The 225,278-nt window shown below is 66.4% G+C and carries 229 protein-coding genes, 3 rRNA genes and 1 pseudogene (2 of these 233 only partly in view); 101 read left to right on the top strand and 132 right to left on the bottom strand.

Going from position 1 to position 225,278, the window contains the following annotated elements:
- Positions 1-95, bottom strand: the beginning of a protein-coding gene (gene menD, locus OHB26_RS14495; RefSeq protein WP_330184687.1) for a 2-succinyl-5-enolpyruvyl-6-hydroxy-3-cyclohexene-1-carboxylic-acid synthase. 1,540 nt of this gene lie to the left of the window's left edge; the window shows 95 of its 1,635 coding nt (coding positions 1-95); the start codon lies at positions 93-95; its stop codon lies off the left edge, out of view.
- An 89-nt stretch (positions 96-184) separates the two neighbouring features.
- Here menD and OHB26_RS14490 point away from each other — a divergent pair, with 89 nt between their 5' ends.
- Entirely contained in the window at positions 185-1,012 is an 828-nt protein-coding gene (locus OHB26_RS14490; protein ID WP_330184686.1) for a siderophore-interacting protein, read from the top strand.
- 170 nt (positions 1,013-1,182) lie between these two features.
- Here the strand turns inward: OHB26_RS14490 and OHB26_RS14485 are convergent, their stop codons facing one another.
- Positions 1,183-1,629 carry a DUF6918 family protein gene (locus OHB26_RS14485; RefSeq protein WP_330184685.1) on the bottom strand — a complete coding sequence of 149 codons (447 nt, stop codon included), beginning with the start codon at positions 1,627-1,629 and terminating at the stop codon, positions 1,183-1,185.
- A 376-nt stretch (positions 1,630-2,005) separates the two neighbouring features.
- Between OHB26_RS14485 and OHB26_RS14480 the strand changes: the two genes are divergently transcribed.
- The 11 genes from OHB26_RS14480 to OHB26_RS14430 all read left to right on the top strand — a co-directional run bounded on the left by OHB26_RS14480 (position 2,006) and on the right by OHB26_RS14430 (position 10,782).
- Positions 2,006-2,899, top strand: coding sequence for a 1,4-dihydroxy-2-naphthoyl-CoA synthase (locus OHB26_RS14480; RefSeq protein ID WP_330184684.1), 894 nt, complete (start codon positions 2,006-2,008; stop codon positions 2,897-2,899).
- Positions 2,900-3,062: 163 nt separating this feature from the next.
- A complete protein-coding gene (locus OHB26_RS14475) occupies positions 3,063-3,449 on the top strand; it encodes a VOC family protein (RefSeq protein ID WP_330184683.1) in 387 nt (128 codons plus the stop codon).
- 75 nt (positions 3,450-3,524) lie between these two features.
- Entirely contained in the window at positions 3,525-4,724 is a 1,200-nt protein-coding gene (locus tag OHB26_RS14470; protein ID WP_330184682.1) for an inorganic phosphate transporter, read from the top strand.
- Positions 4,725-4,734: 10 nt separating this feature from the next.
- Positions 4,735-5,004 (top strand): hypothetical protein, encoded by a 270-nt coding sequence (locus OHB26_RS14465; protein ID WP_330184681.1) that lies wholly within the window; start codon positions 4,735-4,737, stop codon positions 5,002-5,004.
- A gap of 25 nt (positions 5,005-5,029) precedes the next feature.
- The gene (locus tag OHB26_RS14460; RefSeq protein WP_067567029.1) at positions 5,030-5,380 is read left to right on the top strand and encodes a DUF3349 domain-containing protein; all 351 of its coding nucleotides are present in this window, start codon (positions 5,030-5,032) and stop codon (positions 5,378-5,380) included.
- 101 nt (positions 5,381-5,481) lie between these two features.
- Entirely contained in the window at positions 5,482-6,618 is a 1,137-nt protein-coding gene (menE, locus tag OHB26_RS14455) for an o-succinylbenzoate--CoA ligase (RefSeq protein WP_330185642.1), read from the top strand.
- Positions 6,619-6,785: 167 nt separating this feature from the next.
- Positions 6,786-7,796: an ATP-binding cassette domain-containing protein gene (locus tag OHB26_RS14450; protein WP_330184680.1), complete on the top strand. Its 1,011-nt coding sequence runs from the start codon at positions 6,786-6,788 to the stop codon at positions 7,794-7,796.
- Positions 7,793-8,632, top strand: a complete 840-nt coding sequence (locus OHB26_RS14445; RefSeq protein WP_330184679.1) for an ABC transporter permease — start codon at positions 7,793-7,795, stop codon at positions 8,630-8,632. The genes OHB26_RS14450 and OHB26_RS14445 overlap by 4 nt, the downstream gene beginning before the upstream one ends.
- Positions 8,633-8,720: 88 nt before the next feature.
- Positions 8,721-9,110 (top strand): hypothetical protein, encoded by a 390-nt coding sequence (locus OHB26_RS14440; RefSeq protein ID WP_330184678.1) that lies wholly within the window; start codon positions 8,721-8,723, stop codon positions 9,108-9,110.
- Positions 9,111-9,184: 74 nt separating this feature from the next.
- Positions 9,185-9,934: a DsbA family protein gene (locus tag OHB26_RS14435; protein ID WP_330184677.1), complete on the top strand. Its 750-nt coding sequence runs from the start codon at positions 9,185-9,187 to the stop codon at positions 9,932-9,934.
- The gene (locus OHB26_RS14430; protein WP_330184676.1) at positions 9,931-10,782 is read left to right on the top strand and encodes a cytochrome c biogenesis CcdA family protein; all 852 of its coding nucleotides are present in this window, start codon (positions 9,931-9,933) and stop codon (positions 10,780-10,782) included. Before OHB26_RS14435 ends, OHB26_RS14430 begins: the two co-directional genes overlap by 4 nt.
- 6 nt (positions 10,783-10,788) lie before the next feature.
- Here the strand turns inward: OHB26_RS14430 and OHB26_RS14425 are convergent, their stop codons facing one another.
- Entirely contained in the window at positions 10,789-14,553 is a 3,765-nt protein-coding gene (locus OHB26_RS14425; protein ID WP_330184675.1) for an AfsR/SARP family transcriptional regulator, read from the bottom strand.
- 80 nt (positions 14,554-14,633) lie between these two features.
- Here OHB26_RS14425 and OHB26_RS14420 point away from each other — a divergent pair, with 80 nt between their 5' ends.
- Positions 14,634-15,089 carry an SRPBCC family protein gene (locus tag OHB26_RS14420; protein WP_330184674.1) on the top strand — a complete coding sequence of 152 codons (456 nt, stop codon included), beginning with the start codon at positions 14,634-14,636 and terminating at the stop codon, positions 15,087-15,089.
- Positions 15,090-15,149: 60 nt separating this feature from the next.
- On the top strand, positions 15,150-16,019 hold the full coding sequence (locus tag OHB26_RS14415) for a 1,4-dihydroxy-2-naphthoate polyprenyltransferase (protein ID WP_330184673.1): 870 nt from the start codon (positions 15,150-15,152) through the stop codon (positions 16,017-16,019).
- Positions 16,020-16,072: 53 nt separating this feature from the next.
- Here OHB26_RS14415 and OHB26_RS14410 read toward each other — a convergent pair whose 3' ends face one another.
- Both OHB26_RS14410 and OHB26_RS14405 read right to left on the bottom strand, forming a co-directional pair.
- Positions 16,073-16,459 carry a phage holin family protein gene (locus OHB26_RS14410; protein ID WP_330184672.1) on the bottom strand — a complete coding sequence of 129 codons (387 nt, stop codon included), beginning with the start codon at positions 16,457-16,459 and terminating at the stop codon, positions 16,073-16,075.
- Between the two features lie 116 nt (positions 16,460-16,575).
- Complete coding sequence (locus OHB26_RS14405) at positions 16,576-16,875, bottom strand: hypothetical protein (protein ID WP_330184671.1); 300 nt, start codon at positions 16,873-16,875, stop codon at positions 16,576-16,578.
- 140 nt (positions 16,876-17,015) lie between these two features.
- Between OHB26_RS14405 and OHB26_RS14400 the strand changes: the two genes are divergently transcribed.
- Positions 17,016-17,900, top strand: coding sequence for a helix-turn-helix domain-containing protein (locus tag OHB26_RS14400; RefSeq protein WP_330184670.1), 885 nt, complete (start codon positions 17,016-17,018; stop codon positions 17,898-17,900).
- A gap of 37 nt (positions 17,901-17,937) precedes the next feature.
- Here the strand turns inward: OHB26_RS14400 and OHB26_RS14395 are convergent, their stop codons facing one another.
- On the bottom strand, positions 17,938-19,023 hold the full coding sequence (locus OHB26_RS14395; protein WP_330184669.1) for a PLP-dependent cysteine synthase family protein: 1,086 nt from the start codon (positions 19,021-19,023) through the stop codon (positions 17,938-17,940).
- Complete coding sequence (locus OHB26_RS14390; protein ID WP_067567058.1) at positions 19,020-19,349, bottom strand: DUF4229 domain-containing protein; 330 nt, start codon at positions 19,347-19,349, stop codon at positions 19,020-19,022. Before OHB26_RS14390 ends, OHB26_RS14395 begins: the two co-directional genes overlap by 4 nt.
- A 225-nt stretch (positions 19,350-19,574) precedes the next feature.
- Between OHB26_RS14390 and OHB26_RS14385 the strand changes: the two genes are divergently transcribed.
- The 3 genes from OHB26_RS14385 to OHB26_RS14375 all read left to right on the top strand — a co-directional run bounded on the left by OHB26_RS14385 (position 19,575) and on the right by OHB26_RS14375 (position 20,449).
- Complete coding sequence (locus tag OHB26_RS14385) at positions 19,575-19,808, top strand: BldC family transcriptional regulator (protein WP_330184668.1); 234 nt, start codon at positions 19,575-19,577, stop codon at positions 19,806-19,808.
- A gap of 70 nt (positions 19,809-19,878) precedes the next feature.
- Entirely contained in the window at positions 19,879-20,079 is a 201-nt protein-coding gene (locus OHB26_RS14380; protein WP_309230565.1) for a hypothetical protein, read from the top strand.
- A 94-nt stretch (positions 20,080-20,173) separates the two neighbouring features.
- Positions 20,174-20,449, top strand: a complete 276-nt coding sequence (locus tag OHB26_RS14375) for a hypothetical protein (RefSeq protein WP_330184667.1) — start codon at positions 20,174-20,176, stop codon at positions 20,447-20,449.
- A gap of 299 nt (positions 20,450-20,748) precedes the next feature.
- Here OHB26_RS14375 and OHB26_RS14370 read toward each other — a convergent pair whose 3' ends face one another.
- On the bottom strand, positions 20,749-21,111 hold the full coding sequence (locus OHB26_RS14370; protein ID WP_330184666.1) for a glyoxalase superfamily protein: 363 nt from the start codon (positions 21,109-21,111) through the stop codon (positions 20,749-20,751).
- Between the two features lie 165 nt (positions 21,112-21,276).
- Here OHB26_RS14370 and OHB26_RS14365 point away from each other — a divergent pair, with 165 nt between their 5' ends.
- Complete coding sequence (locus tag OHB26_RS14365) at positions 21,277-22,656, top strand: DoxX family protein (protein WP_330184665.1); 1,380 nt, start codon at positions 21,277-21,279, stop codon at positions 22,654-22,656.
- A gap of 3 nt (positions 22,657-22,659) precedes the next feature.
- Here the strand turns inward: OHB26_RS14365 and OHB26_RS14360 are convergent, their stop codons facing one another.
- From OHB26_RS14360 to OHB26_RS14345, 4 genes are all read right to left on the bottom strand, one after another.
- The gene (locus OHB26_RS14360; RefSeq protein WP_330184664.1) at positions 22,660-23,295 is read right to left on the bottom strand and encodes a hypothetical protein; all 636 of its coding nucleotides are present in this window, start codon (positions 23,293-23,295) and stop codon (positions 22,660-22,662) included.
- A 51-nt stretch (positions 23,296-23,346) separates the two neighbouring features.
- On the bottom strand, positions 23,347-23,526 hold the full coding sequence (locus OHB26_RS14355; RefSeq protein ID WP_330184663.1) for a hypothetical protein: 180 nt from the start codon (positions 23,524-23,526) through the stop codon (positions 23,347-23,349).
- Positions 23,527-23,688: 162 nt separating this feature from the next.
- Positions 23,689-24,069, bottom strand: a complete 381-nt coding sequence (locus OHB26_RS14350) for a hypothetical protein (RefSeq protein ID WP_330184662.1) — start codon at positions 24,067-24,069, stop codon at positions 23,689-23,691.
- A gap of 153 nt (positions 24,070-24,222) precedes the next feature.
- A complete protein-coding gene (locus tag OHB26_RS14345; RefSeq protein WP_330184661.1) occupies positions 24,223-24,720 on the bottom strand; it encodes a hypothetical protein in 498 nt (165 codons plus the stop codon).
- Between the two features lie 337 nt (positions 24,721-25,057).
- Here OHB26_RS14345 and OHB26_RS39705 point away from each other — a divergent pair, with 337 nt between their 5' ends.
- Positions 25,058-25,366: a DUF4407 domain-containing protein gene (locus OHB26_RS39705; protein ID WP_442943013.1), complete on the top strand. Its 309-nt coding sequence runs from the start codon at positions 25,058-25,060 to the stop codon at positions 25,364-25,366.
- A 75-nt stretch (positions 25,367-25,441) separates the two neighbouring features.
- Here OHB26_RS39705 and ccsB read toward each other — a convergent pair whose 3' ends face one another.
- From ccsB to hemL, 6 genes are all read right to left on the bottom strand, one after another.
- A complete protein-coding gene (gene ccsB / locus OHB26_RS14340; protein WP_330184660.1) occupies positions 25,442-26,428 on the bottom strand; it encodes a c-type cytochrome biogenesis protein CcsB in 987 nt (328 codons plus the stop codon).
- Positions 26,428-28,053, bottom strand: a complete 1,626-nt coding sequence (resB, locus tag OHB26_RS14335; protein WP_330184659.1) for a cytochrome c biogenesis protein ResB — start codon at positions 28,051-28,053, stop codon at positions 26,428-26,430. The genes ccsB and resB overlap by 1 nt, the downstream gene beginning before the upstream one ends.
- Positions 28,053-28,871 carry a cytochrome c biogenesis CcdA family protein gene (locus OHB26_RS14330; protein WP_330185641.1) on the bottom strand — a complete coding sequence of 273 codons (819 nt, stop codon included), beginning with the start codon at positions 28,869-28,871 and terminating at the stop codon, positions 28,053-28,055. Before OHB26_RS14330 ends, resB begins: the two co-directional genes overlap by 1 nt.
- Before the next feature lie 2 nt (positions 28,872-28,873).
- Positions 28,874-29,458: a TlpA disulfide reductase family protein gene (locus tag OHB26_RS14325; protein ID WP_330185640.1), complete on the bottom strand. Its 585-nt coding sequence runs from the start codon at positions 29,456-29,458 to the stop codon at positions 28,874-28,876.
- A gap of 38 nt (positions 29,459-29,496) precedes the next feature.
- The gene (locus OHB26_RS14320; RefSeq protein WP_153804228.1) at positions 29,497-30,102 is read right to left on the bottom strand and encodes a histidine phosphatase family protein; all 606 of its coding nucleotides are present in this window, start codon (positions 30,100-30,102) and stop codon (positions 29,497-29,499) included.
- A 743-nt stretch (positions 30,103-30,845) separates the two neighbouring features.
- Complete coding sequence (gene hemL, locus OHB26_RS14315) at positions 30,846-32,183, bottom strand: glutamate-1-semialdehyde 2,1-aminomutase (protein ID WP_330184658.1); 1,338 nt, start codon at positions 32,181-32,183, stop codon at positions 30,846-30,848.
- Between the two features lie 297 nt (positions 32,184-32,480).
- Between hemL and OHB26_RS14310 the strand changes: the two genes are divergently transcribed.
- The gene (locus OHB26_RS14310) at positions 32,481-32,834 is read left to right on the top strand and encodes a hypothetical protein (protein WP_330184657.1); all 354 of its coding nucleotides are present in this window, start codon (positions 32,481-32,483) and stop codon (positions 32,832-32,834) included.
- Positions 32,835-33,003: 169 nt separating this feature from the next.
- On the opposite strand, the gene OHB26_RS14305 is transcribed toward OHB26_RS14310, so the two are convergent.
- The 4 genes from OHB26_RS14305 to hemB all read right to left on the bottom strand — a co-directional run bounded on the left by OHB26_RS14305 (position 33,004) and on the right by hemB (position 35,605).
- Positions 33,004-33,264 carry a hypothetical protein gene (locus OHB26_RS14305; protein ID WP_330184656.1) on the bottom strand — a complete coding sequence of 87 codons (261 nt, stop codon included), beginning with the start codon at positions 33,262-33,264 and terminating at the stop codon, positions 33,004-33,006.
- A complete protein-coding gene (locus tag OHB26_RS14300) occupies positions 33,264-33,800 on the bottom strand; it encodes a hypothetical protein (RefSeq protein ID WP_330184655.1) in 537 nt (178 codons plus the stop codon). Before OHB26_RS14300 ends, OHB26_RS14305 begins: the two co-directional genes overlap by 1 nt.
- A 298-nt stretch (positions 33,801-34,098) precedes the next feature.
- Entirely contained in the window at positions 34,099-34,590 is a 492-nt protein-coding gene (locus OHB26_RS14295) for a hypothetical protein (protein WP_330184654.1), read from the bottom strand.
- Between the two features lie 37 nt (positions 34,591-34,627).
- The gene (gene hemB / locus OHB26_RS14290; protein WP_330184653.1) at positions 34,628-35,605 is read right to left on the bottom strand and encodes a porphobilinogen synthase; all 978 of its coding nucleotides are present in this window, start codon (positions 35,603-35,605) and stop codon (positions 34,628-34,630) included.
- Between the two features lie 206 nt (positions 35,606-35,811).
- Here hemB and OHB26_RS14285 point away from each other — a divergent pair, with 206 nt between their 5' ends.
- Positions 35,812-36,117: a hypothetical protein gene (locus OHB26_RS14285; protein WP_330184652.1), complete on the top strand. Its 306-nt coding sequence runs from the start codon at positions 35,812-35,814 to the stop codon at positions 36,115-36,117.
- Between the two features lie 109 nt (positions 36,118-36,226).
- On the opposite strand, the gene OHB26_RS14280 is transcribed toward OHB26_RS14285, so the two are convergent.
- The 6 genes from OHB26_RS14280 to OHB26_RS14255 all read right to left on the bottom strand — a co-directional run bounded on the left by OHB26_RS14280 (position 36,227) and on the right by OHB26_RS14255 (position 42,242).
- Positions 36,227-36,655 carry a hypothetical protein gene (locus OHB26_RS14280; RefSeq protein ID WP_330184651.1) on the bottom strand — a complete coding sequence of 143 codons (429 nt, stop codon included), beginning with the start codon at positions 36,653-36,655 and terminating at the stop codon, positions 36,227-36,229.
- Positions 36,656-36,785: 130 nt separating this feature from the next.
- On the bottom strand, positions 36,786-38,348 hold the full coding sequence (locus OHB26_RS14275) for a bifunctional uroporphyrinogen-III C-methyltransferase/uroporphyrinogen-III synthase (RefSeq protein WP_309230536.1): 1,563 nt from the start codon (positions 38,346-38,348) through the stop codon (positions 36,786-36,788).
- A 73-nt stretch (positions 38,349-38,421) separates the two neighbouring features.
- The gene (hemC, locus tag OHB26_RS14270; protein WP_442943012.1) at positions 38,422-39,480 is read right to left on the bottom strand and encodes a hydroxymethylbilane synthase; all 1,059 of its coding nucleotides are present in this window, start codon (positions 39,478-39,480) and stop codon (positions 38,422-38,424) included.
- Between the two features lie 8 nt (positions 39,481-39,488).
- Positions 39,489-40,877, bottom strand: coding sequence for a glutamyl-tRNA reductase (locus tag OHB26_RS14265; RefSeq protein ID WP_330184649.1), 1,389 nt, complete (start codon positions 40,875-40,877; stop codon positions 39,489-39,491).
- On the bottom strand, positions 40,874-41,641 hold the full coding sequence (locus OHB26_RS14260) for a redox-sensing transcriptional repressor Rex (RefSeq protein WP_330184648.1): 768 nt from the start codon (positions 41,639-41,641) through the stop codon (positions 40,874-40,876). Before OHB26_RS14260 ends, OHB26_RS14265 begins: the two co-directional genes overlap by 4 nt.
- Before the next feature lie 340 nt (positions 41,642-41,981).
- Positions 41,982-42,242: a glutaredoxin family protein gene (locus tag OHB26_RS14255; RefSeq protein WP_330184647.1), complete on the bottom strand. Its 261-nt coding sequence runs from the start codon at positions 42,240-42,242 to the stop codon at positions 41,982-41,984.
- 99 nt (positions 42,243-42,341) lie between these two features.
- Here OHB26_RS14255 and OHB26_RS14250 point away from each other — a divergent pair, with 99 nt between their 5' ends.
- Positions 42,342-43,397 (top strand): HAD family hydrolase, encoded by a 1,056-nt coding sequence (locus OHB26_RS14250; RefSeq protein ID WP_442942943.1) that lies wholly within the window; start codon positions 42,342-42,344, stop codon positions 43,395-43,397.
- A 37-nt stretch (positions 43,398-43,434) separates the two neighbouring features.
- Here OHB26_RS14250 and OHB26_RS14245 read toward each other — a convergent pair whose 3' ends face one another.
- The 13 genes from OHB26_RS14245 to OHB26_RS14185 all read right to left on the bottom strand — a co-directional run bounded on the left by OHB26_RS14245 (position 43,435) and on the right by OHB26_RS14185 (position 54,813).
- Positions 43,435-44,280, bottom strand: a complete 846-nt coding sequence (locus OHB26_RS14245) for an ABC transporter permease (protein WP_330184646.1) — start codon at positions 44,278-44,280, stop codon at positions 43,435-43,437.
- The gene (locus OHB26_RS14240; RefSeq protein ID WP_330184645.1) at positions 44,280-45,191 is read right to left on the bottom strand and encodes an ABC transporter ATP-binding protein; all 912 of its coding nucleotides are present in this window, start codon (positions 45,189-45,191) and stop codon (positions 44,280-44,282) included. Before OHB26_RS14240 ends, OHB26_RS14245 begins: the two co-directional genes overlap by 1 nt.
- Before the next feature lie 13 nt (positions 45,192-45,204).
- On the bottom strand, positions 45,205-45,684 hold the full coding sequence (locus OHB26_RS14235) for a Clp protease N-terminal domain-containing protein (protein WP_330184644.1): 480 nt from the start codon (positions 45,682-45,684) through the stop codon (positions 45,205-45,207).
- Complete coding sequence (locus OHB26_RS14230) at positions 45,681-45,914, bottom strand: hypothetical protein (protein WP_330184643.1); 234 nt, start codon at positions 45,912-45,914, stop codon at positions 45,681-45,683. The genes OHB26_RS14235 and OHB26_RS14230 overlap by 4 nt, the downstream gene beginning before the upstream one ends.
- 146 nt (positions 45,915-46,060) lie before the next feature.
- Positions 46,061-47,074, bottom strand: a complete 1,014-nt coding sequence (locus OHB26_RS14225) for a lysophospholipid acyltransferase family protein (RefSeq protein ID WP_330184642.1) — start codon at positions 47,072-47,074, stop codon at positions 46,061-46,063.
- Positions 47,071-48,102, bottom strand: coding sequence for an NAD-dependent epimerase/dehydratase family protein (locus tag OHB26_RS14220; protein ID WP_330185638.1), 1,032 nt, complete (start codon positions 48,100-48,102; stop codon positions 47,071-47,073). The genes OHB26_RS14225 and OHB26_RS14220 overlap by 4 nt, the downstream gene beginning before the upstream one ends.
- A gap of 216 nt (positions 48,103-48,318) precedes the next feature.
- Positions 48,319-48,420 (bottom strand): 30S ribosomal protein bS22, encoded by a 102-nt coding sequence (locus OHB26_RS14215; protein ID WP_003402602.1) that lies wholly within the window; start codon positions 48,418-48,420, stop codon positions 48,319-48,321.
- A gap of 224 nt (positions 48,421-48,644) precedes the next feature.
- Entirely contained in the window at positions 48,645-48,896 is a 252-nt protein-coding gene (locus OHB26_RS14210) for a helix-turn-helix domain-containing protein (RefSeq protein WP_228566073.1), read from the bottom strand.
- 175 nt (positions 48,897-49,071) lie between these two features.
- Positions 49,072-49,893: a pyrroline-5-carboxylate reductase gene (gene proC, locus OHB26_RS14205; RefSeq protein WP_330184641.1), complete on the bottom strand. Its 822-nt coding sequence runs from the start codon at positions 49,891-49,893 to the stop codon at positions 49,072-49,074.
- A gap of 35 nt (positions 49,894-49,928) precedes the next feature.
- Positions 49,929-50,825 carry a thioesterase family protein gene (locus OHB26_RS14200; protein ID WP_330184640.1) on the bottom strand — a complete coding sequence of 299 codons (897 nt, stop codon included), beginning with the start codon at positions 50,823-50,825 and terminating at the stop codon, positions 49,929-49,931.
- Between the two features lie 81 nt (positions 50,826-50,906).
- Entirely contained in the window at positions 50,907-51,836 is a 930-nt protein-coding gene (locus OHB26_RS14195; RefSeq protein ID WP_330184639.1) for a sugar phosphate isomerase/epimerase family protein, read from the bottom strand.
- Between the two features lie 14 nt (positions 51,837-51,850).
- A complete protein-coding gene (locus OHB26_RS14190; protein WP_330184638.1) occupies positions 51,851-53,824 on the bottom strand; it encodes a hypothetical protein in 1,974 nt (657 codons plus the stop codon).
- Positions 53,821-54,813, bottom strand: a complete 993-nt coding sequence (locus OHB26_RS14185; RefSeq protein WP_330184637.1) for a Ppx/GppA phosphatase family protein — start codon at positions 54,811-54,813, stop codon at positions 53,821-53,823. Before OHB26_RS14185 ends, OHB26_RS14190 begins: the two co-directional genes overlap by 4 nt.
- Positions 54,814-54,878: 65 nt before the next feature.
- Between OHB26_RS14185 and OHB26_RS14180 the strand changes: the two genes are divergently transcribed.
- The 6 genes from OHB26_RS14180 (at position 54,879) to OHB26_RS14155 (ending at position 58,833) form a co-directional block, all read left to right on the top strand.
- On the top strand, positions 54,879-55,859 hold the full coding sequence (locus OHB26_RS14180; RefSeq protein WP_330184636.1) for a hypothetical protein: 981 nt from the start codon (positions 54,879-54,881) through the stop codon (positions 55,857-55,859).
- Between the two features lie 102 nt (positions 55,860-55,961).
- Positions 55,962-56,618: a hypothetical protein gene (locus OHB26_RS14175; protein WP_330184635.1), complete on the top strand. Its 657-nt coding sequence runs from the start codon at positions 55,962-55,964 to the stop codon at positions 56,616-56,618.
- 67 nt (positions 56,619-56,685) lie between these two features.
- Positions 56,686-57,240 (top strand): hypothetical protein, encoded by a 555-nt coding sequence (locus OHB26_RS14170; protein ID WP_330184634.1) that lies wholly within the window; start codon positions 56,686-56,688, stop codon positions 57,238-57,240.
- Between the two features lie 19 nt (positions 57,241-57,259).
- Entirely contained in the window at positions 57,260-57,715 is a 456-nt protein-coding gene (locus OHB26_RS14165) for a hypothetical protein (protein ID WP_330184633.1), read from the top strand.
- A gap of 14 nt (positions 57,716-57,729) precedes the next feature.
- Positions 57,730-58,218: a hypothetical protein gene (locus tag OHB26_RS14160; RefSeq protein WP_330184632.1), complete on the top strand. Its 489-nt coding sequence runs from the start codon at positions 57,730-57,732 to the stop codon at positions 58,216-58,218.
- A gap of 264 nt (positions 58,219-58,482) precedes the next feature.
- The gene (locus OHB26_RS14155) at positions 58,483-58,833 is read left to right on the top strand and encodes a hypothetical protein (RefSeq protein ID WP_330184631.1); all 351 of its coding nucleotides are present in this window, start codon (positions 58,483-58,485) and stop codon (positions 58,831-58,833) included.
- Positions 58,834-58,902: 69 nt separating this feature from the next.
- On the opposite strand, the gene OHB26_RS14150 is transcribed toward OHB26_RS14155, so the two are convergent.
- The 3 genes from OHB26_RS14150 to OHB26_RS14140 form a co-directional block, all read right to left on the bottom strand.
- Positions 58,903-59,592: a response regulator transcription factor gene (locus OHB26_RS14150; protein ID WP_330184630.1), complete on the bottom strand. Its 690-nt coding sequence runs from the start codon at positions 59,590-59,592 to the stop codon at positions 58,903-58,905.
- Positions 59,589-60,836 carry a sensor histidine kinase gene (locus tag OHB26_RS14145; RefSeq protein ID WP_330184629.1) on the bottom strand — a complete coding sequence of 416 codons (1,248 nt, stop codon included), beginning with the start codon at positions 60,834-60,836 and terminating at the stop codon, positions 59,589-59,591. The genes OHB26_RS14150 and OHB26_RS14145 overlap by 4 nt, the downstream gene beginning before the upstream one ends.
- Positions 60,837-61,001: 165 nt before the next feature.
- Positions 61,002-61,394 carry a winged helix-turn-helix transcriptional regulator gene (locus OHB26_RS14140; RefSeq protein WP_330184628.1) on the bottom strand — a complete coding sequence of 131 codons (393 nt, stop codon included), beginning with the start codon at positions 61,392-61,394 and terminating at the stop codon, positions 61,002-61,004.
- Between the two features lie 88 nt (positions 61,395-61,482).
- Between OHB26_RS14140 and OHB26_RS14135 the strand changes: the two genes are divergently transcribed.
- Positions 61,483-62,184, top strand: a complete 702-nt coding sequence (locus OHB26_RS14135; protein WP_330184627.1) for an NADPH-dependent F420 reductase — start codon at positions 61,483-61,485, stop codon at positions 62,182-62,184.
- Between the two features lie 173 nt (positions 62,185-62,357).
- On the opposite strand, the gene OHB26_RS14130 is transcribed toward OHB26_RS14135, so the two are convergent.
- From OHB26_RS14130 to OHB26_RS14100, 7 genes are all read right to left on the bottom strand, one after another.
- Positions 62,358-64,388 carry a CocE/NonD family hydrolase gene (locus OHB26_RS14130; RefSeq protein WP_330184626.1) on the bottom strand — a complete coding sequence of 677 codons (2,031 nt, stop codon included), beginning with the start codon at positions 64,386-64,388 and terminating at the stop codon, positions 62,358-62,360.
- 132 nt (positions 64,389-64,520) lie between these two features.
- Positions 64,521-66,572, bottom strand: a complete 2,052-nt coding sequence (locus tag OHB26_RS14125) for a CocE/NonD family hydrolase (RefSeq protein ID WP_330184625.1) — start codon at positions 66,570-66,572, stop codon at positions 64,521-64,523.
- A 241-nt stretch (positions 66,573-66,813) separates the two neighbouring features.
- Entirely contained in the window at positions 66,814-67,551 is a 738-nt protein-coding gene (locus OHB26_RS14120; RefSeq protein WP_330184624.1) for a phosphoglyceromutase, read from the bottom strand.
- Between the two features lie 5 nt (positions 67,552-67,556).
- Positions 67,557-68,450, bottom strand: a complete 894-nt coding sequence (locus OHB26_RS14115) for an ROK family protein (protein ID WP_330184623.1) — start codon at positions 68,448-68,450, stop codon at positions 67,557-67,559.
- A 38-nt stretch (positions 68,451-68,488) separates the two neighbouring features.
- Entirely contained in the window at positions 68,489-69,010 is a 522-nt protein-coding gene (locus tag OHB26_RS14110; RefSeq protein WP_330184622.1) for a YbjN domain-containing protein, read from the bottom strand.
- Entirely contained in the window at positions 69,007-70,419 is a 1,413-nt protein-coding gene (gene mshA / locus OHB26_RS14105) for a D-inositol-3-phosphate glycosyltransferase (protein ID WP_330184621.1), read from the bottom strand. Before mshA ends, OHB26_RS14110 begins: the two co-directional genes overlap by 4 nt.
- A gap of 103 nt (positions 70,420-70,522) precedes the next feature.
- Positions 70,523-71,347, bottom strand: coding sequence for an alpha/beta fold hydrolase (locus OHB26_RS14100; RefSeq protein ID WP_330184620.1), 825 nt, complete (start codon positions 71,345-71,347; stop codon positions 70,523-70,525).
- Between the two features lie 108 nt (positions 71,348-71,455).
- On the opposite strand from OHB26_RS14100, the gene OHB26_RS14095 reads away from it, so the two are divergent.
- Positions 71,456-72,187: an SDR family NAD(P)-dependent oxidoreductase gene (locus tag OHB26_RS14095; RefSeq protein WP_330184619.1), complete on the top strand. Its 732-nt coding sequence runs from the start codon at positions 71,456-71,458 to the stop codon at positions 72,185-72,187.
- Between the two features lie 5 nt (positions 72,188-72,192).
- Here OHB26_RS14095 and OHB26_RS14090 read toward each other — a convergent pair whose 3' ends face one another.
- On the bottom strand, positions 72,193-73,416 hold the full coding sequence (locus OHB26_RS14090) for a cytochrome P450 (RefSeq protein ID WP_330184618.1): 1,224 nt from the start codon (positions 73,414-73,416) through the stop codon (positions 72,193-72,195).
- Positions 73,417-73,552: 136 nt separating this feature from the next.
- Here OHB26_RS14090 and OHB26_RS14085 point away from each other — a divergent pair, with 136 nt between their 5' ends.
- From OHB26_RS14085 to OHB26_RS14070, 4 genes are read left to right on the top strand one after another with little or no spacing between them, the layout of a single operon-like run.
- Positions 73,553-74,602: a 3-oxoacyl-ACP synthase III family protein gene (locus tag OHB26_RS14085; RefSeq protein ID WP_330184617.1), complete on the top strand. Its 1,050-nt coding sequence runs from the start codon at positions 73,553-73,555 to the stop codon at positions 74,600-74,602.
- A 5-nt stretch (positions 74,603-74,607) separates the two neighbouring features.
- Positions 74,608-75,486: a hypothetical protein gene (locus OHB26_RS14080; protein WP_330184616.1), complete on the top strand. Its 879-nt coding sequence runs from the start codon at positions 74,608-74,610 to the stop codon at positions 75,484-75,486.
- Positions 75,487-75,507: 21 nt separating this feature from the next.
- Positions 75,508-76,260 carry a glycosyltransferase family 2 protein gene (locus tag OHB26_RS14075; RefSeq protein WP_330184615.1) on the top strand — a complete coding sequence of 251 codons (753 nt, stop codon included), beginning with the start codon at positions 75,508-75,510 and terminating at the stop codon, positions 76,258-76,260.
- Complete coding sequence (locus tag OHB26_RS14070; RefSeq protein WP_330184614.1) at positions 76,257-77,801, top strand: class I adenylate-forming enzyme family protein; 1,545 nt, start codon at positions 76,257-76,259, stop codon at positions 77,799-77,801. The genes OHB26_RS14075 and OHB26_RS14070 overlap by 4 nt, the downstream gene beginning before the upstream one ends.
- An 11-nt stretch (positions 77,802-77,812) precedes the next feature.
- Here OHB26_RS14070 and OHB26_RS14065 read toward each other — a convergent pair whose 3' ends face one another.
- The 3 genes from OHB26_RS14065 to OHB26_RS14055 form a co-directional block, all read right to left on the bottom strand.
- Positions 77,813-79,180 (bottom strand): phthiocerol/phthiodiolone dimycocerosyl transferase family protein, encoded by a 1,368-nt coding sequence (locus OHB26_RS14065; RefSeq protein WP_330184613.1) that lies wholly within the window; start codon positions 79,178-79,180, stop codon positions 77,813-77,815.
- Positions 79,181-79,307: 127 nt separating this feature from the next.
- On the bottom strand, positions 79,308-80,546 hold the full coding sequence (locus tag OHB26_RS14060; protein ID WP_330184612.1) for a L,D-transpeptidase: 1,239 nt from the start codon (positions 80,544-80,546) through the stop codon (positions 79,308-79,310).
- Between the two features lie 63 nt (positions 80,547-80,609).
- Positions 80,610-81,653, bottom strand: a complete 1,044-nt coding sequence (locus tag OHB26_RS14055; RefSeq protein WP_330185637.1) for a UDP-N-acetylmuramate dehydrogenase — start codon at positions 81,651-81,653, stop codon at positions 80,610-80,612.
- A 92-nt stretch (positions 81,654-81,745) separates the two neighbouring features.
- Between OHB26_RS14055 and OHB26_RS14050 the strand changes: the two genes are divergently transcribed.
- The 3 genes from OHB26_RS14050 to OHB26_RS14040 are packed head-to-tail and all read left to right on the top strand — an operon-like array spanning position 81,746 to position 83,551.
- Entirely contained in the window at positions 81,746-82,231 is a 486-nt protein-coding gene (locus OHB26_RS14050; RefSeq protein ID WP_330184611.1) for a DUF2505 domain-containing protein, read from the top strand.
- A gap of 31 nt (positions 82,232-82,262) precedes the next feature.
- Positions 82,263-82,778: a DUF2505 domain-containing protein gene (locus tag OHB26_RS14045; RefSeq protein ID WP_330184610.1), complete on the top strand. Its 516-nt coding sequence runs from the start codon at positions 82,263-82,265 to the stop codon at positions 82,776-82,778.
- Positions 82,779-82,825: 47 nt separating this feature from the next.
- Positions 82,826-83,551 (top strand): class I SAM-dependent methyltransferase, encoded by a 726-nt coding sequence (locus tag OHB26_RS14040; RefSeq protein ID WP_442943011.1) that lies wholly within the window; start codon positions 82,826-82,828, stop codon positions 83,549-83,551.
- 92 nt (positions 83,552-83,643) lie between these two features.
- Here the strand turns inward: OHB26_RS14040 and OHB26_RS14035 are convergent, their stop codons facing one another.
- The gene (locus OHB26_RS14035) at positions 83,644-85,149 is read right to left on the bottom strand and encodes a hypothetical protein (RefSeq protein ID WP_330184608.1); all 1,506 of its coding nucleotides are present in this window, start codon (positions 85,147-85,149) and stop codon (positions 83,644-83,646) included.
- 98 nt (positions 85,150-85,247) lie between these two features.
- A complete protein-coding gene (locus tag OHB26_RS14030) occupies positions 85,248-85,850 on the bottom strand; it encodes a type IV toxin-antitoxin system AbiEi family antitoxin domain-containing protein (RefSeq protein ID WP_330184607.1) in 603 nt (200 codons plus the stop codon).
- 112 nt (positions 85,851-85,962) lie between these two features.
- Between OHB26_RS14030 and OHB26_RS14025 the strand changes: the two genes are divergently transcribed.
- A complete protein-coding gene (locus OHB26_RS14025) occupies positions 85,963-87,312 on the top strand; it encodes an LmeA family phospholipid-binding protein (RefSeq protein WP_330184606.1) in 1,350 nt (449 codons plus the stop codon).
- Here the strand turns inward: OHB26_RS14025 and deoC are convergent.
- Positions 87,309-87,968 (bottom strand): deoxyribose-phosphate aldolase, encoded by a 660-nt coding sequence (gene deoC / locus OHB26_RS14020; RefSeq protein WP_330184605.1) that lies wholly within the window; start codon positions 87,966-87,968, stop codon positions 87,309-87,311. The two genes, OHB26_RS14025 and deoC, sit on opposite strands and share 4 nt — an antisense overlap.
- A 70-nt stretch (positions 87,969-88,038) precedes the next feature.
- Between deoC and OHB26_RS14015 the strand changes: the two genes are divergently transcribed.
- Entirely contained in the window at positions 88,039-88,602 is a 564-nt protein-coding gene (locus tag OHB26_RS14015) for a GNAT family N-acetyltransferase (RefSeq protein WP_330184604.1), read from the top strand.
- 182 nt (positions 88,603-88,784) lie between these two features.
- Positions 88,785-89,675, top strand: a complete 891-nt coding sequence (gene purU / locus OHB26_RS14010; protein WP_330184603.1) for a formyltetrahydrofolate deformylase — start codon at positions 88,785-88,787, stop codon at positions 89,673-89,675.
- Between the two features lie 65 nt (positions 89,676-89,740).
- Here purU and OHB26_RS14005 read toward each other — a convergent pair whose 3' ends face one another.
- The 6 genes from OHB26_RS14005 to OHB26_RS13980 all read right to left on the bottom strand — a co-directional run bounded on the left by OHB26_RS14005 (position 89,741) and on the right by OHB26_RS13980 (position 95,184).
- Positions 89,741-90,739, bottom strand: a complete 999-nt coding sequence (locus tag OHB26_RS14005) for an alpha/beta fold hydrolase (protein ID WP_330184602.1) — start codon at positions 90,737-90,739, stop codon at positions 89,741-89,743.
- A 234-nt stretch (positions 90,740-90,973) separates the two neighbouring features.
- Positions 90,974-91,954 carry an alpha/beta fold hydrolase gene (locus tag OHB26_RS14000; RefSeq protein ID WP_330184601.1) on the bottom strand — a complete coding sequence of 327 codons (981 nt, stop codon included), beginning with the start codon at positions 91,952-91,954 and terminating at the stop codon, positions 90,974-90,976.
- 147 nt (positions 91,955-92,101) lie between these two features.
- Positions 92,102-92,398 (bottom strand): DUF2516 family protein, encoded by a 297-nt coding sequence (locus tag OHB26_RS13995; RefSeq protein WP_330185636.1) that lies wholly within the window; start codon positions 92,396-92,398, stop codon positions 92,102-92,104.
- Positions 92,399-92,518: 120 nt separating this feature from the next.
- Complete coding sequence (locus tag OHB26_RS13990; RefSeq protein ID WP_330184600.1) at positions 92,519-93,187, bottom strand: heparin-binding hemagglutinin; 669 nt, start codon at positions 93,185-93,187, stop codon at positions 92,519-92,521.
- Positions 93,184-93,735, bottom strand: coding sequence for a helix-turn-helix domain-containing protein (locus OHB26_RS13985; protein WP_330184599.1), 552 nt, complete (start codon positions 93,733-93,735; stop codon positions 93,184-93,186). Before OHB26_RS13985 ends, OHB26_RS13990 begins: the two co-directional genes overlap by 4 nt.
- Before the next feature lie 102 nt (positions 93,736-93,837).
- Positions 93,838-95,184, bottom strand: a complete 1,347-nt coding sequence (locus OHB26_RS13980) for a DUF445 domain-containing protein (RefSeq protein WP_442942940.1) — start codon at positions 95,182-95,184, stop codon at positions 93,838-93,840.
- A gap of 127 nt (positions 95,185-95,311) precedes the next feature.
- On the opposite strand from OHB26_RS13980, the gene OHB26_RS13975 reads away from it, so the two are divergent.
- From OHB26_RS13975 to OHB26_RS13965, 3 genes are all read left to right on the top strand, one after another.
- A complete protein-coding gene (locus OHB26_RS13975; RefSeq protein ID WP_330185634.1) occupies positions 95,312-96,022 on the top strand; it encodes a TetR/AcrR family transcriptional regulator in 711 nt (236 codons plus the stop codon).
- Between the two features lie 229 nt (positions 96,023-96,251).
- A complete protein-coding gene (locus OHB26_RS13970; RefSeq protein WP_330184598.1) occupies positions 96,252-97,685 on the top strand; it encodes an ABC1 kinase family protein in 1,434 nt (477 codons plus the stop codon).
- A 22-nt stretch (positions 97,686-97,707) separates the two neighbouring features.
- Positions 97,708-98,949, top strand: a complete 1,242-nt coding sequence (locus OHB26_RS13965) for a saccharopine dehydrogenase family protein (protein ID WP_330184597.1) — start codon at positions 97,708-97,710, stop codon at positions 98,947-98,949.
- A gap of 46 nt (positions 98,950-98,995) precedes the next feature.
- Here the strand turns inward: OHB26_RS13965 and OHB26_RS13960 are convergent, their stop codons facing one another.
- The gene (locus tag OHB26_RS13960) at positions 98,996-99,931 is read right to left on the bottom strand and encodes a LysR family transcriptional regulator (RefSeq protein ID WP_330184596.1); all 936 of its coding nucleotides are present in this window, start codon (positions 99,929-99,931) and stop codon (positions 98,996-98,998) included.
- A gap of 166 nt (positions 99,932-100,097) precedes the next feature.
- Here OHB26_RS13960 and OHB26_RS13955 point away from each other — a divergent pair, with 166 nt between their 5' ends.
- Positions 100,098-100,643: a dihydrofolate reductase family protein gene (locus OHB26_RS13955; protein ID WP_330184595.1), complete on the top strand. Its 546-nt coding sequence runs from the start codon at positions 100,098-100,100 to the stop codon at positions 100,641-100,643.
- A gap of 38 nt (positions 100,644-100,681) precedes the next feature.
- Here the strand turns inward: OHB26_RS13955 and OHB26_RS13950 are convergent.
- The 3 genes and pseudogenes from OHB26_RS13950 to OHB26_RS13940 form a co-directional block, all read right to left on the bottom strand.
- Positions 100,682-100,879: pseudogene (locus OHB26_RS13950) on the bottom strand (hypothetical protein); the annotation flags it as partial.
- An 87-nt stretch (positions 100,880-100,966) separates the two neighbouring features.
- A complete protein-coding gene (locus OHB26_RS13945; RefSeq protein ID WP_330184594.1) occupies positions 100,967-101,776 on the bottom strand; it encodes an alpha/beta fold hydrolase in 810 nt (269 codons plus the stop codon).
- A gap of 237 nt (positions 101,777-102,013) precedes the next feature.
- Entirely contained in the window at positions 102,014-102,595 is a 582-nt protein-coding gene (locus tag OHB26_RS13940) for a hypothetical protein (protein WP_330184593.1), read from the bottom strand.
- Between the two features lie 240 nt (positions 102,596-102,835).
- On the opposite strand from OHB26_RS13940, the gene OHB26_RS13935 reads away from it, so the two are divergent.
- From OHB26_RS13935 to OHB26_RS13920, 4 genes are all read left to right on the top strand, one after another.
- On the top strand, positions 102,836-103,558 hold the full coding sequence (locus tag OHB26_RS13935) for an ESX secretion-associated protein EspG (protein WP_330184592.1): 723 nt from the start codon (positions 102,836-102,838) through the stop codon (positions 103,556-103,558).
- Positions 103,559-103,632: 74 nt separating this feature from the next.
- Complete coding sequence (locus tag OHB26_RS13930) at positions 103,633-104,484, top strand: polyphosphate kinase 2 family protein (RefSeq protein WP_330184591.1); 852 nt, start codon at positions 103,633-103,635, stop codon at positions 104,482-104,484.
- 308 nt (positions 104,485-104,792) lie between these two features.
- The gene (locus OHB26_RS13925) at positions 104,793-105,569 is read left to right on the top strand and encodes a DsbA family protein (protein WP_330184590.1); all 777 of its coding nucleotides are present in this window, start codon (positions 104,793-104,795) and stop codon (positions 105,567-105,569) included.
- Positions 105,566-106,135: a vitamin K epoxide reductase family protein gene (locus OHB26_RS13920; RefSeq protein WP_330184589.1), complete on the top strand. Its 570-nt coding sequence runs from the start codon at positions 105,566-105,568 to the stop codon at positions 106,133-106,135. The genes OHB26_RS13925 and OHB26_RS13920 overlap by 4 nt, the downstream gene beginning before the upstream one ends.
- A 1-nt stretch (position 106,136) precedes the next feature.
- Here the strand turns inward: OHB26_RS13920 and OHB26_RS13915 are convergent, their stop codons facing one another.
- Positions 106,137-107,240 (bottom strand): S1C family serine protease, encoded by a 1,104-nt coding sequence (locus OHB26_RS13915; protein ID WP_330184588.1) that lies wholly within the window; start codon positions 107,238-107,240, stop codon positions 106,137-106,139.
- Between the two features lie 86 nt (positions 107,241-107,326).
- Positions 107,327-108,058: a ZIP family metal transporter gene (locus tag OHB26_RS13910; protein WP_330184587.1), complete on the bottom strand. Its 732-nt coding sequence runs from the start codon at positions 108,056-108,058 to the stop codon at positions 107,327-107,329.
- 65 nt (positions 108,059-108,123) lie between these two features.
- Here OHB26_RS13910 and OHB26_RS13905 point away from each other — a divergent pair, with 65 nt between their 5' ends.
- From OHB26_RS13905 to OHB26_RS13890, 4 genes are all read left to right on the top strand, one after another.
- A complete protein-coding gene (locus tag OHB26_RS13905) occupies positions 108,124-109,176 on the top strand; it encodes an NAD(P)-dependent alcohol dehydrogenase (protein ID WP_330184586.1) in 1,053 nt (350 codons plus the stop codon).
- A gap of 143 nt (positions 109,177-109,319) precedes the next feature.
- Positions 109,320-110,555: an AI-2E family transporter gene (locus OHB26_RS13900; RefSeq protein ID WP_330184585.1), complete on the top strand. Its 1,236-nt coding sequence runs from the start codon at positions 109,320-109,322 to the stop codon at positions 110,553-110,555.
- Positions 110,556-110,602: 47 nt separating this feature from the next.
- Complete coding sequence (locus OHB26_RS13895) at positions 110,603-112,747, top strand: WD40 repeat domain-containing serine/threonine protein kinase (protein WP_330184584.1); 2,145 nt, start codon at positions 110,603-110,605, stop codon at positions 112,745-112,747.
- Positions 112,748-112,878: 131 nt separating this feature from the next.
- Complete coding sequence (locus OHB26_RS13890) at positions 112,879-113,130, top strand: hypothetical protein (protein ID WP_330184583.1); 252 nt, start codon at positions 112,879-112,881, stop codon at positions 113,128-113,130.
- A 192-nt stretch (positions 113,131-113,322) separates the two neighbouring features.
- Here the strand turns inward: OHB26_RS13890 and OHB26_RS13885 are convergent, their stop codons facing one another.
- From OHB26_RS13885 to aceA, 4 genes are all read right to left on the bottom strand, one after another.
- Complete coding sequence (locus OHB26_RS13885; protein ID WP_330184582.1) at positions 113,323-113,535, bottom strand: antitoxin; 213 nt, start codon at positions 113,533-113,535, stop codon at positions 113,323-113,325.
- Positions 113,536-113,747: 212 nt separating this feature from the next.
- A complete protein-coding gene (metE, locus tag OHB26_RS13880; RefSeq protein WP_330184581.1) occupies positions 113,748-116,066 on the bottom strand; it encodes a 5-methyltetrahydropteroyltriglutamate--homocysteine S-methyltransferase in 2,319 nt (772 codons plus the stop codon).
- A gap of 261 nt (positions 116,067-116,327) precedes the next feature.
- Positions 116,328-117,212, bottom strand: coding sequence for a 3-hydroxybutyryl-CoA dehydrogenase (locus tag OHB26_RS13875; protein WP_330184580.1), 885 nt, complete (start codon positions 117,210-117,212; stop codon positions 116,328-116,330).
- Between the two features lie 368 nt (positions 117,213-117,580).
- Positions 117,581-118,870, bottom strand: coding sequence for an isocitrate lyase (aceA, locus tag OHB26_RS13870; protein ID WP_330184579.1), 1,290 nt, complete (start codon positions 118,868-118,870; stop codon positions 117,581-117,583).
- A 460-nt stretch (positions 118,871-119,330) separates the two neighbouring features.
- On the opposite strand from aceA, the gene OHB26_RS13865 reads away from it, so the two are divergent.
- Together OHB26_RS13865 and OHB26_RS13860 are read left to right on the top strand one after the other, a co-directional pair.
- Positions 119,331-120,476, top strand: a complete 1,146-nt coding sequence (locus tag OHB26_RS13865) for an alpha/beta hydrolase family protein (protein ID WP_330184578.1) — start codon at positions 119,331-119,333, stop codon at positions 120,474-120,476.
- 112 nt (positions 120,477-120,588) lie between these two features.
- On the top strand, positions 120,589-121,065 hold the full coding sequence (locus OHB26_RS13860; RefSeq protein WP_330184577.1) for a DUF1772 domain-containing protein: 477 nt from the start codon (positions 120,589-120,591) through the stop codon (positions 121,063-121,065).
- Positions 121,066-121,119: 54 nt separating this feature from the next.
- Here OHB26_RS13860 and OHB26_RS13855 read toward each other — a convergent pair whose 3' ends face one another.
- The 5 genes from OHB26_RS13855 to OHB26_RS13835 all read right to left on the bottom strand — a co-directional run bounded on the left by OHB26_RS13855 (position 121,120) and on the right by OHB26_RS13835 (position 125,720).
- Entirely contained in the window at positions 121,120-123,909 is a 2,790-nt protein-coding gene (locus OHB26_RS13855) for a molybdopterin-dependent oxidoreductase (protein WP_330184576.1), read from the bottom strand.
- Positions 123,906-124,730: an FAD binding domain-containing protein gene (locus OHB26_RS13850; protein WP_330184575.1), complete on the bottom strand. Its 825-nt coding sequence runs from the start codon at positions 124,728-124,730 to the stop codon at positions 123,906-123,908. The genes OHB26_RS13855 and OHB26_RS13850 overlap by 4 nt, the downstream gene beginning before the upstream one ends.
- Positions 124,731-124,847: 117 nt before the next feature.
- The gene (locus OHB26_RS13845; RefSeq protein WP_330184574.1) at positions 124,848-125,054 is read right to left on the bottom strand and encodes a hypothetical protein; all 207 of its coding nucleotides are present in this window, start codon (positions 125,052-125,054) and stop codon (positions 124,848-124,850) included.
- A 52-nt stretch (positions 125,055-125,106) separates the two neighbouring features.
- Positions 125,107-125,358, bottom strand: coding sequence for a hypothetical protein (locus OHB26_RS13840; RefSeq protein ID WP_330184573.1), 252 nt, complete (start codon positions 125,356-125,358; stop codon positions 125,107-125,109).
- On the bottom strand, positions 125,355-125,720 hold the full coding sequence (locus OHB26_RS13835) for a hypothetical protein (protein WP_330184572.1): 366 nt from the start codon (positions 125,718-125,720) through the stop codon (positions 125,355-125,357). The genes OHB26_RS13840 and OHB26_RS13835 overlap by 4 nt, the downstream gene beginning before the upstream one ends.
- Before the next feature lie 216 nt (positions 125,721-125,936).
- Between OHB26_RS13835 and OHB26_RS13830 the strand changes: the two genes are divergently transcribed.
- Positions 125,937-128,702: a tetratricopeptide repeat protein gene (locus tag OHB26_RS13830; protein ID WP_330184571.1), complete on the top strand. Its 2,766-nt coding sequence runs from the start codon at positions 125,937-125,939 to the stop codon at positions 128,700-128,702.
- On the opposite strand, the gene OHB26_RS13825 is transcribed toward OHB26_RS13830, so the two are convergent.
- The 3 genes from OHB26_RS13825 to uraD are packed head-to-tail and all read right to left on the bottom strand — an operon-like array spanning position 128,699 to position 130,897.
- On the bottom strand, positions 128,699-130,069 hold the full coding sequence (locus OHB26_RS13825; RefSeq protein ID WP_330184570.1) for an 8-oxoguanine deaminase: 1,371 nt from the start codon (positions 130,067-130,069) through the stop codon (positions 128,699-128,701). The genes OHB26_RS13830 and OHB26_RS13825 overlap by 4 nt on opposite strands.
- A gap of 4 nt (positions 130,070-130,073) precedes the next feature.
- On the bottom strand, positions 130,074-130,391 hold the full coding sequence (uraH, locus tag OHB26_RS13820; RefSeq protein ID WP_330184569.1) for a hydroxyisourate hydrolase: 318 nt from the start codon (positions 130,389-130,391) through the stop codon (positions 130,074-130,076).
- Complete coding sequence (uraD, locus tag OHB26_RS13815) at positions 130,388-130,897, bottom strand: 2-oxo-4-hydroxy-4-carboxy-5-ureidoimidazoline decarboxylase (protein ID WP_330184568.1); 510 nt, start codon at positions 130,895-130,897, stop codon at positions 130,388-130,390. The genes uraH and uraD overlap by 4 nt, the downstream gene beginning before the upstream one ends.
- A 78-nt stretch (positions 130,898-130,975) precedes the next feature.
- On the opposite strand from uraD, the gene OHB26_RS13810 reads away from it, so the two are divergent.
- Together OHB26_RS13810 and OHB26_RS13805 are read left to right on the top strand one after the other, a co-directional pair.
- Complete coding sequence (locus tag OHB26_RS13810; protein WP_330184567.1) at positions 130,976-131,731, top strand: nucleotidyltransferase family protein; 756 nt, start codon at positions 130,976-130,978, stop codon at positions 131,729-131,731.
- A 13-nt stretch (positions 131,732-131,744) separates the two neighbouring features.
- Positions 131,745-132,770 carry an XdhC family protein gene (locus OHB26_RS13805; protein ID WP_330184566.1) on the top strand — a complete coding sequence of 342 codons (1,026 nt, stop codon included), beginning with the start codon at positions 131,745-131,747 and terminating at the stop codon, positions 132,768-132,770.
- A 5-nt stretch (positions 132,771-132,775) separates the two neighbouring features.
- Here the strand turns inward: OHB26_RS13805 and OHB26_RS13800 are convergent, their stop codons facing one another.
- Together OHB26_RS13800 and OHB26_RS13795 are read right to left on the bottom strand one after the other, a co-directional pair.
- Entirely contained in the window at positions 132,776-133,879 is a 1,104-nt protein-coding gene (locus tag OHB26_RS13800; protein WP_330184565.1) for an ABC transporter substrate-binding protein, read from the bottom strand.
- 66 nt (positions 133,880-133,945) lie between these two features.
- Entirely contained in the window at positions 133,946-134,557 is a 612-nt protein-coding gene (locus OHB26_RS13795; RefSeq protein WP_330184564.1) for a helix-turn-helix domain-containing protein, read from the bottom strand.
- A gap of 6 nt (positions 134,558-134,563) precedes the next feature.
- On the opposite strand from OHB26_RS13795, the gene OHB26_RS13790 reads away from it, so the two are divergent.
- Positions 134,564-134,929, top strand: coding sequence for a DUF4345 domain-containing protein (locus OHB26_RS13790; RefSeq protein ID WP_330185633.1), 366 nt, complete (start codon positions 134,564-134,566; stop codon positions 134,927-134,929).
- Positions 134,930-134,937: 8 nt separating this feature from the next.
- On the opposite strand, the gene OHB26_RS13785 is transcribed toward OHB26_RS13790, so the two are convergent.
- From OHB26_RS13785 to OHB26_RS13740, 10 genes are all read right to left on the bottom strand, one after another.
- Positions 134,938-135,741, bottom strand: a complete 804-nt coding sequence (locus OHB26_RS13785) for an ABC transporter permease (RefSeq protein WP_330184563.1) — start codon at positions 135,739-135,741, stop codon at positions 134,938-134,940.
- Entirely contained in the window at positions 135,738-136,568 is an 831-nt protein-coding gene (locus OHB26_RS13780; protein WP_330184562.1) for an ABC transporter permease, read from the bottom strand. Before OHB26_RS13780 ends, OHB26_RS13785 begins: the two co-directional genes overlap by 4 nt.
- Positions 136,565-137,371: an ABC transporter ATP-binding protein gene (locus OHB26_RS13775; RefSeq protein WP_330184561.1), complete on the bottom strand. Its 807-nt coding sequence runs from the start codon at positions 137,369-137,371 to the stop codon at positions 136,565-136,567. Before OHB26_RS13775 ends, OHB26_RS13780 begins: the two co-directional genes overlap by 4 nt.
- A gap of 99 nt (positions 137,372-137,470) precedes the next feature.
- Positions 137,471-137,878: a hypothetical protein gene (locus OHB26_RS13770; RefSeq protein WP_330184560.1), complete on the bottom strand. Its 408-nt coding sequence runs from the start codon at positions 137,876-137,878 to the stop codon at positions 137,471-137,473.
- Between the two features lie 86 nt (positions 137,879-137,964).
- Positions 137,965-138,897 (bottom strand): hexose kinase, encoded by a 933-nt coding sequence (locus OHB26_RS13765; RefSeq protein ID WP_330184559.1) that lies wholly within the window; start codon positions 138,895-138,897, stop codon positions 137,965-137,967.
- A 108-nt stretch (positions 138,898-139,005) separates the two neighbouring features.
- On the bottom strand, positions 139,006-139,857 hold the full coding sequence (locus OHB26_RS13760) for a class II fructose-bisphosphate aldolase (protein ID WP_330184558.1): 852 nt from the start codon (positions 139,855-139,857) through the stop codon (positions 139,006-139,008).
- Between the two features lie 8 nt (positions 139,858-139,865).
- Entirely contained in the window at positions 139,866-141,056 is a 1,191-nt protein-coding gene (locus OHB26_RS13755; protein ID WP_330184557.1) for a PfkB family carbohydrate kinase, read from the bottom strand.
- Positions 141,044-142,276, bottom strand: coding sequence for an N-acetylglucosamine-6-phosphate deacetylase (locus tag OHB26_RS13750; protein ID WP_330184556.1), 1,233 nt, complete (start codon positions 142,274-142,276; stop codon positions 141,044-141,046). The genes OHB26_RS13755 and OHB26_RS13750 overlap by 13 nt, the downstream gene beginning before the upstream one ends.
- A gap of 223 nt (positions 142,277-142,499) precedes the next feature.
- Positions 142,500-143,438: an ROK family protein gene (locus tag OHB26_RS13745; RefSeq protein WP_330184555.1), complete on the bottom strand. Its 939-nt coding sequence runs from the start codon at positions 143,436-143,438 to the stop codon at positions 142,500-142,502.
- Positions 143,439-143,470: 32 nt separating this feature from the next.
- Complete coding sequence (locus tag OHB26_RS13740; protein ID WP_330184554.1) at positions 143,471-144,415, bottom strand: SIS domain-containing protein; 945 nt, start codon at positions 144,413-144,415, stop codon at positions 143,471-143,473.
- 121 nt (positions 144,416-144,536) lie between these two features.
- Here OHB26_RS13740 and OHB26_RS13735 point away from each other — a divergent pair, with 121 nt between their 5' ends.
- From OHB26_RS13735 to OHB26_RS13715, 5 genes are all read left to right on the top strand, one after another.
- A complete protein-coding gene (locus OHB26_RS13735) occupies positions 144,537-145,790 on the top strand; it encodes an extracellular solute-binding protein (RefSeq protein ID WP_330184553.1) in 1,254 nt (417 codons plus the stop codon).
- Positions 145,787-146,683, top strand: a complete 897-nt coding sequence (locus OHB26_RS13730; protein ID WP_330184552.1) for a carbohydrate ABC transporter permease — start codon at positions 145,787-145,789, stop codon at positions 146,681-146,683. The genes OHB26_RS13735 and OHB26_RS13730 overlap by 4 nt, the downstream gene beginning before the upstream one ends.
- The gene (locus tag OHB26_RS13725; protein ID WP_330184551.1) at positions 146,680-147,570 is read left to right on the top strand and encodes a carbohydrate ABC transporter permease; all 891 of its coding nucleotides are present in this window, start codon (positions 146,680-146,682) and stop codon (positions 147,568-147,570) included. Before OHB26_RS13730 ends, OHB26_RS13725 begins: the two co-directional genes overlap by 4 nt.
- Entirely contained in the window at positions 147,567-148,355 is a 789-nt protein-coding gene (locus OHB26_RS13720; protein WP_330184550.1) for a DeoR/GlpR family DNA-binding transcription regulator, read from the top strand. Before OHB26_RS13725 ends, OHB26_RS13720 begins: the two co-directional genes overlap by 4 nt.
- 109 nt (positions 148,356-148,464) lie before the next feature.
- Entirely contained in the window at positions 148,465-148,920 is a 456-nt protein-coding gene (locus OHB26_RS13715) for a DUF4254 domain-containing protein (RefSeq protein ID WP_330184549.1), read from the top strand.
- 251 nt (positions 148,921-149,171) lie between these two features.
- Here the strand turns inward: OHB26_RS13715 and OHB26_RS13710 are convergent, their stop codons facing one another.
- The gene (locus OHB26_RS13710; RefSeq protein WP_330184548.1) at positions 149,172-150,698 is read right to left on the bottom strand and encodes an ATP-dependent DNA ligase; all 1,527 of its coding nucleotides are present in this window, start codon (positions 150,696-150,698) and stop codon (positions 149,172-149,174) included.
- 114 nt (positions 150,699-150,812) lie between these two features.
- Here OHB26_RS13710 and ramB point away from each other — a divergent pair, with 114 nt between their 5' ends.
- The 8 genes from ramB (at position 150,813) to OHB26_RS13670 (ending at position 159,083) form a co-directional block, all read left to right on the top strand.
- On the top strand, positions 150,813-152,222 hold the full coding sequence (gene ramB, locus OHB26_RS13705) for an acetate metabolism transcriptional regulator RamB (RefSeq protein ID WP_330184547.1): 1,410 nt from the start codon (positions 150,813-150,815) through the stop codon (positions 152,220-152,222).
- A 237-nt stretch (positions 152,223-152,459) separates the two neighbouring features.
- Positions 152,460-153,734, top strand: coding sequence for an urea ABC transporter substrate-binding protein (gene urtA / locus OHB26_RS13700; protein ID WP_330184546.1), 1,275 nt, complete (start codon positions 152,460-152,462; stop codon positions 153,732-153,734).
- Positions 153,735-154,144: 410 nt separating this feature from the next.
- Positions 154,145-155,029 (top strand): urea ABC transporter permease subunit UrtB, encoded by an 885-nt coding sequence (gene urtB / locus OHB26_RS13695; RefSeq protein ID WP_330184545.1) that lies wholly within the window; start codon positions 154,145-154,147, stop codon positions 155,027-155,029.
- Entirely contained in the window at positions 155,026-156,192 is a 1,167-nt protein-coding gene (gene urtC / locus OHB26_RS13690; RefSeq protein WP_330184544.1) for an urea ABC transporter permease subunit UrtC, read from the top strand. The genes urtB and urtC overlap by 4 nt, the downstream gene beginning before the upstream one ends.
- Entirely contained in the window at positions 156,189-156,989 is an 801-nt protein-coding gene (gene urtD, locus OHB26_RS13685) for an urea ABC transporter ATP-binding protein UrtD (RefSeq protein ID WP_330184543.1), read from the top strand. Before urtC ends, urtD begins: the two co-directional genes overlap by 4 nt.
- A complete protein-coding gene (gene urtE, locus OHB26_RS13680) occupies positions 156,982-157,674 on the top strand; it encodes an urea ABC transporter ATP-binding subunit UrtE (protein ID WP_330184542.1) in 693 nt (230 codons plus the stop codon). Before urtD ends, urtE begins: the two co-directional genes overlap by 8 nt.
- A gap of 14 nt (positions 157,675-157,688) precedes the next feature.
- Positions 157,689-158,438 (top strand): GntR family transcriptional regulator, encoded by a 750-nt coding sequence (locus OHB26_RS13675; RefSeq protein WP_330184541.1) that lies wholly within the window; start codon positions 157,689-157,691, stop codon positions 158,436-158,438.
- A gap of 105 nt (positions 158,439-158,543) precedes the next feature.
- Positions 158,544-159,083 (top strand): carboxymuconolactone decarboxylase family protein, encoded by a 540-nt coding sequence (locus OHB26_RS13670; protein WP_330184540.1) that lies wholly within the window; start codon positions 158,544-158,546, stop codon positions 159,081-159,083.
- Between the two features lie 3 nt (positions 159,084-159,086).
- Here the strand turns inward: OHB26_RS13670 and OHB26_RS13665 are convergent, their stop codons facing one another.
- Both OHB26_RS13665 and OHB26_RS13660 read right to left on the bottom strand, forming a co-directional pair.
- Positions 159,087-159,728: a GNAT family N-acetyltransferase gene (locus OHB26_RS13665; RefSeq protein WP_330184539.1), complete on the bottom strand. Its 642-nt coding sequence runs from the start codon at positions 159,726-159,728 to the stop codon at positions 159,087-159,089.
- A 110-nt stretch (positions 159,729-159,838) separates the two neighbouring features.
- Positions 159,839-160,612: a TetR/AcrR family transcriptional regulator C-terminal domain-containing protein gene (locus OHB26_RS13660; protein ID WP_330184538.1), complete on the bottom strand. Its 774-nt coding sequence runs from the start codon at positions 160,610-160,612 to the stop codon at positions 159,839-159,841.
- A 116-nt stretch (positions 160,613-160,728) separates the two neighbouring features.
- On the opposite strand from OHB26_RS13660, the gene OHB26_RS13655 reads away from it, so the two are divergent.
- From OHB26_RS13655 to OHB26_RS13640, 4 genes are all read left to right on the top strand, one after another.
- Complete coding sequence (locus OHB26_RS13655; protein ID WP_330184537.1) at positions 160,729-161,106, top strand: VOC family protein; 378 nt, start codon at positions 160,729-160,731, stop codon at positions 161,104-161,106.
- Between the two features lie 84 nt (positions 161,107-161,190).
- Complete coding sequence (locus tag OHB26_RS13650) at positions 161,191-161,547, top strand: YciI family protein (protein WP_330184536.1); 357 nt, start codon at positions 161,191-161,193, stop codon at positions 161,545-161,547.
- A 6-nt stretch (positions 161,548-161,553) separates the two neighbouring features.
- Complete coding sequence (locus OHB26_RS13645) at positions 161,554-163,104, top strand: RNA polymerase sigma factor (RefSeq protein ID WP_330184535.1); 1,551 nt, start codon at positions 161,554-161,556, stop codon at positions 163,102-163,104.
- Between the two features lie 249 nt (positions 163,105-163,353).
- Entirely contained in the window at positions 163,354-163,869 is a 516-nt protein-coding gene (locus tag OHB26_RS13640; RefSeq protein ID WP_330184534.1) for a transglycosylase SLT domain-containing protein, read from the top strand.
- Positions 163,870-163,979: 110 nt separating this feature from the next.
- On the opposite strand, the gene OHB26_RS13635 is transcribed toward OHB26_RS13640, so the two are convergent.
- Positions 163,980-164,825, bottom strand: a complete 846-nt coding sequence (locus tag OHB26_RS13635) for an SDR family oxidoreductase (RefSeq protein ID WP_330184533.1) — start codon at positions 164,823-164,825, stop codon at positions 163,980-163,982.
- 121 nt (positions 164,826-164,946) lie between these two features.
- On the opposite strand from OHB26_RS13635, the gene OHB26_RS13630 reads away from it, so the two are divergent.
- Both OHB26_RS13630 and OHB26_RS13625 read left to right on the top strand, forming a co-directional pair.
- Positions 164,947-165,336, top strand: coding sequence for a winged helix-turn-helix transcriptional regulator (locus OHB26_RS13630; protein ID WP_330184532.1), 390 nt, complete (start codon positions 164,947-164,949; stop codon positions 165,334-165,336).
- Between the two features lie 48 nt (positions 165,337-165,384).
- A complete protein-coding gene (locus OHB26_RS13625; RefSeq protein ID WP_330184531.1) occupies positions 165,385-165,855 on the top strand; it encodes a nucleoside deaminase in 471 nt (156 codons plus the stop codon).
- Here the strand turns inward: OHB26_RS13625 and OHB26_RS13620 are convergent.
- From OHB26_RS13620 to OHB26_RS13600, 5 genes are all read right to left on the bottom strand, one after another.
- Entirely contained in the window at positions 165,852-166,346 is a 495-nt protein-coding gene (locus OHB26_RS13620) for a hypothetical protein (RefSeq protein WP_330184530.1), read from the bottom strand. The genes OHB26_RS13625 and OHB26_RS13620 overlap by 4 nt on opposite strands.
- A 190-nt stretch (positions 166,347-166,536) precedes the next feature.
- Entirely contained in the window at positions 166,537-167,940 is a 1,404-nt protein-coding gene (gene lpdA / locus OHB26_RS13615; protein WP_330184529.1) for a dihydrolipoyl dehydrogenase, read from the bottom strand.
- Between the two features lie 34 nt (positions 167,941-167,974).
- The gene (locus tag OHB26_RS13610) at positions 167,975-168,283 is read right to left on the bottom strand and encodes a nuclear transport factor 2 family protein (protein ID WP_330184528.1); all 309 of its coding nucleotides are present in this window, start codon (positions 168,281-168,283) and stop codon (positions 167,975-167,977) included.
- 55 nt (positions 168,284-168,338) lie between these two features.
- Entirely contained in the window at positions 168,339-169,310 is a 972-nt protein-coding gene (locus OHB26_RS13605) for a dipeptidase (protein WP_330184527.1), read from the bottom strand.
- Between the two features lie 77 nt (positions 169,311-169,387).
- On the bottom strand, positions 169,388-169,555 hold the full coding sequence (locus tag OHB26_RS13600) for a hypothetical protein (RefSeq protein WP_330184526.1): 168 nt from the start codon (positions 169,553-169,555) through the stop codon (positions 169,388-169,390).
- Positions 169,556-169,706: 151 nt separating this feature from the next.
- Between OHB26_RS13600 and OHB26_RS13595 the strand changes: the two genes are divergently transcribed.
- The gene (locus tag OHB26_RS13595) at positions 169,707-171,764 is read left to right on the top strand and encodes a prolyl oligopeptidase family serine peptidase (RefSeq protein ID WP_330184525.1); all 2,058 of its coding nucleotides are present in this window, start codon (positions 169,707-169,709) and stop codon (positions 171,762-171,764) included.
- A 16-nt stretch (positions 171,765-171,780) separates the two neighbouring features.
- On the opposite strand, the gene OHB26_RS13590 is transcribed toward OHB26_RS13595, so the two are convergent.
- From OHB26_RS13590 to OHB26_RS13580, 3 genes are all read right to left on the bottom strand, one after another.
- On the bottom strand, positions 171,781-172,644 hold the full coding sequence (locus tag OHB26_RS13590; protein ID WP_330184524.1) for an alpha/beta fold hydrolase: 864 nt from the start codon (positions 172,642-172,644) through the stop codon (positions 171,781-171,783).
- Positions 172,645-172,833: 189 nt separating this feature from the next.
- Positions 172,834-173,466, bottom strand: coding sequence for a TetR/AcrR family transcriptional regulator (locus OHB26_RS13585; RefSeq protein WP_330184523.1), 633 nt, complete (start codon positions 173,464-173,466; stop codon positions 172,834-172,836).
- Positions 173,467-174,215: 749 nt separating this feature from the next.
- On the bottom strand, positions 174,216-174,854 hold the full coding sequence (locus OHB26_RS13580; protein WP_330184522.1) for an HAD family hydrolase: 639 nt from the start codon (positions 174,852-174,854) through the stop codon (positions 174,216-174,218).
- Positions 174,855-174,956: 102 nt separating this feature from the next.
- Between OHB26_RS13580 and OHB26_RS13575 the strand changes: the two genes are divergently transcribed.
- Entirely contained in the window at positions 174,957-175,781 is an 825-nt protein-coding gene (locus OHB26_RS13575) for a GNAT family N-acetyltransferase (RefSeq protein WP_330185632.1), read from the top strand.
- Positions 175,782-175,843: 62 nt separating this feature from the next.
- On the opposite strand, the gene OHB26_RS13570 is transcribed toward OHB26_RS13575, so the two are convergent.
- From OHB26_RS13570 to OHB26_RS13550, 5 genes are all read right to left on the bottom strand, one after another.
- Entirely contained in the window at positions 175,844-176,059 is a 216-nt protein-coding gene (locus OHB26_RS13570) for a hypothetical protein (protein WP_330184521.1), read from the bottom strand.
- 161 nt (positions 176,060-176,220) lie between these two features.
- On the bottom strand, positions 176,221-178,266 hold the full coding sequence (gene fusA, locus OHB26_RS13565; protein WP_330184520.1) for an elongation factor G: 2,046 nt from the start codon (positions 178,264-178,266) through the stop codon (positions 176,221-176,223).
- Between the two features lie 646 nt (positions 178,267-178,912).
- A 5S ribosomal RNA gene (gene rrf / locus OHB26_RS13560) occupies positions 178,913-179,029 on the bottom strand.
- 125 nt (positions 179,030-179,154) lie between these two features.
- Positions 179,155-182,272 (bottom strand): 23S ribosomal RNA (locus tag OHB26_RS13555).
- Between the two features lie 318 nt (positions 182,273-182,590).
- A 16S ribosomal RNA gene (locus OHB26_RS13550) occupies positions 182,591-184,109 on the bottom strand.
- The 16S, 23S and 5S rRNA genes sit together here, the layout of an rRNA operon.
- Positions 184,110-184,605: 496 nt before the next feature.
- Here OHB26_RS13550 and OHB26_RS13545 point away from each other — a divergent pair.
- Positions 184,606-184,887 (top strand): hypothetical protein, encoded by a 282-nt coding sequence (locus OHB26_RS13545; protein WP_330184519.1) that lies wholly within the window; start codon positions 184,606-184,608, stop codon positions 184,885-184,887.
- A gap of 63 nt (positions 184,888-184,950) precedes the next feature.
- Here OHB26_RS13545 and OHB26_RS13540 read toward each other — a convergent pair whose 3' ends face one another.
- Entirely contained in the window at positions 184,951-185,394 is a 444-nt protein-coding gene (locus OHB26_RS13540; protein ID WP_330184518.1) for a DUF4189 domain-containing protein, read from the bottom strand.
- Positions 185,395-185,547: 153 nt separating this feature from the next.
- On the opposite strand from OHB26_RS13540, the gene OHB26_RS13535 reads away from it, so the two are divergent.
- A complete protein-coding gene (locus OHB26_RS13535) occupies positions 185,548-186,414 on the top strand; it encodes an SDR family NAD(P)-dependent oxidoreductase (RefSeq protein ID WP_330184517.1) in 867 nt (288 codons plus the stop codon).
- Between the two features lie 96 nt (positions 186,415-186,510).
- Positions 186,511-186,927 (top strand): VOC family protein, encoded by a 417-nt coding sequence (locus OHB26_RS13530; RefSeq protein ID WP_330184516.1) that lies wholly within the window; start codon positions 186,511-186,513, stop codon positions 186,925-186,927.
- An 86-nt stretch (positions 186,928-187,013) separates the two neighbouring features.
- Here OHB26_RS13530 and groL read toward each other — a convergent pair whose 3' ends face one another.
- From groL to OHB26_RS13500, 6 genes are all read right to left on the bottom strand, one after another.
- Positions 187,014-188,636: a chaperonin GroEL gene (gene groL, locus OHB26_RS13525; RefSeq protein WP_330184515.1), complete on the bottom strand. Its 1,623-nt coding sequence runs from the start codon at positions 188,634-188,636 to the stop codon at positions 187,014-187,016.
- A 173-nt stretch (positions 188,637-188,809) separates the two neighbouring features.
- Positions 188,810-189,109, bottom strand: a complete 300-nt coding sequence (locus OHB26_RS13520) for a DUF222 domain-containing protein (protein WP_067574856.1) — start codon at positions 189,107-189,109, stop codon at positions 188,810-188,812.
- A 46-nt stretch (positions 189,110-189,155) separates the two neighbouring features.
- Positions 189,156-189,893 (bottom strand): Clp protease N-terminal domain-containing protein, encoded by a 738-nt coding sequence (locus OHB26_RS13515; RefSeq protein ID WP_330184514.1) that lies wholly within the window; start codon positions 189,891-189,893, stop codon positions 189,156-189,158.
- A 64-nt stretch (positions 189,894-189,957) separates the two neighbouring features.
- Complete coding sequence (locus OHB26_RS13510; RefSeq protein WP_330184513.1) at positions 189,958-191,043, bottom strand: NAD(P)/FAD-dependent oxidoreductase; 1,086 nt, start codon at positions 191,041-191,043, stop codon at positions 189,958-189,960.
- Positions 191,044-191,253: 210 nt separating this feature from the next.
- Positions 191,254-192,153: an RNA polymerase sigma-70 factor gene (locus OHB26_RS13505; RefSeq protein WP_330184512.1), complete on the bottom strand. Its 900-nt coding sequence runs from the start codon at positions 192,151-192,153 to the stop codon at positions 191,254-191,256.
- Between the two features lie 144 nt (positions 192,154-192,297).
- On the bottom strand, positions 192,298-192,732 hold the full coding sequence (locus OHB26_RS13500; RefSeq protein ID WP_330184511.1) for a hypothetical protein: 435 nt from the start codon (positions 192,730-192,732) through the stop codon (positions 192,298-192,300).
- Between the two features lie 188 nt (positions 192,733-192,920).
- Here OHB26_RS13500 and OHB26_RS13495 point away from each other — a divergent pair, with 188 nt between their 5' ends.
- On the top strand, positions 192,921-193,730 hold the full coding sequence (locus OHB26_RS13495; protein ID WP_330184510.1) for an alpha/beta hydrolase: 810 nt from the start codon (positions 192,921-192,923) through the stop codon (positions 193,728-193,730).
- Between the two features lie 52 nt (positions 193,731-193,782).
- Here the strand turns inward: OHB26_RS13495 and OHB26_RS13490 are convergent, their stop codons facing one another.
- The 4 genes from OHB26_RS13490 to OHB26_RS13475 all read right to left on the bottom strand — a co-directional run bounded on the left by OHB26_RS13490 (position 193,783) and on the right by OHB26_RS13475 (position 197,644).
- Entirely contained in the window at positions 193,783-194,145 is a 363-nt protein-coding gene (locus tag OHB26_RS13490; RefSeq protein ID WP_442942935.1) for a UBP-type zinc finger domain-containing protein, read from the bottom strand.
- Between the two features lie 12 nt (positions 194,146-194,157).
- The gene (locus OHB26_RS13485) at positions 194,158-195,633 is read right to left on the bottom strand and encodes an ATP-binding protein (protein WP_330184509.1); all 1,476 of its coding nucleotides are present in this window, start codon (positions 195,631-195,633) and stop codon (positions 194,158-194,160) included.
- Between the two features lie 10 nt (positions 195,634-195,643).
- Positions 195,644-197,317, bottom strand: a complete 1,674-nt coding sequence (locus tag OHB26_RS13480) for an FAD-dependent oxidoreductase (protein ID WP_330184508.1) — start codon at positions 197,315-197,317, stop codon at positions 195,644-195,646.
- Positions 197,318-197,419: 102 nt separating this feature from the next.
- Positions 197,420-197,644 (bottom strand): hypothetical protein, encoded by a 225-nt coding sequence (locus OHB26_RS13475; RefSeq protein ID WP_330184507.1) that lies wholly within the window; start codon positions 197,642-197,644, stop codon positions 197,420-197,422.
- Positions 197,645-197,866: 222 nt separating this feature from the next.
- Between OHB26_RS13475 and OHB26_RS13470 the strand changes: the two genes are divergently transcribed.
- Together OHB26_RS13470 and OHB26_RS13465 are read left to right on the top strand one after the other, a co-directional pair.
- Positions 197,867-198,316 carry an SRPBCC family protein gene (locus OHB26_RS13470; protein WP_330184506.1) on the top strand — a complete coding sequence of 150 codons (450 nt, stop codon included), beginning with the start codon at positions 197,867-197,869 and terminating at the stop codon, positions 198,314-198,316.
- A gap of 49 nt (positions 198,317-198,365) precedes the next feature.
- A complete protein-coding gene (locus tag OHB26_RS13465) occupies positions 198,366-199,049 on the top strand; it encodes an SIMPL domain-containing protein (RefSeq protein ID WP_330184505.1) in 684 nt (227 codons plus the stop codon).
- 17 nt (positions 199,050-199,066) lie between these two features.
- On the opposite strand, the gene OHB26_RS13460 is transcribed toward OHB26_RS13465, so the two are convergent.
- The gene (locus OHB26_RS13460) at positions 199,067-200,098 is read right to left on the bottom strand and encodes a beta-ketoacyl-ACP synthase III (protein WP_330184504.1); all 1,032 of its coding nucleotides are present in this window, start codon (positions 200,096-200,098) and stop codon (positions 199,067-199,069) included.
- A gap of 680 nt (positions 200,099-200,778) precedes the next feature.
- Between OHB26_RS13460 and OHB26_RS13455 the strand changes: the two genes are divergently transcribed.
- The 4 genes from OHB26_RS13455 (at position 200,779) to OHB26_RS13440 (ending at position 206,512) form a co-directional block, all read left to right on the top strand.
- A complete protein-coding gene (locus tag OHB26_RS13455) occupies positions 200,779-201,495 on the top strand; it encodes a phosphatidylserine decarboxylase (RefSeq protein WP_330185630.1) in 717 nt (238 codons plus the stop codon).
- Positions 201,495-202,373, top strand: coding sequence for a CDP-diacylglycerol--serine O-phosphatidyltransferase (pssA, locus tag OHB26_RS13450; protein ID WP_330184503.1), 879 nt, complete (start codon positions 201,495-201,497; stop codon positions 202,371-202,373). Before OHB26_RS13455 ends, pssA begins: the two co-directional genes overlap by 1 nt.
- 442 nt (positions 202,374-202,815) lie before the next feature.
- The gene (locus tag OHB26_RS13445; RefSeq protein ID WP_330184502.1) at positions 202,816-205,059 is read left to right on the top strand and encodes an AAA family ATPase; all 2,244 of its coding nucleotides are present in this window, start codon (positions 202,816-202,818) and stop codon (positions 205,057-205,059) included.
- A gap of 199 nt (positions 205,060-205,258) precedes the next feature.
- On the top strand, positions 205,259-206,512 hold the full coding sequence (locus tag OHB26_RS13440; protein ID WP_330184501.1) for a hypothetical protein: 1,254 nt from the start codon (positions 205,259-205,261) through the stop codon (positions 206,510-206,512).
- On the opposite strand, the gene OHB26_RS13435 is transcribed toward OHB26_RS13440, so the two are convergent.
- The 5 genes from OHB26_RS13435 to OHB26_RS13415 form a co-directional block, all read right to left on the bottom strand.
- Positions 206,503-207,855 carry a phosphatase PAP2 family protein gene (locus OHB26_RS13435; protein ID WP_330184500.1) on the bottom strand — a complete coding sequence of 451 codons (1,353 nt, stop codon included), beginning with the start codon at positions 207,853-207,855 and terminating at the stop codon, positions 206,503-206,505. The genes OHB26_RS13440 and OHB26_RS13435 overlap by 10 nt on opposite strands.
- Positions 207,856-208,054: 199 nt before the next feature.
- Positions 208,055-209,200, bottom strand: coding sequence for a glutamate--cysteine ligase (locus OHB26_RS13430; protein ID WP_330184499.1), 1,146 nt, complete (start codon positions 209,198-209,200; stop codon positions 208,055-208,057).
- Between the two features lie 14 nt (positions 209,201-209,214).
- Complete coding sequence (gene sodC, locus OHB26_RS13425) at positions 209,215-209,895, bottom strand: superoxide dismutase[Cu-Zn] (protein WP_330184498.1); 681 nt, start codon at positions 209,893-209,895, stop codon at positions 209,215-209,217.
- A 147-nt stretch (positions 209,896-210,042) separates the two neighbouring features.
- Positions 210,043-210,624, bottom strand: coding sequence for a LytR C-terminal domain-containing protein (locus tag OHB26_RS13420; RefSeq protein WP_330184497.1), 582 nt, complete (start codon positions 210,622-210,624; stop codon positions 210,043-210,045).
- Between the two features lie 37 nt (positions 210,625-210,661).
- Positions 210,662-211,015, bottom strand: coding sequence for a DUF3263 domain-containing protein (locus OHB26_RS13415; protein WP_330184496.1), 354 nt, complete (start codon positions 211,013-211,015; stop codon positions 210,662-210,664).
- Positions 211,016-211,343: 328 nt separating this feature from the next.
- Between OHB26_RS13415 and OHB26_RS13410 the strand changes: the two genes are divergently transcribed.
- From OHB26_RS13410 to OHB26_RS13400, 3 genes are read left to right on the top strand one after another with little or no spacing between them, the layout of a single operon-like run.
- On the top strand, positions 211,344-211,934 hold the full coding sequence (locus tag OHB26_RS13410) for a peptide deformylase (protein WP_330184495.1): 591 nt from the start codon (positions 211,344-211,346) through the stop codon (positions 211,932-211,934).
- A complete protein-coding gene (locus OHB26_RS13405) occupies positions 211,924-212,892 on the top strand; it encodes an N-acetylglutamate synthase, CG3035 family (protein WP_330184494.1) in 969 nt (322 codons plus the stop codon). The genes OHB26_RS13410 and OHB26_RS13405 overlap by 11 nt, the downstream gene beginning before the upstream one ends.
- A gap of 46 nt (positions 212,893-212,938) precedes the next feature.
- Positions 212,939-213,754, top strand: a complete 816-nt coding sequence (locus OHB26_RS13400) for an exodeoxyribonuclease III (protein ID WP_330184493.1) — start codon at positions 212,939-212,941, stop codon at positions 213,752-213,754.
- 6 nt (positions 213,755-213,760) lie between these two features.
- Here OHB26_RS13400 and OHB26_RS13395 read toward each other — a convergent pair whose 3' ends face one another.
- The 3 genes from OHB26_RS13395 to OHB26_RS13385 form a co-directional block, all read right to left on the bottom strand.
- Positions 213,761-214,399 (bottom strand): hypothetical protein, encoded by a 639-nt coding sequence (locus OHB26_RS13395; RefSeq protein ID WP_330184492.1) that lies wholly within the window; start codon positions 214,397-214,399, stop codon positions 213,761-213,763.
- Positions 214,400-214,564: 165 nt separating this feature from the next.
- Complete coding sequence (locus OHB26_RS13390) at positions 214,565-216,391, bottom strand: acyl-CoA dehydrogenase (protein WP_330184491.1); 1,827 nt, start codon at positions 216,389-216,391, stop codon at positions 214,565-214,567.
- Positions 216,392-216,640: 249 nt separating this feature from the next.
- Positions 216,641-216,961 carry a hypothetical protein gene (locus OHB26_RS13385; protein ID WP_330184490.1) on the bottom strand — a complete coding sequence of 107 codons (321 nt, stop codon included), beginning with the start codon at positions 216,959-216,961 and terminating at the stop codon, positions 216,641-216,643.
- A gap of 118 nt (positions 216,962-217,079) precedes the next feature.
- On the opposite strand from OHB26_RS13385, the gene OHB26_RS13380 reads away from it, so the two are divergent.
- The 6 genes from OHB26_RS13380 to OHB26_RS13355 all read left to right on the top strand — a co-directional run bounded on the left by OHB26_RS13380 (position 217,080) and on the right by OHB26_RS13355 (position 223,328).
- A complete protein-coding gene (locus OHB26_RS13380; RefSeq protein WP_330184489.1) occupies positions 217,080-217,358 on the top strand; it encodes a type II toxin-antitoxin system Phd/YefM family antitoxin in 279 nt (92 codons plus the stop codon).
- Positions 217,355-217,615 carry a Txe/YoeB family addiction module toxin gene (locus OHB26_RS13375; RefSeq protein WP_330184488.1) on the top strand — a complete coding sequence of 87 codons (261 nt, stop codon included), beginning with the start codon at positions 217,355-217,357 and terminating at the stop codon, positions 217,613-217,615. The genes OHB26_RS13380 and OHB26_RS13375 overlap by 4 nt, the downstream gene beginning before the upstream one ends.
- Before the next feature lie 238 nt (positions 217,616-217,853).
- Complete coding sequence (locus OHB26_RS13370; RefSeq protein WP_330184487.1) at positions 217,854-218,480, top strand: TetR/AcrR family transcriptional regulator; 627 nt, start codon at positions 217,854-217,856, stop codon at positions 218,478-218,480.
- A 73-nt stretch (positions 218,481-218,553) separates the two neighbouring features.
- A complete protein-coding gene (locus OHB26_RS13365; protein ID WP_330184486.1) occupies positions 218,554-219,759 on the top strand; it encodes a homogentisate 1,2-dioxygenase in 1,206 nt (401 codons plus the stop codon).
- A gap of 10 nt (positions 219,760-219,769) precedes the next feature.
- Positions 219,770-220,942, top strand: coding sequence for a fumarylacetoacetase (fahA, locus tag OHB26_RS13360; RefSeq protein ID WP_330184485.1), 1,173 nt, complete (start codon positions 219,770-219,772; stop codon positions 220,940-220,942).
- A 139-nt stretch (positions 220,943-221,081) separates the two neighbouring features.
- A complete protein-coding gene (locus OHB26_RS13355; protein WP_330184484.1) occupies positions 221,082-223,328 on the top strand; it encodes an MMPL family transporter in 2,247 nt (748 codons plus the stop codon).
- Between the two features lie 44 nt (positions 223,329-223,372).
- Here OHB26_RS13355 and OHB26_RS13350 read toward each other — a convergent pair whose 3' ends face one another.
- On the bottom strand, positions 223,373-224,047 hold the full coding sequence (locus tag OHB26_RS13350; RefSeq protein ID WP_330184483.1) for a TetR/AcrR family transcriptional regulator: 675 nt from the start codon (positions 224,045-224,047) through the stop codon (positions 223,373-223,375).
- 96 nt (positions 224,048-224,143) lie between these two features.
- Here OHB26_RS13350 and OHB26_RS13345 point away from each other — a divergent pair, with 96 nt between their 5' ends.
- Together OHB26_RS13345 and OHB26_RS13340 are read left to right on the top strand one after the other, a co-directional pair.
- Entirely contained in the window at positions 224,144-224,923 is a 780-nt protein-coding gene (locus OHB26_RS13345; protein ID WP_330184482.1) for a lipase family protein, read from the top strand.
- Positions 224,898-225,278 (top strand): IS3 family transposase gene (locus OHB26_RS13340; RefSeq protein WP_330185432.1). Its coding sequence is split into 2 segments (ribosomal slippage): positions 224,898-225,270 and positions 225,270-225,278, totalling 1,416 coding nucleotides (it continues 1,034 nt past the right edge of the window); the frame shifts between segments, so codons are not numbered across the junction. The genes OHB26_RS13345 and OHB26_RS13340 overlap by 26 nt, the downstream gene beginning before the upstream one ends.

Genomic DNA, 225,278 nt, shown 5'->3' with positions numbered 1-225,278 from the left:
GCATTTCGCGATCCCGGGCACAGGACCACATCTCGCACACCGCCGCGCGCGAGTTCGTCGACGACGACGTGCGCCTGTGCTGTCGAAGGATTCACCCTCCCAGCCTCTCAGACAGTCGATATCCGCGCTGCGTCAGCCTGCTCACAGCCTGGTGAGGCAAGTTAGGCTTTGCTAACCTAAGCCCATGTCGAAGCGACCCAAATATGTCAAGCCCGAACATCGGGAGATCCTCACCGCGCAGGTATTGGCGAGCAAACGGATCAGTCCGAATTTCGTGCGCGTCACCTTGGGTGGGGATGGGCTGGCGGGGTTCACCGCCATGGGATTCGACCAGTGGTTCCGGCTGTTCCTGCCCGGTAAGGACGGCGGCCTGAAACTCCCCACCTCCACGAGCAGCCTGGGCTGGTACGCGCAGTACCTCATGATGGGCAAGGAGCACCGGCCGCTGGTGCGCAATTACACCGTGCGCGAGTACCGCGCCGCGGGGTTCGGCGAATTCGGCAGCACCGCCGAACTCGATATCGACTTCTATTCGCACGGGGATGACAGTCCGGCGTCGACCTGGGCGACTGGAGCGACACCCGGCGACAAGGTGGGGCTGCTGGACGAGGGCATCACCTATCAGGCCCCGGATCACACCGAATGGTCGCTGCTGGTGGGTGACGAGAGCGCGCTCCCCGGTATCGCGGGCATTCTGCGCTCCGCGCCGCGCGGACTCGAAGGCGCTGTGTACCTGGAGATCTCACACGCCGAGGACAAGCAAGAGCTTGGTGAACCCGCGGGCGTGCAGGTGAATTGGCTGGTCCGCACCGATCCGCAGGCCCCGACGGGCGCACTGGTCACCGATGCGGTGCGACGCGCGGAACTGCCCGCCAAGGGCGTCTACGGGTTCGTCGCGGGCGAGCAGAAACTCGCGGCCGGGGTGCGGCGGCACCTGGCACAGGACCGCGAAATTCCCAAGGCGGACATCACCTTCACCGGCTACTGGCGAGTCGGCAAGGCCGCGGGCTGAATCCAGCCCGTTCGTGGCCCGGCTCGGTTCTGGAGCGACCGGAGGGTGCGACGAAGGAGTGCCCGGAGCGAGTGAAGAACCGAGCTCACAGGGCCACGAACCCGCCGTAGCGAAGCGGAGGCCAAAAACCACGGCTCGCGGCCCTTATGGGCCGCGAGCCGGTCATTTGATCAACCAGCGTGACGCTGCACAAGCGCACCGACGCGCGGAAGCGCCTCGGCCACATGCTTCTTCGCCGAAGACCGCATGGAGTTGTAGACCTTGGTCAGCGCGGGACGCGAGGACGCGGAGGCGCGCTCGTCGGTGACCGAGAGCAGCGCCTCGGAGACCTCGTCCTGCTTGGCGATCAGCAGGTCGGCGAACGAGCCGGCGCCGGACGCCTGGTACTCGGACCAGAACGGCTCGAGCGACGCCACGAACTTCGGGATGAAGGACTCCAGCGCATCACCGACGATGGTGGGGCTGACCTTCTTCACCGCGGCGTAGCCGCCCTTCACGGCGAGGCCCGACGCGCCGCCCTTGTCCGACACCTCAGCATCCAGAACCTCTTTGGCGTCGGCCAGGAAGGCCGGACGCTTGGCGTCATCGAGCAGGGATTCAGACAGTGCTGCAACCACTTTCAGGTTCCTCCGGATAGTTTTTCGATGAACGAGCGCATGGAACTATACGCACCGCTGTCCCCCTGCACACGATGCAGACGCCCTACGACTGCCTAGGCAGCAACTGCACTGTAAAGCCTCCGCAATCAGTTGGCACCCTTTCGATTCCGCGTTGTTAACCCGGTCGCCCGACCAGCAGGTACCGCCGCAGTCCCGCCGCCGTCCCGCCTCTCCGAGACTTCAAGCGACCGCTTGGGGACGTCCAGCGGTCGCGCACCGCGCTCACGGCTACGTACCCAGCGAGTTTCGGGCGTACCCCGGGAGGTACCCCCGGCGGTGCGAAATCAGTCGTCACCTTGCGTTACGCATTACCGGCCCGGCTATGTTCAAGCGTGTGACCTTCAATGAAGCGCTGTGGAAACCTGTCCCTGGATTCGAAGACCTCACCGACATCACGTATCACCGGCATGTCGAGCAGGGGACTGTTCGAATCGCGTTCGACCGTCCCGAAGTTCGTAATGCCTTTCGGCCGCATACCGTTGACGAGCTGTATCGGACACTCGACCATGCGCGGATGACCTCCGATGTGGGGGCGGTGCTGCTCACCGGGAACGGGCCGAGTCCCAAGGATGGCGGCTGGGCGTTCTGCTCCGGTGGCGATCAGCGGATTCGCGGGCGCAGCGGGTACCAGTACGCCGAGGGTGAGACCGCGGACACCGTCGATCCGGCGCGGGCGGGCCGGCTGCACATTCTCGAGGTGCAGCGGCTCATTCGGTTCATGCCGAAGGTCGTCATCGCACTGGTGAACGGGTGGGCGGCCGGTGGCGGGCACAGCCTGCACGTCACCTGTGATCTGACCCTGGCCAGCCGTGAGCATGCCAAGTTCAAGCAGACCGATGCCGATGTGGGCTCGTTCGACGGCGGCTACGGCAGCGCCTACCTGGCGAAGATGGTGGGGCAGAAGCGGGCTCGCGAGATCTTCTTCCTGGGGCGGCCGTACACCGCCGAGGAGATGCATGTCATGGGAGCGGTCAACGCGGTCGTTGATCACGACGAGCTGGAGAATGTGGCCCTGGAATGGACCGCCGAGATTCTCGGCAAGTCGCCGCAGGCGATCCGCATGCTCAAGTACGCGTTCAACCTCAGCGATGACGGACTGGTCGGTCAGCAGCTCTTCGCGGGTGAGGCCACCCGCCTCGCCTATATGACCGATGAGGCCGTCGAGGGCCGCGACTCGTTCCTGCAGAAGCGTGACCCGGACTGGTCTCCGTACCCGTACTACTTCTGACAACATGGAACCACGCCCTCCGAAACACACACGCCAAGGTTCGCGGCCGTCCCGGTTCTGGACTGAGCGGAGGCGGGGGAGCGAAGCGGAGGAGCCGGAGGGAGGGAAGAACCGGGACTTCGGGGCCGCGAACCCGCCCGGAGCGAAGCGGAGGGCAAAAGGTATGGAGATTCTGAGCAGTCGCCTGATCCTGCGGCCGGTGGACTATCAGCGGACGCTGGAGTTCTATCGGGACACCCTCGGGCTGGCGATTGCCCGGGAGTATCCGGGCGGCACCGTCTTCTTCGCGGGACAGGGGTTGCTCGAGGTGGCGGGGCATGGCCGCGGGGAGGGCCCGGCGGGGTTCGCGGGGGCGATCTGGTTACAGGTGCGCGATTGCGCGGACGCCGCCGCGGAGCTCACCCTCGCGGGTGTGGTGATCGATCGGAAGCCGACTCTCGAACCGTGGGGTCTGGTGGAGATGTGGGTGCGCGATCCGGACGATGTGCCGATTGTGCTGGTGGAGATCCCGGCGGATCATCCGATTCGCCGCGACACGCGAAAGCCTTAGCACGCGAGTAACTGTGAGGCGTGTCGGGGGGCACCGGTTAACGCGATGTGAACGCCGTAGCGCAAACTGGACGGCGTGTCTGCCGAACTGCTCGTTCTGCTGATCGTTGTTCTCACGGCCCTGGTATTCGACTTCACCAACGGATTCCATGACACCGCGAACGCGATGGCCACCTCGATCGCCACCGGTGCGCTCCCCCCTCGAACTGCTGTACTTCTCTCCGGCGGGCTCAATCTCGTCGGCGCGTTCCTCAGCGTCGCGGTGGCGGCCACCGTCGCCGAGGGCATTGTCGACCTCTCCGAGGTGAGTGGACGGGCCCTGCTCGACATCGTCTTCGCGGGCCTGGTCGGCGGCATTCTCTGGAATCTGTTCACCTGGCTGTTGGGTTTGCCGTCGAGTTCCTCGCACGCGCTCTTCGGCGGTCTGATCGGCGCCACCGTCGCCGCGCTGGGCTGGGACGGGGTGATCTGGACCGCGGGCAGCAAGGGCGTGCTCGCCAAGATCATCATTCCGGCCCTGGCCGCGCCCATCGTGGCCGCGCTGGTCGCCGCGCTCGGCTCCTGGGCGGTCTACCGGATCACCGGTCGCAGCAATGGCAAGACCGTGGAGAACGGCTTCCGCTGGGGGCAGATCGGCTCCGCCTCACTGGTCTCGCTCGCGCACGGCACCAATGACGCGCAGAAGACCATGGGCATCATCTTCCTGGCGCTCATCGCGCACGGATCGGCCAAGGCCAGTGATCCGCTGCCGCTGTGGGTCATCGTCTCCTGCGCGGTCGCCATCGCGCTCGGCACCTGCCTGGGCGGCTGGCGCATCATCCGCACGCTCGGCAAGGGCCTGGTCGATATCGCGCCGCCGCAGGGCTTCGCCGCCGAATCCACCAGTGCGGCGATCATTCTCACCTCGGCGCATTTCGGCCTGCCGCTCTCCACCACGCAGACCGTGACCGGATCCATCCTGGGTTCGGGTATCGGACGGCCCGGCGCGGAGGTGCGCTGGGGAGTGCTGGGGCGCATGGTGGTGGCGTGGGTGCTGACCCTGCCGCTGGCCGGTGTGGTCGGCGCGGTCTGCTGGGGCATCCTGCACGCCATCGGCGGCACCGCCGGTGTGCTGGTGGTCTTCGCACTGCTGATCGCCATGGCCGCGCTGATCTGGCGGCGCTCCAAGCAGACTCCGGTCAATTCGCACAATGTGAATGCCGACTGGCAGGACGAGCCCGCCGTGGCGCCCGCACCGGTGCGCAGCGATGACACCGTCGGCAATGGAATCGGATAGGAGCGACGCCGTGCACACCTTCCTGTCCAATATCAGCGATCTGTGGCGGGTCACCTTGGCCGCCTTGGTCTTCGGGGCCGGACTACCGGTCGTCTTCGCTTTCGGTATCCGCTATCGCGCCCAGATCGACGACGGCGCGACCGGTTCCGCCCGTACCGTGGCGGTCGCGGTCTCCGCGCTCTGCTTCGCCGTGGTCATGATCGCGGTGGTGGTCGGTGTGCTCTTCATCGCACGCGGCTTCCTCGCGACCCGGCTCGGTATCCATCTGCTCGGCGCGTGACGCCACGGGAGAGAAAGGCACGCTGGTGACCACTCCGGAACAGCCGAACTCCGATCCGGCTCGCACCCCGCCGCGCTCGAATGTGCTGCAGAAAGTCCTGGACTGGCTCAAAGCCGGGTATCCGCAGGGCATTCCGCAGTCCGACTACGTGGCCCTGCTCGCGGTGCTGCATCGTCGGCTCACCGATTACGAGGTGCACCTGGTGGTTGAGGAGCTCGTCAGCGAGCGCGTGGCCACCGGCGAGATCGAGCGCGCCGATATCGAGGCCGCCATTTCCCGAGTTGCCAAGGAACAACCCGGCGAGGACGATATCGCTCGGGTGGCCTCCCGGCTGGCAGCCGGTGGATGGCCGCTGGCGACACCGACGTCCGACTGACCGAAACACTCCCCTACCCCGGCCACGGACCCCACAGGTGCACGGCCACCCCACGACATGACACGATCGCGAACGTGAGCAATACCCTCCGCACCCTGCCCATGCCCACCGGTGCATCGGTAGGCGACGTATTGCCGCACCTGCGGGAAGCCCTCGAGGGCAACGGCCCCGCATGGCTGCCCGTACCCACCGCCGACCGCCGTGAAGCGCAACGCCTCAGCGGCAGTCTGCGCCCCGGCGAGGAGATCGACGATGCGGTGGCGCTGGTCGTCACCACCTCGGGCACCACCGGAATCCCCAAGGGCGCCATGCTGTCCGCGGCCGCCCTGCGCGCCAGCGGCGAGGCCACGCACGACCGGCTCGGCGGACCCGGACAGTGGTTGCTGGCGCTGCCGACCCATCACATCGCGGGCATCCAGGTGCTGCTGCGCAGCATTCTGGCCGGCACCGAACCGGCCGTCCTCGATGTCTCGGGCGGCTTCCTGCCCGAGGGGCTGGCCGCCGCCATCGGCGGTATGCGCGGACCGCGCCGCTACACCTCGCTGGTACCGACCCAGCTGATCAAGGCCCTGGACGAACCGGTCGCCGCGGCCGCGCTGGCCGACCTCGACGGCGTCCTCATCGGTGGTGCGGCCACCCCGAAACCGGTGCTGGAGCGCGCTCGCGCCGCGGGCATCACGGTCTTTCGCACCTACGGTATGAGTGAGACCTGCGGCGGCTGCGTCTACGAGGGAATTCCCTTGGACGGCACCGAGGTTCGCATCGAGAACGGCCGAGTCCTGCTGGGCGGGGCCATGCTCGCCGACGGCTACCGCAATCAGCCCGATCATCCGGCCTTCGCCGAACCCGGCTGGTTCCGCACCGAGGACGCGGGCAGCTTCGAGAACGGCGTGCTGACGGTCACCGGGCGACTCGACGAAGCGATCATGACCGGCGGCCTGCTGGTGCTGCCGCAGGTGGTCGAGGCCGTGCTCATCACGCATCCGGCCGTCTCCGAATGCGTGGTCCTGGGCCTGCCCGACGCCCGCCTGGGCCAGCGTGTGGTCACCGCCATCGTGACGGCACCCGGTGCGACGGCACCGACCCTCGACGAACTCCGCGAACACGTGGTCGCCGAACTCGACGCCATCGCCGCACCCCGCGAACTCGCTGTCCTGCAAGAACTCCCACTGCGCGGCCCGGGCAAACCCGACCGCGCCGCGCTGCGCGAGTACCTCCAGTCGACTTCCCGCAACTGACCGCCCCGTAGCTCCAGGCGGGCCGAATCGGCGGACCGAATCGGCCGGGCAACGCGTTTGCGATCAAAGGGGATACCGCCGCTCGCAAGCCCTTGCGCCGGGGGCTTGCGTGATCGCGCAATAGCCGTGCAAGCCGCGTGTAAGCGCAGGTCCGCAGAGTGTGCGTCATGACTTCTTACACACCTGCTGAGGCACTCGCCATCGAGGCGAATGACCTGGTCAAGATTTTCGGGGAGCAGCGGGCTGTCGACGGCGTGAGCCTGGCGGTTCCGCGGGGCGCCGTTTACGGCGTGCTCGGCCCCAATGGAGCCGGTAAGACCACCACCATCCGGATGCTGGCCACGCTGCTGCGCCCGGACGGCGGCAGTGCCCGCATCTTCGGTCGTGATGTGCTGACCGAGCCCACCGCGGTGCGCTCGCTGATCGGCGTGACCGGTCAGTACGCGTCGGTCGACGAAAAGCTCACGGCCACAGAGAATCTCATTATCTTCTCGCGACTGCTCGGACTCTCCAAGGCGGATGCGCGCCGCAAGTCGGCCGAACTGCTGGAGGAGTTCGGACTTCAGGAGGCCGCCAACAAGGCGCTGGAGAACTTCTCCGGCGGTATGCGCCGCCGCCTGGATCTGGCCGCCAGTCTGATCTCCACTCCCCCGCTGCTGTTCCTGGACGAGCCGACCACCGGTCTGGATCCGCGTACCCGCGCCCAGATGTGGGAGACCATCCGCCGCCTGGTCCGCGAGGGCTCGACGGTGCTGCTCACCACCCAGTACCTGGACGAGGCCGATCAGCTGGCCGATCGGATCGCGGTCATCGACCGCGGCAAGGTCATCGCCGACGGCACCTCGGACGAGTTGAAGGGTTCGGTCGGCCTGTCCGCCCTGCAACTCACCCTCGAGGACCGGGGCCGCATCGATGAGGCGCGCGCCCTGGTCTCGGAGTACCTGTCCCGCGCCGAGGGCAAGGCCGTCGAGGCCACCGTCTCCCCCGAAGCGGGCCGCATCACCGCTCCCCTGCCCGATCCCGCCATCACCACCGACATCCTGATCCGATTGCGCGAGCACGATATTCGGGTCGAGGAGATCAACGTCAGCAAGCCCAGCCTGGACGAGGTGTTCTTCGCACTTACCGGTCACGGCGCGGAAGACGACACCACCGATACCGAAAAGAGCGCGGCATGACCACCACACTCACCGCCCCCGGAAAGCACACGGCCGTCACCACGGTCCCCATTCCCGAGGTCAGCAATCACATCAGTCTGAAGAAGACCGCGCAGAACTCGCTCACCATGGCGTACCGCGGTTTGCTCAAGATCCGGCACAATCCGGAACAGCTGTTCGATGTCACCGTGCAGCCGATCCTGTTCACCGCGCTGTTCGCCTTCATCTTCGGCGGTTCCATCGGTGGGAGCGTCTCGGCCTATCTGCCCCTGTTGATTCCGGGCATTCTGGTACAGACGGTGGTGCTGACCTCGGTCGCCACCGGCACCCAGCTGCGCGAGGATATGGACAAGGGCGTCTTCGACCGCTTCAAATCCCTTCCCATCGCCCGTATTTCGGCACTCTCGGGTGCGCTGCTGGCCGATATGGTGCGCTACGGCCTGGCCACCACGCTCACCGTGATCGTCGGCCTGGCACTCGGCTACCACCCCGAGGGCGGCGTGCTCGGCGTCGTACTCGCCGGACTGGTCGTGGTGTTCTGCTCCTTCGCCATCAGCTGGATCTGGGCGCTGGTCGGCGTCACCGGTAAGAGCGCGGCCTCGGTGCAGGGCATCTCCATGATGATCATGTTCCCGCTGACCTTCATGGGCGGCACCTTCGCACCGGTCGGCAATATGCCGGGCTGGCTGCAGGGCCTCAACAAGGCCAATCCGGTCTACTACATGGTCAATACGGCCCGCGAGCTGATGAACGGGACCGGCGTCACCGCCAATCTGGCCTGGTCGCTCATCGGCGGTGTCGTGGTGATCATCGTCTTCGCCCCGCTCGCACTGCGTGCCTATATGCGCCACGCGTGAGCTGAACTCCACCCCCATGCCCGTCCACCGGATTCCGGTGGGCGGGCATTCTGCCGTGTGTATGGGCACGCCTGTTATGGTCGATCCGGTGAATTCCCATCCAGCCCCGCGCAGCCGAAAGTCGTTTCGGCTGTCCTGCGCCGCGCTGTTGACGGGATTGTTCGCAATACTCGGATTGATCGCCGCGGTCGCGGATTGGGGCTCGGCGCAACAGATTTCCGTGCAGGCGGTGACCGCCCCGGGCGATACCGTGGCGAGTACCCACGCGCCCTTCTGTGAGCGGCACGATCAGCCCGGACAGGATCCGCTCGGCCAGGTGACGGCGCCACCGCGCGCCACCGGAGATCAGCTGCTCACACCCGTATTCGCGCTGATTCCGGAACTCCCTGCCACCCAGCGGCTTTCGTATGACATCGCCCCGCGCGGGCCGACCCTGCCGATGACATCTCCCCATCTGACGACGGTGCTGATCATTTAGGAGACCCGGCGTACAGCCATGTCTTCACGCATATTCGACGTCATTCAGGACCGAAGTAGTCCAGGGGTATTCGCATGTCCGAAATCAGCAAGAACAGCACGAACAGCAATAGGAAACTCTTCGCGGGACTCGCGGTGTTCGCCGCGGTCTGCCTGCTCGCCATAGCCGCTTTCCAGATGATCGACGGCAATGACGAACCGGAGACGAAGGCCGCCGCGGCGGAGACCAATCCCATGTTCGCCGAACTGGCGAAGCTGGCCCGCCGGGAGGCCAACGATCCGCTCGCCCTCGGCAAGATCGATGCCCCGGTGGTGATGATCGAGTACTCGGACTTCCAGTGCTCGTTCTGCCGTACCTTCGGACGCACCATCGAACCGAAGCTCATCTCGAAGTATGTGGAGCAGGGCGTGCTGCGCATCGAATGGCGGAACTTCCCGATCTTCGGTCAGGAGTCCGAGAACGCGGCCCGCGCCGCCTGGGCCGCCGCACAGCAGGGCCGATTCTGGGAATTCCATCACATCGTGCAGACCGGCGCGCCGGAGCAGAAGAACACCGGTGCGCTCACCCCCGACCTGCTGGCCGAGTTCGCCGCACAGGCGGGCGTGCCGAATATGGCGAAGTTCCGCGCGGATCAGGAGTCACCGGCATCCGCCGCCGCGGTACAGCGTGATGCCCGCGAGGCGTACGCACTGGGCGCGTCCTCCACCCCGACCTTCCTCATCAACGGCCGGCCGGTGCTGGGCGCACAGCCCATCGAGCAGTTCTCGGCCGTTATCGACGCCGCGTCGAATGCCGCGAAGAACAGCCCGGAGCATGCGGAATGAGTGGCACCGTAGGCTTTTTCGCGGCCTTCCTGGGTGGTCTGCTGGCGTTGGTGAGCCCGTGCAGCGCGCTGCTGCTGCCCAGCTTCTTCGCGTACTCGTTCGATTCGCAGGGCAGGCTACTGGGCCGAACCGCCATGTTCTATCTCGGCCTGGCCACCACGCTGGTGCCGCTTGGAATCGCGGGATCGTTTGCAGGGCAACTGTTCTCGAATAATCGCGAGCTGCTGATCACCATCGGCGGCTGGACCATTATCGGCCTGGGCGTCCTTCAAATCCTAGGCCGCGGTTTCGCTTTCGGCTTCGCCCAGCGCGCGGCGGCGAAGCGGGGCCGGCCCGAGCGGTCGGGCGCGGTATACCTGCTCGGCCTGGTCTACGGTCTGGCCGGATTCTGCGCCGGGCCGATTCTCGGCTCGATTCTGGCGGTGGCGGCCGTCGGCGGATCGCCGATCGAGGGCGGATTACTGCTCGCGGTCTACGCGCTCGGTATGGCCGCGCCACTGTTCCTACTGGCCTCGCTGTGGGACCGCTTCTACTTGGGTCAGCGAAAGTGGTTGCGCGGCAGCAGCTTACGAATCGGCAAGCTGGAGTTGCACAGCACCTCACTGATCTCCGGGGTGTTCTTCATCCTGCTGGGCGCGGTCTTCCTACTCTTCGACGGCACCTCGGCGCTGCCGAGTCTGCTCGGCGCGGATACCGAATTCCAGGTGGAGGCAATGGTGCAACGCTTCGGGCAGGCCGTCTCCGATACCACCGTGCTGCTGATCCTCGGTGCGATGGCGCTGGGACTGGTGGGCTGGCGACTCTGGCGCGCGGAGACCCACGCCGACGAGTACGCCGAGCAGGACTGATCCGGGTCAGCGGTTCCGCCGGAATTCGTTCAACAGCTCGAAGATGCGCGGTGGTGCCGTGCGGCGGTTGAAGGGCACCGCCGCACGCACCGCCGCCGCCATCCGCTCCGCGCCGACGGCGGGCTGATGGAACTCCCGATGCCGCTGCCAGTGCATGGACGGATAGTCTTGGCGCGGAAATACTTTCGGCGCGAGGGCGAATAATTCCAAACCCGGATCGGAGCCGCCGTCGATGGTGAGCAGGTAGGTTCCGACCGCGGTGGCCACCGCCCCGATCTGCGGCAGATCCCGATAGTGCCCCAGCTTGGGCAGCGCGGATTCGACCAACTGATCGACGAGTTCGGCCACCGTGTCGGCCCGGCCGTGCAGCACATGGGCGTCGATCACGGCGGAGGCCGTCATCAGATCGCCGGGCCCGGGCGCGACCATCCCGTTCGGCCAGGCCATCGACTCGAGGGACTGCCGGTAGCGGGCCAGTCCGGTATCGATATCGCCCTCGGCCAGTTCGATCTCCGCCAATCCGGCGATGACGGTGGCCCGCCGATGGTTGGGCTGCACGGAGGCGCTCATATCGGCCGGATCGATGCCGACGCCGGGTAGCACCGGCATCAGTTCCCGGCGGGCCCGCTCGACCTGGCCGCACCCCACCAGTGAGACGGCGAGATAGCTGCGGATCTCGATACTCTCCTCGTAGGCCTGCAGTTTGACGAAGATGTCCGCGGTGCGCTCGTAGTACGCCACGGACTTGGCGTAGCGCGCGGACTGCCCGTACATACCGCCCAGGTGCTGGCACACCATGGCGGTGCCCCACAGATCGTCCTGTGCGCCATTCTCCAAGGCGTGCACCGCGTCTCGGATGGAGCCGTGCACATCGCCGGAGTTCTCCCGGGTATTGGCGCGCAGCAGCAGCGCCGCGACCCGGGTGTGCACATCCGGCGATCGCACACCGTCATTGAGTTGGCGGGCCAGTTTGCGGCTGTCCATCGGGAGCGCGGCGGTGGTGCCGAGGAACCGGAAGACCGGACTCAGCGAATCCCCGGCGCGCACCAGTCGCCGAATGCGGCTGCGCACACGCATCAGATTGCGATTGTCGTCACCCGCGTCGCCGCCCATGTACATCAGGTGCAGGCCCAGGATGAGCTGGCCGAACATCTGCAGATCGGCCTCTTCGGTACCGAGCGGACCGGTGCGCATGGGCATGGCCGCGATCCGGCCGGTCCAGGAGATCAACTCCAGATGCGCGCCGCGCATCACCCACAGCAGCGCCAACACCGGATACACCGCGTGCGCGGTGACGGCATCGCGGCCGTCGACGGCGTAGCGCAGGACCGCGTTCAGATTGTCGACCTCAGAGGCGACACCGAGCACCACCGCCACCTGATCCTCGGTGTGATAGCGGCGCGCCGATTCGATCGCGAATTCCCTTGCCCAGCTTGCCATCCGGTCCATCACCCGATCGGCTTCGCCGGTGGCCACCAGCTGTTCCTCACCGAATTCGCGCACCGTCTCCAGCATGCGGTAGCGGGTGCCGTCGTATTCGGTGTCGTCGGATTCCAGCACGGTGAGCAGGGATTGGCCGACCAGGCCGTCGACGGCGATCGCGGCATCGATATCACCGTCGGCGAGTATCGCCTCGGCCGCGGCGAGGGTGAATCCGGCCGGGAAACGGCAGAGCCGCCGCAACGCGGTGCGCTGTTCACCGTCGAGCAGATTCCAACTCCACTCGATGACCGCGTGCAGGGTGCGATGCCGCTCCGGCGAACTGCGATCCCCACTGCGCAGCAGGGCGAATCGATGATCGAGGCGGGACTCGATCTCCTCCACACTCATGGTGCGGGTGCGCGCCGCCGCCAGTTCGATGGCCAGCGGCAGTCCGTCCAGGGTGCGGCAGAGCCGGGCCACCACCTCGGGGTCCAGACGCACCGAGGGCCGGACCGCACGGGCCCGCGCGATGAACAGTTCGGTAGCCGGGGAGCCGTGCGCGTCAATGGTCAACGGCGGCAAAGGGTATACCGTTTCGGCGGTGATCTGGAGCGGCGCGCGGCTCGTGGTGAGTACCGTCAGCTGATCGCTGGAGCCCACGAGATCGGCGACCAACTCGGCCACCGCGTCCACCAGATGTTCACAATTGTCCAGGATCAGGAGCATCGGCCGGGAGGAGAGCGCCTCGCGCAACCGGCGTCCCATATCCCGATTGTGGTTGGCCCGCAGGATATTCGTATCGCGGCTGAACTCGCCCACCCCGAGCGTCGCCGCGATGGCGGCCTCGATCTCCATCCGGGTCTCGGCCACCCCCGCCGGATCGGCGCGCAGCGAGGCCAGTTCGACCAGCGCCACCGCTCGCTCGTCCGCCACCCGGGCACCGAGCTCATTGGCGACCCGGGTCTTACCGGTGCCGCCCGGCCCGAGCACCGTGGTCACCCGCGATGCGTGCAGCAGTGCCTCCAGCGCATCGATATCCGCCTCACGACCGAGCAGCGGATTGGGCGCGGCCCGTAGGCCGATCGGCCCGCCGACGACCTCCGCGGCCTCGGCGCGCGAGGAGACCGCATAACTCGCGGTGGCCGTCAGCTGCGATAACCGGCCCGCCGAGGTCGGCCCCGGCCAGGTCGATTCGGCCTCGGCGGGCGCCGAGCTCCGCCCGTCACTCGCCCCGCCGGTGCCGTGCGATTCACTCGGATCGGACACCCTCGGATGGGAATATCTCTGCGCCGCAGCGGAATTCCCGTCCACCGGGTAACCCGATCCGGAGTCCCGAGCGGTGCCGGACCCGGTCCGGCCGAACGATGGAGCCCCCGAATCACCCGATGGCTCAGCCGAATACGTTTTGCCGGGATACCCCTGCCCCCATGATGCGTTCGCCCGCACCGCGTTACCCGATCCCGCCGGATAATCCGCGGCACCGTACCGATCGCCTCCTGCGGGCGGGTTCTCGCGGCCGCGACCGGGCGACAGCGCGGGCCGCGGACCCGGGAGCGGCTCGCCGCGCAGCAGGGCGGTATTCATGGCGGTGAGCGCCGGGCCCGGGTCCGCGCCGAGTTGGTCGACGAGGCGGGTTCGGAGGGACGCGAACACATCCAGGGCCTCATTGCCGCGACCGGCGGCAGCGAGTAGTCGCATGAGGGTGGCGTGCGCGGGCTCGTCGAAGGGCTCGGCGGCGACGGCGATGCGCGCCAGGGCGAGTGCGCCCGCCAGGTCACCGACGGTTTCGCGGGCCTCGAGTTCGAGGGTGTCCAGCCCCTGCCGCCGGGCGGTGGCGAGTTCGCCGAGTTCGTCGGCGACCGAGCCGGACGGCAGGTCGGCGGCGGGCTCACCGCGCCAGAGCGCGCGGGCCTCGGCGATCAGGGTCAGGCAGGCGGCATCGTCGCCGCTCTCATGTGCTTGGCGCGCTTGGGTTTCCAACTGTCGAGCCAGGGTCAGATCGACCTGATCGGCGCGTAGCACCAGGCGGTAACCGGCCGGGCCGATCTCCAGCGCACCCTCGGGCAGCGTCGAGCGCAGCCGGGAGACCTGCGTGTGCAGCGCGTTCATCGGCGCGCGCGGCGGATCCTCACCCCATACGTCGTCGATGAGGGCCTGGGCGCTGCGACTACGGCCCGGATGCGTGGCCAGCGCGGCGACCAACAGCCGCGCCCTGGCTCCGGGTACGGGTGCGAGGCCACCGTCACGCCGGACGGCGACCTCCCCCAGTAGGGCCAGTAGGACCGTGTCGCCCGTGGGGGCCCGCCGGGTGGTACCGGCACCGCTGGAACTGCCTGTTTCCGAAAACATTCCTCGCCAATCGTAGGTGAGTGCCGCCGGAGGTGCCTGATTCGCCGGATGCGTCGGTGCGGTCGCCTACCCTGAAGATCATGACCGACTTCGACATCGTGCGGGAAACGGTCATCAAGGCCGATCCCGCCCGGATCCGAGCACTCGTCAACGACTTCCAGCAGTGGCAGCAGTGGTCGCCGTGGGAGGGTCTGGATCCGACCATGGAACGCACGTACAGCGGGGCCGATCGCGGTATCGGCGCCCGGTACGCCTGGAATGGCAATCGCAAGGCCGGGCGCGGCGATATGGAGATCACCTCCGAGACCTCGCAGGCCGTCGGCATCCGGTTGAACTTCGAGAAGCCGATTCGCAATACCAATCAGGTGACCTTCGAGTTCATCGCGCGGCCCGAGGGCACCGCGGTCAGCTGGCGGATGACCGGTCAGCGCGGTGGGCTCATGGCCCTCATGGCCAAGGTGATGCCGATGGATCGCATGATCGGCAAGGACTTCGAGAAGGGCCTGGCCCAGTTGAAGGCCGCCGCCGAGGCGTGAGGACAAACCCGCCACCACACTGGCGGGTACTGCCGGAACCCTCGCACTAGGCTGCGGTACATGGCTACAGCAGCACAGTGGATCGAGGGCGCTCGGCCGCGCACTCTGCCGAATGCGATCGCTCCGGTCCTGGCGGGCACGGGGGCCGCCGCCTCCATCGATGGCGCGGTGTGGTGGAAAGCGGTGCTGTGCCTGCTGCTTTCGCTCTCGCTGATCATCGGCGTGAACTACGCCAACGACTACTCCGACGGTATTCGCGGTACCGACGACGATCGGGTCGGGCCGCTGCGCCTGGTCGGTTCGAAGCTCGCGAGCCCGGGCGCGGTGCGCAATGCGGCGATCGGCTGTCTCGCGCTGGGCGCGGTGCTCGGGCTGATTCTGGTGGCGACCAGCGCGTGGTGGCTGCTGCTGGTGGGCGCGGCCTGCCTGGCCGGGGCCTGGTTCTACACCGGCGGCCGGAACCCGTACGGCTACAGCGGTTTCGGTGAGATCGCGGTCTTCGTATTCTTCGGGCTGGTCGCGGTGCTGGGCACCCAGTTCGTCCAGGCCGGGCGGGTCGACTGGGTCGGGCTGGCCTGTGCCATCGCGGTCGGCTCGTTCTCCAGCGCCGTGCTGGTGACCAATAACCTGCGCGATATCCCCACCGATTCGGTGAGCGGTAAGACCACCCTGGCGGTACGCCTCGGCGACACCCGCACCCGCACACTGCATCTGGTGCTCATACTGGTCCCGTTCGCGGCGACCGCGGCGATGGTGGGGCGCACCGGCTGGGTAATGTTCGGCCTGGCGGCCCTGCCCCTGGCGATCAAGGCCCACGAACCGGTTCGCACTGGTAAGAACGGTCCGGGACTCATTCCAGCGCTGGCGGGTACCGGCCTGGCACTGCTGGTGTGGTCGATCGCCACCGGACTGGCATTGACCTTCGGCTGACATCAGCCCGAGATCGGCGCGGGGTGTGGGGTATCGCCCCCACACCCCTTTTCTCAGTCCTCGTCGGGGACGAGTATGCCGAGCACCCAGTTCACCAGGGTGATGATGATGGCGCCCCAGATCGCGGCCCAGAATCCGTTGACGTGCAACTGGTAGTCCGTGTGCTCGGTGATCTTCGAGGTCAGCCACAGCATGAGTGCGTTGATGACCAGCAGGAAAAGCCCGAGCGTCAGCACCACCAGGGGCAGTGACAGCAGTTTCACCAGGGGCTTCACCAGCGCGTTCACGATTGTGAAGATCACCGTGATCACCGCGATCACAATGATCTTGTCGGTGGTCGTGGCGGGTTCGTCGGGACCGTGGATGTCGATTCCACCGACCCATACGGACGCGAGCCAAATGGCCACACCGTTGATCAGCAGACGTAGCAGGAGCGTCATGCCCCGATCGTAGGGCGCGAACCGTCCCGGCGGTGATCTTCACCCACCTTCGCACCCCTGCGGTCCGGGGTCAGGCCGCGTGATCGAGATAGTCGCCGACCGCGGCGCGCAGCGAGTCAGCCCCAGGGCACGAAGGGTGCGTAATCGCGCACATGCCCGTCCACCCAGCCCCAGACGGCCTCGGGTTCCACCGCGACGCCGCCCTGCAGCCGCAGCCGCCAGCCGCGCTCCTCCTTCTCCCAGATATCGCCGTCGCGATCCTCGTAGAGCCCGAATACAGCGGGCTCCCAGGCGTTCACGACCCCCTCGGCGGCCACCATCCGCTGCGGTCGGGCGACCTCGGTTTGCCCGGCGGTGATGACCCACGGCCCCACCGTCACATTGACATCGGCCACCGGTCCCGGATGCTGCCCCAACTCGACTCCTGATTTGTTGTTGTTTCAAACTATTGGAGCAGAACGGGATACCGCGCACACCTCGTCGCCCTACCCGTGCGGGTATCACTCGGCAACCGCGTGTGTACCGGACGGTTATACAAGTTAGGTCACCCTAAGCAATGAATGGAGTACCCACGTTCGGCGAGTACATTCGCCAGCGCCGGACGGCCGCGAACCTCACTCGCCCCCAATTGGCCTGGTTGGCCAGCCTCTCGGTGCCATACCTGACCAAGATCGAGGGCGGCGCGAACCCCTCTCGCCGCGTCATCGAATCCCTCGGCACCGCACTGGAACTGCCGGCCGTCGAGTTCGAATACGCACTGGCCCTCGCCGAAGGCCCGTTCCCGCGGATCACGCCCGATCACCCCAGCGCCAACGACCTGGAGTATCTGGAGCTGCTCAACCCCAAGATAGCGGCCTTCATCTCCGGAACCATGGATATCCTCGCCGTCAATACCGCGCACGCCGAGGTGTTCCCGCAGCTCGATCCGGGCCGCAATTACGTGGAGTGGCTGCTGCTCAATCCGATCTCGCGAACCGTGCTGGTCGACTGGCAGGGCGAGACACAGCAGGCCGTCGGCATGTTCCGCATGCTGCTGGCGCGGCACGGGCCGGACGAGGCGACGCAGCGGATCATCGAGAGCTGCATGGCGAGTCCGGAGTTCGAGACCATGTGGCGCAATGACGGCGTCGCCAGTGAGCGGCGCGATCGCACCAAGCTGGTGCGCGATCCGAAAACCCTGGCCATCACCGAGCTGCGGATGAACATCTGGCGCACCTCCTCGACCCTGCAATCGTGGATGCTCGTGGTCGGCGCGGGCGTGGATCAACCCCTGGCGGTCACTCGTCCAGTCGCCCGGGAGCGGCCGCGAGCGTCAAGGCCTATTAACGCCGATGAGACCCCGCAGCGCCCCGGCAAACATCCGAATATGAATGCTTCACTTCGCGAGCCCGCACCTACTCAACCGTTGCAGCAAATAAGCAGCAATCAATTTGAAGGGTGACCAACCCTTCTCAGCCGAACCCTGTGCGGTGCGAAAACTAGCCCGACCAAGTACCGGTGGCGATGAATCGATCGATGACGGTGGTCGGTTCGTCCAGGCTCAGCCCCTGACCGGCAACCCACTCGTCATTGAAATAGGTTCCGGCATAACGGTCCCCGCCGTCACACAGCAGGGTGACCACACTGCCGGTGCGACCCTCGGCAATCATGTCGGCAATCAGGGCAAACGCACCCCACAGATTGGTGCCGGTGGAGCCGCCGACCCGGCGGCCGAGCACCTTGCCGGCGTGCCGCGCGGCGGCGATCGAACCCGCGTCGGGCACCTCGATCATGCAGTCGACGACCTGACCGACGAAGGACGGCTCCACCCGCGGGCGGCCGATGCCCTCGATCCGGGATCCCATCCCGGTCTGATATCCGGCGTCCGAAAGCTCGTAACCGCCGTAGAAGGCCGAATTCTCCGGATCCACCACGGCCAGTTTGGTGGCGTGCCGCCGGTACCGGATATAGCGGCCGATGGTCGCGCTGGTGCCACCGGTGCCCGCGCCCACCACGATCCACTCCGGGATCGGATGCGTCTCCAGCGCCAACTGCTGGAAGATCGACTCGGCGATATTGTTATTGCCCCGCCAGTCCGTGGCCCGCTCGGCATGGGTGAACTGGTCCATATAGTGGCCGTTGCACTCGCGCGCCAAACGCGCTGCCTCGGTATAGATCTCGGGGCCCTTCTCGACCAGGTGGCTACGGCCGCCCTGTGCCTCGATGAGCGCGATCTTCTCCGGTGACGTGGTGGCGGGCATAACCGCCACGAACTCCAGGCCCAGCAGTTTCGCGAAGTACGCCTCGCTGATGGCGGTCGAACCGGATGAGGCCTCCACCACGGTGGTGCCCTCGGTGACCCAGCCGTTGCAGATGGCGTACAGGAACAGCGATCTCGCCAGGCGATGCTTGAGACTGCCCGTGATGTGGGTGGATTCGTCCTTGAGATACAGCTGCACACCCCAGTCGGCGGGCAGCGGATAGCGCAGTAGGTGGGTGTCGGCGCTGCGCTGGGTGTCGGCGTCGATCAGCCGGACCGCATTGTCGACCCAGTCGCGGGGCGCCGAGCGATCACAGCGCTTCATTTGTCCTCGCCTCGCAGTCGCGACATGAGCTGCTCCCGGTCCCTGCGCCGCTTCTCATCGACGGCGGCGATGTCCTTGTTCACCTGCGTCCGAAGCTTTTTGAACAGTGCCATGGAGAGCGGCATCGCGATGAGCAGCGCGAACAGCGCGGCGACAATGAGCGGGATATCGACGTGCACGATGGCCGCCACACCCATGATGATCGCGGCGAGGACGACGACCAGGCCGAGCCGGGCGACGGTGTAGAGGGCCAGATGCTTGGCCAGCCGACGGCCCGCGCTCTCCGGTGGGGTTCGGTCACTCGCGCCGGGGGTTGCGTCACTCACGACAACAGCCTAGGTGACGGGGATTCGGGCATACGCGGCGCCCTCCGCCCGAATGTCGCTGGATATTCGCTGTACGGAGGCAAATCGTGACCGCGAACACAGTACGGATATCCGTTTTGTCTATTACTTCCCCTTTACCAAATCGAGACTGTTCGAACACTCAGGGGGTGCAGTGCAACGATGTCGCTACTGATGAGGGATCTGACAAAACGGAAAGGTTTGCGAATGACTGCGTTCACCGCGGCGAGCCGCGTAATGGGTTCCGTCTCCAGCCAGGACACCCTGCTCACCCCCGGCCAAGTAGCAGCAATGTTCCATGTCGATCCGAAGACCGTTACCCGGTGGGCTCATGCGGGTCGGCTCGGCTCACTGCGGACTCCGGGCGGTCACCGCCGGTTCCGCGAAAGCGAAGTTCTGCAGCTCCTGCGTTCTCTCACCACCGAGGCAACTCGCGTCTAACCCCTATTTCTCGTTCCGCGGTGCCGCGGGTACGGACACGGATTACCCTCGTTGGCAGGAGGTGAGCGACGTGACGTACCTGTTGGCACTGATCGCGGTAGTGGCCGTCGCGATGTTGTGCTGGAAGGCTTTCGGGCCCCAGCGACCGGCCCGCACCGGCACAGCATCGGCACCACGCAACCGCATAATCGGTCCTGATGACGATCCCGATTTCCTTTGGCGGCTATCCCGCCAGCACCGGGATGGCGAACCCGGCTCTCCCGATCACTAGTCCAATACAGACCGGTCGGCATCCTTCCAGCAAACCGACCGGCCTTTCTTTTCGAGCGCGTACTGGCGTCACCAACGTGACCGGAAGGTGCCCGATGGACAAGGACGAAAACCTCTCGCAGGACGCGCGCCGCAAACAGGGCGACTCCCATGCCGCCGAGCGCCGAGAGCAACGCCGCGAACAAGACGCGGCCCGGCTCGCCTCCGGCACCGGCCCACCGCCCGACCCGCTACTCGAACCGATGCAGGCCAAGGTCGCCGAGAACAATCACACCGACAACCACAAATGGGACCGCGCCCGCGCCAAGGAAGCCACCGCCGACGCGGTGAAACTCGCCAACGCCGAGGCGGACGGCCCCGAATCCGGCTAACGATATTCGGCTGCGAATCACCCCGGCGCCCAACGCCAATCGCCAGGTGTCGCTCCGTATCCTCACCACCGACCGCCTCACCCTCACCCCGGTCGGCGCGGCCGATCACGCCACCCTGCTGGCGATAACCCTTTGCGACACTGCGCCGTGAACCAGCGAAAGCCAGTGCACCGGAGACGAATAAGGCGGTCGCACCGACCCCTATCGCCACCCGGCTCGCAGTTGCGCGCCAGGTCGGCGGATCGGCGGGCCCGACCACTTCGATCGACTGGCCGCGGACTGCGCTCGCGGCGGGAGCGTTAGTCCGTTTCTTCGTGGTGGGCAACGATATTGAGGACATTGCCGTCGGGGGCGCGGACGAAGAAGCGGCGGACGCCCCAGGGTTCGGTGGTGATGGGGTGGACGATTTCGTAGCCCAGTTTCTGAGCCTCCTCGTAGGCGGCGTCGACGTCCTCGGCGTGCACCGAGATGACCGAATCGACGGGGGCGCTGGCATCGCGGGTGACCAGTTGGAGGTTGGCGCCGGTGTCCGGGGAGGTGTAGCGGGCCACCCAGCCCATATTGAACTCCTCGATGCTCAAGCCGAGGAAATCTGTGTAGAAGGTCTTCGCCGCCTCGATATCGGGGACGGGGAGGTTGGCGACTATGTGCTTCGCACGCATTCTCTGCTCCTGTCTTGCGACGGATGGGCACGTCAATCCTACGAGCGGGATATTCGGGGGGCGCGGATTTCGGGGGCAGTGGCGGTCGGGGCAACGGTTTTGCCGGATTCACCGGGGGTGTTCGCTGCCATAACGTTCTCGCCCGCAAGGGAATCGACCCGGTGGGTGGGAGAGATCGACGTGGTGGCACAGTTGTCGGCCGAGGTGGCCGGGCCGGATATGGAGCAGCCGGTGGTGCGGTGGCATCCGCTGGTGCGCATGGGATTTCGGTTCGGGTTCGCATTCCTCGGGGCCGGGATGACGGGTGGCTGGCTCGCAACCGCGCTGATTCGGTCGTTCGGGGTGCCGCAGGAGACGGTGGCGGAGCTGACGAAGTGGACGGGGCTGTATCCGCTCACCGATCGGGTCGGTAAACACATCTTCCATACGACGGTCGACTACACCCGATCCGGCAGTGGAGATACTGCGGCACAATGGATTTCGGCATTCACCTGGCTGCTCGCCGCATTCGCGGCCACCGCCGTCTGGTCGGTGCTCGATCGCCATCGGCCGAACTACGCGCGCCTGAACGCCTGGTTCCGGCTGCTCCTGCGCGGCGCCCTGGTGAGCGCGCTACTGCTCTACGGCATGGTGAAACTACTGCCCTCGCAGATGACCTTCGTACTGCAGCGGCTGGTGGAACCGTTCGGCGATATGAGCCCGATGTCGGTGCTTTGGACTCAGACCGCCCTGTCCGAGCCGTACGAAATCGCCTTGGGCGCAGCGGAAATCACCGCCGCACTGCTGCTCATCGCGCCCCTGACGGCAGGTCTGGGTTCAATACTCGCCTTCATCGTGACACTGCAGGTGGCCCTGCTGAACCTCACCTTCGACGTGCCCGTGAAGATCTTCTCCCTGCAACTGCTCGCCTTCGCGGCGGTACTCGCCGCCCCCGATATCCGGCGTACCGTCCGGGCGCTGCTCGGTCGCGCGATCCCACGCCGCGAGCCGGAGCTACGCTTCACGACCGGTCGCCGGAATCGAATACTGCTGGCCGCACAGCTGATATTCGGCGGCTGGCTGTTCTATACCGCGCTCACCGAGGGGCTCGACGGCTGGCACACCTACGGCAATGCCCGAGCGCAGTCCCCGCTCTACGGCATCTGGAATGTCACCGAATACTCGGTGGCCGGACAGCAACTCCCCGCCCTGGTCGACTTCCGCGAATCCACCCGGTCCGGACTCCCGAATGCCTCGGATCGCTTCCGCCGCATAATCTTCGATATTCCGGACGCGATCACCGTGCAGCGCATGGACGACTCGCTACTCCCCCTCCCCGCGCGAATCGATACCGCGGGCCACACCATCACTATTCCACGGGACGCGACCGGTGGTGCGCCGCTGGCCGCCTTCGATTACGAACAGCCACAACCGAATCGGCTGATTCTGATCGGACAGCTGGCGGGCCACCCGATCCGAATGCGACTGGAACTGATCCCGCTCGACCACTATCCGGCGGTCTCCCGTGGCTTCCATTGGGTACAGGCCGAGCCTTATATGCGGTAGCGGTTATTCCGGCAGGCCGAGTCCATCGGCCAGCACCGGCCAGGAGCGATGGAACGCGTCTCGCCAGTAACCCCAGGAATGGGTTCCGGCGGCCTGGAAATCGTAGGTGGCCGGAATCCCCAACTCGTTCAATCGATTTCGCAGATTCTGCGTGCACCAGTTGACCGCCGCCTCGATGACGCCACCGGTCATGAGCTGATTGGCCAGGCCGAGCGGAGTCGGGTTCAGCAGGTAGCCGTCGTCGATCCGATCGTGCGGTCCGGGCAGACCGCTGCTGTCGGAGATGAACAGTTTCGTCCCGCGCAGCATCTCGGCGTTCAGGACGGGATCGCTTGCGGCCCAGGCCGGATCGTCATCGTCGCCGCCCACATCGGTATTGCGCCACCAGGTGGCGATATCGCTACCGCCACCGGCGCCGTTGAGCAGATACAGCACCGGCCGTGGTCCGGAGGCGTCCGCGGGCCGCCGCACCTTGACCTCGATATCGCGGTCCATCGCGGCGGAATGCACCCGCAAGGTCAGCGTGCGGTCGCCGGTATCGGCGGACCCGGCTCCCGTACCGAAGCCGACCGTTCCCGCGCCGATGATCAACCCGGCAGCTACGAAAGACGCTGCGCGCCTGATCGATCGGCGTCTCATCAGAACTCCAGTCCCGCATGGCATGCAGACATGCCGTATGCGGTCCCGACACTAATGGAATCCGGGCACGCTGGGCAGCTTCAGCGAAGTATGGACTCGATGAGTCTGCGTGAACGCGGCGCGCTCTTCGCGGCGCCGGTAGTCGAGGTCGGTGCCGCCGCCGAGACGCGAGGCGATACGCAGGGTGAGCCAGATGCCGACCGGTAGGACGGCCGAAGCAGGGTCGATCACGACGTCTCCCAAGGGTTTCCGGTACGCACTGTTACAGACATATGGACAGTACAAGCGCGCACGACCCTGGACCCAGCTTGGTGTGACGTGATGTCTCACTCATTTGAGCTGGCGCGGGCCTGACTCCCGATCGGTGACCGAGGGTCAGGCCCGCACGTCGAATCAGATTACGAAGCAGGAACTTCCGCCGTTGATACCGGTTCCGACGGTCAGGACGATCGTCTTGGAGTCCTCGCCCTGGGTGACCACGAGGGTATGAGTTCCGGTTGTCCGCGGTGTCCAACTCGCCGTACGCGTCGTCGGCGCCGAAACGTCCGGCGTGGCGGCGAATTGGACACCATTGTCGAAGAAGTTCATCCCCGACCAGGAGGTGCTGTTCGCGACCACGTTGTAGGTGCAGCCCGTGCCGAACCCATTGCTGAGCCCACCGCCGGCGATGATGACGCTGGTTCCGATCTCCGCGGACGCCTGCGGCGTATTCAGCGCGACACCGGCGGCGGCCAGTGCGATCGCGACCGGAACAGACTTGAAAAGATTCCCCATCGGGTACCGACTCCTCTGATTGCGCGGGTGATTCGCAATAACGCTGCCAGACAGGCACTTCCGGCAGTATCGGTCAGATGCCCCTGGATACGGCTCCGGCCGCCGAATTCGATTCGGCGGCCGGAGCGGCAGTTTCGAGTTATCCGCGTGGGATCAGGGCAGCACCTGCGGAATGACATCCGGTGCGACCGCGCCGACGATCAAACCGACCAGGGCGCCCTGGAAGGCCGGGCCGAGGGCGCACAGCGGAATCAGCAGAATGCCGACAATGGTGGCAGCGCAGACCACGGCCCCGACCACGGCTCCGACAATCGCGCCGGCGGCCGCGCCATTACCCAGCGGATCATGGTTGGCCGCATTCGGATTGGTGGTGATTTCCTGTGCGGCGGCCACCGGCTGCGCCTCCGCGGCGGCCGGTTCCGCGGCAGCGACGGGCTGCTCGATTACCGCCGCCGCAGGCTGCGCGGCAATCGGCATTACCTGCGCAATAGCGACCGGCGCATCGACGGTCTGCACCACGGGCGCCACCTGCAAAGCCCCGACCGGCGCATCGGCGGAAGCCGTTCCCGCCCCGGCGAATGCCACCCCGACGGCAAGCGGCAATGCCGCGATGAGAGCCTTACGACCGAATTTCGCAATGGTCCGACGCATGAGTTTTCCTAACCCTCCCGACGCCCGCAGCAGCACAGTCGAAATCAACTGGTGCGCTGAGCGTTTCACGTTGCGAATTTGCAACGATCAAGTTGTATCCGATACCCGTCGCCGAATCAAGTCCGAATCCCGTTATGCACGAGGGCGGGAATTGTGTTCAGCGACACGATGATCGGTTAAAAGACACGGCTCGCGGTGGTCCAGGTTATCGATTCCCTCGCCTACCGCGCATCACCCTCCATAGAGTGGTACGAGGCCAGACAGCTCAGATCAGAGGGCGGTCTGAAGTGAAGATAGGCAAGTTCCTGGTCCGGCTGTCTGGCGCCCGTGCGGAGCTCTGGAGTGGGTACCCGAAGAGCGGCCAAGGTTCGTGCGCCTAGGTGCCACATTGCTGATCAGTTTTGCCCTGGTTGCGGTCTCGATGTTCGTTGCTCTCAACTTGATCGGTGCACCACCCTCGTGGGCCTTCCCGATAGCTGTCGTCTGGGGCAACGTAATTCTCAACCTCGATCGATGGCCGGTCGAAAGGTTGCAATTCCAGCGTGCACGGAAACGGTTACGGCTGAGCCGCTCGGAACAAGCTCTCCCAGAGGACGTTCCGCCTCTATTGGGCGATGAAGGCGAATCAGACCGGGCATCAACGTAAGTCGTTCCCTCATCTGACCGATACCCACCTCGACCCGGATTACCGCCATCTCCCGGCCGACACGACCGATCTTGGCTAGTTGAGGCCCGCGTAGGAGTGCAAACCGCTCACCACGATGTTGATGATGAAGAGGTTGAAGAGCATTGCGATAAAGCCCGCGATATTGATCCAGGCGGCTTTGGTGTCGCGCCAGCCCGAGGTGGCTCGGGCGTGCAGGTAGGCGGCGTAGAGGACCCAGGCGATGAAGGAGCAGGTTTCCTTCGGGTCCCAGCCCCAGAAGCGGCCCCAGGCGGCCTCGGCCCAGATCGCGCCGAGGATTACGCCAGCACCGAAGATCGGGAATCCGATAATGGTGGTGCGGTAGGCGAGACGGTCCAGCGATTGCGCGTCGGGGAGGAGACGGGCCAATCGGCCGAGGATATTCTCCGATTCGTGGCCCGCGGGCTGACGGATTCGGAAAAGGAAAAGCAGGCTGGAGACGCCGGAGACCAGGAAGACACCGCTGCCGATGGAGACGACGGTGACGTGGATGGGCAGCCAGTAGGACTTGAGCGCGGGCACCACGGGGGCCGCGTCGACGTGCAGTTTGGTGCCCGCCAGGAACAGCAGGATCAACACCGGGGTGAGCAGGAAGGCCCACATGCCGCGGTAGCGCTGTTCGCGCAGCAGCACCAGGCCGAGTAGAACCGCCGCGGCACAGGCCATGCTGATGAACTCGAACATATTGCCGAGCGGGAAACGGTGAGTCGCGAAGCCACGCAACACAATCGATACCGCGTGCGCGCCGAAGCCGACGAACAGCACGGCAAAGGCCATATTCCCCAGGCGTTCCGGGAACGGGCGCTTGGCGCGCTCGGTTGGCACAACGCGCCCGGGGACATCGGCCGCGGCCGCGGGCACCGGCTCGGATCCGCCACCCGCGGTGACCAATTCACGCGCGACGGGCACGGGGCGAGTGACGGCGAACTGCCACACCAGCATGATCCAGACCAGCGCGTAGATCACGATGGCCGATTTGAACGCGAGATCGCTGTAGGAGGCGATGGTCTCGTCGATCGGCATTACTTCTCTCCCGTGTTCTCGGTCAGCAGCCGCTCACGCAGTCGGTCGAACTCGCCGCCCCAACCCGCCTGGTCGGTGCGCGCCAATCCACCCATTTCTACTACGGTACGTCGTACTCCATCGGGCTCGCCGTCGGGGTACACCCGCAACCAGATGCGCCGCCGCTTCACCAGCAACGACACCAGCAGACCCGCCATCATGGTGAGCGCGCTGACCAGCACCCACTGCTGCGCCGGATCATGCGACACCTGCAGATTCACGAACTCGCGCGCACCGTCGAAGGTCACCTTGGTGCCATCGGAGAGCGTGGCGGACGCACCGGGTTTCAAATTCACCCGCTGCTCCTTGACCAACCGCCCCTGCTTGATCATCTCCTGATCGAGCGAGAACAGCGACTGCGCGCGCCCGGTATCCAAACCGGTATCGCCCTTGTAGATGTCGACCGCGACCATCGGATCCCGCATGGCCGGATACATCGAGGTCAGCAGTGAACCGTGCAGCAGTGCGGTCGGCGCGAACAGGCCCTGAATCGCGACCTGATGCTTACGCCGCTCCTCCTCGCTCGGATACATACCACCCGGCGGATCGATTCGCAGCACACCCGAGGACAGGAAGGTGGTGGCGTCATCCGGCTTCCACTGAATGGTCTCGGTCCGCGTCTGACCATTCGGGAAGGTCACCGTGAAGGTCGGCGCGAAACCGTGGCCTTGCAGGTAGACCCGGTCCCCCGCGACCCGCAGCGGATGATTCACCTGAATATTGGTGTCCCGCCAGGTCCCCGAATCCAAATCCGAGTCGGCCTGATATTGGATATCCGAGGAGAACATCGCGGCCTGACCATTCGGCAGGTAATCCGCCTTGAAGTTCTTCACCCGCACACACATCGGCGACAATCCGGTGCCGTCATTCACATTGCCCGCGCGGAACGAGTCGAATACCGCGGGCGAGGTGGTGCAGAAACCCGGACCGTCATCGGCGATGACGACCACATTGCCCTCGTACCCGAACAGTTTGCCGATGGCGATCGCCGCCAGCAGACCCACCAGTGCGAGATGGAAGACCAGATTGCCCGCCTCGCGGGTGTAACCCTTCTCCGCGGAGAGCGTGACCTCACCCTCGCGCGTCCCGGGCTGCACCACGGTTCGCCAGCCGCGCAACGCTTTACGCGCCCGCGCGATCACCTCATCCGGGGTCTCCGCGTCCGATCCGCTGAAATGATGCGGCAGCCGCGACAGATTGCGCGGCGCCTTCACCGGCGGCGTGCGCAGCGCCCGATAGTGATCGAGCACGCGCGGCAGAATGCAGCCCACCAGCGAAATGAACAGCAGCACATAGACGGCCGTGAACCAGGCGCTGGAGAACACGTCGAACAGCTGCAGGCGATCCATCCACGGACCCAGGGTGGCCCGGTCCGCGATGTACTGATCCACCTTCTGCTTGTTCAGGCTCCGCTGCGGCAGCAGCGCACCCGGAATCGCGGCCAGGGCCAGCAGGAACAGCAGCATGAGCGCGGTGCGCATACTGGTCAGCCCGCGCCACGTATTACGCAGCACGGCAAGGGCTCTGCGCGGCAACGAAGGCCGCGGCGGACGGGCGGGGGCGGGGGTTTCGAGGGTGGCAGTCATCAGATCGGCAGGGTCACATTCGAGACGAAGGCGTCGCGGATCCAGGAGATGAACTGGTCCCACGCCCCGGTCACCAGGGCGATGCCGACGGCAACGAGCAGAATGCCGCCGATCACCTGAATGGTGCGGGAATTACGGCGCAACCAGCCGACACCGCGCAGTGCGGTCGCCGACCCGAACGCCAGGATCACAAACGGCAGGCCCAAGCCCAGGCAGTAGGCCACGATGAGGGCGACACCGCGCGCGGCGGTGGTGCCCTCGGTACCAGCGGAGACGGCCATGACACCGGAGAGCGTCGGTCCCAGGCACGGTGTCCAGCCGAGCGCGAAGACCGCGCCGAGCAGGGGTGCGCCGATCAGACCGCTCAGGCGGCGCGGCTCCATGCGGGTATCGCGTTGCAGGGCGGGGATGAGGCCGATGAAAGCCAGGCCCATCAGAATGGTGACGCCGCCGCCGATGCGTTGCAGCAGTTCACGATTCATATTCAGGGCCTGGATCGTGCCGAAGACGGTGGCCGATGCCAGCACGAAGACGACGGTGAAGCCGAGGACGAAGAGTCCGGCCGCACCGGCGACCCGCATCCGACCGCGATTGCGTTCGGCGACGGCGGTGCGCTTGGCGGACTCCACCGTGACCGGCGGCGCTTCCGCACCGACGACACCCGCGAGATAGGAGAGGTAGCCGGGCACCAGCGGCACCACACACGGCGAGGCGAATGACACCAGCCCCGCCAGCACACAGGCGCCCAGCGCGAGCAGCAGCGGTCCGGTGGCGGCGGTCTGCTGGAACGAATCACCCACGCTGGCAAGGACTGTCACGTTCACTGCTGACCTTCCTTGGCCAGCTTCTCCACGACGGGTTGCAGGTCGGTCGCGAGCAGTGAGCGCAGGAATACCGCCGCGACCCGGTGCTGACGGTCCAGCACGATGGTGGTCGGGATGACGCTGGTCGGGAACTTGCCGCCCAGCGCGAGCAGACTGCGCATGGACGGGTCGTAGATCGAGGGATACCCGACCTTGTTGTCGGTGACGAAATCCTGCGCCTTGTCCTGCTGGTTGTCCCGCACGTCGATACCGAGGAAGGCGATGCCCCGATCCTTGGTCGCGTCGTAAACCTGTTCCAGCGCAGGCGCTTCCGCGCGGCACGGGCCACACCACTGACCCCAGATATTAACCACGACGACCTTGCCGGGGAAGTCGTCCACCGAGGTGGTCTTCCCGGCCGTCATCAGATCCGGGCCGGACAGCTTGCCGATGGTCCCGCGCGACTCCGGCGGATCGTAGAAGATATCGGTCTTACCGCCGGGCGAGACGAAATCGAAGGTCCCGCCCTGCGCTACCGCGTCCTTACCCGCGGTCGAACAACCGGCCAGCACCGCCACCAGGGACAGGCTCGCCAGCAGCATCGACACGGAGCGTGCGAGGGTGCCGGACGCGGTCCCGCTCATGCCCCCGTCACCTTGGGATCCGAGGCGCCCGCGGGTTCGCTGTAGACGATATCGATCAGCGTATCGCCCTGGTACACGAGCGAAGTCATGGAAGCGAGCGAGCACTGCCGGTTACGCGGGTCATGCCAGAGCCGCTGCCCCTGCAGGAATCGGCGCAGCGTCCACACCGGCAGCTGATGCGAGACCAGCACGGCCTCACGGCCCGCCGCCTCGACCCGGGCCTTGTTCACCGCGGCCAGCATGCGGTGCGCGATCTGCAGGTACGGCTCACCCCAGGACGGGGTGAACGGATCACGCATCTTCCACCAGTGCCGCGGCTTACGCAGTGCACCGTCACTCATCGAGACCCGCAGGCCCTCGAAGGTGTTCCCGGCCTCGATCAGATTGTCATCGGTGCGGATGACCAGATCATGGTGCAGCGCGATGGGTTCCGCGGTCTCCTGGGCCCGCTGCAGCGGCGAGGCCACCACCAGCGCGATATCGTGATCGGCCAGCGAGCGCGCCACGGCCTGCGCCTGCGCGCGCCCGGTCACCGACAACTGGAAGCCGGGCAGGCGGCCGTACAGAATCCCCTTCGGATTGTGCACCTCACCGTGCCGCATGACATGCACGATGGTCTCGATATCATCGGCGACATCGCCGGGCAGCACGAAACCACTTGCGGCGAGGGCCGATTCGCTCACATCGGACGAGTTGGCGGATTCACCCGCTTCCACACCGACACCCTCGGCGTCCGTGGCGAGCGGAGGCTCCGCCGCACCACCCTCCGCGTTCGATGCGTCATCCGAGTCGACGGCGAACGCGACATCTGCGGCGAAATACCCTCCGGCCGTTTCGACTTCAACCGCCACCGGCTCGCCGGCGAAGAAATCCGTTGCGGCAGAGTCGATCCCGGACTCGTCAGCGCCGGTCCGCAGGGAGTCGGCTCGGGCGGCATCGGCCGCGGACGCATCGGCCCACCCGGCGACGACGGCGGCCAGATCGGCAGCGGACGACCCATCGACCCGCCCGGCATCACCGGGGACGGATACGGATTCGGCCGTGGCGGACCTTGTGGGCGTCCCCGCCTCCCGCTCGGACCCTTCGGCATCCACCGCATGTGGTTCAGCCGTCGCGGGCACCGCCGCGGCCGCGGTCGGCGCGGCACTGCGATCACCCGCCTCGTCGGCTGAATCCTTTGCGGGCGTGACGGTTTCGGCCACCGGAGCGACGGCGATATTCTCACCGGTCTCGGCGAGCTCATCCTCGGCCTGGCGGATGGAGTCCAGCAGGCGGGAGGCTTCGGCGGGAGTCAGGGGGGCCGGATGGGGGCCGGGGGCGGGTAGACCGGTCTCGGGCTGGGAGGTCACGCGGCGGATCCTTCGGGGGTGGCGGCTGCCGCGGCACGCGCGGCGGCGGGGAGGGCGGCGGCGATGCGATCGAATGCGTCCTCGTCGAGTGCCGCGGAGACGAACCATGCCTCGAAGGCGCTCGGCGGCGCGTACACACCGGCGTCGAGCAGGGCATGGAAGAAGGCGGGGAAACGCCACGTCTCGGCCGCCTTGGCGGCGGCATAGTCGGTGACCGGGGCGTCGGCGAAGAACACGCTCACCATATTGCCTGCGAATTGCACCCGATGCCGGACGCCTTCGGCCGCGAGCGCGTCACCGAGTAGCGTGCCCAGCCGCTTGGAATTGCGATCGAGCGCGGCGTAGACCTCGGCATCGGCCGCGCGCAGTGTGGCCAGGCCCGCCGCCACCGCGACCGGATTGCCGGAGAGCGTGCCCGCCTGATAAACCGGGCCGAGCGGAGCCAATCGGTTCATGATCTCGGCGCGACCGCCGAAGGCCGCGGCGGGCAGACCGCCGCTCATCACCTTGCCGAAGGTGTAGAGGTCGCCCGCGACACCCTCCAGGCCGTACCAACCCGATGAGCTCACCCGGAAACCGGTCATGACCTCGTCCATGATGAGCAGCGCGCCATTGTCCCGCGTCAGCGTGCGCAGCCCCGCGTTGAATCCGGGCAGCGGCGCGACCGCGCCCATATTGCCCGCCGCCGCCTCGGTGATGACGCAGGCGATCTGCCCGGGATGCGCGGCGAAGGCCGCTGCCACGGCCGCGAGATCGTTGTACGGCAGCACGATGGTGTCGGCCGCCTGCGCGCCGGTGACACCCGGCGAGGTGGGCAGGCCCAGGGTCGCGAGGCCGGATCCGGCATCGGCGAGCAGAGCGTCCACATGCCCGTGGTAGCAACCGCTGAACTTGATGATCTTGCTGCGTCCGGTGAATCCGCGCGCCAGCCGGACCGCGCTCATGGTGGCCTCGGTGCCCGAGTTCACCAGGCGCACCCGCTCGACGGGTTCGACCCGCGCCGCGATGGCCTCGGCCAGTTCGATCTCCGCCTCGGTCGGCGCGCCGAAGGACAATCCGCCGACCGCGGCCCGCTGCACGGCCTCGACAACCTCGGGATGCGCATGCCCGAGAATCATCGGACCCCACGAACACACCAGGTCGACGTAGTCGTTGCCGTCGGCATCGGTCAGCGTGTACCCGCTCGCGGATTTGATGAACCGCGGCGTCCCGCCCACCGAGTTGAAGGCCCGCACCGGCGAATTCACACCGCCCGGAATGACCGCCGCGGCGCGTTCGAAAAGCTGGGCTGAGACCGGCACCGACGCCTGGCTCACACGCGGAGAAGAACTCACGGCACCTAGTCTCGCAGCCGCCCGCAAGCTCGTCGACGACAGGGTGTAGGAGAGTGGGTTGTCCCACATCGAACCTGACATCTTCGCATCTGTTCGCCCGGCCCGCATCCGATACGGCGCTGCGCGCGTCATCGCAGGTGACAGCGCCGCACATTGGCCCGGGGGCGGCAACACGCCGGAGTCGTTCGGGCGCAACATCGATCGCTGAAGAGTTGCTGATGCGTAATCTCACGACTCAGAAGCGGCATCGAGAGAGGGCTGAACTATATGCGGGTCGGTGCGGGACTAGTGGTGGCGGTGGGAATTTCGGCAGGGCTGATCGCGGGGGCCGGACAGGCGAGCGCGGGGACGCCGATCGCACAGCCCGATCAGGGACGAATCGGAATGGCGCTCTCGCATGACGAGACCGCCGCGCTGGCGGGCGGGCCGATCCCGGCGGTGGTGAGCATGTTCGTACCGCTGAGCCGGATGGGTGCGGGGCTGAAGCCGGACACCAATATCTATAAGGATGACGGCGGCGGCGTGCACGCCTCGCTGCGGCAGGTGGTGATGGAGGCCGCCGACCACCCCGACGGCTCCGTTGTCGTCTATTTCAATGCACCCGGAACTCGTGGTGGACGAGTGCTGGATATTTACCAGAACTGGGAGTGAGTCGGACGGGTGCCGCTAGGACAGCGGCACCCCGAGGCAGAATGCGGCCCAACCGGTGCTGAACAGGCAATTCAACTGGGGCGGTAGTAGGTCCAGCCAGGAGAACGACAGAATCGGCAGCTGCGTCATGGACTCCATTGTCCGCCCGCGCAATTGCGGAAATCAGTGATCAGCGATCTTCGCGCACCCGCACACGGCGTGTCGGCCGCAGCGCCCTGCCCACCCCGTCGATGCCGAGCAGTCCGGCGATGATCATGATCGCCGCGGATCCGGCCAGCCACGGCCCCGAGTACCGGGTCGCCGAGAATCCGGGTGCGTCCCCGGCGGGTTTGAACCAGGTGGTGTGAACCCCATTGCGCCAGCACCAGATCGCGACCACCGCGATCACGGCGGCGAGTACGAGTTCGGCGAGCACGGCCAGCCACCGCATCACCGCGCCTCCTTCTCTTCGTCACCCTCGGCCGTTTCGGCCTCGGCCACCGGCGTGCCGGAACCGTCGAGCGCCGCGACCGCCGCGGTGAGTTCGGCGCGCAGGGTGTGGTGATCCCGCGCCCACGCCTGCACCAGGCCGCCGTCGCGCAGTTTCAGTCCGATGCCCTTGCGCCGCCGCGGTACCCCGGTGAGTTCACCGAGCGCCCGCGCCGATTCCCAGTCCTCATCATCCCAGGACTCCTCATCGATCTCCGGCAACACTTCGGCAATGCTGCGCAGCGGCAGCGTTTCGGTGCCCTCGCGCAGCGTGTCGGGGGTGAGTTCGACGCTGATGTGGCGCTTGCCGGCGATCACCTGCAACCAGACGAATCCGGCCAGCAGCAGACCGCAGAAGATGAGCCCGAACCAGTGCGCCTGGCCACCGCGAATGACCTCCAGCCCCAGCACGATTCCACACAGCACGGGACCGTAGGCAATAGTGCGATAGCGCGCACCGGGCTCGGAGAACAGCACATTCGCGGCGGGGTCACTCATAGGTAGAACCTAGCTGGACCGCGCGAACCGGACGAGCGGCGCATTGCGCTCAGGCGAGCAGACCCGGAATCAACAGCACGGCGAGGGTGAGCAGTCCGAACAGGAACAGCAGACTCAACCCCAGCACGTCGCGCCGAAGGCTGTGTGGTTGCTGGATAACCACTCGCATCGTTGCCTCCGCCTCTCCGGCGCCGAACAGGCCATGGCACAACGCATGACGAGTGACTTCCGGTTCCCGAACTCTCTGTGACAGCCCTCACTGTACCCGGTAGTACGCCCGTAACAAACTCCGCAGTATTCATCGCGGTCCGGGCCGGAAGAACGGCTCCGAATCGATTCGGTGGCAAAGGAATACGGCGCCGCCGGCCAGCACCGCCTGCACGATCGAAACACCCCCGGCGACCATGCCCGCCACCCCCGACAGCGTGCCCTTGCCGATAATCGCCAATCCCGCGCCGAGCGCCAGGAAGAACGCGTATCCGGTGAGAACCGCACGCGCCCAGTTCTTTCCACGCCACAGCTGATACACCACGGCCGCACCCGCACCGTTCAACGCCAACCACAGCAGCGCGATCACGGTGAGCCCCACCAACACCTGTAATTGCGCCTGCGCCAAGGTCACCGGCTGTTTCGTGCCCGCCGCACGATCGACCATCTCCCGCGCCAGCTCCCCGCGCTGCCCCAGCTGGGCGAGCAGCACCGCGACCACCTGCACCACACCGAGTGCCAGTGCCGCACACCAGAGTTGGCAGGAGGTACGCACATCCTCGGGCACCGGGCGCGCGCCCATGGGAGGGATCATCGAATTCACCGCGGGTAGAGCCTGCTCAGCCAAGCCAGTGCGCGGCTTCGGTGGCCCAGTAGGTGAGCACCATATCCGCTCCCGCACGCCGGATGCCCAGGAGCGACTCCAGGATCGCGCCGCGGCGATCGATCCAGCCGTTCTGCGCGGCGGCGGTGATCATCGCGTACTCGCCGGAGATCTGATAGGCCGCCACCGGAACCGTGGAGCGGTCCGCGACATCGCGCAGAATATCCAGGTACGACATGGCGGGCTTCACCATGACGATATCCGCGCCCTCGGCGAGATCGAGCTCCAGCTCGCGCACGGCCTCGCGGCGATTCGCCGGATCCTGCTGGTAGGTACGGCGATCGCCCTCCAGCGAGGAGCCGACCGCCTCCCGGAAGGGACCGTAGAAGGCGGAGGCGTACTTGGCGGCGTAGGCCAGAATGGCGGTGTCGATATATCCGGCCGCGTCCAGACCCGCGCGAATCGCGCCGACCTGGCCGTCCATCATGCCGCTGGTGCCGAGCAGGTCCGCGCCGGTCTCGGCCTGCGCGACGGCCATGTCGACATAGCGACGCAGGGTGGCGTCATTGTCGACACCGCCGTCCGCGCCGAGTACGCCGCAGTGCCCGTGATCGGTGAATTCGTCCAGGCAGGTATCGGCCATCACGACGGTCGAGCCGCCGACCTCGTTGACCAGGGCGCGAAGTCCGCGATTCAGAATGCCGTTCGGATCACTGGCCTGACTGCCCTGCGGGTCCTTGTCCTCGGGGCGGGGAACGCCGAAGAGCATGAGCCCGCCGACGCCCGCCGCGACGGCCTCCACCGCGGCCTTGCGCAGTGAATCCATCGAATGCTGGTAAACGCCTGGCATGGAGGAGATTTCACGAGGTTCGTCGAGCCCGTCGGCGACGAACATGGGGAGCACTAGTTGCCTGGGCTGCAGTGTGGTTTCAGCCACCAGACGACGTAGAGCTGGGGTGCGGCGCAACCGCCGTGGGCGGTCCATTCCGGTCATACGGCGATGATATGCCCGTGCCGTCCGTCCGTCGCGGGGGCCTCCGGGGGTTTGCCGGGTATGTCCCGTAAACCTTTGTGAGCAGCGGACTTTGTCGGTGGTCACGGGTAGAATCGAAGATGTGTTCGAAGAGATCGCGTCGGAAGTTTCGACTCGAACTCTGATCGCGACAGGGAGGATTGGTCGTGCTTGCAGCCGTACCCAACATGTCCAGCAAGACAAACATGTCCGATGAGGCCGCGGTGCCCAAGAAGGGGGACGTGATCGATCACGCCTGGCGCCCACTCATCAAGCAACCACTACCCGCGGGCCGTCCACGCTCCTGGTACATCTCGCACAACCGGCGTATCAAGGCCATGCGCCTGGCCATCGCCCTATTGGACGCGGGCACCTTCGCCCCCGACCAGGCGACCAACGAAAAGATCAGGGAGACAGCCGATTTCGTCGGCGTACACCGGCCGTCGGATGCCACCTGCCGCATGGTCCGCCGCATGATGGCCGCCCAACGCTGACCTGACCGGACACCGGAGGGTCCGGCTCGCCTTCATGACGAGTGGGACCGTCCGGAAACCAGGCGTGGATGTTCCACGGCAATCGATTTCGGCCGGGGCCGCGAAATCGTCAACGGCAGATAGCGGGGAAGCCCATCTGGTCACCGGGGGCCACGGAAGACCCGCTGGTCAGACACTTCAGCAGGAGTTGCGCGGAACCGGAGGCGGAACCGGTGCCGGGGTCCGCGATCGAGTCGGCCGGAGTTGCGCCACCCGAGGTCGCCGAAATTCCGTAACCCGAGGGCAGGCAGCCCATCGGACCGTCCGCCGAGCGCGGGAAAGAAGACCAATCGCCGCCGCCCGCCATACATTTGATCGCGGCGGAGCCGGTGCCCAGGATGCCGGCGAGTAGATTGCCCGCACTGGAGCCCGAATCCGCGACGGGCGCGGACTCCAGCGGGATACCCTGCGGCGCTGCCGCGGCCGAACCGATTCCGGCCATCAGGATTCCGCCCGAAAAGGCCGCAGCCCCAAGCATATTCACTATGATTCGCTTCATCACGCGAACAGTAGGCCAGCTCCCGGAATGTGAAATGCCATCACTTCCATGGGCAATGACTCCGAGGTCGAACAGGAACGGCCCCCGCACCATCGGATGCGGGGGCCGGTTCGCCTCGACTGCGGCCGGATCAGCGGCTGCGGCGGCTCTTCTTGCGCGGCGGGGGCAACAGGCCCTCGGCGCGCAGGTGGGCGGCGTGCTCGGCGAGCGCCTCGACGAGCGGGCCCACCTGGGCGATTTCGGGCTGGACATCCACGCGCAGGCCGAATTCGATTGCCGTCTCGGCGGTTTTGGGGCCGATGCAGGCGACGATGGTGCGAGCGTGCGGCTTACCTGCGATACCGACCAGGTTCCGGACGGTGGAGGACGAGGTGAACAGCACCGCGTCGAAACCGCCGGTCTTGATCATCTCGCGGGTTTCCGCCGGCGGCGGGGAGGCCCGCACGGTGCGGTACGCGGTGACATCGTCGATCTCCCAGCCGCGGTCGCGCAGACCCTCGGCCAGGGTTTCGGTGGCGATATCCGCGCGCGGCAACAGCACCCGGTTCACCGGATCGAAAACGTCGTCGTACGGCGGGAAGTCGGCCAGCAGACCCTCCGAGGACTGCTCACCACTGGGGATCAGCTCCGGGTTGATGCCGAACGAGCGCACCTTCTCCGCGGTGGCCTCGCCCACGCAGGCGATCTTCACGCCGGAGAAAGCCCGTGCGTCCAAACCGAATTCGCCGAACTTCTCCCACACCGCGCGCACCGCGTTGGTGGAGGTGAAGACCACCCATTGGTAGCGGCCGTCGACCAAACCCTTGACCGCGCGCTCCATCTGGGCGGGGCTGCGCGGCGGCTCGACGGCAATGGTCGGAACTTCCATCGGAATCGCGCCGTGCATGACGAGCTTCTCGCTCATCTCACCGGCCTGCTCCTTGGTGCGCGGCACCAGAACGGTCCAGCCGTACAGCGCCCGCGACTCCCACCAGGAGGTCTTGGCGCGCTTCTCGACCTCTTTGCCGACGGTGACCACCAGCGGGCCAACCATCTCCGAGGCCGCGTTGTTCAGCGTCGCCAGCGTGGCGTCGATGGTGCGCTGCTGCCGGGTGGTGCCGCGCACGGTCACCGCGACCGGGGTCTGCGGGGCCATACCGTGCTCCACCAGCGCACTGGCCGTCTCGGCCAGATGTCCGGAGGTGGCGTGCAGCACCAGCGGACCGGGCGCCGCCGCGACGGCCGCCCAGTCCACCTCACCGCGCACATCGACCTCGGTGTGACTCGAGCCCAATTCGATTCCCGCGTAGGCGGGCACCGTGGTTCCGGCCGACAGACCCGGCAGCACCTCGAACATCAGGTGCGAGCGGGTGACGGCATTGACCTCCTGGATCACCGAATCGGTGGTCAGCGGGTCACCGGAGACCAGGCGCACCACGTCGAAACCATTGCGGGCCTCGGCGATCAGCGTCTTGGCGACCTCGGCCGCGTCACCGAGCGCGGGGCGCACATCGACGGGCAACTGCCCGTCGGGGCCCGGCTCGGAGGCGGTGCCGATCAGGGCGAGCACGCCCTTGTCGACATCGGGATCGGTGAACGCGAGCTCGGCCCGCGCCAGCACCTCACGGGCACGCACGGTCAGCAGCGCAGGATCACCGGGCCCGGACCCTACGAAAAGGATCCGGCCGGGGTGCTTCTTCGTCGCTCGGCTCACCGCTGCACCTCGCTAGGGCTCGGCGCAGCGGTGCCCGCAGGCGCTGTGTCCGTGATTCGTTCGCTGCGCTCACTCATCGAATATTCTCCATTGGGCTGGGATTGCTGCTGTCGTCGGATTGCTCGGCCACCGGGCTGCCGTCCCCGGGGTCACTGAGCAGGTCGCGCGCCCCCAGCTCCAAGAGCTCACGCGCCAGTGCACGGCCCAGTTCCGCGGCATCCGCGAGCGAGCCGACCACAGAGGCCCGGATGGTGTCCGAGCCATCGATCGCCGCCACACAACCGCGCAGCGACAGTTCATCCACCACCCGGCCGTCATCGTCGAGGGATTCGACGACCTCGGCCAGCGCGCCGATCGGGGCGGTGCAACCCGCCTCCAGTTCGGCCAGCAGCGCCCGCTCGGCGGTGATGGCGGCGCGGGTGCCGGCATCGTCGAGGGCGGACAGGATGGTCACGAGTTCGGTGTCCTCGCTGCGGCATTCGACCGCGAGCGCGCCCTGCGCGGGGGCGGGCAGCATCTGCACCGGCTCCAGCGATTCGGTCACGGCATCGAGGCGGCCGATCCGGGCCAGCCCGGCCCGGGCCACCACGACGGCATCGAGTTCACCATTGGCGACTTTGGAAAGTCTGGTGTCGAGATTGCCGCGCAGCGGCACGATCTCGACGCCGAGGCCGAGTGCCAGCAGCTGTGAGGCGCGGCGCGGGGCGGAGGTTCCGATCCGAGCGCCCGCGGGCAGTTCGCCCAGCACCAGGCCGTCGCGCGCCACCAGGGCATCGCGCGGATCCTGGCGCGGCGGAATGGCCGCGATTTCGAATCTCGGATCCTGCGCGGTCGGCAGATCCTTGTACGAGTGCACCGCGATATCGACTGTGCCCGCGGCCAATTCGTCACGCAGCGCGGCGGTGAAGACGCCGACGCCGATGGTCTGCACCGGCGCGGAGGACTGATCGCCCGCGGTCTTGACGATCACCAGCTCGGCCTGCTGCCCGGCGGCGATCAGCTCGTCGCGCACATGCCCGGCCTGGGTCAGGGCCAGCAGCGAGCCTCGAGTACCGATGCGCCACGGCGCGTCGACGGTTCCACGCTTTGTGTCCGGCACGGCTTCCCGCCCTGTCTGTATGTCCTGCACCATCGCTCCGGTCATGCGGTCAGCCCCTGTTCGTCCCCCGAATGGGCGGCGGTGAAATCGTCGGCCAGCACGCCGGCCGGTGTGGAGATCTCCATCGGGGCCGCAACCGCCTGCGCCGCACCGGGTTTGAGTTCGAACAGCTCACGCAGCGCTTCGGCGTAACTGTCCCCGCCGGGCGTGGAGGCCAACTGCTTGACCCGCACCGTCGGCGCGTGCAGCAGTTTGTCGACGACGCGGCGCACGGTACGCGCCACCTCCTCGCGATGCGCGGCATCGAGGCCGGGTAGTCGCGAATCCAGCCGCAACAGCTCACCCTCGACCACATCGGCGGCCATCTGCCGCAGTGCGGCCACGGTCGGGGTGACCTCGGCCATTCGCTGTCCGGCAAGGTATTTGGCGAGTTCGTCGGCGACGATGGTGCGGGCGGCGGCGGTATCGTCAGCGGCCGCGCCGGCCGACGGATCGCGCTGCAGCGTCTCCATATCGATGACGGTGACGCCCGGCAGTCCGGCGACGGCGTGATCCACATCGCGGGGCAGGCCCAGATCGCAGATGACCAGCTGCTCGCTCGCGCCGGAGGCCGAAAGCGCATGGTGCACATCGGCGATGCTGACCACGGTGCCGACCGCGCCGGTACAGGTGACCACGACCTCGGCCGCGGCCATGGCCTCGACCAGGCGCGCGATATCCATCGCCGCGGCGGCGACGCCGTGCATGGTGGTGGCCGTATTGGCAAGCCGCTCAGCACGTTCCAGCGTCCGGTTCACCACGATGATGCGAGCGACCCCGGCCCGCGCCAGCTGCGCGACCGCGAGACCACCCATGGCCCCGGCGCCCAGCACCAGCGCGGTGCGGCCTTCGAGCGGACCGAGCACCAGTCGCGCGCGATCGAGGGCGACCGACACCACCGACGCGCCCGCGCGATCGATCCCGGTCTCCGAGTGCACCCGCTTGCCGACCCGCAGCGAATGCTGGGCCAGCTCGTGCAGGGTGCGCCCGGCGGCCTGCTGGGAATCCGAGGCGGCGTAGGCGGCGCGAATCTGGCTGAGCACCTGCTGCTCGCCGACGACCATCGAATCCAGTCCGGAGGCGACGGCGAACAGATGCTCGGCGGCGGCCTCGGCGTAGCGGACGTAGGCGTGCTTGGTGAGTTCGGGCAGCGGTAGCCCGGAGTGCTTGGTCAGCAGTTCGCTGATCTCGCCGAGCGCGGGGTGGAAGGCATCGACGACGGCGTAGATCTCCACGCGATTGCAGGTGGAGACGATCATGGCTTCGGAGACGTGGCTGGAGGCCAGCATCTTCTCGGTCAGCTTGGGCCGATCGTGCTCGGTGATCGCGATCTTCTCGAGCACCGCAACCGGCGCGCTGCGATGTGAGATCCCGACGAGAAGCACACTCATGGCTGGACCACCGCTCCCTTGCTGGTTGCCTCCGGCGTGTAGATCACGCCCACCGAATCGCCAACGGCGGCCACCGGCTCCGGCGCGGCCTCCGCATTGCGGGCGAGCTCGAAGGAGAGCAGTTGCATCTCCACCGCCAGATCCACCCGCCGCACCTCCACGTGCGGCGGCGCGTCCAGCGCCACCGGCGAGAAGCTCAGAATGCACAGCACGCCCGCCGCGACCAGCCGATCGCAGACGCCCTGTGCGGCGGCGTCCGGCGTGGTGATGACCGCGATGGTCGGCTCCAATACCGCCACCGCATCGGTCAATTCGGACACGTCGCGTACCGGTAGCCCGCACACCGTGGTGCCGATCACCGTCGGATCGTTGTCGAAGAGCCCGACCATGGCGAAACCGCGCCGCCGGAAACCGCCGTAGCCGACCAACGCGCGGCCCAGATGACCCGCGCCGACCAGGACCACCCGGTGTCCCTCGGAGAGTCCGAGCACATCCTCGACGCGGTCGCGCAGCTTGATCACGTCGTACCCGACACCGCGAACACCGTTGGGCCCGAGGAAGGAAAGATCCTTGCGCAACTTGGCGGAACCGACACCCGCCGCGACAGCCAGTTCCTCACTCGATACGATGGCAACACCATCGTCGGCGAGCACGGCGAGAACCCGGAGATAGGTGGCGAGACGCGCCACCGTGGCCTGCGGGATGTCCTTCTGCAGAGCCTTGGCCGAGACACCACTCTGCGGCGTCTCATGCTGCTCTGTCACGTCGCTTGCGCTCCTCGTCCGGCCGGGGGTGAGTGTCCGGGTTCTTTTGTGACCCGACGCCGGTGACCGTCACTGGGCGGTCATAACAGACGAGGTCGAGTCAGGGGTTCGGGGTCGCTTCCGCTGAGGGCGGGGTTGCGTGCCACCACCGTAACCGCTTGTGAAGCCCTGCACAAAGTCGGTGAATTCAGTCACTTTGCCGGGGGCCTCCTGCCCCGGGATTCATTCAACCCCGCACAACCCGAACCCGCCATGCAACGCGCCGGGAATCGAACACTCGAACACCCGGTTACGGGGTGGCGTCGGGCCGAGTGGGGAGCGAACCGGACGACCCGCTGTTTCAACGCGCGAGATCGGCGCGTAAGCGCGGCTCGTCCACATCGAAATAGCTGTGTTCGCGGCCGTTCAACAGCACCACCGGCAGTCGATCGCCGTACTCCGCGCGCAGGCCGGGATCGGTGGCGGCGGCCTCGTCCACATCCACGAGTGCGATCTCGACATCGAACTCGGCGCAGATGGGCCGCAATTGCTCCAGTGCGACCGCGCAGAGTCCGCAGCCATTGCGCGTCAACAGGGTCACCGAATGGGCGGGCACACTCATATCGAACATTCAACACCCGTCATGTCGTTCGGCGTCTACGTCCACGTCACCCCTGGGCGTTACTGTGGACATTGTTCGCGCTAACAGGCGGAGGTACTGGTGCCGGAACGATCGAAAGAGGCCGGAACGGGTTCGAAGGACTCGCGGTCGGGATTGATCGCGGGCCGATTCGGGGAATTCCCGGCCCGCTGGGGACAGGGTCTGCAGGACCAGTTCACCAGAATCACCCGCAGCCCGTTCGGCCCCAGCGAGGAAGAGGTGCGCGCCAATCTGGCCGGTGAGGCCAGCGCCGATGCCGCGCTCGCGCTGCACGACGCCGAGTTGCGCGCCGCCTCCCCGCGCTCGCTTTACGACGAGCCGAGACCGGCGATACCGCGCGATCTCACCGCGGCCGCGTTCTTCGATGTGGACAACACCATGGTGCAGGGCGCGTCCATCGTGCACTTCGCCCGCGGTCTGGCCGCCCGCAAATACTTCAAGACCTCCGACCTGGTCGATATCGCCTGGAAACAGGTGAAGTTCCGGGTCACCGGCAAAGAGAACAGCGCCGATATGAGCAGCGGTAAGGAGCGCGCCCTGGAGTTCATCGCCGGGCGCCCCACCGCCGAACTCGCAGCGCTCGGCGAGGAGATCTACGACGAGATCATCGCCGACAAGATCTGGCCCGGCACCCGCGCGCTCGCCCAGATGCACCTCGATGCCGGACAGCAGGTGTGGCTGGTCACCGCGACACCGGTGGAGCTGGCGCAGGTCATCGCCAAGCGGCTCGGGCTCACCGGCGCGCTCGGCACGGTCGCCGAAAGCCATGACGGGGTGTTCACCGGCCGCTTGGTCGGCGACATCCTGCACGGACTCGGCAAGGCGCACGCGGTCCGCACCCTGGCCATTCGCGAGGGTCTGAATCTCAAGCGCTGCACCGCCTATTCGGACAGCCACAATGACGTGCCCATGCTCTCGCTGGCCGGCACGGCCGTGGCGATCAATCCGGACGCGGACCTACGCGAGGTCGCCAAGAATCGCGGCTGGGAAATTCGCGACTTCCGCACCGGCCGCAAGGCCGCGAAAGTCGGTGTGCCCACGGCGCTCGCGCTCGGCGCGGCCGGTGGTGCGGCGGCCGCGGTCATCAGCCGCAAACGCGAAGCGCGCGCGAGCTAGGGCTCGGCGCGCTCCGCTACGGTCGACCCGGCTGCGTTCAGACGCGCCGCAAGGCCTTCTCACGTCGTCGCGCCACACTGGTTCCCGATTCCCGCCGGGCCATTCGACGCAGCACCACGGGCGCGACGAGCAGACCCAGCACTGCCCAAACACCCAGCACCGCAATGGTTTCCAAATGTCGCCAGGAATCGCCGAGTTCTACGGTCACCGCACTGTCCGGCAGCAGCGCCGAGCGCATACCCAGGCCGAGCCAGTAGATCGGAAACACCTGGGCGATGACCTGCACCCACACCGGTAGCGCCGCGATCGGATAGAAGATTCCGGAGATCGCGATCACGCCCAGCACCGGGAGCGTGAGCAGCCCCTGACTGCGCGCGCTGGTGAATATCGAACCCAGCACCGCACCGATCGGCAGCGTCGCCACCAAACCCAGCGCCAGCACCCAGACCAGGGTCAGCCAGGCCGTGAGGTCACCGATGGCGAGCCCGGAAACGATGAACAGCGCGGGAATCAGGAAGATGGCCAGATCGGCCAGCAGCCCACCCGAGACCGACACGATCCGCCCGATCAGATAACCGACCATGCCGTGCGGTGTCGCCTTGGCGCGCAACAGGGTTCCGTCCTCGCGGTCGGCGGTGAGCTGTTGACTCATGCTGACCATCGACATGGCCGCGTTCATGCCGAGAATGCTCGGCAGTACCAGTGCGCCGAGCGCGAATCCGGTTTGTCCGAAGGACACATCGCGCAGGAAGAACAGGGTGGTCACCATGAGTACCGGCCAGAGGAAATGACTGAACAACTCCTCACCATTGGTGAAGGACTGCCGCAATTCGATCAGGCCGCGCGACCAGCCGATCCGCCAGGCGCGTGCGGTGGGATTCATCAGGCCGCCTCCTCGGCGTCGAGGGCCGCGGCGGTCTCGGCCCGGTGCACCAGCGACAGATAGGTGTCCTCCAGCGAAGCCCGGCGGATCTCCAGGTTGTCGATCGCGGCGCCGTACCGCTGGAACAGGTCGAAGGCGAAGGCCGTCGATTCGGCGGTGGTCTGCCGGAAGTGCTGTCCGGCACACGTCCAGCGCACCTCATCGGCCCCGGCGATCTGCGCGGCGAGTTCGGCGGCGGTGCCGTCCGCGATGATCCGGCCCGCGTCCAGCACCAGAATCCGGTCGGCCAGTTTCTCGGCTTCGGCCAGATCATGCGTGGTGAGCACGATGGTGGTGTCGCCCTCGGTGGCCAACTTCTCGATGAGTTCATGGAACGCGCGGCGGGCAATCGGGTCCAGCCCGGCGGTGGGCTCGTCCAGGAAAACCAATTCGGGACGGCCGACCAGGCCGATCGCCACATCCAATCGACGGCGTTGTCCGCCCGAGAGCATGCGCACCTTGCGATCCGCCTGCTCGGCGAGACCGACCGCGGCCACCAATTGATCTACGTCCCAAGGGCGTTCGATCGCCGCGGTGGCGTACCCGGCGTAGTACCGGCCCACGTGCGCCAAAAGTTCCCGGACCCGCCATTTGCCGTGGTCACGCCAGGATTGCAGGACGATTCCGACCCGCGCCCGCCAATCCTCCCCGGCGCGTGCGGGATCCGTGCCGAGCACCTCGACCCGACCGGCCGAGCGCAGCCGGAACCCTTCCAAGATTTCGATGGTGGTGGTCTTGCCCGCACCGTTCGGCCCGAGCAGGCAGAGCACCTCGCCCCGCCGCGCCGCGAAAGTCACATCGTGCAGGACATCGGTGTTGCCATAGCGCATGCGCAGGCCCTCGACATCGAGCACGACCGTATCGGTGTGCATCGCAATTCGCCTTTCACACTTGATGTTCGGAGAGTTCCCGTTCGATCCGCGCGCGCAGGTCCGGGAGGTCGATACCGGCGAGGGTGAGCGCCCTGGGCACGGTCCCGACCTCCGCTCGCAGAATGCCGAGCAACAGATGTTCCGGGCGGACCTCGCTCCGGCGGACGGTGGTGAAGGTCCGGTCGAGCGCGAGTTTGAGCGAAGCGCCCATATTCTGCGGGCGCTCGGCGGCCGGACGCGGGTGCGGCAGTGCGTAATCGGCGACGGACACCCCCGCCGCCGCCAGGCTGTGCTCGAATTCGCGGTCCAGTGCGGCTCGGATGCCGTGCTCGGTCAGACCGGCGGCGGCCAGGATTCGATCGGTGCCGGGATCCGCCTCGGCGGCGATCGCGAGCAGCAGATGCTGGGCTTCGATCGTCGCCGATCCATCGACTCGAGCATGTTCGGACCCGCGGGTGAGGATCGCGTGCAGGTATTTGTCGAAGCTGGTCATTGTCGCCTCCTCAGCGAGACGCCCGCGGCGATGAGCCGCTTGGCGTGTTTCTTGTGCACCGCCTGTCGGGTGACGCCGAGCGCCTCGGCGACCTGCGGCCAGCTCCAGTTCGCGCGCATCGCCTGTTCGACGGCGGCGTCTTCCAGCTGGTCCGCCAACCGTCGCAGGGCCACCACGGCGGCCAACCGGTCGGCCGGGTCCTGGGCGGGGTGCATGTCATCAGCGGCCATGCAAGCAACCGTAGTTGACTAACCGGCAGTAGTCAACACAAGTTGCTTAGACGTCGGCGGCCGTGCGCCGCCCGCGTGCCCGCCGAAAAGCAGTGCGGCCCGGTCCAATTGGACCGGGCCGCACCCTGATTCTTTATCCGCCAATACTATCCGGTGAAGGGATTACGGCGTTTGGTGAGATTCTTGTACAGCGTGCCCTGAATGGTTTCGCGCACCTGATCGGTGATCTCGAACATGGTCATCGGATCATCGGCATCCGACGGCTCGTATTCGGTGGTCGGAATCGGCTCACCGAATTCGATGTACCACTTCGACGGGAGCGGGATCGCGCCCAGCGGACCCAGATGCGGAAATGTCGGCGTCACAGGGAAATACGGCAGACCGAGCAGACGGGCGAGCGGCTTGAGATCGGCGATCTTCGGGTAGATCTCCTCAGAACCGACAATCGAGCACGGAATGATCGGCACCCCGGTGCGCACCGCCGCCGAGACGAAACCGCCACGGCCGAAACGCTGCAGCTTGTAGCGGTCGCCGAACGGCTTGCCGATGCCCTTGTAGCCCTCGGGGAATACGCCCGCGACTTCGCCCGCGCGCAAAAGCCTCTCGGCATCGGCGGGGCAGGCCAGGGTGTGCCCGGCCTTACGCGCCATTCCGCCGATCAACGGCAGTTCGAAAATGAGATCCGCCGCCAGCAGTCGCAGCGCGCGCTGTTTGGGATGCTTGTCATGCACCGCCAACTGCAGCATCATGCCGTCGATCGGAACCGTGCCGGCGTGATTGGCGACAATCAGCGCACCGCCCGCCTCCGGAATATTCTCGATACCGCTGACCTCCACGCGGAACCACAGTTCCGCGAGCGGGCGCATCATCGGCAGCAGCACCGTCTCCAAAAGGTGCTCATCCAAACCGAATTCGTCGACCTGATAGTCACCGGTGAGGCGACGACGCGCGAAGTCGGCGGTGCGGCCGACCCCCTCGACCACCGCCCCCCGCAACATCTCGCTCAACGACTTGGGCTGGCGTGCCTCGACTTCGGCGAGCCGGTCGGTCAGCGAGGTCACCGGCTGCAGCGCCCGCTCCCCCGGCCAGACGCGCGACGGCCGATGCCGCGCCTCGATATCCACGTCGTGAAGTCGAATCACCTTCGCTACATCACTCATTGGTGTGCTCCCGTCCCGGCCCCGAGCAGGCCGAGAAGTTTGTTCTCTGCGGCATCGATCCAGCGAGGATCGATCACGGGCCGCAACGCTGCGCCCCCTATGAAGTCGTCGAAAGCCTGCACCGTGGTCCAGCGCGGTTCGAAACCCAGCTCGCTGCGCATTCTGGTGGTGTCCAGACCGCAGCCGAAATGAAAATAGTCGATTTGTTCGGCGGTGAACTCCCGCATCACCGGACCCATCAGGGTGCGGCCGATAGTTCGAAACATGTTGTACGGCACCGGCATTTCGATCCGGCCCGCTCGGCGTATCGCCTGCGACAATGCCATCGCACCGTCACCCGCTACGTTGAACGTACCACCCGGCGCACCCAGTGCGGCATGGGTGAGCGAGGCAATCGCGTCCTCCTCGTGCAGCAGCTGCATTCTCGGATCGCGACCCAGAATGGTCGGCGTCACCGGCGAACGGAAATACTGCACACCGCGATTCGCCAACTGCGGCCCCACGATCGGCGGGAAACGCAATATCGCGGTACAGATATCGGGACGACGGCGCGCCAAACCGCGCACGAATCCCTCCACCTCGATCATGTCCCGCGCGAACCAGCCGCGTGGCGGGGTGCGGGCACTCATCTCCTCGGTGAATTTCACCGGATCCTTGGCGCTGCAGCCATATACGGCGGAGGAGGAACGCACCACCACGCGGCGCACGCTGGATGCCTTGCGGCACACCGCGAACAATTGCATGGCTCCCAGTACGTTCATGTCCTTCATGGCCGCCCGGCCGCCGCCGGCGGGTGGGCGCGACAGTGCCGCGGGATGCACCACCGTATCCACCTGATTGCCGTCGATCACCTTGCGTATCAACGGATTTCGAATATCGGCGCGAACGAATTCGGCCCGGCCCATGCGACGTAGCAACTCCGGGCTCGGTTGTTTGGCGTCGACCGCGATAATGCGTTCGATGGCAGGGTCGGCCGCCAGCCGGGCCACCACATTGCCACCGAAGAACCGACTCGCGCCGGTCACCATCACGATCTTGGGCGCCGAACCGTCCCGGGTGCCTGAACCTGTCACACCGGATCCCACTCGCAAGCCCCCATTTCTAGTTTTCCCGCGCTCCAAGGGTAACCGCGAGACAGGGGCTCTCCGAAGAGTATTAACCAGGATCTAACGATGAGTTCGGTCACCGTAAAAAAGCTGGAAGCCCGCCACCGAGGTGACGGGCTTCCAGCTACGACGCAGCGCTTACTTGCCGAGTTTCCTGCGCTGAACGCGCGTGCGGCGAAGCAGCTTGCGGTGCTTCTTCTTCGACATGCGCTTGCGGCGCTTCTTGATCACAGAACCCATAGGGTTGTTCCTCGCGTTCTCTCGGGTCACCCCCACCTTCGCGGGGAGCACACTTTCAACCCTGCACAGTCCTACCCGATACGGGCCGACATGGACCCGACGGCACCACCGGCACGTACAGGATGCCGGTTCATGTTACCGGGCCACTGACGAGCGAACGAAACGGGTGGCCCGGAACCGGGCCGACCCGCTCGTTCCGCTCTACGCCTCGACTTACGCGGGGATCACCCCGCGTCGAAGTAAGACGTCTCCAGATAGTCGTGCACGGCCTTCGCGTGCACTCGGAAAGATCGACCGACCCGCACCGCGGGCAGCTCTCCCGAATGCACCAACCGGTACACCGTCATTTTTGATACCCGCATCAGATTCGCCACTTCGGCCACGGTGAGGAACTGCGTTCCGCCACCGAGAACATTTCCGCCGACTGCGCTGACTGGGGTGTTCGCGGACCTCGCTTGACTGTTTCCAGACATCATTGCGCCACTGACCTCCGGCACGCCCGCGCCGCCGGCTTCCCCACCGGCGGAACAGACACGCACGTGCTCCTTGAAGCTTAGCGGGACCAGTGGTGTTGCTGCGACGGGTGTGAGAAATCAGCCTTTGCTGTGGCGAGTCGGGCTCCGGCAGCAAACGAGCTACTGGGAAGTAGCGCTAATCAGCGCTCGCGCCCAGTTCGACGGAGCGGCGTTTCGCGGCGTTCAGCGCCTCGTGGAACGCCGAGCGCACCGCACCCCGCTCCAGTTCCCGCAATCCCGCCGCCGTGGTCCCCGCGGGCGAGGTGACGGCCGCGCGCAACTCCACCGCGGACTGCGTGGACTCCTCCAGCAGGGCGGCCGAACCGAGCATGGTCTGCACCACCAACTGGGTCGCCACATCGCGGGTCAGGCCCAGGCCGACCGCGCCGTCGATCATGGCCTCGACCACCAGGAAGAAGTACGCCGGACCCGAACCCGAGACCGCGGTGACCGCGTCGATCTGCGATTCGGAGACCGTGACCACCTTGCCGACCGACTCCAGCACCTCGGCGACCTGCGCCAACTGCTCCTTGCGGGCATAGCGGCCGGGCGCGATGGCGCTCATGCCCTGACCCACCAGCATCGGGGTGTTCGACATGACCCGCACCACCGGGAAACCGGCGGGCAGCTTCGCCTCGAACTTGATGGTCGGCACGCCCGCGGCCAGCGAGACGATCACCGCCTCGTTCTCCTGCTCACCGAGCTCGGCCTTGGCCAATTCGGTGACCACACCGTCCACATCCTGCGGCTTCACGGCGATCACGATCAGATCCGCGCCGACGGCGGCATCGGCGACCACGTCGGTAACCCGCACCCCGAAACGCTGCGCCAGCAATTCCGCGCGCGCCGGTACCGGCTCGACCACCACCAGATCTTTACTCGCCCGCCCGGATTCGAGGAGTCCGGCGAGCAACGCCTCCCCGATCCGGCCTCCACCGATCACCGCAACTCTTGTCATGGAAATCAAGGTTAGTGGGTGGGCGGGAAAGGGCTTTATCGCGATTGCGGGATGAGGGCGAGCTGACGGCTCTGCGCGACGATCGCACCCGTGGAATCGATGACGAGTTGATCCTCGTCGAACATGCGACCGCCGACCTCGCGGGCGTGCGCGATGACGCGCAGCCAGCCCGGAGCCGGGCGACGGCGCAGGTAGGTGGTGAGCTGAACCGTTGGGGCCCAGCCGAAGTGGCCGAGGTTCATCGGAACCGGCGGGGACATGTCGGCGGCCATCATGGCGAAGAAGGCGGAGACGTCCGGATCCCGCTCATCACCGTCGAAGGGCCGAATCCACAGGCGCAGACGGGGTTCGGAGGTTTCACCGGAGAGAAAGCGCGCCCACTTCGCGTCGAGGGCGACCGAAGAGCCCTGTGCCACATGGACGATCTTGCCCATCGGGTTGTCGTCGTCGTAGCCGAGGGCGTGCTCATCGGGTTCGGCGGGCATGTCCTGGGCGTGGTCGGCGGCGTAGACCGGGGCGGTGTCGTCCAGGTGGCTGAACGTGAAGGCGGTGTGCACCAGGGTGCGGCCGTTCTGGATCAGGCTCGCGTCGATGAGGCAGATCTGGCGGCCGATCTTGCGGGTGCGGACCTCGTACTCGACCGCGCCCGGATCGGGTGCGCCGAGGAAGTCGGAGCTGGCGGCGATGGGGAACATATCGGCGCGCTCGGGGGCTGTGCGGCGCAGCCATTCGGTGGCGGCCGCGGCGCTGCCGGCGACCATGGTGCCGCCGTGCAGCTTCTTGCCGATGGTCCAGATGCCGTCGATGACGCCGGCGTAGCGGCCGATACCGGGATCCTCCGACTGGAGTTCGGCCACCGCGCAGACCCGGCTGAAGGGCGCGTCGGCGCGCGGGCTCGCCTGATCCGGCTCGACGGTCAACTCCGTTGTCATCCGCTGGTCCTCTCCACTGTCGGTTTGTACAGCGTACAAGCGACCTATCGGCGAACTCCCCATCTCGTGGGATGAATCACTTCAGCCGCGGACGCCGGTCGGCTCGGGGTGCGGCGCGGTGGCCGGGGCGACGCCATTGAGATGCGTGCGCGCGAAGGTCAGGGCGCGATTGAGCATGGCGGCGCGATCCATGGTGGTGCGCGCCGGCTGGGTGTTCACCTCGATCACGGCCTGACCGCCGAAATCATTGGCCAGCAACATCTCACAGAGCTCGGCCACCGGCTGGGTGCCCTCGCCCGGAATGAGGTGTTCGTCCGTCGCGGCGCCACGACCGTCGGCCAGATGCAGATGGGTCAGGCCGGAGGCCATGCGACGCGCCAGTACCAGCGGGTCCACCCCCGCCGTCGCGGTATGCGAAGTGTCGAGGGTGTAGTGCCGGAAACCGGTATCGGTCGGGTCGAAGGACGGGCTGAAGGTGGTGATGGACGGACCCGGACCACCCCGGCGCTCCAGCCGCTTCACCGAACCGCCGCCGCGACCGAAGAGCGTATCCACCCGCATGGGAAACATATTCTCCACCGCGACCGCGACCGGACTGGCGTTCTCCAGCTCGGCCACCTGCGCGGCGAAGCCGTCGGCGTAGCGGCGCTGCCAGCGGAACGGCGGATGCACCACCACGGTGGCCGCGCCCAGCGCCTCGGCGGTGTGCACGCTGCGGGTGAGCTTCGCGATCGGGTCCGACCCCCAGACCCGTTGCGAGATCAGCAGACACGGCGCGTGCACCGCCAGCACCGGCATCCCGTATTTGTGCATGAACGACTGCACGGTCGAGATGCTCTGGCTGGCCGGTTCGGCCCACACCATCAATTCGACGCCGTCGTAACCGAGTTCGGCCGCGTACCGGAACGCGGCCTCGGTGTTCTCCGGATAGACCGAAGCCGAGGAGAGGCCGATTCGGACTTCCCTTCGACCGGCTCGGTTTTCGTTCGCCCCCTGCGCGTTATTCCCCACTGCCCGCTCCCTGCTCAGTTCGTACTGAGTAGAAAGGCTAGCGGTCCGAGCGTCACAAAGACGCCTACGACGACGGCAATCACAGTGCTGAAAATGTCATCGGTGCGGCGCAATACGCGAACGAGTGCCACCAAACCGAGAATCACGATCATCGCCAGCGCCAGGGCAACCCACGGAAGCATTTCCCACATGCGTTCGAAACCCTTGAACAGCAACATGCCCGCGACCGCCGCGCCGACACTCTGCCCGCCCAGGATCATCCATTGGCGACGGTTCTCGTCCTCGGTGGGAAGCCGATTTCCGGCCGCCCGGGCGGGCGCGGATTTCCTTCCGGCGGTGAGCGATCCGGCGCGCGCCGTGAACTTCGACGTGACCGCCGAAAAGCGCTCGGCCATGGAGATCCGGGGCTCGTCGTCGTAATCGTCGTCGTCGTCGTAATCGTCGTCATCCTCGTCGAGCGGGGAGTAGACATCGGTGAGATGTTCGTCCGGCTCCGGATGATCGTCATGCCCGCGGCGGCGCGAACCACCGATGCGACGTTTGCCGCCGCGTCGCGCATCCCGTTCCGCGCGTTCGTCTTCACGCTCGAGCGCATTGTGCAGCAGATCTCCGGCAACCGTGCCGCCGGAGACCAGTTGCTGATCCTGATCCGGTGAGGTCCAGGCGGTGGTCGGAATCGAACCCTGCTCGTGCGCGGCGGGTTCGGGCGCCGGGCGTCTTCGCGCCGACCACGCGGGCAGGGCCCCACGACCGGGCTCCGCACCCCGGGCCGGTTCGGGGGCACCGCGGCCGGGGCGGCCGTTGCGGCGCGGCTCGTCCTGACGCGGAGCGACCGGTTCGTCGTCATGCCACTGGTCCTGCCCCTGCCAGGACTGCGGCGGCTGGGGCTGGGGCTGCTGTACGCCGTTCTGCCAATCCGGCTCGGGCTGGCGTGCCCCGTTCTGCCAGGGCTCGGGCTGGCGCCGGGAGTCGTTCTGCCACTGCGGCTCCGGCTGCTGCCACGGCTCCGGCTGCTGCCACGGCTGCGGCTCGGGGCGGGCGGGCGGGGCCTGACGCTCGACCTCGGCCGCGCGCTGCGCCTCGGCATGCCTGCGGGCCGAACGGGACATCGGCGGGGCGGCGGGTGCGGCCTGGGTCGGCGGGGGCGCGAGCGAGGCTGCCAGGGGGTCGAAACCGGGGGCGGGCTGTGGCTCCGGCGACCAGGCGGGCGCGGCATCGAATTGGCGGGAGCGGCCGGCGCTGTCGAGAGCGCCCATGGCGCTGTCGTTGCCGCCGGGGGTGCGGCCCGTACCGCGGAAGGGGCGCACCTCGTCGGTGGTGTCCTCTTCCGGATCGAAGCGGCGGCGCCGGCCGCCCTCGTCACGGGCGGCGGTCGGATCTTCGATCTCGGCGAGCGAGACGTCGGCATCGAGCGGATCGGGCTTGCGGCGACGCCCGGAGCGCGGCTGTTCCAGGCCGGGGGCGGCATGGCCGTTCAGACGGTCGGAGCCGTCCGACCACTGGTAGCCGGACGGCTCGGGTAGCGACGGGGGCGCTGGTGCGGCCAGCGGGTCGTAGTACGAAATGGGGCCGGAGAGTGGGGAGTACGCGGGTTCCGGCTCGGCGGGGGCGGTGTAGCCGGAGTAGTCCGGATAGTCGGCCTGCGGAGTGGGCGAGCCGTAGGAAAAGTCCGAGTAATCCGGAAAGTTCGAGTAGTCAGAATTATTCGAGTAGTTCGAAAAGTTTGAATAGTCCGTTTCGACCGAATTAGGCTGGGGCGCGGAAGCGACCGCGGCGCTTTCCTCGTACGTGCCGTCCCCGTCCTCATCCGATGCCGCGTGCGAGGACGATCCGTTCCGCACCATCGGAATATCGCCGGTCAGATCCGCGACCGAAATGCCGCGCCCACTCCGACGTCTGCGCCCGCCACCACCCGCATTGGGGGCCGCGCCCTGCCCGTTTCGCGCCAACAGTTCGGCGACGGACAGTTGACTAATATCCTCGGTCATCGAGACACCGTTTCGATCGTGCCCGGCTGGCCGCCGTTGGAGCCGCCAGTTATCGGTTCGCTACCCAGGTCGGTATCAAGTTTTCGCAGGATCAATCCCTCACGCAGTGCCCAGGGACAGATTTCCAGCGTATCCAGTGACAATGCCCGCATACTCGCCTCCGCGACCAGCGCGCCGGCCACCAATTGCTGTGACCGATCCGAACTCACGCCTTCCAATTCTGCACGGTCCGCGGCGGTCATTCTCGATATGAACGCAATCAGTTGCCGCAAGCCGGAACTCGTGAGGGTACGCCGCACCCGCGGACCCGCGGCGGAGGGGGCCGAACCGGTCAGCCGGGCCAGCGAGCGGAAGGTCTTGGAGGTGCCGACCGCCAGATCCGGGCGACCCACCTCGAGCAGTTGCTTGGACGGCAGCACCAGCTCGGCGTCGAGCCAATCGCGCAGCACCGCGACCCGGCGCTTGCCCGGCGGATCGTGCCGCAGCCAATCCCGGGTGAGCCGGCCCGCACCCAACTGCAACGAGAGAGCGACATCGGGTTGTTCGTCCGCGCCATTGCTCATCTCGAGCGAGCCGCCGCCGATATCCAGGTTCAGAATCCGCCCGGCGCTCCAGCCGTACCAGCGGCGCACCGCCAGGAAGGTGTGGTTCGCCTCCTCGGCTCCGGTCAAGACCTGCAGATTGACCCCGGTCGCACTGCGCACGCGGGCCAGAACCTCTTCGGAATTGGCGGCCTCACGCACCGCGGATGTGGCGAACGCCATCAACTCCGCGCAGCCGGAAGTCTTTGCGATACTTGAGAACTCGGCCACAGTCGCGGTCAGCCTGGCGGCTCCCGCGGGCGTGATCCGGCCCTGATCGTCCATGCTCTCGGACAGCCGCAAAGTGGCCTTCGTCGAGCTCATCGGCATCGGGTGGCCACCGCGATGCGCGTCCACCACCAGCAGGTGAACGGTATTGCTTCCCACATCGAGTACACCTAGCCGCACAAGAACACGGTACTGGGTGCGTCACGACTTCAGGCCAGGCGACTGAGCTGTTAGCGTTCCGCACTGTGACGGCAGGTGCATCCGCGAGTGGCCCGACCGGGCTGCGACCAGCGGCGAAGATCGACCCGGCTCCAGAAGTAGAGCTCGACTTCCCGCGCGAGTGGATCGAGTTTGTCGACCCGGCTAATGACGAGCATTTGATCGCGGCGGACATGACCTGGCTGTTGTCGCGCTGGACGTGCGTTTTCGGCACTCCGGCATGCCAGGGCATCATCGCCGGACGCGAGGATGACGGCTGCTGTTCGCACGGCGCGTTCCTCTCCGACGAGGACGACGGCAAGAAGTTGGCCAAGGCTGTGAAAATGCTCACACCCGAGGATTGGCAGCTCATGCCGAAGGCCCTCGACAAGGAGGGCAAGGTCCGCAAGAAGCTGTATCTGGAAGAGGACGACCTCGACGACGAGCCCGCGCTGCGCACCCGGCGGGTGGACGGCGCGTGCATCTTCCTCAACCGGCCGGGCTTCGAGAACGGCATCGGCTGCGCCCTGCACACCATGGCGCTGCGCAAGGGCCTGGAGCCGCTCACGGTCAAGCCCGAGGTGTGCTGGCAGCTGCCCATCCGCCGCACCCAGGATTGGGTGGACCGGCCGGACGGGGTGCAGATTCTGCGTACGGTGATCGGCGAGTACGACCGCCGCGGCTGGGGGCCGGGCGGTTTGGACCTGAACTGGTACTGCACCGGCTCACCGGACGCACATGTCGGCACCCGGCCGGTGTGGGAGGCGTACGCACCGGAGCTGATCGAATTGATCGGCAAGCCCGGCTATGACGAGCTGGCGCAGCACTGCCGGCGGCGGCAGGGGCTCGGGATCGTGGCGGTGCATCCGGCCACCGTGATCGCGCGGCAGAAGGCCGAGGACGAGGCCGCCATCGCGAACAAGGCGGGCGAGAGCGTGCGCAAGGCCGCCGAGAAGGCGGGCACGGTGCCCGCCGCGACCAAGGCCGCGACCGGGGCGAAGAAGGCCACCACCACTAAACGGGGTTAATTAACTCACGGGTAACTTTCTGAAAGCACCCCGTTTCACTTCACTGCTCACCTACTGTGCGACGGACCCACACCCCTCGTGGGCCGCAGCACAGGAGAAAACATGAGCAACACTCCGCCCAACCGGCGCGTACTGGGCGCCGGACTCGCCGGGCTCGCCGTCGCGACGGGCGTCATCGCCGTCCTCGCCGCGCCCGAAGCGCCCCGGGCCAATGCCGCGGTCAACTCGATCAGCATCTCGAGCAGCGATCTGAAGGTCGGCAACAGCTACACCCTCAATGCCGACCTCGGCGGTGCCTCCATCGGCCTGCTCGTCTACTGGAGCGATAACGGCGACAGCCTCACCCCCGCCGGTAAGGTGCCGTGGCCGGTCGGCCACGCCAGCCTGGACTGGACGCCGAGGAGCGTTGGACAGCATGTGATCACGGCCTCGCAGGGCAGCAGCACCAAATCGCTCGTGGTGACCGTGACCGACGGATCGGTGCCCACCACCACCGTCCCGCCCACCACCACGGTGCCGCCGACCACCACGGTCCCGCCCACCACCGAACCGCCGACCACGACCGCGCCGCCCACCACCACGGTGCCGCCGACCACGACCGCGCCGCCGACCACCGAACCCCCGGTGACCACGACGCCGCCCACCACGGTCCCGCCGACCACCACTCCGCCGGTGACCACCACGGCCCCGCCGACCACCACCAAGCCCAGCGGCGGCGGCACGGGCAGCGCGGACGGCCTGCTCCCGTTCGGTCTCTGACGCCGAACGCTCCCCTTCGAAATTCCCTGGGGCACAGAGTTATCCCCAGGTATGCACAGGAGACTTCATGCGCAACAACACTTCTCGCCGCCGCATCGGCGCGGGCATCGCCGCGGCGGCCGTCGCCGGTGGCGCGGGGCTCGTCCTCGCGCTGTCGCCTACGGCCCAGGCCAATGTCGACACCGTCACCATCTCGGGTTCGGATTTCCGGGTCGGCAACACCTACACGCTCAGTGCCGATCTGAGCGGGGCCTCGATCGGCCTGCTCGTCTACTGGAGCGATAACGGCAACGACTTCAGCGGTCCCAAGGTGCCGTGGCCGGTCGGGCACGCCTCCATCGACTGGACCCCGAGCACGGCCGGACAGCACATTCTGACCGCCTCGCAGGGTGGCAACACCCGGTCGATCGTGATCAATGTGTCGAGCGGTTCGACCACGACCCCGCCGACCACGCCCCCCACCACACCGCCGACCACCACGCCTCCGACGACACCGCCCACCACGCCTCCGACCACTCCGCCCACCACCACCAACCCGGGCGCGGGCACCGGTAGCGGCGGCTCCGGCAGTGCGGGCAAGATCCTCGGCGGTCTGTCCGGCGGCTTGTTCGGCAGCTCGTAAGTACCAGGAGAACGAAGACATGCGTATCGCACCACCGAGGACCGCTCGCCGAGCCGGCGTCGGTATCACCTGCTTCGCGGCGGTCGCGGCGGCCGCCGTCATGGCGGCCCCCACGGCCTGCGCGGCGGTCGACACCGTCACCGTCGAAGGATCGAACCTTCAGGTCGACAGCGAGTACACCATCTCGGCCACCCTCAGCGGCGCCTCGGCCGGGCTGCTCGTGTACTTCAGCGACAACGGTGAATTCATCGGCAGTCCCAAGGTGCCGTGGCCGGTCGGCCACGCCAGTATCAGCTGGACGCCGTCCACCAAGGGACAGCACGTCATCACCGTCGAACAGGGCGGCAGCACCCGGTCCACCGTCGTGAACGTGGCGGACAAGCCGATCGGCTCGGGCAGCTCCAGCTCCGGCAGCGGCTTCGGGCCCGCCGGACCGCTCGGTAGCGGCAGCAGCGGCACCACCGGCAACAAGTGAACGGAAGACACAGCATGAGCAGCATCTCCCGGCGCCTGGGCGCGGGCTTTGCCGGTGTCGCCACCGCCGCCGCGGTCGTCGTGCTCGCCGCACCGCAGGCGAGTGCCACCGTCGACGCGATCACCATCACCGGTGGGGATCCGCACACGATCAATACCGAGTACACGCTCACCGCGAATCTCAGCGGTGCGGGCATCGGGCTGCTCGTGTACTGGACCGATAACGGCAATGATCTGAGCGGGCCGAAGGTGCCGTGGCCGGTCGGGTACTCCAGCATCACCTGGAAGCCCACCACCGCCGGACAGCATCTGCTGACCTGCTCACAGGGCGGCAGCACCAAGACGATCGCCATCAATGTGGTCGACCCGTCCACCCCGGGCAACCCCGGCGGCGGCAACCCGGGTACTCCCGGAGGCGGCAGTGGTGGCTCCGGCAGCTCCGGGAGTGCGAGCAAGACCCTCGGCGGACTGCTGGGCGGGCTCAGCGGCAGCGCCGGAAGCTAGTCCCCGAAAGACCTTCGGCCGGGATTCACGCCGCACAGGTGGATCCCGGCCGAAAACATGCCGGGATGACGGAGCGGGTGTGGCGGCGGCGGCAGGTGTACAGCAGGTGAACCGGCCACACGGTGACGACATTCGAATCAGGCTGCGTCCAAGTCTGTTTCGGAGTCCTGCCAGGTGGGCGACCCAGGATTGTGAGTTGCGGGAAGTACGCGTGACATCGGTTGGCTACTGATGGTTCACCGGAGCGTGTTAGACATCGTGCCCATGATCAAGAAATCGCTCACCGTCGCCGCGCTGGCCGCCGGTGTTGTTCTCAGCCTCGCGCCGCACGCCGGTGCCGATAGCACCGATCCCACCAGATTCTCGGATCTCACCGCCAACTTCGTGCCGTACAACGATCTGAACGTGCTCAATGCCAAGGCGAACGGCAAGATGATCATCGTCAGCCCGTCCGGCACCGGCCGCACCATCGCCTGCCGCGGCAATGGCCAGGACGTGGCCTGGTACGACTGCCGCCAGCAGGACGACATGGGTTGGGTCAACCTCGCCCAGCAGGACATCCCCGGCCTCGGTACAGCCTGGGTATACACCCTCGAGTCCGACCCCGCCGCCTGACCGCCCAACTCTGCCGAAAGGCCGCTCGCGCTTCGACTTCCGAAGCGCGAGCGGCCTTTTCGCTTGACCCTATGCCTCCAGTTTGTAACCCAGACCGCGGACCGTGACCAGATGTTCGGGCTTGGCCGGATCGGATTCGATCTTGGAGCGCAGGCGCTTCACGTGCACGTCGAGCGTTTTGGTGTCACCGACGTAGTCGGCGCCCCAAACGCGGTCGATGAGCTGGCCGCGGGTCAGCACGCGACCGGAGTTGCGCAGCAGGTACTCCAGCAGGTCGAACTCCTTGAGCGGCAGGGTCACCGACTTACCGTTCACCTGGACGGTGTGGCGGTCCACGTCCATCCGGACCGGGCCCGCCTCCAGCACGCTGGTCTCGCCGCCGTTGTCGGCCTCCTCGCCCGCCCCACGGCGCAGTACGGCGCGGATGCGGGCGATGAGCTCACGTGAGGAGTACGGCTTGGTGACGTAGTCGTCGGCGCCCAGTTCCAGGCCGACCACCTTGTCGATCTCGCTGTCGCGCGCGGTCACCATGATGACCGGGACACTGCCGCGAGCGCGCAACTGCTTGCACACATCGGTGCCGCTCATACCGGGCAGCATGAGATCGAGCAGGACGATATCCGCCCCGGACCGGTCGAACTCGGCCAGCGCGGACGGGCCGTCACCGACCACGGTGACCTCGAACCCCTCCTTGCGCAGGAGGAATGCGAGCGGATCGGCCAGCGACTCCTCGTCCTCGACGATCAGCACACTCGTCATCGGGTTGCCTCCACACCGTTGGTTCTGGCCCGTCCGAGGGGGCGCGGGCCGGTTTCCTTCTTCGCCGCCGGAATCCCGGCGGAAAGTCTCTTGTCGACGCCGTTGCCGTCGATGGGGTGGGACGGGATCCGCAGCGTGAACGTGGATCCGGTGCCCAGTTTGCTCCACAGGGTGACCTCACCGCTGTGGTTGGCCGCCACGTGCTTGACGATAGCCAGCCCGAGCCCGGTACCGCCGGTGGCGCGCGAACGCGCCTTGTCGGCCCGGAAGAATCTTTCGAAGACGCGTTCCTGGTCTTCCTTGGCGATCCCGATACCGCGATCGGTCACGGCGATATTCACATGACCGCCGCGCAGTGCCCGGGACACCGAAACCTGTGATCCACGGGGCGAGTACGCGATCGCGTTCTCCACCAGATTCGACAGGGCGGTCACCAGCAGCGTCTGATCGCCGATCACCTCCAGTCCGCTGGTGGAGTCGGTGCTCACGGTGATACCGGCGGCCTCGGCGGCGGTGCGGGAGCGCTCGATGGCCTGGTTGACCACGCTGTCCACATCGACGGCCTCGAGTTCGGGCAGCTTCTCCGCGCCCTGCAGCCGGGACAGTGCGATCAGCTCGGTGACCATCTTGCCCATGCGGCGGGCCTCACCGTGCAGGCGTTCACCGAAGTGCCGCACCGACTCCGGATCGTCCGCCGATTCCAGCAAAGCCTCAGCCAACAGGCTCATGGCGCTGACCGGAGTCTTGAGCTCATGGCTCACATTGGCGACGAAATCGCGGCGGGTGGCCTCCATGCGGGCCTGTTCGGAGTCGTCGTCGGCGAAGAGCACCACGAAGTTCGGGTTCTCCTGCGACAACGGCCTGGCAACACCCCGGACTGCCAGGCGGGCACGGCCCGGCATAGGAATCTTCGCGGTCAGCTCGAATTCGATATCGGTACCGCCAGCCAGCACCTGCTGCACGGCGGACCAGGCACGTTCGTCGAGCAGCCGATCATGGACTATGCCCAGCTCCTCGGCGCGCGGGTTCACCAGCACCACATCGCGGTACTGGTCGACCACCGCGATACCGCTCTCGGAGGCGAGCACGATCAGGTCCAGGACCTGCGACATGGTCAGGCCCGAGTCGGTGGCGGCGCGCAGCCGCTCCTGCCGGGCATTGACATAGGGAATGAGCAATCCACCGACTGCCAGTCCAACGACGGCCGCCAGGACTGCCAACAGCACGGCCTGTGGAACGCTCACACTTTGAATCGTACGGTCGCCTCAGCCGGGTCCGACCCCGGGTGCAGGAAGTTTCACGCAGGTCACAGGGGCTTCGACGGGCGTTGGCCCGTCGTTCACGCAATGTTTCGACTGGCCGGGGGCGAAGTTCGGCATTTTTGTGGCAACCACCGTGTAGGTGGCCGATCACTCCTCGGGGTCGCCGTAGAGGGCATCTCGAACCGCGTCACCGTGTCGATCCGCCCACGCGCCCAGGGCCAGGATCGGAGTGAGCAGATCGATGCCCGCGCAGGTCAACTCGTACTCCACCCGCGGCGGAGCCTCGGCGTACCGGCGACGTTCCAGCAATCCCATCCGCTCCATCCGGCGCAGGGTCTGGGTGAGCATCTTCTGACTGATACCGCCGATGGCACGCCGCAGTTCGACCGGGCGCATGGGGCCCTCGCGCAGGGTATAGACGATCACCGTCAGCCAAGAGTTGCCGAAGAGATCGACGGCCAGGCGTGCGGGGCAATCGGATTCGTAGTCGCCGTACTCCGCGAACGCCACCGCCTCCGGGGTAGTCGTCTCGATCGTCACGACTCCAGCGTGCCAGCGGTAATGCGCACCCGCGAGTGCGTATCGAAATTCCTAACGTCGAATTCGCAACCACGACCCAGGAGTTCATATGCGAATCGGAATCATCGGAGCCGGAGCCATGGCACGGGCGCTCGGCGGACAGTGGGCCGCGGCGGGCCACGACATCGCGATCGGCGCACGCGACGCGGTGCGGGCGCGGGAAGCGGTGGCGGCGATCGCGACCGGAGCCGGCGTGGTGGCGCAGGCGTCCGCTGCCACTCCCGCCAACCCCGTAAAGGTGCGGGCGGCGAGCATCGCCGCAGCGGCGGAATTCGGCGAAGTGGTACTGCTGGCCCTGCCCGTCACCGCACTGACCGAGGTGCTCGCGGTCGGTGGCCCGGCGCTGGCAGGGCGCACGGTCATCGACTGCACCAATGCCTTCCTGCCGGACAGCGGAAGATTCGTGCTCTCGGAAGAGGCTGTCGCCGAACGTATTGCGGCGACAGTCCCGGGGGCGCAGGTGGTGAAGGGCTTCAACCTGTGCGCCGCCGAGGTGTATGCCGGAGCGCGACGCGAGTTCGAGGGACGCACGCTGCTCGTCCCGCTGTGCGGGGACGACACGGACGCCGTCGCCCGCGTCGCCGCCCTGGTGGAGGACATGAACTTGAAGCCATTCCACGCGGGCGGCCTCGCCCAGGCCAGATACCTCGAGGCCACCTCGGCCTTCGTGGTCGGACAATGGTTCGGCGGCAACGATTCCCGCGCCATGTTCCCGCCGCTCGAGGCAACCTTCGCCGACGTCGACCAGTAGTCCTCCGTCCAACCACCCTCCGTCATCCCGGCATGCTTTTGGCCGGGATCCACCTCGAGTGATGCTCCGACAACCGTGGATCCCGGCCAAAAACGCGCCGGGATGACGGAAAGGCGCGCCGGTTTATGGAGCGGCATTCCGGGTCGGCGGAGAGGCGCGGCGGGTGGGCGGAGTCACCAGCCCGGGTTGCCTCGCACCGGGATATTCACATAGCTGGGCTCGGCCGGGTCCAGGAGCAGGTGCTGCGGGCGGAGGCCGGTGTCGACCGTTATCGCGGTGGGCGGCATACCCTTCGGGAAGTTGCCCGCGTAGACGTCGACGCGGAGGCGGTGGCCGGGTTGCAGGACGGCGTCCACGCCCGCGATCGAGATGTCCAGTGTCACAGGCTGTCCCGGGATGGCCTGCTGCCGAGTATCGAGAGATAGGTCTGGGACCGGGTCGGTGTAGTCGCCGTTGAGTCCGCGAGTGCTGCGGGATTCATCGATGGCGCGCAGTGAGGCGACGAGCTGGCCGCTGGACAAGGCGGTCGAACGGCCGTCGGGGGCAACATCATTGACGGTGGCGACCCAGTAGCCGTCGGCGGCATCGTGCACGGTGTTCAGGTGCACGGCGATGGGACCGGAGACGGTGGTGAGCTCGGCGACCGGGGCGCTGGTGAAGGTCAGGCCGTTGGATTCCTGTATGCGGGAATCCTTTCCGCAGGCGTCGATGAGGGAGATGATGCCGATGGTCTCCTGTGCCGCGTCTCGGGAGCAGAGTCCGGTCAGTCCGGGGGCGACGGTGAGCAGGTCATTGCCGCCCGGTGCGGTGAGCAGTGAGCCGTCGTGCACGCTGTGCCCGCCGGTGCCGCTGGGCGCGCCGTCGAGGTACATGCGCTGATACTCGACACCCGGCTGCGGGAAGGTCGGGGCGGTGATCCAGCCGCCGCCCTGCTCCTTCATGGTGACCGGACCGAATTCGTCGATACCGTTGTCGATACCTTTGAGCCACTTGTCGAACCAGGCGCGCTGCAGCACATCCATGCGCGGCGGCAGGCCTGGACGGCCGGATTCATTACCGTTGGAGATGTGGTAGCCATCGCCGACGAGGAGTTGTTTCCGCCCGGGCGGCAGGGGGATTCGGCGATATACGTCGGCCTGTGAGGCGACGAAGACATCGTGCCAGCCGCCGGTAATGAAGGCGGGCACGGTGATTCGCGCAGGATCGGTCTCCCAGGCCTGCCGCATCGGACTACCGGATTCGAGCAGTGCGCGGATCTTGGGGCTCAACTGGTCGATATTCGGTTGCAGGAACACCTCCAGCAGCGCGTCCACGAAGGTGAACGGATCGGCCAATCTGTCCGCGAGCCATTTCATATCGAACCGGCCCCGCAGCAGCGCGGTCATATCCGGTACGAGTTTGCCGCCGTTGACGGCGGCCAGCCAGAGTGGCATGAAGGCCGCGCCGATGGCACCGCCGGGCGCTACCAGATCGCGGAAGGGGTTGCGGCTGGGCACAACCGGGAAGATGGCCTTCAGGGCGGGCGGTCGTTTCGCGGCCACCTGCAATTGGTTGAGCCCGGAGTAGGAGACGCCCGACATTCCGATATCACCGGTGGACCAGCCCTGCTTCGAGGCCCAGTCGATGACCTCGGCGCTGTCCTGCTGTTCCCGCTCCCCCAGCAGGTCCCAATCTCCTTGGGAGAAACCGGTTCCGCGCACATCGACGACGACCTGCGTATACCCGGACTTGATCAACTGCCGGTCCACGGTGAAGGTGCGCAGCAGTCCGCCGCCGAGGGCCTTGGTCAGATCGGTGAGCCCGGAGATCGGCGTACCGGTGAGGTCGAAGTCCCGGAACGCCTGCACCAGTAGATCGGACAGCCCGGGTATCGATACCGCCGAATCCGCGATCATGGAGCCGAGTTTCGTGTACGGCGTGAGGTTCACGATGGTCGGCGTGGGATCGGCGATGGGCTGCCCCGACGCGTCCGCCGGGTGGTAGACATTGGCCTTCAGCACGGTGCCGTCACTCATGGTGATCGGCACGTCCCAGTCGATGTAGACATTGGGATATACCTGTGGATTATCTTCCGTCGCAGCCCATTCCGCGCCGGTGACGCCGCCGTCCGGGCCGACGGGATCGGCGGTGGCGGCGGGTGAGACGAACTGTGTCAGTGCCACCGCGGCCGTCATGGCCACCGCGACTCGCAGCAGGAGAGGCATACTTCGTCAAGTTAGGACACCGGCAACAGTCTGGGACAGTTTCCCCGAAAGTTGGTGAGACTGCACAAAATAAAGAAATCCGGGTGTGCACGCCGTTGTGCACACCCGGATCTCATGCCCGGAGGGACGGAATCACCAGCCGGTGTTACCGCGAACCGGGATATTGACGAAGCTCGGACGATTCGGGTCGAGCTGCACATGCTGCGGCTTCAGACCGGTATCGAGGAGCATCGGCAGGATCGGCAGGCCCTTGGGGAAGTTGCCCGCGAAGACGTCCACCCGCAGCCGGTGTCCCGGCTGGAGCAGGGCCTCGGTACCGCTGAGCGCGATATCGAGGGTGGTGGCCTCACCGGGCACCGTCGGCTCGCTCTTGTCCAGCGAGGTGAAGGCGCGCGGGTCGGTGTAGTCGCCGCTGTCCGAACGCGAGCTGGCGGCCTCGTCGATCTGGCGCATGGACGCCATCATCTGGCCGGAGGTCAGCACGGTCGACTTGCCATCGGGCGCAACGTCATTGACGGTGACGGTCCAGTAGCCGTCGGTGGCGTCCTGAACGGTGTTGAGGTGCACCGCGATCGGACCCGAGACGGTGGTGGGCTCGGCGACCGGGGCGCTGGTGAAGGTGAGCCCGTTGGTCTCGGCGATCCGCGAGTCCAGCGCGCAGCCGTCGATGATGGAGAGCACACCGGCGCTGCCCTGTGCGGCGTCATTGGAGCACAGTGTGGTCAGACCCATGGAGACGCTGAGCCGGTCGGTGTCGCCATTGGCCTCGGCGGTCAGCGAACCGTCGTAGAGGCTGTTCGCGGTGCCGCTGCGCTGCGATGACAGGTACATGCGGCGGTAGCGCGCGGCCTCCTCCGAGGGCGCGGATTCGCCGAAGCCGCCCTGGGTGATCCAGCCGCCGCCCTGCTGGCGCAGGGTGACCGGGCCGTACTTGTCGATGCTGTTGTCGATGCCCTTGAGCCACTTGTCGAACCAGGCGCGCTGCAGTACATCCAGGCGCGGCGGCAGACCGGGGCGACCGGCCTCGGAGCCGGAGGTGACGTGGTAGGTATTGCCCATCAACAGCTGCTTCTGCCCGGCGGGCAGCGGAATCTCGTTGTAGATCTTGGATTCCGAGTAGGTGAACAGGTCGTGCCAGCCACCGGTGACGAAGGTCGGGATATTGATCCGGCTCGGATCACCCAGCCACGCTTGGCGTTCCGAGGAGAGATCGTTGAGCATGTTCTTCACCCGCGGATCGAGGGTGTTCATATCGGTGCTGGTGTACGCCGACATGAGCACGTCCAGATAGGTGAACGGGTCGTCGGCGCGGTCCTGCAACCATTTGAAGTCGAACTTGCCCTGTGCGATCGCGGCCAGGTCCGGCAGCCACTTGAGACCGTTGATGGCCGAGAGCCACAGCGGAATGAAGTTGAAGCCGAAGCCGCCGCCGGGCGCGAGCACATCGTCGACGAGATCGCTGCCGGGCACGATCGGGAAGATGGTTTTCAGGGCGGGCGGGTTCTTCTCCGCGGCCTGCACCTGGTTGATGGCGCTGTAGGACAGGCCGTTCATACCGATGCGGCCGTTGGACCAGCTCTGCTTGGACGCCCAGTCGATGGTCTCGACGGTGTCCTGCTGCTCGCGACCGCGCAGCATGTCCCATTCGCCCTGCGAGAAGCCGGTGCCGCGCACGTCGACGACGACCTGCGTGTACCCGGACTTGATGAGCTGGCGGTCGACGGAGAAGTTGCGGAGTTCGCCGTTGCCCGCCGCGTTCAGCAGTTCGCCGAAGCCGGAGATGGGTGTTCCGGAGAGGTTGATGTTCCGGAAGACATTGACCAGGGCGTCGCCGAGGCCGGGAATCGCGAAGGCGCTGTCGGCGACGTTCGACACCAGTTTGGTGTAGGGCGTCATGTTCAGCACGGTCGGCGTCGGGGTGTCGATCGGGCGGCCCGACGCGTCCGCCGGATGGTAGACGTTGCCCTTGAGTACGGTGCCGTCGCTCATCGTGATGGGGACGTCCCATTCGATGAAGACATTCGGGTACTGCTGCTGACCGTCCTCGGTGGCGGTCCAGGCCGCACCCGCCGCGCCGCCGTCGGGGCCGCTCGGGGTGGGGGCCGCATCAGCGTTGATGGCGGATAGGGGAACGAGCAGAGCGGTCGCGGTGGCGAGCACCGTGACCCGTAGCGCGTGCTTCATCGAACGTGATCTACCTCTCGCAAATGGTCGAACGTCCGGAAGCATATCTACTCGGAAGTAAGTTGCAAAGCCTGGTTACAGTTACCCGTTTTAATGGGCAAAATTTCGGCAAATTACATTGCGGCACAATTGAATACCCTACGGTGCCGTACTGAGATGCAGATCACACCACACGGTGGATAAATGAAAAACGCGCTGCAACCGAATAATTCGGCTACAGCGCGTTCGGCGTTACTACGAGTTATTTGCCGCCCTGATTCGCGACGGCGGCCGCACCCGCGGCAGCGGCCTCGGGGTCCAGGTACTCGCCCGGGCCCAGCGGGCGCAGGTTCTCGTCCAGCTCGTACTTGAGCGGAATACCGGTGGGAATGTTCAGCTCGGCGATGGCGTCGTCGGAGATGCCCTCGAGGTGCTTCACCAGCGCGCGCAGCGAATTGCCGTGCGCGGCAATCAGAACCGTTTTACCGGCGGTGACATCCTGGGAGATGGTGTCCTCCCAGTACGGCACCATCCGCGCCACGACATCCTTGAGGCATTCGGTCAGCGGCACGTCGATACCGGCGTAGCGCGGATCGGCGTCCTGGCTGTATTCGCTACCGGCCTCGATCGGCGGCGGCGGGGTGTCATAGCTGCGACGCCACAGCATGAACTGCTCATCGCCGTACTGGTCCTTGATCTCCGCCTTGTTCTTGCCCTGCAGCGCGCCGTAGTGGCGCTCGTTCAGACGCCAATCGCGTACGACCGGAATCCAATGGCGATCGCAGGCGTCCAGCGCGTTGTTGGCGGTGCTGATCGCACGGCGCAACAGCGAGGTGTAGACGATATCGGGCAGAATCCCGTGTTCGGCCAGCAATTCACCGGCACGCTTGCCTTCGGCGACACCCTTGTCGGTGAGACGGACGTCCACCCAGCCGGTGAACAGGTTGAGGGCATTCCATTCGCTCTCGCCGTGGCGCAGCAGCACGAGGGTGTACGTCATGGGGGTCATCTTTCCACGCCCTGTTTCGCCAGTAGCGCGGCCCCGGCGAGGGTGGCCTGGTCGGTGAGTTCGGAGGGGACCACCCGCAATTCACGCAGGAAGGACAGCCGGGCATGAGCGGCCGCGGCCGCCCGCAGTGGAGCCCAGAGTGGTTCACCGGATTGCGCGAAGCCGCCCCCGACCACCACCAGATCGGTGTCCAGCAGGGCCGCGGCCGAGGCGATGGCGGTACCGAGGGCGGTACCCGAGCGGTGCATGGCGGCGAGGGCGATCTCGTCCCCGGCGTGCGCGGCGGCGGAGAGTGCTATCCCGGTATCGCCGGTCCAGCCCTGTCGGCGCGCCCAGCGCACCGAGGATTTACCGCTGGCCACGGCCTCCACACAGCCGAAACCGCCACAGGCGCAGGGTTCTTCGTTGCCGGGGACGATGATATGGCCGACGTGCCCACCATTTCCGGTGCGGCCCATGACGACTCGGCCATCGGAGATCACACCGCCGCCGATACCCGAGGACACCGTCATACACAGGACGTTCGATTCACCCCGGGCCGCGCCGAAGGCCTGTTCGGCCAGCGCCAGGCAGACGCCGTCGACGGCGAAGTGAATCACCGCCTCGGGGAACAATTCCCGGACGGCGTCGACCAGGCCGAAGCCGTGCACCCACTCCGGAATATTGAGTGGCCCGGTCGATCCGGTGCGCACATCCACCGGTCCGGCCGCGCCGATGCCGACGGCGGTCACCTCTTCGGTGCCGGCGACGGTCAGCAGGAGCTCGAGGCAGGCGGTCCAGACCTTGGTCTCGGGGACCTGGATCCGGCGCACCGAGCTGACGCCGCCATCGGAATCGACAATGCCCGCAGCGAATTTCGTCGCGCCGATATCAAGGGCCAGCGCCACCATGGATAGCCGCCTCCTTCGCCTCGGGGTTCCGGAGCAGGCTACGCCTTGTCCTCGGCGTCCACGAGATGTTCGAAGGCGCGCAGGTTCTTCAGCGATTCGCCGCGCGAGACCCGCCACTTCCATTCCCTGCGAATCGATTCCGCGAAGCCGAGTTCGAGCAGGGTGTTGAAGTCGGCGTCCACGGCCTCGAGGATCTGACCGAACCAGCGGTCGAGTTCATCGGCGGTGACCGCGTGGGTGGAGAGGCGGCCGACCAGATAGATGTCACCGACCTTGTCGATGGTGTATGCCACGCCGTAGAGGCGGCGATTGCGGCGCAGCAGGAATTTGTAGACGCCCTCGAAGTTCTCGTCCGGTTTACGGCAGACGAAGGACTCCATGCGGATGCCGTGCTTGCCGACGGTGACGCCGATGACCGTCTTGAGTTTGCGTTCGCCGGGCAGCACCACCACGAAGGTGGCGTCGGCCTCACGCGAATACTCGATCTCGCGCTCGCGCAGCGTCTCATCGATCAATTGCGCTGTCGTACGGGCGGTTTCGTCCTGCACGGCGTCGCTCATCGGCGTACTGCTCCCATCCTGCGTCGCCATGCCGGCGCGACCTCCAGGTGTTTTGACCTCGGGCTCCCCACCGGCCACCCCAAAGACCTGGCGTGATTGCTGTCGTTGTGCACGCTACCGGTGCGATTGCGGCGGTCCCGGGACTGGCCGAGGGCGGCGGCGTAACTGTCCAGCATGCCGTCGGCGGTGTGCGCCCAGGAGAAATTGGCGGCGTGCTCGACGGCGGCCGCGCCCATGACATCCAGTCGGCCGGGATTGTCGAGCAGCGATCGCAATGCGGCGGCCCAGTCCGGGGTGCGATGCCCGGGTACCAGCAGTCCGGTGACACCGTCACGCACGGCGGTACCGAGCCCGCCCACATCGGCGGCCAATACCGGGGTGCCGCTGGCCTGCGCCTCGATGGCGACCAGGCCGAAGGATTCGTTATAGCTGGGCACCGCGACCAGATCCGCGGCCCGGTACACCTGCACCAGACGATGCGGCGGCTGCGGCGGCAGGAAGGTGACGCGATCGGAGATGCCGAGCGCGGAGGCCAATTCGATCAGTGCGTCGGGGCGCTCGAGGCCGCTGCCGGAGGGTCCGCCGACAATCAGCACGCGCAGTGGGCGTTCGGGGCGCTGCGGTAGCGCGGCCTCCTCGGCCAGTACCTGCGCGGCCGCGCGAACCAGGACGTCGGGGGCCTTCAACGGCTGAATTCGCCCGATGAAAGCGACAATTCGCTCATCGTCGGGTAGACCGAGCTCCGCCCGGGCACCGGCGCGCGAACCGGGCTGATACCGGTTCAGGTCCGCACCGGGCAGCACCACATCGATATGGTCCGGATTCGCGCCGTACAGCTCGACCAGCTGCCGCGCCTCCTCACCGGTATTGGCGATCAGCCGATCCGCCTCGGCGACAATCTGTTTCTCACCGATCACGCGGGCGGCGGGCTCGGGCACGTCACCCTCGGCGAGGTAGGCGTTCTTCACCGCCGCCAGGGTGTGCGCGGTGTGCACCATCGGCACCCGCCAGCGATCCCGGGCCAGCCAGCCGACCTGACCCGAGAGCCAGTAGTGCGAATGGATCAGATCGTAGTGGCCGGGCAGGTGCCGGGCCTCCTGTCGCAGCACCTCGGCCGCGAACGGACAGAGCTGAGTCGGCAGATCGTGTTTGTCGAGCCCCTCGAAGGGTCCGGCGACCACATTGCGGACCAGGACACCCGGTGCGGCCTCGACCAGAGGTTCGTCATTGGAGGAGGTGGCGCGGGTGAAGATCTCCACCTGGGTTCCGCGGCGAGCCAATTCGATGGCCGTCTGCAATACGTACACATTCATGCCACCGGCGTCGCCGGTGCCCGGTTGGGCCAGAGGTGAGGTGTGTACCGATAGCACGGCTATCCGATTGGGCCGTAGGTCGGAACGTTGACTCACTACACCAGTGTGCACGCCAGCGGTAAGCGAATATACGTGGGTTACCCGACCTAGTGACTCGGCTCACAGCGGATGACCCGGTCGGCGCGGGGTTGCGGCCCGGTCATGACAGGGTTTCGGCGAAGGCGGTGAGCTCGGCCACGAAGCGGTCCGGATCCTCGATGAAGAGGCCGTGCTGGGCGTCCGGCCAGTAGGAGATGCTGGCGTTCGGGACGGTCTCGGCGATGTACCGCCCGTTCTCCAACGGGACCACCGGATCGGCGGTGCCGTGCATGACCAGGACCGGAACGGGCAGTTGAGCCAGGGTTTCGGTGTTGTCGACGGTGCGATAGAACAGCGCCTTGCGCACCCGGGGCGCGGTGGCGATGCTGCCGCCGAAGAGTCGCTGGGCGTCCTCACCCTTGTCGGTGCCGCGACCGGTATTGGCATTGCCGAAGGCGGCGAAACCGCGGGAGGCGCGCCCGGCGCTCTCCTCGAAGACGTCCGGAATGGCCTTCTGCATGGCCGGGCCGGTCTGCGCGCCGGGCACGTTCTTGCCGATACCGGCTTGGGAACCGGTGTAGACAACACCCGCCACGGCGGAGCTGCCGTAGGCGGCCAGATAGTCGGACAGGACGATCCCGCCGTAGGACCAGCCGAGCAGAACCGCGCCCGCGGTGATGTTCTCGGCGGCCAGCACCGCCGCCACATCGGCGGCCCAGTTCTTCGGATCGTCGTATCCGGATTCGGGGGCATCGGAGTAGCCGTGGCCGCGCAGATCGACGGCGATCACCCGGAAACGCTGCGCCAATTCATCCGCGGCGCGACCCCAGCAGCGCAGATTTCCGGACCAGCCGTGCAGCAGCACCAACGGCCGCGCGTTCTCCGCGCCGGTGACCCGGTAAACGATATTCGTGCCGTCCGCACTGCTGACTTCCCTCATCGCCATACCCGCCAGGCTAATCGGCGGCTCTGCCGGATCTCGCGCCCGCCGCGGTGCCCGCGGCGGACGCAGGGTGAAGAGTGGACAGGCGTTGTGCATCCCTAAGCTCAGGACATGAGCACTCGTACCGCCGTTGTGACCGGAGCAAGCTCGGGAATCGGAGAGGCCACGGCCCGGGAGCTCGCCAAACAGGGGTATCACGTCTTCGTGGGAGCTCGGCGAGTCGATCGGCTGGAGAAACTGGCCGAGGAGATCGGCGGGACGGCCCTGCCCCTGGATGTCACCGACGAGGAGTCGGTGCGCGCGTTCACCGATGCGGTCGGCGAGCTGCATGTGCTGGTCAACAATGCCGGTGGCGCAAAGGGTTTGGCCACGGTCGCCGAGGCCGATCTGGATGACTGGCGCTGGATGTGGGAGACCAATGTGCTTGGCACGCTGCGGGTCACCAAGGCGCTGCTGCCCAAGCTGATCGCCTCGGGTGACGGCTTGATCGTCACCATCACCTCGGTGGCGGCCTTCCACCACTACGACAACGGCTCGGGCTACACCTCGGCCAAGCATGCGCAGGCGGTGCTGCATCGGACGCTGCGCGGGGAGCTGCTCGGCCAGCCGGTGCGGTTGACCGAGATCGCCCCGGGCGCGGTGGAGACCGAATTCTCACTGGTGCGTTTCGACGGTGACGCCGAACGCGCCACCAAGGTGTACGCGGGTATCGACCCGCTGCTGGCGCAGGATATCGCCGAGATCGTCGGCTTCGCGGCTTCGCGTCCGGCGCATGTCAACCTGGACACCATCATTGTGAAGCCGCGCGATCAGGCCGAGCCGGGTCGCTTCGCCCGCCGCTGATTCCGCTAGGGAGCCAGCCGGATTCGCAGGGTTTCATAGGTCGGAATGAAAACCTTTCGGCGGTAACGACGTTCGACGATCTCCCAGGGGCGGCCGTCAGCGGTCAGGGCTTCGAGCAGGGCCGTCATCTCCGAGTGCACCAGTTGTACGCCGACGCAGAGATGGCGGCCGCCGCCGAACCAGAGCTGGCGGGTCTCGGGGTTGTAGTCGCGGTGAATGCTGAACGAACCGGCCGCGTTGTTGATGGACCAGGTCAGGATTTTGACGTGCTCACCCGCGAGCAGTCTGCGGCCGGCGATCTCCACATCCGCGGTGACCGATCGCCCCACCAGGTAGGCGGGGCTGGTGACGCGCAGCGTTTCGCGCACGGCATCGGGCATGCGCTCGGGATGCGCGAGCAGTTCGCGATGGTGGCCGCTGTCGTGCAGTAGGGCGACCATGCGGGTCATGGCGCTGGCCAGAGTGTCGGTTCCGGCGACGGCCATGAGAATGGCCAGGCCGGAGGCGTGTTCGAGCTCCAGGCCGAGTTCCCGGCAGCGCCCGAGGGTGGTGCTCGGATCGGCGCGCTCGTAGGCGGCGGGCACCGAGGTGGCGAGTTTGGTCGCGAGCGTGCGGGCGCGGGCCACCGCCACCGGGTCGAGGGTGGTGGAGGCCATGGTGCCCATGGCGAGGTTGACCAGCTCCTCGACGTGTTCGAAGAGGATGCGGAACGGCTGATCGGGATCCTCGTCGGTGAGCACCGCGCCGTCCTCGGCGAAGATGGCCGCGATATCCGCGGGTTGCATGCCCACCAGGTCGGAGACGCTGCGCCCGACCAATACTCGCGCGCGTTCGGCGATATCCACGGTCTGCCCGGCTGCCAGATCCGCGCTGAGCTGCTTCAACGCGGGGCCGAGCACGCCGTCCACCAGGGCGTCGGTGTGACCGGCGGTGAACAGGTCGCGGACCTTGGTGCGCAGTTCGGTATGTCCGGGGCCTTCGAAGAGGTCCTCGACCCAGTCCCCGATGACCTGCGCCCACCAGTGTCCGGCCGCGCCCTCGGAGACGATGCTGAAGTGTGTGCTGTCGTTGTAGATCTGGCGCGCGACCAGCGGGTCCGCGACGAACCAGCCGAGTTTGGGGATCTTGCGAATGGGTTTGGCGGCGCGGCCCGCGAGCAGCACTGCGGGCAGCCAGGGCTGTCCGGCGGCGAGCAGGGTCAGCTCGTGGCGGGTGGCGGCGTTGATCATGATGCTCCGAACTCTCTGCGAACGGTGTTGCGCCGCAATGTAGTTCACCTCACATATGTGAATCACGGAATTTTCATAACGGCAATGCGCAGACTGCTAGCGTCGCGGCCAACCGTGGGCAGTTTGGAGTGATCACATGGTGCGAGCACGAATAGAGGCGGTGGGCTCCTATCTGCCCACCCTGGAAGTATCTACCGCCGAGCTGCTGACGCAACTCGACATCGAATCCCCCATCGATCTGGAACGGGTCAGCGGCGTCCGGCACCGCCGCCGCTGCGGCACCGACGCGCACGGGCGGCGCGAGGACTCCTTCACCGTCGCCCTGGCCGCCGCCGAGAGCGCCCTGGCCAACTCGCGCTACACGGCCGCGGACCTCGATATCGTCATCTCCTGCTCCATCACCCGCATCCGCGAGGACGACTTCTGGGTGGAGCCATCCTTCGCACTGCTGCTGCGCAATGAACTCGGCGCGACCCGGGCCATCCACTTCGACGTCTCCAATGCCTGCGCGGGCATGATGACCGGAGTCCTGGTGCTGGAGCGCATGATTCGCGCGGGCATCGTCGAACGCGGACTGGTGGTGTCGGGCGAGTACATCACCCCCATCTCCGATACCGCCGTGCGCGAGATGTCGGAGAAGTACGACCCGCAGTTCGCCTCGCTCACCGTCGGTGACGGCGCGGCGGCCGTGGTGCTCGACGGCGCGGGCACCGCCGCGGAGGGCATCGACTACATCGAACTCAATACCAGCGCCGCCTTCGCACAACTGTGCCTCGGCATGCCCAGCGACCGCAGTCCGGGTATCGCGCTGTACACCGATAATCGCGCCATGCACAACGAATCCCGCTATCTGCTGTGGACCACCAGACAGCGGGATTTCCTCGGCGCGCGCGGTAGCGACTTCGCCGACGAGGGCTATGACCACGTCATTCATCACCAATTCAGCGGTCCCGCAGTGGAATTGATCAATAAAATCGCCGAACGCGAATTCGATGCCCCCGTTCCGCCCGGCATCGCGGTATTGGATCGATACGGAAACACCGCCTCCACCTCGCATTTCGTGGTTTTGCACGACGCGCTCAAACAGCAGCGGCTAGCGTCCGGAGCGAAAGTACTGATGGTGCCCGCGGCCTCCGGCGTGGTAGCGGGATTTCTGTCGGTGACTCTCGGAGAACTGCGGGTGTGATGAGCATGAACATTCTTATTTCCGCCGTAACCGTCGAAACCGGGTGCGGCAGCAGCATCGAACAGGCCGCGGCCGCCGCCGAACGCGCTATCGCCGAGGCGGGCAGTACGCCCGAACAGATCGACGCCCTCATCAATACCGGCGTCTACCGCGACTCGAACATGGTGGAACCGGCCATGTCCGCGTTGATTCAACAGCGGGCCGGAATCGGATTGGAGTATCGCAGCGGCGATGTGCCCTGCCTGTCCTTCGATCTCATGAACGGGGCCTGCGGTGTGCTCAATGCCATCCAGGTGAGTCAGGCGCTGCTGCAGGCCCCGACCGTGCACCGGGTGCTGGTGGTGAGCGGCGACTCGCATCCGTCGAAATCCACCGAACCGCAGGCCGGCTTCCCGATCACCCCGGCCGGGGCGGCACTGCTGCTGGAGAAGAGCGACGGGCCGGGCGGATTCGGGGAGCTGCACATCAGCTCCACCGCCGAGACGCCCGCACCGGTCGGATACGTGCGACTACCCGAGATGGGTAGTGCCGGGCGCTCCACGATCGTCGTCGACCGCACCGCATCCACGGTGGAAGACCTGCTGCACCACGCGGTTTCGGCCGCGAGTGAGGCGCTCGAGGTGGCCGGGGCCGAACGCGTCGTACTCATCTGTTCGCGCCCCACCGCGGAGTTCCCGGCCCTACTCGCCGAACGCCTCGGCCTGCCCGCCGACGCCGTACAGGCCAGTGCGATCGAAGGTGACGCGCACACCTCCGCCCTGCCCGCCGCCTACCTCGCGGCCCGGGACAGCGGAAAACTCGCGGGCGCGGATATCGCGCTCTTCGTGGCCGCCGGAGCGGGGCCGACAGCCGCGGCCATCGCCTACCGACTGCCTCCGGCATAATCGACGCCGGGAGGACGGCTTATGAACGAACTCTGGGTCATCGTGCCCGCATACAATGAAGAGCACGGCATTACCGCGACGCTGGAAGCGCTTGCGGCGCAGCGCGATCGGGATTTCACGCTGGTCGTGGTCGATAACAACTCCACCGACGGCACCGCGAATGTGGTGAGCGCCTTCGCCGCCGCGCACCCCGATATGCGCGTCGAACTCGTCACCGAGACCCAGAAGGGCACCGGGGCCGCCTCGGATACCGGTATGCGGCACGCCATTGCCGCCGGAGCCGTCCGATTGGCCCGCACCGATGCCGACTGCCTGCCCTATCCGGACTGGACCGCGCGGATCGATGCCGCGTTCGACTCCGGTCTGCGGCTGGTGAGCGGACAGCTCATTCCGCGCACCGATGAGGGCGTGCGGTGGATCGACCGGACAATTATCCGAGTCGTGCTCGAGGTGGCGTCCACCTTCGGGAAACTGCGGCCCGGAAATCAGGATCCGCGCTATCTCGGGCCGTATGTGATGACGCCCGGCTGCAATATGGCGATCACCGCCGAATTGTATGAAGCCGCAGGCGGTTTCCCGCGCACCGCCATCGAGGATCTGCACGAGGATCGGGCGCTGGTGAACGCGGTCCGCATGCTCACCACCGATTACGGGCTGCGCCGGAGGGTGCGGGTGCACGCCTCCAATCGACGGGTGCGCGCCTGGGGCGTGCGCAAAACCCTGGCCTGGTATGCCGATCACCGATACAAGCCGGAACTGGTGGATATTCGGTGACCGCACCCGAGCCATCGGACTTCCTGACACTGCTGCGCGAGCATGTCCGGCGCAAGCCCGACGATCCGGCGCTCGGTATGGTGGGCGCGCGGCCGCTCAGCTATGCCGAGCTCGACGATCGGATCACCGCTGTCGCGGAACGCCTGCACCACAGCGGATTCCAGCCGGGCGACCGCATGCTGTTCTCCATTCGGCCGTGCGTGGACGCGGTGGTGCTGATCTTCGGAACCATGGCGGCGGGCGGAACCATCGTCTTCGTGGATCCGGGCGTCGGACCGGAGTTGTTCGCGCGCCGCATCGAATTGGCCGAACCGGCTTGGGCCGCAACGGAATCCCTGCTGTATCTGCTGAGCGGCCCGCTGCGGCGGGTGGGCCGGACGCTGGGCTTGTCACTGCCCGCGTTCGGGCGACTTCCGGTGCGGCACATACACAGTGGACTCCGATTGCCCGGCACCCCGGCGACCTCGATTCCACTGCGGGAACTCCTGGATGACGCGCCGGTCTCCGCCGATGCGGGGCGATCACTAGCACCGTCGGATACCGAGGCGCTGATCGTCTTCACCTCCGGCACCACCGCGGCACCCAAAGCCGTTGTGCACACCCGCGGTTCGCTCGGCGCGGGCCTGGCCGCCATGTCCGGGCGCAGCAGCCTCGGACCCGGCACCCACCTGCACACCGAACAGCTCATGATGGGGCTGCCCGCGCTGATCGCTGGTGCGCAATGGTCCATGCCGAGCTATCCGCGCTTCGGAACCCATATCGATCCACTGGAATTCGCGCGCGGACTGACGGCGGCCACGCACGCCTTCTTCACCCCCGCCGATCTCGCGGTGGTGCTGACCGCCATCGAAACCGGAAAACTCGGCGCGCCCGCCGGACTGCGTGAAATCTCCCTCGGCGGCGCACCGGTGACCACCGCACTGCTGCGCCGGGCGCGCCGGGCACTACCGGAGTGCGAATTCCTGGCCATCTACGGGATGACCGAAATCCTGCCCGTGGCAGTGACATCCGGTATCGCGAAGCTGGAATTCGAGGGTGCGGGTGATCCATTGGGCATACCCGTGCACGGCGTCACCGCCGATATCGCCGAGGACGGCGAGCTCATCCTGTCCGGTCCCAATCTGTGCCACGGATATCTCGGTGAGCCGCCACTGATGGAGATTCGCACCGGTGACCTGGCGCGTTTCGACGGTGACACCCTCGTGCTCATGGGCCGTAAGAAGGACATGATGCTGCGCGGCAAAACCAATATCTACCCGGGCCTCTACGAACCGGCCATCAACTCGGTGACCGGCGTACGCCAGGCGATAATGATCGGCCTTCCCGACGAAATCGGCGATGAGCGCATCGTTCTCGCGGTGGTGGCCGAACCGGACGCGGGCGATATCGTCTCCCGACTGCGCCGCGAATTACCCGCCCTGATGGATATCTCCGCTCTCCCCGATGACATCGTGGTGGTCCAGGAGATTCCCGTCAGCGGTCGCACCAGTAAACCGGACCGGGCCGCCCTGCGGACCGCGCTCGCGAAACAGCTCGGCTGAGAACACCGATTTCAGGGCGCCGGGCGGGACAACAGCGCGTCGAGCGCCCGGTCCGCGAAGTCCTCGGCCTCGGCGGCGGCCAATACACCCTCGACGTAGCAGAACGAGATCCGCATTTCGTCGTGCGCGGTCACGACGGCCACGGTGAGGGCGCTGACACAGGAGTTCGTGGCCGCGATGGTGACATCCGAAAGTCGCCATGCCCCAATCCGCTCCGGCATATCGATGCGGCCCAGATTGGTCACCGACACATTCCACGGCGCGCGGCGATCCACCATCTCGACAATGCGTACGCCCGATTCGATGGTGCGCGGTGTGCCGAATCGCATTCCGGCCACCGTCGCCAGATGCCGACGCTGCCGGACACCCTGTCGCAGTTGGCGATTGGCCGAGCGCGCCGCGTCCCACAGCGAAACGCGCGGGCCGAAGCGCACGAAGGCCGCCAGCACCGGGGCGTAATTACCCAGCTCCTCGGTGTCAGGTCGAGGCTCCAGCACCGATCTGAAATCCACTGGCGAGCCGATTCCCGCGAATCCCTTTCCGGTGGAGCCTGATCCGGGCGTGATCCCGATCGTGTGCGCGACCGCCGCCGCCAGCGCGCCGTGCACGGTCACTCCCGCCTGTTTGCAATCTCGAATGAGGGCGGCCAGCGGTTCCGCCGCCACCGTTCGATACACGACCCGGGTCCGGCGCTCCGGGAGCACGATCGCAGCGGCACCGTGCAACCGTTTCGGCCGCAACGCCAGCGCCGCCAGCTGATCGAACAGTGTCGTGTACACATAACGCCAGAACCCCTGTGCGGCAGCGGGAATCAGATCATCCGACGGCGCGAAGGGAGGCCGCGACCGGCCGCCCGATCCGGACGGAACATCCCCGTCGTCCCCGTCGTCCCGGCGGGCGTAATCGACGATCTTGCGCAGCACGGTCATGAGGGAACGACCGTCGACAATGATGTGCGACAGGGTCAGCAGCAGGTCATGGTGTTCTTCCGGGGTGCCGCGGGCGTGGATCAGGTGGGTCAGCCGGGCGAAGCCGCGGCCGACGTCGATGGGGGTGGTCATCTCGGCGTCGAGGTGCTGCCGCCAGCTGCCGGGGAGGCCGGACAGGGTGTGGTGCACCGGGATTCGCGGGTCGTCCACGGGCTGCACTCGGGGGTGGCCGTCACCGGTGTCGACCACGCCCATACGCAGCAGCGGATACTCCGCGACCACCGCCGCGGTCGCGCGCTCGAGCTGTTCGGGGGTGAGCTCACCGTGTATCCGCACCCGGCCGACGCAGTTGGCGGGTGAGATGCGGTCGATAATCCAGAACCAGCGCTCCGAGGGGCTCAGTTCGCGGCCGAAATCCGTTGCCGCCGTTGCCGATGTGCTCGCGACCACCGTTCGCCTCCCGCCGTGCCCTATCCGGCGAAGAGTAACCCGCGCGTGCGGAGCCCGCATCTCACCACAGACGAACGGCGCGGGCCTTCCCGAATGGGAGGGCCCGCGCCGTGCGGTGAGCGCCGGATCAGCGGCCCGCGGGGGCCTGCGGGGTGATGGGGGCGGCCGAAACCACCGGAGCGGGTTCACCCTGCAGAGCGGACATGCTCTTCCAGGTGTTCCAGTCGATGGTCCAGTCGTAGAGATCGCCGTCCGCCGCCGACAGCGGGATGCGGGTACCGGTCACCTCCACCGGATCACCGTAGAGCGCGGTCGGGAAGTAGGCCTGCGCGTCATTGGTGCTCAGGTTGATGCAGCCATTGGTGACGTTCGAATTACCCTGCGCCGCCGAGGATTCCGGATTGGCGTGAATGAATTCGCCATTGTTCGAGATGCGCACCGCCCAGCGTTCCCGGGCATTGGTGTAGAACGGCGGATTCGACATGACGAAGTCTTCGTACTTCTCGGTGACCACGTGTACGCCGGAGCGGGTCACATTGCGGTCCTCATTGCCCTCGCCGTAGCTGACCGGGAAGTCGAAGACCACCTGGCCGTCCCGGATGACCTGCATGCGATGGCTGGTGGCGACCGCCTTCACGATCTGCGAGCGGCCGATCTTGAAGTCGGAGGTCAGATCCGACCCACCGTAGGAGCCGGAGCCCATATCGAGCCCGTACAGCTTGGCCGCCACATGCACCTCGGTGCCGGGCTGCCAGTACTCGCGGGGCCGCCAGTGCGCGCGCGAGCCGCCGTTGTCGTCCGGCAGCCAGGCCCAGCCGCCCTCGGTGGCGGGGGTGGTGGTGACGGTCAGCGCCTTCTCGACGGCGGCCTTGTTCTCGATGTGCTTGTTGAACTGCAGGATGATCGGCGCGGCAATGCCGACCTGCTGGCCGTCGGCGATATTGACGGTCGCCGAGACCTGCGTCTTGGGATCGACCGTGCTGAATTTGGCGTCGATCGGCACCGGCTTGCCGTCGGTGCCGGTGGCGGTGCCGGACCAGGTGTAGGTGATGCCGTAGCCGAGCGGTTCGGTGACCACGAACTTGCCGCGGTCCGCGCTGAGTTCGCCGGTTACCTGCTTACCGTTCGGGTTGGTCAGCGCCACCTGGTCGATACGGCCGCCGGTCACCGAGACCTGAACGGGTGTGGTGGGGTTCACATTCTGTGCGCCGTCGCCGGGCTCGGGGGTCACCTTCGCGGCCGGGGTTGCGGGTTTGTCGGAACTGCCGCCCTTGTCGGACGTACATCCCGCCACCAGCGCCACCACGGCCAGCAGTGCGGCCAGTACAGCCGCCGCCCGCCGGACCGGGAATCCTCGTCTACTCACTTCCTCGACGTTACCCCCGCAAACGGAGTCCTCCAGCCGCTGAAATCGTGGGATCAGCCACGCCTACAGGGTGACTCCCACTGTGACAGGTTCGGGCTCGAGATGAATCAGAAAGCGTTCAGCAACCCCCTGGCGAACGTCGCGGGCGAGTTGCGCGAGCTCCGCCGCGGTCGCCGATCCCCGATTCGTCAGCGCCAAAGTGTGTTTGGTGGACAGCCGCGCGGGGGCCTGCGCACCCGGATAGCCCTTCGCGAAACCGGCGCGCTCGATGAGCCAGCCCGCGGAGAACTTCACCCCGCCCGGCACCGGCCAGGTGGGCACCGCCACATCCGCCCCGACATGCGCGGCGATCGCCGCGCGGACCTGCGCCACCCGCGCCTGCGGGACGATCGGATTGGTGAAGAACGAGCCCGCGCTCCAGGTGTCGTGATCGGCCGCGTCCAGCACCATGCCCTTGCTCGCGCGCAGCCGCAGCACCTCCTCCCGCACCGGTGCGGCGGGCCGCGATTCACCCTCCTGCGCACCCAGTGCGGCCGCCAATTCGCGATAGCCGAGCGGTGCGCTGGAACCATCCGGGCGCAGGGCGAACTCGACCGCCAGCACCACCGCGGCATCGCTGTGCTTCAACACCGAAGTGCGATAACCGAATCCGAGTTCGGCGGGCTCGACCCAGCGGATCTCACCCGTCGCACGATCCAGCAGTCGCACCCGGCGCAGTAGCGAGGCCACCTCGACGCCGTACGCGCCGACATTCTGCACCGGCGTCGCACCGGCGGAACCCGGTATGCCCGAGAGGCATTCGAGGCCACCGCGACCGGCCGCCACCGAAGTCGCCACCACCGCATCCCAATTCGCGCCCGCCTCGGCGATCAGGAAGTCGTCGCCGAGCTCGACGCCCGTGGTCGCGATGCGCACCACCACGCCCGGGAACCCGGTATCGGAGATGAGCAGATTCGAGCCACCGGCGATCAGCAGCACCGGAATTCCGGCCGCGTCCAGCGCCCGCACCGTCGCGACCAGCGACTCGGTGGAGGCGCACGCGGCCACCACCGCCGGGCCACCGACCCGCAGCGTCGTCAGTTCGGCCAGCGGTACCGCGGCCGACAGGCTCGCGCCGGTCCCGGCCAATCGGTCCCGCACGTCGTCGAAGGACACCACCCCAGAAGTACGCACAGGCACAGACGGTAGCCTGTCCGACCATGGCGACACCTCTGGCCTTCAGCGCGCACTCGACCCACTCCACCGCCGCCGTGCGCGCCGCCTTCGCCGATGAGCAGTATTGGAAGGACCGCATCGAGGCGGTCGGCGGCCCGAACGCGCGCATCGAATCCATCCGGATCTCCGGTGACGATGTCCGCGTGGAGATGATCCAGGCGATCCCGGCCTCCGAACTCCCCGCACAGGTGACCGCGGTCCGCCCCGGCGATCTGGTCATCCCGCGCACCGAGACCTGGAACGGCAGCGGCGGCACCGTCGAGGCGCATGTGGACGGCGTACCCGCCACCGTGAACGGCACCCTGACCGTCACCGAGACCGGCACCGGCTCCGACTTCGTGGTCGACGCCAGCATCGAGGTGAAGATCCCGCTCTTCGGCAAGAAGATCGAGGCGGCCATCCAGGGGCACCTGACCGAACTGCTCGAACGTGAGGCCGAGTTCACCGACAATTGGCTGAGTTCGCACTGACGCGGCCCTCCCGGCAGTAACCTGACCGATCGTGCCCCGTCGACTCGACTACTCCGCGCGCTATCCGCTGCACACCACCAAGGAGGTGTACGCGGCGCTCCAGAACCGCGACCACTGGGACGCGCGGATAGCGGAGATGCGCAAGCACTCTCCCAACGATCTCGTCCGGCTCGAGGCCGGGGACAACGGCATCGAGGTGGAGACCCGGCACGTACTACCCCGCGAAAGCCTGCCCGACCTCGCCCAGACCGTCATGCGCAAGGATATGACCATCACCCGCACCGAACGGTGGAATCCCTTCGGACCCGAGGTGACCGGCGAATACACCACCTTCCTGCCCGGCGGTCCGGGCACCCTGGAGGGCACCATGCGGCTGTTCCCGACCGAGACCGGGTGCACCCTGCGCACCTCCTCCTTCGCCACCGTGCAACTCCCGTTCCTCGGACGCAAGCTCGAACAGCTCATGCTGGTGAACCTGATCGACCTGTTCCGAGCCGAGGCCGAGGTGACACAGCTCTGGCTGGACCAGCAGCACCACGCCGCCTGATCAAACCGATCGGCACCATCACCCGCGGCACCACCGGCATCAACCGGCTGCGCCGCGGGGATCGCTGGCTCATGCACGACCCCTTGGTGACTCGGCGTTTGCTGGAGGCTCCGGAACCACTCGTGGTCGACCTCGGATACGGGGCCAGCCCGGTCACCACCCTGGAAATGGCGGGGCGACTACGCACCGTTCGACCGGACCTGCGGGTGGTCGGGCTCGAGATCGATCCCGAGCGGGTGGTGCCCGGCCGGGACGGTGTCACCTTCGCCCGCGGCGGATTCGAACTCGCGGGCCTGCGCCCGAACCTGGTGCGCGCCTTCAACGTACTGCGGCAGTATCCGGAATCGGCTGTCCCACCGGCCTGGTCGACCATCCTGGCCGGACTCGCGCCGAACGGCCTACTCCTGGACGGCACCTGCGATGAGCTCGGCCGCCGCTGCGCCTGGGTCCTGCTGGATCGGAACGGACCGCTCTCGCTGACCCTGGCCTGGGATCCGTTCACCGTCGATCAGCCCTCCGATATCGCCGAACGCCTCCCGAAGGCCCTGATCCACCGCAATATTCCGGGCGAACCCATCCACGCCCTGCTCACCGCCGCCGACCGCGCCTGGTCGCACGCCGCACCCCTGGCCCCCTACGGTCCCCGAGTCCGCTGGCGGCATGCCGCGGACATGCTGCGCGAGCAGGGTTTTCCGCTCCGCCCGCAACGCCGCCGCCTCCGCGACAATCAGCTCACCATCCCCTGGCGGGCCGTCGCACCGCTCCCCGACTGACACTCACCGACCGCGGTACCCACCGTCCCGGCCCTCGTCATCCCGACATTCCGACCCTCGTCATCCCGACATGCTTTCGGCCGGGATCCACTTCACTCGTGACCACCGAGCGCCGACCTCGCCCGGTCCGTCAGCATCTGCACCGACGCCGAGAAAGCGGCGGGCGCGAGGAGCGAACGCGGCGCGAAGGGCTGACGCCACAGACCACCGTGCGCCGCACCCGCGCTGAACAGTGCCTCCGGGTTGTCCGGCGGTGCGGCCGGAGCCATCAGATCACCGACCAGCTTGGCGGCCAGCAGTATTCGAGCGGTCGCGGGATCGAACACCTCCACCCCGAAATGCGCCGACGCCCGGAAGGCCGCCGTTCGCCAGGGGCTCTTGTGCACCGAACTGGTCCAGGCGGGCGGAGCCACCGTATACGACACCGGATGCCCGGCGGAGCTCGCGAGCACCGCTCGCCACCGCGGAATCCGCTGCGCCAGCGCATAATCCGGCCCACCGCGATACAGCAGATTATCGAACAGGCCCCAGCGGTCACCCTCCGCGTCGAGGATCGGCCGCAGATAGTTCAAGCGGTACAGCGAGTTCGGCGACAAACGATGCATGACGTCCTGGGCGGCACCGCGAATACCGCGCCGCGCCAACCGCTCCCGTGCGGCCAGCACCACCGACTCGGGGACGGCGTAGCAGTCGGTCGGTGAACCATGCAGTGCCAGTGCGGTATCGGGCCGCAGCTCGAGCAGCGATTCGGCGAGCACATCCGAGGCGGCGGCAATGCGCAGCCCGGCGGCACCGGGCAGTCCCGCGTACAGGCCGAGCGCGGGCCGCGCATCGGTCTGCGCGGCGAGCCAGCGCGCCAGGGCCGGAAAGAATCTGGTGATATCCACGCCCGGACCGTCGGCCGCGATCGGATAGCGCATGGTGCCCGCACCCGCACCCGCCAGATCGCGCAGTCGATCCCAGCGCGCCCGGCCGGGCCGATCCACGGCGAGTACCTCCGCACCCCAGGCCAGCAGCGGTCGCAGCGGACTCAACTCCGCTGCCGCGCCGATAATGGCGAGCCGGAATCCGGGCAGCCGCAACCACTCCGGATGGTCGATCACCCGCCGCACCACCGCCACGAATCCTGGTTCGAAGATGCCGCGCTGCTCCCACACCCGCAACTGCGCTCGCAGTTCGTCCTCGAACAGCAGTCGGCCCTGCCACGGCACCTCGAGTCGCGGGGTCGGCGGCGCGGTCCCGGCGACCACTCCGGTCTCCACCTCGGATCCCTTGCCCGCGGCCGTCACATCGACCGCCTCCAGCGCGGTCACCGTGCGCCCCACCGCGAATCGCAGCATGGTGCGCACCGAATGCAGTCCCGCCGTGGCGATCCCCCGCGATACCGTCGGCGAACTCACCGATAGCGCGGTCATCCCGCGAAATACCCGCCGATGCCCGTGCCGCCAGTCCTGCCCGGTCTCCACCGACTGCGCCAGGTCCGCGTCATACCGGCGTACCGCGTCGGCGACCACCGCCGCGGTGAACATCTCCGCGATCCGATCGGGCGGTCCGGGTGGAAAAGCCAGATCCCACATGCCATTACGGACCGTCCCCATGACAGGTCACCCTGCCACGAAACCCGGCGGCGCAAAACTCGAGGCACACGCGGCGAGTGGCGAATCCCGTAAAGCTCGCGTGCCCATGGTCGACCTGTTCAGACGCGGATCAACGCACGATGCAGGCGAGCCGCGGTGGCGGGTGGGAGAGCGTCACTGGCGGTGCGGATTTCGGCGCGGGCGCAGCGGTGGATGGCCACCGCGTCGGCGACCACCTCGTCGAGCGCGGCCTGGCCGATACCCGCCTCGGCGAGGTCCAGAACCGTGCGCAGCGGGGTGGTGACCAGGAATGTCCCCGCGGACTCCACATCCTTGCGGGCGAAGGTGCGGCGCAGCACGACCAGGCGCGGGGAGAGCGGGAAGCGGCCGATACGCGCCGACATGTGCACGAAGCGAGGGCGCAGGCGGCCCAGGCCGTGCAGTTCGGCGGCACTGTGATGGGAGACCGCGGCCGCGCCGTCGAACCAGGCCGACCACATGGCGTACTCGTCGAGTGGCCCGTCCGGCCAGCGGCCCAGGCGTAGCAGACCGACCCCGGCGCGAATCACCGCGCCATCGCGCAGGCCGTCGCGAATGCGCGTCTCGCAGCCGGTTTGCAGCACCTGACGAGTGGTGAAGTATCCGGCGTGCCGACCGGCCAGCTCTTGCAACGCCTGCCAGCCGTGTTCGGGGTCCGGCTCCGCTGCGGGGTTCCCAGCCATGCACTCAGGCTACGCCGACCTCCTGTGTGTTATGTCACAATCCGCCCGGAGTGCACCGACACCTCATCGGAAGCACAGAGCTCACACAGAAAGCTCGGGAAGAATCGGCCGCATGAGTTCGAACCCCACCTCGGACGACGCGAAGCATCCGGCCCCCGACGCCGACGCTCCGCGCGCGAATGGCACCACACCCGACCACCCGGGCGCGGCGAACTACGGGATCCCTTCCGGCGCAGCCGAATCCGGCGAGCAGCCGATCGGACTCGACAAGCCCGGCACCGACGATTCGCAGACTCAGGTCCTAGGCGGCGCGCCCTATCCCGCGGGTGCGGGCGGCGCGAACGACGCCACCAAGGTCATCGACGGGCGGGGCGGCAAGCCCGGCCCGGCGACCGCGGACGATGCCACCCAGGTCATCGGCGCGGCGGGCGTGGACCCGCAGACCGCCGAATGGTGGCATGCCGGGCAGGCCACCGAACCCGCGACCGAAGTCATCGACCAGCGCACCCAGGCCATCTCGGGGCAGGGTCCCGCGGGCGACGCCGGTCCGAGCGGCTCGGCACCATCGGGCCCCCACCCCACCGAGGTGCTCGGCAGCACCGGTTCACACCGGACCGAGGTGCTCGATCCCGGTGCGGCGGCGGCCTATGCGGCCGGTGCCACCTCGGTCCCGGGCGGATCGCAGGAGCCGCCCTTCACTCCCCCGCCGACGGCGAACGCCGGTGGCGGGCAGGGTGGTTCGATGGGCAAGGGTCGAAAGAAGCGGACGCTCCTGATCGTCGGGCTGGTGCTCGCGCTGATCGTGGTCGGCGGTCTGGCCGGTGGCGAGGCGTATGCCCGGCGCACCGTCGAGAACTGCATCAGCTCGCAGTTCGAGTCGCAGATGGGCTCCAAGATCGATGTGTCGTTCGGCGCGAAACCCATGCTGCTCACCATGTTCGACAACAAGGTCGGCTCGGTCACCGTCGACAGCGACGACAGCAAGTTCGGCCCGGCGGTCGGCATGGTCGTGCACGCCACCTTCCACGACATCGAAGTGCAGGATCAGGGTCGCGCGGGCGGCACCATCGGCAGCTCCGAGGCCGAGGTCACCTGGAGCAATGACGGCATCGTGAAGACGCTGGGCGGCTTGGTATCCGGTGCGACATCGGATCCCTCCTCGGGCACGCTGAGCTTCAATGTGCTGGGCGGATTGGCGCAATTGCAGGTCAAGCCGAAGATCGTCGGCGACAAGGTGGAGGTGGAGACCATGTCCGCCGCACTGCTCGGCTTCGGTCTGCCCACCGATCTGGTCTCGGGCATCGTGGATCTCATGACCGAGAGCCTGCAGAGCTACCCGATGGGCCTGCAGCCCACCAAGGTCCAGGTCACCTCGGACGGACTGCACATCAGTCTGAAGGGCGGCAAGACCACCCTGGAGACAACCGATTCCACCGGCAAGACCGCGAATATCACCTGCTAGGACGGAAACCCGAGCAGTACCTCACGAGAGCGTGAGAGCCCCAACCGAGTTGCCCCGGCGGAGATCATCTCCGCCGCGGCCTCGGCGGTGCGGATACCGCCGCTGGCCTTGACGCCGAGGCGGTCGCCGACGGTTTCGGCCATGAGCCGCACCGCGTGCGCGCTGGCGCCACCGGCGGGGTGAAAACCGGTGGAGGTCTTCACGAAATCGGCTCCGGCCTGTTCGGCGACCCGGCAGACCTCGACGATCTGGTCATCGGTGAGCGCGGCCGATTCGATGATCACCTTCAGAAGTGCGCGGTCCCCCATGGCTTCTCGCACGGTGATGATGTCACCGAGTACCGCGTTGTAATCGCCCGCGCGAGCCGCGCCCACATCGATGACCATATCGACCTCGTTCGCGCCCTGCTCCACCGCGAGCCGCGCCTCCGCGCCCTTCACCAGCGAATGATGTTTGCCGGAGGGAAATCCCGCGACGGCCGCCACCACGAGTCCGGGCGCGCGCACGGGCAACATGGACGGTGAGACGCACACTGCCAACACGCCTAGTTCGCGTGCCTCATCGATCAGCGCGTCGACATCCGAAGCGGTTGCTTCGGGGGCGAGCAGGGTGTGGTCGATCATCGCGGCCACGTCTCGACGGGAAATCTCAGCCATGAGCAGTGAGTTTGCCATCAATACGGAATTTCGTTGCGAGTCACCACCGCTGTCGCGCACACTCGTACTTGTGCTGATCCGTCGTGAACGAACCGGCGACGCCGCCGCGATCGACGCGGTGCACCGCAGCGCCTTCGCACGCGAATACGCGAACGCCAATGGCGACCGCCCGCCGGACCCCACCGCACCCACCGCCGATCCGCCCGAGGTCGGGCTGGTCCGGCTGCTCCGCGACCACTCCGGCTGGATGCCGACCCTGTCCATGGTGGCCGAATCACACGACGACATCGTCGGCCACGTCTGCCTCACCCGGGCCGGTATCGGACCGTTCCCGGTGCTCGCCCTCGGCCCGATCGGGGTGCGGGCGGACGCACAGCGCCACGGCGTCGGCTCGGCCCTCATGCACGCGGTGCTGGGCGCGGCCGACGCCCTCGACGAGCCCCTGGTCGGACTGCTCGGCCACCTCGACTACTACCCGCGCTTCGGCTTCGTCCCGGGCACCCGGCTCGGCATCGTCCCCGATCAACCGGAGTGGACCTCGCATTTCCAGGTTCGCCCACTGGCCGCCTACGACTCCGAGATCAAGGGCGAATTCCGCTACGCCGACCCCTTCTACGGTCCCGCCTCCCTGTGACTTCGGCGCACGGCCGAGAGCCGTGGAACGACCCTCACGCGTAGTCCGGTCAGACACGACACCGATTTCGGGCGTCCCCGACGAGTTACCCCAACCGGAACGAAATCAGTCGGCGACCTGGGCTGACGAATGGCTCCGAGCCGAGCGCCGCCCGCCCGTGCCGCCGGAATAAGCTGCTCGATATGAGTTCGACCCCCGGCAACCCTGATGACCGTCGCTATGTGCTGACCCTGGGCTGCCCGGACCGTCCGGGCATCATTGCCCGCATCACCTCGTTCATCGCCGATTTCGGCGGCTCGATCGTGGAGGCCGGATACCACTCCGACCTTGATACCGGCTGGTTCTTCACCCGGCAGGCCATCAAGGCCGCCACCGTCCCGTTCGATCTGACCGAACTGCGCGACCGCTTCACCGCCGTCGCCGCCGAGCTCGGCCCGGAGACCGAATGGGATCTACTGGACACCGGCGAGCGCCGTCGCGCGGTACTGCTGGTCAGCAAGGACGGGCACTGCCTGCACGATCTGCTCGGCCGCGCGGCCAGCGGTGAGCTGCCCGCCACCATCGAGGCCGTCATCGGCAACCACCCCGATCTCGCCGAGATGACCGAGGCGCACGGCATCACCTTCCACCACGTGCCCTTCCCGAAGGATCCGGCCGAACGCGGACCGGCCTTCGAAGAGGTCCGCGAACTGGTCGACGCGCACGATCCGCACGCGGTCGTGCTCGCGCGATTCATGCAGGTGTTGCCGCAGGAGCTGTGCGAGCACTGGGCGGGCAAGGCGCTGAACATCCATCACAGCTTCCTGCCCTCTTTCGTCGGCGCGCGCCCGTATCACCAGGCTTTCGCCCGGGGCGTGAAGCTGATCGGCGCGACCTGCCACTACGTCACCGCCGAACTGGACGCGGGGCCGATCCTGGAACAGGACGTCAGCCGGATCGATCACGCCGATACCGTGCACGATATGGTCCGCCAGGGTCGCGATATCGAACGTGTGGTGCTGGCCCGCGGACTGCGCTGGCATCTGGAAGGCCGCGTCCTCGTGCACGGCCGCCGCACGGTCGTCTTCTCCTGACAAACGCCGAAGTGCCCCTCCCACGCCATTGTGGAAGGGGCACCGCGACTTCCGGAGGGTGAGTATCAGCCCGCAGCGGCGACCAAGCCGCGGCGGCCCATACGAATCACCCGGTGCAGTTCGGCGTTGAACGCTTGGGGCGCTTCGATATTCACCAGGTGGCCGGTGGGGAGAATGACATACCGGTCGAGATAGCCCGCATCGGCGAGCGTGTCCGCGATCTCGCGCGAGTGGATCTCGGGCAGCAGCCGGTCCGCCGAACCCGCGATAACGGTGGTCGGCACCGTGAGATCGGCTGCCGCACCGTGCAAATCGAGATTCAGCAGGCCACGCGCCACCGAGGCACGCACCGACGGCCGGCAGGAGCGCACGATGGAGAGACCGAAGGCGATCTCGTCCGCGGTGGCGGCCCCGGTCATCAGACGGTACTTGGCGATCGCGCCGACGGCGGACCCACCGGGCAGCGGAACCGGGGTGCCGAACAGCACCCGAGCCAGCCAGCTCGGCGCGGGCACCAGCTCATTGAAGAACGGAATCACGGTGGCGCGGTTGGGAATCTGGCGTGCGGCGGTGGTGGCCAGCAGTACCGCGGACGCGCGCTCGGCGACCTGCTCCGGGTAGTACCGGGCCCACGCCTGGATGGTCATACCGCCCATGCTGTGCCCGACCAGGGTGGCGCGTTGACCCGGGCGCAGCACCGCGTCCAGTACCTCGGCGAAGTCGTCGGCGAGCTGTTCGGCGCCGAAGGTCCGGGCGCCGCTCTCACTCTCGCCGTGGCCGCGCTGATCGAAGGCGATCACGCGGTATTCGCCGGCGAAGGCGTTGATCTGCGGATTCCAGTATTCGATGGCGCAGGACCAGCCGTGCGCCAGCACGATGACCTCGCCGTCGGCGGGGCCGTACGCGTGTACGCGCAGCTTGGCGCCATCGCGGGTGGTGACGGGGATGACCTGCGCGGGAGGCGGGGTATTCAGCGTCTCGGTCGCGTAGGTGCGGGACCGCAGTGCGGCGCGAAAAGGCGCGGTCATCATGTCCGCACCTGCCTCAGGCAGCTTTACCAGCATGAGCACTCCTTTGTGTTCCAGGGCACACTACCGCGCTAGCTATGGTGCTTGCTAGAGCAAGCGGCAGGTTTTTTCGATCCTGTCGCAATGCGGCCCCGCTTTCCTGGGATACCCCCTCCGCCGGGTCCACATTCGCCATTCGGGCGGCGGAACGAGGTATCCGCTGTTACCTACAACACATCCTGGGCCGGTTTACTGCCCAAAGTAAGGAACCCCAGGGTGTGAAAACCCCACCTACGCGCCGACGACCGCCGCGGGAATCCCGAAGGCGGAGCGGGCAACTCGCGCGAGTTCGCCATTGAACTCCTGGTACGCCTCGACATTCCCGAGATGTCCGGTCGGCAGAATCAGATAACCGTCGAGACTGCCCGTCTCCCGGAGCATTTCGGCAATGCGATCGGTGTGCACGATCGGCGTCATATCGTCGGCCGAGCCCGCGACCAAGGAGGTCGGCACGGTCAGCTTCGCCGCACCGCGCCCGACATCCAGATGCGAGAGCAGCGTGCCGAAACGGCCGCGCACGCGCGCCGGACAGGAGCGCACGATGTTCTGTGCGAAGGTCGCGATCTCACCGACCGAGGCCAGGCTCATGATCTGCCGGCGGAACAACCACCGCACCGGATGCACCAGGGGGAACAGGATCGGCATGCTCAGCCCGAGCAGACCCACCGCGAACGGCAGGCGCAGCGGTCCGCGATTGAAGAACGGCACCACCGTGGTCTCGGCAATGAGCTGTCCCGCTGCGGTATTGGTGAGCAGGACGGCCGCGGCGCGCTGGGCGACCTGACCGGAATGGCGTCCGGCCCAGGCCTGCACGGTCATACCGCCGAGGCTGTGGCCGACGAGAACAGCGCGCTGACCGGGCCGCAGTGCGGCTTCCAGTACGGCCTGCAGATCGTCGGCGAGTAGGTCGGTGGTGAGCGGGGCGCTGCCCTCTTCGCTCTCACCGTGTCCGCGTACGTCGTAGGCGATCACGCGGTATTCACCGGCGAAGGCGTTGATCTGCGGATTCCAGTATTCGAGGCAGCAGGTCCAACCGTGTACCAGCACCAGCACGTTGCCGTCGGCGGGGCCGTAGGCGTGTACCCGCAGGCGTGCGCCGTCGGTTCCGGTGACCTCGATGGTCTCGTAGGGACCCGCGGGCGGATTCAGATCCGCGTTGGCGTAGGTCTTGGTCCGCAGGCTCGCCCGGTGCGCTCGCAGCATTGCTCGCATGGGTGACACACTCCTTTGTGTTACTGCTCGATACAGTAACTCTGCCGGAGCGTGCTAGCCAGTGCAAGCACTCACCCGAATCTGGCGAAAAAAATCGGCCGCCGCCCCTGAGCAGGGACGACGACCGAACAGTCGCTTACCGCGGCACTACCAGCGCGGTCCGCGCTGCACCTCGTCCACCTTGGGCCGCACATCCGCGAGATATACGCCGGTGGCGATCACCGCGGCGAGGCAGAGGAAATTGACCGGGTTCCTGATCAACAGCAGCGCACCGAGCGAGGCCACAAGAATGGCCAGCCACACCGGTTTGGTCAGCTTGTCCACCGCCGGGAACGCGTCCGGCCGCTGCCGCAGGGCATGCACGAGCGCGAACACCACCATGCCGAACTCGAGCAGCAATAGCGCAGACAGAATGAATCCGGGAATTCCCATCACCCGACCCATCATACGAGGACAACCCCGCCCATTCGCGGCACTCGCGGCCGGACTCGCGCCCGTACCGGCGAACGCGGCCCCCGCACATCGAATGCGCGAGGGCCGCAGGTTGTTTCGCGTGCCGCGGAACTACTTCTTGGCGGCGGGCGCGGCCTTCTTGGCCGGGGCCTTCTTGGCGGGCGCCTTCTTGGCCGGAGCCGGGGCGGCCTCGGCCACCGGGGCGGGCTCGGACTCGGTGGTCACGGCGACGACCTCGGCCTCGACGGTGTCCGCGACCTCGGCGACCTCTTCCTTGGCGCCGCCCAGCAGCGGGGCGACCTGATCGGAGACCTTGCCGATCACGTCCTGGGCCTGACTGACCAGATCGGCGTAGAGGGTCTCGACCTGCTCGAAACGCTCCTCGAAGGCCGGGTTGCCGGTCTTGAGCTTCTCGACGGTCTCCTCGCCGCGCGCGGCCAGGTCGGTGTAGAGGTCGAGCAGCTGGTGGTAGTACTGGTCGACGAGCTTGCGCAGCTCCTCGGGGGTGGTCTTCTCACGCAGTCCGGCCAGGTCCTCCGGCAGCTCGGACGGCAGCGCGGCCAGGCGCTGACGCACGACCTCGACCTGCTCCTTGGCATCGGCGGGCAGGTTCGCGAAACGCTCGCGGGCCTCTTCGACGCGTCCGGTCACATCGGCGGAAGCGGCGCGGGTGCGGACCTTCTCGATGGTGTCCAGGACCGACGCGTAGATGGCGTCGCCCGCGCCGACGGTCGCGTAGAGCGGCTTGGTCACGGTGGCGGTGATGGTGGGTTCAGTCATGATGTCTCGTTCTCCTGGCGTGGCGGAACTTCGGTAGTAACGTTCGGAACCTCGTTGTCCCTCAGGGCATTGCCCTTGTTTCCCCCGGGAACGCCCCCCGTGTGGTTCGTCGCGTCCCCTCTGTCCTCGTTCGCCGCGTTTTCCCGGCGGAACGATTCATAGATGTCCAGGAGGACCTGCTTCTGCCGCTCGGAGATCTCCGTATCGGCGAGCAGTGCGTCCCGGACCGGGCCGTGCGGCCTCTGTTCGAGGTACCCGGCCCGCATGTACAAGACCTCCGAGGAGACCCGCAGACCCTTCGCGATCTGCGCGAGTACCTCGGCGGACGGGTTACGCAGTCCGCGCTCGATCTGACTGAGATACGGATTGCTCACCCCCGCCAGTTGGGCCAGCTGGCGCAACGAGACCTGAGCGGCCTCGCGCTGCGCGCGGATGAAGCCCCCGATGTCGTGCGCCGCGTTGGCTACGCGGCCCGCTCGTTCGTCGGCGGCGGACGTCTCCGCCTGTGTGCCGTCGATCGATTCGGGAACCTCGGGATCGTGTGTCATCACTGACCTTCCGGCGGTTGTGCGGTCAATTCTAAAGGGGGGTGCTAACTCTTGCAAGCGCTCTGCTAGCACCATTGCGGCAAACGTCCGGCGGTACCGGAATCAGCCATGGAACAGCAAATTTGAAACGGCGTAGATCGCCAGCCCGGCCAGCGAACCGACCACCGTGCCATTGATGCGGATGAATTGCAGATCACGCCCGGCCGCCAATTCGATCTTGCGACTGGCTTCGTCGGCATCCCACCGGGCAACGGTATCGCTGACCAGAGTGGCGAATTCGTCACCGTAGTTCAGGACCAGATAGCGCACGCCACGCTCCAGCCACCCGTCCACTTTGGCACGCATGCCCTCATCGGCCGACAGCCGCTCCCCCAGGTTCCGCACGTTCTCGGCCACCTTGCGGCGCAGCGTGGAGTTCGGATCCTCGGCGGACTCCAGAATCATCCGCTTGGCGGCGCGCCAGGTCGCATGCGCCAGACCGGTGATCTCCTCGCGGCCCATGAGTTCGGATTTGACCCGCTCCGCCTTCTTGATCATGGCGTCGTCGAACTGCAGATCGTGCGCGAAATCCTCCAGGAAGCGATTCGCGGCCTGCCGGACCTCATGCTCGGGCTGGGTGCGGACCTTCCAGGTGAACTCCACCAACTCGCGGTAGATACGTTCGGCGAGCAGTGAATTCACGAACTTGGGCGCCCACGAGGGTGCGTCCCGGTTCACGATGCGATCGATGGTCTCCTGCGAATCCAGGGCCCACTGGTGTGCGCGCTCGGCTAGCAGATCCAGCAGCGGGGCCTGGCGATTGTCGGCGATCAGCTCCTTGAGCACCTTGCCCAGCGGTGGACCCCAGAGCGGTTCGGCCACCCGCTTCACGATCGTCTGATCGATGATCTGCTCGACATCCTCATCGCGCAGCACACCGATGACCGCGTTGAGAATGGTGGCGCTCTCCTCGGCCACGCGTTCGGCGTGTGCCGGATCGGCCATCCAGCGGCCGAGCCGGAAGGAGATCTGCGCGGAGTTCAATTTCGTCACCACCACATCGGGTGAGAGGAAATTGGTGCGCACGAAATCACCGAGACCCGCGCCGAGTTGATCCTTCTTCTTCCGGATGATGGCGGTGTGCGGAATCGGCAGGCCGAGCGGATGCCGGAACAGCGCCGTCACCGCGAACCAGTCGGCGAGCGCGCCGACCATGCCCGCCTCGGACGCGGCCCGCACATAGCCGACCCAGTCACCGCCCGCACCGCGTGATTCGGTCCAGCGGCAGAACAGGTAGATCACCGTCGCCGCCGCCAGGAACGCGGTGGCTATGGCCTTCATCCGCCAGAGGTCTTTGGCCTTGCCTTCATCGCCGAGCAGATCGGCGAAGGCTCCACCCGGCGCGGGGGCGGGCTGCGACGCACGCCCGCTGGTTTCCAGGACCCCGGCACTGCCGGCAGGTTGCTCCATATGTTCCATTCTGCTGCTTCCCGGAAGTTGGTCGTCGGCACCGGGCCGGTCCCGAACATCGGCGATCCGGGACATGCGAGGCTTAAGCTGATTAGGCCCAGCCCACAGAACGAACCAGGGAGTCACGCTGTCCACCCAAAGAGCCGTCGACGCCACCACTCGACCGGGTCGCGAGGACGGTCGTAAGCGGCGCTGGCAGCAACACAAGATCGACCGCCGGGAAGAGCTCGTCGACGGCACCCTCGCGGCCATTCGCGCGCGCGGCGGGGACGCCGGCATGGATGAGATCGCCGCCGAGATCGGCGTCTCCAAAACCGTGCTCTACCGGTACTTCTCGGATAAGCAGGATCTCACCCGCGCCACCATGGAGCGGTTCATCGAGACCACGCTCATGCCGCGTATCTACGAGGCCATCAGCGATGATCTCGACGAGTACCAGCTGGTCCGCAATACCCTCGCCGCCTACGTGCACACCGTCGACGCCGATACCGACGTCTACCGGTTCATCATGGGCAATGGCGCCTCCACCGACACCTCCACCCTCGCCGACTTCGAGAAGCTCTTCGCCCAGGTGGTGTCGGCGGTCATCACCGATAAGGCGTTCTCCCGGGGCGTACAGACCGAGGGCGCGATGCTCTGGGCCTACGTCCTGGTCGGCGGCGTCCAACTGGCCACGGACTGGTGGATCACCAACCGCACCATGTCCAGTGACGAGATGCTCGACTACCTGACCATGATGGCCTGGAGTGCCATCGAGGGCATGGTGCGCGCGGGCGGCGACCGGACGTGGTTCAACTCCAAGCCGCATGTATTACCTGATCCGGAGAACAAGGCGTGAAGCTCGGAAGGTGACAACCGATCTCGTGCGGGCCGGGTAACTCCCGGGGTACGCCCGAAATCGGTTCGGCACCAAACCGCAGGCCGCGTGCCCAACAGCCAACGGATTTCGGCCGGGCGCAGGAGTGCCGGGGAGGCGGAACAGTGGTTAGGCTGACGGACGGCGGGCACATCGAGGTTCTCGTCGGCGTCGGCGCCAATGGGGGTGCTGGTTCTATGGAGGGTCACTGATGGCGAAAGAGCTGCCCACATCCAGGCTTGCGCGGGGGACCAAGCTCGGAATGGCCGTCGCCGGTAATGCCTTGCGAGCCCAGAAGACTCGGCGGTCGATGCGCGGTCGCTCGGAGGCGGTGCGCGAACGCATGGCCGAGGAGTCGATGATCCGGGCCACCGAACAGATGGTCATGGTGCTGGGCACCATGAAGGGCGTCGCCATGAAACTCGGGCAGATGCTCTCGGTGCTGGACCTGGATCTGGTTCCGCCGGAGCATCGCGAACGTTTTCAGCGGCGGCTCGCCGTACTGCGGGACAGCGCGCCCTCGGTTTCCTTCGATGTGATGCGCGCGGTGATCGAGGAGGACTTCGGCAGAACCCTCGAAGAGGTGTTCGTCGATTTCGAACCCGAACCCATTGCCGCGGCCTCCATCGGACAGGTCTATCGGGCGAAACTGCGTGACGGGCGCACCGTCGTGGTGAAGGTGCAGTACCCGGGAATCGACGCCGCGGTACGCGCGGATCTGAAGAACCTGGCCATGTTCCGGCGCATTCTGCAGTCGGCCATGCCGTGGATCACCCCGGCCGTCCTGGATGAGCTGCGGTTGAACCTGGAGAGCGAGCTCGATTACGTCGCCGAGGCGAATACGCAGAAGCAGATCGCCGAGCTGTATCGCGGGCATCCGTTCATCGTGGTGCCGGATACCTTTCCGGAGCTGTCCACCCAGCGCGTGCTGGTGAGCGAGTACTTCCCGGGGCACGGCTTCGAGGAGATCCGGGCGTTGCCCGCGCCGGAGCGGGATCGGATCGGCGAGATCATCTACCGGTTCTATGTGGGTTCGCTCTTCACCTTCAACGAGTTCTGCGGTGATCCGCATCCGGGCAATCTGCTGCTGGGCGCGGATGGGCGGGTGGCGTTCCTGGATTTCGGTCTGTACAACCGGATGGATCCCGAGCACGTCCAATTCGAGGCCACCTGTATCCGCGCCGCCGCCGAGGATCAGGCGGAAGAGTTGCGCGACTTGATGATTCAGCGCGGAGTGATCGATTCACCGGAGGAGATCACCCCCGAGGAGTGCCTGGAGTACGTGCTCGCGGCGTGCGAATGGGCGCTGGTGGACGAGGATCTCACCATTACGCCCGAGCTGGCCTCGGGCGCTTTCATACTCGCGGTCGACCCGCGGGCCAGTGAATTCTCCGGTATGAAGCAGCAGAATCTGCCGCCGGAGCATCTGTTCTCGCGGCGCGCGGATTTCCTCACCTTCGGCATGCTCGGGCAGTTGGAGGCGACCGGCAATTGGCATCGCATTGCCCGGGAATGGCTGTACGGGGATGAACCGGTCACCGAACTCGGTCTTGCGCATAGGGATTGGCTGACCAGCAGGCCCGCGCCCACCCCGACCACCGGACCCAAGAAGAAGACCACTCGCAAACGCGCCGCGAAGGCGTGAACCCCACCGGACGGAAATAATCATGGCAGACAGGGAATTCGACCTCGTGCTATTCGGCGCGACGGGTTTCGTCGGCAAGCTGACGGCGCAGTATCTGATCGAGGCCGCACCCGCCGGGGCGCGCATCGCCCTGGCCGGGCGCTCGGCCGACAAGTTGGCCGCGGTGCGCGCCGAACTCGGCCCCGGTGCGGCGGAATGGCCACTGGTACAGGCGGATTCGACCGATCAGGCGAGCCTGGACGCGCTGGCCGCGCGCACCGAGGTCGTGGTCACCACGGTCGGACCGTACCTGCGTTACGGGCTGCCGCTGGTACAGGCGTGCGCCGAGAACGGTACGCACTACGCCGATCTCACCGGTGAGCCGCTCTTCATTCGCGAATGCATCGACCGCTTCGGCGATCGGGCCGCCGAGACCGGCGCGAAGATCGTGAATTCCTGTGGCTACGACTCGATTCCGTCGGATCTGAGCGTGTACCAGCTGTACAAGCGCAGTGTCGGCGACAATACCGGCGAGCTCACCGATGTGACCCTGGTGGCGTGGCTCAAGGGCGGGGTCAGCGGTGGCACGGTGGACTCCGGCCGCGCCATGATGGAGGCCATTGCCGCGGATCCGAAGAAGGGCGCGATCATGTCGCACCCGTATTCGCTGAGCCCGGACAGGTCCATGGATCCGGAGGTGGGCCGCCAGAGCGATCAGGCGCTGGAGCGGGCCTCCAATATCGATCCGAGCCTGAACGGCTGGGTCGCCACCTTCATCATGGGCGCGCACAACACCAAGATCGTGCGCCGCAGCAACGGCCTGCTGGGCTGGCCGTACGGCAAGAACTTCCGCTATCGCGAGGTCATGAGCGCGGGCAGCTCGGCCACCGCACCGCTGGTCGCGGCGGGTATGGCGGGCGGCATTGTGGCGACCATGGCCGCGGGCGCGGTGCTGTCCCGTGTCGCGGTGGGCCGTAAGCTCCTGGATCGCCTGGTCCCCAAGCCCGGTACCGGCCCGAGCGAAAAGGCCCGCCTCAGTGGCTGGTTCACCATGCGCACCTTCGCGCACACCACCTCCGGCGCGAAGTACGTCTGCACCTTCGCCGGTAAGGGCGATCCGGGCTACGCGGCCACCGCCGTCATGCTCGGCCAGTCCGGCCTGACCCTGGCCTTCGACCAATTGCCGGAGCTGGCTGGCATTCTCACCCCCGCCTCGGCCATGGGCGATGCGCTCACCGATCGTCTCCGCAAGGCGGGTATGACCATCGACGTCGACCTGGCCTGAGGCCGACCGCTCAGCCCGGGGTGCGCGACCGGCGCGGCAAAACGTCCTACTCGGCGTTGTGCGCCGGTGACGGATGCGGGGCGAGTACATCTTCGGCCGCGGCGAGTTCCCGGACGGTGTCGATGAATGGGCGCAGCAGCGGATTTCGGTTGGCGGTCGGCCACATGAGGCCGTAGTCGATCGGCGGGGCATCGTGGAAGGGAACGAAAGCCATGCCGGGGCGAGTGTGGAATTGCTCGGCGCGCGCGGCCACGGTGCTGACGCCGACGCCTTGGCTGACGTGGACCAGCGCCTCCTGCCAGAACATGACAGCGGGTCCCTGCGGGATGGGCCGACCGGCCGGAGTGCGGCGGGGGAAGTAGTAGTCCATCCAGTAGCGCGGTATCGACGCATCGGCGAGGGTGACCAGCGTGGTGTCGGCGACATCTTCCATCGATACCGAATCGCGTTGCGCGAAAGGATGATTCGAAGGCACCATGAGCGCGCGGGGTTCGGAGAAGATGATCGGCCCGGTGGTGATGTCGGGTTCGGCGATGGGGAATTCGGTCAGCTGGAGATCGACGACGCCGGCCCGCATCCGTGCCAGCGGATCCATGAGTTGAATCTCCTCCACCGAGATCACGCTGCCGGGGTATCGACGGCGAAAGAGTTCGGCGGCCCGCACCATGAGATTGCCGCACCAGGGGGCGGAGAATCCCACCACCAGCACCCGCGGCACCATATTGCCGCGACTCGCGGCGGTGACCCCCGCGGCAATCTGTTCATAGGCCGGTCGCAGATCATCACGCAGCTGCCTGCCGACATCGGTGAGCGACACCTTGCGGCTGTTGCGTTCGAAAAGTGCTGCGCCGATACGCCGTTCGAGTCGGCGAATGGTTTGACTGATGCGGCTCGTCGTCAGCCCCAGGCGGTCCGCGGTCCGGCCGAAGTGCAGCTCCTCGGCGAGAGTGAGAAACGCCTCCAGTTCGAGTCGTTCCAGCATCGATGTCCTCCAGTTCGCGCGGCCGACCGGACCGGTACGGAGCGCAGTGTGTAGCGATGTTTCATGCTCCTTGGAGCAAACAGATCTTGTTCGGGGTAATCCGCGGGCGGCAGGGTGAGAGTGGACCGGCAGGGGCGAAAGTCCACTCGAATTCGAAAGGTTGTCAATGCGCAAGATCATCGAATCCACTTTCGTCACCACCGACGGGATTGTCGGCGAGCCGCATAAGTGGGGCGGCCCGTATTGGGATGCCGAGCACAGCGAATACGCGTCGGAGTTGCTGTTCGCTTCGGACGCGCTGCTACTGGGGCGGGAAACCTACGCCGGATTCGCCGCGGTATGGCCGACTCGGCCCGATGACGATCCGTACACCGCCCGGATCAACGCCATGCCCAAGTACGTGGCATCTCGAACGCTCGCACAGCGCGAGGCCACCTGGAACGCCACTGTCCTGCAAGGGGATGTCGTCGACGCGGTGCGCGCGCTCAAGTCGGAGGATGGCGGTGACATCCTCAAATTCGGCACCGGGTCGCTCTCGCACGTGCTGCTCGAGGCGAAACTGGTTGACGAATACCACTTCTGGATCTTCCCGACCATCGCAGGCACGGGCGAGCGACTCTTCGAGGGCTACGCCGACCTCACACATTTCGAGTTGATCGAGACGACGAACTTCAAATCCGGCATCGTCGTGCACCGCCTCGCCCCGCGCTGATCGCCCGGTGGTCGGTGGTCGGCCGCCGGGCGTGCCCACTACCTGTTGCCGGGGACGTGCAACGGCTGATTGTTGGTGATGAAGTACTGCGCGGCGGCCGCGCTGGCGATCGGGGCGGTGATCAGGAGTTGACCGGCGACGGTGCCCAATGCGCCGACCGCGGCGATGCCGCCGAGACAACCCAGGGCCGCCGCCGGGAGGAACGGACCGAACAATCCGACGAGCGTGGCGGCCGCCGGCGACGGCGATCAGCGCGGCGACGATCGTACCGGCGGGGGTGAGCGTGGACACGACAGTATCTCTTTCCTTCTATACGTCCGTCGTTATACGTCCGTCGCACGCACGGCGTCGGCGACGGCGCGGAAGTCCTTGCGCAGGATTTTGGAGTGGTTGCTGGGGACCTGTGCGTACACGGTGAGGTTGGGGTTGGCGGCCAGCACCGGGTCGAGTGAGTCGCGGGCGGCTTTCATTTCCTCCGCGCTGCCGCCGAGGTTGGAACCGCTGGCCAGGACGTAGCGCAGCGGGCGGCTGATCCGGTTCAGGACCGGGGCCATCTCGGAGCAGAGCTGGTTGATCTCGACGGCGACCGCGGTGTGCTCCTCGACCGACATCTTCGCGGCCAAGCCGAACGGGCGGCAGATCGGGAACAACCAGCGCATCTTGTGGAAGAGCTTGCGAATGTGTTCGCGGCCTTCCTCGCCGGTCAGACCGTAGGGCATGGCGCCATCCACGGCGACGACTCCGATGACGCGGCCGGGATTGCGCTCGGCCCAGTGCGCCGCGAGTGTCGCGCCGTAGGACCAGCCCACGATGATCGCCCGCTCGACCCCGAGCGCCGCAAGGACCGCGTCGAGGTCGCTCAGATGGGTCTCGAAGGAGTAATCCGCCGACCGCTCGGACTTGCCGCGTGCCCGCATGTCGTAGGTGATGTGACGGAAGCCGTCGCCGAGTTCGGCGATCACGGGCTTCCACGGCTTCTGATTGGCGTAGGCGCCGTTCAGGTAGATGACGGCCGGTCCGGAGCCGCCGGCGTCCGTCACGGCCAGTTCGGTGTCGTCGACGGCGATCATGCCGGTCCAGGCGGAAGCGGTCGAGGAGACGCTGGTGCGGGTCATGGCAATCGGTTCCTTCATCTGTTCGCTGTGCGGTGGCGGGGAGCTGGGCCGCTGTTCATGGGATACGTTGGCCTGCCCGGCTGATATCTCCCTGACACGGAACTGACATGGGGCCGATGTCGCAGGAGACTGCCCGCCATCGCAGCGGTGAACGCGGCCCCGACCCGCGAGAGGGCGCCAGGATGAGCGCTATCGGGCGCAGCACGACCAGGATCCACCAGCGCCGAGGTGCAAGCCCCTGGGCTGCTTGATGATTCAGATGTGCGCTGCTACGCCCCGTCGCGCAGGGAGCTGAGGCCGCCGAGGACGCCCAGGTAGGCGGTGCCGTCGGGGCCGAGGGCCAGGCCCGCGTAATTGTTGTCGTAGAGGGGGCCGGAGCCGGATCGGCGTTGCCACACCAGGTTTCCGGTGCGGTAGTCCAGGGCGGTCCAGTCCGTCGTCGACCTGGCCGGGTGTGCGCTGGCCGGAGTTGGCGTAGGTGACGCGCCAGGTGATGTCGGGGGTGCCGCCGGGGCCGGAGTCGAAGCGCAGCAGTTCGCGATTGGTGGCGATGTAGACGTCGCCGTCATTGCCGACGGCGAAGGAGTTCTCGATCTCGCCGTCGGCGCCGCTGCCGAGCCGGATCACCTGTGTCGCACCGGTTTCCGGATCGAGAGTGCCTACGACGCCATTGTTCTTGGCCACGAACCACAGCAGGCCGTTCGAGTCCGGCAACACCGAGTTCAGTGTCTCGCCGGGTTGCAGCGCGACCGCTCCGGCGGCCAGGATTCCGCAGGCCAGGGCACGTGCGCGCGGGAGCCGGACGGGTGCGACAGGGGTCGGATGCTCGGTCTTCATCGCCACCTCCGGCTATCCGCCTGTGGCGCGACGACACAAGCTCTGGTCGGTCGACCAGGTGGGATGATCGCACATTCGGCGACCGAACCCTACCGTGCGGTACGTCACAGTAAGCCCCCTTACGCGACGGGACGCGGGTGCGGAAACCCTCCGGTAGGGTCGCGATCGGGATGGAGGGTCGTACCGCGAGAAAGGGGGACGCCCGCTTATGTCCTTATCGGACGCCAGGCCGTGCCCGGCATGAAATGGATGCTGACCCCGGACGAATTCGCGCTGGTCTGGACCCGCGAAACCGAGCTGGAACGCCGCCCCTACCCCCTCGACACCCTGCCGCGCGCCACCGACACCGAAAACCCGAGCGCCACATCTCGAATGCGGCATCGCTACCGCACCGATCCGGATCTGAGCGCGGCGCTCATGCTGTGCGCGCGCACCGACACCACCACCGTCACCCTCTACGGCGAATGCACCGATCCCGCGCCCCGGCGCATTCTGGCCTTCGCGGCGGTGGCACAGCAGCGCGCGGGCATTCTGGTCGCACTGCCCGACACGGTCTCGGTAACGATCTGTCCCGCCGATCAACTCGGCCAGGAGCTGGTGGAGATCATCGGCTCCGCACCGCCCGGCCGGCACGCCCCGATGCGCGAACCGCAGCACGCGGTACTGCTGCCACCGCAGCCGGACGCCGATTCGAATACCGAACATACTGTCGCCCAACCCGATTCGGCCGATCTGGCCGCCGATCACTTCCGCCGCAAACTCCGCGAACCGGTGGACGGGCGCGGTTTCATCACCGTCACCGTCGAGCCCGCCAATCCGCTCTCCCCGCCGACCCGGCATCGCACCTGGCTGGATTTCTCCGGTGACGGCCGCTATCTGCTCACCACCGCCACCGATCTGACCCTCACCCCGGTAAGTGATGCCGAGTTGGCCGAACATCTGGTCCGTCTGGCACGGGTTTAGGTTGCCTCGGGTTCACCGTCACGATTTCGGCGTGCTTGCCCACACGAACCGCACCGGCGTGTTACGCATGACGGATGGCGAAGGCGACATCGTGGTCGAAACCGGTTACCAAGGTCCTGCGGGCCGATGGTGTGCGGGTCAGCGATCTGAACACATCCGCGACCCCCGGTTTCAAGGGCGATAAGCGCGCCGGGGAGCAATTGCTGGCCGAACGCGCCGGCGTGCTCTCGGATCTGCAGGAACGGCTCTACGCCAACGGCAGGCAAGGCGACAACCGCAGTGTGCTGCTGGTGTTGCAGGGCATGGACACCGCGGGCAAGGGTGGCATCGTCCGGCATGTGATCGGTTCGGTGGATCCGCAGGGCGTGGATCACGCGGCCTTCGGCGTGCCGACCCCCGAGGAGCGCAAGCACCACTACCTGTGGCGTATTCGCAGGCAGCTGCCGCGCGGCGGTCAGATCGGCGTCTTCGACCGCTCGCACTACGAGGATGTGCTCGTGGTGCGGGTGCACGATCTGGTGCCGCCGGAGGTATGGGGCAAGCGCTACGACGAGATCAACAAGTTCGAGCGCAAACTCGTCGACGAGGGCACCGTCGTGGTGAAGGTCGCCATGTTCGTCTCGCTCGACGAGCAGAAGAAGCGCCTCATGCAGCGCCTGGATCGACCGGACAAGCATTGGAAGTACAGCCCCAACGATCTCGCCGAGCGTGCCTACTGGCCCGCGTATCAGGAGGCGTACCAGGCGGTGCTGGATCGCACCAATACCGATCACGCGCCCTGGCAGGTACTGCCCTGCGATCACAAGTGGTACGCCCGCTTGGCGGTCACCGAACTTCTCATCGACGCCCTGCAGGGCCTCAAACTCGATTGGCCCCAAGCCACTTTCGACGTCGACGCGGAGAAGAAGAAGCTCGCCCAGGCATAGGGATCCGTGGCGTCACCGCGATGCCCGCGATCCCGTGCGGGGACTTCACCCCGCCCCGCCCCTGAGGTTCGCGGCCGTCCCGGTTCTGGACCGACCGGAGGCGGGGGAGCGAAGCGGGGGAGCCGGAGGGAGGGAAGAACCGGGACTTCAGGGCCGCGAACCCGCCCGGAGCGAAGCGGAGGGCAGAAAATACAGTCGCGAACCCGCCCGCAGCGAAGCGGAGGGCAATGGTTACAGCATTCTCTCAGGTTTGCGGGTGAAGATAGGCTCGCAGAAGTCGTGACTAGGAAAGGCGTGGTGAGCGCGCGGTGAGCAAACCGGGTGATCGCAAGAATCCTCTGGCCAAGGCTCAACAGGCTGATCGCAATCGAAAGATCATGATCCAGGTCGGCGTCGGCGTGGTGCTGGTCGGGCTCATCGCGGCGATCGGTATCGGGTTGGCGATGCGCAAGTCCGACAGCAACGACGCGTCGAGTTCGTTCGCTCCGGTCGTCACCCATGACGCGAGCGCGGGCGCGGTGCCGCCGAATCTCACCGAGGGCGGTGCGATCCGCATCGGTAAGCCGGATGCCAAGGTGAAGGTGCAGGTCGTCGCCGATCTGCAGTGCCCGGCCTGCCAGATGTTCGAGAAGAACAACGCGACCGCGCTCGAGGACGAGGTGAAGAGCGGTACCGCGGTGGTGGAGTACAACATCATCTCGTTCCTGGACCGCGCCTCCAGCGGCAACCAGTTCTCCACGCGCGCCGCGAGCGCGGCCTATGTGGTCGCCTCGGCCGATCCGTCCAAGTTCCAGGCGTGGCTGTCGGCCATGTACGGCCAGCAGCCCCAGGAGGGCGGCAACGGTATGACCGATGATCAGCTGATCCAGATCGCCGCCTCGGTCGGTTACACCGATCCCGCTGTGGCACAGGGCATCAAGGATCAGAAGTACGTCGCCTATGTGAAGGACGAGACCAAGGCGGTCTTCGATACCGGTCTCAAGTCCACCCCGTCGGTGTACGTGGCCGGTAAGCAGGTCAGCGATCCGCAGGCGCTGATGACCCCGAACGGTTTGCAGCCGGTCATCGAGGCCGCGGCGAAGTGATCATCTCGGCTCCACCCCGATCCGCCTGGCCGCTACTGCTGGGCGGATTGATCGGCTGGGGTGCGTCGGTGACGCTGCTGGTCGACAAGTTCAAACTCTTCACCGAACCCGGCTTCAAACCGCTGTGCAGTATCGATTCGACGCTGTCCTGCACCACCGTCATGGAATCGGATCAGGCGGCGGCCTTCGGGTTCCCGAATCCGATCATCGGTGTGGTCGGCTTCTCGGTGGTGGTCACCCTCGGGGTGCTGGCGGTCGCCAATATCGGTCTGCCACGCTGGATTTGGGGTGGGCTGTGGTCCGGGCTGGCGCTGGGTATGGGTTTCATCGGCTGGCTGATCTATCAGGCGGTGTTCCAGATTCACGCACTGTGCCCGTGGTGCATGGTGGTGTGGGCGGTGACGCCGCTGCTGCTGGCGGTGGTGACCGGGCAGCTGTGGGGTAAATCCCGCGGACTCCTGCAAATTGTCGTGGAGTGGCGGTGGACGGTCGTCGCCATCTACTACGCGGTGGTGATTCTGATCGTCTACATCCAATTCCAGGATTACTGGCGCGATCACCTCTGAGTCAGTTGGCCGGGCCGACCGTGAGTGTCACGCTCACGGTCCGCTGCCCGCCACCGGGCTCGGTCAGATCCAGGCGCACCACATCATCGGGTTTGTGCAGATTCAGTGCGGCCTTGAGGGTTTGGGCGCTCGCGACGACCCGCCCGTCGATGGCGGTGATCACCTCGCCCTCGGTGAGCCCGGCCGCGTACGCGGGTTGCCCGTAGATGGCCACATCGATGCGCGCCCCGGCGGGCTGGGCGTCGGAGGTGAGAATGCCGAGGGTGGCGGTCGGGCCGATGTGCACGGTGTCCGTCGGTGTGCCGGAACGGATTTGGCGTACCACGGCCATGGCGGTGTCGATCGGCACCGCATAGCCTTCGGGCCCCTGGCCCATGGCCTTCTGCAGATCCCCGGAGGCGGCGGTGACCACACCCACGACCGCGCCGTATCGATCCACCAGTGCCCCGCCGGATTGTCCGGCGGCGACGGCCGCCGCGACGGCGATCAAGCCGTGCAAGGACTTTCGGGACAGATCCGCCGCATTGCGCGCCACGATGGTGCTGTCCAGATCGGTGACCGCACCGCCGACCGCGGTGGGCGATCCGGTACCACCCGCATTGCCGATGGCCAGCAGCTGATCCCCGAGACGTAAACCCGCCGAGCTGCCGATGCGCGCGACCGGCAGGCCGTCCGCGCCGGTGAGTTCGATGAGCGCGATATCGGCCGCGGAGTCGTAGCCGAGCACCGTGGCCGGGTACACCGCACCAGTGCCGATATCCGAAACCGTCACGGTATCAGCGCCTTTGATGACGTGATGACTGGTGAGCACCTGTCCGTCGGCGGTGAGCACAATGCCCGAACCCGCCGCGCCGAGACCGTACGGGCGGATGCCCGCGGTGATATTCGCCAGCACCGGATCCACCAGTCGCGAAACGAGCGCGTTGTCCAGCGGCGGCAGTGGCGGGCCGAGCAGGGATGCGGTGGGCGGATCGCGGTGGAACGGCCAGCGCGCCAGATCGCCGTGATAGCCGAGGAATGCGGTGATACCGAGGATCGCGGCGAAGATCAGGGCGAGTAGTCGCCCGCCACCTGCCGAATTCGTGCGCCGCGGGTCGTCGTGCATCGATCCCTCCACTACCGCATCGGCCGTGCGGTCTGTATCTCCTGGTGTACCAGGTCAAGTGGCCGATACGCCGCTCTTCGTGCGTTTCAATGGCTCAGCGCGGCGATTCCGAGCATGGCCCCCAGCCCGAGCAGGGTGAACAGCAGCGGCGCTTTGGACGGTCTACCCGCATGTGCCTCGGGCAGGATATCGGCGGTCGCCAGGTACAGCAGGAAGCCCGCGAAGTAGCCGAGATACATGCCGACGAATCGATCCGGTACATGGAGGAAGGTGCCGACGATCGCACCGATCACCGGTGCGATGGCATCGGCCGCCAGCATGGCCAGGCCGCGTTTGCGCGCATTGCCGTACAGCGTGGTCAGGGTGAAGGTATTGAAGCCGTCGGCGAAATCATGGCTGATCACCGCGATGGCCACGGCCGCGCCGATGGCGGCATCCACCTGGAAGCTCAGCCCGATACTCAGTCCGTCCAGGAAGCTGTGGAATACCAGCCCCGCCGCCGCCACCAGGCCGACGGAGGCGAAATCGTGGTGGTGCGAACCGAATTCGTCCTCGTGGCCGGTGTGCAGAGCCACGGTCCGCTCGACGATGTGCACGGTGAGGAATCCGACGACGGCGGCCAGCAGCGGTACCGGCACGCCCAGTGCGATGCGGGTATCGGCCGCCAGCGCCTCGGGCAACAGGTCGAAGGCGACCACGCCCAGCATGACGCCCGCGGCCAGCCCCAGGACCAGGCGTTTGCGATCGCCGATGCGGTCCGCGACCAGTCCGCCGATGAAGGTCGAGCACATCGACACCAGTGCCAGCAGAATCGCCACCGGCCCAGCATGCCGATCCGGCGGCGCGTCGCGAGCGCGCCGCGCCGAGTGGTAGGCATGTACCCATGAGCATCGCTGCCGCCTATGCCGTCTCCGCGCCCGATGGCCGGTTCTCCAAGCTCGCTATCGAACGCCGTGAGCTCGGTCCGCGAGATGTGCTGATCGATGTGAAGTTCGCCGGCATCTGCCACTCCGATATCCACACCGCCCGCGACGAATGGGGCGGCACCCGCTACCCCTGCGTGCCCGGTCACGAGATCGCGGGCCTGGTCGCCGCGGTCGGCTCCGAGGTCACCCGGCATAAGGTCGGCGACCGGGTCGGCGTGGGCTGCATGGTCGATTCGTGCGGCGTCTGCGGGCCGTGTGTGGCGGGCGAGGAGCAGTACTGCGATCGCGGCGCGACCATGACCTACAACACCACCGTCGCTCCGGAGCTCGCCCCGGCCGGGTACACCATGGGCGGGTACTCCACGCAGGTCGTGGTGACCGACGGCTTCGTGGTCGGCATTCCCGAGGGCATCGGTCTGGATGAGGCGGCGCCGCTGCTGTGCGCGGGCGTCACGCTCTATTCGCCGCTGCGGCATTGGAACGCGGGCCCCGGCAAGCGGGTCGCGATCATCGGTATGGGCGGGCTCGGACATGTGGGAGTGAAGATCGCCGCCGCCATGGGCGCGGAGGTGACCGTGCTCAGCCATTCGCTGAGCAAGCAGGCCGACGGCGAACGCTTCGGCGCGCAGCACTACTACGCGACCAGCGATAAGCAGACCTTCCGCGAATTGCGCGGGAAATTCGATCTGATCCTGAATACCGTCTCGGCGGACCTGCCGATCGACAGCTATATGAAGCTGCTCGCCCTGGACGGCACCCTGGTGATTCTCGGCTTGCCCGAAAATCCGCTCAGCGTCAAACCTTTCACCATCGCGGGCTACCGGCGTTCGCTGGCCGGATCCATGATCGGCGGTATCGCGCAGACCCAGGAGATGTTGAACTTCTGCGCCGAGCACGGCATCGGCGCGGAGATCGAGGTCATCTCGGCGGATCGCATCGACGAGGCCTACGACCGGGTGGTGGCCAGCGATGTGCGCTACCGCTTCGTCATCGACACCGCCACCATGTAGGCAGCCCCCTCGTCGTCCCGGCATGCTTTCGGCCGGGATCCATACCGGCAAGGCATGCGCCGACAGTGTGGATCCCGGCCAAAAACGCGCCGGGATGACGGGGGCTGGCTCCGAGAACCCCGGGCCACGGCTACGTTTGCGGTGTGCCCGAAGAGGTTGACGGCGTGCCCGGCGAGGCTGCCGAGAAGAACAACTCATCCGAAGAGAACAACGCGACTGACGACGCTCCGCTGAAACGGACGGTGGCGATTCCGGCGTGGCTGCCGCGCGCGTATCTGCTGGCGGCGGGCACGGTGGCCGGGATCGTCATCACCTTCTGGGGGTTGCAGAAACTCCAGGGTCTGCTGACCGTGCTGGTGGTGTCGCTGTTCCTGGCGTTCGCCATCGAACCGGCGGTGAACTGGCTGGCCGCGCGCGGCTGGAAACGCGGCCCCGCGACCGGCGCGGTCTTCCTGATCGTGCTGGCCGCGGTGGTCGGATTCGTCTGGGCCATGGGCGATCTGGTGGTCGATCAGGTCACCTCGCTGGTCAAGAACGCACCGCACACCACCGAGGACGCGGTGGCGTGGGTCAATCGCACCTTCCACACCGATCTCTCCGGTGCCGATATCACCGAGCGGGCCTCCCAATTGAGCTCGCGGCTGGAGTCCTGGCTGGTCGGACTGGCCGGGGATGTGTGGGGTATCGGCACCACCGCCATCGGCGTGCTGTTTCAGGCGCTGGGCGTTCTGCTGTTCACCTACTACTTCGCCGCCGACGGACCGCGCTTCCGCACCGCGGTCTGCTCGGTGCTGCCGCCGCAGCGGCAGCGACATGTATTGCGCGCCTGGGATATCGCGGTCGACAAGACCGGCGGCTACCTGTATTCCCGTGCACTGCTCGCGCTCTGCTCCACCATCGCGCACTTCGTGGCCATGCGGATTCTCGATATCCCGTCCGCCATCGCGCTGGCGCTCTGGGTCGGCGTTGTCTCACAGTTCATTCCGACAGTCGGCACCTATCTGGCGGGCGCGCTGCCGGTGGTGGTGGCGCTCGGGCACAGTCCGCGCACCGCGCTGTGGATTCTCGGATTCATCGTGCTGTATCAGCAGTTCGAAAACTATGTGCTCCAACCACGCATCACCGCAACGACTTTGGATATGCATCCCGCTGTGGCCTTCGGCGCGGTGCTGGCGGGAGCGGCCCTGTTCGGGGCCACCGGAGCGCTGCTGGCCATCCCCGTCACCGCCACCGCGCAGGCGTTCATCGGCGCGTATATCCGCCGCTACGAGGTGCAGGAGCCACCCGAACCGCCCGCACCGCGACCGCGTAAACCGCTGTCCGAGCGACTCGGCCGGATCGCGCCCGGGAAGAAGGGAACGGCCCCCGAAAACGGCTGAACCGAATGGCACCGGCGGTCGTACCCTTTACGGGAGGTGGCTGCCCGATGCGATTGCAGGCCGGCGCGGTATTCGCGAGCTACACCATCGAACGGCAGTTGGGGGCCGGGGGTATGGGGGTGGTATATCTGGCGCGCCACCCCAGACTGGAGCGGTCGGTCGCGCTCAAGGTGCTCAATGACACCTTCGCCGAGGACCGTCAGGCGCGAGCCCGATTCGAGCGTGAGGCAGCACTGATCACCGCGCTGGACCACCCCAATATCGTGCCCATCTACGACCGCAATTCACTCGGCGATCCGGTGCTGTGGATCTCCATGAAGTACATCGACGGCGGTGACGCCGCCGCCATGCTCGCCCGCGAAGGCGGCTACGTCTCCGCCGAATGGGCGGTGCGCATGATCGGTGATGCCGGGCGCGCACTGGATCACGCACACCGGCATCGGGTGCTGCACCGCGATATCAAACCCGCGAACCTGTTGGTGGAGTGCGGAATCGGCGGAATCGGGCGCACCGTGGTTACCGATTTCGGTATCGCCCGCGCCGTCGAGGATGCCGAGACCAATTCGCGGGTGAGCGCCACCCTCGCCTATGCCGCGCCCGAACGCTTCGGCGGCGGACCGGTGGACCGTCGCGCCGACCAGTATTCGCTGGGCTGCACACTCTTCAAATTGCTCACCGGCGAGGCCCCGTACGCGCGCACCGATGACGCGGCGGTCATCGCGGCGCATCTGCACGCCGCTCCCCCGCGCCCCAGTGAACGCCGCCCCGGCCTGCCGAGCGGACTCGACGACGTCCTGGCGACGGTGCTCGCCAAACGGCCCGAGGACCGCTATCCCGATTGCGCCAGCTTCGCCGCCGCGGCCCGCGAGGCGGTCGAACGTTCCGGGGAAACCGCTCCCGGAGTGCACTTTTCGCCCGATCTCCGGCATCGGCCGCCGACCGGGCGACCAGTGGTCTGGCATGGCGAGGACGCGGAGACCGCACTCTCCCAGCCACCCGCGCGGCACCCTGGCGGCAGGTCCGGGCCACACACGGATCCGCCCGGGCCACGCGGCAATTCACCCGCGCCACTGATCGGTACGCTTGGGCCGCTGCACAATACATCCGCGCCGCCGATCGGTGCGCCTGGGCCACTGGGCAAGACGTCCGCGCCGAGGCGTTTCACGCGTCGCCGGATGCTGATCGGCGGAGCGTTCGTCGCGGCGGGTGCGGCGGCGACCGCGGGCGGGCTGGTGCTCGGCCGCCACGATCGGAACGCGGCGACCCCGGCGACCGGTGCGCAAATCCCCACCACCCCAGGCGACCTCACCCTGCCATCGCAGGTGCTGGCGCTGGCATTCAGCCCCGACGGGACATTCCTTGCCATCGGCGGGAAGGACAATACGACCCGCCTGTTCGAGGTGCGCACCGGTAAGCAGGACGGCGATCCACTCACCGGGCACAGCAAGGTGATTCGCGCGGTGGCGTTCAGCCCGGACGGCAGTCTGCTGGCCACCGGGAGTGAGGACAACACCGCCCGACTGTGGGATGCGCATACCCGCCGACCCGTCGGCAGCCCACTGACATCGCATACGAATTCGGTGCGCGGCATAGCTTTTCACCCGGACGGCACGCTGCTGGTGACCGGCAGCGACGACACCACCGCGCAGCTGTGGAGTGTGCGCACCCGGCAACCCACCGGCGCCGCCATGACCGGGCATACGGGTGCGGTGCGGGCGGTGGGCTTCCACCCGAAGGGCACACTGGTGGGCACCGGGAGCCAGGACACCACCGTGCGTCTGTGGAATGATTCGACCGGGCTCGCGTCGGGGGCGGCACTGTCCGGGCATAACAGCGCGGTGCGGGCGCTGGCCTTCCATCCGGCGGGGGTGCTACTCGCGACCGCGGGGGACGATGCATCGATTCGCCTGTGGGACACCAATACTCGTTCCGCCTCCGGGAATCCGCTGAGCGGGCACAGCGAGCCGGTGCTGGCGGTGGCGTTCAGCCCGGACGGCGCGCTACTGGCGAGCGGTAGTCGCGACGGCACGGTTCGCCTGTGGGACAACGGGACTCGCGCGCCGATCGGCAATCCCATGACCGGTCACGGTGGTCCGGTGCACACGGTCGCCTTCAGCCCGGACGGCACGCTGCTGGCGACCGGTAGCGCCGATAAAACGGTGCGATTGTGGAGGGTCGCCGACTACCGGTGATGCGCCGACCGGAAGTGTCGGCGCGGACACACTTCCAGCGTGTATGCGGCGACAGAGAATTCCGCCGCGGATCAGCACTATTGCATGCATCGGGAAACACCTCCCGGGACCAGGCAAGAGGAGCCGATCATATGACCACCACCGCGAAACGCATCACCACCGCCCTGGCGGCCACCCTGTTCATTCTCCCGTTCGGCGCGGGCGTCGCCGCGGCCCTGCCCGCCGATACCGGTACCGCCGCGGCCAATTACGACCGCGACGACTACCACTGGTACTGCGATCGGGACAGTCGCGGCTTCGACTGGAACTACTGCTGGGGCCACTACCGCGACCGCTACGAGCGTGAGCACAACAACCATGACAACGGCCATCGCGGCTGGTAATGATGCCACCTCGTCATCCCGGCGCGCTTTCGGCCGGGATCCACACCTACAGCGGCACAGCATATTTCGGCAGCTTCCTGCCAAGAGCACGCCGAAATGACGGGGTGATGTTGCGGCAGTGGCGAACCCGGAGCAGCGTGGCCACCGGATCTCAATGAATGAGCATCGCGCTACCGCCCCGACACCATCTTTCTACTTCCCCGCCTGCTCGTGCAGGGCCTTCTTGGCGGCGTCCTGCACCTTGTCGACGTGTCCGGCGTACTTGCCCTCGGTGCGGTCGTCCACCAGATCGCCGACCTTGTCGACCAGCGGATCCAGCTTGTCCGCGTGCTCGCTCGCCAGTTCGGCGGCCTTGCCCGCCGCGTCCTTCAGATTGTCGAACAGACCCACCGTCGAACTCCTCATCTCGAATCAACCTCGGCCCATAGGCTATCGGCCGGGACCGGTCGGACCGGTGAGCGACGGGTGTGGGGTGCGCGACTAGCACTGAACTGCTTCAAACCCTCGTCCGGCTCCGGCTGATCACCCTTACCCGTCGGATCCATCGGCTTCTCCTGTCTCGAAAGAACTGTGCCCGCAGGCTGATTCCGTCTTCGTGACAGGTTCGTGAACGAGCGCTACCCGGCCGCTTCGGCCTCCGCGGCCAAGGCCCGGCGGCGGACGCGGCGGGCGGCCGCGACCATATTGCGCAGGGACGGATCCAGCTGCCAGTGATGCCGGGTCTTGAGTCCGCCATCCGGATTGGCCCAGAGGCGCTGCGGCGTCACGGCTTTCGCCGCGGCGGTGAGCGCCTCGTCGAGTTCGTCGATATCCGGGATGCGCGCCGACCGCGATTCGTACACACCCGGTCCGACGCCGTGGGTGAGGCCGCGCCCTTCGGCGTTGTCCTCTTCCAGGGACTTGAGCACCCATTCGATGGAGCGGGTGGCGACGATCGCGGTCACATCGGCGTCGAGCTCCTCGATGGCCTGCACCACGTCACCGCGGCTGGAATAGCCGATATGCGTATGGATCTGGGTCTCGGGCAGCACGCCGGAGGTGGCCAGCTTGAACGCGCCGACCGCCCAGCGCAGGTATTCGGCGCGACCCTTGACCCGCAGCGGGAGCAGTTCGCGAATGGACGGCTCGTCCACCTGGATGATGGCGATGCCCGCCCGCTCCAGATCCACCACTTCGTCCCGAATGGCAAGCGCCACTTGGTCGGCGGTCTCGAACAGCGGCTGGTCCTGGCGCACGAAGGAGCGCGCGATCATGGTGACCGGGCCGGTGACCATACCCTTGACCGGCTTATCGGTGAGCGACTGCGCGTAGGTGGTCCACTCCACCGACATGGCGGCGGGGCGGGACACATCGCCGAACAGCACCGGCGGTCGCACGCAACGGGATCCGTACACCTGCACCCAGCCGTAGTGGGTGGTGGCGAAGCCGTCGAGCAGCTCCGCGAAGTACTGGATCATGTCGTTGCGCTCATGCTCGCCGTGCACGAGGACATCGAGGCCGATGTCCTCCTGTAGTCGGATGGTGCCTTCGATCTCGGCTTCGATGCGCTTGCGGTAGTCGTCGTAGGAGAGCCGCCCCTGGCCCAGGTCGTAGCGGGCCTGCCGGCCGGCATTGGTCTGTGGGAAGGAGCCGAGCGTGGTGGCGGGCACCAGCGGCAGATTCAGCTTGGCCTGCTGCGCGACGCGCCGCACCTCATACGGCTCGCGCTCGCGCATCTCCGGGGTGACGTTGTAAACCCGCTGTCGCACAGCGTGCTTCTGCTTGAAGTGCACCGAGGTCGGGCGCTTGCGCCACTTCTCCGAAGGACCCTCGGTGAGCGCCTTGGCGAGCGAAACCACCTCCAGCACCTTCTGTTTCGCGAAGGCGAGGCGGTCCGCGACATGCTCCTCCAGCTCGTACTCCACGAGCAGGTCGTAGGGCACGTGCAGCAGGGTCGCACCGGTGGAGACCACCATGTCGGGGCAGACCTTGGCGAGTTCGTTCAGATACTCGAGGGCCACCACGCGGTCGGCACGCCACACATTGGTGCCGCTGATGACGCCCGCGTACAGCCGCTTGCGGCCGATACCCGGGATCTTCGCCAGATCTTCCGGGCGGATCCGGTGGTTGGCCAGATCGAGTCCGATGGCCTCGACCTTGGTGCGCGCCAACGCTTCCAGGGCCTCGCCGAAATCGCCGTACTGGCCGGTGACGAGCAGTCGCGGGCGCAGCGACGCCTTCGACAGGCGGTGGTAGGTCTGCTCGAAGAGTTCGATGGTGGACGGCGAACGATCACTGGTGAAGCAGGGCTCATCCAACTGCACGCAGGTCGCACCGCGCTTGGCGAGGATCTCGAACAGTTCCTCGTACAGCGGGAGCAGCTTGTCCAGCAGCACCAGCTTGTCGAATTCGGTCTCCCCGGGAACGTGTCCGGTCTTGGAGAGCAGCAGCAGCGACAGCGGGCCGAGCACCACCGGGCGCAGTTCGATGCCCGCGGCCTTGGCGCGATCGAATTCGTCGAGCAGCGCCTCGGGGTGCAGCGAGAATTCGGTATCGGCATCCAACTCCGGCTGGCGGTAGTGATACGGGGTATTGAAGAGCCGCACCAGCTCCAGCGGCGGCAGATCCGGCCGCCCGCGTGCCATCAGGAAGTAGAAGTCGAGCGGGTGCAAACCCTCGCGATGCGGTTCGAACCGCTTCGGCACCGCACCGAAAAGCAGTGCGTTGTCGAGGATGTGGTCATAGAAGGAGAAGGTGTTGCCGGGCACCTGGGTCAGGCCCGTGGCGGCGAGCTCCAGGTACTGCGTCTCCTGGATCTCCCGCCCGACCTCGAGCAGCGCTTCCCGGGAAAGCGTTCCGTGCCAATACGACTCGAGAGCACGCTTGAGCTCCCGGTGCGGGCCGACTCTCGGATACCCCAAAATGCTGGATCCGAAGCCATCGCTGACATTGACCATGTGCGGGACACTCCTTCCGAGCTGCCGGTCCGACTCGACCTATTTGCAGCTTATGCCCGTCGAAGGTGGACGCCGCCACATGCCCGGCGACGCGCACCTGGGTAAAGAACGCTGGGCGTCTCGAGCGTGCCGGTCCTTTTGTTCGAGAACGCAACTACTGATCTCGTAAGGTCGGGGTAACTCGCCGGGGACGCCCAAAATCGGGGTGGCACCTGACCGCCGCCACGCGTGCGGGACGGGTGGCGGCTCCCAGGCCGTGCGCTAAGTACGCGGGGAGGCGGAATTGTACTGGTAGAAGCCGGTGCCCGCCTTCTTGCCCAGCAGTCCGGCCTCGACCATGCGCATCAGCAGCGGCGGGGCGGAGTACAGCGGCTCCTTGAACTCGGCGTACATGGAGTCGGCGATGGACTTCACGGTGTCGAGTCCGACCAGGTCGGTCAGCGCGAGCGGGCCCATCGGGTGGGCGCAGCCCAGCACCATGGCCTTGTCGACGTCTTCCTTGGTGGCGAAACCGGATTCGACCATGCGGATGGCCGAGAGCAGGTACGGCACCAGCAGCGCGTTGACCACGAAGCCGGAGCGGTCGGCGGAGCGCACGACCTGCTTGCCCAGCACGTCCGAGGCGAACTGCTCGGCGCGCTTGGAGACCGAGTCACTGGTCTTGAGCGTGGTGACCAGCTCGACCAGCGGCAGCACCGGCACCGGGTTGAAGAAGTGCATGCCGACAACCCGCTCGGGATTGTTGGTGGCCACGGCGATCTTCATGATCGGGATGGAGGAGGTGTTGGAGGCCAGTACCGCGTTCGGGTCGGTGACGACCTTGTCGAGCTCGGAGAAGATGGCGGTCTTCACATCTTCGTTCTCCAGTACGGCCTCGACGACCAGCTGACGATCGGCGAAGTCGGCGAGATCGGAGGTGAAACGCAACCGCCAGGCGGTCTGCTCGCGCTCCCGCTCGGAGATCTTGCCACTGGACACCGCGCGGTCCAGCGACCGCAGGATGCGGGCGCGACCGGCAGCGGCGAGCTCACGGGTCTGCTCGAACACGAGCACATCGACGTGTGCCCGGGCGCAAACCTCGGCGATACCCGCGCCCATCTGTCCGGCGCCGATAATTCCAACGCGCTGAATCTTTTCGCTGCTCACGTCCCGCTCCGTTCCGCCTCCCCGCAACTTTTGCGGGCGGCTAAGTGCCGTTGCCAGTCCGGCACCCGTGCCTACGTCAGGTTCCGAACCAATTTTGGTCGTACCCCGGGAGTTACCCCGACCCTCACGAAATCGGTTGTCGCCTACCGAATCCCTTCGGGTAAGTCTCGAAATCAAAGCTATAGGAAAAACCCCTCCCCGCCGGGGCTGTCGACGGGAAGGGAGGGTGAACACCGTCGAGGGAGACTCGCGTCCCCCTCGACGGGTTCGAGTACCCGGGGCGGCGGGCGGTGTGATGCGACTGTCGCCCCGGGGTGAGTACTCGAAACCCGTTGTCACTCAATGCGATAACGGGTCGCGGGTGCTTCTCAGTGGAACTGGCCCTCTTCGGTCGAACCCTTCAGGGCCGCGGTGGAGGTGTTCGGGTCCACGGTGGTGGCGATGGTGTCGAAGTAGCCGGCGCCGACCTCACGCTGGTGCTTGACGGCGGTGAAGCCACGCTCGGAAGCGGCCTTGAACTCGCGCTCCTGCAGGTCGACGAAGGCGGTCATGCCCTCGCGGGCGTAGCCGTAGGCCAGGTCGAACATGCCGTAGTTCAGCGAGTGGAAGCCGGCCAGGGTGATGAACTGGAACTTGAAGCCCATGGCGCCGAGCTCACGCTGGAACTTCGCGATGGTCGCGTCGTCCAGGTGCGCCTTCCAGTTGAACGAAGGCGAGCAGTTGTAGGCCAGCAGCTGGTCCGGGAACTCGCTGCGCACCGACTCGGCGAACTTGCGGGCGACCTCGAGGTCCGGCACGCCGGTCTCCATCCAGATGAGGTCGGAGTACGGGGCGTAGGCCTTGGCACGCGCGATGCAGGGCTCGATGCCGTTCTTCACGCCGAAGAAGCCTTCGGCGGTACGGGTGCCATCGAGGAACTCGCGGTCGCGCTCGTCCACATCGGAGGTGATCAGGGTGGCGGCCTCGGCGTCGGTGCGCGCGATGATGACCGACGGGACACCGGCGACGTCGGCCGCGAGGCGAGCCGAGGTTAGGGTGCGGATGTGCTGCTGGGTGGGGATCAGCACCTTGCCACCGAGGTGGCCGCACTTCTTCTCGGAGGCCAGCTGGTCCTCCCAGTGCACGCCGGCGGCACCGGCGGCGATCATGGCCTTCTGCAGCTCGTAGGCGTTCAGCGCGCCACCGAAACCGGCCTCGGCGTCGGCGACGATCGGGGCCAGCCAGTTGGCGACCGAGGTGTCACCCTCGACCTTGGCGATCTCGTCGGCGCGCAGCAGCGCGTTGTTGATGCGACGCACCACGGACGGAACCGAGTTCGCCGGGTACAGCGACTGGTCCGGGTAGGTGTGGCCGGACAGGTTCGCGTCACCGGCGACCTGCCAACCGGACAGGTAGATGGCCTTGAGGCCCGCGCGCACCTGCTGCACGGCCTGGTTGCCGGTGAGGGCGCCCAGGGAGTTGATGTAGTCCTCGTTGTTGACCAGATCCCACAGGATCTCGGCACCACGGCGGGCGAGGGTGTGCTCCTCGACAACGGTGCCCTGCAGCTTCACAACCTGCTCGGCGGTGTAGCTACGGGTGATGCCCTTCCAACGGGGGTTGGTGTCCCAGTCGTTCTGGATCTCCGCAGCGGTCTTCGGGGTGCCGACAGTCGACATCTCTGACTCCACTTCTTCGTTCGGTCTCGGTTGCCCCGCCGGTCGAACCCTCTCGCGATGATTCGGACACTGCTGGAGCGGCAATTTGCAGGCTTGCTATGCCCGCGAGGTGTACTTCCACACGATGGCACAGGAAAAAATGTCCGTCTACCTGTTGCAAGTGTGAATCCCGGCTAGCTTTCGCCACCCTTTTGCTAAGGCTGCGAAATTTGCTTGTTAATTGCAGCCGGGAGATCTACTTGCGAGTAGCTCTGACGTGCAGTTTTGCATAACGCCCGTACTGTTTGGGTGACGACGGCCACCGGCACGCGACGCGCCGATGTCCGGCGAGCTGTGAGCACCTTCACAATGGATTGTGATCTTGATGGATGTGGGGCAGGCCACCCGGGGTACCGGAAAGGCCCTAATCTGGTCACGCGTCCAGCGCAGGTGCGACGTCAGAGGACCTAAGGAGACACGGATGCGGAAACGAATGCTGTGCACGACGGCCCTGGCGGCCGCCTCGCTCGCCGCGCTGGTCAGCGTGCCGAGCGCGATGGCAGAGCCTGCCACCGGGATCGGCGCGGTGAGTTCGGTCGAACCGCTCGCATCGGCCGCGACGCTGCCCGGATCGGCGCGCGCGGAGCGCATCCACTACGGCAGCACCACCGCGAACGACCGACCCACAACCACCAGTGCCGCCGTTTACTTCCCGCCCGGCGACGCGCCCGCCGGCGGCTGGCCGGTGATCGCGTGGGCGCACGGCACCATCGGACTCGGCGACGACTGCGCGTACTCCATCGCCGGACCGGCCGCGCGGGAACGGGATTGGGCGTACCTGGGGACGTGGCTGAAACAGGGGTACGCGATCGTGGCCGCCGATTACGCGGGATTGGGTACGCCGGGCGATCATCCGTACCTCAATGGAACGGTCGAGGCACATAATGTCGTCGATGCGGTCAAGGCCGCGACCAGCCATTACGACTCGCTCTCGCATAAGTGGGTGGTGGTCGGCCAGTCCCAGGGCGGCGGTGCGGCGGTCTTCACCGCGCGCTACGCGACCGAATTCGGCGAATCAGGACTCGATTACCGGGGTGCGGTCGGAACCGGCGTACCGGCCTATATCGAGGACATTCTGCTGCCCCTGGGGCCGGGTGTGCCGCCGATCAAGCTGCCCGCGCACAGCACCGGATATGTGCTCTACATCCTGAACGGCCTGCGTACGACATATCCGGAGCTGAATATCGAGTCGTATCTCAATGATTCGGGGCGGTACTGGCTCGATCACGCCAACTCCTCCTGCCTGGAGTCGCTCGGCGAGGAGTTGACCGCGAACAATGTGGTGGTCGGCGATCTGTTCGCGCGACCGCTGGCGCAGATCCCGGACCTGCAGGGCATGCTCGCGCGGGTGATGGGGCTGCCCGAATCGGGTTATGACAAGCCGCTTTTCCTGGGTCAGGGCCTGCTGGACACCGATGTGATCACCCCGGCGACACTGGCGTTCGCGGCCAAGCTGCAGGCCAATGGCCAGCCGGTCACGCTGCACACCTACCCGACCAATCACGACGGCACGGTGAATGCCTCACTGCCGGATTCGGTTCCGTTCGTACGCAACCTTTTCGGCTGATCGGACTGCCACTCCACGAGAAATCTAGCAACGCTAGACAAGCTAGTAGCGACACTGTTATGGTTGCTCCAGTTCCTAGCGTTGCTAGATTTCATACGGAAGAGGCACTGAAATGCTCACCACCACCGGCCAGATCCTCGCCATCGCCGCCGTTCTCGCCAATGGCGCGGTCTACGGCACCGATCTCTCGGTCGCCGTCATCACCCGCTCGGTCAACAAGCACCTGGACGATGCGGCGGTGACCATCTCCTCCGGTTGGGGCCACTACTACGGCGATAAGCGGATGCCGGCGTTCGGCGCGGGCGGTGTCATCACCGCGGTGCTCACGACCGTGGTCGCCGCCATCGCCGGACATGTCGGCGCGGCCGTCGCGGCGGGTGTCGCGGTGCTGGCCCTGGTGACCTGGCTCGGCTTCTACGTCGTGGTCGCCAAGCCGATCAACACCGCGCAGACCGCGGCCGCCCAGTCGGGCGTGATTCCCGCGAATGCCCGTGCGCTGCAGGATCGTTGGGAAAGCATCCTGCCCTACCGGGTCGGCCTCCAGGCCATTGCCCTCGGTGCCCTCGGCACCGCCATCGCACTGTTCTGACCCGCCGGAATTCCGGCGGCCCCGCACCCCGGGCGGGTTCACGCGGTCGTTCGACTACTTTCCGGACGACAGGTTCACCACCGGGGCGGGAGTGTCCTGGAGCAGCCGCCACACTCGATCCGCGGTCATCGGAAGCCGGTGCGGGCGAACGCCTATGGCGTCTCGAACGGCATTCGCCAGGGCGGGAGCGACCGGGTTGTAGGGCGATTCGCTCATGGATTTCGCACCGAGGGGGCCCAGTGGGTCGGCGGTTTCCGCGAAGTGGACCTCGGTGTACGGAACGTCCGAGAATTGCGGAATATGGTAGTGGCGAAGGGTTTTCGTGGTCACCTCGCCCGCGCGGGTACGGATCTCCTCGAACAGGGCGGTGCCGATGGCCTGGGCGACGCCACCCTCCACCTGACCGCGACATTGGACCGGGTTGAGCACCGTGCCCGCATCGGCGGCCTGCACCGATTGCAGGATACGGATCTCACCGGTATCCGGACGTACCGCGACCCGGAAGGCGTGCACATTGAAGGCGACCGAGCGTGGTGTGCCGTCGTGGGTGGCGGTGGCGGTGAGCGCGCCGTCGGCGACAAGTTCGGCGGCGCTGAGCAATCGACCCGGAATTCGGACGCCACCGGCTTCGACGGTATGCGCGGAGGCGGGCAGTCCGGTGAGAGCGACGGCCCGGCCCAGCATCTGCTCGCGGAGTTGTGCACAGGCGGCGTGCGTGGCGCGCCCGGCGACGGTGATGCCGGTCGAACCGAAAGCTCCGGTGTCGTGCGTGGTCAGGTCGGTATCGGCGTGTTCGACCCGCACCCGCGCGGTGTCGGTACCGAGCACGGTGGCGGCGATCTGAGCGTGCACCGTGGTGGTTCCGTTGCCGAATTCGGCTGTGCCCACTCGTAATTCGACGGTGCTGTCGGCGAGCAGGGCGGCCCGCGCGGTGGAGCTGTGGCCGCGGGGCGGGACCGTGGCGATCATGGCGGCGGCCATCCCTTCGCCGATCAGCCAGTCCGGGCCGGGCGCGGTCACGCCATTGCCGCGACGCAGGGCCTGTTCGGCGAGGTCCAGGCACTGGTCCAGGCCGTAGCTGACGATGGTGAGATCGGGTTCGGCATGTCCGCCGCCGCCGATGAGTTCATCGCCGGGTCGCACCACATTGCGGCGGCGGAATTCGAAGGGGTCCAAGCCGATTCGGCGGGCGAGCTCGTCGAGGGCGGATTCGACACCGAACATGACCTGGCCCAGACCGTAGCCGCGGAAGGCTCCGGACGGGACGTTGTTGGTGTACACGGCACGGCCGTCGACACGTTTGTGCGCGCAGCGGTAGATGGCGACGGATTCGCCGACGCCGTGGAAAAGCACTCCGGCGCTGTGATTCCCGTACGCACCGGCATCGGCGAGTACATCGACCGCGAGTGCGGTGAGCCGGCCGTCGGCATCCGCGCCCGCGGTGACCTGCACTCGCATGGGATGCCGGCAGGTGGTCAGGAATTCGTCGGACCGGGTGAGTTCGTATCGCACCGGCAGTCCGGTACGCAGTACGGCCAGCGCGACCAGGTCTTCGGTGAACATCTCCTGTTTACCGCCGAATCCGCCGCCGACACGCGCCGCGAACACCCGCACGACATCGCGATCCAGGCCGAACAGGCGGCACACCTCATCGCGTACCAGGAATGGCACCTGGGTGCTGGTGCGCAGTACGAGGCGGCCGTCCGCGTCCAGCCAGCCGATACTGCCGTGGGTTTCGAGATGCACATGCTGCACCCGCTGCGTCTCCCAAACACCCTGCACCACTTCGACCGCGGCGCTGAGACCGGCGGTGACATCGCCGACCCGGCCGTGCACCTCGGCGACCACATTGCGATCGGCGTCGGCGATTCGGGAGTCGGCGGGTTTATCGGTGTGCAGCAGCGGCGCACCCGGTTCCAGCGCCTCCTGCGGATCGAAAACCGCGGGCAGGACCTCATATTCGACTTCGATCGCCCGGCAGCCCGCCCGCGCCGCGGCCAAGGTGTCGGCCACGACCGCCGCGACGCGCTGACCCGCGAAGCGCACCACGGGGTCAAGAATCAAGGTGTCGTCCGGATCGTCCTCCCGGATCTGGTGGCGCGCACTCGAATACAGCGTCGCCGGTGCGTCGGCATGGGTGAGCACCACGCGTACACCCGGAATCGCCTCTGCGGCGGAGGTTTCGATCGCGATGACGCGCGCGTGCGCGTGCGGGCTGCGCACCACCTCCAGACGCAATACCCCTTCCGGTGGGGTGTTGCGCGAATTCTGTTCCGCCATAGCGACATCCATGGTGAACGGCTCCGCGCCCCGCACGATTCGGCCGCCCGCGAGCGCGCCGACTCCGGCGCCCACTCCGCCGCGGCTCGCCTCGCATGCGCCTGCCGAGCCGTTCGAGCAGGCGCCGGGCCGCCGGGGGTCGAGAGCGTCGGCGATCGCACGGTAGCCGGTGCAGCGGCAGAGATTGCCTTTGAGTTTTTCGGGCAGGGTGGCCGGATCGAGTTCGCCGGTACGGTCCAGTTCGGTGGTGGTGACGATCATTCCCGCGGTGCAGAAACCGCATTGGAAGGCGGCGTGCTCCACGAATCGGCGTTGCAAGGGCGTCGGATGCCTCGCATCGGCGAGTCCGGCGGCGGTGGTGATGGCGCGGCCTTCGGCGCGATGGGCGGGGTAGACGCAGGAGTGGATGGCGGCGCCGTCGACGAGCACGGCACAGGCGCCGCAGTCCCCGGCATCACAGCCCTTCTTGGGCGCTTGGTGTCCGGTCTCGCGCAGTAGTGTGCGCAGGCATTGCCCGGGGCGCGTGGGGGTTTCGACGGTTTCACCGTCGACCTGGAACTTCATGACCGATCACCCACCAGTTCGGCGGCGACCTCGGCGGCGAGCAGTCCGGTCACATGCCGTCGCCAGTCGGGCGCACCGTGCGGATCGTCGTACCAGAGGTCGCGCTCCAGCTCCGCGATCTTTGCCGATAGTTCGCCAGCGCTCGGCATGGCGCGAAATTCCAGCACCGTGGGCCGTACGGTCGCGGCGCTGATGGTGATCACGCACCCGCCGTCGGGATCGAGTCGGCCCATGACCACCGCACCCGAACGCCCCAGCGGCGTGAGCGCGATCTTGCGGAATGCGGTGCGCGAGCGCAGATTCGACTCCGGAATCCGAATCGCCCGCAGTACCTCACCGGGTATGAGCAGGGTCTCCCCCACTCCGGTCACGAAGTGCGACAGGGGAATCCACTGATCGGCTCGCGAACCCCAGACCAGCCCGAATCCACCCAATGCCGTCAGGGCGGCGAGTACCGCGCCCGCGGGCAACCCCAGACAGATATTGCCGCCCACGGTCGCGGTCCGACGGATCTTGTGCGAGGCGACCAGCGCCCCGCAGCCCTGTTCGAACAGTCGCGTCGCATCCCACTCCGGCGGGTACCGCCCCGCCGCCAATTCCTGGAGTGTGCAGGTAGCGGCGATTTCCAGCCCCGCCTCGTCAATGGTGAGCGGCGTCCAGCCCAACCCCGTGATATCGATCAGCCGCTCCACCCCCGGCTGCGGTTCGGAGTACAGCCACGTCCCCCCGGCCAATACCGCCGTCCCCGCCCTCAGCCCACCCAGATCGGCCCGCTCCCGGGCCCGCACCACTTCCCGAACCGTATCCAAATCCATCGTCATCACCCGCTCTCACCTGCGAGGCCGCTCCCCGCGCCAGCCGGTCACGACCCGCCCTCCACCCTACGAGCCACGAGTTGCGCGGAGATTGCGACCACCCCCGCGCCTGTTTCGTAATGGTTACTCTTCCTCAGTACCCGATGATCTCCTCCTTTCGTTCGCCCCGAATACTCCGAGCGTGGTGACAAAGACGGTCACCGCGGCGGGCCAGTCGGCGAGCAACCCGGTGCCGACGGCCAGCCCCACGCTGATGACGAGGGCGAATACCGGGTGGATCGCCGGACGAGGTGGTCCGGTCCCTTCCGGTTGGCGGTTGTGGGTGGACATGTGAACTCCATTGGTCATGTCGGGCGGAGATTTCGTAAACCGATATGAGGACTCACCCCTTCGGCAATTCGACCGGAACGCTGGTCGAAGTCCCACAGAATGGCGAGCAATTGCCCGCGATCACGGTCTGCGACGCATCGACGGGCCCCGGCTCGGTCGATACGGTTCGCCCGCAGCCGCCGGCGACCACCAACATGACGATCACCGCGAATCCGATTACGGCGATGAAGGTTCCGGCGAACCATCCGGCATGGAAGCGCGGCATCGGCACCAGCAGCACGAAGGGCCCGCTATCGAAGATCATCGCCGTGCCCCGCAGCTTCCGCTCCGGCGGCCACGGATGGAGATCCAGCGGGCTTGCTCTCTGCGACGGGTCTCCGGATCCCGTAGCGCAAGCCTGAGCATGATGTCCACCAGCTCCATGCCCAGCACCTCGGCATGCATCGAGGCCATTTCCTGCTCGAATTTCGTTACCGGGCAATCGAATCCGCCGATGATGAGCTCGGCGAGCGCGACTCCCGCGTATGCTTGCTCACGCGTGAGCCGTTGGCCCGGCAGGTACGAGAGCACCCACTGTCCATGGTGTGGGCCGGGCTCATCGATACGGAAGGCAGCCTCGTGAGCGCCGTTACCGGCAATAAGCCAGTCCGATGCAGTTTTCGTCATTGATCCATTCCTTACCGCCGTCTGGATCTGTCCCCAATCCGGATCCGGTTGATGAATCAATCTTCGCGATTCCGCGGTTCGTACTGAATCCCAAGGATTCTCGGGATTCCTTGGCGTGTCACGCTTCCTTGACCAGGTGAAATCGGCGCGGTACCAAGGAAACATCCCAGCGCGGGCGGCCGACTACGGGTGTTCGCTGGATACAGGAGGCGCACCGTGTCACGAAACGGTGAATCCGAGGGCCCGGACGGTCATGGGCACGATGTCGGAGCCGATACGCGCAAACAACTGCGCGGAATTCTACGCCGAATCGGTTTGCGGGAGAACGAGTTACTCGAACCGCTGGCGGCGGAGTTGCGGCAGCGGGGGTGCCGGCCGCGTAAGGCCTGGCGACTGGCGAACGAGCTTACGCAGCAGGAGGTGGCGGAGGAGTTCAATCGGCTGACCGGAAAGGCTTCCGCACCCATGAAGGCCGCACGGATTTCGGAGTACGAGGCGTGGCCGGGGATGCGCGGGGCGGGGCGGAGTCGGCCGCGGCCGACGGTGGACGCGCTGCGCCTGCTGGCGACCATCTATCGGACCAGCTGGGATCAGTTGGTGGACACCGCGGATTTGGAGTGTATGCCCTGGACGGATCGGGCGGCTTTCCGTACCGAGCTGGCGCGACGATGTACGACGCTGCCGCGGATGGCGGGTGGCGCGGTGCCCGGCGAAATGGTTCGGTTCGTCGGTCGTGAGCGGCAGGTGGCGGAGTTGCGGCAGCGGATCGAGCGGCATCTCGAGCATGACGGGCCCTCGGTGCATGTGGTGAACGGGCTGGCGGGAATCGGTAAGACGGCGCTGGTGCGGTGTGTGGTGGACGCGCATGCCGAACGTTATCCGGACGGTCTGATCTGGGAGGATCTGCACGGTCACACCGCCGGGCGGACCCCGCGCAGCGCGGCGGATGTGTTGGAGCAGTTGCTGTTGAAGATCGGTGTGGCGCCGGAGACCATCGACGGTGGCGTGGAGCGGCGCGGGCACCGCTGGCGCGATGAGATACGCGGCCACCGGGTGCTGATCGTGTTCGACAACGCGTTGGACAGCCAGCATGTGCTTCCGCTCTTGCCGCGTGCCCGGGATTGTCTGGTGCTCATTACCAGCCGGCGGCGGTTGACCGGGCTGGCCGGCGCGGCCGCACCGTTACAGCTGGATCCGATGACCATGGCGGAGGCGGAGGAGTTCTTCCTCGAATTGAGCCATCTGCCAACCGATTACGATGTGGGCGCGGTGCGGCGGATTCTGGATACGGCGGGCCGGTTACCGCTCGCGATCCGGTTGATCGCCGGGCAGATCGCGCACGGTGGCGAGGATGTACTGACGGCCCTGGCCGCCGAATTCGACAGTCTGGCAGAGGGTTTGCGGCAGGCGCCGGACGATCGGGCGGGCTCGGAGTCGGTGGCGGATCACATTCTGGACCGGTTCGCCGCGGAGGGCGAAACCCTGCGTGCCGCTTTCGAATTGTCGTATCAGCGGCTGCCCGACCCGGAGCTGCGGCGGGTGGTCCGGTTGCTCGGCTGGTTTCCGGGTCCGGAGATCACCGCGGGCATGCTCGCGCCCATGGCCGCGGTCTCGGAGCCGACGGCGGGCACCTTCATCCATCGCATCTCCGAGGTGGGCTTCCTGGACCGCGCGAAACGGCTGCCGGAGCCGAGCGCGCCGACGCGGGAGCCCCGGCCGACGGGCTCGGCGGGGGCGGTGCGGTACCGCATTCACGATGTGACGCGGTTGTTTTCGCGCGCTCAGGCCGATCTGGAGGATATGGCGAGTGAGCGCGTCGCGGCCATGGCTCGGCTGGTGCGGCACTGTCTGGGCATCGCGCGGGCGGCAGGTGTGCCGAGGCCGTTCGATATCGCGGGGAGTTTTCCCACCCCGCCGCCACGGGAGTCGGATCCGGCGGCCGCGACGGCTCGCGATTGGCTGACCACCGAGCGGGAGATGCTGCTGGGGTGTATCCGAGTGGCGGGTTCTTCCCCGGATTCCGGCGAATTGGCGCGCCTGCTCGGTTCACATCTGTCGGCGCTGGGGTATTGGTCGGATGCGCGTTGGTTGTTCGTCCGCGCCTTGGACAGCACGCGCGGACTCGGAGATCGGCTGACCGAATGCGACATCCTGTACGAGCTGGGCACCGTGCACCGCCGAGCCTGCGACTACGACACCGCCGCCAAGTGTTTCGAGGAGGCACGGATAATCGCGGTCCAGCTCGGGGATCAGCTCCGCACCGCCTGCGCACTGTGGGGCTACGCCGAGGTCACCCGCCATATCGGGGATTACCATCCCGCGAGTCGCGCCTATCTCGGCGCGCTGGCCATCGCCCGGCAGCTGGGCAATCCGAAATTCGAGGGCAGCAATCTGCGCGGGCTCGGCCATCTCGAGCGCACGCGAGGGGCGTGGGAGATCGCGCACGACTACTACCTGTCGGCGCTGGGGATCGCCGGGCCCATCGGCGACCGCTACAGTCTCGGCTGGTCGCTGTGGGGATTGGGCCTGATCACCAGGGAGACCGGTGATCTCGATACCGCGCGTGCGCAATTGGTGGATGCGCACGGTATCGCCGGCGATATCTCCGATGCGCTGCTGCAGGCCGATACGCTGCGGGGTCTGGGGCAGATAGCGTGCGATGTGCGCGATCTCGATGCGGCACAGGAGTTCTTCGCCGATTCGATGGACATCGCCCGGCGCAATCGGGATCCGCACGGCGAGGCCGATGCGCTGCGCGCGCTGGCCGGTCTGGTCTCCGAGGTCGGACCCGAGTGGCGGGTCTGCGACTTCCTGGGCAAGGCGCTGGCCCGCTACCAGAGCATGGGGGTCAAGGTCGCCGAACAGGTCCGCGCGGATCTGCAGCAGGCGGTATCGCGGTGTGCGCGAAGCCAGGTCCGCATTCCGGAGCAGGTGCGCGAGGATCTACTGGCGCTGGGGGTGGAGCTGACAGACTCCCGCTAACCCGCCTTGGCTACCAGTGCGGCTTGCGTACGCGCCACGTCCCGACCGACGGCGTCTTCGTCGATGGTCTGAATATTGCCGTGGCGCACCACGATTCGGCCATTCACCACCAGTGCCGCGAGTGGGGGCGCGGAGCCGAGGATGAGGGCGGTGACGGGGTCTTCGATACCCGCGTGGGCGGGGGTGGAGAGGTTCCAGAGGGCGAGATCGGCGAGTTTGCCGGCTTCCAGGGAGCCGATTTCGGTGTCGCGGCCCAGGATTCGGGCACCGCCCATCGTTGCCATATCGAGAGCCGTTCGCACGGACAGGGATTGGGGTCCGCCGCGCTGGCGGGCGAAGAAGAGCGCGTTGCGGGGTTCCTCGATGAGGGAGCTGGCCTCATTGCTGGCCGCGCCGTCCACGCCGAGACCGACCGCGACCCCGGCGGCGAGCAGGTCGGCGGTGCGGGCTATTCCGGCGCCGAGGCGCCCGTTGGAGGTGGGGCAGTGCGCCACGCCGGTCCCGCTGCGCGCCATGGTTCCGATGGCGGTGTCATCGAGGTGGATGGCGTGCGCCCACCAGACGTCGGGGCCGATCCAGCCGAGTTTCTCCAGGTATTCGGCGGGCGTGACACCGTGCGTCGCGAGGCAGTACTGCTGTTCGTCGAGGGTTTCGGCGACATGGGTATGCAGTCGCACCCCGAGTTCCCTTGCCAGCAGGGCGGATTCGCGCAGCAGGTCGGCCGAGACCGAGAACGGCGAGCAGGGCGCGAGCGCGATGCGCAGCATGGAGTCGAAGGAGTCGTCGTGATGGCGCGATACCGCGTCCGCGCTGGCGGTGAGAATGTCGTCGAGGGTTTCGATCACCGAGTCGGGCGGCAGTCCGCCCGCGCTGCGGCCCAGGTCCATCGAACCGCGGCAGGGGTGGAAGCGCAGTCCGACCTGTGCGGCGGCGTCGATTTCGGCGGCGAGCAGATCACCGGCATCGCGCGGGAAGACGTAGTGGTGATCGGTGGTCGTGGTGCAGCCGCTGCGCGCCAGCGAGGCGAGCCCGCCGGTGGCGGCGATACGGGTGGCGTCCGCGTCGATACCCGCCCAGATGGGGTACAGCGTGGTGAGCCATTCGAAGAGCGTGGCGTCGGGGACCAGGCCGCGCGTCACCCACTGGTAGAGGTGGTGGTGGGTATTGACCAGACCGGGCGTGAGCAGGCACCCCCGGCCGTCGATGCGGGTGGCCCCGGGCGTCTCGGGTGCGGGCCCGCCGCCGACGGCTTCGATTCGGTTGCCGCGCACCACGATATGTCCGTCGCGGTACTCGGTGCCGGTCGCGTCCACGGTGGCGATGGCGCAGCCGTCGATGACCAGGGTGGGATCAGCCGCATCGCTCATGGAATCAACTGCCTCGGTAGGTGGAGAAGGCGAAGGGTGAGAGCAGTAGCGGCACATGGTAGTGCCGCTCCCCGGTGACGCTGAAGGCGATGCTCACCTCGGGGTAGAAGGCATCGACACCCTGTGCGGTGAACCAGGTTCCGGTATCGAAGCGCAGCCGATAGTCGCCGGGCGCTAGTTCGGCGAGGTCGCCGATCCGGCCGTCGCCGTCGGTGACCGCGGAGGCCAATTCGGCTCCGCTCCAATCGAAAAGCGTCACAGTGACGGCTGCCGCGGGTGTGCCGTGCACCGCGTCCAGTACATGGGTACTCAGGGAGCTCATGCGACGTCCCCGGCAGCCAGCAAGCGCCGCAACCGGATTCGGTTGATCTTCGCCAATTCCTCTCGCACGATGCGCCTTTCGGTAGCCGGTTCGTTCCCGAGTCGAGCGGTGAGCGTCCGCAGGAGCTCCTGCGGTGACCGCCCGGTGGCGCAGACGAGATACACCTGACCGAATTTTGCCTCGTATTCCCGGTTCCCGTCGGCGATCGCGGTACGCACCCGCGCATCAGCGGTGGCCATACCGGCCTGTTCGCGCGCGGAGTTCGCGCTGTCCGGCCGGTCGCCGATGCGCGGGTGTCCGGCGAGTCCGAGATCGATCTCGGTTTCGGAGAGCTCGCCGAGTTCGATATCGGCGGCGCGCAGCAGGTCCTCGATGCTCGCGAAGGGTCTGCGCGCGGCCACGGCCCGCGCCCAGGCGGGCGAGGAGCAGCAGGTCAGCAGTAGTTCCACCGCCGCCGTCTCGGGAAGGGCGGCGAATTCGTCGAGGCCGATCCGGTTCTCCGTCATCACCTCCAGCATCGGTCATGGCAACCACGCCCGCCACTCGAGGGGCGAAGATCATCGCGCGCGGCTACCCTGCCCTGCATGACCCCCGAACGCTGCGATGGCCTGGTGCTGGCGGCGGGCGCAGGCACCCGCTACGGCATGCCGAAAGCCCTGGCCGAGGACGGCGCATGGCTGCGTACGGCGGTGCACGCGCTGCGGGCCGGCGGCTGTGCGCGGGTCTTCGTGGTGCTGGGCGCGACCGGCCCGGCCAGCGTGGAGCGGGAAACCGGTTCGGCCCCAACGTGGCTCGTGTCGCAAACCCCTCGCATCCCGGTGCCGGCGGGCGCGCATCCGGTGTGGGCGGCGGATTGGGCGACCGGTGTGAGTGCTTCACTGCGGGCTGGATTGGCCGCGGTGGCCAGCGTCGGATCGGCGAAATCCCGCGCACGACATGCGGATCATGAGCTTGCCGAAGGGATTGCTGCGGACCGGAATATTGCGGCGCGGATTTCCCCTGCCGGGAATTCCCGCGAAGGGAATATCGACGAACCGAGCGCACCACCGGAGTATGTCGCGATCATGCCGGTGGATACCCCGGATGTCGGCCCGGAGGTGGTGCGGCGGGTGATCGCCGCCGCGCGGACAAGTGAGAGTGGTTTGGCACGCGCCTATTTCGGAAATACCCCGGGACATCCGGTGATACTCGGCCGGGGACATTGGGCCGACGTGACGGCGAACGCATCGGGAAATTATGGGGCGGGGACTTATTTGCGCGGCCGACCCGATATGGTGTGCGTCACGTGTGATGACCTTGCGACGGGTATCGATCGGGATTACCCGTGCGGCACACGGTGATCGGGAGCTAGTGATGCGCGATATCGTCGACGACCTTCTACGGGTGTGGCACAGCGGGCGGACCGGCGGACTTGCCACCCTGGTACGGACCGTCGGTTCCACTCCGCTTCCGATCGGCGCGGCCATGGTGGTCGATGCGGAGGGCCGGGCCTTCGGTTCGGTATCGGCGGGTTGTGCGGAGGCCGCCGCCTACGAGGCCGCGGTGGAGGCGGCGCGCACCGGCCGCCGGGGCCTGAATCGCTTCACTCCCGGTAGCGGTTTGGATGCCGGTATGGATTGCGGCGGCACCCTGGATGTATTCACCGAACCGTTCTCGCGCAGGCATTTTCCCGAATTCCCGGATGTGGCGGCCGATATCGCGGCGCAGCGGCAGGTCACGGTATTCACGGTGGTGTGGCATTCGGATCCGGATGTGATCGGCCAGCATCTGATCACCGATCGCAAGCACGGTACCGAGCTGGTATCGCTGCCGGATTCGGATGTATTCGTCTCCTCGTTCACCCGTCCGCCGCGGCTGATCATTGTGGGCGCGAACGCGATCGCGGGTGCGCTGGCCATTCAGGCGCGACTGATCGGGTATCGGGTGACGGTCTGCGATGCCCGCCCGACCTTCGCCAATGCCGATGCCTATCCCGGCTGCGAGGTGGTGGTGGATTGGCCGCACCGCTATCTGAACACCATCGCGGCGGCGGGTGAGATCGATTCCAGCACAGCGGTTGTGGTGCTCTCGCATGATGCCAAGTTCGAGATTCCGCTATTGACCATCGCACTGCGACTACCCGAGCTGGGATTCCTTGCCGCACTGGGATCCCGCGCCGCGAACGCGCATCGGATGGAGGCGCTGCAGGCGGGCGGTTTCGATGACGAGACGCTCTCACGGCTACATGCCCCGGCCGGATTGGACCTGGGAGCGCGCACCCCCGCCGAGACCGCGGTGTCGATCGCGGCTGAGTTGCTGGCCTATCGAAACGGCACCACCGCCGAGCCGCTGTCGAGTCTGGGTGACTCGCTGCATCATCGCTCGACGCTGGTGTCGTAGTTCGTTCAGCTCGCCTTGAGCTCCGGGTGCTCGGTGTAGACCTCTTTGAGGATCGACATATCGAAGAGCTTCTCGGCCGTGATATCTATCTTGGCCTTACCGAGGGCGCTGATATTGTGCGCGATCAACTCGTCGGACATCAGGAACAACCCATTGACCTGGGTCGCCGGTGACACCACGAGGGTGTTCTGCGCGAGGGCCTCTTTCTTCTGCTCCTCCAGATCCAGGCGCTGATCCTTGCCGTACACCTCGACGGCCAGTCGCGCGGCCTCGGCCGGATCCGCGACCGCGTCCCGCCAGCCCTTGATATCGGCGACCAGCCACGCCTTCAATTTCTCGCGCTCATTGTCGATGGTGTGCTGGCTGACGGTGAGCGTCTCGGCGGTCAGCGGTAGCCCGAAATCCGCGAACAGGAAGTTGGTGTTGGCGAATCCCTTGCTGGCCAGGGTGATCGGCTCATTGGTCACATAGCTGACCCAGCCGTCGACCTCACCGTTGGCGAGCGGGGTGGGATCGAATTGCGCGGGCACGATGGTGACATCGTTCGGCGTCATCCCGTTGGCGGTGAGCAGGGCATTGAAGATGAGCTGATTGGTGTCCTGCACACCGATCTTGCGCCCCTTCATATCCTGCGGCGAATTGATCGGTTTGGCCGCCGAGCTGACGATGCAGAACGGATTCTTCTGATAGGTGGTTCCGACGATCTTGGCGTTCAGACCCTCCAGCACCGCGGGCGCGGTGGTCTGCGGCGCGGACATGCCGATCCAGATCTTCCCGGTCCCCAGTCCGGCCTCCACCGAGGTGCTGGCCGCGCCACCGGCGACCAGATTCACCGATCCGAATCCGGCCTCCTTGAAGTACCCCTTGGAATCGGCGAAGTACTCCCCCGCGAACTCGATGTTCTTCAACCAGGACAACTGCACCGCGACGGTCCCGTACTTCGACCCGTCATCGGTGGTCCCATTGCCACCCCCCGAGGAATCCTTCCCGCAGGCGGCGAGCAGCGACCCACCGGCGAGCACGGCCCCGGTCAACCCGGCATACCGAAGAAAGGATCGCCGATCCATGGACAGCGGAGAGGCCGAACCCGGCCGGTGCAAAGAACTCATTCGCCGAATCTAAAGGCTTCCAGTTTCAATTATTTTGCTTTGACCGACGTATTTGTGTGCGCCAGGTTAACTAACCACCACCAGCCGGATACCGGGCAGCAGTTCGCGGGGAGTCAGCCCGAACATGGCGTGGAAGGTATCGCTGAAATGGCTCGGCGATGCGAATCCGGCTTCGACGGACGCCCTGGTGAAATCGGCTCCCGCGGCGGCGGCCCGCGCGACCTGCGCCATGCGCGCCCAGTTCCGATACCGGCGAAAACTGGTCCCGGTCTCGGCCGAGAACAGGTGCAGAAATCGGGAGACCGAGAGATTCGCGGCGGCGGCCAGCTCGGCGGCTGCGGGATTCGCGCCGACATCGACGCGAATGGTCTTCAGCGCAGCCGTGATTCGCGCATCCATGGCAATCGGATCGATGTAACAGAACAGCATTCGCGCACCGCCCGCGATCACCTGATGCGTGACGCGCGGTGGAATGAGCGCACTGTGGACGATCCGCTCGGCGCCGCCGATTCGCAGGGTGAACGGGGCGTCGACCCCGACGGCGAGGCAGTGCACCGATCCGGAGTGCGCGTCCAAACGCAGCGCGGGCCCCAGATAGACCGCGTGACCCGGGCCGAGCCATACCGTCGCCGGATAGCACGTTTCCGGAAGCGGAGTGTCCTGCACGTCGCCGATCATCGCATGATGAGCTCCGTACTGATCAGTCTCGTGGCCGTGTTCTTCCTGCTGATGGGCGTGTACGCGCTGGCCACACCGGCGGGTCTGGCCGAGCCCTTCGGCATCGTGGTGCAGACGCCGGTGGCACGCTCGGAGATCCGGGCCGTATACGGCGGATTCGGAATCGCGATCGCGGTGCTGCTCGGTGCGGCCGCGGTCGATATCGGCGATATCCGGCGGGGTGCGGTGATCGCGGTGGCGGCCGCGCTGGGCGGAATGGCGTTGGGGCGCATAGTCTCCCGGGCCCTCGACCGCCCGGTCGGCTTCTACCCCAGCTGGTTCTACTGCGGGGTGGAGCTGGCGGCGGCGGCGCTGTTGTGTGTAGCGGTGTGAGGGGTTCGTCAGTCGCGGCCCTGTTCTGGGGCGAAGCGGGCCAGGACCAGGTTCTCCAGGACGCCGACCACCGCGTAGGCGAAGACGGAGACGACGGTGACCAGGGCGATGGAGGCCCAGAGCCGGTTGTATTGGAAGGTCGGGATGGCTCGGATCAGGCCCGCGCCCAATCCTGTTCCGCTGCCCAGCCATTCGCCGAGCAGGGCGCCGATCAGGGCTCCCGGCACCGAGACTCGGGCGGCGGCGAAGACCGCTGGGAGGGCGGCGGGCACCGAGACCATGCGCATGGCGGTCCACCGCGAACCACCGTAGGCGGCAACGAGTTCCATGGCCTGGGTGGGTGCGTTGCGCAGCGCGGTCATGATCATGACCAGGGCGGGGAAGAAGACCACGATGGCGGCCATGACGGTGACGCCGAGCAGGCCGCGGCCGAAGACCAGCACGATGATCGGGGTCAGCGCGACCAGCGGAACCGAGCGCAGCAGCATGGCGACCGGCAGGAAGGCCTGGGCGACGGCCGGAACACCCACGAACAGCGCCGCCACCACGAGCGCACCACCGAGACCCGCGATGAAGCCGATTCCGGCGTCGCGCAGGGTGATTCGCATTTCGGCGAAGATGGCATGCCGGGCGGTACCGGAGGTCGGACCGGTGACCAGGTACTTCCACACCTCGCCCGGACTCTTGCCGACCAGGCCGACCTGTGGGTACAGCTGCAGGAAGCCGTACCAGAGCACGACCAGCAGGATCAGTGAAACCAGCAGCGGCAGGAGGAATTTGCCGATGGGTCGCAGCAGGTTCAGGGTTTTCATCGCACCTCGGCTCGGGTCCAGGGCAGGGCCAGGCGGGCGATCAGCGCGACCACCGCGTAGCCGAGTCCGGCGAGTGCCGCGGCGGCCAGGGCCATACCCCAGGTGCGCGGCACGTTGTAGGCGGTCTGCGCGGCGGTCAGCGCGACCCCGATACCGCTGTCCACGCCGCCGAGGTACTCCCCGATGATCGCGCCCAGCACGGCCGAGGGTGCGGCGATCTTCAACGCCGCCAGGGTATTCGGCAGCGCCGCGATGAGTTGTACGCGTCGCATGCGCTGCCAGCGACCGCCGCCGTAGGCGCGCACCAGATCCAGGCTGGTGCCGTCGGCCGAGCGCAGGCCGGAGACCGCGCCGACCATGGTCGGGAAGAAGCAGTACATGGCGGCGAGGAAGACCGTCGGGGTGCGCCCGCCGAATACCACCAGGATGATCGGTCCCAGCGCCAGCAGCGGTGTGCAGTAGCTGAGGATGGCCAGCTGGGTGACGAGCATTTCGATCGGCGGAATCAGCACCACCAGCAGTGCCAGCACGATGGCGAGCGTATTGCCCCAGACGAAGCCCTGTAGCGCACCCCAGGCCGTCACCTTGAAGTTCGGCCCGTACAGCGACCAGCCGTCGGTGTACATGGTGTGCAGCACCTGCCAGGGTCCGGGCACGGTGCCATTGGCGATATGCAGGGCCGCGGCGATTGCCCAGGCCGCCAGCAGCGCCGCGATGCCCGCGAGCCCGCCGAGCGCGGAGATGTGCAGTCGACCGCGCAGCGCGGCCAGGCCGCCACGCACACTGCGCTGCTCCTCGAGCACCGAATCTGTTGTCACGCTGGTCATTCCGCCACCACCCCGCCTTGCCCGGTGCGCCCGAAGAGCAGTTCGGAGAGGTAGTCGCAGAGTTTGTGGAACTCGGGTGTGCGCATCATCTCCGGGGTGCGTGGCCGGGGTAGGTCGATATCGACCATCTCCACCACCCGCCCCGGCCGCGGGCTCATGACCGCGACCACATCGGAGAGGAAGACCGCTTCGGCGATGCCGTGCGTGACCATCAGCGTGGTGGCGGGCTTTTCGGTCCAGATGCGCAGCAGTTCGAGGTTCAGTCGCTGTCTGGTCATATCGTCGAGTGCGCCGAAGGGTTCGTCCAGCAGCAGGATCTTGGGTTTGACCACCAGCGCCCGCGCGATCGAAACCCGTTGTCGCATACCGCCGGAGAGCTGTGCGGGTTTGGCCTTCTCGAAGCCCTCCAATCCGACCAGGGCGATCAGGTCCGCGATCAGCCCGGGATCGGCGGGCAATCCGGCGACCTGTAGCGGCAGTCTGATATTGGATTCCACACTGCGCCAGGGCAGTAGCGCCGAATCCTGGAAGGCGATACCGAATTCGTGTCGGCGGCGCAGCTCGGCGGGGGTCTCGCCATTGATGCGGGCGGTGCCCGCGCTCGGGGTGTCGAGCCCGGCGAGTATGCGCAGGATGGTGGATTTCCCGCATCCGGAGGGACCGAGCAGGGACAGGAACGCGCCCTGCTCGGTATGCAATTCGACCGAGTCCAGGGCGGTGACGCTGCGCCGCCCGGATCGGAAGGTCTTGCTCAGACCGCTGATATGAATGCCTGTTCCCGCGGCGGCGACTTCCGAACTCATAGGGTCACGATAGGAGCAGGGAATTGCACCGAGATTGCGAATCGGCAGACTGGATTTCGACCGTGTTACCGGTACCGGTCGAATCCGGTTACCGGTGACTCACCAACCCGACGGTTCGAACCAGTCGCGGGCTTCCCGGCGAAACAGCAGCACGATCACCACGAGTGAGGCGATGGGTCCGAGCGGTCCGGGCGGATGCCCATCGGTAATGGACGGAACCGTCCACAGCATATTGAGTACGGCCAGCAGAATCGCGCCGATCCGCACCGACTGTCCCTCGGAGTTGAAGGTCAGGGCCACCAGGCCGAGCAGCCAGCCGGGAATGAACGGCACCGCGGTCTGAATCGCGGATCGGCTGCCCAGCAACCATCCGGAAGACGCCGTGCACAGCAGTCCGATCAGGGCCAGCAGGACCGCGATCACCTGTGCCGCACGCACCGCCCGCGGCATCCGATAGGTGTCGTCCACGCCCGACCCCTGACCGGGCGGCACTCGCAGGTCCGACATCCCGCCGAATTTACCCCGCCACGCCGCACGAACCCGGAAACACGCCGCCGGTCCTCCGCGTCATCCCGGCCGGAACGCATCCCTCGTCAGGGGCGAGCCGCCACCGGTTCCAGTTCGGTGACTCGGACGGCGGGGGTCAGCCGGTCGCGCAGGACTCGGTCGATCTCACCCGCGACGGGAATCACCACGGCGGCGGCGGAGGTGGCCACGGCATCGGTGAGCAGGGCGGGCCAGTTCGGATTCGGCCCGGCGGCCAGGCCCGCGATGATGGCGGCCACCGCGGCGTCCCCGGCCCCGGTGGGATTTCCGGCGAGCGGACGCGGCAGCGCGGCGGACCAGGCCCGCGCTCCGGTCACCGCGACCATGCCCGCACCGCCCCGGGTGACGATGATCGCGCCCACACCCGCGGTCATGAGCGGTTCCACGGCCGCCAGAATCTCCGGGACGGTGGTGGCCGAACGGCCCGTAAGTCGTTCCAGCTCTTCGGTATTGGGCGTGAGAATGATCCCGGGAACGCGTGCGGAGAGCTCCAGTGCCGGTCCGTCGAGATCGCAGACGGTGGGCACCCCGGCGCGCACGGCGGTGCGCGCGAGTTCGGCGGGCAGGCCCGGATCGACACCGGCGGGCAGTGAGCCCGCGATGACCATGCCACTCATATCCGAGAGCATTCCGGCCACCCGCACCCGCAATTGATCTACCGCATGCGGTTCGGAGATGCGCGGTCCGGGTTCCCACAGCGCGGTGGCGGTGCCGTCATCGGATTCACTGATCACCACGGTGCGCCGCACCCAGGGCAGCGCGTGCACGAAGTCGACGGGCATCTCGAGTTCGGCCGCCGCGGCGAAGGAGTGGTCGGAGAATCCGGTGGCGCGGGCGTATTTGCCGAGTTGGTTCAGCACCCGGTTGACATTGATGCCGCGGCCGCCGAGCCGCTGATCCACCGACCGCACCCGGTGTGCCCGGCCCCGCTCGAAATGCTCGACCCGGTAGGTCATGTCATAGGCGGGGTTCATGGTCACGGTGAGGATCACCCGTACAACTAGTTCATGTCGGCAGCGTGGGCGCAAGCCCCAAACCTCGCGAATGGGCAGCGAAAAGGTTCGCAAAGACGGCAATCCGCCAGCGGATCAGTTCGGTACGGTCCGCAGTACACGGGTCCCGAGCACCCGCAGATGATGTTCCACATCCCGCTGCATATCCAGTCGGCCCGGGCCCAAATACTTTCGCGGATCGGACGAATCGGGCGCGCCCGCCAGCGCGACCCGCACAGCCTCGGTGAGCGCGATATTCAGCCGGGTACCTATATTGACCTTGACCATGCCATGCCGGATCGCCGCGCGCAGACCGTCATCGGGTACACCCGAGGATCCGTGCAATACCAATGGGACCGCCAGTGCCTTCGCCAAACTCGCAATCAGTTCGGTGTCCAGCGTCGCCGCACGAGTCGCCATGGCGTGCACCGAGCCGACGGCCACGGCCAGCGCGTCCACTCCGGTCGCGGCCACGAAGGCCACCGCCTCCGCCGGATCGGTCCGAACGCCCGGCACATGCGCGCCGCTCTTCCCGCCGATCTCGCCGAGCTCGGCCTCCACGAACACCTCGCGTTCGTGACACCAACGGGTGATTTCCGCAGTGGCGGCGACATTTTCGGCATAGTCGAGGGCCGCCCCGTCGTACATGACGGAGGTGAGTCCGACCTCGACGGCCTCCTGGATCAACTCGACCTCGGTGGCATGGTCCAGGTGCACCGCGAGTGCGGCCGAACTGTCCGCCGCGATTTGCAGGCAGGCGCGGGCCAACGGCTTCAACCCGCCGTGATACTTCACCGTATTCTCCGAAATCTGCAGAATCGCAGGTCTTTCCAGTGTTTCGGCGGCGGCCGCGATGGCCTCGGCGTGTTCGAGGGTGATCACATTGAACGCGCCGAGACCACCCGGCCGGGCCAGCTCGATCAATCTCGGAATGGGGGTGAGTGCCATGAATTCTCCTAGTGGGGCCGGGTGCGCACCGGCGTCACCCGCACCGCCGGGGTGAGTCGGGTGCGCAAGTCCTGATCGATCTCACCCGCCACCGGCCGAGCCACCGCCGCGGCGGAAGTCGCGACCACGTCGGCGAGCAGTGCGGGCCAATCGAGTTCGCGCGCATCGAGCCAGCCGGGCCGCAGCGCCTCCGGCCATTCGCCATGTTCGGGCACAGTGGCCGGGAGTTTCGGCAGCGCCGCCAACCCAGCGATGAGTGCGGCCGCCGCCGCATCGCCCGCACCGGTGGGGTTTCCGGTGATCGCCTCGGATGCGGCGGCGGACCAGGCCGCCCCCTGCACGGCCGCGACCAGCCCCGCCCGCCCGCGGGTGGCCACAATCGCGGCCACTCCCAGCCGCAATGGACGTTGCAGGGCCACAGCGACATCCAGTGCCCGGCGCACGGCCGCGTATTGGGAGGTGCCAATGGCGGCAAGGTCCTGGGCCGCGTGCGCAGCGGCAGACTCATGAGCCGTGTGCGCAGCAGCAGGCTCGTGGGCCGCGCGTGCAGCGGCAAAACCCTGAGCCGTGTGAGCCGCAGCGGAGTCCCGAACCGGGCTCGCGGTGGCGGCGTCCGGTGCGACACCGGTCAGGACCGGCAGCTCATCGGCATTGGGCATGAGCACCACACCCTGCACCCGTGCCGCCGCCCGCAGCGCTTCGCCCTCGACATCGCAGATGACGGGCACATCGGCGGCGATCGCGAGCCCGGCGAGGTCGGCGGGTAGTCGCGGATCGGCCCCGCCGGGTAGGGAACCCGAGATGACCAGGCCGCGCGCCCGCGGCAGCCGATCCGCGACCCGCCGCCGTAGTAGGTCGGCGGCATCCGGATCGTTCAGTGTCGCACCGGGTTCCCAGAGTCCGGTGGTGGTGCCGTCGGCCTCGCTGATGACCACGGTGCGGCGCACGCGCGGGAGCGCGGTGACGAAATCGACCGGCAGCTCCCGCGCGGCCTCCTCGGCGAACGCCGAATCAGCGAATCCCATTGCCACACAGTCATGTCCGAGCTTGGTCAAGATGCGGGCGACATTGATTCCCTTACCGCCGATCCGCTGTTCGACGGCCGGAATACGCTGCACCGCACCGTATTCGAACTTCGGTAGTCGATAGGTGAGATCGTAGGCGGGGTTCAGGGTGACGGTGAGGATCAAGACAGCCACTTCCCGCGATGCAATACGCGCCGTAGTCCGAAGTCGTCATCGACGGCGATCAGGTCGGCACAGCCGCCGGGTCGAATATCCCCGATATCGGCGAGTCCGGCGGTGGCGGCCGGTGTCATGGTGGCCGCGCGGACCGAATCCGCCAGGGACACATCGCATTCGCGGACCGCCCAGGTCAGACATCGCAGCAGGTGCGAGGTGCCACCGGCGATGGATCCGCTCGCCACCCGTGCGACCCCACCGGAGACCCGCACCTCCTGTGGGCCGAGACGATAATCGCCGTCGGGCATTCCGGCGGCGGCCATGGCATCGGTGATGAGGGCGACCCGCTCGGGTGCGGCGGCGAAAACCAGTGCCCCGAAACCGGAGTCGACGTGAACGCCATCACCGATGAGCTCCACCGTGGCGTGCCCGCGCGCGGCAGCGGCGACCGCGGCGGCGACCGGCCCCGCGGCGCGATGATGCATCGGCCGCATGCCATTGGCCAGATGAGTGACCGAACTCGCGAAACCGATGGGCCGCATGGCATCCCGGAACACGCCGAACTCCGCATCGGTGTGACCGAGCGAGACGGTCACACCGTGATCGACCAGCAACCGGGCCACGGTCTCGAAGCCGTCCCTTTCGGGCGCCAGGGCCATAATCCGCAGATGCCCGCCCGCCGCCTCGATCAAGCGCCGGGTGAACTTCGGATCCGGATCGGTGAGATAGCGCGGATCCTGTGCACCGCAGCGGGTCTCGGAGAGAAAGGGGCCTTCGGCGTAGATCCCGCCGATCACCCCGTCATCGGCGAGCTCCCGCAGCGCGGCGACCTGCGCCACCATATCCTCGGGTTCGGCGGTGACGATTCCGGCGAGCACGGTGGTGCTCCCCCGCGACCGGTGATACGCCGCCGCGCCGGCGGCATCGGCCTGATCCACCGTGTCGAATCGATGTCCGGCCCCGCCGTGCACGTGGATATCCACCAGCCCCGGCAGCAGCATCCCCTCGAACGGCAGCTCCCCCGAACCCGGATGTGTCACCGTCCATTGCTCATTCGTGCGCACGGCGATGATCCGCTCCCCCAGGACCGAGACCACCCCGTCCTCGACGACATGGCTGGGCGAGAAGATCCGCCCGCGAATATGCACTCCCGCGTCGACCCCGAAATCCGGCCCGGCGACGCGCGTCTCGCCCTGGACTTCGGCGCTACGACGCGTGCGGCTCCTCGACCGGCTCATCGTGTTGCTCCCAGTTCGGTGGATCCCGGCCAAAAACACGCCGGGATGACGACGGGCGGGCACGCCGAGATACCGACGGATGAACGCGACCGAGCGACAAAGGGTGAACGCGACCGAGCGACGCGGTGCGGGCGCGCCGGAGCGACGCGGGGTAATGCGCGCGCCCGGCCGAGCAGGGGTGCGCGGCCCGGGGCGGGGGCGGACGCCCGTCGGTGTGCGGCGCTCATGCCAGCACCCCGTACCTGGCGAAGAGCGCCGCTCCGGTGAGTCCCGCACGCGCGCCGAAGGCTCCGATGACCACCTCGGGGACGGGGACCACGCGCAGGCGGTCGGTGAGGGCGCGGTGCAGGGGTTGGGCGAGGGCGTCCCCCGCACCCGCCAGGCCGCCGCCGAGCACTATGCGTTCGGGGCAGACGGCGTGGATGACACCGAGTAGGCCGTCGGCGAGGGCGTCGACGGCTTCCGCGACCACGGCACGGGCGTCCTCGTCATGACCGATCCGATCGAACACCATTGCGGCGCTGTCACATTCGATATCGGTGCGCCGAGTGTAGGCGCGGGCGATGGCGGCGGCCGAGGCCACGGTCTCCACACATCCGGTATTGCCGCACGGGCAGGGCAGCCCGCCCCGGCGCACCGAGATATGGCCGTATTCGCCGGCCTGGCCGATCGCACCGCGCACGAATCGTCCACCGACGGAGAGCGTTCCGCTGATTCCGGTGCCGATGATCACCACGCAGACCGACTGCCGGTCATTGCCCGCACCGAAGCGCCACTCCGCCCAGCCGGCGGCGGCGACATCATGCTCGAGCAGTACCGGCATGCCCCACCGGTCGGTGAAGCGTGAACCCACCTCGATATCGCGCCAGCCGATATTGGCGCTGAACACCGCGATGGAGTTGGCGGTGTCGACCACGCCGGGCAGTAGCACCGCCGCCCGCTGCACCCGTGCCCGTTCGGTCTCGGAGAGCTTGTCCAGCAGGGCATCTCCGAGCTCCAGCATGGCGTCGAAGGCCGCCGCACCGCGCGGGGTGGGCTGATCCCCGGCGGTCAGTACCGCGCCCGCGGCATCGGTGATCTCGGCTTTTATGGTGGTGCCGCCGACGTCCAGGCCGAGTACGAGCGCGTCCGCGCCGAGTCCGATGACGGGTTGCAGGTTCATGATCGGGCTCCGCTCAGGAAATCTTGGACTGCTCAGGAATCGAGAACCACTGAGCGAGTCAGGCTACGCGGATGATCGGGATCCAGCCCGAGATCGGCCGCACGCAATACGCAGAGCCGGTGCACCCGAACCAGATCCGCCATCGGATCGATCTCGCGGTGTTCCAAGTGTGCGCCGGTGGCGGCGATATCGGCGGCGAAACCGGGCAGCAGCGGACCGAAGGCCCAGACCGCGCGGCCGGGCGCGGCAATGCTGATCGGCCCGTGCCGATACTCGGTGGCCAGGTAGGACTCGGTCCAGGATTGGCAGGATTCACGCAGTTTGAGCGCGGCCTCATCGGAAAGGGCGGCCGCGAATCCCATTCCGGTGAAGGTGATCTGGTCGGCGCGGCGCACCGCGGCGAGCGATTCGGCCGGATCCTCGGCGAGTACCGCGCGGGCCTGCGCGATCACCGGGGTGAGGTCCTCGCCCAGGCTCCAGCGCAGAATCGCCAGGGTGGTGGTGGCGAAGCGGGTCTGCACCACCGAGCGTTCGTCCACCTCGTCGATCAGGATCGAATCACCCAGTGCGAGTACGGGTGTGCCCGGACTCGAGCAGATGATCGTGCGCGGTGTCGACGCGGGCAGTGCGCGCAGCGCCTCGATCACCTCGGTGGTGGTGCCGGAGCGGCAGATCACCACGTAGCGGTCGTAGTGGCGGCCGCCCGGAAGCTGCCCGGCGGGCCAGGCGTCGGTCGGACCGTAGCCGGCGAGCTCGCGCCGGGCGGCGTACGCGCGGGCCATGAAAAGTGATGTACCGCAACCTATCGCGGCCACGCGCTCACCGATGCCGGGCAGTAGTGCGCGATTTCGGGCGGCGATCGATTGTGCTCGCGCCCAATTGTCGGGCTGGGAGGCGATCTCGGTGGCAAGGAAAGTGGCTGGGGTTTGTTCGGCGGAGGGCAGCACCAGCCCAGCGTGCGCCCAGTGATCGTTCATGTCAAATTTACAGCCAAAGTAGTCACAATCGATCACGGCTGGGTTAGATTCGACAACGATCACCCGGTCGACCTCATCATCCTCCCTTTGGCCCGGGTGTGTGTATCGAAAGGTTCGACAAGTGAAAAGACGTCTCCAACGGACTCTCACCGGTGTAGCGGTGCTCACCGCGGCGGTGCTCGCCGCCTCCTCCTGCGGCTTCGGGTCGAAGAGCTCGGACGACAACGATCCGAACACCATCAAGATGCTGGTCCCCTCCTACAGCGATGGCGCACACGGCACCAAGGCCCTGTGGGACGCGATCATCTCCGGATTCCACGACAAGAATCCCGATATCAAGGTCGACCTGCAGATCGAATCCTGGAACAACATCAATGACGTGGTGCGCACCAAACTGCAGTCGCAGTCCAGCACCCCGGACATCCTGAATATCGACGCCTACTCCACCTTCGCCAAGGACAAACTGCTCTACACGGCCAAGGAGATCGCCTCGGACTCCACCCTGGCCGATATCCAGCCCGCCTTCGCGCAGAACGCCACCATCGACGGAACCCAGTGGGCGCTACCGCTGTTCGCCTCCACCCGCACGCTGTTCTACAACTCGGACCTCTTCGAGCAGGCCGGTATCACCACCCCACCCAAGACCTGGGCGGAGCTGACCGACGACGCCAAGAAGATCCAGGCGCTCGGCAACGGCGTCTCCGGTTACGGGCTACCCCTGGGCAGTGAGGAGTCGCAGGGCGAGACCTCCATCTGGACCTTCGGCGCGGGCGGCAACTGGTCCGACGGCAGCAATCTCACCATCGACACCCCGCAGAACCTGAACGGCGTGAAGGCCATGCAGGCCATCGCCAACGCCGGTGTGACACAGCCGAATCCGGGCGCGACCGATCGCAAGGATGTGATCAACTCCTTCATCCAGGGCAAGATCGGCATGATCGAGGGCCTGCCGCCGGTGATCGGCATGATCAGCGATAAGAACCCGGCGCTGAAGTACGCCACCGCGCCCACGCCCACCGAGACCGGCACACCCGTCACGCTCGGCGTGGCCGATCATCTGATGGCGTTCAAGAAGGACGGCAAGAAGCAGGACGCGATCAGGAAGTTCATCGACTACTTCTATACCGCGGACGTGTACGCCAACTTCGTCAAGAACGAGCACTTCATTCCGATCACCAAGAGCGCGGTCACGGTCCTGGCCGACGATCCGGTGACCAAGATCTTCTCCGCCACCCTCCCGGTCGCCAAGTTCTACCCGAGCAACAATCCCAAGTGGGGTGCGGTGCAGGGCGCGATCAAACAGCAGATGGGCACCATCGCCCAGGGCGCGGATCCGGCCGATGTGCTGAAGAAGATCACACAGGCGGCGAGTTGAGCAGGCGCACAACACGATTCACGGCGGGGCTGGCCGCCCTGCCGTGGATCGGCCCGGTGCTGGTGCTGATCGCGGCGATCGTGGTCTTCCCGGCCGGATACATGCTCTGGACCAGCACCAGGGCGCTGAGCCCGTACGGGCAGGACCAGGGTCCGGCCGGATTCGCCAACTACCGCAGGCTCTTCGCCATTCCGGAGCTCGGGCCGATCCTGGCGCACACGGTGATCTGGGTGGTCGCGGTGGTCGGCTTGACGCTGCTGCTCTCGGCGGCGCTGGCGCAGTTCCTGAACAAGGAGTTCCCGGGCCGGACCGCGGTGCGCATGGCGATTCTGGTGCCGTGGGCGGCATCGGTGGTGATGACCACGACCATCTTCTACTACATGCTGGATCCGGATGTCGGCATCGCCAATCGATTCCTGGTCGATATCGGGCTGCTCGATCGCGGCTACGGCTTCACCAAACAGCCGGGACCGGCGTTCGTGGTGGCCGTGGTGGTCGGCGTCTTCGTCTCCATCCCGTTCACCACGTACACGATTCTGGCCGGGCTGCAATCGATTCCGGCCGAGGTACAGGAGGCGGGCCGGGTCGACGGCGCGAACTCGTGGCAGCGCTACCGGTACATCACCCTGCCGCAGCTGCGCCCGGCCATCGCGGTGGCGGCCATTATCAACATCATCAACGTGTTCAACTCGCTGCCGATTCTCCAGGTCTTGACCGGCAGTATCGCCGGATTCTCCGCCGACACCACAACGACCTTGACCTTCAAGCTGATTCGGCAGAATCAGCAGGTCGATACCGCGGCCGCGATGAGCGTGCTGAACTTCGTGCTGATCGTGGTGATCATCGCGATCTATGTGAAGGTGGTCCGCCCGACCGAGCAGGTGGATTCATGACGACGACCATTCCCATACCGCTGAACGATTCGCCAGCCGACTCCGAATCCCGTGTGCCCCGGCATAAACGGCGGCGTTGGGAGCTGACCGCGGTGGGGGTACTGCTGGCGGCGGTATTCCTCATCCCCTACATCGTGATGCTGCTGGGCTCGCTGAAATCACGCGCCGAGATCCTGCATATCCCGCCGACCTATCTGCCGCGGCAGTGGCATCCGGACAACTACTCCACCATGTGGAACACCCCGGAGACCCCGCTGTCGTTCAATATGGTCAGCACCGTCGTCATCTCCACCACCGCGACCCTGCTGGTACTGCTGGTGGCCATTCCGGCCGCGTATTACACTGCGCGACGGCGGTTTCCGGGCCGCATCGCCTTCCTGGGCCTGGTGCTCATCACCCAGATGCTGCAACCCACCGTGCTGGTGACGGGGTTGATCCGGGAGTTCTTCACCCTCGGCATCAATGACACCTGGCTGGCCATGATCCTGGTGAACTCGGCCTTCAATCTCTCCTTCGCCGTCTGGATCCTGCACAGCTTCTTCGCCTCGGTCCCGGTGGAGATCGAGGAGGCCGCGCAGCTGGACGGGCTGAGCCGCTGGCAGATCCTGACCCGGGTGAGCCTGCCGCTGGTCTGGCCCGGCATTGTCACCGCGACCATCTTCACCGTGGTGGCCTGCTGGAACGAATTCGCCGCCAGCCTGGTGATTCTGACCACCCCGGAGAATCAGCCGCTGTCGGTGGCCTTGACCAAGTTCATCGGCCAATACGACACGGCTTGGCAATACGTCTTCGCCATCTCTACGGTCGGTATCGTGCCGGTCGTCATCCTCTTCGCCGTAATCGAAAAACGTCTTGTCGCAGGTCTCACCGCTGGAAGCGTGAAGTGACCGCCGCGGCTGACCGACCCATGCGCTGGAATCGGCTGCTGGAGTTACTCGCCGAAGCCGGGCGGCTCTCGGTGGAGGAGGCGGCCGAACGACTCGGCGTCTCCCCCGCCACCGTGCGCCGGGACTTCACCGCGCTGGCGGAGCAGCAGTTGGCCACCCGCACACACGGCGGAATCGTGGCGACCTCGGTCGCCTACGACCTGCCCGCGCGGTACCGGCACGGCGATGAGGCCAAACAGCGCATCGCCGAACACGCCGCCGGACTTATCGGTACCCACGCGGTGGTCGGGTTGAACGGTGGCACCACCACCACGGCGGTCGCCCGCGCGCTGGCGGTCCGGCCGGATCTGGCCACGGCCACCGATGAGCGGCTGACCATTGTCACCAATGCCCTGAATATCGCCGCCGAACTGGTACTGCGACCGTATTTGCGCACCATCTGCCTGGGCGGAATGGCGCGGCGTGAATCCTATGAGCTGCACGGCCCGCTGGCCGAGCGCTCACTGGCCGAATTGCGTTTGGACACCGTGGTTCTCGGCGTCAATGCCATCTCCGTCGAGGGCGGCGCGCAGTGCACGCACCTGGACGAATCCGGGGTGAACGCCGAAATGGTCCGGCGCGCACAGCATGTCATCGCGGTCGCGACCTCGGACAAGCTGCATCGGACCGCCCTGGCTCGGATCTGCCCGATCGAGCAGATCCACGTGCTGGTGACCGATGCCGACGCCGATGCCGACGCCGTGGCGGCATTGCGAGCCGCGGGGGTTCGCGTCGATCTTGTCTGATCGCTCTCCCGGCTCGCCGCTCGACCGGCTGGGATGACACGCCGCGTCATGCCGTGAAGCGCCAGATCGGGTGAATACCGTTGCCAATCGGAGATATTCGCGTAGCAGTATGGCCGCCGTGCCTCTGCTCCCGCCGAAACATCTGCTGCTGCAAGCCTGCCGCGGCCTGCCTCCCGAAGATCGACATCCGGTACTGCGCTGCGCGGGATTACTGGCGGATCTGCATGAGCGACGCTTGACCGCGGCGGCCGGGGCCACCGGATATATCGATCATGAGCGGGCGCGCATGGTGCTGGATATCGATCGGTGGGTCGCGCTGGAGCTGCCCAAAGCCGCGCGCGACGCACACCTGCACACCGAGACGGTCGGCACCGTGGTGGATCGGCTGGCGCAATTCTCGGCGCTGGCGTACCTGACTCTGGCCTCGGCGCCGGACGAGGCCATGCACGAGGCGGCGACTCGACTCACCGAACTGGCCCTGGCCTATGAGCATCTGGCGCATGAATTGGCGGAGGGCCGCCGACGGCTGCCCAATCTCACGGGGAATCGCGAATACGAGTACTGACCGGTTGATTTCGTGTCGTCGACGGCGCCCGGCGAGGGACGGGACGCCGCCGACAGCACAGGTGAATCATGCGCAATCCACCGTCGAGATCCGCCCGGGATTCACGAGGAACGGAACCCGCGTGGGAGTGCGGTGGCAGTGTCCGTTCCCCGTCACCTGACAACCGCCAGGCGCGAGCTCGACAAAGTGAATGGTGCGCCGCCAACCTCGGAACGGGCATCCATCCGGCTGTGAAGTCGCTGGGAGTGTGGTCACGCCCCGGGCGGGGGCGCGGGCAGGAGAGCCCGCAGGGTGTCGATGGTGTCGGCTTGGGCGGGTTCCTTGTCGGGGCGGTAGCGGACCACACGGGCGAAGCGCAGGGCCAGCCCGCCCGGATAGCGGGGACTCGTCTGGACGCCGTCGATGGCGATCTCGACCACCAGCTCCGGACGCAGGTGGACGGTATTGCCGTCGCGTTCGCGTTCATGGCGCGGGAATTCGGCGGTCTGCCAATGCAATAGGGCATCGGTGAGACCCTTGAAGGTCTTGCCGACCATGATCGGTTCGCCGCCGTCGGGATCGCGGGCGCCCAGATGCAGATTCGACAGATAGCCGGTGCGGCGGCCGTAACCCCACTCCGCGCCCAGCACGATCAGATCCAGGGTGTGCGTGGGTTTGATCTTCAGCCAGGCCCGGCCGCGACGGCCCGCCGCATACGGAGCGTCCAAGGCCTTGATCATGATGCCCTCGTGCCCGGCGGCCAGCGCACCGTCGAAGTATTCGGCGGCGGCCTCGGCATCGGGGGCGATCAGTGCCGGAACACTCAGTCCACAGGCGACTTTCGTGAGCGCGGTGCGACGCTCGCGCAGGGGTGCGTCGAGCAGATCGACACCGTCCAGATGCAGACAGTCGAAGAAATACGGGTGCAGGAGCAGTTCCTGCGCGGTCGCCGCACCGAACCTCGACATGGTCTCCTGGAATGGGCGCGGGCGACCGGAGTCGTTGAGCGCCAGCGTTTCTCCGTCCAGCACCACGCTGGTGCAATCGAGTTCCCTCACCAGGCCCACCAATTCGGGGACGCTCTTGGTGATATCGCGCAGGGTGCGGGTGAATACCCACACCTGTTCACCGTCGCGATGCACTTGAATGCGCGCACCATCCATTTTGTGTTCGACACTCACCTCGCCGTCGAATTCGGCCATTGCCTCGTCGAGGGCCGCACCGGGCGCGGCGAGCATCGGCTGAATGGGGCGGCCCACCTCGAGGCGGAAGGCATCGAGCGCGGTGACGCCGCCGGTCGAGGCCGCGAGCGCCGTCACCGGGAGCCGTCCGGAGAGCATATGCGCCCGCCGCACCGATTCGATCGGCACCTCGAAAGCCTTGGCCACCGCCTCGGCGACGATCGCGGTGAGCGCGCCCTGGCGCATCTCGCCGGTCAGCAGGCGCAGCAGAAAATCGTGCTCATCAGCGGTGGCGGCGGTGAACAACTGCTCCAGCAGCTCCCGCCGGCGCGCGGTCGACCCACTTCCGCCGACGGCCGCGAGCTCGGTGAATACCGCGTCCACCCGGCCGACCGTCAGGGTCGAATCCGCGGCGGAGACCACCTCCATGGCGGTCAGCGTCCGCCATCCGGTACCGATCCGCCCCTGTGACAACTCCCCCGATACCCACGCCACCACCTGCGCCAGCTCCTCCGGTCCGGCCTGTTCCAGCAGCTCGGCAAGGGTATTTATCTTGGATTTCCGCGAAGAGGTGGCGCGTACCGCCCGCAACGCCTCAACGACTCGCGACAAGTGCACCAACCGACGGTAACCGCACGGTCCGACAGATCACGGGACCGCTGTGACGCAGTCCTCAGCAAGGGTGTTAATTCCGGGTTGGCAGGGTTGCGAAACCGCCCATAAACTGGGCGCATGGCCAAGACTTTCGTCGGCGCGCGCCTCCGTCAGCTGCGCACCGAACGTGGGCTGAGTCAGGTCTCCCTCGCCAAGAAGCTGGAGATTTCGGCCAGCTACCTCAACCAGATCGAACATGACGTTCGCCCGCTCACCGTACCGGTCCTGCTGCGTATCAGCGAGGTCTTCGGGGTGGATGCGGGATTCTTCTCCTCCCAGGACGACACCCGGCTCATTGCCGAACTCCAGGAGGTCGTGATGGATCAGGAGTTGAGTATCGAGGCCGATGCCCAGGAGATCGCCGAAATGGTCTCCGCGCATCCGGGTTTGGCGCGCGCCATGGTGAATATGCACCGTCGCTATCGCAATACGACCGCGCAGCTGGCCGCCGCCACCGAGGACCGTTTCTCCGACGGCAGCGGCTCCGGGGCCATCTCCAAACCGCACGAGGAAGTCCGCGACTACTTTTATCAGCGGCAGAACTATATTCACGAATTGGATACCGCCGCAGAGGAACTCGCGACCCGTATGCGCTTCCACGGCGGTGATCTGAAACGTGAGATCGCCCGCCGCCTCACCACCGCGCACGGCGTGCAGATCGTGGAGCGCATCGACCTGGGTGACGGTGTGCTGCACAGATACGACCCCGAGTTACGCCGCCTGGAGATCGCCCCGCACCTGTCCGGTGGGCAGCGCGTATTCAAACTCGCCGCCGAACTCGCCTACCTGGAGTGCGGCGACCTCATCGAAAAGCTGGTCGAGGAAGGCAATTTCACCAGTCCGGAATCCCGCGTCCTGGCGAAGCTGGGCCTGGCGAACTACTTCGCCGCCGCAACGGTGTTGCCGTACACCCACTTTCACGAAATGGCCGAGGATTTCCGCTACGACATAGAACGTCTCTCCGCCTTCTTCACCCAGAGTTACGAAACCATCTGCCACCGCCTTTCCACCCTGCAGCGCCCCCGCCTGCGCGGCGTCCCCTTCTCCTTCGTCCGCGTGGACCGCGCCGGCAATATGTCGAAACGCCAGTCCGCCACCGGCTTCCACTTCTCCTCGAGCGGCGGCACCTGCCCCCTGTGGAACGTCTACGAAACCTTCGCCTACCCCGCGAAAATCATGACCCAGATAGCCCAGATGCCCGACGGCAGAAAGTATCTCTGGATCGCCCGCACCGTCGAGCGTCGCGCCACCCGCTACGGCGAACCCTCCAAGATCTTCGCCATCGGCCTGGGCTGCGAACTCCGCCACGCCGGCCGTGTCGTCTACGCCGACGGCCTGGACCTCAACGACCCCAAACCCACCCCCATCGGCGCGGGTTGCCGAGTCTGCGAACGCTCCAACTGCCCCCAGCGCGCCTTCCCCCCACTGGGCAAGTCCCTGGACATCAGCGAGCACCGAAGCTCAATCTCTCCGTATGTGATCCAGTAGCCCGCCACGCGAATAGCGCCCCTCAGCTGCTGTTATAGCAAACATGATCGGCTTGAATCCACTTGCGGTGAGCGGAAATTCACGTCTGTGAAACATCGGCAATCGGACTGTCATCGAGAGTCATTCCGGCGCAATACTTCCCGTTTACGGTTCCCCTCACGAATACACCGGTTGTATACGCGGCCGTATTCGCAAGCGACGCACGTGGCGTCGATGTCAGTGAGAAGGGTCCGCCCAATGCAAGATTCCCACCGTCGGCAGCGAACTCAGCGCCTGGTCAAGGCCATCACCATTCCGACGGCCCTGGTGCTATCGGTCGCACTGGTCTCCGGCTGCGGGTCGCGGGACAGCGATACCGCGTCCGGCTCCAACGCCAAGTCCTGTGTCGACACCTCGAAGGACACCATCAAGATCGGGTCGCTGCACTCGCTGACCGGCACCATGGCCATCAGTGAGGTCACCGTCGCCAACGCGACCAAGATGGCGGTGGACCAGATCAACGCTGCGGGTGGCGTCATGGGCAAGAAGATCGACCTGGTGCTCGAGGATGGCGCCTCGGACCCCAAGACCTTCGCCGAGAAGGCCGAGAAGCTGATCAGCTCCGACTGTGTCGCAGCGGTTTTCGGCGGCTGGACCTCGTCGAGCCGTAAAGCCATGAAGCCCAAGTTCGAGACCCTGAACTCGCTGCTCTACTACCCCGTCCAGTACGAGGGCCTGGAGGACAGCAAGAACATCTTCTACACCGGCGCCACCACCAACCAGCAGATCGTCCCGGCCCTGGACTACCTGAAGCAGAAGGGCATCACCTCCCTCTACCTGGTCGGCTCGGACTACGTCTTCCCGCAGACCGCCAACCGCGAGATCAAGGCGTACGCCAAGGCCAACGGCATCGAGATCAAGGGCGAGGACTACGCGCCGCTGGGCTCCACCGATTTCTCCACAATCGTCAACAAGGTCCGCAACTCCAAGGCGGGCGCGGTCTTCAACACCCTCAACGGCGACTCCAATGTGGCGTTCTTCCGCGAGTACTCCAACGCGGGCCTGAAAGCCACTGATATGCCGGTGGTTTCGGTCTCCATCGCCGAAGAGGAGGTCGCGGGCATCGGTGCGCAGAACATCACCGGCCAGCTGACCGCCTGGAACTACTACCAGACCGTCGACACCCCGGCCAACAAGGCGTTCGTCGCCGCGTACAAGGCCGCCTTCGGCGCCAACAAGCCCACCTCGGACCCGATGGAGGCCGCGTACGCCTCGGTCTTCCTGTGGAAGAACACCGTCGAGAAGGCCAAGTCCTTCGCGGTCGCCGATATTCAGGCCGCTGCCGACGGCGTGAGCTACGACGCCCCCGAGGGCACCGTCACCATCGACGGCTCCAACCACCACATCACCAAGACCGCCCGCATCGGTGAGATCCGCGCCGACGGCCTCATCTACACCGTCTGGGATTCGGGTCAGGCCGTGAAGCCGGACCCGTACCTCAAGTCCTACGACTGGGCCAAGGGCCTCAAGTAGCTGTGTCCAATTCGCCCTCCGCTTCGCTCCGGGCAGGTTCGCGGCCCCCGAGGTCTCGATTCTTCCCTCCCTCCGCTCCTCCGCTTCGCTCCCCCGCTCCACTCAGTCCAGAACCGAGACGGGCCGCGAACTTTGGGTGGATGGATCAACCGGAACCGGAGGGCAGGGCCGCCGATGAGGGGCGGCCGGTGCGGGATCCCATCCCCCACACCGGCCGTTACGGCGGTCGGAAAACTACAGAAACAATCCCTACTCCCCCGCCCGCTTGGTTCGCGGCCGTCCCGGTTCTGGACTGCGGCTCAATAGATCTGCGCCTTGGAGCGGGGGAGCGAAGCGGAGGAGCGGAGGAGGGAAGAACCGGGACCTCCGGGCCGCGAACCCGCCCGTAGCGAAGCGAAGGGCAAGAAATTATGGAAGTCGCTGTCGGACAGCTGTTCACGGGTTTGAGCCTCGGCTCGATCCTGCTGCTCGCCGCGCTCGGTCTGTCGCTGACCTTCGGTCAGATGGGCGTGATCAATATGGCGCACGGTGAATTCATCATGGCCGGTTGTTACACCACATTCGTTGTGCAGCAAGTCATTCACTCCACCGGCGTCGCGTTGATCGTGTCGCTGTTCGTCGGCTTCCTGGTCGGCGGTCTACTCGGCGCGGCCCTGGAGATGGGGCTCATCCGCTGGATGTACGACCGCCCACTGGACACCCTGCTCGTCACCTTCGGTGTCGGCCTGGTACTCCAGCAGGTCACCCGCGATATCTTCGGCGCACCCGCCAAGAACGTGGTGGCCCCCGACTGGCTGACCGGCGGCCTCTCCATTGCCGGAACCGTGGTCCCCAAGACCCGCATCTTCATCATGGTGCTGGCCGTCGCCGCGGTCATCGCACTGGCCACGGTTCTCAAGACCACTCCACTGGGCCGTCGTATCCGCGCCGTGGTGCAGAACCGCAGCCTCGCCGAAACCTCCGGTGTCTCCTCACGTTTCACCGATATCAGCACCTTCTTCATCGGCTCCGGCCTGGCCGCTGTCGCCGGTGTCGCGCTCACCCTGATCGGCTCCACCAGCCCCACCATCGGGCAGTCCTACCTCGTCGACGCCTTCCTGGTGGTGGTCATCGGCGGCCTCGGGCAGATCAAGGGCACCGTCATCGCGGCCTTCGGTATGGGCCTGCTGAATTCCTTCGTCGAATACTCGACCACCGCCTCGGTCGCCAAGGTGATCGTCTTCGTGGTGATCGTGATCTTCCTGCAGGTACGCCCGCAGGGCCTGTTCACCGTTCGCACCCGGAGCCTCGCATGACACTCATTCAGCGGCTCAACGCCAATTCCTCGTTCAAGGCCGTGGGCGGATTCGCCTTGGCCGCAATCGTTCTCTTCGGTATCGCCCCGGCGGCGCTCAGCGATTTCCGGTTGAGCCTGCTCGCCAAGTTCCTCTGCTTCGCGATTGTCGCGGTCGGTATCGGCCTGGCCTGGGGGCGCGGCGGCATGCTGACGCTCGGGCAGGGGGTGTTCTTCGGCATCGGCGCGTACATCATGGCCATGCATATGCAGATGGCCGATGCCGCCAAGGCGCACGAGGACGTGCCGGAGTTCATGTCCATCGCGGGCATCTCCGAATTGCCCTCGTACTGGCAGCCTTTCGCCTCCGCACCGGTGGCGATCATCGGCATTCTGGTGCTGCCCGCGGCCATTGCCGCCGTGCTCGGATTCGGCGTTTTCAAGCGCCGCGTCAAGGGCGCGTACTTCGCCATCCTGAGCCAGGCCCTGGCCGCCGCGCTGGCGATTCTGCTCACCGGGCAGCAGACCATCGGCGGTTTCACCGGGCTCAGCGATTTCAAGACCTTCTTCGGCTTCCGGCTGGACGATCCGGTGAACCGGCGGATGATGTTCTTCATCGCGGCGGGCGCACTGCTCATCGTGGTCGCCATCGCACGTCAGCTGATGAACAGCCGCTACGGCGAATTGCTTGTGGCAGTGCGTGATCAGGAGGAGCGGGTCCGCTTCCTCGGCTACGACCCGGCCAATATCAAGATCGTCGCCTATGTGGTGGCCGCGTTCTTCGCCGGTATCGCGGGTGCGCTCTTCACCCCGATCGTCGGCATCATCTCCCCCGCCGATATCGGCGTGGTGCCCTCCATCGCCTTCCTCATCGGCGTCGCGATCGGCGGTCGCACCGCCCTGCTCGGCCCGGTGCTCGGCGCGATCGGCGTCGCCTGGGCGCAGACCACCCTGTCGGAGAATTTCCCGTCCGGCTGGACCTACATCCAGGGTGCGCTGTTCATCGTCGTGGTCGGCTTCCTGCCCGCCGGATTGGCCGGATTGTGGCCACTGGCAAGGCAATTCGCCGGACGGTTCCGGCCCGCGAAGCCGGAGGGCCCGGCCGTCGGCGCGGGCGCGGCCATTGTCGCCTCGGTCATGTCCACCGGCGCGGCCGCCGATGACGAAGTGAAGGTGAAGGCATGACCATGGACCAGGAGTACCTCGAAATCCGCGGCCTGTCCGTGAGTTTCGATGGTTTCAAGGCCGTCTCCGAGGTGGATCTCACCGTCTTGCAAGGAGATCTGCGCTTCCTGATCGGCCCGAACGGCGCGGGTAAGACCACGCTCATCGACGCCATCACCGGACTCACCCCCGCCACCGGATCGGCGCAGAAGTCAGGTGGTGAACTGATCGGCAAGAAGGTGCATCAGATCGCCCGCCTCGGCGTCGGCCGCACCTTCCAGACCGCCAGCGTCTTCGAACAGCTCACCGTGCTGCAGAACCTCGATATCGCCGCTGGCGCCGGCCGCTCCGCGATCACCTTGTTGCGCAAGCGCAAATCGGTACTGCCCGCCATCGAGGAGGCCCTCGAAACCATCGGCCTCACCGCACTGCGCGACAAACCCGCCGGAATTCTCGCGCACGGCCAGAAGCAGTGGCTGGAGATCGGCATGCTGCTGGTGCAGAACGCCTCGGTGCTGCTGCTCGACGAACCCGTCGCCGGTATGAGCGCCGAGGAGCGCGAGGAGACCGGAAACCTGTTGCGCCGCATCGGCGATGATCGGGTCGTCGTGGTAGTCGAACACGATATGGACTTCATGCGCGCCTTCGCCACCTCGGTGACGGTGCTCGCCGGTGGCCGCGTCCTCAGTGAGGGCACCGTTGAAGAGGTGCAGGCCGACCCCAAGGTGCAGCAGGTCTACCTCGGCACCGCCGCGGCGGGCGAGCTGCCGCCGGTCACCGCGGCCAGCGACGAGAAGGAAGAAGCCGCCCATGCTTGAACTCGTGGACCTACACACCGGTTACGGCCGCACCCAGGTGATTCACGGTGTGTCCCTGACCGTTCCGAGCGACGGCGTGGTTGCCGTCATGGGGCACAACGGCGCGGGCAAGACCTCCCTGCTGCGCGCCGCCGTCGGCCTGCTGCCCACCAAATCCGGCCGGATCCGCTTCAATGACGAGGACATCACCAAGATGTCCCCGTCCCGCCGGGTCAAGCGCGGTATCGCCTATGTGCCGCAGGGCCAGCAGTCCTTCCCGCAGCTGTCCACCATGGAGAACCTCCAGGTTGTCGCCGACGGCCGCAAGCGCGCGAAGGAACTCGTCGCCGAATCCCTGGACCTGTTCCCGGCTTTGCGGGAACTGCTCACCCGCAAGGCCGGTCTGCTGTCCGGCGGTCAGCGCCAGCAGCTCGCCATTGCCCGCGCCCTCATCACCGAACCGAAACTGCTCATCCTCGATGAGCCCACCGAGGGCATCCAGCCCTCCGTCGTCGCCGAAATCGAGCGCACCATCATCGATCTCACCAATCGCGGCGGATTGAGCGTGCTGCTGGTCGAACAGCACATCGGCTTCGCACTGCAGGCCGCGCAGCAGTACTACGTACTGCAATCGGGCCGGATCACCTCCTCGGGGGTGGGCGGCGCGGGCGCGGAGTCCGATGTCCGACTGGCCATGGCGATCTGATCAGGCGATCCCATATGGCGCGCAGGGGGCGTATTCCACTCTCCGATCGGGTCTATTCGGCCCTGCGAAGAGATCTCGCGGCGGGGGTGCTCGCCCCGACCGACCGGCTCGGCGAGGAGCGCCTCGCCGAGAACTACGGGGTCTCCCGCACTCCCGTTCGTGAGGCCCTGGCCAGGCTCTACGCCGACGGGCTGCTGGAGCGCCACACCGACGGGCTCTATCCGTATCGACCGCGCGTGGATGAACTCGGCGATCTGTACGAGTTGCGAATCGTGCTGGAAGCCAGGGGAATCCAGCGGCTACAGCGCACACCCGCCGGGCTCGGCGACCTCGACGCACACCGCGGCGGCATCAACTACGGGTCCACACCATTGCTGCACGATGCCGCCGCCGTGCGCGGTGAGCTCGACCTGTGGCGGCACCTGCGCGACAACCCACCCGAGCCGGGGGCCGCACTCATCACCGCCGATGAACAGTTCCACTCGACACTGCTGGCGGCAGCGGGCAATTCGGCGCTCGCCGATGCCCTCGCCACGGTGCACGCCCGCGTCCGACCGGTCCGCGCCATCGATATGCCCACCGCCGAACGCGTCGCCGCCATGACCGAGGACCACATAGCCATAGCCGAAAGCCTGCTCGCGGGCGATCTCGAGGCGGCCCTGCGCACCCTCGTGGCCCACCTCACCAGTTCCCGGGCCCACGTCCTGACCCGAGCGCGCCGCGCCTTGGAACTGACCAAACTCGCACAAGCCGTGCGGGAATGAACCCTCGCCCGTGGAAATGCCCCCTCGTCATCCCGGCATGCTTTCGGCCGGGATCCACTCTCCGCAGTGGTGGCCAGTGACTGGGACAGGCTGTTAGCGTTGGGCATGGTGTCGACGCAGCCACGCATTGCCCCCGGCCGTCTCCGGGAGCTCGGTCCGATCAATTGGGTTGTCTGGCAGGCGCTTTCCCGCGCCGCGGGCACCGATGACGCCCATCTGTTCAGCACGCTGGGCCGCACCGGCGGCCTGTTCCGCGGCTGGCTGCACTTCTCCGGCAAGCTCATGCCCGGCGGCCGCCTGCGCCGCTACGAATCCGAACTGGTCATCATCCGCGTAGCCCACCTGCGCCAATGCGATTACGAGATGGACCATCACATTCGCCTCGGCAAACGTGCGGGCGTCACCCCGGAGCAGCTCGACTGGATTCGCACCGGCCCCACCGCCCCCGGCTGGAACGACAAGGAACGCGCGCTCCTGACCGCCGTCGACCAACTCGTCACCACCCGCGACCTCGACGACACCGCCTGGCAGACCCTGGCCGCACACTACGACGAGCGCCGCCTCATCGAAATCGTGCTGCTGACAAACCAGTACGAGGGCCTGGCCAGCACCATCACCGCGCTGCGCATCCAAACCGACCACTAGTCGCTACGGTTCCGCACGGTGCCGTGCCCGCGAAACCAATGCGATCGGCAAGGTTTCCGCCGGTTGATCACCGTGCACCCGCGCGTGCAGATGCATATCGTGCCAGCCGTCGATATGCATGGCCGCGCTGCGGCTGATCCCCTCCAGTGCGAACCCGGATTTCACCGCCACCCGGCACGACTGCGAATTATGAATGGAATGGCGCAATTCCAGGCGGTGGAACCCGGCCTCGGTGAAGGCCCACTCGGTGAGCGCCCCCAGGGCCAGCGGCGCGATCCCACGACCGCGCATTGCCGGAGTCACCCAATACGACACCATGGCCAGTCCATGCGACAACACCATGTCCGATATCGCGACCCGTCCGGCGATCCGGCCCGTTCGGCTGTCTGCCACAGCCCAATTGGCGTCCACTCCGGCGCTCCAGGCCCGCGCCCACGCCCCGATCCACTCCCCCGCCTCATCCACGGATTCGGCCGTGCGCGTATGCCAGCGCTGAATCGCCGGATCCTGGAACGCCGTGTAAACCTCCGGAGCGTCCCGCCGCAGCCAGGGCCGCAACACCAGGTCCTCGCCCACCGGGATCACCGGCTGCACGGTCTTGGTGAAGACGTCGGCGGCAACGACTGCCGGAATCGAGCGCGGCATAGCTGAATTCTGCCCCGCGCGCACGATCGATGTCGCGGAAAGTTTTCGATCGGCCACAGCCTGACTGCGAGCCGCATCGGCCGGTTCATCGGCAGAAGCACGAATCCCGTTCAGCTGGAGCGTGATTCGATGAGGGCGGCGAGACCGTCGAGGGTTCGGGCGAGACCGAACGTGTAGGCGTGGTCGGCACTGTAGGCACTGTCGTGCGCCTGACCTGCGGCCGCGCCCACCCGTGCGGCGAGGGGATAGCGGTCGGCGGAGAAGACGCGTTCCAGTAGCGGGGCGGCGCGCTGCCACCATTCGTGGTCGGATTCACCGCTGTCGGCGGCGGCGCGCGCGGTGTCGATGGCGATGCGCGATACCGAGGTGACGAAGCCGAGCAGGTAGGTCAGGGCGGCGTCCATATCGACATCGCTCAGGCCGAGGCCGTCGAAAGCCTGTAGTTCGTGATCGTATTTGGCCGCGACGCCCGGGCCGAGGGGCGGGCGCGTGGTCGGCAGGTACGCCACCCACGGATGCCGAACCAGCAGTTCACGATTCTCCGCGGCGATGACGGAAACCTTTTCCCGCCAGGTCATTCCGGCGAGATCGGAGCGCGGCATCTGCCGATAGACGGTATCCAGCATGAGATCGAGCAGTTCGGCCTTGCCCGGCACATAGGTGTAGGTGGCCATCGGGGCGAGGCCGAGCTTGGCCGCAACCGATCGCATGGTGAGCGCGGCCAGGCCCTCGGCATCGGCGATATCGATGGCCGCCGCCAGCACCGCCTCCACGGTGCTGCGCTGTTTGGGTCCGCGCGCGGGCCCACCCCGTCCGGGCTCGCGCCAGAGCAGTTCCAGCGTGCGCACCGGATTCCCGGCACTACTGCGTTCCCGTGCGCCCATTGCGTCACCTCCACGCCGATCGTATCCATGTGACGCGCATCACGATGCAGCCCGTCGGGAATTTACGTACAAAGTACAGCGTACTTAGTACAGAGTTAATCGCAGCAGGAGGACCCGTGAAAATCACCGCATCCGCTCTCTCCCTGAACGTCCCCGACCCGGCCGCCTCGGCCGGGTTCCTGATCGACCACTTCGGCTTCACCGAGGCCATGTCCGCTGACGGATTCGTCTCCCTGACCCGCCCGGACGCCGGAATCAATGTCATCTACCTGCGCACCGGACTCGGCTCGTTCAAACCCGCGAACATCGCCGGCAGCGCCGGACAGGGCGTTCTGGTCGTCTTCACCGTCGAGGACATCGACACCGAATACGCGCGCATCCAGGCCGAAGGCGTCCCGATCACCACCCCGATCGAAACCGAGCCCTGGGGTGAGCGGTACTTCCAGACCACCGATCCCAACGGAATCGTGATTCAACTCGTGCAGTGGGTCTAGTCGTGTCGATTCCGGCCCCTTCCGTTCGAGGAGTAGATGAGGGCCGATAGGCGGCCCTCCGAATGGAAAGGACAGGATCGAATAATGCGACACATGGTGCTGATCCGGCTCGATCCGTCCCAGGCCCCCGACGGCGGCCCGGACGAACAGCTGATCGCGGATATGAACACGCTCATCGAGGAGATGACCAAGGCCGGGGTCCTGCTCGATACGGCGGGTCTGCGCCCGACCGAGGAGGGCACCCGGGTACGCCAAACCGGTGGGAAGCAGACCGTCATCGACGGGCCGTTCACCGAATCCAAAGAGATCATCGGCGGCTACTGCCTGCTGCAGACCCGCTCCAATGCCGAAGCGGTGGAATGGGCCTCACGATTCCTGCGGGTACACGGCCCCGAATGGGATATCGAGGTCGAAGTACGGCAACTCGACGACCAGGGCTGAGTCGGTATGCGGCCACCCGAACAGCCCACCGGTCAGGTCGACTCGCCCGGCGCAGGGCTGCGTCAGGCCACGAAGTCACCGGACGAACGGGCCCGCCGGGCCGTCGAGGCGGCCTGGCGGATCGAGTGGCCGCGGCTGGTCGCCGGATTGACCCGGGTAGCCGGGGATATCGGGACGGCCGAGGAGCTCGCACAGGACGCACTGGTGGCGGCGCTGGAGCAGTGGCCGCGAGACGGGGTGCCGCCGAATCCGGGCGGGTGGTTGATGCTGACGGCGAAACACCGTGCCATCGACCGGATTCGGCGCGACGCCAACTTCGCCCGCAAGCTCGAGCTACTCGGGCATCAGCTTCGCATCGACGAACACGGGGAGCGGCTCGCCGATTCGGCGGAGTCGATCGCACTGAGCTCCGGCACCCTGGGCTCGGGGGTACCGGGCTCCGACCTGAGCGGCTCGGACAGCACTGGCCCGGGGTCGGGCCGCGCCGACCGGAGAGACCCCGGGGCCGGTGGCTCCGGCCGCGGGAACTCCCGGACAGGAGGCCCCGGTCCGGCGGGTTCGGCGGCAATGGGATCCGGCAGGCCGGGCGACGGCGCGGAGGTGACGGACGATCTGCTGCGGATGATCTTCACCGCGTGTCATCCGGTGCTCACACCGCCCGCGCGGGCGGCCCTCACGCTGCGGATGGTCGGCGGCCTCGGGACCGGGGAGATCGCGCGCGCCTATGTGGTTCCGGAAGCTACTGTGGCGCAACGGATTGTGCGCGCCAAACGCACCATCGCGACCAAGCGGGTCAAATATGAAGTGCCGCAGGGGGCGGAGCTGGCGGCGCGGCTGGACTCGGTACTCGAGGTGATCTATCTGATCTTCAACGAGGGATATACCGCCACGGCCGGTGAACGCTGGGTGCGCGCCGAATTATGTGAGGACGCATTGCGTTTGGCGCGCATTCTGGCTGGATTGCTGCCCGGGGAGGCCGAGGTGCACGGGCTCGCGGCACTGCTCGAACTTCAGGCGTCTCGCCTCCGGGCACGCAGCAATGACACCGATGAGCTCGTGCTACTCGCCGATCAGGATCGCGCACACTGGAATCGCCTCTACATTCGGCGCGGGTTCGCGGCCCTGGGCCGCGCGCACGCGTTGAATCGAACCCGGGGCCAAGCTCCCGGGCGCTACGCGTTGCAGGCCGCCATCGCGGCGGTGCACGCCATGGCCCCGACCGCTGCCGAAACCGATTGGCGGCGCGTTACCGGACTGTATTCCGTTCTTGCCGAACGATTTCCGTCGCCTATCGTGGAATTGAACCGGGCGGTAGCCGTGGCCATGCTGCACGGTCCCGCCGCCGGGCTCGAACTGGCCGATAAGGCGGCGCAATCCGGTGCGCTGGACGGCTACCACCTGATGCACGCGGTACGGGGTGACCTACTGTCCCGACTGGATCGTGTCCCGGAGGCGCGCACGGCACTACTGCGCGCGGCCGAGCTCACCGCGAACAGCACCGAGCGGGCGCTCCTGCGCGATCGGGCGGAGCGGCTCGGAACGCCACCGGCGAACTGATCCGCTACGACAGTGCCTCGGGATCCAATCCACGCCGAGACGCGGGCACCAGTTGCAGGGTCCGATCCTCTGCCGGGACGCTCCGAACGGCACGCCGGATCGGACTCCTGCCGAGTCACCCCGCTTCGCGCGCGGGTCCGATCAGCCGGAATCTGAAATTCGGCGGGCGGCGCACCGAGCGGGGTCCCCCATCGAATCGTGTGGACCGCGTACGGTTTACACCCTGTTGAACCCTTTGGTCCGATAGTCGTGATTGCGAAAACGTTCGGAATTATCGCGATTTCGGTCGCGCCGATACTTCTCGGCGTCGGCAGCCCGGCCGCACACGCGGATACGGGCAAAACACCTCCTGCACCCACCGGCGCGGCCACTATCGGAGCCGGTGATTCCGCACTGGTAGCGGTGCTCCCCCAGCTCACCGAGTTCGCCTCGTCCACCATCACCGGGTTGATCGCCGACCCGTCCGGTATCTACCCCGAACCGGCGCTGAAGGCGATCGCGCTCACCATCGTCCCGCTCGACCAGTTCGGCTCCTTCGATCAGATCATCACCCATGAAAGCAGCTGGCGGACCTTCGCCATCAACCCCAGCTCGGGAGCGTACGGGCTGGCACAGGCACTGCCCGCGCACAAGATGAGTGAGACGGGCTTCGACTGGCCGATCAATCCCGTGACCCAGTTGCGCTGGGCCTACCGGTACATGTGCGAGCGCTACGGCAGCCCGAACGCGGCCTGGGCGTTCTGGCAGGCCAACCACTGGTACTGAGCCGAACCACCCTCCGGATCCTGAGCAGTCCCCCTCGGAGAGATCTCCGGCAGGGGACCGCTCATGAGGTCGGCGGGTAGTCCACCCGACCCCCGCTCGACCCGTCCGTCTCAGCTCAGGGCCGCCCGGAACACCTCGACCGCCGGAGTCGCCGGGCGGCCGAGCAGCTTCTCCAGATCGCCGCTGTCGATATCGAGAATGCCCTGCGCGATACCGGCATCGGCATCGGCGAGCGCGGCGGCATACCCCTCCGGCAGGCCGTTCCGGACCAGTGCGGCGGCATAGTCCGCCTGCGGCAGATCCTGGTAGCGGACCGGCTTCCCCGCCGCCTCCGAAATCGCCTGCGCCAGTTCGGCATAGGTGTGCCGGTGACCGCCGAGCTCATACACCGCGCCGCCATGGCCATCGGTGGTGAGCACCTTGGCGGCGGCCTCGGCGTAATCGGCGCGGGCAGCGCCCGCCACCCGGCCCTCGCCCGCAGCACCGTAGAACACGCCGGATTCGGCCGCGGCGGTCGCGCCGTTCAGGTAGTTCTCCCAGTACCAGTCGTTGCGCAGCCGCACCACCGGTACGGACGCCTCATCCAACACGGCCTCGGTGCCGCGGTGCTCCTGAGCCAGAATCAGCTCATTGCGTTCGGTGTTCGGAATGCTGGTGTAGGCCAGCAGCTCCACACCCGCCCGCTCGGCAGCGCGAATCACATTGGTGTGCTGGGCTACTCGGCTGCCGAACTCATTGCCCGAGACCAACAGGACCCGGTCGACGCCCGCGAAAGCGCGATCCAGGGCGGCCGGATCGTCATAGCTGGCCTCGCGGACCTCGACGCCGCGCTCGGCGAGATCGGCGACCTTCGAGGCATCGCGGACCACGGCCACGGGGGTGGCTCCTTCGCGCAGCAGCGCTTCGACGGTGAGGCGACCCAGCTGACCACTTGCTCCGGTGACTGCGACGGTCATGACTTCCTCCAGGGTGTTCGGTGTATCCGAGGGAATGAACTGCGGTATCGACGTGTACTAACTAATAGTAAGCACATGCTATTCCCGCACCGCAACCCGAAAGGTTAGGTAATCTCGAATCATGAGCACGCCCGACCCGGAGACCATCGACCCCACCCTCGAGGCCGATGTCTTCGCACGGAACTGCGCCTCCCGCCCGGTGCTGCAGGATGTCGCCAGCCGCTGGGGCGCACTCGCCCTGGTGGCACTGCGCGAAGGTCCCACCCGCTTCAGTGCCCTGCGCCGCCGTGTCGACGGCATCAGCGAGCGCATGCTCTCGCAGACCCTGCAGAACCTGGAACGCGACGGCATGATCCACCGCGAAGTCCAGCAATCCATCCCCCCGCACGTCGAATACACCCTCACCGACCTCGGTGAGAATGTCGCCGATCAGCTCGCGGGGCTGATCGACATTCTCGAATCCAATCTCGAGCGGATCGTCGCGGCCCAGAACGCCTACCATCGCGACTGAACCACTGAATCGCCTGTGCGACAACATAATTCACGAAGGAGCGGGACCGTGCCCACCGATGTGTACTACCTCGAACGCTGCGTCGATCTGGCGGCCGAAGCCCTAGCCGCGGGCGACGAACCATTCGGATCGGTACTGGTCGCGGCCGACGGCGCCATCCTCGCGCAGGATCGCAATCGCGTCTCGGGCGGCGACGACACCCGACACCCGGAATTCGAGCTCGCCCGCTGGGCCGCCGAAAACCTCGCCCCCGCCGACCGCGCCACCGCCACCGTCTACACCTCGGGCGAACACTGCCCCATGTGCTCGGCAGCACACGCCTGGGTCGGCCTCGGCCGCATCGTCTACGCCGCCTCGACCGAGCAACTCTCCGCCTGGCTCACCGAGTTCGGCGTGGCCCCGGGGCCGGTGAGCCCGCTGTCCATCCGCCAGGTTGCCCCGAATATCCCGGTCACCGGCCCGTTTCCGGAGCTGACCGACCGGATCTACGCCCTGCATAAGCAATTACATCTGGGCTAGCGACCGCAGCCGAGCAGCTTCGACGGCACCAGCAGCTCGTGCCCGGAATCGAACCGGACGCGAATGCCGTTCTGCTCGGCGACCGCTTCGGTGATGACCGGAGATTCCATCAGACCGAAGTCCACCGTGATGAAGTGGCCGTACGACATGTCCTCCAAACAGCCCGCGTACACCAGGTACTCCCGGTGCCGACCGAAGACACCGCTGCGGACATCGACCATGCCGATGAACCGACGATCACCTTCGGGCTGACCACCCCCGGATGGGGCGGCCGCAAGCGGAGTGCCCGTGATCGGCACGGCCACCGTCTGCACATTGCGAGGTCGGCTCAGCAGATCGGTGTCCAGGAATACCACCAGCAGCGTCGCCAGCACGCCGACGAACAATCCCACCGCCATCCCCAGCACCAGCCGCGAATTCGGCCGTTCACCGCGCCTTTTCACCCGCGCATCGCGCTCGCCGATCATCCCCGAACCGGTCCCCTCCGTCATCCGACCAAGCTACCCGCCCGGCCCGCCATCCCCGATGGCGAGAACCCGCCCCGTCATCCCGGCGAAGGAACCCGCCCCGCCATCCCGGCACGCTTATGGCCGGGATCCACACTCCGCACACGAAAACGGCCCGATACCAGTGACTTCCACTGGTACCGGGCCGAATTGAATTGTGCTGCGGGCGATTCGATCAGAAGTTGATCATGTGGCCCGCGAGGCCGTGGATGGCCTCCTGGAGCGCTTCGCTCAGAGTGGGGTGGGTGTGGACGTTGCGGGCCAGCTCGTTGACCGTGAGGTCCCACTTCTGGGCCAGGGTCAGCTCGGGCAGCAGCTCGGAGACGTCCGGGCCGATCAGGTGGCCGCCGATGAGCTCACCGTACTTGGCGTCGGAGATGAGCTTCACGAAACCGTTCGGGTCACCCAGGCCGTGCGCCTTGCCATTGGCGGTGAACGGGAAGGTGGCGACCTTCACGTCGTAGCCCTCGTCGCGGGCCTGCTGCTCGGTGAGACCGAAGCTGGCGACCTGCGGCTGGCAGAAGGTGGCGCGCGGCATCATGCGGTAATCGTCGATGGGCAGCGTCTCCGCGCCCGCGATGGTCTCCGCGGCCACCACACCCTGCGCCTCGGCGACATGCGCGAGCTGCAGCTTCGCGGTGACATCACCGATGGCGTAGATACCGGGCACATTGGTGCGCATCTGATTGTCGATGGCGATGGCGCCCCGATCGGTCAACTGCACGCCGGTGTTCTCCAGGCCGTAACCCTCGATACGCGGTGCGAAGCCGACGGCCTGCAGCACCTTGTCGACGGTGACGGTCTCGATCGCGCCGGACTTGTTGTCCTTGATCGCGACGGTCACCTTGGAGCCGTCGTCGTCGATGGACTGCACGGCCGCACCGGTGGTGATGGTGACACCGAGCTTCTTGTACGCCTTGGTGATCTCCTTGGAGACGTCGGCGTCCTCGTTCGGCAGCGCGCGGTCCAGGAATTCGACGATCCGAACGTCCACGCCGTAGTTCTTCAGAACGTAGGCGAACTCCATGCCGATCGCGCCCGCGCCGACCACCAGGATCGAGCCCGGCAGGTCGCGGGTGAGGATCTGCTCCTCGTAGGTCACCACATTCGCCGACAGCGAGGTGCCCGGCAGCAGCTTGGTGACGGTGCCGGTCGCGATGATCACGTTGTCGAACGTGATGGACTCGGTGCCGCCCTTGGTGAGCGCGACGGAGATCGTCTTGGCATCGGTGAACGTGCCCGTGCCGTCGAACTCGTCGATCTTGTTCTTCTTCATCAGGAAGTGGACGCCCTTGACGCGGCCGTCCGCCACCTTGCGACTGCGGTCGAACGCGGCCCCGAAGTCGAAGCTCACCTCACCGGAGATGCCGAAGGTCTTGGCTTCTTTATGGAAGATATGGGCCAGCTCCGCGTTTCGAAGCAGCGCCTTGGACGGAATGCAGCCCACGTTCAGGCACACGCCACCCCAGTATTTCTGCTCGACGATCGCTGTTCGCAGGCCGAGTTGAGCGGCACGAATCGCGGCGACATAACCGCCGGGACCAGCGCCGAGAACGACGACATCGTAGTGGGAAGTCACATCAGCGAGCGTAACCCCGCCGCGCCGGTGACACTCATCCAGCCTGCCCGGTTTCGAAGCGGCTGATCAGACCGTCGCGGACGGTGAAGCGCCAGGCGGTGCGCATACTGCCCCACCGGTCATTGGCGTAAACGGCGACGAATTCGGTGGGCGCGGTGATCGATTCGACCCGCATGCGGCCATTGGTGGCGAAGATCTCCGAATCGGTCCACTGGGCGAGATTTCGCTCATTGCCGTCATCGGACATGCTGGCGTCCTCGGTGAGCGTGCCGAAGAAGGCGGCGGAATCGTGCGCGTTGAGTGCGTCCACGAATTTCTGCACCGTGCGATCGAGCTGCGTCATCTGATCTTCCCTTCGACTCCGAATGGGTTGAGCAGGGCAAACACCGCGTTCGAGATTAGTCGCGCCAAACCTGCCGGGCAATGCGCGCGAAATTACCGTGGAAGACGGCGGCGCGATCGGCGGCGGAGAAGCCGCGCTCGGCCAGCACCTCGTCCAGGCCGGGCACCTCGGTTTCGCCGAGCAGATCCTCCGGCGGCGTCCACCGCAGTGGACCCCAGCGGGTGAACTCCGCGGAGAAGATATCCGGATTGCGGGCCACCTCGTCATTGAAATCGTCACCGTCGAAGGAGAAATCGGAGCTGAAGCCGATGTGCTCGATCCCGACCAGCTCCGCACCGTACGCGATGTGATCGGCCATGGCCTCGATCCGCTCGGCACGCTCACCGGGCTTGTTGCGCCCAAGGAAGATACCGACGCCATTGATCCCGATCACCCCGCCGGTGGCGGCGCAGGCCCGCGCCTGGTCATCGGCGATATTGCGCGGATGTGCCCACACCGCAGCGAAATTCGAGTGGCTGTAGATCATCGGGACACTCGTGGTGTCCGCGATGTCGAGACCGGTCCGCACCGAACAGTGCGAACCGTCGGCGAACACGCCGACCTCATTGAGCATGCGAATCAGATCGCGGCCGTACCCGGTCAGACCGGTATCCACCGAATCGAGGCAACCGCAACCCGCCGCATTCGCGTAGTTGTAGCTGGGCAACAACGACCGCACACCCAGGTCGTAGAACATCTTCACATTGTCGAGCTCACCACCGAGCGGCCCGGAATCCTCCAGATCGAAGGCCAGCGCGATCGAATCCGGATCCGGATCGACCGCATCGTCGATCGTCTCCACCAGCCGAAACCGCCCATCCGCCAAGGCATCCCGCCGAAACTGATCGATCAGCTCGACCGAATCCCGAGTCGAGTGCGGCGAGTACCCCACATTCACCGACAGATACGACCCGAACGGGTACCGCGCCAACTCCGCGATATCGGCCGAAGGCAGCAACGGCAGGCAACAGTGCTGTTCCCACAGCAATCCGGAACCTCCTGGCGGGCGATCGGCAGCGAAACGGCAATCCTACCGACGGTGTGGGATTCGTCCCGGTGTGACGCCTATCCGGTGGGCGGCTGGTGCTGCCCGTCGCTCGATTGCCCGTGCTGCTGCTCCTCGCGGCGCTTGGCGCGGTTGCGCCGCCACGCCACGCCACCCGCGGCCGCGGCCGCGATCAGGCCGCCACGCAGTGCGCCACCGACGACCTCATGCAAAAGATCCGACGACATACTTCCCCCTGTTTCGGTATGCGAATGGCAGCCGAAAGACGCTCCCCCCGATTGCCTTCGCCGATTCTGACAGCACCCGCCGGCACCGGCAAACGCTGACGGCAATGGCGACCGTTCACCGTCGGGCCGCGGGCTCGGCAACAATGTAGGCATGACCGGTGTGGGCGACGATGTGACGGATCCGTATCTGTGGCTGGAAGAGGTCACCAGTGAGCGTGCGCTGGATTGGGCGCGGGCGCATAACGAGGTGGTGCTGGAGCGGTTCGCGGCATCGGAGCGCTTCAGCGGACTCGAATCCCGGATTCTGGACATGCTCGATACCGATACCCGCATCGCCTATCCGGGGCGGCGCGGGCGGTGGCTCTACAACTACTGGCGCGACGGTGAACACCCCAAGGGGCTGTGGCGGCGCACCAGTTTCGCCGAGTACACCAAGGATGAGCCGGAGTGGGAAGTCCTCATCGATCTGGACGCGCTCGCCGAGGCCGAGGGTGAGAACTGGGTGTGGGGCGGGGCCGCGGTACTGCGCCCCGAACAGCAGCGGGCGCTGATCAGCCTGTCCCGGGGTGGCGCGGACGCCAAGGTTGTTCGCGAATTCGATATCGAGGCAAAGGTTTTCATCGAACACGAGAACGGCGGCTTCCTGCTGCCGGAGGCGAAGTCGGAGATCCGCTGGATCGATATCGACACCGTCTATGTGGGAACGGATTTCGGACCGGGCTCGCTCACCGACTCCGGCTATCCACGAATCGCCAAGCGCTGGAAGCGCGGAACACCACTCGCCGAGGCCGAAACCGTTTTCGAGGGCGAGGCCACCGATGTGGCGGTCTCCGCCGGCTACGACCGAACCCCCGGCTATGAACGGCATTTCGTCGGCCGCGCCACCGATTTCTTCAATGAGGAGGTCTATCTCCTGGAATCCGATGGCACGCTGCGGCATCTCGATGTCCCCACCGACGCCTCGGAATCCTGGTTCAAGGATTGGCTGCTGATCCAGCTCAAATCTCCGTGGGAGATCAATGGCGTCACCCACCCCTCGGGTGCGCTGCTCGCCATCGATTTCGAGCGGTTCCTCTCCGGCGCACGCGATTTCGAGGTGATCTTCACCCCCGACGCGCATACCGCGCTGCACGGCTACGGCTGGACCGAGAACCACCTGCTGCTCATCACGCTGCAGGATGTGCAGACCAAACTGCATGTGCTCACCCCGGGCCCGGACGGCTGGACCCGCGAGGCGCTCGCCGATGCCCCGCCGATGGCCACCACCAGCGTCATGAATCTCGACCCGCTGGAGGGCGGTGACGAATTCATGCTCTCCACAAGCGGTTTCACCAGCCCGACCACCCTGCTGTCGAGTTCGGTCGGTGGCGCCACCGAGGTGCTCAAGCGGGAACCCGAATTCTTCGACGCCGCCGGCGTGCAGACCGAACAATTCTTCGCCCGCTCCGATGACGGCACCATGATCCCGTACTTCGTACTGCGGCACCGGGATCGGCAGGGCACCCCCGGCCCGACGGTCATGTCCGGCTACGGCGGATTCGAGGTATCGCGCACCCCCGCCTACAGCGGTGCGGCCGGAATGGGCTGGCTCGAGCGCGGCGGCACCTGGGTCATGACCAATATTCGCGGTGGTGGCGAATACGGTCCGGAGTGGCATACCTCCGTGCAGAAGGCCAACCGGCACAAGGTATACGAGGACTTCTCCTCGATCGCCCGCGATCTGGTGGCGCGCGGTATCACCACCCATGACCAGCTCGGCGCGGTCGGCGGCAGTAATGGCGGCCTGCTCATGGGCGTCATGCTCACCCGCTATCCGGAACTCTTCGGGGCCATCGTCTGCCAGGTGCCGCTACTGGATATGAAGCGCTATCACCTGCTGCTGGCCGGGGCCTCCTGGGTGGCCGAGTACGGCGATCCGGATAAGCCGCAGGAGTGGAAGTACATCGCCGAGTACTCCCCGTACCAGAACACCGATCCGCAGGGTAAATACCCGCCGATCCTGCTCACCACCTCCACCCGCGATGATCGCGTACATCCGGGTCATGCCCGGAAGATGGCCGCGCTCTTGGAATCCCAGGGCCATCCGCTCTGGTATCACGAGAATATCGAGGGCGGTCACGGCGGTGCGGCGGACAATAAGCAGTCCGCCTTCCAGGCCGCGCTCATCTACGAGTTCTTCACCCGCGCCCTGATCGAAAAGGACGTCTGAGCCGACGCAGCCCGAATCAGCGGTCCCGCAACCACTTCTCGACTCGATCGAGGGTGTTGCCGGGATCGCTGATCCAGCCGTTGTGCCCGTGTGGCACCGGGTTGTGCCAGGTGGTGATCTCCGCCTTGGGCAGCTTTTCCAGCAGATGTCGGGCCGAGCCGGGCGGGGTGAGGTCGTCACCGGTCATGGTGATGGACAGCACCGGGAGTTTGAGCCGGGCGATGCGCTCCTCGTAGTCGATATCCGCACCGGCGGGCGCGAATCGGCCGGTGCGGGCCACGCGCGCCCAGTCCTCGATGAGCAACCGGGACTGGCGGCCGAAGCTGCCCGCGATGATCGTATCGCCCGCCCAGCGTCCGGCGAGGTTGGCGGTCAACGAGATCGCCGCGCTGCCGAGCAGGAATCCGGTCCCGGCGAGCCCGCGATAGCCGCGGTGATACGGCGTGCCGGACGCGACGAGAATGAGCCCGCCGAGGCGGCCGCGAATCCGCGAGGCGTACAGCATGCCCAGCTGCCCGCCCATACTGTGCCCGAGCAGGTACGGCGTGCTGTCCGGAAAGCGTTCGCGCACAACCTGGAACATGGCCGGGAAATCCACCGCCACCAATTCCTGGTAGCCGTAACCGCCGGGCGCGGACCGATTCGCCGCGCGACTGTCGCCATTACCGCGCATCTCCAGCAGCGCCACATCGAAGCCGCGTGCGGCGAGCGGGATTCCGAAGAGCGAGTAGTACTCCCCCGGCACGCCGAGCCCGGGCGCGATCACCACCACCGGGCGCGGTGTATCGGGTGTAATCGGATGCCGGTGCGGGCCTTTCGCCGGAATCAACCGCACCGTCACGGTCGTCCCGTCCGGCATCTGGATCGGCACTGTCTCCACGCACCGCACGCTACCGCCTACCCGCCCCGCGCACTCGCAGCCGCCCTGCGCGCTCCGTAGCCGAGTTCGACCCGGCGGACCCGCAATTCGAACGCTACGGCCCGCTGACGCCCTTTCGGGCGCGCAGCACAGACCACCCCCGGCCCGAACGGCAGGGGAAGCCGCTGTGGCCGAGGGCGGTTCGGACGGTCAGGCGCTGACGGCGCCCATGATGACGCGGCGTAGGACGCTGATGACCTCGTCGAGGGGTTGCCTGGGTTCGGAGCCGCTCCAGGCGTCCACCACGTAGTTCACCGCGCCGATGATGGCGAGTACGCGCATTTCGTAGTCGCCGGGCGGGATTTCGCCGTGTAGCGCGGCATCCTCCGCGGCTCCGGCGAGCAGCGCGCCCCAGGCGCGGCGCAGCTCCAGGCGGAACTTCTCCACCTTCGGTCCCGCCCCGACCACCTCGACCAGTGCGACCCTGGCCTTGCGCGGATCTCGCCCGATCGACTCGATATAGGCGCGTACGGCGGCGTCGATGATGTCGATGGCACTGGCGTCGGAGTGATCGGCGATGGTGGCCGCCACGGCTTCCCGCGATTCGCGGTCGATCTGCTCGTACAGCTCGAGCAGTAGCGATTCGCGCCCGGTGAACTCCTCGTAGAACTGCCGCGAGGAGAGTCCGGCGTCCTTGCAGATGGCGCCGACGGAGCTGTTCGCGTATCCGTCTCGCGCGAATACCGTCAACCCGGACTCCAGAAAACGTGCACGACGCTGCCGCTGCCGGTCTTCTACGGGCTGCCCGGCGTACATTCTTCCCGCGTTCGTTTCCTGAGACATTGCGCCAGACAATACCGAAGGGCCCGATCCCCTCGTCATGGATCGGGCCCTTCGTTTGCACCTTCGGTATCCCGCGCGATAGCCGAAAGTTGGCTCAGTGCTTCGAACCGCCACGGCGCACCCGGGAGCGGCGGATATAGGCAGGGGAACCGCCCCGGGTTCGGAACGCGAATCCGGGGGGAGAATCGCATTCCGATGCCGTATTGGCCCGAAAGTCACTGATCGTTTGCCGTTCAACACGATACAGAGCGGGCGAACTGGACGGAATACTTTTGCAGGAGATTTTTAGGATTTATTTCCCGGCCGCTTCGGACCCGGCGAACACCCAGCGCATCACCGTCGCGGACCCCGCACCCACCCCGAACATGCCGAAGGGCCCGACCCCCTCGTCCGGGATCGGGCCCTTGCTCGCCTTCTCGACTTCCGCGCAGTAGCCGAAAGGTGGCACTCATGCGACTACTTGGCGGAACCGCTCGCCGAGCCGGTCGCGATCAGCTTCAGGATGGTCTGCACGAGGACGTCAGAGATGATGCCGGTCATGGGTGGTGCTCCGATCGATTAACCGTGTCAGTGCTGTCACTGACTGTTTGCCATCGGGAACATACCGAGCCGCACCCGGCCTCCGGAAGCTTTTCGAGGAAAAATCTAGAATTTTTTCGATAGGGCCCTAGATCACCCTCGACCAGCACGGATCCGAACCGATCCGCGATGGTAGGCGAACCATCACCCCGAGCACAGCCCGGCCGAAATCAGATCGCCGGACTAGTTGCCAGCCAGGCCGGAAATTCGGTGAGGTCCGACAGGACCACATCCGCGCCCTCCGCGGAAAGCTCCTCTGCCGCATAAGGTCCCGTGGCCACCGCGATCGAGAACGCATCGGCGACCTTCGCCGCGCGCACATCGCCGAGGTGATCACCTACATAGATGGACGCGCCGTACTCCCGCAGTACCGCGCCCTTCTCCTCCGCCCATGCCCCGCCCACCAGATCATCGACCTCGAGACCGAGGTGATCCAGGTGCAACTGCGCGTGCGGGCCGTTCTTGGCCGTGATCACCAGTACTTTGCCGCCCGCCGCGTGCACCGCGGCCAGAGCATCCACCACACCCGGCAGCTGATCGCTCGGCGTGATCGCCAATCCCGGATACAGCTTGCGATACAACGCCACCACATCGGGCACCCGCGCCTCCGGGAACCATTCGGCCGCCTCCACCGCCAGCGGCGGACCCAATCGGGACACCACCAGCTCGGAGTCGATCGGCACCCCGGTCTCGGCGGCCACCGCATCCCAGACCGCGGCGATACCGGGCCGGGAATCGATCAGCGTCATATCCAGGTCGAACCCGACAACCAGTCCATTCGGACCACCGCTCGCTTGATCAAAGGCCACGCTCCGACCATACGGTTCACCGCCCGTGGCCGCGCTTGCGACTCCGAAAAACCCTTGGACCGCCGAACTAGGCTCGAAGCCATGGCAAACGCGCGCACACCCCTGTTCTGCGGCGTCGAACTCGGCGCCCGCATCGAACGGGTCGAGACCGAGTTGATCGCCACCGGCAGTGCGGCCGCCGCCGCCCGCCTCGGCGACGAAGCCGGATTCGTCATTCCCATCGGTGGCGGCGTGGCCTCCTTCGCCGCCATGGGCTCCCCGCTCAACAAGGTCGCCGGACTCGGCTTCGCGGGTGTACCCGATCCGGACGAATTCGAGGCACTGGAGAAGCAGTACGCCGTCCGCGACGCCCCCGTACAGGTCGAACTCGCACACCTCGGCGATCCCGGTATCGCGGAGCTGCTCACCGGGCGCGGATACCGGCTCATCTCCTACGAGAATGTCCTCGGACTCGATCTGACCGCACCCCTGGAACCCAGTACCGCACAGGGTGTCTCGATAAGGCCCAGTGGCGCGGGGGAATTCGAGGTCTGGCTCGATATCGTCACCGACGGCTTCGCGCACCCGGACACCCAGGGCGTCGTCTCACACGAGGAGTTCCCGCGCGAGATCATCGCCGATGCCATGCGCGACCTCACCGCGGCCGCCGGAGTACAGCGCTATGCCGCGATCCACCGGGACGCCGTGGCGGGGGTGGCGAGTATGCGCATCTCCCAGGGCATCGCCCAACTCACCGGAGCCACAACACTTCCCGCGCATCGCCGACACGGCATCCAATCCGCTCTGCTCTCGGCCCGCCTCACCGAAGCCGCCGCGGCGGGCTGCGATATCGCCACCATCACCACCCAGCCCGGCTCCAAATCCCAGCAGAACGCGCAGCGCCGCGGCTTCTCCCTGCTCTACACCCGGGCCATTCTGGTGAAGTGATTCACTCCGGAATCCGGTGTGCGGCAATGGGTCGCAGCTGCTCGCGCAGCCGCTCACCGGCGTCACCGAAGATCTGCCGATCGGTGTCGACCGCGGTCCGCACCCCCTTTGCGGGCCAATTCCATTCCCGCGGCGGTCATCTCGATTCGCAGGACGCGCGCGTCGGCCGGATCGGGCCGCCACACCAGGAGCCCGCGCTCCTCCAGCACCCGAATCACCTTGGACCCCATCATGCGATCCGCGCCGGACATATCGGCGACCTGCTGCTGCGTCGGCAACTCACCATCGCGCGTTCGGCCACCCGCACGGTGCCGTCACCGAGCGCCGCATAGGTGCGATGGCCGCGCAGCTTGCCGAACGGGCCCTCGAGATCTCGGCATGGAACGAGTGGCCGGTCCGCGGCTATACGGACCGGCCACTCACCCCACCACATCGCGAACTAGCGGACCGGGGCCCTGTCATAGCCCAGCGGACGGCTGGTGAAGGTGCCGCGGCCCTGGGTCCGGCTGCGCAGGCGCGTCGCATAACCGAATACCTCGGCCAGTGGAGCCGTCGCAGTCACCACCACCGTCGCACCCCGGGCCACCGAGTCCAGGACTCGGCCACGCCGGGCGGCGATATCACCGAGCACCGCGCCGAGCGACTCCTCCGGTGTGGTGACGGTCAGCTCGACCAATGGTTCGAGCAGCGCCATCTCACTGCCGCGCAAGGCTTCTCGCAGTGCGGCCCGCCCGCCGAGGCGGAACGACCGCTCCGACGAGTCGACCGGATGCGTCGAACCATCGGTGAGCGTGACCCGCACGCCGAGCACCTGGTGACCGCCGAGCGGACCCTCCCCGAGCGCATCGCGACAACCCGCCTGCACGGCCCGCACATACTCGGCGGGCACGCGGCCGCCGACCACCGTCGACCGGAACTCGAAATCCGCTGTGCCATCGACCTTCTCCGCATCGACATGAATGGGCTCCACATCGATCACCAGATCCGCGAACTGGCCCTGGCCACCGTTCTGCTTGGCATACCGGTAGCGGAACCCGGACACCCCGCGCAGCACGGTCTCCCGATACGCCACCTGGGGACGCCCGACAGCTACCGCGATCCCGCGCTCGCGGCGGATCTTCTCCACCGCGACCTCGAGATGCAGTTCGCCCACACCGGAGAGCAGGGTCTGACCCGACTCCGGATCGGTGCGCACGACCAGCGACGGATCCTCCTCCACCAGTCGCGCCAAAGCCGTTGCCAGCCGCTCGGTTTCGGCGCTCGTGCGTGCCTCCACCGCGACCGACACCACCGGTTCGGTAATGCTCGGCGGCTCCAGCAGCAGGGCGGAGTCCGGCGCGCACAGCGTCGCCCCGGCCCGCGCCCGCTTCGGCCCGATCACCGCGACAATCTGACCGGCCACGGCCTGCTCCAGCTCCGCATGCCGGTCGGCCCGCACCCGCAGGATGCGGCCGACCCGCTCGATCCGACCGGAACCGGCATCCAGCACCTGCGCGCCCTTGACCAGCGTGCCGGCATACACGCGCACGAAGGTGAGTCGCCCGGTACCGGTCGCCTGCACCTTGAACACCAGTGCCGCAAGCGGTTCCGCCGGATCCGCCGCCAACTCGAACCCGTCACCGCGCACCGGAGGCCGATCCAGCGGCGAGGGCAGATAGTCGACGACAGCGTCCAGCACCGGCTCGACACCGATATTCCGGTACGCGGCACCGCACAGCACCGGCACCACCGCACCGGTCAGCGTGAGGGCGCGCAGCGCCCGCGAGAGCGTCGCATCAGACAGCCCGGAGTGCGCGTAGAACTCGTCCAGTGCATCCGAATGCCCCTCGGCCACAGCCTCTTCAAGCTCGAATCGGGCCTTGCGAGCGGCCTCGGCGAGCGCGTCCGGAATCGCACCGGAAGTCGGCGCACCCGCCACCCACGTCAGTGCCCGCATACGAACCAGATCCACCACGCCTGTGAAACCGTCCTCCACACCGATGGGCAGCTGTACCGCGAGCGCCACCGGATGCAGTCGATCCCGAATCGAATCGACCGCCGCCGCGAAGTCGGCCCCGACCCGATCCATCTTGTTCACGAACGCGATCCGCGGCACGCCGTACCGATCCGCCCGCCGCCAGACCGATTCACTCTGCGGCTCCACACCGGCGACGGCATCGAAAACCGCCACCGCACCGTCGAGTACGCGCAGCGACCGCTCCACCTCATCGGAGAAGTCCACGTGCCCGGGGGTATCGATCACCGTGAATCGGTGACTATTCCATTCGCACGCCACCGCCGCGGCGAAGATGGTGATCCCGCGCTCGCGCTCCTGCGGATCGAAATCGGTGACGGTCGTGCCGTCATGCACCTCGCCGGTCTTATGCGTCATACCGGTGAGGAAGAGCATCCGCTCGGTGACGGTCGTCTTGCCCGCATCCACGTGCGCGAGAATGCCGAGATTACGAACATGATCGAGAGATTGCCGAGAAATGTTGGTACGCAAGGTCTTTGGCCCTTCGTGCTGGTCTTGAACAGAACAGCGCGATTCCCGAACGACACGAATAACTACAGGGGTCGCCCGGGTAACTCAGTACCGGCCGCGCAGCCGGCACCGAGCCGGCGAGGACACCAGGATCACCTCGAAGCGAGGGCGGGCAGCGACGGTGCGCGTGGCACGCATATCCGGCTCCCTTCCTGGCTCGCACCGGTGCGGTGCGAAAAACGTTGAGCGGTGCGGAGAGCGGAGACACTGGATTCTTTGAGAGAGTAGAAGGAAGCATCCCCATGGCCTCACCGGATGCAACCGTAGCAGTCAGGCGGGGATCAAGTCACCGAGATTTCCGGTGTGATGACCCGCGAACCCGCGGGCAGCCCCTCGGGACGAGCCAAACCGATGAAGGTCACCGGCTCGGTGATGGGGCCGCCATCCCACAGCGCCGACTCATTGAGGGACTATTCGTGGTCCGGAAACGACAAAACCCCCTGACCGAAGTCAGGGGGTTTTGTGAATGATGTTCCGGCGGTGTCCTACTCTCCCACACCCTGTCGAGTATGCCGGCTCGTCTATCCGCGGCGATTCGTCTCGGGCCTCAAAATGTGGAAAAACAGCGAAGGCCCCCAGCTTGCGCTGGGGGCCTTCGGGAATGATGTTCCGGCGGTGTCCTACTCTCCCACACCCTGTCGAGTGCAGTACCATCGGCGCAGGTGGCCTTAGCTTCCGGGTTCGGAATGGGACCGGGCGTTTCCCCACCGCTATAGCCGCCGTAACTCTATGAAACTATGCACCGCGAGCGGAGCCGAATTCCCTTGCCCCTCACAGGGTTCAGGAGTCCGTCTCAACACACGGCAGTGTGTTGTTTCAGATACCGCACAGTGGACGCGTAGCTTCTTTGTTGGTAAGTCCTCGGCCTATTAGTACCGGTCACCTGCACCCGTTACCGGGCTTCCAGTTCCGGCCTATCAACCCAATGGTCTGTTGGGGGCCTTAACCCCTCGAAGGGGGTGAGAAACCTCATCTTGGAACAGGCTTCCCGCTTAGATGCTTTCAGCGGTTATCCCTTCCGAACGTAGCAAACCAGCCGTGCCCTTGGCAGGACAACTGGCACACCAGAGGTTCGTCCGTCCCGGTCCTCTCGTACTAGGGACAGCCTTCCTCAAGTTTCTGACGCGCGCGGCGGATAGAGACCGAACTGTCTCACGACGTTCTAAACCCAGCTCGCGTGCCGCTTTAATGGGCGAACAGCCCAACCCTTGGGACCTACTCCAGCCCCAGGATGCGACGAGCCGACATCGAGGTGCCAAACCATCCCGTCGATATGGACTCTTGGGGAAGATCAGCCTGTTATCCCCGGGGTACCTTTTATCCGTTGAGCGACACCGCTTCCACTTGCCGGTGCCGGATCACTAGTCCCGACTTTCGTCCCTGCTCGACCTGTCGGTCTCACAGTCAAGCTCCCTTGTGCACTTGCACTCGACACCTGATTGCCAACCAGGCTGAGGGAACCTTTGGGCGCCTCCGTTACATTTTGGGAGGCAACCGCCCCAGTTAAACTACCCACCAGGCACTGTCCCTGAACCCGATCAGGGTCCGAGGTTAGAGGTCCAATACGATCAGAGTGGTATTTCAACGACGACTCCACCAACACTGGCGTGCTGATTTCACAGTCTCCCACCTATCCTACACAAACCGTACCGAACACCAATACCAAGCTATAGTGAAGGTCCCGGGGTCTTTTCGTCCTGCCGCGCGTAACGAGCATCTTTACTCGTAATGCAATTTCGCCGAGTCTGTGGTTGAGACAGCTGAGAAGTCGTTACGCCATTCGTGCAGGTCGGAACTTACCCGACAAGGAATTTCGCTACCTTAGGATGGTTATAGTTACCACCGCCGTTTACCGGGGCTTAAATTCTCAGCTTCGCCCTTGCGGGCTAACCGGTCCTCTTAACCTTCCGGCACCGGGCAGGCGTCAGTCCGTATACATCGTCTTACGACTTCGCACGGACCTGTGTTTTTAGTAAACAGTCGCTTCTCACTGGTCTCTGCGACCTCACCCAGCTCGGGCAGCACGTGCCGTCACCAGACAAGGCCCTCCTTCTCCCGAAGTTACGGAGGTATTTTGCCGAGTTCCTTAACCACAGTTATCTCGATCGCCTTAGTATTCTCTACCTGACCACCTGTGTCGGTTTGGGGTACGGGCCGTGTACCAACTCACTAGAGGCTTTTCTCGGCAGCATAGGATCACTGAATTCGCCTCAATCGGCTACGCATCACCTCTCAGGCCATATGAGACACGGATTTGCCTATGTCTCGCCCTACAGGCTTACACCCGGACAACCATTACCGGGCCCAGCTACCTTCCTGCGTCACCCCATCGCTTACCTACTACACCCGGGGTCATGTGCAGCCACGTTCCCTCCACCCGAAGGTGGATAAGACCGCTTTTGGACATTTAGCACAGATGATTCGATATTTGGCGCGGATACACGGGTACGGGAATATCAACCCGTTGTCCATCGACTACGCCTGTCGGCCTCGCCTTAGGTCCCGACTCACCCTGGGCGGATTAACCTGGCCCAGGAACCCTTGGTCATTCGGCGGACGAGTTTCTCACTCGTCTTTCGCTACTCATGCCTGCATTCTCACTCCCATGGCCTCCACGGCTGGATCACTCCGCCGCTTCCCTGGCCACAGGACGCTCCCCTACCCATCCACACTCCTGGCCCGAAGGCGGGATAATGTGTGAATGCCGCGGCTTCGGCGGTGTACTTGAGCCCCGCTACATTGTCGGCGCAGGATCACTTGACCAGTGAGCTATTACGCACTCTTTCAAGGGTGGCTGCTTCTAAGCCAACCTCCTGGTTGTCTTCGCGACCCCACATCCTTTTCCACTTAGTACACGCTTAGGGGCCTTAGCCGGCGATCTGGGCTGTTTCCCTCTCGACTACGAAGCTTATCCCCCGCAGTCTCACTGCCACGCTCTCACACACCGGCATTCGGAGTTTGGCTGACTTCGGTAAGCTTGTGGGCCCCCTAGGCCATCCAGTAGCTCTACCTCCGGTGTGAAACACGTGACGCTGCACCTAAATGCATTTCGGGGAGAACCAGCTATCACGGAGTTTGATTGGCCTTTCACCCCTACCCACAGCTCATCCCCTCAGTTTTCAACCTAAGTGGGTTCGGGCCTCCACGACGTCTTACCGTCGCTTCACCCTGGCCATGGGTAGATCACTCCGCTTCGGGTCCATAGTGTGCGACTAACTCGCCCTATTCGGACTCGCTTTCGCTACGGCTACCCCACACGGGTTAACCTCGCCACACACCGATGACTCGCAGGCTCATTCTTCAAAAGGCACGCCATCACCCCACACAACAAGTTGCGAAGGCTCTGACGGATTGTAAGCGCACGGTTTCAGGTACTATTTCACTCCCCTCCCGGGGTACTTTTCACCTTTCCCTCACGGTACTAGTCCGCTATCGGTCACCAGGTAGTATTCAGGCTTATCGGGTGGTCCCGACAGATTCACAGCAGATTTCACGGGCCCGCTGCTACTCGGGAGTTGCTCACGAGAGCCGTTGAGTTTTCGTCTACGGGATTCTCACCCTCTACGACGGGCCGTCCCAGGCCACTTCGACTAACACAACGGTTTCTGACTCTCGCCCGATTCGGCAGAATCGGGAAGAACAATCCCACAACCCCGCATGGACAACGCCTGCCGGCTATCACATCCACACGGTTTAGCCTCTTCCGCTTTCGCTCGCCACTACTCACGGAATCACTGTTGTTTTCTCTTCCTGTGGGTACTGAGATGTTTCACTTCCCCACGTTCCCTCCACACACCCTATATATTCAGGTGCGGGTAACACGACATCACTCGTGCTGGGTTTCCCCATTCGGAAATCCTCGGATCTCAGCTCGTTTGACAGCTCCCCGAGGCTTATCGCAGCCTACTACGTCCTTCATCGGCTCCTGGTGCCAAGGCATCCACCGTACGCTCTTACACACTTACTAACAAAGATGCTCGCGTCCACTGTGCAGTTCTCAAACAACACACGAAACCCGATCTCGAATGCGACACCAGCCAGAGAACCTCTGCGGTATGTGGCGGACCAGATTTCGTCGTTATCTTGCCTGGAAAGAACGTCTGTTCTTTCAGGACCCAATAGTGTGTCGGTATATCACCGCGATCAACCGCTGAGGATTGATCGAGTGCGATGAGCTTGTCAGTGTTCCACCCATGAGCGTCCGCAGTCCTACATGTGAGGACTAAACGGTCTCTGCCACAACGTCATTCACCTATGTGAAGAGTCGTGGAGATGTGCTCCTTAGAAAGGAGGTGATCCAGCCGCACCTTCCGGTACGGCTACCTTGTTACGACTTCGTCCCAATCGCCAATCCCACCTTCGACGCCTCCCTCCCACAAGGGGTTAGGCCAGCGGCTTCGGGTGTTACCGACTTTCATGACGTGACGGGCGGTGTGTACAAGGCCCGGGAACGTATTCACCGCAGCGTTGCTGATCTGCGATTACTAGCGACTCCAACTTCACGGGGTCGAGTTGCAGACCCCGATCCGAACTGAGACCGGCTTTAAGGGATTCGCTCCACCTCACGGTATCGCAGCCCTCTGTACCGGCCATTGTAGCATGTGTGAAGCCCTGGACATAAGGGGCATGATGACTTGACGTCGTCCCCACCTTCCTCCGAGTTGACCCCGGCAGTCTCTCACGAGTCCCCGCCATTACGCGCTGGCAACATAAGATAAGGGTTGCGCTCGTTGCGGGACTTAACCCAACATCTCACGACACGAGCTGACGACAGCCATGCACCACCTGTACACCGACCACAAGGGGGGCCATATCTCTACAGCTTTCCGGTGTATGTCAAACCCAGGTAAGGTTCTTCGCGTTGCATCGAATTAATCCACATGCTCCGCCGCTTGTGCGGGCCCCCGTCAATTCCTTTGAGTTTTAGCCTTGCGGCCGTACTCCCCAGGCGGGGTACTTAATGCGTTAGCTACGGCACGGATCCCGTGGAAGGAAACCCACACCTAGTACCCACCGTTTACGGCGTGGACTACCAGGGTATCTAATCCTGTTCGCTACCCACGCTTTCGCTTCTCAGCGTCAGTTACTTCCCAGAGACCCGCCTTCGCCACCGGTGTTCCTCCTGATATCTGCGCATTTCACCGCTACACCAGGAATTCCAGTCTCCCCTGAAGTACTCTAGTTCGCCCGTATCGACTGCAAGCTTGGAGTTGAGCCCCAAGTTTTCACAATCGACGCGACGAACCGCCTACAAGCTCTTTACGCCCAGTAATTCCGGACAACGCTCGCACCCTACGTATTACCGCGGCTGCTGGCACGTAGTTGGCCGGTGCTTCTTCTACAGGTACCGTCACTTGCGCTTCGTCCCTGTCGAAAGGGGTTTACAACCCGAAGGCCGTCATCCCCCACGCGGCGTCGCTGCATCAGGCTTTCGCCCATTGTGCAATATTCCCCACTGCTGCCTCCCGTAGGAGTCTGGGCCGTGTCTCAGTCCCAGTGTGGCCGGTCACCCTCTCAGGTCGGCTACCCGTCGTCGCCTTGGTAGGCCGTTACCCCACCAACAAGCTGATAGGCCGCGGGCCCATCTCGCACCAGTAAACCTTTCCACCAAGGAACATGCATTCCCTGGTCGTATCCGGTATTAGACCCAGTTTCCCAGGCTTATCCCAGAGTGCGAGGCAGATCACCCACGTGTTACTCACCCGTTCGCCGCTCGTGTACCCCGAAGGGCCTTACCGCTCGACTTGCATGTGTTAAGCACGCCGCCAGCGTTCGTCCTGAGCCAGGATCAAACTCTCCGTTGAAGACTCTCAACTCGCTCCGAAGAGCTAATTGGAAGAATTAACCAGAGTCCGAAAACCTTGGCAAAATCAAACGCCAGCAAAAGTATTTGCTGACTAAATGTCCGACACATCTCACGGGGGTGAGAAGCATCGGAACCAATAAATTATTGGCACTGACATTCATCGACACACTATTGAGTTCTCAAAGAACACACGCACACAGGAATTCGCGGGCTCTTTGTCCCGGTCAGTCTCTGAGGCAACTTTTACAGCTTAGCCCTTACCGCACAGCAGAACCAAATCCGCTGGTCAGTGGAGCTAGTGTGATCGTCAGGCGCTCCTCGTACAACCTCGTTTCCCAGGCCCTTGGGGCTCCGGGTCGGTGTCCGTGTCGCTCTGACTTGGATAAAGTTACGTGCCGCTACGATCGAAGTCAAATCGGCTGGTCAGCGGCTTGAACCGGGCAATCCGAACGAATGGTCTTACCGATGCGCGCCCGAAGCGCACCCTTGTTCGTGTGTACGTCTGCGATTGGTCGATTACGAGCGGTGTCGTCGGCGAGTTCGCGGAGCGACTCCCCCGTGATGACGAGGCGCGGTGGCGGGTCAGCTGGCTCCCCGAACGTCTCCTCACCCGAGACCAAGCACTCGCGGCAATGGAATTGGTCGAACTCCTCTACGACACGACTCGGCCCGCCGATGATGAGGCGCGCTCGGCCATCGCGGCGGCGGCCGAACTCCTCGGGATTCGCCCCATCGACGCGGCGGCCACACTCTCCGAACGACATCCGGGTAGGTGAGGAACGCCGAAGGCCGGTCCACCGAGGTGGACCGGCCTTCGAAGTTCACGCGAGTACCGGGAGTCAGCCCGCGTTACCCGTGCACTTGGAGACGACCAGGATGCCCGGGCCGCCCGCGGCGCTCATCGAAGAAGGACGGAAAGCGCCGGCCAGCGCCTGCCGCTCCGCTTCGAAGCGGGTCGGGGCGGTGCCCCAGAAGTAGCGTGCGTTCGAACCGGAGGTCTTGGCGACGGCGCCACAGCCATCGGCGAAACGGACCGCGATATGGCAGTACGTCGGATCACCGCAGTCGTTCAGAGCGTCGCGGTCGGCTTCATCCCAGCTCGGGTAGTTGTACGCGGCGTTCCAATCCTCGGTGTCGTCGTCGTACTCCAGAATCGCGATCGAACCGTAGAGGCGGCCGTCCGGCCCCGCCTCCTTCGCACTCGCGGGCCCCGCGCCCACGATCACACCGGCCAGCATGGAAGCGGTGGCCAGCCCCAGGGCAGCCTTGCCCAGTGAAAACATTCAGATCTCCCCATCAGAAACGGTCTCCAAGCGAGACCGATCCCGATCTTGACCGGCCGATGCCCGAAATGTCCAGTCCTATTCCATTCGCGGACGTCGGCACACACTCCGATACCCGTCCGAATTAAGGACGAATGCTTAATATCGCTTGGTATGCCAGAGCTTTCAGAGCTGCTGTACCGGATCCGGCACAGCCTCGACACCCAGGTCTCGATGTCCCGCATCCGGCGACAGCGCACCCTCGAAGACGCGATCACCGGACGACGAGTGCTGATCACCGGCGCCTCCTCCGGAATCGGCCGGGCCGCCGCACGCCAGCTCGGCGCCGCCGGAGCCACCGTGCTGCTGGTCGCCCGGCGCGAACCCGAATTGCTGGACACCGCACACGAAGTCGAGGCGGCCGGGGGCAAGGCCGCCATATACCCGTGCGATCTCAATGATTTCGACGCGCTCGACGCCATGATCGAGCGGGTACTCACCGAGAACGGCGGAGTCGACCTGCTGGTCAACAATGCAGGACGCTCGATACGCCGCAAGCTGGACGAGTCCTACGAACGCTTCCACGACTACGAGCGCACCATGCGGCTCAACTACCTCGCACCGGTGCGGCTCATGCTCGCCGTCCTACCGGGTATGCGGGAGCGCCGCGACGGGCAGATCGTGAACATCCTGTCCGCGGCCAACCTGTACCGCGGGCCGGGGTACAGCGCCTATGTGGCGTCCAAGGCCGCACTCGATTCGCTCGGCGACAGCCTGCAGGCCGAAACCCACACCGAGAACGTGCGATTCACCTCGATATACATGCCGCTGGTGCGCACCGACATGATCGCGCCCAATCCGCTCTACGCCGATGCCGCCGCGCTCACCCCGCAGCAGGGCGCGCAGATCATCGCCGATGCCGTCATCGACCGGCCGCGGCGACTCGGACCGCTGCTCGGCCGGGTCAGCTCCCTCATCGACACCGCCCTGCCCGAACGCGCCGACGCCCTCAGCAGTGCGCGCTTCCGCACCGGGATGTGAACTCGGAATTCAGGGAAAACTCGAGTCGATCGATTAATTTCGCCATGGTCGGCCGTCTGTACCGATGACCTCCTCGAGCAGAGAAAAGAGACTCCCATGAGCAGCACCGACCTCACCCTCACCCACGTTTCGGTCCTGGTGGACGACCAGGAGAAGGCGCTCGAGTTCTACCGCGACATCATCGGCCTGCAAGTGCGGCAGGACATGCCGTTTCCGGGCGGGCGCTGGCTGACCGTCGGCCCGGCCGCACAGCCCACCATCGAGTTCATCATCGAGAATCCGGCCATGAACCCCAGCCCGGAGCAGGCCGCCGCCGCCCAGGCCCGCCTCGCCAGCGGCGCGCAGGGCACGCTGATCTTCCATGTCGGCGATGTCGACGCCCTGTTCGCCAAGCTCACCGAGGCGGGCGTACAGGTCGACCAGCCCCTCATCGACCAGCCCTATGGCATGCGTGACTGCGGCTTCCGCGACCCCTGGGGCAACCACCTGCGCTTCGCCTCGGTCCTGAGCTGAGCCGAATTCCCCTACAACGCCGAATCCCGGCCCACCAACTGGTGGGCCGGGATTCGGTTTCCGAAGGTGTTGCCGGAAGGCAGGACTCAGAAGTCCATGCCGCCCATGCCACCGGTCGGGTCGCCCGCGGGGGCGGCCTTCTCCGGCTTGTCGGCGACAACGGCCTCGGTGGTGAGGAACAGCGCCGCGATGGAGGCGGCGTTCTGCAGGGCGGAGCGGGTGACCTTGACCGGGTCGGCAACGCCGGCGGCCAGCAGGTCGACGTACTCGCCCGAATCGGCGTTCAGGCCGTGGCCGGCGGGAAGGTTCGAGACCTTCTCGGCGACAACGCCCGGCTCCAGGCCGGCGTTGAACGCGATCTGCTTCAGCGGCGCGGACAGCGCGACGCGAACGATGTTCGCGCCGGTGGCCTCGTCACCGGTCAGGGACAGCTCGTCCAGGGCGGGAGCCGACTGCAGCAGCGCGACGCCACCACCTGCGACAATGCCCTCTTCGACGGCGGCCTTGGCGTTACGCACGGCATCTTCGATGCGGTGCTTGCGCTCCTTGAGCTCGACCTCGGTCGCAGCGCCCGCCTTGATGACAGCAACGCCACCGGCCAGCTTGGCCAGGCGCTCCTGCAGCTTCTCGCGGTCGTAGTCCGAATCCGAGTTCTCGATCTCGGTGCGGATCTGCGCGACACGGCCCTTGATGGCCTCCGGGTCGCCGGCGCCCTCGACGATGGTGGTCTCGTCCTTGGTGATGACGACCTTGCGGGCCTGGCCCAGCAGCTCGATGCCGGCGGTCTCCAGGGAGAGGCCGACCTCTTCGCTGATGACCTCGCCACCGGTGAGGATGGCGATATCGGCCAGCATGGCCTTGCGACGGTCACCGAAGCCCGGCGCCTTGACGGCGATGGACTTGAAGGTGCCGCGGATCTTGTTCACGACCAGGGTCGAAAGCGCTTCGCCCTCAACGTCTTCGGCGATGATCAGCAGCGGCTTGCCGGCCTGGATGACCTTCTCCAGCAGCGGCAGCAGGTCCTTGACGGTCGAGATCTTCGAGCCGACGAGCAGGATGTACGGATCCTCGAGGGTCGCTTCCTGACGCTCCGGGTCGGTGACGAAGTAACCCGAGATGTAGCCCTTGTCGAAGCGCATGCCCTCGGTCAGCTCCAGCTGGAGACCGAAGGTGTTGCTCTCCTCGACGGTGATGACACCTTCCTTGCCGACCTTGTCCATGGCCTCGGCGATGAGCTCACCGATGGACGAGTCGCCGGCCGAGATACCGGCGGTAGCGGCGATCTGCTCCTTGGTCTCGACCTCCTTGGCGGTGGCGAGGAGGCGGACGGTGACGGCCTCGACGGCCTTCTCGATGCCACGCTTGAGACCCAGCGGGTTCGCACCGGCCGCGACATTGCGCAGACCCTCACGAACCAGCGCCTGGGCGAGCACGGTGGCGGTGGTGGTGCCGTCGCCAGCGACGTCGTCCGTCTTCTTGGCAACTTCCTTGACGAGCTCCGCGCCGATCTTCTCGTACGGATCCTCGAGCTCGATTTCCTTGGCGATGGAGACACCATCGTTGGTGATGGTGGGGGCGCCCCACTTCTTCTCCAGCACGACGTTGCGGCCCTTGGGGCCCAGCGTCACCTTGACAGCGTCGGCCAGGGCGTTCAGACCCCGCTCGAGACCGCGGCGAGCCTCTTCGTCGTACGCAATTGTCTTGGCCATTGCGTTGAGATCCTCCAGATCAGGGGATTGACACGATCTGGCCAGGCGCGGTGCCCGCGACGGACGACCCTGTTGGGCCTCACCGTCCCGACCTAGCACTCACAGGTCAGGAGTGCCAAAGCCATTTCTAGCACTCTGCCCCTGGGAGTGCAAGGTCGGGTGAGCCGAACCGGTTACCGCACCAGGCGATCGTCGACCCTCAATAGGAGCGCTATGAGGGCGTCCGTGCGCCGCTCTTCCGGGGTGCGGGGTTCGCCCTGTTCTTCCGTGACCAGTTCCGCGTCGTTGAGGAGGAGCTCGGCCTCGATGCGCATGATGGCGCGAACGAAGGCCGGAGCGACGTCGGGAGGCAGGTCACCGTTCACGATGGTGCCGCCGTCCGGAGCGTCCTCCGTGGAGACATAGGAGAGGGCGCGCACCAGATCGATGCGCTTTTCCCCTGCAACTAGGTCGGAACCTTCGTCGTCCGCCATACCCACATGGTATCGGGCGTGGCCACTGGGACGGGTGAGGCGGGGTTTATTGCGCGTCTTGGGCCGACATCGGAAGCGAGGCGAGCAGGGTGGCGATATCGGTGGAGACGGCTTCCTTGTCGAGGCCGAGGCCGGACAACACTCCGCTACCGGCCTCCACCTCCAGCAGGGCGAGCAGCAGGTGCTCGGTGCCTACGTAGTTGTGGCCCAGGCGAAGTGCCTCGCGGAAGGTCAGCTCCAGCACCTTCTTGGCCTGAGAGTCGAAGGGAATCAAGGCCGGAACCTTTTCGGCAGACGGGGGGACGGCGGCGGCGGCGACGCGGCGTACGGCGTCCGCGCTCACCCCCTTGGCGATGATGATCTGCATCGCAAGGGATTCCGGCTCGCGCAGCATGCCGAGGATCAGGTGCTCGGGGGTGATTTCGGCGTTGTTGGCAGCACGGGCCTCCTCCTGCGCGCCGACCACCGCGTTGCGGGCACGCGCGGTGAAGCGGGCGAAGCCCGCGCTCGGATCGAGCGCCCCGGCGTTCGCGGCATCGCCCGGATCCTTCGGGACGAAACGCTTCTGCGCGGCCTGTTTGGTGACACCCATGCTGCCGCCGATATCGGTCCAGGAGGCACCGGAGCGGCGGGCCTGGTCGACGAAGTGGCCGATGAGGTGATCGGCCAGGTCGCCGAGGTGATTCGCCAGCACCACGGCCTCGGAGAGCTGGTCGAGAGCGTTGTCGGGGCGGGCCTTCTTGATGCCGTCGATGAGATCGTCGAGGCGGAAAGGATTCGTCATGCGTCAACTGTAGGTTGACCATCGCGCGACGATCAACCATTAGTTGACGAATTTCCCGAACGGTTCAGGGACGAGCCAGTTTGACCGCGCCACTGACGATCTGCTCCTTGACCCACGCTCCGGCGCGACCGGTCAGAACCGCGCGCGCGGGGGCGTCATCGGCGTGCACGAACTGGATGACACCATCGTGGCGACCCAGGCTCAGGCACTGGAGGTGATAGCGGAACCTCCACGGCGCGGGCTCCTTCCCGGCCAGGCGGGCGGTGAGCGCGGCAGCCGCGTACTTTCCGGTGGGCAGCGCGGTCGCGCACGACATGCGCAGCGCGCGCTCGGCCGGACCGGCGACGACGGCGCTGTCCCCCGCGACGTAGATCTCCGGATGCGAACACGAGCGCAGTTCGGCATCGACCAGCACCCGACCGTGCGCGTCCACCGCCAGACCCGAGCGGGCCGCGACCGCGGGGACGGCGAATCCCGTTGTCCAGAGCACTGTTTCGGCGGGCAGTTCGGTGCCGTCGACCAGTTCGAGGCCGGTCGCGCTCACCGCGGCGACCTTCGCCCCGGCGTGCACGTGCACACCCAGGCGGTCCAGGGCCGCGCGAATGTGGTTGTGCGCCTTGGGTGACAGCCAGACGCCCGGCTCTTCGGCGCTCACCAGGTGGATATCCAGATCGGGTCGGGATTCGGCCAATTCGGCCGCCGTCTCGATACCGGTGGAGCCGCCGCCGACCACCGCGACCCGGCCGGAGAGTGCGGGCACCCGGGCCACATCCTCCGGGGTGGCCACCGGGAAGGCGTACTCGGTCGCGCCCGGGACGGCGCTGGTATCAGCGACGCTGCCCAGGGCGAAGATCAGGGAGTCGTAGGCCAGGGACCACTCACCCTCGAGATGCACCTGACGGGCCTGCGGATCGATCTCCAGCACCCGGCCCCGGATGAACTCGATGCCCTTGCGCTCCAGCAGTTCTCCGAGGTTCCGGCTCGGAATCGACTGACCGGCCAGCGCCTGATGCAGTCGAACGCGCTCGGCCCACTCCGCTCGCGCGTCGACCACCGTGACGCGCACCCCGTGTGCCCGTGCCGCCCGCTTCGCCGCCGACAGGCCCGCATAGCCCGCGCCCAGAACGACGATTCGATGTGCTTCGGTCATGAGAGTGACTCCCTTTCGCTAGGACGACACTCTTCAGACCGGACAGGGCGGCGATCCCTGACAACTCGGGGCTGTGTGCTGCGTCACGGGTTCGCGGCCGCTGTGGATCCCGGCCAAAACGCGCCGGGATGACGAGGGCTTGCCACTCCGGATGACGAGAGACTTGCCGGACCGGGAAGACGGGAGGTAGGCGCGCCGGGCAGAGGGGGGTCAGGCGGTGCGTGGAGCGATTGTGTCGGTGCGCGTGAAGTAGGCGAGTTTGTCGGGGTTCGCCACCAGGCGCAGGGCTGCCATGCGGTCGTCGGTGATTTCGGCGGCGAGCACCAGGATGGTCGTGCCGTGCGAGCGCGCGACGATCGCGGGTGCGCCGTTGACATCCTCGACGCCGACCGACAGGCCCGGAATCTCGGTGGCGAAGAGTTTGACCAGGTAGTGCGCCACCTTGGCCGCGCCGACCACGGGACGGCGGGCGGCATTGATCTTGCCGCCGCCATCGGCCACCGAGACGATATCGGCGGTGAACATGGCCTCCAGCGCGGCCACATCACCGGAACCGGCTGCCACCAGGAACTTTTCGTAGAGCGCGTAGGCGTGCGCGGGCGCCGGGTCGAAGCGCGGTCGATCCTCGCGCACATGTTGGGTGGCACGGCGGTAGAGCTGCTGGGAATTGGCCTCGGTGAGGTCGAGCATGTCGGCGATCTCGCGATGCGCGTATCCGAAGGCCTCGCGCAGCACGAAGACCGCGCGCTCGGCAGGGGTGAGCCGCTCCAGCAGGGTCAGGAAGGCCAGTGAGACCAGTTCACGCTGCTCCACCGATTCCAGTGGACCGAGTTCGGCCGCGCCGGTGGCGACCGGTTCGGGTAGCCAGGGGCCGATATAGGTCTCGCGGCGGGCACGGGCCGAATCCAGCCAGCTGCGGCAGAGATTCACCAGGATGGTGGTCAACCACGCCTCGGGGGAACGGATCTCGGCATTCGCGCTGGCGGCCCAGCGTAGGTAGGTCTCCTGTACGGCGTCCTCGGCCTCGCTCGCCGAACCGAGCATGCGATAGGCGAGGGCGAACAACCGCGGTCGATGCCGCTCGAACTCCACCAGTTCGCTGGCGTCCATCCGTTCACCCGTCCTCGCGTCACCCACTCGATCGGGGACATTACGCCTGCCCGGGGACAGTACGGCGGTGAGTATCCACCCACCACTCGCCATGATCGAATACGGCTGCGCCACAAAGACTGATCGGTACTGCGCCTTACGAAGTTACTTCGCCGCGCCGATCGCGTTGGCCACCGGGGTATTGGCGTAGGTCTGCGCGAGGCAGGCGAGTTTGGCGGTGCCGAGGGCGACATTGGGGCTGCCGTCGAATTTGGAGCCCGGATTTGCGGAGAGCACCTGCTGGATGACCTGCTTCTCGGTATCTCCGTCGAGATCCCGGAATTCACCGCAGGTGGTCTGCGCGCCATTGGGGGCGGAGGTCTTCTTGGCGGCGGTCGCGGTGGTCGCGGGAGCGCCGGCCGGAGGTTCTATCGGCGGGGCGGCCGGCGTGGAGGCGACGGGGGCGGCGGATTTGGCCGCGGCGGAGGTGGCGGTTTCCTTGCGTAGGCCGCTGGATTCGGCGGAACTACCCGATCCGCACGCGGTGAGGCCCAGTACCAGCGCACCCGCGGCCAGGGCGACGATCGCAGTCTGTTTCATAACCCTTTTCCGAGACCGTTTTGGAGCATCCTCACACCGGGTCCGGCCCGGCGCTCGTGGCAGAGTACCCGGACACGATGGGACGACGCACCGGGGTGCGGAACAATCCAGCCGTGCGGGCGGCACCGGTCCCGTATCGTCACAACGAGGCGAAATGAGACGAATCACCTTCGATCAGAGGAGGTCTCATGCCCGCACCGAAAACCCCCATCGTCTTCGTTCACGGTCTGTGGATGCACAGCGATAGCTGGACCCCGTGGCTCGAATACTTCGATCGCGCGGGATTCGCGACCGTCGCCCCCGGCTGGCCCGGCGACGGACCCGATCCGGCGAGCACCCGCGCGCACCCGGAGGCGCTGCGCAATCGCGGGATCGCCGAGGTCACCGACCACTACGCCAAGTACATCGCGGACCTGCCCGCGCCACCGATCGTCATCGGCCACTCGTTCGGCGGGCTGATCGCACAGAAACTGCTCGCCGCGGGCAGCGCCATCGGCTGCGTCGCCATCGCACCGGCGCAGTTCAGGGGCGTGTACATCCTGCCGCCCGCTCAATTGCGCAGTGCCGGACCGATTCTCGCGCAACCGTGGCTGCGGTCCAAGACCTGGTCACATACCGCGGACAGCTATCACCGATCCTTCGCCAACGCGGTACCGCGCGCGGAATCGGATCAGCTGTTCACGCAGTATGTGATTCCGGCCCCGGTGAAGCCGCTTTTCCAGGCGGCGCTGTCGAATGTGAGCCCGAAAACCGAAGCGGCCGTGGATGTTCACGCACCACGTGGACCGCTGCTGCTGATCGCGGGCACCGCGGATCGAACCGTTCCGGCCGCCATTGTTCAGTCGGAGTTCAAACTCCAGCAGCGGAATTCGGGAGTCACCGAACTGAAGGTGCTCCAGGGTCGAGGTCATTCCATGGCGGCCGATCACGGCTGGCACACCATCGCCGATCTGGCGCTGGACTTCCTCACCACACACAAGCTGGCACCTCAGGAATGAGCGAAACCCCTGGGAGACGCTGTCTCCCAGGGGTTTCACACACGGCCCGCGCTCAGTTCAAATGGCTCTGCCAGTCGGCGGGTACGCGCTCACGCGGCCCCGGCACGGTCTGACCGACCGGGTGGTGCTGCGGTGCGGCCAATTCCGGCCCCTCACCGTACATATCCTCGGTCTGATAGTTGTAGAACCAGCTCTCACCGGGCTCATAGCTCTGCGCGAACGGATGTCCGCTGCTCGCGGCATGTTTGGAGGCGTGCTGCGAGGGTGAGCTGTCACAACAACCCACGTGCCCGCACTGCGCGCAGCGCCGCAGGTGCAGCCACCAGCCCTGGTTCGCATCGCATTCCACGCATCCGGGACCGCTCGGGGCCACGGTGGTATCGATTCCCTCGATCTGTGCCTTGTCCGACATCATCCGCCTCCTGTATCAGGGTGCCGTGCTTGCTGTTTCGATGTTCTCGGGAGCCACGGCCGCCGCCGATCCCGCCAGCGGCAGTCGCACGATGAACCGGGTATCACCCGGTTCGGACTCCACCCGGATATCACCGTGATGCTTGTTCACCACAATGCGGAAGGAGATGTCCAGGCCCAGACCGGTGCCCTCGCCGACCGGTTTGGTGGTGAAGAACGGTTCGAAGATCCGGGTGCGGATCTCCAGCGGCACACCGGGCCCGGTATCGCCGATTTCGACTGCGGCACAGTCACCTTCACGATAGGTGCGAATGGTCAGCGTGCCACGACCGTGCATGGCCGCGATGGCGTTGTCGATCAGATTGGTCCACACCTGATTCAACTCGGCGGCATAGCAGGGCACCGTCGGCAGCGCGTGGTCGTACTCCTTGACCACCTGGATATCGTCACCGATCTTGCGGCCCAACATGACCAGTGTGCTGTCCAGCAGTTCATGGATATCGACCACCTGGAACGGCGCGCGATCCATCTGCGAGTACTGCTTGGCCGCGTTCACCAGCGTGGAGATGCGGGTGGTGGAGTCGGCGATCTCGTTCATGAGCAGTTCGGTCTCGACCGTGTAGTTCAACCAGCGGATCGCGCCCTCGAAAACCGCGCCCTCACAACCGGTGAGGATGCCGTGCACCTTCTCCAGCCAGTCGATATCGAATCCGGCCTGAACGAAGGTGGGCGCGATATCCCAGCCGTTGGAGATATCGTGCGCCTCCAGCCAATCGCCGAGTTCGTCCTCGCGGTCGGCGGCTTCCAGCGGGGTCAGGGTGGGGGCCTTGGCCACCTGGGCGGCGGCCTCCTCCTGCAATTGCGCCAGCGCCTCCATGGTCGCGGAGTCGAATTTGCCGGTGGACATCATCTTCAGCTTGTGCCGCATGCCCGCGACGCGTTCGCGCAGTGAGGAGGTGGCGCGGACGGCCGCGGCGGCCGGATTGTTCAGCTCATGGGTCAGGCCCGCGGAGAGCGAACCCAGCGCGAGCAGTCGCTCACGCTGTCCGATGCGTTCATTGGCATTGCGGTTGCCGAAGAAGACGCCCTCCAGCAGGTGCACCGCCATCGGGAACCATTCCTGCATCATCTTCGCGAAGGTGCCGGCGTCCAGGACGAAGAATTTGGACGGTTTGGTGACGTAGAACGATCCGCTGTAGTGCTGATCGACCTTGTCGCCCATGTACGCGGTCCACGCGCCCGAGTAGGAGCCGTGATGATCGGTGCGGACGAGTTCGATCTCCTCACCGCCCGACATCTTGGTGAGCCGGACCTCGCCGTCCATCAGGACGTAGAAGCAGGTGCCCGGCTCGCCCTCGCGGTACACCAGACCCGGTTCGAAGTGTTCGACGCGGCCGTCCTTGCAGAGCCAGGCCAGCTGTTCGTCGGTCAGCTTCTCGAACAGGAACAGGTCCCGCAGTTCATTGGGATCGCAGATGTATGTATGTCCCACAGCTCAACTCCTACTGTTTCGCGATCCAGCGGTGCACGAGCATGACGGCCATGGCGCCTTCGCCGACCGCCGACGCCACTCGTTTCGCCGACTCAGACCGTACGTCTCCGGCCACGAAGACACCGGGAACGCTGGTCTCCAGATGTTGCGGCGGGCGGGGCAGTTCCCAGCCGGCCGGTTTGCTGCCGTCCACCATGAGATCGGGACCGGCGAGCACATAGCCCTTGTCATCACGGTGTACGACACCGTCGAGCCAATCGGTCTCCGGGGCCGCACCGATGAACAGGAACAACCGCTCGGCATCGACCTTTTCTTCCGCGCCGGTCGCATTGTCACGCAGTACCAGGCGCTCCAGATGATCGTCACCATCGGCCGAGACCACCTCGGTGCGCGGATGCACCTTGATATTCGGAATCTGCTCGATCTGCTGGATCAGATAGTGCGACATGGAATCCACCAGGGATTCCGCCCGCACCAGAATGTGCACGGTGCGCGCGTGCCGGGAGAGGTACACCGCCGCCTGACCCGCCGAATTCGCGCCGCCGACGATATAGATATCGCGCTCCGAGCAATCCGAGGCCTCGGTCATGGCGGATCCGTAATAGACGCCGCGCCCGGTGAATTCATCCACGCCGGGGGCGGGATGATGCCGGTAGTTCACGCCGGTCGCGATCACCACGCTGTGCGCGGCGATCTTGGAGCCGTCGGCGAATCGCACCACGCGCGCCGAACCGCAGGGCTCCAGCCCCACCACCTCGCGGGTGGTGATCAACTCGGCCCCGAATTTCACGGCCTGGCGGCGGGCGCGATCGGCGAGCTGGGCGCCCGAAAGCCCGTCCGGGAAGCCGAGATAGTTCTCGATGCGCGAGCTCTGGCCCGCCTGACCGCCGGTCGCGGTGCGCTCGACCAGTACGGTGCGCAGGCCCTCGGAGGCGCCGTAGACCGCCGCGCCCAGCCCGGCCGGGCCACCGCCGACCACGATCAGGTCGTAGAAGTCGTCGGCCGGATCGGTATTGAGCCCGACCGCCGTGGCCAACTCCGAATCGGTGGGCATCACCAGCACCTCACCGCTGGAGTTGATGATCACCGGACATTGATCCTCGGTGGCATTGGCGGCGGTGAGCAGGCGCGCGCCCTCGGGCTCGTCGAATTGGTACCAGCGGTACGGCAATTGATTGCGCGCCAGGAATTCGCGCACCTCCGAGCAGCGGGCCGACCAGCGGTGCCCGACCACCTTGGTCTCGGTCACCGGTTTGTGATCATCGCTGCGCCAGGCATCGAGCAGGGCGTCGATCACCGGGTACAGCTTCTCCTCCGGCGGATCCCACGGCTTGAGCAGATAGTGGTCCAGATCGACCACATTGATGGCCTCGATGGCGGCATCGGTATCGGCGTACGCGGTGAGCAGTACGCGGCGCGCGTACGGGTGCAGGTCCATGGCCTGCTCCAGGAATTCGACGCCGTTCATACCCGGCATCCGATAGTCGGCGATCAATACCGCGACCGGCTGGCCGCGCAGTTTCAGTTCCCGAAGTACCTCGAGCGCGTCCGCGCCCGACTCCGCCCGCAGAATCCGGTAATCCGCCCCGTACCGGCGGCGCAGATCACGAACCACGGCACGTGAGACGCCCGGATCGTCGTCCACGCTGAGGATGGCCGGCTTGGCGGTAGCTGGTGAAGTCACCTAAGAAGTATGAGCCGCGTTGGCAAGTCGAATGCGGTTCGAGTGTCCGCCATGCGCGAACTCCAGGACGCTGTCGTCGGGAACTCCGGCGCGTTCACCTGGTCAAATCCGATGGTGCTGAACCAGATCCAGCTCGTTCGGCGTGAGCAGTCGTTCCAATCGTTCCTCGAGTTGACCGTTGGGTCTCGATCTTCTGGGTCTGCGGGGAACCGGGGAGGCATCGCGTGTCTCGTCGGAGGGTAGGAGCGGGACCTGTTCGGCGCCGTTCGCGGAGCCGGATTCGTCGGAGACGCTGGTCTTGCGATGCAGGAGCGAGCGCAGTTTCACGGCCGATCACCTCACGTTTCGCATCGGAAGCTGGTGGCCTGTCTGTTACTTCGTCTATCCCACATTGTGCGCCGCCCATTACATTCGGCCATACGCCAACACTCGGAATGTGATCTAGTTGATTTTCAGTGTTCGGTTTGTTGTTCGATGTTCGATTGTCCCGATATGTCCGCGTCCACCTAAGATGCGTAGTACTGATCGTCACGTCTTCCGGAGGCAGCGTTGCCGAACACCCTCGAAGCCACCATCGACATCGCGGCCGCGCCCGAGCAGGTCTGGAGCGTCATCTCCGATCTCAAGCGCATGCCGGAGTTCAGCCCGAACACCGTCCGCATGCAGCCGCTGGGTAAGACCAAGACCGGCACCTGGACCGTCAACCTCAATCGCGACGGCGCGAAGTTCTACCCGACCACCTCCCGGGTGGTGCGCTTCGAACCCAATCGCGCGATCGCCTTCCGGATGAACGAGAACTTCACCATCTGGAGCTTCACCCTGGAGCCCACCGAGGGCGGCACCCGGCTCATTCAGCGCCGGGATATCCCCAAGGGCGTCAACCCGGTCGTGCGCAAGCTCATCGACAAGGTGCTCGGCGGCGAGCAGGTCTTCGAGGCGAACCTGGTCACCGGTATGAACGAAACCCTCGGCAGGATCAAGCAAACCGTCGAGAAGTGATGCGCGTGTTTGCCGGTGGTCCGCAGCCCCGATGCGTAGGTTCGCGGGTATGCGACGACGTATAGGGATCTGCGCCGCGGCCACCGGACTCGCGCTCCTGCTCACCGGCTGCGGCACCGATAACGACCGCGCGGTGACCGTGGTCGGCACCGGCAAGGTGTCGGGTGTCCCCGATGTGCTCAATGCCGATCTGGGGGCGGAGGTCACCGCGGCCGATGTCTCCACCGCGGTCGACGGGGTGAACGCCAAGGCCAAGGCCATGACCGATGCCATGGTCACCGCCGGGGTCAAGCGCGAGGACGTGAAGACCAGCGAACTATCGGTCCAGCCCACCTATGGGCCGGAGGGGCGCTCCGTCATCGGTTACAGGGCAAGCAATTCCGTGCATATCGCGGTGCGCGACCTGCCCAAGGCCTCGGCCATTCTCGACTCGGCGGTCAAGGCGGGCGGCAATGACACCCGCATCTCCTCGGTGGCCTTCGGGCTCGAGGACAATGCCAAACTGCTCTCGGACGCGCGGGCGCGCGCCTTCGACGACGCCAAGGCGCGGGCGCAGCAGTACGCCGACCTGTCCGGGCTGAAGTTGAAGAAGGTCAAGACCATCAACGAGGGCAGTAGCGGCGGGCCCACCCCGATGCAGCGCCAGGCCGCACCGGGCGATAGCGGTTTCGCGCTGGAACCGGGCCAGCAGACGGTGACCTTCGATGTCACCGTCGTCTGGGAACTCGGTTAGCCCACCGGTTTTCGGTACTAGCTCTTCCAATTCGGCAGTGTCACAACCTGTGCCGCGTAGGACAGGCCCGCACCGAAGGCGATGAGCAGGGCGGTGCCGCCGGGTTTGGCATCGCCCTGCCGCAGTAGCGCCTCCATGGCCAGCGGAATCGAGGCGGCCGAGGTATTGCCGGTCTCCTCGATGTCATTGGCCAGGGCGCAGTGCTCGGGCAGGTGCAGCACCCGGGCCATGATCTCGATGATCCGGCCGTTGGCCTGATGCGGAACCATGGCGTCCAGCTCGTCGGGGGTCAGACCCGCGCGTTCGATCGCGTCACGGCAGACCTTCTCCAGAGAGTGTGCGGCCCAGCGGAATACGGCCGTGCCTTCCATGGCGAGGTACGGGCGGACGGCGTCCGGCCCCTTGGCGTCGATCTCGCGGAAGAACTCCATCCAGTCCTTGTCCTGGCGGATGGCGTGGTGCTGGGTGCCGTCCGAACCCCAGACCGTCGGGCCGATGGCGGGCTCGTCCGAGGCGCCGACCACCACCGCACCCGCACCATCGGCGAAGAGGAAGGCGGTGCCGCGGTCGGTCGGATCGACGGTATCGGTGAGCCGCTCCACGCCGACGACCAGGACATTGCGTGCGGTACCGCCCTTGACCAGATCCGAGGCCACCGCCAGGGCGTGACAGAAGCCCGCGCAACCCGCCGAGATATCGAAGGCGGCGACACCGTTGAGGCCCAGTTCGGTGGCGATCTGCGGTGCGGCGGCCGGGGTGAGCAGCAGCCAGGTCGAGGTCGCGACAATGACGCAGTCGATGGTGTTCGCATCGATCTCGGCGGCCTCGATGGCGTCGCGGGCGGCCGCGGCGCTCATGCTGATGATGGTCTCGTCGGGCCCGGCGAAGCGGCGGGTGCGAATACCGGAGCGGGTCCGAATCCACTCGTCGGTGGAGTCGATCGGCCCGGCGACCTCATCATTGGTGACGACCCGGGCGGGGCGGTACACGCCGAGCCCGAGCATTGCGGTGTGCTCTACCCCGCTGATCGAGGCAATTCGAGCAGCCATGGTGCATCTCCTATGTACTGCGCGTCGAACATGACCTTCATCGGGTTCCCCACCCCCCGCGGGACGCGAATGCCGCAGACATGAGGCCCCCTCATATTAATCGGATCAGCCTCTCACGGAAGTGCGTTCACCCACAATTCGCCCTGACGCCGAACTACATCACCCCCAAATGTTCGCGGCCGTCCCGGTTCCGACCCGACCGACCAGAGCGAAGGAAGCGAACCAGAACTTCACCCCCGCGAACCAGCCCGCGGAACCGAACACCCCAAGGTTCGCGGCCGTCCCGGTTCTGGACTGAGTGGAGCGGAGGAGCGAAGCGGAGGAGCGGAAGAAGGGAAGAACCGAGACTTCACCCCCGCGAACCAGCCCGCGGAACCGAACACCCCAAGGTTCGCGGCCGTCCCGGTTCTGGACTGAGTGGAGGCGGGGGAGCGCAGCGGAGGAGCCGGAGGGAGGGAAGAACCGGGACTTCGGGGCCGCGAACCCGCCCGGAGCGAAGCGGAGGGCAAATTAAACACAGGAAGAACCGGGACTTCAGGGCCGCGAACCCCGCCCGCAGCGAAGCGGAGGGCAGATATATACAGCCGCGAACCGGCCGGAGCGAAGCGGAGGCAAATTAAACACAGTATCGTGTGATCGCGGTCCCTGACCGCCCCCATCCGCGCATGAAAGAGGAGCTTGTGGCCCGCCGTCCCACCCCGCCCGGCACTCCCGAAACCACCGGACTCGGCCACGTCGCCGATCTGGTCCGCTCCGCCATCCCGCCGCTGCACCCGGCCGGGCTGCCCTTCGTGGCCGCCCCGCTCGCGGTAGCCGTGCTGGGTTTCCGGCGTAAGTGGGTGCGACGCACGGGATTGTTCGCGGCCGCGGCGACCGCCACCTTCTTCCGGCATCCGCATCGGGTGCCGCCGAATCGGCCCGGCGTGGTCGTCGCGCCCGCCGATGGTGAAGTGGCACTGGTCGATACGGCCGTACCGCCCGCCGAGTTGAATCTGGGCGATCAGCCGCTGCCGCGCGTGAGCATCTTCCTGTCCGTGCTCGACGTGCATGTGCAGCGCATGCCGATCTCCGGCAGCATCGACGAGATCGTCTACAAGAAGGGCGAATTCCTCTCCGCGGATCTGCCCGAGGCGAGTGACGCCAATGAGCGCAACTCCATGGTGGTGCTGACCGAGAACGGCCAGCGCCTGGTGGTCGTGCAGATCGCCGGATTGCTGGCGCGGCGCATCGTCTGCGAGCCGAAGGTGGGCGACAAGCTCTCCATCGGTGAGACATACGGGCTCATCCGGTTCGGCTCCCGCGTGGACACCTACTTCCCGGCCGGTACCAAACTGCTGGTCGTACCCGGGCAGCGGACCATAGGCGCGGAAACGGTGCTGGCCGAACTGGATTCGTGATGGAGCAACTCGCGCCCGCACCGGCGCTGCGCCGCTCGGCCCGCAATCGCACCGTGCGGCTGCTGCCGAGCATGGTCACCATTCTCGGACTGTGCTCGGGGCTCTCGGCGGTGAAGTTCGCCATGCAGGGCCAGTTGGCGATAGCGCTGGCGCTGGTCGGGGCCGCCGCGATCTTCGACATGCTGGACGGGCGGATCGCCCGCATGCTGGATGCCACCACCAAGATGGGCGCGGAGCTGGATTCGCTCTCCGATGCCATCGCCTTCGGTGTCGCGCCCGCGCTGGTGCTGTATGTGACCTTCCTGCACGCGGACAGTGTGGGCTGGATCGTGGCGCTCATGTTCGCGGTCTGCATGGTGCTGCGGCTGGCCCGGTTCAACACGCTCATGGATGACGACTCCCGGCCGGATTGGCAGCGGGAGTACTTCACCGGTGTGCCCGCGCCCGCGGGCGCGCTCATCGCGCTGCTGCCGATCGCACTGTCCGAGCAGTTCGGCGACGGCTGGTGGGTGAGTTTCCCCGCCGTGGCGGTGTGGGTGGTGCTGACCGGACTGCTGTGTGTGAGCACACTTCCGACGCTGGCCATCAAGTCGGTGTCGGTGGCTCCGCGCAACGCGCCGGTGCTGCTGGTGCTGGTGGCCCTGGCCGCGGCGCTGCTGGTCACCTACCCGCTGATTCTGATGATGGGGCTGGTGGTGCTGTACCTGGGACATATCCCGTTCGCCGTGCACTCGGCGCGCTGGGTGGCGGCCCGCCCGGAGACCTGGGATCACAAGCCCGCCGAACGCCGGGCGCAGCGCCGCGCTCAGCGCCGCAGACCGATTCGCAGCATCTCGACCGCACGCCTGCGCCTGCGCCGCCCCGGCGGCCGGCTCTAACGCCTGCGCCGCCCCCGCGGTCGGCTCCGAACACCCGCCCTCTCCCCCGCTCCGCAGATACCCCACCCCGATGGCTCGCGGCCGTCCCGGTTCTGGACTGAGTGGAGCGGGGGAGCGCAGCGGAGGAGCGGAGGGAGGGAAGAACCGGGACTTCAAGGCCGCGAACCCGCCCGGAGCGAACCTGCGCCGCCCCGGCGGCCGGCTCTAACGCCTGCGCCGCCCCCGCGGTCGGCTCCGAACACCCGCCCTCTCCCCCGCTCCGCAGATACCCCACCCCGATGGCTCGCGGCCGTCCCGGTTCTGGACTGAGTGGAGCGGGGGAGCGCAGCGGAGGAGCGGAGGGAGGGAAGAACCGGGACTTCAGGGCCGCGAGCCCGCCCGGAGCGCAGCGGAGGGCAGAAAACACAGCCGCGAGCCCGCCCGGAGCGAAGCGGAGGGCAAAATGAGCACTGTGCCCGAACTCGCGTTGACCGCACGACTCAATATCTCCGCCGCCGATGCCCGCAGGGGGTTGGTGCGGTTGCATCCGGAAGCGCTGGCCGCGCTCGGGTTGCGGGAGTGGGATGGGATCTCGTTGATCGGGGCGCGACGGACCGCGGCGGTGGTGGCTGTCGCACCGAAGGGAACGCCCACCGGGGTGGCGCTGCTGGACGATGTGACGCTGTCGAACGCGGGGGTGCGCGAGGACACGACGGTGACGGTCGCGCCCGCTGTCGTTTTCGGGGCGCGGCAGATTTCGGTGACCGGGTCCACGCTGGCCACCGGGTCGATTCCGGAGACCACGCTGCGGCAGGCGCTGTTGGGCAAGGTGGTGACGGTCGGGGATACCGTGTCGCTGCTGCCCCGAGATCTGGGGCCGGGGACCAGTACTTCGGCTGCGACGCAGGCGCTTTCGCGAATCTTCGGGATCGCGTGGACCTCCGAGCTGTTGACCGTGACCGCGACCGACCCCTCCCCCGGGCCGGTGAGCGTGCAGCCCAATAGCGCGGTGGTGTGGGGTCCCGGAATCGCGGCGACGGATTCGCCACGTTCACTCATGGGTGACGAGTCCGCACAGGCCCCGGATCGCCGGGATCGCTCCGCGCCCGCGGTGCGCGCGGCCTCGCCCGCACCGGTTTCGGCGGTGGCGGTGGCCGATCTGGCGGGTGTGCAGGCGCAGGCGGCCAAGCTGACCGAATGGTTGAATCTGGCCCTCGATGAGCCGGAGCTGTTGAAAACCCTTGGGGCGACCTCACATTTGGGTGTGCTGATCACCGGCCCGGCGGGCGTCGGCAAGACGACGCTGGCCCGTGCGGTGGCGGGTACCCGGCGGCTGGTGGAGCTGGATGGTCCGTCGGTGGGCGCGACCGAGAGCGGCACCCGGCTGCGCGAGGTGAATATGGCTGTCTCCGATATCTGTTCGGGTGCGGGCGGGGTGCTGCTCATCACCGATATCGACGCCCTGCTGCCCGGGGTTGCTGAGCCGGTGGCGACGCTGATTCTCGATCAGTTGCGGGCGGCGGTGGCCGCTCCGGCGGTGGCATTGCTGGCGACGACCTCGCATCCGACCGAGGTGGATGCCCGGCTGCGCGCACCGGAGCTGTGCGATCGCGAGGTGACGCTGCCGCTGCCGACGGCGGCGGTGCGGGCGGCACTGCTGGAGCAGCTGTTGCGCAAAGCGCCAACCGATGGTCTGCGTTTGGATGAGATCGCCTCGCGCACACCAGGTTTCGTGGTGTCGGATCTGGCCGCACTGGTGCGCGAGGCGGCGCTGCGGGCGGCATCGCGATCGAGCCGGGAGCATTCGGAGCCCATGCTGCGGCAGCAGGACCTCATCGGGGCGCTGGAGGTGATCCGCCCGCTGTCGCGTTCGGGCACCGAGGAGTTGGCCATCGGCAGCCTCGGTCTCGACGATGTCGGCGATATGGTGGAGACCAAACAGGCGCTGACCGAGGCGGTGCTGTGGCCGCTGCGGCATCCGGATTCGTTCGCGCGACTCGGTATCGAACCGCCGCGTGGCGTACTGCTCTACGGTCCGCCGGGGTGTGGCAAGACATTCCTGGTGCGCGCGCTCGCCAGTACCGGGCAATTGAGTGTGCACACCGTCAAGGGCGCGGAGTTGATGGATAAATGGGTGGGCTCCTCCGAGCGCGCGGTGCGCGAATTGTTTCAGCGCGCACGCGATTCCGCGCCGTCGCTGATTTTCCTGGACGAGGTGGACGCGCTCGCGCCGCGGCGTGGGCAGAGTGGCGATTCGGGGGTGACCGATCGGGTGGTGGCCGCGCTGCTCACCGAACTCGACGGTGTGGAGCCGCTGCGCGATGTGGTGGTGGTCGGTGCGACCAATCGCCCGGAATTGATCGATCCGGCGTTGACCCGGCCGGGCCGGATGGAGCGGCTGGTTTTCGTGCCGCCGCCCGATGCGGCCGCGCGTGCGGAAATCCTGCGCACCGCGGCGAAATCGGTGCCGCTGGCGAAAGAGGTGGATCTCCGCAAACTCGCAAAGGATTTGGACGGATATTCGGCGGCCGATTGTGCGGCGCTGCTGCGGGAATCGGCGCTGTCGGCGATGCGCCGCGATGTGGACGCCGCCGATGTCACCGCGGCCGATGTCGCGGCCGCTCGAGCCGCTGTTCGGCCGTCGCTGGATCCGGTTCAGGTGGAGTCGTTGCGGTTGTTCGCGGCGCAGCGGGCGGCTTCGGGATAGCCGCCGGATGGTCGATGTCCAGCTAATAGAGACCAATCGGTTTGTTAACTGAATTCGCTCCGCGCCGAAATCAATTAGGCGAGTCGAACCGATCGGTACGGGTGAGCACGGTAATTTCACCCAGGTGAGGCCGTATCAGGTAGCGACCGAGACGATCACGGCACTGGTCGCGACGACGGTTGCTGGACTTTCACTAGCCATGCCGATCGATTTCGGCTGGACCTCCAATACCTCGGCGCTGCAATTGGATCTGCTGGCGTACTCACTACCGCGCGCGATTGCCGCGGGCGTACTGGTCGCCATGATCTCCGCAGTTCTCATCACCACGCTGGGCAGCATTGTCATCGCCTGGTCCACCGCACTCGGCGGGCTCATGGCATTGACGGTGAACCATATCTTCGGCCATCAGACCGAACCGTCCTCCGCACTCTCCACCTTGAATTTCATCGATTCCCTCGCGGGCGGGCTGGTATTGGGCGCACTCGGCGCGGCGGTGCTGCACCATCGACTCCCCGCCTACGGCTGGACGCTGGGCATCATCACCAGCGTGCTACTCGGTTCGGTCAGCCCCATGCCGCATCTGGGCGGTGTACTCAAGGACGGATCCGGTACCAGCGCCTGGGAATCCATGGAGATGCCACCGCTGTGGATGCTGGAGCTCGCGCTGGTGCTGGTGGCCATCGGCACGCTGAGCAATCGCAATCGCACACCGGCGGAGCGGCCCTCGATCGAACTGCCACTCGCGCCGATTCTGGCCGGTGTGGTGCTGGTGCTGGTGACCGTCGCCAGTGCGGAGTGGCTGGCGCGGCACGGCGACACCTTCGCGGGCATCGGGGTGGCGGTGGTGACCACGGTGGCGACCGCGCTCATCGCGGCCATGCTGCTGCCCGGTCGTGATGGTGAATTGGTGCTGGTGACAGTGGGTTTGAGTGCGGTGGGCTCGGCGGCGCTGGCGGCGGAGCTACCGGCCTGGACCATTCCGCTCGCGGTGGCGATCACGGTATTCGGCATGTGGTACGGCACCCGCCGGGGTGCGCCCATGACCTGTCTGGTGCTGATACTGCTGCTCGGCCTGTTCACCGCGATCACCGCGAACTCCGATCGCGCGATTCTGACGGTCGGCGGTACCGCGGCGCTGGCGTGGCTGGTCGGCTACGGATTGACCTCGGCGAACCCGCGTTTCGTGCCGAATCGGGTACTGGCCACCATGGTCATCTTCATTCCGTCGGCGGTGCTGGGTCTGCGCGACTATGTGGCGCGCGGGCACTACGCCATGCAGGACTCGAGCAAGGCCGTGGTGTGCACGGTGGTGTCGGAGGATACGTCCGCGCCCGGCTGGACGGCGAGCCTGATCGTCATCGGTTGTATCGGTGGCCTGTACGCCCTGCGGCGCAATCGCTCCGCGGCGACCGCACCCGGCGGCGATACCGGCGAGGCGGCGGCTCAGGCGTGAGCTGCCGCGCCGACCGCGGCGGGGGCGGGCGTGGTCGCGAACCAGGTGCGGTAGAAGGCGGTGGCATAGCCCGCCAGCAGTCCGAGAATCATGACTCCGGCCGGCACCGGGTTCTGGGCGATCTCGACCGAGAGGTACCGGTAGCCCAGTAGCAGCACCGCCACCAGCACGGCGCCGCCCGCGACGAGCTGGATCCGGGCCCGGTCCCAGCCGCGGGCCGGATCGCGCAGGCCGGATTCGATGGTCATGCACAGCACCGCGCCGACCACCAGATCCGCACCGTAGTGATAGCCGAATCCGAGGGTGGCCGAGAGGGTGGCGAGCAGCCAGAACGTACCGCCCCAGCGCAGCCAGGCCGGTGCGGGTGAACCGTCGGCATCGCGGCGCGAGTGGATGAAGATCGAGAGCGCCCACGCGGTGTGCAGTGAGGGCATGCAGTTGCGCGGTGCGATGGTGCCGAAGGGAATGGCCCCGGGCGAAAGGTCGATGGGCGGCACCACATTCGGCCAGTAGTTGCCGAGCGCGAAGCCGTGCCCGTCCGCGCCGTAGGCGAAGATGGGGCCGACCACCGGGAAGATCACGTAGAAGATCGGGCCGATCAGGCCGACGACCAGGAAGGTGCGCACCAGGTAGTGCCCGGGCCATACGCCGGTCCGGACCACATTGCGCAGCTGCCAGATGGTGACGATCATCGCGCCGACAGGCAGTTCGATATAGACCCAGTGCAGGATGAATTCGGCTACCGGACCGAGGGTTTCGAGCACCTGGCCCATGACCCAGGACGGATTGCCGAGCGCGCGGTCGACCAGCACGACGTGTTCGTCCAGCACCTGCGGCCCGGCCATCATGGTGATGACCAGCCACACCTCGGCGACTTTGCTCGAGAGTGTGAGCAGAATGCCGAGCGCCGCGGCGTGCAGGGCATTGCGCTTGTCCTTGCCCTCCCAGCCGAAGTTGGCGATCAACACGATGCCGGTGAGCACGATGACGGGGCCGTTACCCAGGGCGAGCGGTCCGCCACCGAGGGTGCGGATCACCTGGTACACCAGGTCGATGGCGGCCGCCGCGCCGACGGCGATGAATCGCCGCCGCCAATTCAGGCCGATGAGCGCGAGCCCGAGTCCGGCCCACGGCACGGTGACCGATTTCGGGGTGCCCGCGTAGTCGGCCCAGAGGCTCTCCAGGGGTCCGAGGAAGTGATTGTGCGCGGCGATCAACTGCAATCCGATGAGCAGCATCGGGACGGCGGTCAGCAACGCCGCGAGCTGCAGGCGCCGTGAGGGCAGCCAAAAGGTCCGGCGTGCTCCACCCACCACTTCGGAACGCGGACCGTCGAGCAACACCAAGCCATAGTAAACGTCGCATGAACGCGAGCTCCCGCGCCAGCTGAACATCGGGCGCGGGTCCGGCCGGGCGAGCCCCGGTCGCGGCCGGGTCACCCCTGGCCAGTGCGTACGCCGTTCAACTCGGCGTAACCGAAATCACACCTCGCGGAAATGGATGGGCTCGGCCGAGTTCTACTGTGCCAGTTCCCGTGTGGCCCTACTGGGCCAGTTCGGTGACGAGTGAATCGACGACGCTGACCAGATCACCCTGGTTGGCCGCGGCCACCCGCCGCTGCCGCTGATATGAGGCCCCGCGCTTGGGGATATCGGCGACCAGTGCGAGTTCGTTCTCGCAGCCCAGGCTCTTGGCGGTGGGCTCGAGGCGGTTCAGCAGGTCCATCAGATCATCGGTCACCAGGCGTTCATTGCTGGCGGCGTCGGTGATGATGATGGCGTCCAGCCCGTAGCGGGCGGCTCGCCATTTGTTCTCCTGGACATGCCAGGGCGGGATGGTCGGCAGGGTTTCGCCGGATTCGACACGGCGGTCCAGATCCACGATGAGACAGTGGATGAGCGCCACGATGGCGGAGAGTTCGGACCGGCTGGGGGTGCCGTCGCAGACGCGCACCTCGATGGTGCCCCATTTGGGTGCGGGCCGGATGTCCCAGTGCATGCCGCCGATCTGTTCGAACACACCGGTTTTCATCTGGTCGTGCGCGAAAGCCTCGAACTGCGTCCAGTTTTCGAATTGGAAGGGCAGTCCGGCGGTGGGCAGCTGCTGGAACATGAGGGCGCGGTTGCTGGCATAACCGGTGTCCACACCCGCCCACATGGGCGAGGAGCTCGAGAGCGCGAGCAGATGCGGATAGGACAGCAGCAGCGAGTTCAGGATCGGAAAGACCTTCTCCTGGTGGGAGATTCCGACGTGCACGTGCACGCCCCAGATCAGCATCTGCCGCCCCCACCACTGGGTGCGCTCGATCAATTCGTCGTAATGCGGACTGCGCGTGAGCTGTTGGGTCGACCACTGCGCGAACGGATGCGTCCCGGCGCAGAACAGATCGACGCCCAAGGGGTCCGCGGCACGGCGCACCGCGTCCATGGTGGCGTGCAGCTCGTCGACGACCTCGCCGACATTGTCATGCTTACCGGAGACGAGTTCGACGGTATTGCGCAGCAGCTCCTTGGTGATCTGCGGATGACCGTCCCAGGAGCGAAGATCACCGCAGGCCTCGAAAACCGCTGCGGCCGTATTGGAAAGGTCGCGCGTCGTCTTGTCGACGAGCGCGACCTCCCACTCCACGCCGAGCGTGGGCCGAGGCGAACTGTTGAAGTGGACCTTCGAAATGCCTGCCCCGGCCATGGTTCACCTATGGGTTATGCGACTACGCCGCAGGCGACACGAGCGCCCGCGTCGCCGGTCGCCAGCGTTTCGGCGTCCGGCCCGGCGGCGCCACCGGCCTGGGTGTAGCGACTCGGAATATTGCCGAAGTTGTCCGCACCCGCATGGATCATCAGGGCCTTGCCCTTGAGCTCGTCCAGGGTGACGGCGTCCGTGGTGGTGACCAGCTTGGCGGTGCCGTCCTGCTTGACCTCGAGGGAGGTGAGGTCACCGCTGGCCGGATGCGCGTTCTGATCACCGGACTGGAAGTGGCCACCGGCGGAGAGGAAATCGCCGGCCGCGCCACCGGTGGGAGCGACGGAATTCGGCTCACACTTGCCGATCTGGTGCACGTGCAGGCCGTGGAAGCCCGGCTTGAGGCCGTGCGCCTCGACCGTGACCTCGAGGTGGTTGCCGACCTTGCCGAAGGTGGCGGTGCCGACGGTCTGGCCGTTCGAATCCTTCAGCGTGGCGCTGACGGAGTCGGTCGGCGGGTTGGTGAGCCCACCGTGTTCGGTACCTGCCGGTGCGGGAGAGCTGGTGAAGACCGGCGGGGTCGTCCCCTTGACGTCGCTCGATTCCTGGCCGTTCGAGCAGCCTGCGATACCGAGGACCGCGACCGCGAGCACCGGGGTCACAGTCCACCAGGACGGGCGACGAGTTGTGGACGGGGCCATCGGGGAACTCCTTTACGAGTCCGAGTTTAAAGAAAGCTGCGTGGACATGATTACTACTCGGACAAGATGATGCCAGAGCCGTGACCCACTCCCCCGCAGGGGCTGGCCGGGTGTTCGGGAGCCCAGCGGTTGCCACTCACAAGCGGATCAGTTGCCCGTGACGATGACGATGACTCCGGGCGGGCTGTCGATGATTCCGGCGAATCGCGGCTCGGCACTGACGCCGAGCTGGGCGGCGATGGCCTGCGCCGCGGCCTTCTCCGAGGCCGAACTGCCGTAGTACACAGTGGTTTTCGGGATGACACCGGCGCCGTAGTTACCGGTCTCGGCGATATTCCAGCCGTCGGCGGTGAGATCGTTCGCGGTCTTGGCGGCCAGGCCCGCGACCATGCTGTTGTTGAGAACCCGTACGGGAACGGACTTGTCGACGCCGGCGGCGGCCGTGGTGGTCGGCGGCGGGGCGGTGGTGCTGGGCGGTGTGGTGGTCGCCGAGGCGGCGCTGCTCGGCGGCGAAGCGGCCACCACCGGCGGCGATGATGATGAAACCCCCGGCGCCGCAGTGGTACTCGCCACAGTTGTGGCGGATGTGCTGGACGCCTCGGCGTCGGAGGAGTCCGAGCTCGACAGCGACATCGCGCCGATTCCGGCGAAGACGATGGCCAGCGCGATCAACACCATGGCCAGCGCCCGCAGCGGCGGGCCGCCGGACGGCGAATTCGGAGTGCTCACGGCGTGGAGCCTAATCGCTGCGACGGGTCCGGGCGGTTCACACCTGGAATCCGAGACGGCGTGCGGCCCTGGTCTTCTGGCGGCTGGCACGCAGCCGGCGCAGGCGTTTCACCAGCATGGGGTCCGCGGCGAGGGCTTCGGGCCGGTCCACCACGGTATTGAGGACCTGGTAGTAGCGGGTGGCCGAGAGATCGAACAGCTCCCGGATGGCTTCTTCCTTCGCACCGGCGTACTTCCACCATTTGCGCTCGAAATCGAGAATGTCGAGTTCACGTCGCGAGAGGCCGTGTGCGCCATCGGCGTCCGGTGCGGTGATGTCGGCCGCGATATCCGCGCTCACGGAAGGGCCGTCCCCGCTTGCGGAAATGTTCCGGGCCGCTGCGCTGTCCATAGTGCTCCCTCGCCGAGTGGTCACCAGACGAATATGGTGCTGTGTCCGCCGCCCATTCAACCACGCGGCGCAGACATCGCGGCGCGTACCGTTCGGCGTGTTTTGGCAAACAAACCCCGGCGTGTCTCTGTTAATGGCCTCCGCTTCGCTGTGTCTATTTGCCTCCGCTGCGCTCCGGCGGTTCGTGGCCCTGTAACCCCGGATCTTCCCTCCTCCGCTCCTCCGCTGCGCTCCCCCGCTCCGTCAGTCCAGATCCGGGGGCGGGCCACGAACTTGCAGGTCTGGGCTCGCGGCGGGTGCCGCGAGGATGCCCAGTAGGCTTTGTGGCATGGCTATTCTCCCGATCGTCATCGTCGGCGACCCGGTTCTGCACAACCCGACCGAGAAGGTCACGCAGACACCCGAGGAACTGGCCGAGTTGATCGCGGACATGTACGAAACCCTGGACGCCGCGCACGGTGTCGGTTTGGCCGCCAATCAGGTCGGCGTACCGCTGCGACTGTTCGTCTACGACTGCCCCGACGAGGGGCCCGACGGCACCGTGGTGCGGCGTCGCGGTGCGGTGATCAATCCGGTGCTGGAGACCTCCGAGATTCCCGAGACCATGCCCGATCCCGATGACGACGAGGAGGGCTGCCTCTCGGTTCCGGGTGAGCAGTTCCCCACCGGGCGCGCGGAGTGGGCGAAGGTCACCGGCACCGATGAGCACGGCGCACCGGTCGAACTCGAGGGCGAGGGCTTCTTCGCCCGCATGCTCCAGCACGAGACCGGACATCTGGACGGCTTCCTCTACGTGGATGTGCTGATGGGCCGCTACGCCCGCGGCGCCAAGAAGGCCATCAAGCGAAATGGCTGGGGCACACCCGGTTTGAGCTGGATTCCGGGCACCGTCCCGGATCCGTTCGGGCATGACGACTGACCCCCGTTCACCCGACTCCGCACTACCGCCCCTCGGCCGGAGGGTGGTGGTGCGCTATCGCCTGCCCGAGGGTTATCCACAACCGCTCACCGATGTGATCGGCGAAGTCACCGCGACCGATCCGCTGACCGTCCGCACCGGCGACGGTCAGGTGGTCTCGGTGGCGTGGGATCGGGTGGTGGCGTGGAAGGAATTGGGCCCCAGGCCCATTCGCACCAGTGAGATCCGCGCCCTGGAGGCCGCGGCGGCCGACGGTTGGCCCGGCACCCAGCGCGCCTGGATCGACGGCTGGTTGCTCCGTGCCGGTGACGGATACACCGGGCGCGCGAATTCCGCTGTGCCATTGGGCGGTTCGGATGGACCGGCGCTGACCTCCACCGATACCGTGCACAAGATCGGCGAATGGTACACCGCGCGTGGGCTTCCGCTGCAATTGCTGCTGCCGGATCGACTGGCCCTGGTGCCCGCGGGCTGGCGCACCTGGAGTGAGACCCAGGTGCTGGCGGTCGATATCGCGACCATGGTGCTGCCGCCCGGACCCTCGATGGTGCGGATCACCGGCGAACCGGACGGGGCGTGGCTGTCCATGCACCGGCATCGCGGCGGTGATACCGAGATCGGCTCGACGCCGACCGTGCAGGTGCTCACCGCGGTACGGGACGGCGAATTGGGTTTCGCCACACTCGGTTTGCCCGCACCCCTGGCCATCGGCCGGGCGGCGGTCACCACCGCGCCGGATGGGCGGCGCTGGGTGGGGCTCACCTGTATCGCGGTGGCGGCCGAGCATCGCAGGCACGGACTCGGCGCGCTGGTCTGCGCGGAATTGATCCGCTGGGGGCAGACACGCGGCGCGACACACGCCTATGTTCAGGTGGAGGCCGGTAATGAACCGGCGCTGGCGCTGTATCGGGAGCTCGGCTTCATCGATCATCACCGGTACCGGTACGCCGCGCCCTGATCCGCCCCGGATCTTCCGAAAGTCCATATTTCCGAAAGGCTTTGCTGTGCGTCTCGCGACCTGGAATGTGAATTCGATTCGCTCCCGGCAGGATCGGGTGCTGGCCTGGCTGGATCGGTCGGATATCGATGTGCTGGCCATGCAGGAAACCAAGTGCAAGGACGAGCAGTTCCCGTTCGAGGCCTTCGAGGCCGCCGGGTACGAGGTCGCGCATTTCGGGTTCAGCCAGTGGAACGGGGTGGCCATCGCCTCGCGGATCGGACTCGATGATGTGGAGATCGGCTTCCCCGATCAGCCCGGCTTCGACAAGGACGCGGGCGAATCACTGCTGAGTACACCGGTGGTCGAGGCGCGGGCCATCGGCGCGACCTGCGGTGGCGTGCGGGTGTGGAGTCTGTACGTGCCCAATGGTCGCGCGCTCGACGATCCGCACTACACCTACAAGCTGGAATGGCTTGCGGCGCTGCGTAATGCGGGCAGCAAATGGCTGAGTGAGGATCCGAACGCGCAGGTCGCCCTGGTCGGAGACTGGAATATCGCGCCCACCGACGCCGATGTGTGGTCACCGGAGTTCTTCGAGGGTAAGACGCACACGTCGGAGCCCGAGCGCGATGCCTTCGAGGCCATGACAGAGGCGGGGTTCACCGATGTGATGCGGCCGTTCCACCCCGGTCCGGGCGTCTACACCTACTGGGACTACACCCAGCTGCGCTTCCCCCGCAAGGAGGGCATGCGCATCGACTTCATTCTGGGCTCGCCCGATCTCTCCGCGCGCGTCACCGAGTCGAATGTGGACCGCGAGGAGCGAAAGGGTAAGGGCGCCAGCGATCATGCGCCTGTCGTCGCGGTCCTCGCGGACTAGCTCCGGCTACGCCGGGCGGGTCTTGATGGCATCCCGGGAGATGAAGACGTCATAGCTGCCGCCGGTGGCTATGACGGCATTGCCGTAGGCCGAGCGCACGAACGGTTTGGTGTACCAGGACTGGTCCTTCATATCCTTGAAGAAGTCGCCGTCGCCGTCGTTGAGGAAGATCTGGTTCTGCTTGGTGGCGATACCGTCCAGGCGCTGACCGTAGAGCCGGGTCACCTTGTAGCCGGAGTTGAAGCCGAGCGCGTTCACCCACGGTTCCAGCTCGACGATATTGGCCTGCAACACCCACATATCGCCCTCGACTTGGTATTTCAGATGCTGTTCGTCGTGGTCTTTGTCGCCGTAGAGGGTCAGGTCGACATCCATCAGGTGCTCCTGCCCGGAGACGGGCGTGGTCACGATGTGCGCCGCCTTGATCTCACCGGTGAGACCGAGGAACGTCTGTAGCAGTGTGGTGATCCAAAGGATCACCACCGCAACGAGAATCAGCGAGATGGCACCCGCGCCCCGCCCGGCGATGACTTTGAAGCCCACCTTGCGTGCCTTGAACAGCGCGGTTACGAGTAGAGCGATCGCACCGATCGCGAGCACGGCAATCAGGATCTGAATCCAGCCGAAGGACACCGGGAAGACCATGCCGTAGTTGTACCCGGTTATACCGACACATCACAGCAGGTCATAAATGAAAAATGCGTGTCATGTCGGCGCGTCACCAGACACGCCGAGCTGACACGCTTCTCGCGCCACACTCATAGCCCGGCCCCCGCACTCGAGCGCGGGGGCCGGGAGATCACAGCGGGGTCAGAAGGCGGACTCGTCCAGCTTCATGATGTCGTTGTCGATGTTCTCCACGACGGCACGCACGCCGGTGATGAGCGGCAGCTTGTTCTTGGCGAAGAACGACGCCACGGCGACCTTGCCCGTGTAGAAGTTCTTGTCCTTCTCCGCCGCTCCGGCGTCGAGCGCCGCCTGCGCGATGGCGGCCTGCTCCAGCAACCGCCAGCCGATGACGAGATCGCCTACGGCGTACAGGAATCGGACCGATCCGAGGCCGACCTTGTACAGCTCCTCCGGGTTCTGCTGCGCGGCCATCAGGTAGCCGGTCAGCGCCGCCGCCATACCCTGCACATCGGCCAGCGCCGTGCCGAGCAGTCCGCGCTCGATCTTGAACTGGTCCGGCCCGCTGTCGACGTACTTCTGGATGAGCCCGGCGACATGCGCCAGCGCCACACCCTTGTCGCGAATGATCTTGCGGAAGAAGAAGTCCTGCGCCTGGATGGCGGTGGTGCCCTCGTACAGCGAGTCGATCTTGCAGTCGCGGATGTACTGCTCGATCGGGTAGTCCTGCAGGTAGCCCGAGCCACCGAGGGTCTGCAGCGATTCGGTGAGCGATTCGTAGGCGCGATCGGAACCGCAGCCCTTGACGACCGGCAGCAGCAGATCGTTGACGCGCTCGGCCAGTTCGGCGTCGATACCGTAATTGGCCTGTGCCACATCGGCGTTCTGGTAGGAGGCGCAGTACATGTACAGCGCGCGCAGGCCCTCGGCGTAGGCCTTCTGGGTGGCCAGCGAGCGGCGCACATCCGGGTGGTGGGTGATGGTGACGCGCGGCGCGGCCTTATCGGTCATCTGCGTCAGGTCCGCACCCTGGACGCGCTGCTTGGCGTACTCGAGGGCGTTCAGGTAGCCGGTGGAGAGCGCACCGCATGCCTTGGTGCCCACCATCATTCGCGCGTTCTCGATGACCTTGAACATCTGCGCGATGCCATTGTGCTTATCGCCGACCAGGTAGCCGACGGCCGGGATATCGCCGCCGAAGGTGATCTCACAGGTGGGCGAGGACTTGATGCCCATCTTGTGCTCGACACCGGTGACCAGCGCGCCGTTCTTCTCGCCGATGGCCATGGTCTCGGGGTCGAAGTGGAAGCGCGGCACGATGAACAGCGACAGGCCCTTGGTGCCCGGTCCGGCGCCCTCGGGGCGGGCCAGCACCAGGTGGAAGATGTTCTCGGCGGTATCGCCGACGTCGCCGCCGGAGATGAAGCGCTTCACGCCTTCGATATGCCAGGTGCCGTCGGGCTGTGCGACGGCCTTGGTGCGGCCCATACCGACATCGGAACCCGCATCGGGCTCGGTGAGCACCATGGTGCCGCCCCAGCGGTTCTCCCAGGCGTACGCACCCCAGCGCTTCTGCTGTTCGTTGCCCTCTTCGAAGATGACCTTGTGCATGAGCGGGCCCATATTGAAGAAGCTGGCCGAGTTGTTGGCGGCCACGATCATCTCCTGGATGCCCCATACGAGGGCGTTCGGCGCGTACACGCCGCCCATCTCCTCGGGCATGCCCAGACCGGAGTAGCCGGCCTCGTTCACCGCGGCGACGGTCTTGCGCAGCAGCTCAGGCACGATGATGGTGTGGTTCGCGGCGTCGAATTCGACCGGCGTGCGGTCACCCTCGACGAAGGATTCGGCGATGGGCCCCTCGGCGAGGCGCACCACCTCGGTGAGCATGTCACGGACGGTCTCGCTGTCGAGATCGCCGTAGGCGCCCTGATCGAGCAGCGCCCCGATTCCCAGCACTTCGAACAAGTTGAACTCGATATCTCGTAGGTTCGCCTTGTAGTGGGACACGGGAATGGCCTCCTCGCCTAGGTCTTCTGGATCAGAGCGAAGTTTGCCGTACGGCCGTCCGGCTACGCCACCGTAGGCTGTGAATATTTGCCTTCGCTTCGCTCCGGCGGGTTCGCGGCCCCCTCAGCCCCATTTCTTCCCTCCCTCCGCTCCTCCGCTGCGCTCCCCCGCTCCACTCGGTCCAGAAACGGGGCGGGCCGCGAACTTGGATGTCACAACATTGTGGGGTGGGTCACAAACCTGAGGTAATCATGCACCTCGCCGGGCAGCGTGGCCGTAGCGGGTGCGCGCTTGCTGTGGAGTAACTGTCATCGGGTTCGCGGGGACGCCCGCGCGCAGATGTTCCCGCAGCAGGCGGCCCGTCATCGGGCCGATGAAATTCTTCGCGACCCGATATTCCAGCCGTTCATTGCTCAGCGCCGTCATGGCCGCGCGCACGGCGGGCGGATAGACGGCGTCGAGCAGACCGGGCTGATCGAATCCGCCGGTGCGGCGCATCCATTCGGGCAGGGAGGCGATGGCGGCGTCGAAGGCCGCGCGGCCGGTGTGCAGCACATCGGCCGCGGCCACCGGGTATTTGTCGAGTTCGACGACATCGGCGCGGGGCCTTGTCGATCTTCGGATAGGCGCGGCATTTGGAGAGATGTACAGAATTCCTGTACGTACAGATATTCTGTACAGTGGAATCATGAAGCAGATCACGTACACCGAAGCACGAGCAACCCTCGCGACCGTCCTGGATACTGTCGTGGACGATGTGGAAGAAGTCGTGGTGACTCGCGCCGGACGCGAACCTGTCGTAGTCGTGTCCCTACGCGAATACGAAGCATTGAAGGAAACCGCGTACCTATTGGGCAACCCCGCCAACGCCCGCCACCTTGCGCGGGGCTTGGAGCAGTGGGAAGCGGGCGGATTCACTCCCCGCGAACCACTTCCGGTGCCGGACGACGAAGCCGAGACCGCATGAAACTCGACTTCGCTGACGAGGCATGGACGGACTACGCGTGGACCGTCGCCAACGACCGACCGTCCGCCCGCAAAATCAACCGCCTCCTCGATGACATCACCGCGAACGGCGAAGCCGAAGGGATAGGGAAGCCGGAACCATTGCGACACAACCTGTCCGGGTGGTGGTCAAGGCGCATCACCCAAGAACACCGACTTGTGTATCGGGTAGCCGACGGCGTGATACACATCCTCTCCTGCCGACACCACTACGAATGAACCGAAACACCCCCAAGGGCGGGGCCGGTGGCGCTCAGCAGCCGTCGGGCCTCCGCGTCGAACTCCGCGAATTCCTGTTCTTTCGGTTGCGCAGCTCACTTCCTTCGTTGACGTGAAATTATCATTCACCAATGTAGGAAATGATCTCCCGATCGCCGCAGAGCACGAAGTTCACATACCGGCCACCGCCCGCGACCAGCCGTTCCACTCCCCGCACACGCTGCTATGGTCGGTGCCCATGGGCACCGAATCGGCTGTACGACCCCGCCAGCGCGCGCGGCATCTCGGGCCCGAACGCCGCCGCCCCCAGGTACTCGACACCGCTCTGCAGATCGCCGCCGACGACGGCGTCGCGGCGGTCACCATCGCCGCGGTCGCCGACCGGATGAAGGTCACCCGCCCGGTCGTCTACGCCTGCTTCGCCGATCGCGTGGAGCTCATCGAGGCCCTGCTACGCCGCGAGGAGGACCTCATGCTGGCGGGGGTGATGGCGGCCCTGCCGCGCCGCCGCGTCGAGGCCGATGAGGCCGTCTTCGTGGAGGGCTTCCGCGCCCTGCTGCACACCGCCACCGCGCGACCCGATGCCTGGCGACTGCTCTACGGCAATCCCGATCCGGCCGTGGCGAGTTCGTTCGGGCGGGGCCGGGAGCTCGCGGTGGAGCGCTGCACCCGGCGGCTGCGGCCCACACTCAAGGCGTGGGGGACCGAAGACGCGGAGCGCAAACTCTCGGCACTGGTGGAATTGTGGGTCTCCGCGGGCGAGGGTGCGGTGCGAACACTGCTGACCGAACCGGGTGACTGGACCCCGGACACGCTCGGCGAATTCGTCGGCGCGGCGGTGTATCGAGCGCTCAGGAACGCCTGAGCAATTCCGCGGCCGCACCGGCAATCCGGTGGCTACGATGGACAACGGACCATCAGTCAGCGGGAGGCGGGCGATGACGTTCTATCGACAGGTGGGTGATGTGCCGCCGAAGCGGCATACCCAGCACCGGGACACCGAAGGCAAGCTCTACTACGAGGAGCTGATGGGAGAAGAGGGCTTCTCCGGCGACTCCTCGTTGCTCTATCACCGCGGATTACCGCCCGCCATAGTGGATTCCAGCGTGTGGGTACTGCCGGAGCAACGCACCTATCCGAATCATCCACTGCGACACCGGCATTTGAAGTTGCATGAACTGTTCCCCGAGGGCAAGCCCGAGCTCACCGATATGGTGAACGGACGGCGACTACTGCTGGGCAATGCCGATGTGCGCATCTCCTATGTGGCGGCACTGCGCGAATCACCGCTGTATCGCAATGCCATCGGCGATGAACTCGTCTATATCGAATCCGGCGGCGGGGTCGTCGAGACGGTCTTCGGGACGCTGCGCGTCCATCAGGGGCATCAGGTGCTGCTGCCGCGCGCCACCACGCATCGCTGGCTGCCGGACGGACCGGAACCCTTGCGCGCCTATATAATCGAGGGCACGGGGCATATCGCGCCGCCCAAGCGGTACCTGTCCAAATACGGGCAGCTGCTGGAGCATTCGCCCTACTGTGAGCGCGATCTGCACGGTCCGGCCGAACCGTTCCAGGCCACCGGCACCGATGTGGAGGTGCTGGTCAAGCATCGTCCGGCCGGTGAAATCGTCGGCACCAGCATGGTTTACGCCTCGCATCCCTTCGATGTGGTGGGGTGGGACGGCTGCCTGTACCCGTTCGCCTTCGATATCGCCGACTTCGAGCCGATCACCGGGCGGGTGCATCAGCCGCCGCCGGCGCATCAGGCGTTCGAGGGCAATAACTTCGTGGTCTGCGATTTCGTCCCGCGCAAGGTGGACTATCACCCGCTGTCGATTCCGGTGCCCTACTACCACTCCAATGTGGACTCCGACGAGATCATGTTCTACTGCGGCGGAAACTACGAGGCGCGCAAGGGATCCGGGATCGGACAGGGTTCGGTGTCGGTGCATCCGGGCGGGTACGCGCACGGCCCGCAGCCGGGAGCGTACGAGCGCAGTATCGGCCTGGAGTTCTTCGACGAATTGGCCGTCATGGTCGATACCTTCCATCCCCTGCAATTGGGTGAGGCCGCACTGGCCTGTGAGGACCCCGGATACGCCTGGACCTGGTCGGGACGCGGACCGTCGGAATGGATTTGAAAGGGTGGATATGAGCAGTCGAGTGCGGATCGAAGTCCCCGAGGGCTCCGGATTCGGCCCGGCACATCTACCGTATTGCGTATTCCGTCCGCTCGGCGAGGAGCCGCGGGTGGGCGCGCGACTGGGTGATGATCTCATCGATCTGGCGGTGGCCCTGGATGATCCGATGTTCGCGCAGCCCAGCCTGAACGCCTTCATGACACAGGGCCCGCAGTGCTGGCGTGAGGTGCGTGAGCTGGTGCGCACCGCCGCGGAGGCCGAATTGCCCGCCGCCGCGGTACATTCGGTCGCCTCGGTGCAGCTGGATCTGCCGGTCGGGATCGGCGACTATGTGGACTTCTACGCCAGCATCGACCATGCCACCGCCATGGGCCGCATCTTCCGGCCCGATGGTGAAGCGCTGCTGCCGAATTGGCGGTATCTACCGGTCGGCTATCACGGGCGCGCGGGCACCGTGGTGGTCTCCGGCACCGAAATCATCCGCCCCGAAGGTCAGCGCCGAACCGATTCCGGTGCACCGGATTTCGGTCCGAGCCGCCGTCTGGATATCGAGGCCGAGCTGGGCTTCCTGGTCGGCGCGGGTTCACCGCTGGGTACGCCCATCCGGACCGACGCCTTCGACGAGCACGTCTTCGGAGTGGCCCTGGTCAATGACTGGTCGGCGCGCGATATCCAAGGTTGGGAGGCGCAACCCCTCGGACCGTTCCTCGGCAAGTCCTTCGCAACCACGCTGTCGGCGTGGGTGACGCCATTGGAAGCCTTGGCGGATGCCCGGATTCCGCTGCCGGAACAGGATCCCGAACCACTCCCCTATCTGTGTGCGAAGGAGCCCTGGGGTCTGGATATCGAGCTGGAGGTGCGCTGGAACGGTCAGCGGGTCTCCACGCCGCCCTTCCGCCGGATGTACTGGTCCCCCGCGCAGATGCTCGCCCATATGACCGCCAATGGCGCCTCCACCCGCACCGGCGATCTCTTCGCCTCGGGCACCATCTCCGGCCCGGAACGGCATGAGCGTGGCTCGTTCATGGAATTGAGCTGGGGCGGAACCGAACCCATCACCCTGGACGGGGTGCAGCGCACCTTCCTGGAGAACGGCGACGAGGTGGTCATCACCGCCACCGCGCCCGCCATCGGGGGCGGACGTTTGAGCCTGGGCGAGGTCCGGGGCCGGGTCGCGGGCTGAGTTCACCGGGCCGGCCCGAAGGCCATATCGCTGATCGATAGCCGACCGATATGGTCATGACCATGGTCACTGTCCATCGCGGCGGCGAGATCGGGAACGCTACCGTTCCGAGGTCTGAGACCTCGGAGGATGCGCGTCAATGTTGACCACTCTTGCCCGGTTCGCCATGTCGCGGCCCCGCGCCGTCCTGGTGGCCGCCCTGTTGCTGATGATTGTGTGCGGTGGCTTCGGCGCCACCGCGAAATCACATATGGTCGGCGGCGGCTACCTCACGCCCGAACTGGAGTCGGTGCAGGCCAATGACTTCATCGACGCGCACTTTCCGGGCGGCAATCCGAACTTCATCGTCATGGTCAGCTCCGACGAGGGGGTGAACGGTCCACGGACGCGGGCCGAGGCACAGCGCATTACCGATCTGCTGAGCCACGACCCGGATGTGACGGGTGTGCAGTCATATTGGACGAGCGCCGCCGCACGGCCCGATCTCGCGACCGCGCTGCGCAGCCAGGACGGCAAGCGCGGACTCATCATGGCCACGGTCACCGGTACCGATACCGAAGTGCAGAACCGGGCGGTCAAGCTCAGCGAGCGGCTCAATGGTGATCGCGACGGGGTGCGGGTGCGGGTCGGCGGAATGGCGGGCACCTTCGCCGATATCAACCATCAGGTCGAGAAGGATCTGATTCTGGCCGAATCCATCGCGGTGCCGGTCTCCGGAGTGCTGCTGGTCCTGGTCTTCGGCAGTGTGATCGCGGCCGGACTGCCACTTGTGGTGGGGCTCTTCGCGATTGCCGCCACCCTGGGAATTCTGCGGTTGATGACGACCTTCATGGAGGTGTCGATCTTCGCGCTCAATATGACCAGCGCGCTGGGGCTGGCCCTGGCCATCGACTACAGCCTGTTCATTGTCAGCCGGTATCGCGAGGAACTCGGCAATGGCCTGGACACCCGCGCCGCCATTGCCCGTTCGATCCAAACCGCCGGGCGCACAGTCGTATTCTCCGGTCTGACGGTGGCGCTGGCCTTGGCCGCGCTGGCGGTGTTCCCGCAGCCGTTCTTCAAATCCTTCGCCTACGCGGGTGTCGCGGTGGTGGCGGCCGCGGTGGGCGCCTCACTACTGCTGCTGCCCGCCGCGCTGATCCTGCTCGGCGATCGGGTGAACGCGTGGGATCTGCGTAAACCGCTGCGCCGCATACTGGGTCGCGGTGAGCCGAAGCCGGTGCCGCCGGAGCAGAGCGGCTGGTACCGCTGGGTCACCACGGTGATGCGGTGGCCGCTGCCGTTCGCACTGGTCACCACCGCCATCCTGCTGCTGCTCGGATCCCCGTTCCTGTCAGCGCATTTCGGCACGCCGGACGATCGCATGATCGGCACCTTCGCCTCCAGTCGACAGGTCGGCGACGCGCTGCGGCAGGACTTCACCGCCAATATGGCTTCGAGTGCGGTGGTGGTGCTGCCCGGATTCCATGGCGCGCCCAATGAGATCGGCGGGTACGCGGCCGCGCTGTCGCAGGTGCCGGGCATTCCGGCGGTCATGTCCGGTGACGGCGTCTTCGTGAAGGGCGCGAAGATGGCTCCCGGTATCGCGCAGATGACCGGACCGGACGGGGCGTACCTCTCGGTGGGCACCAAGGAGGCACCGTTCACCGATGCGGGCAAGGAGCAGTTGGCGCAATTGCGTGCGGTGCCCGCGCCCGGCCCGGTGCTGTTCGGCGGTGCGGCTGCGCTCAATGAGGACACCATGGATTCGGTTCTCACCCGGCTTCCGCTGGCGGCCGGGCTGATCGCGGTCATCACACTGGTGCTGCTGTTCCTGTTCACCGGCAGTGTGGTGTTGCCGGTGAAGGCGCTCATTCTGAATGTGCTGTCGTTGACCGCGACCTTCGGCGCGATGATCTGGATGTTCCAGAACGGGCATCTGGCGGGCGTATTGGGTTTCACCCCGACCGGCAGCGTCGATATCTTCATGCCGATCCTGATGTTCTGCCTGGCCTTCGGCATGTCGATGGATTACGAGGTCTTCCTGCTCTCACGGATTCGCGAGGAGTGGCTGGCCTCGGACCGCAGCCCGGCGGCGAATACCCGATCGGTGGCGCTGGGTGTGGCGCGTACCGGCCGAATCTTCACCGCCGCAGCGGGTTTGATGGCGGTGGTACTGCTCGCGGTGGCCACCTCGCATGTGACGGCCATGAAATTGTTCGGCATCGGCTTGGCGCTGGCGGTCATCGCCGATGCCACCATCATTCGCGGTCTGCTCGCGCCCGCGCTCATGCGCCTGATGAGCACCGGGAACTGGTGGGCACCCAAACCCCTTGCCGCACTGCATAAGCGGATCGGCCTGGAGGAAGAGCCCGCCGCCGAGAAAGACTCCGTGCTCACCCACTGAGTAGGTAGATCCCGGCCAAAAGCACGCCGGGATGACGAGGCGGGCTACGAGTGTGCCCGCCGACCGACGTCGACGACGGTGACGAATCGGGTGAGGTCCGAAGCGAGAGTTTCGACGGTATCGGGATCGCCGCCGTCGTCGTGATGGTGCAGCCAGTCGGCGATGAGTTCGAACATGCCGCCGATGGTCGCCAGGCATAGGGCCAGGCCCTGCCGGTCGGTGAGCGAATCATCCACCGGCCATTGCCGATTGAGGAAATCCGCGGCCCAGCGCCGATTGCTGCGGCGTTTGGCCTCCACCGCGGGTGAGATACCGCCCGCCTCGCCGAAGGTGACCTTGGCCAGCCGGGGGTCGTCGGCGATGGCGTGTACGAACGCGGCGACGAGTACGGGCATGCGCTGCGCCCAGTCCTGGTCGGCGGTTTCCGCGGCGACCTCCGCCACCCGCTGCTGGATCTGTGCGGTGATCTGTTCCAGCAGTGCGGAGTAGCAGGCCTCCTTGCTGTCGAAGTGATCGTAGAAGCCTTTGGTGCCGACATAGGCCCCTTGGCAGATCTGCTCGATCGAGGTGCCCGAATAGCTTTGCCGGGCAAAGAGTTCGGTGGCGGCGGCGAGCAGTTGCCGGCGACGCTGCGCGCTGCGCTCGTCCGCGTCGAGGCCGCGGATCCGACGCCGCGCGGGGGTCCGGTCTGGCGCCGCGGCTGGTTTGCTGCGGGTCATGCCAATACATTAGCCGCAGGCGTTTCAGAAAGGCATCTTGTTGGTAACTCGGCATCGTGTTGTAATCGTCGTCACGTCGATGCGAAGGGAACGGACGTGGCTATCAATGGGGATCGCCGACGACGGGGGTGGCGGCGGTTTACCGCGGCCGCGCTCACGACGGCAATGACGGCATCGGTCGCGATGCTGCTGGGCGGCGCGGGTGCGGCACCGGCCGGCGCGGCGCCGGAACCGCTGAATGTGGATCAGTTCTACAGTGCGCCAGCGGGTTTCGAGTCCACCGTGCCGGGGACGATACTGCGGTCACGGGAAGTGCAGCTGGCGGTGCTGACCGTATTGCCGGTGCATGTGCGTTCATGGCAGTTGCTGTATCGCACCACCGACCTGTTCGGGCAGCCCACGGTCGCGGCCACGACGGTCGCTATTCCGCAGGGGGCCAATACTTCTCACGGTCGGCCGCTGGTTTCGCACCAGTTCTTCTACGACAGCACCGCACCGAATTGCGCACCGTCGTATGTGTTACAGCAGGGTGGTGGACTGCCCGCGCTGGAGGGCATTCACTCCACGGTCGAGTACATGGAGCTGGCGGCGTCCATCAGTCAGGGCTATGCGGTGAATGTCCCTGACTACGAAGGGCTTTACGGGCATCTCGCCGTCGCGAAGGAACCCGGGTACATGATTCTCGACAGCGTGCGCGCGGCCGAGAGCTTCGAACCGCTGGGCCTCCCTGCGTGTCAGGGTGAGGTGAGTCCACCGGCTCGGAGCCAATCGGGTAGATGCAGGGCGAGAGACGGATCGATATTTCATGACCAGGACAAGCACCACGGTGGCCGAAGGCCACAATGGGCGGATGGGTTCTCGAGGGCCGCGTGGTGACGAGCCGAAGCGGCGGCGTGCGTTCAGCGCGGCGGACAAGTTGGCGTATCTGCAGGCCTACGAGCAGGCGATCGAACACGGCGACGGTGGCGGGTATCTGCGGCGAGAAGGGCTGTATTCCTCGCAGATCAGCGAGTGGCGCAAGCAACGCGACGCGGGAGTCCTGTCCGGGAAGAAGCCGGGCGAGAAGGTCGGCAAACTCACCGCCGAGCAAGCCGAAATCGCTCGCCTGACAGCGGAATTGGCGCGTGCGAACAAACGCCTCGTTACCACCGAGGCCGCCCTGGACATCATGGGAAAAGCACACGCTCTCTTGGAATCTCTCTCCGAGAGAGCGGATTCGCAAGAGAAGCGC

The organism is Nocardia sp. NBC_01503 (assembly GCF_036327755.1).
GTDB lineage: Bacteria > Actinomycetota > Actinomycetes > Mycobacteriales > Mycobacteriaceae > Nocardia.
This window is presented reverse-complemented; position numbering and strand designations above follow the sequence as displayed.

What these genes read in the sequence shown, in the direction of transcription:
- OHB26_RS13775 (WP_330184561.1), bottom strand. Translation starts at nt 137,371, where the DNA reads ATGAGTTCGGAAGTCGCCGCCGCGGGAACAGGCATTCATATCAGCGGT.
- OHB26_RS13500 (WP_330184511.1), bottom strand. Translation starts at nt 192,732, where the DNA reads ATGAAACAGACTGCGATCGTCGCCCTGGCCGCGGGTGCGCTGGTACTG.
- OHB26_RS13885 (WP_330184582.1), bottom strand. Translation starts at nt 113,535, where the DNA reads ATGAGGAGTTCGACGGTGGGTCTGTTCGACAATCTGAAGGACGCGGCG.
- OHB26_RS13670 (WP_330184540.1), top strand. Translation starts at nt 158,544, where the DNA reads ATGGTGTCGACGCAGCCACGCATTGCCCCCGGCCGTCTCCGGGAGCTC.
- OHB26_RS13465 (WP_330184505.1), top strand. Translation starts at nt 198,366, where the DNA reads ATGCGACGACGTATAGGGATCTGCGCCGCGGCCACCGGACTCGCGCTC.
- OHB26_RS13970 (WP_330184598.1), top strand. Translation starts at nt 96,252, where the DNA reads ATGGCGAAAGAGCTGCCCACATCCAGGCTTGCGCGGGGGACCAAGCTC.
- OHB26_RS14000 (WP_330184601.1), bottom strand. Translation starts at nt 91,954, where the DNA reads ATGCGAGCAATGCTGCGAGCGCACCGGGCGAGCCTGCGGACCAAGACC.
- OHB26_RS14375 (WP_330184667.1), top strand. Translation starts at nt 20,174, where the DNA reads ATGGACAAGGACGAAAACCTCTCGCAGGACGCGCGCCGCAAACAGGGC.
- OHB26_RS14420 (WP_330184674.1), top strand. Translation starts at nt 14,634, where the DNA reads ATGACCGACTTCGACATCGTGCGGGAAACGGTCATCAAGGCCGATCCC.
- OHB26_RS14115 (WP_330184623.1), bottom strand. Translation starts at nt 68,450, where the DNA reads ATGGTGGCGCTGGCCCTTGATATCGGCGCGACGAAATTCGCTGCGGGC.
- OHB26_RS13725 (WP_330184551.1), top strand. Translation starts at nt 146,680, where the DNA reads ATGACGACGACCATTCCCATACCGCTGAACGATTCGCCAGCCGACTCC.
- OHB26_RS13415 (WP_330184496.1), bottom strand. Translation starts at nt 211,015, where the DNA reads ATGGACAGCGCAGCGGCCCGGAACATTTCCGCAAGCGGGGACGGCCCT.
- OHB26_RS13915 (WP_330184588.1), bottom strand. Translation starts at nt 107,240, where the DNA reads ATGCACGACGACCCGCGGCGCACGAATTCGGCAGGTGGCGGGCGACTA.
- OHB26_RS13650 (WP_330184536.1), top strand. Translation starts at nt 161,191, where the DNA reads ATGCGACACATGGTGCTGATCCGGCTCGATCCGTCCCAGGCCCCCGAC.
- OHB26_RS14435 (WP_330184677.1), top strand. Translation starts at nt 9,185, where the DNA reads ATGTCCGAAATCAGCAAGAACAGCACGAACAGCAATAGGAAACTCTTC.
- OHB26_RS14110 (WP_330184622.1), bottom strand. Translation starts at nt 69,010, where the DNA reads ATGAGCGACGCCGTGCAGGACGAAACCGCCCGTACGACAGCGCAATTG.
- OHB26_RS13610 (WP_330184528.1), bottom strand. Translation starts at nt 168,283, where the DNA reads ATGACGCAGCTCGATCGCACGGTGCAGAAATTCGTGGACGCACTCAAC.
- OHB26_RS14445 (WP_330184679.1), top strand. Translation starts at nt 7,793, where the DNA reads ATGACCACCACACTCACCGCCCCCGGAAAGCACACGGCCGTCACCACG.
- OHB26_RS13600 (WP_330184526.1), bottom strand. Translation starts at nt 169,555, where the DNA reads ATGTCGTCGGATCTTTTGCATGAGGTCGTCGGTGGCGCACTGCGTGGC.
- OHB26_RS13660 (WP_330184538.1), bottom strand. Translation starts at nt 160,612, where the DNA reads ATGGGCGCACGGGAACGCAGTAGTGCCGGGAATCCGGTGCGCACGCTG.
- OHB26_RS14085 (WP_330184617.1), top strand. Translation starts at nt 73,553, where the DNA reads ATGGTGCGAGCACGAATAGAGGCGGTGGGCTCCTATCTGCCCACCCTG.
- OHB26_RS13460 (WP_330184504.1), bottom strand. Translation starts at nt 200,098, where the DNA reads ATGGCTGCTCGAATTGCCTCGATCAGCGGGGTAGAGCACACCGCAATG.
- OHB26_RS13965 (WP_330184597.1), top strand. Translation starts at nt 97,708, where the DNA reads ATGGCAGACAGGGAATTCGACCTCGTGCTATTCGGCGCGACGGGTTTC.
- OHB26_RS13630 (WP_330184532.1), top strand. Translation starts at nt 164,947, where the DNA reads ATGAGCACGCCCGACCCGGAGACCATCGACCCCACCCTCGAGGCCGAT.
- OHB26_RS13805 (WP_330184566.1), top strand. Translation starts at nt 131,745, where the DNA reads ATGCGCGATATCGTCGACGACCTTCTACGGGTGTGGCACAGCGGGCGG.
- OHB26_RS13665 (WP_330184539.1), bottom strand. Translation starts at nt 159,728, where the DNA reads ATGCCGCGCTCGATTCCGGCAGTCGTTGCCGCCGACGTCTTCACCAAG.
- OHB26_RS13595 (WP_330184525.1), top strand. Translation starts at nt 169,707, where the DNA reads ATGACCGGTGTGGGCGACGATGTGACGGATCCGTATCTGTGGCTGGAA.
- OHB26_RS13895 (WP_330184584.1), top strand. Translation starts at nt 110,603, where the DNA reads ATGCGATTGCAGGCCGGCGCGGTATTCGCGAGCTACACCATCGAACGG.
- OHB26_RS13395 (WP_330184492.1), bottom strand. Translation starts at nt 214,399, where the DNA reads ATGGTCTTCCCGGTGTCCTTCGGCTGGATTCAGATCCTGATTGCCGTG.
- OHB26_RS14230 (WP_330184643.1), bottom strand. Translation starts at nt 45,914, where the DNA reads ATGGCCGCTGATGACATGCACCCCGCCCAGGACCCGGCCGACCGGTTG.
- OHB26_RS13515 (WP_330184514.1), bottom strand. Translation starts at nt 189,893, where the DNA reads ATGACGAATCCTTTCCGCCTCGACGATCTCATCGACGGCATCAAGAAG.
- OHB26_RS14415 (WP_330184673.1), top strand. Translation starts at nt 15,150, where the DNA reads ATGGCTACAGCAGCACAGTGGATCGAGGGCGCTCGGCCGCGCACTCTG.
- OHB26_RS13760 (WP_330184558.1), bottom strand. Translation starts at nt 139,857, where the DNA reads ATGGCACTCACCCCCATTCCGAGATTGATCGAGCTGGCCCGGCCGGGT.
- OHB26_RS13960 (WP_330184596.1), bottom strand. Translation starts at nt 99,931, where the DNA reads ATGCTGGAACGACTCGAACTGGAGGCGTTTCTCACTCTCGCCGAGGAG.
- OHB26_RS14300 (WP_330184655.1), bottom strand. Translation starts at nt 33,800, where the DNA reads ATGAGTGACCCCGCCGCGAATGTGCTGTTCTCCGAGCCCGGTGCGCGC.
- OHB26_RS13375 (WP_330184488.1), top strand. Translation starts at nt 217,355, where the DNA reads ATGAAACTCGACTTCGCTGACGAGGCATGGACGGACTACGCGTGGACC.
- OHB26_RS13845 (WP_330184574.1), bottom strand. Translation starts at nt 125,054, where the DNA reads ATGTCCACCCACAACCGCCAACCGGAAGGGACCGGACCACCTCGTCCG.
- deoC (WP_330184605.1), bottom strand. Translation starts at nt 87,968, where the DNA reads ATGGCTGAGATTTCCCGTCGAGACGTGGCCGCGATGATCGACCACACC.
- OHB26_RS13510 (WP_330184513.1), bottom strand. Translation starts at nt 191,043, where the DNA reads ATGACCGAAGCACATCGAATCGTCGTTCTGGGCGCGGGCTATGCGGGC.
- urtE (WP_330184542.1), top strand. Translation starts at nt 156,982, where the DNA reads ATGCTTGAACTCGTGGACCTACACACCGGTTACGGCCGCACCCAGGTG.
- aceA (WP_330184579.1), bottom strand. Translation starts at nt 118,870, where the DNA reads ATGTCGACTGTCGGCACCCCGAAGACCGCTGCGGAGATCCAGAACGAC.
- OHB26_RS14160 (WP_330184632.1), top strand. Translation starts at nt 57,730, where the DNA reads ATGAGCAGCATCTCCCGGCGCCTGGGCGCGGGCTTTGCCGGTGTCGCC.
- OHB26_RS13865 (WP_330184578.1), top strand. Translation starts at nt 119,331, where the DNA reads ATGCGGAAACGAATGCTGTGCACGACGGCCCTGGCGGCCGCCTCGCTC.
- OHB26_RS13780 (WP_330184562.1), bottom strand. Translation starts at nt 136,568, where the DNA reads ATGACCAGCGTGACAACAGATTCGGTGCTCGAGGAGCAGCGCAGTGTG.
- OHB26_RS13430 (WP_330184499.1), bottom strand. Translation starts at nt 209,200, where the DNA reads ATGGCCGGGGCAGGCATTTCGAAGGTCCACTTCAACAGTTCGCCTCGG.
- OHB26_RS14125 (WP_330184625.1), bottom strand. Translation starts at nt 66,572, where the DNA reads ATGAAGCACGCGCTACGGGTCACGGTGCTCGCCACCGCGACCGCTCTG.
- OHB26_RS14075 (WP_330184615.1), top strand. Translation starts at nt 75,508, where the DNA reads ATGAACGAACTCTGGGTCATCGTGCCCGCATACAATGAAGAGCACGGC.
- OHB26_RS13740 (WP_330184554.1), bottom strand. Translation starts at nt 144,415, where the DNA reads ATGAACGATCACTGGGCGCACGCTGGGCTGGTGCTGCCCTCCGCCGAA.
- OHB26_RS13995 (WP_330185636.1), bottom strand. Translation starts at nt 92,398, where the DNA reads ATGGGTCGGGTGATGGGAATTCCCGGATTCATTCTGTCTGCGCTATTG.
- OHB26_RS14200 (WP_330184640.1), bottom strand. Translation starts at nt 50,825, where the DNA reads ATGACAACGGAGTTGACCGTCGAGCCGGATCAGGCGAGCCCGCGCGCC.
- OHB26_RS13365 (WP_330184486.1), top strand. Translation starts at nt 218,554, where the DNA reads ATGACGTTCTATCGACAGGTGGGTGATGTGCCGCCGAAGCGGCATACC.
- OHB26_RS13795 (WP_330184564.1), bottom strand. Translation starts at nt 134,557, where the DNA reads ATGATCGGCGACGTGCAGGACACTCCGCTTCCGGAAACGTGCTATCCG.
- groL (WP_330184515.1), bottom strand. Translation starts at nt 188,636, where the DNA reads ATGGCCAAGACAATTGCGTACGACGAAGAGGCTCGCCGCGGTCTCGAG.
- OHB26_RS13905 (WP_330184586.1), top strand. Translation starts at nt 108,124, where the DNA reads ATGAGCATCGCTGCCGCCTATGCCGTCTCCGCGCCCGATGGCCGGTTC.
- OHB26_RS14325 (WP_330185640.1), bottom strand. Translation starts at nt 29,458, where the DNA reads ATGCTGCTGGCGAGCCTGTCCCTGGTGGCGGTGCTGGCCGGTTGTTCG.
- sodC (WP_330184498.1), bottom strand. Translation starts at nt 209,895, where the DNA reads ATGGCCCCGTCCACAACTCGTCGCCCGTCCTGGTGGACTGTGACCCCG.
- ccsB (WP_330184660.1), bottom strand. Translation starts at nt 26,428, where the DNA reads ATGCCGATCGACGAGACCATCGCCTCCTACAGCGATCTCGCGTTCAAA.
- OHB26_RS13490 (WP_442942935.1), bottom strand. Translation starts at nt 194,145, where the DNA reads ATGATGTCGGACAAGGCACAGATCGAGGGAATCGATACCACCGTGGCC.
- uraH (WP_330184569.1), bottom strand. Translation starts at nt 130,391, where the DNA reads ATGAGCTCCCTGAGTACCCATGTACTGGACGCGGTGCACGGCACACCC.
- urtD (WP_330184543.1), top strand. Translation starts at nt 156,189, where the DNA reads ATGACCATGGACCAGGAGTACCTCGAAATCCGCGGCCTGTCCGTGAGT.
- proC (WP_330184641.1), bottom strand. Translation starts at nt 49,893, where the DNA reads ATGACAAGAGTTGCGGTGATCGGTGGAGGCCGGATCGGGGAGGCGTTG.
- OHB26_RS13540 (WP_330184518.1), bottom strand. Translation starts at nt 185,394, where the DNA reads ATGTTTTCACTGGGCAAGGCTGCCCTGGGGCTGGCCACCGCTTCCATG.
- OHB26_RS13445 (WP_330184502.1), top strand. Translation starts at nt 202,816, where the DNA reads ATGAGCACTGTGCCCGAACTCGCGTTGACCGCACGACTCAATATCTCC.
- OHB26_RS13745 (WP_330184555.1), bottom strand. Translation starts at nt 143,438, where the DNA reads ATGAACCTGCAACCCGTCATCGGACTCGGCGCGGACGCGCTCGTACTC.
- OHB26_RS14370 (WP_330184666.1), bottom strand. Translation starts at nt 21,111, where the DNA reads ATGCGTGCGAAGCACATAGTCGCCAACCTCCCCGTCCCCGATATCGAG.
- OHB26_RS14305 (WP_330184656.1), bottom strand. Translation starts at nt 33,264, where the DNA reads ATGCGGTGGCTGGCCGTGCTCGCCGAACTCGTACTCGCCGCCGTGATC.
- OHB26_RS13620 (WP_330184530.1), bottom strand. Translation starts at nt 166,346, where the DNA reads ATGACGGAGGGGACCGGTTCGGGGATGATCGGCGAGCGCGATGCGCGG.
- OHB26_RS13675 (WP_330184541.1), top strand. Translation starts at nt 157,689, where the DNA reads ATGGCGCGCAGGGGGCGTATTCCACTCTCCGATCGGGTCTATTCGGCC.
- uraD (WP_330184568.1), bottom strand. Translation starts at nt 130,897, where the DNA reads ATGACGGAGAACCGGATCGGCCTCGACGAATTCGCCGCCCTTCCCGAG.
- OHB26_RS13520 (WP_067574856.1), bottom strand. Translation starts at nt 189,109, where the DNA reads ATGGCGGACGACGAAGGTTCCGACCTAGTTGCAGGGGAAAAGCGCATC.
- OHB26_RS14490 (WP_330184686.1), top strand. Translation starts at nt 185, where the DNA reads ATGTCGAAGCGACCCAAATATGTCAAGCCCGAACATCGGGAGATCCTC.
- OHB26_RS14210 (WP_228566073.1), bottom strand. Translation starts at nt 48,896, where the DNA reads ATGATGTCTGGAAACAGTCAAGCGAGGTCCGCGAACACCCCAGTCAGC.
- OHB26_RS13860 (WP_330184577.1), top strand. Translation starts at nt 120,589, where the DNA reads ATGCTCACCACCACCGGCCAGATCCTCGCCATCGCCGCCGTTCTCGCC.
- OHB26_RS14410 (WP_330184672.1), bottom strand. Translation starts at nt 16,459, where the DNA reads ATGACGCTCCTGCTACGTCTGCTGATCAACGGTGTGGCCATTTGGCTC.
- OHB26_RS14430 (WP_330184676.1), top strand. Translation starts at nt 9,931, where the DNA reads ATGAGTGGCACCGTAGGCTTTTTCGCGGCCTTCCTGGGTGGTCTGCTG.
- OHB26_RS13790 (WP_330185633.1), top strand. Translation starts at nt 134,564, where the DNA reads ATGAGCTCCGTACTGATCAGTCTCGTGGCCGTGTTCTTCCTGCTGATG.
- OHB26_RS14450 (WP_330184680.1), top strand. Translation starts at nt 6,786, where the DNA reads ATGACTTCTTACACACCTGCTGAGGCACTCGCCATCGAGGCGAATGAC.
- OHB26_RS14100 (WP_330184620.1), bottom strand. Translation starts at nt 71,347, where the DNA reads ATGGCGATGAGGGAAGTCAGCAGTGCGGACGGCACGAATATCGTTTAC.
- OHB26_RS13530 (WP_330184516.1), top strand. Translation starts at nt 186,511, where the DNA reads ATGAGCAGCACCGACCTCACCCTCACCCACGTTTCGGTCCTGGTGGAC.
- OHB26_RS14280 (WP_330184651.1), bottom strand. Translation starts at nt 36,655, where the DNA reads ATGAAGCGAATCATAGTGAATATGCTTGGGGCTGCGGCCTTTTCGGGC.
- OHB26_RS13990 (WP_330184600.1), bottom strand. Translation starts at nt 93,187, where the DNA reads ATGACTGAACCCACCATCACCGCCACCGTGACCAAGCCGCTCTACGCG.
- OHB26_RS13800 (WP_330184565.1), bottom strand. Translation starts at nt 133,879, where the DNA reads ATGAGTTCTTTGCACCGGCCGGGTTCGGCCTCTCCGCTGTCCATGGAT.
- OHB26_RS14050 (WP_330184611.1), top strand. Translation starts at nt 81,746, where the DNA reads ATGGCGACACCTCTGGCCTTCAGCGCGCACTCGACCCACTCCACCGCC.
- OHB26_RS13945 (WP_330184594.1), bottom strand. Translation starts at nt 101,776, where the DNA reads ATGAAGGAACCGATTGCCATGACCCGCACCAGCGTCTCCTCGACCGCT.
- OHB26_RS14190 (WP_330184638.1), bottom strand. Translation starts at nt 53,824, where the DNA reads ATGACCGAGGATATTAGTCAACTGTCCGTCGCCGAACTGTTGGCGCGA.
- OHB26_RS14080 (WP_330184616.1), top strand. Translation starts at nt 74,608, where the DNA reads ATGAACATTCTTATTTCCGCCGTAACCGTCGAAACCGGGTGCGGCAGC.
- OHB26_RS13495 (WP_330184510.1), top strand. Translation starts at nt 192,921, where the DNA reads ATGCCCGCACCGAAAACCCCCATCGTCTTCGTTCACGGTCTGTGGATG.
- OHB26_RS13440 (WP_330184501.1), top strand. Translation starts at nt 205,259, where the DNA reads ATGCCGATCGATTTCGGCTGGACCTCCAATACCTCGGCGCTGCAATTG.
- OHB26_RS14175 (WP_330184635.1), top strand. Translation starts at nt 55,962, where the DNA reads ATGAGCAACACTCCGCCCAACCGGCGCGTACTGGGCGCCGGACTCGCC.
- OHB26_RS14235 (WP_330184644.1), bottom strand. Translation starts at nt 45,684, where the DNA reads ATGACCAGCTTCGACAAATACCTGCACGCGATCCTCACCCGCGGGTCC.
- OHB26_RS14350 (WP_330184662.1), bottom strand. Translation starts at nt 24,069, where the DNA reads ATGGGGAATCTTTTCAAGTCTGTTCCGGTCGCGATCGCACTGGCCGCC.
- menE (WP_330185642.1), top strand. Translation starts at nt 5,482, where the DNA reads ATGCCCACCGGTGCATCGGTAGGCGACGTATTGCCGCACCTGCGGGAA.
- fahA (WP_330184485.1), top strand. Translation starts at nt 219,770, where the DNA reads ATGAGCAGTCGAGTGCGGATCGAAGTCCCCGAGGGCTCCGGATTCGGC.
- OHB26_RS14135 (WP_330184627.1), top strand. Translation starts at nt 61,483, where the DNA reads ATGCGAATCGGAATCATCGGAGCCGGAGCCATGGCACGGGCGCTCGGC.
- OHB26_RS14220 (WP_330185638.1), bottom strand. Translation starts at nt 48,102, where the DNA reads ATGGTGACCGGCGCGAGTCGGTTCTTCGGTGGCAATGTGGTGGCCCGG.
- OHB26_RS13930 (WP_330184591.1), top strand. Translation starts at nt 103,633, where the DNA reads ATGGCGAAGGCGACATCGTGGTCGAAACCGGTTACCAAGGTCCTGCGG.
- metE (WP_330184581.1), bottom strand. Translation starts at nt 116,066, where the DNA reads ATGGTCAATGTCAGCGATGGCTTCGGATCCAGCATTTTGGGGTATCCG.
- OHB26_RS13750 (WP_330184556.1), bottom strand. Translation starts at nt 142,276, where the DNA reads ATGAGCCGGTCGAGGAGCCGCACGCGTCGTAGCGCCGAAGTCCAGGGC.
- purU (WP_330184603.1), top strand. Translation starts at nt 88,785, where the DNA reads ATGAGTTCGACCCCCGGCAACCCTGATGACCGTCGCTATGTGCTGACC.
- OHB26_RS14025 (WP_330184606.1), top strand. Translation starts at nt 85,963, where the DNA reads ATGAGTTCGAACCCCACCTCGGACGACGCGAAGCATCCGGCCCCCGAC.
- OHB26_RS13715 (WP_330184549.1), top strand. Translation starts at nt 148,465, where the DNA reads ATGGCCGCCGTGCCTCTGCTCCCGCCGAAACATCTGCTGCTGCAAGCC.
- resB (WP_330184659.1), bottom strand. Translation starts at nt 28,053, where the DNA reads ATGACTGCCACCCTCGAAACCCCCGCCCCCGCCCGTCCGCCGCGGCCT.
- OHB26_RS14225 (WP_330184642.1), bottom strand. Translation starts at nt 47,074, where the DNA reads ATGAGTGATGTAGCGAAGGTGATTCGACTTCACGACGTGGATATCGAG.
- OHB26_RS14475 (WP_330184683.1), top strand. Translation starts at nt 3,063, where the DNA reads ATGGAGATTCTGAGCAGTCGCCTGATCCTGCGGCCGGTGGACTATCAG.
- OHB26_RS13770 (WP_330184560.1), bottom strand. Translation starts at nt 137,878, where the DNA reads ATGTCGGACCTGCGAGTGCCGCCCGGTCAGGGGTCGGGCGTGGACGAC.
- OHB26_RS13850 (WP_330184575.1), bottom strand. Translation starts at nt 124,730, where the DNA reads ATGACGATGGATTTGGATACGGTTCGGGAAGTGGTGCGGGCCCGGGAG.
- OHB26_RS13645 (WP_330184535.1), top strand. Translation starts at nt 161,554, where the DNA reads ATGCGGCCACCCGAACAGCCCACCGGTCAGGTCGACTCGCCCGGCGCA.
- OHB26_RS14255 (WP_330184647.1), bottom strand. Translation starts at nt 42,242, where the DNA reads ATGAGTGTGCCCGCCCATTCGGTGACCCTGTTGACGCGCAATGGCTGC.
- OHB26_RS14285 (WP_330184652.1), top strand. Translation starts at nt 35,812, where the DNA reads ATGTCCAGCAAGACAAACATGTCCGATGAGGCCGCGGTGCCCAAGAAG.
- urtB (WP_330184545.1), top strand. Translation starts at nt 154,145, where the DNA reads ATGGAAGTCGCTGTCGGACAGCTGTTCACGGGTTTGAGCCTCGGCTCG.
- OHB26_RS14215 (WP_003402602.1), bottom strand. Translation starts at nt 48,420, where the DNA reads ATGGGTTCTGTGATCAAGAAGCGCCGCAAGCGCATGTCGAAGAAGAAG.
- OHB26_RS13855 (WP_330184576.1), bottom strand. Translation starts at nt 123,909, where the DNA reads ATGAAGTTCCAGGTCGACGGTGAAACCGTCGAAACCCCCACGCGCCCC.
- OHB26_RS14400 (WP_330184670.1), top strand. Translation starts at nt 17,016, where the DNA reads ATGAATGGAGTACCCACGTTCGGCGAGTACATTCGCCAGCGCCGGACG.
- OHB26_RS14170 (WP_330184634.1), top strand. Translation starts at nt 56,686, where the DNA reads ATGCGCAACAACACTTCTCGCCGCCGCATCGGCGCGGGCATCGCCGCG.
- OHB26_RS13535 (WP_330184517.1), top strand. Translation starts at nt 185,548, where the DNA reads ATGCCAGAGCTTTCAGAGCTGCTGTACCGGATCCGGCACAGCCTCGAC.
- OHB26_RS13370 (WP_330184487.1), top strand. Translation starts at nt 217,854, where the DNA reads ATGGGCACCGAATCGGCTGTACGACCCCGCCAGCGCGCGCGGCATCTC.
- OHB26_RS14360 (WP_330184664.1), bottom strand. Translation starts at nt 23,295, where the DNA reads ATGAGACGCCGATCGATCAGGCGCGCAGCGTCTTTCGTAGCTGCCGGG.
- OHB26_RS13505 (WP_330184512.1), bottom strand. Translation starts at nt 192,153, where the DNA reads ATGGACGCCAGCGAACTGGTGGAGTTCGAGCGGCATCGACCGCGGTTG.
- OHB26_RS14030 (WP_330184607.1), bottom strand. Translation starts at nt 85,850, where the DNA reads ATGGCTGGGAACCCCGCAGCGGAGCCGGACCCCGAACACGGCTGGCAG.
- urtC (WP_330184544.1), top strand. Translation starts at nt 155,026, where the DNA reads ATGACACTCATTCAGCGGCTCAACGCCAATTCCTCGTTCAAGGCCGTG.
- hemC (WP_442943012.1), bottom strand. Translation starts at nt 39,480, where the DNA reads ATGGTGCAGGACATACAGACAGGGCGGGAAGCCGTGCCGGACACAAAG.
- OHB26_RS14150 (WP_330184630.1), bottom strand. Translation starts at nt 59,592, where the DNA reads ATGACGAGTGTGCTGATCGTCGAGGACGAGGAGTCGCTGGCCGATCCG.
- hemB (WP_330184653.1), bottom strand. Translation starts at nt 35,605, where the DNA reads ATGACCGGAATGGACCGCCCACGGCGGTTGCGCCGCACCCCAGCTCTA.
- OHB26_RS13410 (WP_330184495.1), top strand. Translation starts at nt 211,344, where the DNA reads ATGGCTATTCTCCCGATCGTCATCGTCGGCGACCCGGTTCTGCACAAC.
- OHB26_RS14345 (WP_330184661.1), bottom strand. Translation starts at nt 24,720, where the DNA reads ATGCGTCGGACCATTGCGAAATTCGGTCGTAAGGCTCTCATCGCGGCA.
- OHB26_RS14245 (WP_330184646.1), bottom strand. Translation starts at nt 44,280, where the DNA reads ATGAATCCCACCGCACGCGCCTGGCGGATCGGCTGGTCGCGCGGCCTG.
- OHB26_RS14155 (WP_330184631.1), top strand. Translation starts at nt 58,483, where the DNA reads ATGATCAAGAAATCGCTCACCGTCGCCGCGCTGGCCGCCGGTGTTGTT.
- pssA (WP_330184503.1), top strand. Translation starts at nt 201,495, where the DNA reads ATGGAGCAACTCGCGCCCGCACCGGCGCTGCGCCGCTCGGCCCGCAAT.
- OHB26_RS13785 (WP_330184563.1), bottom strand. Translation starts at nt 135,741, where the DNA reads ATGAAAACCCTGAACCTGCTGCGACCCATCGGCAAATTCCTCCTGCCG.
- OHB26_RS14265 (WP_330184649.1), bottom strand. Translation starts at nt 40,877, where the DNA reads ATGAGTGTGCTTCTCGTCGGGATCTCACATCGCAGCGCGCCGGTTGCG.
- OHB26_RS13405 (WP_330184494.1), top strand. Translation starts at nt 211,924, where the DNA reads ATGACGACTGACCCCCGTTCACCCGACTCCGCACTACCGCCCCTCGGC.
- OHB26_RS13810 (WP_330184567.1), top strand. Translation starts at nt 130,976, where the DNA reads ATGACCCCCGAACGCTGCGATGGCCTGGTGCTGGCGGCGGGCGCAGGC.
- OHB26_RS13940 (WP_330184593.1), bottom strand. Translation starts at nt 102,595, where the DNA reads ATGAAGACCGAGCATCCGACCCCTGTCGCACCCGTCCGGCTCCCGCGC.
- OHB26_RS14320 (WP_153804228.1), bottom strand. Translation starts at nt 30,102, where the DNA reads ATGCGGCACGGTGAGGTGCACAATCCGAAGGGGATTCTGTACGGCCGC.
- OHB26_RS14120 (WP_330184624.1), bottom strand. Translation starts at nt 67,551, where the DNA reads ATGACGTACACCCTCGTGCTGCTGCGCCACGGCGAGAGCGAATGGAAT.
- OHB26_RS13585 (WP_330184523.1), bottom strand. Translation starts at nt 173,466, where the DNA reads ATGTCTCAGGAAACGAACGCGGGAAGAATGTACGCCGGGCAGCCCGTA.
- OHB26_RS14095 (WP_330184619.1), top strand. Translation starts at nt 71,456, where the DNA reads ATGAGCACTCGTACCGCCGTTGTGACCGGAGCAAGCTCGGGAATCGGA.
- OHB26_RS14165 (WP_330184633.1), top strand. Translation starts at nt 57,260, where the DNA reads ATGCGTATCGCACCACCGAGGACCGCTCGCCGAGCCGGCGTCGGTATC.
- OHB26_RS14385 (WP_330184668.1), top strand. Translation starts at nt 19,575, where the DNA reads ATGACTGCGTTCACCGCGGCGAGCCGCGTAATGGGTTCCGTCTCCAGC.
- OHB26_RS14295 (WP_330184654.1), bottom strand. Translation starts at nt 34,590, where the DNA reads ATGGGCGCGCGCCCGGTGCCCGAGGATGTGCGTACCTCCTGCCAACTC.
- OHB26_RS14005 (WP_330184602.1), bottom strand. Translation starts at nt 90,739, where the DNA reads ATGCTGGTAAAGCTGCCTGAGGCAGGTGCGGACATGATGACCGCGCCT.
- OHB26_RS14395 (WP_330184669.1), bottom strand. Translation starts at nt 19,023, where the DNA reads ATGAAGCGCTGTGATCGCTCGGCGCCCCGCGACTGGGTCGACAATGCG.
- OHB26_RS14035 (WP_330184608.1), bottom strand. Translation starts at nt 85,149, where the DNA reads ATGGGGACGGTCCGTAATGGCATGTGGGATCTGGCTTTTCCACCCGGA.
- OHB26_RS13380 (WP_330184489.1), top strand. Translation starts at nt 217,080, where the DNA reads ATGAAGCAGATCACGTACACCGAAGCACGAGCAACCCTCGCGACCGTC.
- OHB26_RS13935 (WP_330184592.1), top strand. Translation starts at nt 102,836, where the DNA reads ATGAAATGGATGCTGACCCCGGACGAATTCGCGCTGGTCTGGACCCGC.
- ramB (WP_330184547.1), top strand. Translation starts at nt 150,813, where the DNA reads ATGGCCAAGACTTTCGTCGGCGCGCGCCTCCGTCAGCTGCGCACCGAA.
- OHB26_RS13980 (WP_442942940.1), bottom strand. Translation starts at nt 95,184, where the DNA reads ATGGAGCAACCTGCCGGCAGTGCCGGGGTCCTGGAAACCAGCGGGCGT.
- urtA (WP_330184546.1), top strand. Translation starts at nt 152,460, where the DNA reads ATGCAAGATTCCCACCGTCGGCAGCGAACTCAGCGCCTGGTCAAGGCC.
- OHB26_RS14240 (WP_330184645.1), bottom strand. Translation starts at nt 45,191, where the DNA reads ATGCACACCGATACGGTCGTGCTCGATGTCGAGGGCCTGCGCATGCGC.
- OHB26_RS14090 (WP_330184618.1), bottom strand. Translation starts at nt 73,416, where the DNA reads ATGATCAACGCCGCCACCCGCCACGAGCTGACCCTGCTCGCCGCCGGA.
- OHB26_RS13350 (WP_330184483.1), bottom strand. Translation starts at nt 224,047, where the DNA reads ATGACCCGCAGCAAACCAGCCGCGGCGCCAGACCGGACCCCCGCGCGG.
- OHB26_RS13840 (WP_330184573.1), bottom strand. Translation starts at nt 125,358, where the DNA reads ATGATCTTCGATAGCGGGCCCTTCGTGCTGCTGGTGCCGATGCCGCGC.
- OHB26_RS13355 (WP_330184484.1), top strand. Translation starts at nt 221,082, where the DNA reads ATGTTGACCACTCTTGCCCGGTTCGCCATGTCGCGGCCCCGCGCCGTC.
- OHB26_RS13985 (WP_330184599.1), bottom strand. Translation starts at nt 93,735, where the DNA reads ATGACACACGATCCCGAGGTTCCCGAATCGATCGACGGCACACAGGCG.
- OHB26_RS14130 (WP_330184626.1), bottom strand. Translation starts at nt 64,388, where the DNA reads ATGCCTCTCCTGCTGCGAGTCGCGGTGGCCATGACGGCCGCGGTGGCA.
- OHB26_RS13835 (WP_330184572.1), bottom strand. Translation starts at nt 125,720, where the DNA reads ATGACGAAAACTGCATCGGACTGGCTTATTGCCGGTAACGGCGCTCAC.
- OHB26_RS14425 (WP_330184675.1), bottom strand. Translation starts at nt 14,553, where the DNA reads ATGTTTTCGGAAACAGGCAGTTCCAGCGGTGCCGGTACCACCCGGCGG.
- OHB26_RS13635 (WP_330184533.1), bottom strand. Translation starts at nt 164,825, where the DNA reads ATGACCGTCGCAGTCACCGGAGCAAGTGGTCAGCTGGGTCGCCTCACC.
- OHB26_RS13890 (WP_330184583.1), top strand. Translation starts at nt 112,879, where the DNA reads ATGACCACCACCGCGAAACGCATCACCACCGCCCTGGCGGCCACCCTG.
- OHB26_RS13955 (WP_330184595.1), top strand. Translation starts at nt 100,098, where the DNA reads ATGCGCAAGATCATCGAATCCACTTTCGTCACCACCGACGGGATTGTC.
- OHB26_RS13825 (WP_330184570.1), bottom strand. Translation starts at nt 130,069, where the DNA reads ATGAGCGATGCGGCTGATCCCACCCTGGTCATCGACGGCTGCGCCATC.